The following is a 226,746-nucleotide window of genomic DNA, read 5'->3' on the forward strand; positions in this document are numbered from 1 at the left end:
CACCTGGGCGTCATGCTGGCCTTCCTGCTGATCGTGCTGCACTCCAAGCACCTGCACATCGGCCTGGCCCCGATCAACGTCACCTTCAAGCGTCTGCCCGACGGCCTCGGCCCGCTGCTTCCCATGGAGTACAAGGGCGAGAAGATCGACTTCGAGGATCCTTCCGAGGACGCTGTGTTCGGCAAGGGCCGCATCGAGGACTTCACCTGGAAGGCCAACCTCGACATGGCGACCTGCACCGAGTGCGGTCGCTGCCAGTCGCAGTGTCCGGCCTGGAACACCGGTAAGCCGTTGTCTCCCAAGCTCGTGATGATGAACCTGCGCGACCATCTGTTCGCCAAGGCTCCCTACATCATCGAGGGCAAGCCGATGCCAGAAGAGGGCTCGGTCGACTTCGCCACGCTGGGCGACAGCCTGCACGGGCACGGTGTGCCCGAAGACGGTTTCGCACGCATCGAAGGTTCCGGCCCCGAGCAGGCGCTGCGCCCGCTGGTCGGCACCGCTGAGCAGGGCGGCGTCATCGACCCCGACGTGCTGTGGTCCTGCACCAACTGTGGCGCCTGCGTGGAGCAGTGCCCGGTGGACATCGAGCACATCGACCACATCGTCGACATGCGCCGCTACCAGGTCATGGTCGAGTCGGAGTTCCCCGGTGAGCTCGGCGTGCTGTTCAAGAACCTGGAGCTCAAGGGCAACCCCTGGGGCCAGAACGCCAAGGACCGCACGAACTGGATCGACGAGGTCGACTTCGACGTGCCGGTCTACGGCGAGGACGTGGAGAGCTTCGACGGCTTCGAGTACCTGTTCTGGGTCGGCTGCGCCGGCGCCTACGAGGACCGGGCCAAGAAGACCACCAAAGCCGTCGCCGAACTGCTTGCCGCCTCGGGCGTGAAGTTCCTGGTGCTGGGCACCGGTGAGACCTGTACGGGTGACTCGGCTCGCCGCTCCGGCAACGAGTTCCTGTTCCAGCAGCTGGCCGCGCAGAACGTCGAGACCATCAACGAGCTGTTCGAGGGTGTCGAGACCGTCGACCGCAAGATCGTCGTGACCTGCCCGCACTGCTTCAACACGATCGGTCGCGAGTACCCCCAGCTGGGTGCCAACTACACCGTCGTGCACCACACGCAGCTGCTCAACCGGCTGGTCCGGGACAAGAAGCTGGTGCCGGTCAAGTCCACCGGCGGCCCCGAGGTCACCTACCACGATCCGTGCTTCCTGGGTCGTCACAACAAGGTCTACGAGGCTCCGCGTGAGCTCGTGGAGGCCTCCGGCGTGACGCTCAAGGAAATGCCCCGCCACGCCGACCGCGGCCTGTGCTGTGGTGCCGGTGGCGCGCGCATGTGGATGGAAGAGCACATCGGCAAGCGCGTGAACGTGGAGCGCACCGAGGAGGCGATGGACACCGCCTCGACCATCGCGACCGGCTGCCCGTTCTGCCGCGTGATGATCACCGACGGTGTCGACGACGTGGCCGCGGCTCGCAACGTCGAGAAGGCCGAAGTGCTCGACGTGGCTCAGCTGCTGCTGAACTCGTTGGACAAGAGCGGCCTCAAGCTGCCCGAGAAGGGCACGGCGGCAAAGGAATCCGAGAAGCGGGCCGAGGCGCGCGCGGAAGCCGAGGCCAAGGCCGAAGCCGCGGCACCTGCCCCGGCGCCGGTCGTCGAGGAAGCCGCACCCGCCGAGGCAGCACCGGCTGCCGAAGCCCCCGCAGCCCCGGCCGCAGCTGCGGCTCCGGTCAAGGGTCTGGGAATGGCCGGGGGCGCCAAGCGTCCGGGTGCCAAGAAGACCGCAGCTCCCGCCGCCTCTGCCGCTCCGGCTGCCGAGGCGCCCGTGGCCCCGGCTGCTCCGGTCAAGGGCCTGGGTATCGCCGGGGGCGCCAAGCGTCCGGGTGCCAAGAAGACCGCAGCTCCCGCCGCCTCTGCCGCTCCGGCTGCCGAGGCCCCCGCGGCCCCGGCTGCTCCCGCGGCGCCGGTGAAGGGTCTGGGCATGGCGTCCGGCGCGAAGCGTCCGGGTGCCAAGAAGGCTGCGGCCCCTGCCGCGTCGGCTGCTCCGGCAGCTCCCGCTGCAGAGGCACCGGCTGCCGCTCCTGCGGCCGCCGAGCCGGCCAAGCCGGAACCGCCGGTCGTGGGTCTGGGCATTGCCTCGGGCGCACGTCGTCCGGGCGCCAAGAAGGCTGCTAAGGCCGCTCCGGCCCCGGCTGCACCTGCCGCACCCGCCGCCGAGCCGGCTGCGGAACCGGCAGCCGAGAAGGCCGAAGCGCCTGCCGAGCCCGCCAAGCCGGAACCTCCGGTCGTGGGCCTGGGCATGAAGGCCGGCGTCAAGCGCCCCGGTAAGCGCTGAGGCGGGTACCTAACGCACCGAACGGCCATCTCCACGACGGAGGTGGCCGTTCGGCGTATCCGGGGCTATCAGCTGCCGCTGCCGCCGAAGGGCTTGGCCTTGACTGCGGGGGCTGCGACGGCGGGGGCGATGGTCCCGGTGTAGGTGACGGTCGTGGTTTCACCAAGGGTCATGGGTCCGCCGGAGACGACGGTTGCCGGTCCCTGCTGCTGTGCCCCGCCGAGGGTCGCAGCGAGGACGCCCATGGCGACGAAGGCGCTTGCGCCCATGGCCGCGGCCAGAGTGTTGACTCGGAAGATGCTGGTGATTCGTGCCATGTGGATTGCCAATCGGGTTGAACTGTTGCCGACGCAAATACCCTTTGAGCTGGGAAAATCGTCAGCAATTTGTGTTCCAGCCATGGTTGCGCAGCTTTTTGGCCGGCGCGCGGGCACCCAAGCGAACACACAGGGGGTTGACATACGAATCGCAGGAACAGGCACGGATGCCGCACCTTGGCAAATCGGCCGGGTGTGGCCGTGGCCACCTGCATGTTCGGCAAATTCCAAAATCAGTGGACTGTGATGAGACCATGGTGAGCGTGACTACCCATCAGTTGCCGTGGCAGACCGGTCAGCACCCGAAGCCGCGTACGTTCGCCCAGTCCACGAAGCTGCAGGACGTCCTGTACGAGATCCGCGGACCGGTACACGAGCACGCCTCACGGCTGGAAGCTGAAGGGCACCGCATCCTCAAGCTCAACATCGGCAACCCCGCGCCGTTCGGCTTCGAGGCACCCGACGTGATCATGCGCGACATGATCCAGGCCCTGCCGAATGCGCAGGGCTATTCCGACTCCAAGGGCATCGCCAGCGCGCGCCGCGCGGTGTTCACCCGGTACGAGTTGGTCGAAGGTTTTCCCAAGTTCGACATCGAAGACGTCTATCTGGGCAACGGAGTCTCCGAGCTCATCACCATGACCTTGCAGGCGCTGTTGGACAACGGCGACCAGGTGCTCATCCCGGCGCCGGATTACCCGCTGTGGACGGCCTCGACCGCGCTGGCCGGCGGCACGCCGGTGCACTACATGTGCGACGAAACCCAGGGCTGGAATCCCGACGTCGCCGATATCGAGTCCAAGATCACCGAGCGCACCAAGGCGCTCGTGGTGATCAACCCGAACAACCCCACGGGCGCGGTGTACAGCCGCGAAACCCTGGAGCAGATGGTGGAGCTGGCCCGCAAGCATCAGCTCCTGCTGTTGGCCGACGAGATCTACGACAAGATCCTCTACGACGAGGCCAAGCACATCTCGCTGGCCACCCTCGCGCCCGACCTGCTGACCCTGACGTTCAACGGGCTCTCCAAGGCTTACCGGGTGGCGGGTTACCGCTCCGGCTGGCTGGTCATCACGGGCCCGAAGGAGCACGCGACCAGCTTCATCGAGGGCATCAGCCTGCTGTCGAATATGCGGCTGTGCCCGAATGTGCCTGCGCAGTATGCGATTCAGGTGGCCCTCGGTGGCCATCAGAGCATCGACGACCTGGTGTTGCCGGGCGGCCGCCTGCTCGAGCAGCGCGACACCGCGTGGACCAAGCTCAACGAGATCCCCGGGGTGTCCTGCGTGAAACCGTCGGGCGCGCTGTACGCGTTCCCGCGCCTGGATCCCGAGGTGTACGACATCCACGACGACGAGCAACTGGTGCTCGATCTGTTGCTGCAGGAGAAGATCCTGCTGACCCAGGGCACGGGATTCAACTGGCCCACACCGGATCACCTGCGCATCGTCACCCTGCCGTGGGCGCGGGACCTGGCCCAGGCCATCGAGCGGCTGGGCAACTTCCTGGTGAGCTACCGGCAGTAGCTGGGCAGCTACAGGCCGTTGTTGCGCAAGCCGCACATCCACCAGCCGCCACCGAGATCGACCGGATTGTTACAGACGAGCCCGTACATGTAGAGCCCCTCGGGAGACTCGTTCGGGTTGTACAGGTAGCCGCCGGCATCGTCCGGAATGCCGATCCATTGCGGGAAGAAGCGGTTTCCCAATTGGTCCGAGGCTTTTCCATCTGCGGTGAGAAACCTCAGCATCCAAGGCAATTGGTTTCCGTAGTAGTCATCGCCGGGGTCGGCCTCCAGGGCCCGGTCGAAAAGCGGCCGGTGCATCGCGAACCACATTCGTGGTGCCAGCATCCAACCGGAGTTCACCACTACGGTCACGACGACTAGTACCGGCACCACCGTCGCGAGAACCACCCAACGGCGGCCTCTCATCGCCGCGACAACCACCGCCGCCAGCCCAAGCAAGTACAGCGCACCCATGAGTGGGTTCATCAGGATGTCGAAGATCCACCACGATGTTCTCGACCAGTGCCACCAGAACCCGACCAGCCAGCACGCCAGGCCGCCCCACAGCACCCACACCCACCACCTACCCACCCGCTCAGTATCGCCGTCCGACTTGCAATGCCCGCGCTCGTAACGTGGTGGCGGAAGATCGCGCCGGACGCCGCCACTGCGTTACGCACGCGGAGGCCAGGAACCAGGCAGCCGCTCGCTCTACTCTGTCCGAGTGGCGCACACGCATTCCCACTCCCATTCGCTGGCCGGTCCGTCTCCGTTGGGCCCGCTGGCGGCCCGGATCGTCGTCGGCCTGCTGATCGCCATCGGCCTCGCGATGCTCATCGGCGCCGCGGTGCTGTGGCCCAGCCACCAGAAGGTCGACATCCCGCTGCCGTTCCAGAACGCCGCGGGCGGAGCCGTCACCACCGAGGCCGGGCACGTCACCTCCAGCACCCTGGCTGACTGCGGCAGCCCGTCGGCCGGCGGCGTGTTGACGGCCTCGCCGAGGCCTGCCGAACCGGGCGGCGGCACGTGTGTGCAGAACCTGGTGGCCATCGATTCCGGCCCGAACAAGGGCGCAAAGACGCTGCTGGAGTTCACCACCGGTCCTGGACAGCCGAATCTTGCTGCCGGAGACAGTATTCGGGTGAGCCGTCAGGTCGACGAGGCCGGCACGACGACCTACGCGTTCTTCGACTACGAACGCACCTGGCCGTTGGTCGCTCTGGCTGTGGCGTTCGCGGTGGTGATCGTGGCGGTGGCGCGCTGGCGTGGTCTGCGGGCGATTGTCGGCATCGTGGTGGCCTTCGCGGTGTTGATGATCTTCCTGCTGCCCGCGCTGCGCGACGGTGCCCCCGCGGTTCCGGTCTCGCTGGTGGCCTCGGCAGCGATTCTCTATGCGGTGATCTATCTGGCGCACGGCGTCAGCCTGCGCACCAGCGCGGCACTGTTGGGCACCCTCACCTCACTGCTGTTGGCAGCGATATTGTCCTGGGCAGCAATCGAATTGGCCCACTTGACGGGGTTGTCCGAAGACCAGAACAACGAGGTCGCGGCGTATATGGGCAACGTGTCGATCACCGGGTTGCTGTTGGCCGGGTTCATCATCGGTTCGCTCGGTGTGCTCAACGACGTGACCATCACCCAGGCCTCTGCGGTGTTCGAGCTCGCTGAGCACGGCGGGAGCCGGCGCTCGATCTTCGTCGGCGCCATGCGCGTGGGCAGTGACCACATCGCCAGCACGGTCTACACCCTGGTGCTGGCCTATGCCGGCAGTGCCCTGCCACTGCTGCTGTTGTTCAGCGTGGCCAACCGGTCATTGGGTGACGTGCTGACGGGTGAGAGCGTGGCGATCGAGATCGCCCGCTCCGCGGTGGGTGGCATCGCCTTGGCCCTGTCGGTCCCGTTGACGACGGCGATCGCCGCGGTGCTTGCCACGCCCACGCCCGCTGGCAGAACGAAATAGCCTGCGCCTCAGCCGGCGAGGTCTTTTTCGGTTAGTTCGGTGGCGGCCAGCGCGGCGGCCAGGGTGTCGTGGCGGAACGCCGACGTGACGTGGTCGTGCACCACCCGGAAGGCCGTCGCACCGGTGCGGGTGGTCCCGTCGACCGCCATGATGGTCTGTTCGACGACGACCACGCCGTCGTGCACGAACATCCGCCCCGGCGTGACGGTGTCCCCGGCGGATGCGGCCCACTCACGCAGGGCGGCGTGCCCTTGGGCGGCACCGTGGGCGTCGCCCACCTCGATGTCATCGCTGGACAGCGCGATCAGGGTATCGATGTCGTCTTCGTCCAGCGCGTCGTGCCAGGCCAGAACCGTGGCGATCTCGGATGTGGTCATGAACGAAACGTACGCCTCTCAGAACGGTGTGCGGTCGAGCCACGCGTCCCAGGTTGCGGTGTCGCCGAACACTTCCAGCCCGAGGTCGGTTGCCTTGCCCCGCCGCGTGACCGCCATCAGCAGTTTCTGGGCCGGCCCCTTCAGCGCGACGGTGCCCTTGCCGTGGCTGTGGGACCAACCGAGCCCGTCCTCGTCGTGGGCCACGGTCCACTCCCCCGTGGGCCCCAGACCGTCGTCGGCGGCGTGCAGGTGGATGCTGGTACCCAACGCGAGCGGTTCCGCGTGCCGCTTGTTGGCCATGCCGGTGGCGATCTCGAGCCATTCACTGACGGCATCGGCCGCGAGCTCGGTCGGCAGCACGAACTCGGTTCCCACGGCCAGTGCGGCATCGATGTGGTGGACCGCCGCCTCGTGGACGCGGCGCCGTACCCACCAGCCCGCGGGTTTGGGGCCCAGGAAGGTCCATATCCTGGCGTCGGTGCCGATCTGGTCGACTGACTTGAGGACCTGGGCCGCGCCCGCGTTGAGCCACTCGATTGCGGCGTCGGGATCCTCGGGCGGCTTGCCTTCATGGACCTCGCGCGGATCGAGGGGGGAGACCCGACGTTCGGAGATAATCTGTGCCGCCCAACGGTTTCCACGCCCGACATGGCGGAACAGTTGCTTGAGCGTCCAGTCCGGGCAGGTCGGCACCGGTGTCTCGGGATCGCTGGAGGCGATCAGCTCCCCGAAGCTCCGGGTCTGGTCGAGCAGAACAGCTCGGAAGTCCACGTCACGAACCTACCGCTGTGCGTGCCTTTCCGAGTGTTATCGGCAGAGTCGACCAGCCACGCAGGATTCGGGTGTCTCGGCGACTGCCGTCGCCGGCGGCCCGCGCGTCGGGGAACCGGTCGAAGAAGGTCTGTAGGCCCACCTGCCCTTCGGCTCTGGCCAAGGCGGCACCGAGGCAGAAGTGCCTGCCTCCGGAGAACGACAGGTGCCGGCCGGCATTGTCGCGTTCGATGTCGAAGCGGTGTGGGTCGGTGAACACCGCGGGGTCGCGGTTGGCGCCGGCCAGGTGGATGATGACGAGTTCCCCGGCCTGCACCGCGGTGCCGGCGACTTCGGTGTCGCGCAGGGCCACCCGCGCGCTCATCAGCACCGGTGAGTCCAGCCGTAGGATCTCCTCCACCGTGTTCGGCCACAGCTCGGGCCGGGCCGCCAGGGTCTGCAGGTGCTCGGGATGGTCGAGCAGCATGCGGATGCCGTTGCCCAGCAGGTTGACGGTGGTCTCGAATCCGGCTGCCAGCACCAGCCCGGCCAGCGCCCGCAGTTCGGACTCGTTGAGCGGTTCTCCGGCCACTCCCGCGTCGGAGGCCTGGATGATCTGGCTGAGCAGGTCATCGCCGGGGTTGCGCCGCAGTTGGCGCAGGTGATCGGTCAGCCAGGTCTCGAATCCGTGGATGCCGGAGTTCACCTGCTGGTACTGCTGCCAGGTCAGCCCGATGTCGAGGCTCGGCGCGCCGAGTTCGCCGAAGCGCAGGACCTGGGACCGATCGGCGTCGGGGACACCCAGGATGTCGCTGATCACCGCGACGGGCAGTTGCGCGCAGTACCGGTCCACGATGTTGACCACTCCGGCGTCGCCGCCCATGGAGTCCAGCAGGTCGTTCGCGGTTTCCTGGACACGTTCCCGCAGCCGGGCCACCGCGCGGGTGGTGAACACCGAGGAGACCAGCTTGCGGTAGCGGGTGTGATCGGGTGGTTCCGTAGCCAGCAGCGACGGCGGCAGCAGCGGATGCAGCATCCCGGTGTCGGTCTTGTCCGCGACCCAACGCAACGGACGTGGCAGGTTGCCGCCGAGCCGCGACACCCGGAAGTCGTCGGAGCGCAGCAGGTCGGTGGCCACGTCGTGGTCGAAGGTCATCAGGAGGGCGCGACCGCGCACCAGCGGACCGTGACGACGCATTTCGTCGGCGAAGGGCGCCGGGTCGGCCCGCACCGCTGGGTCGGCGATCAACCGAGCCTGCGGATCGCCGCGACGCATACCGACCGCAGAGATGCCTCGAACCACCCCGTGCAGGGCCATCCACCGGATTCGTTCCCGCATGGCCCGAGCCTACGACCGCAGAAATTGTTCTACAAGTGTCAAACAGTGGCGACGGGGCGTCCCAACGCGTAGACCCGCCATCCGGCGTCGCGCCACCGCTCTGCATCCAGGCAATTGCGGCCGTCGACAACGACTTTGACCCGCACCGTGTCGGCCAGCTCGGCGGGGTCGAGGTCGACGAACTCGGCCCACTCGGTGAGCACCAGCACCGCATCGGCCCGGTCGCAGGCTTCGATGACGGAGGTGGAGTAGTTCAGCGTCGGGAACACCCGCTGTGAGTTGTCCATCGCCTTGGGGTCGTACACGTTGACCGCGGCGCCGTTCAACTGCAGCATGCCGGCGACGTTGAGGGCAGGCGAATCCCGCACATCGTCGGACTCGGGTTTGAATGCCGCGCCGAGGACGGCGATGTTGGCGCCCAGCAGGGATCCACCGCAGGCCCGGGTGGTCAGTTCCACCATGGCGGTGCGACGACGCATGTTGATGCTGTCGACCTCGCGCAGGAACGTCAGCGCGTGGTTGGCGCCGAGTTCACCGGCGCGGGCCATGAAGGCGCGGATGTCCTTCGGCAGGCAGCCGCCGCCGAAACCCAAGCCCGCGTTGAGGAATCGCCGCCCGATGCGTGGGTCGTAGCCCAGCGCGTCCGCGAGCAGCGTGACGTCGGCACCGGCGGCTTCACACACCTCCGAGATCGCGTTGATGAACGAGATCTTGGTGGCCAGGAACGCGTTGGCCGACACCTTGACGAGCTCGGCGGTCTGCAGATCGGTGACCAGGAACGGCACCCCGTCCTCCATCAGCGGGGCGTAGAGTTCGCGCACCGCAGCCTCGGCCCGAGCCGAATCATGCTGCACCCCAAGCACAATGCGATCCGGGTGCAGGGTGTCGTGCACGGCGTAGCCCTCGCGGAGGAACTCCGGGTTCCAGGCCACCTCCACGTCGACGTCCGCGGGGGCGAGTCCGCGGGCCCGCTCGGCCAGGTCGGCGGCCGTGCCGACCGGAACGGTCGACTTACCGACGATCACCGCGGACCGGCGCAGCCGCGGCACCAGAGTGTCGATGACGGCGTGCACGTGGCGCAGATCGGCGCTGTATTCGCCCTTCTTCTGCGGGGTGCCGACGCCGAGGAAGTGCACATCGGCGAAGTCGGCGGCCTCGTCATAGTCGGTGGTGAACCGCAGCCGTCCGGCAGTCAGGTTGTCGTTCAGCACCTTGCGCAAGCCGGGCTCGTAGAACGGGATGTCCCCGGCGGCGAGTTTGGCCACCTTGCCCGGGTCGATGTCGACCCCGATCACCTCGTGGCCGAGCTCGGCCATCCCCGCGGCATGTGTCGCGCCCAGATAGCCGGTACCGAATACGGTGCATCGCATACTGCCTGGATAGGCCGCCAGTATGAGCTAGCCGCTACGCGACACTGAGCGGCAGGCCAACGTCAGGTAACGGTTTTCAGTGGCCACCGAATGACGGGAAAGGCCACAGCCCTCCGCCGTCACCGCCGCTGCGCGAACCCCCGGACCGACCGGGGTTCCAATCGCCCGAACCGGAGCCACCCGGATTCCAGTCGCCCGAACCGCCGGAGCGACCTGGATTCCAGTCACCGGAACCGCCGGAGCGACCGGGATTCCAGTCACCGGACCCGCGACCGGGGTTCCAGCCTGAGCTCGGACCCGAACCGGATCCCGGGCCCCAGTCATCCGAACCTGAGCCCGGCCACTGCGGAGTCTGAGGCCGCTCACGGACCGGCGGATCCCACGGGGGACGGAAGATGTTCGGCAGCCGCGGCGCAGGCGGTAGCACGACCAGCGGCGGGATGTACGGCGCCGGCGGGTTGTAGATCGGTGCCGGCGGCGGCGCGATCGGGATCGGGGCCGGAGCCTCGGGGGCCGGAGCCGGAGCCTCGGGAGCAGGCGGCGGGACCGCGGCGGGCTGCTCGACGTAGACCGTGCGCGGCGGCGCCTGCGGTGCGGGCGCCGGGGCCTCCTGGACCACGGGGATCGGAGCCTTGATGGTCTCTGGTGGCGGGGCCGGTGGCGGCGGCACCAGTGCTTCTGGCGGCGGCGCGGGGGCGGGCAGTTTGGCCGGGGCGCTGGGCGCCACGGCGCCCTGTGCCGGAGCGGGGCGTTGATCGACCGTCGGCCGGATGCTCACCGCAAGCGAAATAACCAGGGCCACAACGCCAACCACGAAAACCGACGTCAACGCGGAACCGACGAGCAGGAACGGTTTGCGCTCCCCTTCCATCGGCATCTCGTCGGCGACAAGGTCCACACCGTCGACCGGCGCGTCGCCCAGCGGGGCCATCTCGGTGGCCAGACCGGCCAGCGCGTAGGCGCTGCCTGCGGTGGTGCCGTCAGGATCCTGCGAATAGGCCAGACCGACCGTCGTCGCCTCGAACGCGGGTGCATGGGCCGAGGCCAGCGCGGCGCCGCGAGCCAGCGCCATCTCGGGCTCGTCGGGGGCACTGACCGGCAGCGACACCAGGTTCTCCAGATGCGCCTTCACCGAGGCGACGTCGACGCCGGCGCCCAGGACGAACATGCCGTCGGGCGCGGAATCGGACGCTTCGACCGCCGCGGCCATGTCCGTGAGCACGGCCATGGCGTCGGTGGTGTGCAGAGACTGGGCCAACACCTTGACCACCGAGCCATCGTCGGTCTTCACCACCGACAGCGTCGCGGCGTCACGATCGATGAACAGCAGCGCCGTGGTGTCGTATCCGACCGCGCGGCCGACCGCCTGGGCCAGTGCCGCGGCGGCATGACTTTCGGAGACCAACATGACGTCATCGATGCCGTGCGCGGACAGTGTGTCGCGCAGAGCGGCCGCGTCCGAATGGTCGGTCCACGTGACGCCGATCGACTTCAGATGGTGCCCACCCGTGGTGGCGCTCTCCTGAGTTCCGAGGATGGCCGCGACCACCTGATCGGACGCACTGGTGGTTGCCGAATCGTCACCGGCGGTGACATCGAAGACGTCGTGATCGACTGTGACCCCGTCGGCCTTCTCCCCCTCGACCAGCACCATGCGGACCGTTGTAGGTGCCATCGCCACACCCAATACGATGTCCACCAAGCCCTCCAATGTGTTTGCTGCACTGCCTTTGTCGCCATTGCGCACACATTCCGCACGAACCGACAACTAGAACCTTTTTCGGTGTAACCAGCTCGATCGTTACACCGGTGCGCATTAGCTGCAGCGCTGAGATTCTGGTCGGACCGCGACGGTGTGGTGCACGCCGGCGCCGGTTAGTTAGACCCTACTCGGCATTACGACAAAGAGCGCCGCCCGGTTCATCCCGCGCTGTCTTCTTCGGCCGGATCCGGGCGCTGTGTCAGGCCCCCGGGCTGGCCCAGCTGCCCCAGCGTCCCGCCGAACAATCCGGGCCGACGCAGAGGCAGGTGCCCGTGCACACCTTCGGCGTAGGCGGACTCGGCGTGCTGGGTGAAATCTACGCCGGTGGTCTCGTCCTCGGGGCTGAGCCGGAAGCCCATGAACCGGTCGATGGCCTTGGCGAGCAGGTAAGACATCGTGAAGGCATAGGCGGCCACGACGACGGCAGCCAGCAGCTGCTTGCCCAGCTGTGTCAGGCCGCCGCCGTAGAAGAGGCCCTGCGGGCCTTGGGTCATGACCTCGGTGGCCAGGAATCCGATCAGCAGCACGCCGACCACACCGCCGACGAAGTGCACGCCCACCACGTCGAGCGAGTCGTCATAGCCGAACCGGAACTTCAGGCCGATCGCAAAGGAACACACCACACCGGCGGCCAGGCCCACCACGACTGCGCCGAGGGTGTTGACGGTGCCGCAGGACGGCGTGATCGCCACCAGGCCGGCCACCACGCCGGAGGCTGCGCCGAAGGTGGTCGGCTTGCCGTCGCGGACCTGCTCGACCGTCAGCCAGCCGAGCATGCCGAGGCAGCCGGCCACCAGGGTGTTGAGGAAGATCGCGGCGGCGGTGCCGTTGGCGGCCAGTGCCGAGCCCGCGTTGAAGCCGAACCAGCCGAACCACAGCAGGCCGACGCCGAGCAGCACGAAGGGCAGGTTGTGCGGGCGCATCGCGTCCTGTTTGAAGCCGATGCGGGGGCCGAGCACCAGGGCCAGCGCCAGGGCCGAGGATCCGGAGACGATTTCGACGACGAGGCCGCCGGCGTAATCGAGGACGCCCAGGCCGGCCAGCCAGCCGCCCGGCCCCCAGACCCAGTGCGCGACGACGGCGTACACCGCGACGGCCCAGACCGGGACGAACAGCATCCAGGCGGCGAACTTCGCCCGGTCCGCGATGGCCCCGCTGACCAGGGCGGCAGTGATGATGGCGAAGGTCAGCTGGAACGTGGCGAACAGCAGTTCGGGTACCGAGCCGTGGGCGGTGCTGGGCGTGATGCCGAGCATGCCGAAGTGCTGCAGGCCGCCGATCAGACCGCCGCCGGCGTCATCAGAGAACGCCAAGGTGTAGCCCACCAGCAGCCAGGCCACCGTGACCAGCGGGATCGAGATGAAGCTCATCATGATCATGTTGAGCACGCCGGTGGTGCGGACCATGCCGCCGTAGAAGATGGCGAGGCCGGGGGTCATCAGCAGGACCAGCGCGGTGCTGGCCAGCAGCCAGGCAGTGGCGGCCGGATCGATCTCGTGCACGTCGGGCTCCTTCGGTTCCGACGAGAATCTCCGGCGCGCGTTTCCGGGGCGCGGCGAGCGTGTTTCAGCCGTGTTTCGTGTTGCGGTGTGGTTACTGAAAGTTCACCGGACGTGGGCTCTGGCGTCTCGCGCCCGATCGGCGCGGCCCCGCTCGGGTTTCGCACCCAGTGGCCACTTATCGCACGCAAAACGTTGAATCGCGTGCGATAAGTGGCCGCTCGGCCCGGTCCTAGGACTTGATGAAGTTCAAATGCGAGCGTGACGGCGTCGGGCCGCGCTGACCCTGGTATTTCGAGCCGACCTTGTCACTGCCATATGGATGCTCGGCCGGACTGGTCAGCCGCAGCAGGCAGAGCTGGCCAATCTTCATGCCCGGCCACAACGTGATGGGCAGGTTCGCGACGTTCGACAGCTCCAGGGTGATGTGCCCGGAGAACCCCGGGTCGATGAACCCCGCCGTCGAGTGCGTCAACAATCCGAGACGGCCCAGCGACGACTTTCCTTCCAGCCGCCCGGCCAGGTCATCGGGCAGCGTGCACACCTCGAGCGTGGAGCCGAGCACGAACTCCCCGGGGTGCAGCACGAACGGCTCGTCTTCGGCGGGTTCGACCAGGGAGGTCAGCTCGTCCTGCTGTTTGGCCGGGTCGATATGGGTGTAGCGGGTGTTGTTGAACACCCGGAACAGGCTGTCCAGGCGGACATCGACGCTCGACGGCTGCACCAGGGCATCGTCGAACGGCTCGATGGCCAGGCGTTTCGCGGCGATCTCGGCCCGGATGTCCCTATCGGAGAGCAGCACCCGACGAGCGTATCGGTTACCGACGGATCACCTTCGGCAACGGCGGCACGGCGCTGTCTGCGTCGGGCGCCGCCAAGGATTTCTGAGCCGCCCGTCCGGCCAGTGGCACCACCTTGCGCACGACGACGTGGACCGGCGGCTCCGACGGTGCGGCATGTTGGGCAGAGGTCGACGCCTGCGGCGGGGCGCTGTCGCGGCCGCCTATTACGGTGACCGCCAGGAATACCGAGCCCGCCACGATCAGCAACGCCGTCGCCATGACCATCGCCAAGGTGCGCATCAGAGGATCACGCTTGCCTTCTGGCGCGCCACGAATGCCGGCACTGGCGAGCAGCGCACCGCGCGCCAGCAGCAGCGCGGCGTCATCGCCGAGAACCACAGGCCGCGGCATCACCGAATTCACCTCCTCGACAAGGCTTTCCGCGTCGGGGGCGGATCCCGCGATGGCGATCTCCGCAATCTGTTCGGGGAAGCTGTCGCAGACGCCGCGCAGGGCCAGCACGGCGGTGGCCCCGTCGGGTCCGTCGAGACGGCGGCTGCGTAGCCGGCGTGTGCCGTCCTCGCCCTCAGAGCCGATCACGGCCAGCATGGTCTCCTCCGGTTCGACCACGCACAGTGCGACCGAGTCGCAGTCTGCGATCTGGACCGTGTATTCGGCGGCCGCTTCGAGCGCGTCGGTGCTGGACGCCACCATGCCGTTGGTGATGCCCCGCTCCTCCAGCGCGTCCAGAACCTGTTTGGCCTCGTCGGCAACCGCGTCGGTCCAGGTCAGCGCGACGCGAGCCACGACGTATCCGTTGGCCGGGGCGTCGGAGCGGGCGTCGAGCACCGCGTTGACGACGTGCTCGCGGAAGCTGGGGTGTTCGACGTCGATGCGGGTGTCCGCGTCGAACGAATCGTGGTCGATCACCGCGCCGTCGCCGCGGGTCCCCTCCACCAGGAGGAGCCGGGCGTCGCGCGAGGTCATGGCAATACCGATAACGACATCCATGGTTGAAATCCCTCGATTGATTCGGCCCGTCAGGCGGGCCTGTTCGCTCCATTCAGCACCGGATGGAGCCCACGAGTACCGACGGTAGAGACCGCACCTGAGAGCTTCGACCCAAGCATTTACGCGACTCTCAGGGTGGGGCGTCAACCGCAATCATGTTCCGGTGTCATATGTTTCGCCACAGCATTGGGCACGCCGAATCCACACTGGGCAACCGTCAGCCGCCTGCGTCGACGACATTCGCCGACGGGTGGTGACCGGCTAATGTATCGGTCGGCGTCAATTTTCTTAGACTCGCCGGGCGATGTCCGCCCGCCTTACCCACAACCCGGGCCGGGTTGCTATCCTTCGTCAGCACCATGCCGATGTAGTTCAATGGCAGAACATCAGCTTCCCAAGCTGAATACGCGGGTTCGATTCCCGTCATCGGCTCCACACATACAGATCAGCGACGTATCGCGCTTTTCCGGCAAACTTGAATCGGCGAAATCCCGCATTTTTCCCCGTAAATTCTGTCAGCCAGCCTTATTGCCGGCCCATTCGGTGAACTAACCCGACAGATGGCCCAAACGGGTAGCATTGTCGCTTGTCGGGGCCCATCATCGGCCGGAGGTGTCGACCATGTTTGACGCGACCCGCTTACTCGTCTTTGCTGGCACAGCAACATTGATGCTGGGCTTCAGCACCCCCTTCGCCAATGCCGACCCGCCGGCACCCGGCTCAGCCTGCGGCCCCGACAAGGTGATCACGTCCGTCAACACCTGTGAGCCGCTCAACTCGCCGTGCACGGGGTATGACGGCATGGTGATTGGCCGGGTCGCCGCCGACGGCCGGTGCGTGATTCCGGGGCTCGACGGCACTCGGTGGTAGCTGGGGAGTTTGGCTGCCAGCATCGGAGCAACGGTTGGACAGATGCTTCCGATTTCCACAGCCAAATACGCGGGTTCGATTCCCGTCATCGGCTCCACCTCATACCGCCTGAGGAGCCTGGGAGTCCCACCAGGCGAGCACTCGTGTCCCGAACAGAGTCAGCCATTTCGATGGTTCTCCCGCCGGCGCGTCAACCTCGAACCACACCCGCCCGAGGTGCCGACCGGCCTGCAGCCATGTGCCGTCCGGTTGCCTGGCGGCACGGATGAGTTCGATCGCGTCGGCCATGCGCGGGTCTGGTTGCAGGCCGTCAATCAGTGCCGCCTGCCGGAAGTATTCGGCTGCGTTGAGCACGTTGTAGGACCACCGAAGCGGGTAGGCGAAGCGGTTCACCCACGGTGCCACGGGGTCACCCGTGGACAGTCGGCGGAAAAGCCCGCGCTGCAGGAGGTACTCCTGTCCGGAACGCCGGGCGGCGCGGGTCGCGTCGGTGCCTCCGGTCGCAACGTCGTAGGCAAGCAGTCCCTTGAGGGTGTTGAGTGTCGAGTGGAATGACGATCGCGTCGAGCCCTCGACCCATTCGCAGTTCCAGCCACCGTCGGGCAGTCGATGCTCGAGGAACCAGTCAACGATGCCGGCGACATCGGCTCCGAGCCACACACCATTCGCGACGGTCCAGGCGTTGATGCAGCAGTCCACTTCGCCACCCCAGTACGGCAGGTTCTCATACTCCCAGCGGCTGTTCTTGGCGAGAAGCTCTGCAGTGCGGCGCTTTTGCAGGACAGTGGGGTCGAGGCCCCACTCCCGCAGCGAGCTGAGCGTCCAAGTTGTCGCCGTCCACGGTTGCCCGGCACCTTCTGCGGCTTCAGGACCGTCAAAGTCGAAGTCGGCGGGGAAGAAGGCGCCGCCGGCCCACTGCCCGTCTGGGTCCTGGAGCGCAAGAAGTCGGGCGCCGAATCCCTCGTCCGCGACCCTTGCCCGTGTTGCCTCCCAGACCTCGGTCGGTTCGCGCACAAGATCGCGCTCAACTTGCCAACGCAGTGCGGGATCAGAATCGAGGAGCCACGCGATCAGAGATCCGGCCATCACGAAGCGACTCTAGCGACGTAGACCGACGTGAAACCTGGCCGCCGGTGAACCACCCAGGCAGTTCACACCATGAACTGGTCGTGCCGCCGGTAGAACTCAGCCATCTCTCCTCCGGCGGTCCGTTTCGTCGAGCATCGCGGACCCGCCCGCCCATTCATTGAGAACCCTCATTGACAATTGCCGTCACCGTGGCCGACAGTGCTAGGCATCCACGGCATGAAAGGCCATCAATGAGCACTGCTCCGCAGGTCACCGACGCATCGAGCGCAGGCCACCCCGACGGCCAGCTCAACGAGCTCGGCTATTACGCCGTCACCCGGCACCCCGCGGATGTGCGAGTGGTGCTGCCCGAGGCCCGCACGGCGGAGGCGCTCGGCTTGGGCTCGTGCCACATCGGTGAACGCTTCACCGTGAAGGACGCGGCGGTTCTGTCCGGCGCGGTGGCAGGTTGCAGCACGAGCCTGGGTATCGCGCCGTCGACCAACCACCACACGCGCCACCCGACCGTCACTGCGACGGTGGGATCGACGATGCACGCGCTCACCGAGGGCCGCTTCGCGATGGCGTTCGGCCGCGGAATGGCGGGGTACTGGCCGGCAATCGGCCTGCCGGTGGTGACCGAGGCCCGGCTCCGCGATTTCTTCGGCATCCTGCGCCGGCTCTGGGCCGGCGAGATCATCCTCGACCATGACGGCCCGGCCGGAAAGTGGCCGATGCTGCGCCACGTGAGCGGCCTGCCCGACGGCCCACCGATCGGCATGGTGGCGGTCGGCCCGAAGACCATGGAGCTCGCCGGCGAGATCTGCGATTTCGTTGTGCTACATACCTTCTTCTCCGACGAGGCGACGGAGAAGTCGGTTGCGGCGGTGCGCCGGGGCGCCGAACGCGCGGGCAAAAATCCCGACAGCGTCCGGATCTGGGCGTGCCTGGCGACGGTTCCCGACGCATTGTCGCCGGAAGACCAGATGCGTCGCGGGGTCGGCCGGCTGGCGACGTATCTGCAGGCCTACCCGGACGTGCTGGTCACGGCCAACGGCTGGGATCGCGCGGTGTGGGACCGGATCAGGCAGAGCGAACTGTTCACCGACGCGGCCACCGCCGGGCCGATCGACGCCAGCGCGTCATTCGAGACGCTGCAGCGGATCGCCGAGTTGATTCCCGCCGAATGGTTGGACTCGGTGGCGAAGGGATCGCCGCAGGACTGCGCGAAAACCATTGCCCGGCAGTATGACCTGGGCACCCACTCGGTCATCATGCACGGCGCGAGCCCCCACGAGCTCGAACCCGTCGTGCAGGCATACCGGACCGTGCGGCCGACGCTGCGCCGAGCGGTCGCGCCGAACCCTGGGCGGTTCGCCTGAGCCCCCGCGAATCCCCGCAGGCCGCCCGCGCCCTGGAGCAATGGCGCGCCGCGGTCCCATCGGCGGCCATCCAGTCAGCGGCGGGCACCCGGCTGAACAAGCGCGGCCTTGAGACTCGTGCGCGCCTGCTCGACGTCGCCATCCGCTGTCTGGCCGACAGCGGTGGCGAGCCGGTGTCGGCGAATCGCATCGCCAAAGATGCAGGCGTCACCTGGGGCACGGTGCAGCACCAGTTCGGCGACCTGGACGGCCTGTGGGTGGCGGTGATCACCGAGATCCATTCCCGCAGTTGGGCGTCCAACGCACAAACCCCGCCTCGAAGCGGCGCCTTGCGGGAGCGGGTGGCCGCGGCCATCGACTCCGTCTGGCTCTACCAGGACACCACCGAGGGTCGGGCGCTCACGGCATTGCGTACGTCGCTCCCGCCGCGCCGTTCCGATATCGCCGCCGAATACCCGCAGACCGCAGCAGCTTTCGCGGCTCGCGAACTCGATTGGATTCAAGGTTTCGACTATCTGATGGACGGGCTCGACCTCGACCCGGACAAGCTTCACCGAGTGCAGTGCCTGCTGCCCGCGGCTGTCCGGGGTCTCAGTAATGAGCGCCAGATCGGCTTTACCTCGGACCTCGAGATCGCCCGTGCGACGCTGGCCGATGCGGTGGTGGCGTTGTTGACCCAGCCGCGGTCGTGAACCTCCCCAACCCGCCGCGGTTTTCTGCGCCAGGGCTGTTGCGCGGCTGCAGTTATGACCCTGCGGCAGAAAGCGGCGCTGACGCCCGGCGATCCCGCTGCCGCGCGAGCGGATAACAGCACAGCCCGATCAACAGCGCCGCCACATGGCCGATCGCGGTGAAGTTGACGTTGGCGACCAGCGCGGCACCGAAGTAGAGGAACAGCGCGGCCAAATACACCCAGCGCCACGGCCGCACGATGCGGTAGGCCAGCACGGCGCCGACCCCGAGCAGAAAGTAGCTGACCCCGACGTCGCGGACGTGGACGAGTCGTTCGGGTGCGAGGTGATCGTGGATCGCCAGGTACAGCAGGCCTTCGCTGATGTAGGTGGCCAGCACGTGGGCGATCAAACCTACTGTCAGCCAACGAATCTGACCGAGCCAGCGCTCTGCCGGCGCGAGGATCAGGCTGAACAACACCAGGTATGGCGTCCAGTACCGGCCGTCGATCCAGAACAAGCTGGTAACCAAGACGTAGAGCGGGTCCGTCCCCAGATGATGGATGTTGGTCGATCTCTCGACCAGCAGGGTATGCAGCTCCCGCCCGTGCATTTGGTGCTGAATGATCGTGGTGACCAACAGCGCAGCCAGCCAGGCATAGGTCAGCGGAGCGCTGCGAACGTATCTCCACACCGCCGCCGGCCATGACCTCGGGTGCACAGCATTCAGTATGTGCGCGACAGCTGGCATCCCGACGAGATTGCGCCGACAAGGATGGGCGTCGCCCTGAGCCGGCACCCCGCCAGACGCCGGAAATCCAAGCAAGACGGCAATCGTGAGTCGATTTATGTTTTACGAATTGTCCTGGTGCACAATATTTTTGATCGACGCACGATCCGCGGCCCAGAATGGATTGAATGCATGGGCCAGAACCTCAGACGTCCACAGCAGACTCACAACCACCGCAACCCCTCGCGTGGGATACTCCCTGGATGGGCAGCGCGCCGCAGCACGAGGTGACCCGAACTCCGGTCGACGAACTGTCGGCATTCGAAGTCGCGACCCGAGATCTCGTGGGCGTGGCGCTGCGCAGCGTCGACCATCTGGAGATCTCACTACCGCAGTTCCGGCTGTTGCTCGTTCTGCAGGAGCGCGGGAAGTCAGCGTCGACGGAGTGCGCCCAGGCTCTCGGGGTGGTCGGGTCGACGGTGACCAGACTGGCCGACAGGTTGGATGCTTCCGGTCACCTGACGCGCGGCTCCGACCCGACCAACCGCAGCGTCGTCACCCTCGCGCTGACCGATCGTGGCCGCAAACTGGTCCGGCAGGTCAACACCCGGCGCCGGCGGGAACTCAGCAAGGTGCTGGACCGGCTCGACCCGGCCGAGCGGGCGGCCTGCGCGTCGGTGTTACGCAATTTCCATGGCCTACTCACCGACGATGACGGCGACGATCTGAACCGTCCGATACCGTTGTAGGAATATCACCCTTATTGGGTGATGCATGTAGTCGGTATCTCCCTGCGGGAAATGTCGTGGGACACAATGAATATCGACTGTTAGCCATTCGCGCCGTGATTTATCCGGACATTGCGCCGAATCGGGCATAGTGTCAGCCAACATGGAATCGAACAACGATGACATGGTCCAGACCGATGGCGACAAGCGCGGCAAACTGTCGAGGCGTTCGATGCTGGGAGGCATCGCCGCTACCGGGGTCGGAGTAGCCGCTGCCGGCGCGTTCGTCGCCGGGTGTGAAGACAACTCAGGAAAGCCGGGCGCCAGCGGTAAAGCGGGCCCTCCCGATTACGGGACCGGCATCAACGAGGGTTTCGACGGGAAGATCGAACTTGACGTTCGAGATTCAAAGCCGGATTGGAAGCCGTTCGAACTCAAGCACGCGCCCGAGGGGGCACCCAACGTCCTGGTAGTGCTGTTCGACGACACCGGTATGGCGTCCTGGTCGCCGTATGGCGGCCGGATCAACATGCCGACGCTGCAAAAGCTGGCCGACAACGGGCTCACGTATTCGCAGTGGCACACCACAGCGCTGTGCTCGCCCACCCGGTCCTGCATGCTGACGGGCCGCAATCACCACGTGAATCGCTTCGCCAGCATCACCGAGGGTTCCGACGGCTTCCCGGGCGCGGCGGCCCGCCTGCCCGCGCAGTGCGCGACGGTGGGGCAGGTGCTGCAGGACAACGGCTACAGCACGTTCTGGGTCGGCAAGAACCACAACGTCCCCGAAGAGGATGTCTCCAGCGGCGGCAGCAAATCGGAGTGGCCGGTGCAGAAGGGATTCGACCGCTTCTACGGCTTCATCGGCGGTGAAACCAACAACTGGTACCCGGATTTGAGCGAGGATAACCGGTTCATCGACCAGCCATACCCCCCGGAACAGGGCTATCACCTGTCGAAAGACCTTGCCGATCAAGCGGTCCGGATGCTGCGCGACCAGCGTTCCAGCAACCCCTCCAAGCCGTGGTACATGTGGTTCTGCCCCGGTGCGAACCATGCTCCCCACCACAGCCCCGAGGAGTACTCGGCAAAGTACAAGGGCAAGTTCGACGACGGCTACGAGGCCTACCGCGAGTGGGTGCTCAACCGGATGGTCGACAAGGGCATCATGCCCAAGGGCACCGAGCTGACCCCGATCAATCCGCTGCCCGCGGACGTTGCTTCGGAGGCCGACGCGGTGCGGCCGTGGGAGTCGCTGAACCCTGACGAGAAGAAGTTGTTCAGCCGGATGGCCGAGGTGTTCGCCGGATTCTCGGAGTACACCGACGCCCAGGTCGGACGGGTCGTCGACTACCTGGAACAGACCGGGCAGCTGGACAACACGGTCATCTTCTACTGCGCCGACAACGGCGCGTCCGGTGAGGGTTCGCCGAACGGCTCGGTCAACGAGAACAAGTTCTTCAACGGCTATCCCGATGACCTGGCCGAGAACATGAAGATGCTCGACAAGCTCGGCACTCCCGATACCTACAACCACTATCCGACGGGCTGGGCGGTGGCGTTCTCCACGCCGTTCCAGATGTTCAAGCGCTACTCGCAGTTCTCCGGCGGCACCTGCGATCCGATGGTCATCCACTGGCCCAAGGGCATCAAGGCGAAGGGGCAAGTGCGCCATCAGTACCACCACGCCACCGACGTCGTCCCGACCATCCTCGACGTCGCAGGAATCAAGATGCCGGAGGAGTATCGCGGCATCAAGCAGTACCCGGTCAACGGGGTGTCGATGCGGTACAGCTTCGACGGTGCCGATGCCCCCACCACGAAGAAGCGTCAGTACTACGCGATGCTGGGCACCCGCGGTATCTGGCAGGACGGCTGGAAGGCGTCGGCACTGCACGCGCCCATCAGCGGAAAGGGCCATTTCGATCAGGACAAGTGGGAGCTCTTCCACGTCGACGAGGATCGCTCCGAGTCCAAGAACGTCGCTGATCAGAACCCGGAGAAGCTCAAGGAGTTGATCGAGGCGTGGAACGAGGAGGCCAAGAACAACTACGTCCTGCCTCTCGACGACCGCGTCCCGGTCGAATTGCTCACCATTCAGCGCCCGCAGTTCGAGCCGCCCCGCAATCGCTACATCTACTACCCGGACACGGCTCCGGTGCCCGAGGGTGTGGCCGCCAACATCCGCGGCCGGTCCTACAAGGTCATCGCCGATGTGGACATGACCAAGGATGCCCAGGGCGTGTTGTTCGCCCATGGCTCACGCTTCGGCGGGCATTCGCTGTTCATCAAGGACAACAAGCTGCACTACGTCTACAACTTCCTGGGCATCAAGCCTGAGCAGGTGTTCGTCTCGGGCCCGTTACCGGAGGGCAAGCATGCGCTGGGCATGGAGTTCGTCTGGGAGAAGAAGGGTGAGCACGGCGAATCCCTGGGAACCACAACCCTTTACGTAGACGGCAAGGAGGCGGCGAAGGGGCCGATGCGGGCCCAGACCGGCAAGTTCACGCTCGCCGGTGACGGGCTGTGCGTCGGGTTCGACAGCGGCGACAACGTGTCGGAGCTGTATCAGAATCCCGGACGGTTCACCGGCGGCACCATCAAGGGTGTCGCGGTCGATGTCAGCGAGGAGAAGTACCTCGACCTCGACCGGGAGGCGCGGGCCGCGTTCTCGACCGACTGATCAGGCACGACGACTCTCTGGCCCAGCCGCGTGCTGGGCCAGAGTGCTGTCTACGGACCCTGTGGCGAGCGTGCGGCGGGTTGAGGCGAGATCGCGAATCTGCCGCAAAAGCCTGCACGTTCGCCACTAGGGGCGACAGCCGGGTGCTGGAGCAGAGCCAACGCGACTATTTTGATCAGGGAACCCCTGACGATAGGAGCAGCCGTGGACTCCGACACCATCTGGCGCAATGTCGATGAACAGCGCGGACAACTCGCTGACCCCCTCGACACCCTCGAACCGCAACAGTGGGCCACACCGTCACTGTGCGCGGGCTGGACTGTGCGTGAGGTCGCCATCCACATCACACAGTCCCACGCGAGCATCGGCGAGATGTTGCCCGCGGCGCTCAAGTCCGGCTTCCGGTTCGACGCCATGGTCCGCCGGGCGGCGCAGGAGGACCCGTCCGACCCGGCGGCCGTCACGGCGCGGCTGCGCGGGATGGCGGGTTCGCGTAAGCGGCCGCCCATGACCAAGGAGGTCGACCCACTGCTGGATATCCTGATCCACACCCAGGACATCTGCATCCCGCTCGGCATCGACAGGCCGATGCCCACAGACGCCGCCGTCGCCGTTGCGGACCGCCTGTGGCACATGAAGTTTCCGTTCGCACCGCAACGCGACCTGCCGGGCTACCGGTTCGTGGCCACCGATGCCGACTATGCCGTCGGACCGGAGTGGGGCGGGCGACGCGAGGCACCGATCCGTGACCTCGTGCTGATGTTCTCGCGACGACGCGACGTGCCCGACGCCGAACCCGAGCCCGACACCGAGTAGCCGGCCAAGAATCGAGTAGTCCGCTACTCACGCGCATGGCCCACCGAGATGTGACTCTCGGTGCATGGCGACATCAGGCGGCTGGGATCGGTATCAGGTGGCTGCGTCGGGGACCGCCTCACCGGACAGCGATATCACCGCAGTCTCTCGGTTCCGCGACAACATGGAGGTCTGGTGGACCGGGCCGGATAACGTTGTGCACGGCGGCTTCTGGTACGACGACGGCCAGGGCTGGAAGGGCCCGTACGCGGTGCCCGGTCCGGTGGGTTCGACGCCGGCCGGCGGTCTGACAGCGGTTTCGCGGATCAACACCAGCATGGAGGCGTGGTGGATCGGCGCGGAAACCTCGGTGCGCGGCGCCCTCTGGTACGACGACGGCAAGGGCTGGCGCGCGTATCACGACCCGGTGGCGTTCCCGACAGCCGCGGCCCCCACGAGTGGCATGGCCTCGCTGTCGCGCATCGACACCAGCATGGAGATCTGGTGGGTCGGGCTCAACGGGTCGGTGCAGGGCGCGTTCTGGTACAAGGGTCAGCACCACGACGCGTGGCAGCGGTACGAGCTCGCACCCCTTGGACGGGCCGCCCCTACCAGTGGCATCGCGGCCGTGTCCCGCATCGACACGGCGATGGAGATCTGGTGGGTGGGCACGCAGGGCTCGGTGGAGGGCGGCTACTACTACGCCACTGATACCAAGCCCTGGCAGACCTACACCGTCGCACCGAACGGCAGTGCCTCGCAGACGCACAGCATCGCGGCGGTGGCCCGCCGGCCCAAGAGCATGGACGTCGTCTGGATCACCCCGAATGGCGGTGTAGAGGGCGCCTTCTGGAATGAGGGCGACGACTGGGCGCTCTATCCCGACGCGGTAGCGCCCGCCGGCAGCGCCTCGAAATCCGGCGGCCTGGCCGCCGTCACCCGTTCCGACTCCAGCATCGACGTGTGGTGGATCGGGACTGACGGCTCCGTGCTGGGGGCGACCTGGAACGAGGGTGTGGGCTGGCGCCGCTACGACGACCCGGTGTCGGGGCCGGGAACGGCTTCGAAAACCGGTGGCCTTGCGGCGATGTCACGAACCGAGACCACCACCGAGCTGTGGTGGATCGCCGACGACGGTTCCGTGCAGCTCGCCGTCCGGGATGAAGCCAGCGGCCCGTTCTCGTTCCGCATCCTGCGCCCGGACGATCTGGTGCACCTGGAGATCGACGTCGTCGGGTGCCGGCTGAGTTCCGGCTCGGGGGTTGTTCCGACGCCGACGCCGGTGGCCGACACCTATGTGGTGCAGGCCGGAGACACATTGTGGGACATCGCGAAACACTTCTACCACGATCCGTTCAAGTACCACTTGATCGCCAACGCGAACCACCTCGCCAACCCGAACGTGATTACCGTCGGCCAACGGCTGACCATCCCCCGGCTGACTCCGCCGCCAGCACCCCGGTCGCAGATCGTCGCGGTCGACGACGACGCATGCATGATCGTGCATTTCGGGGTGCAGCACATCTTCGAGCAGAGCTATCCAGAGCCGCCGGGCAACGCATCGGGCATCGCGGGAGCCCGGGCGGCCAACCCGTCGCGAGTGGTGTTCGAACTACCTCCGACCACTCGCATCGACTTCACGGCGGCGGGCGTGCTGGCCGCGCTCACCACACTCGGTCTCCGGGTCGCGCCTCTTGCGATACCGCGCGTGACTGCCGAGGATCCGCGACCCGCCTCCGCCAAGGGAGCTCCGGAGGTTCCCAAACCGGACCAGACGGCGATCGAAGCACCGTATCGACTTGTGGTGTCGCCGAACCAGAAGTATGGCGGCTTCACACATTCGGCGGAAGCGCACACCGCCAAGAATGACGCGTCGCGAGTCGAGCTCTGGCATACCCGCCTGGGCGTGAGGGTAACGAAGGACAGCGCGTTCGTACGGATCGACGAGAACGATGCCGATCATCGGACCGTCCGGCCGGTGTGGGCCCGCGACAGGGGACTGCAGGAGCCCGCGCCGCCTGATACGGGCTTCACCGGACCGCTGTCGGCCGAAGACCGAACGGCTTTCGTCAGGCAGAGCGCCGACCCGAAAATTACCGAGCCCGAGCCGCTGACCGTGGACCGCCTGTATCTCAGTGCACTCGGTGCCTGGATCGATTGGCGCGCGAACTGGAAGGCCGAGCTCTACCCCACGCCCCGGCGCAGCGCCTACCGTCATCAGGCCAGGCTCGGTCGCGACCAGTACGTGCGTGTCGAGACACCCGTCTATCTCTTCCCGTTCGGCCACCTCGGCACGCTGGTGAAGATCACCGAGCGAAAGATCAAGTTGGAGAACGATCCCGCCGCGTATCTGTATACCCGCAACTTCATCGTGCTCCGAGAACACACCCGCCGCTATGGCGCCGAGCTGGGCCCGACCGACCTCCCGTTCGTGTCGGTGACGATCGATCCGGTCGTCTCACCCGATCTGGACGTGTTGCCCGACCAGCCGGGCGACGTACCCTTTGTGCCGAAAGTCGGCGGAAAACCATTCGGCTGGAAGATCACCGGAGCTGACCATGCCGGTCGTCTGGTCACGATGATGACGGCACTGGTCGCGGTTCCCACCGGTGGCGACGCCTGGAAGACGGCGCTCGCCGAGTGGCAGAACAACGTCGTCAATGCGATGCAGCAGCCCGAGTTGGTCCACCCGATCGATGCGGGCGGCGCGGAAATCGCGTTTGCTCCGGAGTCCGACCGGGGTGACACCACCTCGCGGGTGCAATACATCGAGTTCACGGGCGTCGCGGGGCAGGAAACAAGCACACCGTCAATGCTCAAGGCCCACATCGACATTCCGGCGCTCACTGCCCTCAATGGTGGCCGTAAACCGATAGGCGTGACGTATCGCAAGGAGTACATCGACAAGGGTTTCCCGGCCAACAAGTCCGAGATCTTCCTGACACTGGATCAGGCCGATACGACCAAGCTCGACTTCTCCGGAGGCAGCGACAAGGGCGGCGGGTTCATCGAGCCCAGTACCGCGATCACGGCGCTGTCACGCAAGCACGGTGCGGTCGGCGACGCCGGCGGCGGCGCCGCGGGCGGCATCGACGACGGGACATTCGATCCGACGAGGTTCCTCGGTAGCGCCTTACCGAAACTCTTTGGACTACTCAATCTTTCGGATATCCTGCAGCTCAACACTCCGCTGACGCAGGCACCCAAGCTCATTACCCAGCAGCTGAGCTTCGTGTCGACGGTTACTGCGGAGTATGCGAATCTGAAGCTCGCACTGCAGAAGTCCGTCGAGGTACTCCAGTCCGACGTCAGTGTCACCCAGCCCGATCCACCGGCCGCCCTCAAACAACGGTCTCAGGCCCTGCTCGACCAGGCCAACAGCGCACTTCAGGCATTGAACGCGCAATCGCTGAATCCGCTACTGCAGGCCCTGGCGCAGGCGAACACCAACCAGGCTGTCACGGAGGCCGACAACATCCTCCGCGCGTTAAAGGGTGCGCAGGGCCTGGTGGCCACCCCGGATCTAGCAGCCTTCCTCCGGTCGACGGTCCAACGTTCTGCGCAGTCGCTGGAATCAGTGCTCACCACCGCGAAGAACGCCACGAACCTGCTGGCCGCACTCCGTGCACCGAGCGCGGGCAACGTCGTCCGCTACGACTGGTTCCCGACAATCAAAGGCTGGCCGGACACGGGAGAGGCCAACCACATCTTCCACCCCAACTCCCCTGATGGCCTGGCGATCTCAGTCGAAGTCCGCACTCCCAAAGACGGTAAGCCGCAATCGGATATCAGCGCACAGCTTCGCGACTTCGAACTGAGGCTGCTACCTGCCAAAGATCCCCTGGTCACAATGAGGTTCGGCCGGCTGGGATTCCGGATATCCACCGGCGGCAAGCCGGAGGTCGACGTCCTGTTCAGCAACATGACGTTCGGTGGTGTGCTGTCCTTCATCGAGAAGCTGCGTCAGGTCATTCCATTCGACGGGTTCTCCGATCCGCCCTATGTCGATGTCACCCCCGAAGCCGCCCGGGCTGGATTCGACCTGGCGCTGCCGAGCCTGGCGATCGGTGTGTTCAGCCTGGAGAACATCCGTCTCGGCGCCGATTGCCGGGTGCCGTTCCTCGGCGAGGCCGTCACCGTCGGCTTCTTCTTCTGCACCAAAGAGGCACCGTTCCGGCTGACCGTGCTGGCGATCGGTGGCGGAGGCTGGGTCGGACTCCGGCTGGCACCAAAGGGTTTGGTGCTACTCGAGATGGGATTGGAAGCCGGTGCCTCGCTGAGCGTCGACCTCGGGGTCGCCTCGGGATCGGTGTCGGTGATGGTGGGTGTCTACCTGCGCCTGGAAGACGACCAGGGGAAGCTGACCGCGTACTTCCGGATTCGCGGCGAGGTCGAGGTGTTAGGCATCGCCTCGGCGTCCATCACGCTCGAACTGTCGATGACCTACGACACCAACACCGGCAAGTTGACCGGGCGGGCCAGCTTGGTCGTCGAGATCGAGGTCGCGTTCTTCTCCGCGTCCGTCTCGATCACCTGTGAACGCAAGATCGCCACCCGCGACGGTGACCCGTCCCTCAAAGACATCATGCCGCCCGACGAGGGCGGGCAGGACATGTGGAAGAACTACTACACCTCATTCGCGATCGGAGCGTAGACCATGGCGACCACCCGCGTGATGACGACGGTGCTGCCGTACTCGGTCGACCCGGACGACACATTCCATGTGTCCCTGTTGTTCTCGCACCGACTCATCGGCGGCGGAAAGCTCTCCGATTATCCGGCGGTGGCCAACTGGGTCACATCGCTCAAGGCCAACACCACCACGTTCACCTTGCACACCGACGCACTGGATCCGGTGCGCTGCACACCGCTGCTCGGCGTGGCTGATCAAAGCGTGTGGGAGAAGGCGTTTCCCGCAGACACCACCACGGTCGCAGATTTCCCGAATCCCGATGTGACGCAGAACGACTGGAAGAGCTACCCGGCGCATCGCACCCCCGATCATGCCTTCGACGCCCACAACGCGTCGGCATGCGCCTCTCCGGTCAGCCGCCCTGCGGTCACCACAGCCCCGCTGGCCGCGGAGCTACTGTCCACCTTCCGCGACATCAACGAGCTGCGCGGGTTGATTGCGGCATTGCTGACCTACCGCGACAACCGCGACAGGGAGCTCGACAACTTGGAGGCCGCGCGGACCCGGGCAGTGCAGGGCGCGCTGTCGCCGACCAAGCCGGCACCCGATGCCGGCCCGCCCCCCGGCGGGGGCGGCGGGGGCGGCGGACCGCACCTCGGCATCCAGGACGAAGAGGCGTCGATTACCCCGCGCACGTCGCCGATCGACCTTCTACTCTCGACCGAGAATGTCGACAACCACATCACCAATTACATTGCACAGCTTGATGACACCACCGCGAACACGCCGATCAAGAAGATGCTGCGTGACGCCCACGCCACCGCAGGCTACTACCACCGGCCCGAAGAGCAGCCGCATGATACCGACAACGTGGCGCCCGCCGCGGCACCTCCCCGCACACCCCATCCCGATCCGGATTTCCATGAGCGAGCCGCGGCAGCCTGCAGCGTCAAGACCCTGGCTCGGGCGCTCGGCCTGGTAGTCGACCTGGAGGTTCACAAGGACGACCTGGCGAAACTGGCCACGGCCACCCGGATCTGGTGTGACGTCAAGATCGCGCAGACCGAGAAGTACGTCTCCCCAGTGACGCTGTGCACCACGTCGGGAATGCAGTTCCTCGCGCAGGCCAGGGAGCCCGACCGCTGGACCGGCGGCCGGCTGCGGTTGGGTGACGAGGATCGGTACCGCGTGGTGGATCTGGATCCCGACGCGGGCGGCATGTCCTTGGAGCAATTGCTACGTAGCGTGCTGCGGGCGCTGGCCATCGAAGCCAACGGCGACGGTGGCTCGTTCGCACCACCCGGCGTGCGCGCCACGGGGTTCGCGGTCGCCGAGATCGATCGCCCGGACCGGCTCAAACATCAACTCGACAAGAGCCCGAAGGGTGAACCCGCCGTAGACCAGGCCGGTGCGCAGCCGGGGCCCGAACTCAAATTCGAACATCTGCTGCGAGGCACTCGGCTCGAGGTATGGGACGACCTCACCAAGAGCTGGCACAGCCTGCACGAGCGGTCGGTGGTCGCGTCGTTCGGCAAGAACGAGATCTTCAAGGCCAACGACGACGTCGGGCATCTGCAGAACCCGCCGATGAGCCGGGTGCCGGGCGATCCGACCAACAACCCGTTCTATGTGCATGAGGTGCTCGCCGGCTGGGACGGTTGGAGCTTGTCGGCGCCACGTCCGGGAAAGCTGGTGATCCACAACCCTTCCGACCACCCGGATCCCGGCAAGGAACGGATTGCCGATCAGCCGGAGTCGACCAAGAATCCAGGGCTCGGGGTGCGGTCGACGGCCAAGCACGGCTCGCTGCCGGCGTTGCGGTACGGCTGCAGGTACTCGTTCCGGATCGCCGGGGTGGACCTGGCGGGTAACAGCGTGCCGATGAACGCGGATCTGCCGACCGAGGTGTCAGAAGGCCAGATCCTGGCTGCGACGGCGTATCTCGATGGAGTGCGGACAAAGACGACGGCCCGCGACAACGCCAGTGTGACGGCGGATCTCCGGACGCAGGGCAAGCTGCAAGCGCCGACCCTGGGCACCGGTGACGGCGTGCGCGCCGCTGCCGAACGAGCGATGGCGTCGGTGGTCGAGGCAGCGTCGTCGGTGCGCACCCGCCCGGAGTTGGACACCCTGCCGGAGGATCTGGCCCGGTTGATCGCCGATGCCGACGCCGCGACCATCACGGTGCCCAAACCGTTCCTGCGCTGGGATCCGATCACGGCCCCCACCTTCGTTCCTCGCGTGGCATATGCCACCGGTGAGTCCTTGCAGCGCATGGTGATCCGCACAGGTTTGACGGGAACACCGGGTGTGACCGAACGCCACATCGTGCCGCCGAAGGGCAGCGAGCTCGAAGCCGAGCAAGACGGGCGTCTGGACCAGCTGATGCGGGAACGCAAGGTGGCGCGGGCCTATGCGATCGCGCTCAAGGAACGCGGCAGCCTGTTCTACAAGGAAGTCCAGGACCTCGACAATCCGAAGGGCACCATCATCCAGCCGGGCATCAAGTTGCTCTCCATGCCCAACGTCACCAAACCCCTGACGCTGGATGAGATCCAGCACCCCGAGGTGCAACCCGCCGCCGGGCAGTACATCGTGCACGACGTCGACAACCTGTTAGTGCCGTACCTGCCGGATCCGATGGCAGACGGGGTGGCACTGGTGTTCTACGAGGCCGGCGCCGATCACAAGTTCACCAATCCCCGCGTGTTGCAATCGGTCACGCTCAAGTACGCAGGCGAGTGGCCACTGCTGCAACCGCTGCGTCTGGTGCTGCACGACGCCCCGCGGTTGGACGCCGAGCAGGTCGGCAACGTCATTCACGTAGGCCTGCCTCCTGGTGAGCAGGTCGCGGTGAAGGTGTCCTCCACGCTCGACGACGCCCATCTGAACAAGATGGGGCTGTGGGTCACCAGCCCCATCAACGACCCGAATGTGCCGGAAGCCGACCGTGAGGTGCTGGCCGCGGCGGCCCGCGACGGTTGGCTGTGGTGGCTCACCCCGGATGAAGACCTGCGCCTGGTGCACGCCACGGCCCGGCCGGCGATACCGCCGAAGATCTCCCGGCTCGTCGCCGAACCCCGCTCGGCCAACGTCGTCGCCGCCAATCTGGACGGTGTGCTCGACGTCCACGGGGCCAGCACCGACAAGGTCGAGCTGCGTGCGGAATGGACTGAGAGCATCGATGATCCGACGGCACCCGAGCCGGCGTCCCGCACCACGCGGGAGGTCGTCGTCAACCATCGGATCGAGGAGAACGAACGCTACTCGCTGCTGACGCTCGACCCGAACGCGAAACACGTCGGTTCCCGCGATGCCGAGGTGCCGGTCAGGCGTGCCGTCCACACCCTGCCGGATACCAAGGCACGCAGGGTGAGCTACCAGTTGCACGGATCGTCGCGGTATCGGGAGTTCTTCGTGCCCGACGAACTACCGGCGGTCGACGACCCCGAGTCGATGGGCAACAAGGTCGAGGTCAGCATTCCGAACTCGGCGATCCCGGCGCCGCCGGTGGTGCATGACGTGATTCCGATGTTCCTGTGGGAACAGACAACCGAGCCCGAGCATCCGTTCGCGATCCGGCGTAGCCGTCGCAGCGGGGTGCGGATCTGGCTGGACCGGCCGTGGTATTCCAGTGGCGACGGCGAGATGCTGGCGATCATCGCCACCGGCGATCCGACGCTGGCGAAAGACAAGACGGAGAGCGTCAGCCTGTGGGCGCGCGACCCGATCCTTGCGGGGGCCAAAATCCCCGATTCCTATGAGGTGCCGGTGCTCACGGCCTGGCAACAACGGGCGGTGCAGTTGAACCTTGCGCCCGAAAGCCTTCCGGGCCGGCCCGAATTGCATGTGATCAAGCCCGGCAGTCCGACCGCGGGCGACAAGGTGATCAACGCCTACGCCTACACCCCCGATTTCGATAAGGGCCGCCGGCGCTGGTTCGTCGACGCGGTCTTCGAATCGGCCGGCGTCAACTGGCCGTTCCTGCGGTTGGCTGTCGCCCGCTATCAGCCGAATTCGATTGCCGGGATGGAATTCTCGCAGGTGGTGGCTACCGACTTTGTCCAGTTGCCACCGGAGCGGATCGGTACCCTGAGCCGCCCCGACACCGACCATGTCCGCATCAGCGTCACCGGCACCACCTCGGTGACCAACGCACCGGGCATCACGCTGCCCAACCAGCCCGCCAGCCTCACCGAGCGGTTGACCACCTCGCATCGGGTGGTCACCACACTGCAGGTCCGCAGCCAAACCTCGGGCTCGGACCTGGAGTGGAAGAGCGGCGATGAGGTGCCGTGCACGCTGGCGGGCGTCGACGAAACCACGTACAAGGCCACTTGGACAGCCGAATTGGCGTTGGAGCCTTCAGAACAACTGCAGACCCCGGGCACGGTCGACGATCTGCGCGTGCAGATCGAGGAGTACGAAATCCTGTCGGCCGACGAAACCCCGGGAACGCCAGGGCTCACGCCCGTCGAGCGGTTGGTGTACGCCGACCACTTCTATCTGTAGCCGCGGCGACCATCAGCTCCCGTTCTGTACGTCGTGCAGTCGCCTGTACAGGCCGTCCTGGGCCATCAGCGTCTGATGATCGCCGCTCTGCGAGATGCGCCCGTCCTCGAGCACCAGGATTCGGTCGGCCACCGCGGCGACGAAATCCAGGTCGTGGCTGACCACAAGGCAGGTGCGCTCACTGGCGTAGCCTCGGATGACCCCGATCAGCCGGGCTCGCTCGTCGGCGTCGAGGTTCTCGGTCGGCTCATCGAGCAGCAGCACCTCAGGTCGGCGCAAGAGACAACGCGCGAGCGCGATCAGGCGTTTCTGCCCGCCGGAGGGGATCTGGACGTCCACCACGGTGTCGTAGCCGTCGTGCATCTTCGTCGTGATGACCGAATGGATGTTGGCCTGGGCACAGGCTTCTTCGATGTCCGCGTCGGTGGCCTGCGGCCGGGCCAATCGGATGTTCTCCCGGATGGTGTCCTTGGTGAAGAACGGGAACTGGGCGAGTTTGGACACCTGATCGCGCAGCGACTCGATGGTGACGGTCGAAATATCGGTCCCGTCCAACAGGATCCGCCCGCCTTGGGGATCCCGGAACCGCAGCATCAGATTGAACACCGTCGATTTACCCGAGCCGATACCGCCGACCAGTCCGACGGTCTCCCCCTCGGCGATTGAGAACGACAGCCCTTCGACGATGTTGCGGTCGGGCGTGTAGCCGAAGGTCACATCCTCGAAAACCAGGTTGCCGTGTACCTCGCCCAGTGCGACGGCATCCTCGGCTTCGCGCACGGAAGGCGAGGTGTCGAGCAGTTCGTAGGTCGAGATCACATTCGGCGCCAGGGCCTGGTATGTGGTGTACGCCCCTAGAACCCGTTGAGCAGCACTGAACATCACCGGAACCACACCCGCGAAGACCAGGAGGCCCGCGAACGTCAGTCCGAAGTGCGCGCTGAGCCCCACACCGACCAGCAGAACGATGACCGTGCTGAGGGCCACGAATATCTGCGAGCCGTTGACGGTGGCCTGCATCCAGACAACCGAGGCTGCCGATCCCTTGGCGGCTTCCTCGGAAACCTCGTGAAATCGCCTGCTACGGACGGGTTGCGCGTTGAACATCTGAATTTCGGCGATCCCGCTGATCGTCTGCTCCACCTCGGTGGCCATCGCTCGCTCCGCGTTCATCACGCGCCTCATCACCGCCTGCACGTGGCGGCCGACGAATCGGAGGGTGATCAGAGCCAGCGGGGTGAGCACCAACGCGGCCACCGTCATCTGCCACGAGATGGCCAACAGATAGCTGATCACCACTACCAAGACGACGAGGTCGATCAGCGGCGGCAGCAGGCAGTCGGTCAGGAGTCGTTGCACACCAGCCGATTCCGTCATCACCCGGTGCATCAACTCGCCACTGCGCGAGGTCAAGAAGAAATCCAGGGACAGCGACTGCAGGTGGTCGTGGACGCGTTGGCGGATATCGACCAACAGGACCCGTTCAACCCTCGCCCCGATCCAGGCGTTGACGAAGTACATGAGCTGGGTCAGGATCAGCGAGCCGGCCCAGACCGCCAGAAGCACCACGAACGGCACCGGCCCGGCCAGCGATTTCAGCAAGCCGTCCTGACGGGCCACCAGCGGGCCACTCAGATCCCATACGCTGCTGAGGTTTCCGCTGTTCCCAGCCTCGGAGATGACCTGCACCATCGGCCCGAATGCGGCCACCGTGACGTAGGGCAGCGCCGAGGCGATCACCCCGATCACCAGCAGCAGTACCAGCACGCGCCGCACCGCCCGCAGCATGCCGAGACTGCGCCACACCAGATTCAGCGACGATGCCACGTCGGCCACGTGCACCCCCTCTGTCCCGCGAAGGCTAACCTGCGTGGTCGTTGCTGTCGCGCGGAGCCTCCGACGGCGCTGACGCATCGTCGGAGAAGAACTGGCGGAGGGCGAGGAACCCGCCGTGCCGGAATGCCTCGTAGGCCCAGATCGCGGCGATGATCGGCAGTGGGCCGAACGCCACCCACCACCGCGCCGAGGGCGGGACCAGTTCGGCGATCACCTGGGAGCTGGGTTGATCGTCGACGACGGCCGGCAGCCATTCGTGCAACAGGATGGTCAGCATCCGGGTGGCCTCGAACGGGCCGGCCACGGTCGACAGCACCCAGCTCAGCGAGGCGATGATCAGTGCCCACGGCCAGGCCAGCAGTAGCGACTGGTCGTCGACGATGTCGGCGGCCGATCGGATCGATTCGGCGATGAACGCAAAACCCAACGCCACCAACAGCACACCGATCTGCGCGGCGAGCAGATCGTCGAGCACCGAGTTCGCCAGCTCGTCACCGCTGCGCGTCGGCAGACCGAACGCGAGTGACAGGAGGCCGGCCAGCAGGGCCAGCAGCATCAGCGCCGAGGTGGAGTCGTCGATGCGCATGAACGAGTCGGTCAGGATGCGCATCACCAGGCGCGACGAGGACGCCGGTCGGGTCCGGTACAGGATCATCACCACCAGCCCGGAGATGACGATCGAGATCAGCCAGGCCACCACGGCCGCGCAGATGATCACCAGTGCCAGTGAGCCGATGACCGGGACCAGTTGCTCATTCGCGGTTTCCCCGTTGCGGACCACTAGCAGGGGCACCAGGCCGATGGCGACCACGCCCAGGGCGCGCACCAGGATCGGCAGTGTGAAGCCGGCGATATCACTCGCGTCGAGGTCGGGATCGCTGCGGCGGATCTCGCCGATCTCGGCGCTCACCACCGATCGCGCCCGGCGGAACGACATTCTGCGTGCCACGACGCGAATCTAAACGGCGTAGTGCTCCCTGGTCTTGGGGACACGCCACGCTCAGCGCAGGTAGAGCTCTCCGCCTGAGGGGTAGCCGCCACCCTTGGTGGTCAGGTGAACATGGTCGTAGTGGCCGTAGCCGCCGGCTTTGGCCCCGCCGTCCGGCGTGTAATAGGTACCCCGCCAGATAGCATCCTGCAGCGCAAACCGATCGGCGTTCTTCAGGGCATAGGCCACGATCCGGTTGCCGAGCGCGATGCCCTCAGAACTGCTCGGGTTGGGGATCATCACGTCGAGCGCCAGGCCGTTGGGGTGCCAGCGGAGCGCGTCCGGACGGACGCCGCCGATCTCGCGGATCTGGGGGAAGTCGGCGTGGACACTGCGGGCGGCCAGGATCGTCTTGACCTGCAGGCCCCGCTCGGGTGCGATGCCGACGGGCAACAGCTGGGGAATGTTGATGACGCGCCAACGCGAGGCCGTGCCGGGCTGCTCCTGCGCGGCGCTCAACGAGAGGGTCTGCACGGAGGGAGCCGACGCGGCCGCGGCGGGTGCGGCCACGATCTCCATGCAGCACGGCGCAGCTTCGGGGGCCGCGGCGGCTTCGGCGACGTGCTCAACGGGGTACGGATGGGCGTCGCCACCGCTGGCGAAGAAGGCAGCGACCGGCGCAAGGATTGCAGCCGCTGCCGCCGGAAGTTTGCGCTGGCGGGGGCTGGCTAATGCGTGTCGGCCCACACGGGCACCATACGGGTACTTCTGTGACAACGCAGCAACCCCTCCCCCGATCTACGAGTTTCCTCAGAAACGTGTCAAGCATTTCGGCGGCGTGTTTTCGCAGGTCATTGGTTACAAATTGGTCACGGAAATAAGAGATCGATAAGGCTTGCTAGCTTGGTATTTCAGGACGAAAACACCCACTCACCCACCTGGGCATCGCTACGCTCCGATCCGGATTGACGCAGCCGCAAGGCGCGCAGGAGGTACGCGTGTGGCAATGACGCTGTGGACCGGCGACCGGCCTCAGACCCGCCGTGTCGTGCTCGGCGAGAGGGCCATCGCTACCCGCGGCCTGTCTCTCAGGTTCGCGACTGAGCAGATTCACAACACGACGGATTGGTGCTGCTTCGACGACACGCGCCACCTTGTCTATGTCCACCGCGCCGGGCACCTGCGCTCGATGGAAACCGACCTGGACTGGGGCCCGTCGGGCCGGGGCGTGCCCAGCGTGGGCGATATCTGGGTGGTGCCCGCCGGCGACAAATGCGCATCACTGGTCGAAGGCGACACCGCCGAGTACTGCGAGATCGCCATCCCGGGCCATGTGCTCGGCGCGACGACGTTGATTCCCCGCGTCAAACACCGCGACCCGCTGATCCATCAGATGGTGGAGCGCATCTACGAGGTTGCCGATCGCGATGACGCGCTTGCGCGACTGCTCACCGACTCGGTGGCCGAGACGCTTCGACTGTTGGTCACCGATATGTACACGGTGGACGCACCACAACGCCCCGAGCATCGGCTCGACACCCTGGATTCCGTCGCCCGCGCGAAGCTCGTCGAGTTCCTAGAGGACGGTCTGGACTCGGAGATCACCCTCGAAATGCTTGCGCAGCAAGCGAAGATGTCCGTGGGCGGTTTCATCAAGGCATTTCGGGCGGCCTTTCACACCACGCCCTATCAGTTCTTGCTGGACCGGCGGATCGAACGCGCCAAGTCACTGCTGCTGAACACGACGCGCACCGTCACCGAGATCAGTGCGATGGTCGGGTTCTCGACGCCCAATCATTTCGCCACAGCGTTCCGGCACCGCGTCGGGGTATCACCCCGTTCCTACCGCGGCGACCACTGACCACACGGCGACGGCCGGACCCAGGTCAATTATTCAAACGTCCAAAGAATGCGAATGTTGTTCGACGACTTTCCAGATACCTTCGCGCGGTCAGTGAGAACTGACGCCCTCATCTGCGTCGAAGGAGACCGTGTTGAACCTCGCTCTACGGCCGTATGTGACTGCCGGCGTCGCCTTGGTCGGCGCCAGCGTCATCGCAGTCACACCGGTGACCGCGCCCCCACCCGCAATGCAATCCCACTCGATACAACTCAGCGCGGCCATCGACAACCCGATCGAGGTCTTCGCCCCGGTCTTCGCCCAGGCGAGCACCGTGATTCAAAATGCGATCCAGGCCGAGATAGACGATCCGTTCCCCATCATCGTCGGGCTGGCCGGCAAGCTCGCCGCGGACGGCAAGACGCTCGGCGACATCGCCAGTACTCTCGGCCAGTCCTACGCGGGGCTGGTGGCCGGCCTCCCAGGGGCGTTGACGACGTACGCCCAGAAAATCGCAGCCGGAGATTTCACCGGAGCGGTTGGCGCGTTCATGCCCATCGCCATGGGACCGTTCATGACCACGTTCATGCAGCTGATGAACGTCCAGAGCTTCGTGAAGACCCAGTTCGATGTCGCGAGGGATTTGACCGGCGCCGCGATCCTGACCGCATGGTCCCTCGGCCCCGGGCAGCTGCTGTCGGTGTACGGCGTCATCGGCGCGGTAACGAACACTCTCGGCGAGCTCGTAAAGGCAGTTCCCACAGGTGATCCCGGCAAGATCGTCAACGTTATCCAGCACGGTGCCGCGAATATCGCAACGGCGGCCCTCGGCGCTGCCGACTTGTGGAGGTGGTCCCTCGACGACGCACGTCAGAATTTCCGCGACATCCTGAACCCACCGCCGCCGGACCCGGAGGAAGAGTTCCGGACCGCGAAGGTGGTTCCCGATCTGGCGAAGTCACTACCGGCCGCGAAGGCAGTGACGCTCGAAGCACCGCTCGCGGTGCCGAAAACCGAGGTAGTGACGGAGGCCGTTTCGTCCCCCGCGGTGGCCCCCACGAACGAGGCAACCGCGACGGAGGAGGTGACGACGCCCGCGACGAAGCCTCTCGTTCGGGACAGCCTGGTCGCGGTGCCCGGGAAACCCGGCGTGACATCGGCCGGGAAGACGGAGAGAAACAAGTTTGCCTCGGCCGTCAGTGAACGAGTCTCGGCTACGGTCAACAAGATTGGCGAAGGCATCAAGTCCGCCCTGGCCAAACCCGAGAAGAAGCCAACGACCGCATCAACCGGTGCCGAAAAGGCAGGCGGTGCCGGAGACACCAAATAGCACGGACGTGGGCCCCTTCCGGATAGGGAGGGGCCGTCACGTTCTCAGGCGGTCACGTATGGCGCCGGTAGTCGCTGGGCGAGATCCCGACGCGCCGCTTGAATGCCGTAGCGAAGTGGCTTGGTGTCGAGAACCCCACTGACGCGGCAATTTCCGCGATGCTCCGTCCGGAGGACAGCAGCAGGGACTTCGCGCGGTCGATCCTCAAGTTCAGCAGGAACTGATACGGCGTGGCGTGAAATGCCCGACGGAAGGCGTCGATGAATCCCTGGACCGACATGCCGGCCAACTGAGCCAGCGCATCCAGATGAATCTCCGAGTCCAGGCTGTCCTCGAGGTATTCGACGACAGCAGCGCGGGTCGCGGAGTCCAGGACCCTCAGTTCGCGCGGCCTGGGTGGGGCGTCGGCGTACTTGTCCCGGATCAGCAGGCGCATGGTCTCGGCGACGGAGTCGGTGAGCAACCGCGCAAGCGCGTCGTCCCGGTTGGCGACGCTGTACATCTCCTCGACCAGATGGTGGATCAGCAGGTCCCGGTATTTGATCCGGGGAAGCAGTGCGGTGTCGCCGATTACCCGCCGCGGGATCGCGATCTCGCAGTACCCCGCCACATTCCCCTGGACGAGAGCCGCGCACTGGATGCCGGCGGGCTTCCACCAAATTTCCCCCACCGTCGGCGGCACCTGGCCGGTGGGCCCCCAATCGAGCAAGGTCTGCATCGAATGCATTGCGCCGCCCCGATATACGTACACCAGATGGTGCGTGTCGCTGAAGCTGCACCAGTCCGTGGGCTCAGAAATCAGCTCCGTCGCGAAGTTGAACGACAGCCCCCGCGCCGCAACATCTTTGTGTTCCAGCACGACACGTGGGGTCATCGGCCGATCGCCATCCCATGGCTTCATCCCCATCTCAGCAACTCCCCAGCACTGATTCACCGTCGGCACGACACTATGCCCGACTTGCCTCCGAGCAGAACACTTTCTCGGATCGCGGTTTAGCCGGAATATTTTGAAAGTCAAAAGAATGTGAATGCGGTTCTGCGGATCAGTCCGTACTTTTTCGGCGGGTCAGCGACAGCTGACATCTTCACCTGATCCGAAGGAGCCCGAGTTGAGTCTCGCTCTACGACCCTACGTAACCGCCGGCGTAGCCCTCGTCGGCGCCAGCGTCATCGCCGTGACACCCACAGTGACGCCTCCGGTGGGTACCGAATATCTGGATGCACGTCTGTCGTCGGCAGTACAAGACCTGTCGACACCAGACGTCGTAGCACCGCTGGATGTGGACTGGATAGCAGGACTACTAAGCGCTCCCAACGCGCTGGCGGTGCCGTCCCCCCAGACAGCAGACGCCGATGCCACGCCATTCCCCAACCCGCTTGGTCAATGGTCGGGGATCGTGACCGAGGCGGTTGCCAACTTGACACTGCTCGCGCAGCTGATCGCAAGCAATCCAGCGCCCATATTGCAACAGATGATCCAGAATCAGCTCGGCTACGGGCAGACCTATGCCGCAGCGATTGAAACTGTTGTCCGGAACGCGATCACGCTGTTCACGCCGGGTGCGCCCGGCGGGGTGTTCACGAATCTGCAGACAATGGCGCAGCAGTTCGCGGCCGGGGACATCCAGGCTGGATTCAGCACCGTCCGGAACACCATGATGAGCCTGGTTTACCAGCTTGGTATGCCGATGCTGCCGACCATATATATTCCGGTTTCGATGGCGAGGAACTTTGCGAATGCCGTTGAGCTGCTGCCAACTTTCGCCGTCACTGCGGGACTAGGTGCGGTCTCACTGATAGGCACGACCATCTCCACAATGGGACAGTCCGGACAAGCAATTGCCGACGCGGTGAAAGCGGGTGATCCGGTCGCGGCCATCGGGGCTGTGCTCAGCACTCCCGGAGACATCACTCAAACGGTCGTGAACGGATGGATGGGCTTCGGCGGAGGGCTTATCGGTCCGAACGGCCTTGTGACCAATCTGCTCAAGTTCCGAGATACCGTCGCCGGCGCGCTCGGAGCAGACGGAGCCGAGGCAGCTCCCGCGGTACAGCAACTCCTGAGCAACGTCGAAAAGGCCGTCGACACGGGCAGGTCCACCATACTCACCGAGACAATCGCCCCCAAGGCAGATGCGACCGGATCGGCCGACATGGCATCGGCTCCCGCTGAGGCGCCGCAGGCGATCGAGTCGTCGACGACAAGCGCGGACCTTGAAGCCCCGAAGGCACAGCCAACTGAAGAGCCGAAGACTGTTGACGAGGTGACGGACTCCACCTCCGAAGCCGCCAAGCCTACGGTGCGGAACAGCCTCGTTGCCGTTCCAGGAAAGCTGGGCAGCACGCCGGCAGCGACCAAGCCGGCCGCCAAGGCCGCCTCGGATGTTCGTGACGGAATCTCGGCTACTGCCAAGAACATTGGCGAAGACGTCAAGAAAGCATTCGCCAAACCAGCCAAGCAAGCCAAGGCCGAGAAGAGCGACGCCGGTGCCGGCAGTTCGGGGGATGCCAAGTAGCACCGACGCAGGTCGGCCTGGCCGGGATCGTCATTCGATCACGGCCAGGCCGTAGTCACGCAGGTCGATGTCGCTCTCCCCCTCGAACTGGGCGGCTCTGAGCGAACGCTTTTGTGACTCAGTTACATAGACGAGTATCGAGTTTCAGGTCTGAACAGCCGCCCGCGCGAATCCCCCGGCAGCACACCAGCTCACGGAAGGCCCGCATTGCCCATGAAAGCTGTGGATCGGCAGCACAACGCCTCATCGACTCAAGCGGTGAAGCCCTGAAAATGGTAAGCACCCACATCCGCGCGGCATACGCACCGGTCCGGGCCGATCGCGGAACCGACACCCTCAACTTGGCCACCCAATCCAAGCTCATCGAATTCCTCGAGGACAGCATCGACTCAAGCGTCACCCTCGAAGCTCTTGCGCGGCAGGCGGACATGTCGGTGCCCGTTTTCATCACTGCCTTCCGCGCCGCGTTTCACACCACCCCGTATCAATACCTGCTGGACTTGCGGTTCGAACGGGCCAAGTACCTACTTCGGCATACCTCGCATCCGATCGCCGAGGTCAGTGCACTGGTGGGCTTCTCGAGACCCAGCCACTTCTCCAGTGCCTTCCGGCGGCGCGTCGGAGTATCACCCCGGGTCTATCGGGACCGCCCTACGAAGCAGTCATCACCGCGGTGAATGTCATCCGGTCGCCTCGGTACAGGGACCGCCGTTGCTCGATCGGAATCCCGTCCTGGTCGTAGGACACTCGATTGAGCAGAAACATCGGAGTGCGACTGTCCACGGTGAGCAGCGCCGATTCGCGTGAATCCGGCAGCGCGGTCTCGATAGTGTCGACAGTCCGATCGAAATGGATGCCGCGGCTGCGGATCTCGGCGTACAGCGACTCGCGGTAGTCGAAGGTTTCTTGCAGGCCCGGATAGCGGGCCGCGGGGAGCTTGGTGGTCTCCAGCCCTACCCGGATGCCGTCGGTGGTCAGGACGCGCTCGAGCTGCAGGATGGGTGCGCCCACGTCGATTCCGAGCTGCCCGGCCAGGATGTCGTCGGCGATCAGGTCGCTCCAGCCGACCAGGATGCGTCCGCCGCTACGACCCTGTTCCTTGGCGGCTTCGGTGTAGGACCCCATGGACAGCGGCTGCAGGATCTTGGGCCGCGCGACGACCGTCGTTCGGCCGCGGCGTTCAATCCTCCCGGCCAACAACAACTCTCGCAGCGCCTGGCGGACTGTCTCACGGGCGACGTCGAATCGTTCCGCGATCTCCCGCTCGGCCGGGAACGGATCCCCCACTTCGAGGTCATCGAGCAGCCGCTCCAGTTGCGCGCGCACAACCTGGTGCTTGAGAACCCGGGGTTCGGCACTTGTCGCCACCCGCTCACCGTAGCAAGTTTTGGTCTAGACCAAAGACTTGCCGTGTTGTTAACCTCCCCGCCAACTTCGATGCACCCGTTGGTATAGACCAACGCACAGGGTGTGGGGCATGGCAGTTGCGTACCTCCGCCGGCGCACTGCCCATCAAACGCCCCTGCCCCGAAAGGTCCCGCGCGCCATGAAGTTCCGCACCCCGTGTACCGCAGCCCGCCTGGCTACCGTGGTCGCTTGCGCCGCGCTCGCGCTGGCCGGCTGTTCCAGTTCCCACAGCTCCGACGCCAAGACCGCTCAGGGTTTCCCGGAGACCCTCACCCTGGCCGCGATCCCGGCCGAGAACTCCACCGACCTCAAGGCCAGCTACCAGCCGCTGATCAAGCTGCTGGAGAAGGAGACCGGCGCCAAGGTCGATTTCGTCCAGGCGTCCGACTACGCCGGGGTGGTCGAGGGCATCATCGCCAACAACGTCGACCTCGCTTTCTTCGGCCCGTTCGCCTACGTGGTCGCCGGCGTCAACGGTGCCAAAGTCACCCCGGTCGGCGTAGTGATCCAGGACAAGGGTGCCAAGCCCGGCTACCAGTCCTATGGGCTGGCCCGCGCCGACGAGGCGAACATCAACGGCCTCAAGGACTTCGCCGGCAAGAAGGTCTGCTTCGTGGACCCGAGCTCGACGTCGGGCTTCCTCTATCCGACCGCAGGCCTGATCGAGGCCGGGGTGATCCAATCCGGGTCTGAAGGCGATCTGTCCGAGGCGATGTCACCGATCTTCGCCGGCGGTCACGATTCCTCGGCCTTGGCCATCGCCAACGGTGACTGCGACGCAGGCTTCGCGTTCGACACCATGGTCGACAAGACGATGATCGCCAAGGGCGATCTCAAACCCGGCCAGCTCAAGACGGTGTGGAAGTCGGAGATGATCGCCGGGTCGGTGTTCGCCGCCAACGATTCCCTGGGCAGCGAGGCCATCGGCAAGCTCAAGACCCTCTTCGCCGACAAGGTCAACGTGCCCAACCTTGAGGCCGAAGGCTTCTGCCAGGGTGACGCCTGCCGGATCACCGACGAACGCGCCTGGGGATTCGTCCCGGTCGAGGATTCGGACTACGGCGGCGTGCGCCACGTCTGCGATGTCACCGGCTCCGAGAAGTGCAAGGGCTGAGAACCCATGAGCGCAGGCGGACCCCACCACCCCGTCGCGGGCGACGACCTCGTCGTCATCGCCCGCGACGTCACCAAACGCTTCGGTGACACCCTGGCCCTGGATCAGGTCAGTCTCGACGTCCGGCGCAGCGAGATGTTGGTGCTGCTGGGCCTTTCCGGCTCGGGCAAGTCCACCCTGCTGCGCTGCCTCAACGGGCTGCACCCGGTGACCTCGGGCAGTGTCGAGGTCGGAGGGACTCACGTCGACACGGCCTCGGCCAAGCAGTTGCGCGCACTGCGCCGCAACGTGGGGTTCGTGTTCCAGCACTTCAACCTCGTCGGGCGGTTGAGCTGCCTGGAGAACGTCCTGATCGGCGGGCTCGGCCAACTGCGACTCCCCCGCTACGGCGCACTGACCTACCCCAAGGCCATGCGCGCCGAAGCGCTCGCGTACCTGGACCGGGTCGGCCTGGCCGACTACGCCGACCGGCGCGCCGACACCCTCTCCGGTGGCCAGCAGCAGCGCGTCGCGATCGCCCGCACCCTGATGCAGAAACCCGGCCTGCTGCTGGCCGATGAGCCCGTCGCCTCACTCGATCCCGAAAACGCCAGTGTGGTCATGGATCTGCTGTTCCGGGTGTGCATCGAAGAGAAGCTGACCGTGGTCTGCACGCTGCACCAGGTGGACCTCGCACTGGGCTGGGCACACCGGCTGGTCGGCCTGCGCAACGGCCAGAAGATCCTGGACCGGCCCGCGGTCGGAATGACCCGCGACGACGTCATGGAGATCTACCAACGCGTCGACCCCGCCGCCCGTTCGGCGGCCCGTCCCTCGTGAGCACCGACCTGACCGAGCGCCCGGCCCCGTCAGCACCGCCGACGCCCCAGCGCGCGCCGCTGCCCGGTCTCCTGCACCTGGTCGCCATGGCCGCGGTGCTGGCCACCATCGTCGCCGCCTGGTCCATCGACTTCGCCCCGGGCACACTGCTGAACGGGCTCGACGAGGTCGCCGCACTGTTGGAGCGGATGATCCCGCCGCGGCTGGACGATCCGGGACGCATCGGCGGACTGGCGGTCGAGACCCTGCTGATGGCCGTGCTGGGCACGGTGCTCGCCGCGATTGCCTCTGTGCCGCTGGCCTTCCTAGCCGCGCGCAACACCACCCCGCACCCGGCCGTGCAGGCCGTGGCTCGGGCGATCATCACGTTCTGCCGCGCCATGCCCGATCTGCTGTTCGCCGTGCTGTTCGTCCGGGCCCTCGGAATCGGGGTGCTCCCCGGCATTCTCGCGCTGGCGCTGCATTCCATCGGCATGCTCGGCAAGGTGTTCGCCGATGCCATCGAGCAGAGCGATCCGGGTCCGCGGGAGGCGGTGCGCAGCACCGGCGTCGGCTACTTCCGCGAGATGCTCAACGCCGTCGTCCCCCAGGTAGTGCCGTCCTGGATCGCCACCTTCATCTACCGCATCGACATCAACCTGCGCATGTCGGTGGTGCTGGGTTTCGTCGGCGCCGGCGGTATCGGCTTCGCCCTGCAGGATGCGTTGCGGGGCTTGATCTATCCGCGGGCGCTCGGCATCGCCTGCGTCATCCTGGCGATCATCGCCGCGATGGAGCTGCTGTCCATCGTGATCCGCCGGATGCTGCTGGATTCCGCCCAGTCGAACCCGGCCCGTGAGCGCGCCGCCCGGTTCGTCTTCGGCGGTGCGCTGGTCGCAGCCTGCATGGCCGCCCTGGTGGTGCTGAAGATCAATCCGCTCTCATTGGTCACCTGGGTGGGGCCGGCCATCGAGGTATTCACCCGGATGATTCCGCCCAACTTCTCGGCGCTGGGCAGCGAGTTGTTCGCGGCCGCAGGACAAACCGTCGCCATCGGTGTGGTGTCCACCGCCATCGGTATCGTGCTGTCGCTCCCCGTCGGAATCCTGGCCGCCCGCAACGTCACGCCCCACCCGGTGGTCTACTGGCTGGCCCGGGCCTGGATCCTGCTGGTGCGGGCGGTACCCGAACTGATCCTGGCCGTGGTGTTCGTCGCCGCGTTGGGGCTCGGCCCGATCGCGGGTACCTGCGCACTGGCCATCGGCTCGATCGGCTTCCTGGCCAAACTGGTCGCCGATGCGGTCGAGGAGATCGATCCCGGCCCACTGGAAGCGGTTCGATCGGTGGGCGGCGGATGGTGGAAGACATTGTTCTCCGCGGTGATTCCGCAAGCCATGCCGGCGATGGTCGGGTCCAGCCTGTACCTGTTCGACGTGAATGTGCGGACCTCGACCATCCTGGGCATCGTCGGCGCGGGCGGTGTCGGCTACCTGCTGTTCGAGTCCATCCGCACGCTGAACTTCGATGTCGCCGGCGCGATCGTCCTCGTCATCTTCATCATCGTCTACGCCATCGAAAGGTTGTCCGGATGGATCCGATCCCGCCTCGTGTGACGGCGGCCGCGGTGTGGACCGGCTCCGGTGTCGACGTGCGAACGGTGCCGATTCCCCAGCTCGGCGCCGGTGAGGTGCTGGTCCGGGTGCGGCTGGCCACGGTGTGCGGCAGCGACCTGCACACCGTCATGGGCCGACGTCCCGCCGCCTGCCCCTCGGTCCTCGGCCATGAGGCCGTCGGCGACGTCGTCGCCACTGGCCCAGGTGCGGATATCCAAGTCGGGCAACGCGTTATCTGGTCGGTGACGGTGGCCTGCGGTACCTGCAGCCGGTGCCGTTCCGGCCGCAGCGCCAAATGTCTGTCGGTGCGCAAGGTGGGCCACGAGCCGTTCGACGGCGACTGGCCATTGTCGGGTTCCTATGCCGCACATGTGGTTCTGCCTCGCGGCACCACCATCGCCGCGGTCCCCGACTCGCTGCCCGACGCGGTCGCCGCGCCCGCGGCGTGTGCGACGGCGACGGTGATGGCCACGCTGGAAGCCGCCGGTGAAACGACCGGCCGGCGCGTACTCATCGGCGGGGCAGGCATGTTGGGGCTGACCGCGGTCGCGGCATGCGTGGACGCCGGGGCCGATGTGCAGGTGGTGGACCGCAATGCCGATCGGCTGGAGTTGGCGTCACGGTTCGGCGGCCGGGCCTCCGATGGCGGGCCCGTCGATGTGGCCGTCGACTACACGGGGTCTTGCGCGGCCGTCTCGGATGCGTTGGGACGCCTCGACATCGGCGGCACCCTGGTCCTGGCCGGATCCGTCACCCCGGGGCCGCCGCTGGCGGTGGATCCGGAAACCGTTGTGCGGCACTGGCTGACCATCACCGGCGTGCACAACTACGAGCCCCGGCACCTGCACCGGGCCGTGGAGTTTCTCGACCGCACCCGCGAGCGTTATCCGTGGGAAGCGCTCGTCGTCCCCCCGGTGCCGCTCAAGCAGATCGCGTCGGCGCTCAATCCCCCGCCGCCCGGAAAGCTACGGACCGCGGTCTCTCCCTGAACGCCGAAACTACGGGTTATGACGTGAAATCTCTGAAAGGCGTCAAAACCCGTAGTTTCGCGGAAGATCCGGAAGAAAACTCAGCCCTGGAAGACGCGAATCCAGTCGACCAGCATCTCCGCCGGGTAGTTGCCACCGCTCGGATCGCGGCCACCCGAGCCGCCGACGGCGATGTTGAACACCGGCACCAGGGTGTAGCCCGGGTCATTGAAAGGCCAGTCTTCCAACGAGTTTGCCGGGACCTCGAAGTAGGGTTCCATGCCCGGGGCATAGTCCTTCCAGAAGTACATGCCCGTCGGCATCCACGACATCCGCCAGGTATGCCATCCGCTGTCGATGGGGTGCGGGTCGGTGGCGAACGACTCGCCGTCCAGCCGGGCGTGCACCGTCGAGCCCGACGGCCAGTCACGGTTGCCGTACCACTCGACCAGATCGACCTCGCCACCACGGACGGGATCGTCATTGAGGAGCCAGAACGCGGGCCAGGCGCCGTCGGTCAGGCAGTTCAGCTTGACCCGGGCCTCCCACGTGGTGCCGATGCCGCCGCGCCAGTTGCCGACGACCTTGGCGCCGGCGTACTTCTCCTGGACGGTGGTGCCCGGGCCGCGCGTCGCGCGGATCACCAGGTTGCCCTTGCCATCCTGGAAAGCGTGGTCCGTGTCGGTGACGTAGCGGCCCATGTTGAACGGCTTGTCCCACTCAACCGGGTTCTTGATGGTCTCGCGCTCGGGCACCAGGTGCCACCACGCCGGGTCCGGCGGGGACCCGGCCGGACCGTTGAACTCATCCTGGAACAGGAACGTCGGTGACGCCGCGGTAGCAGCCGGTGGGGTGGGCGCTCCGGGCGCTCCGGGACCGGGTGCGGCCGGGTCGGCATTGGCCGTCCCGGCAGGCAGCGCTGCCGCTGCCACGCCCAGACCCATCATGAACATCACACTGCGACGATCCATCTCAGGCACAGCAGAACCTTAACCGAACTCTTACGGAGATATCCGACCCCTGCCCAAAGTTTCGTCGTTACAAGCCTGTTTCCGCAGCTAGGGACACTGGGCAGGCGCGTCGTCACGCACCGGAGCGTCGGCGGGCAGCGTGTAGGTCACGACGACGTCCGCCTCGCCGGTCCCCTCGTTGGTCACCTGGTGGGCCACCCCACCCGGGATGACGACCATCTGGCCCGCGGAGTACACCGCAGGCACACAATTGCCCGCGCTCCGCACGACCACCGTGCCGTCGTTGATCACCGACTGCTCCGGTCCGGGATGGGTGTGCCAACCGCTTCCGGCCCCTGGTTTGAGTAGCAGGCTCTGCACATGCAAGGTGGTCGGCTGCCCCGCCGTCACGACCCAGATCGGCGCGGTGGTGGTGCCTTTGCCGAGATCGGTGCGCACGACGTCACCCTCGGCGGGAGTTGCTGCAGCAGGTCCAGCGAACGAGCCTGCGACGACGGTGACCACGGCGCCCACGACGACGGCATGAATGCGCTTCATCTTTCCTCCCAGCTTTGACCGAGAAGGTACCGCCGAACCAGACTCCCGGCAGGGTATTGCCGAACCCGCGCTCAGTCGTCGCCAGAGGCCGACCCCTTCGCGGCGGCCTTGCCACGACTGCTGGTGTCGTCCTTGCCGTTCTCGCCGGCGTTGGGGACTCGGACCGCCTTCTTGACCGCGGCCCGAACATCGCCGGTTGCCTCGTCCACCTGATCACGAACATCCTTGGCCGCGTTGCGGATCTGCGCGCGAGCGTCTTTCACCGCGGACTTCACCTGGGTGTGGACCTGCGTCGCCGATGCCCGGACCTCAGCACGAACCGGTTTCTTCGCGACCTTCTCGACCGGCTCTGCCACCTTCGTCACCGACACCTCCGGCCGTGACGCTGTAACACTCAGCGGCGCAGTAGGTTCCGGTGTCACTTCCTCCGGTTCCGGCGCACCGGGCAGGAACTCATCCCGGAACCCGCCCCACCCATACCCACCATGGCCAGGAACGTTACGCGACCGTCAGTTCGTTGTATTGACAATGCGCACAACACTTTTCGAGCAGAGAAAACCCGATCGCATCAAGGGAGACCGAGCGAAGACAGCTTGCTCACGATCTGCCGCCTCAACCTTTGCGAAATGCCGTTCAGCGAAGGCGCAGCAACACCACAGGTCGTCACGGGTACGGCTGGTACGGATACTGCGGCTGCTGCTGATAGGGGTACTGCGGCTGTTGCGGGTAAGGGTTCTGCGTCTCGCCGCGGTTCGGCACCTGGATCGGAATGGGCACCGGGACGAACGGCACGGTGACGTACGTCGTCGTCATCGGGTTCGTGGTCGTGGTGGTCGTCGTCGGCGTCGTCGTGGTGGTCGTGGTGGTCGGCGGCGTCGTGGTGGTCGTCGTGGTTGTGGTGGTGGTCGTCGTGACAGGAGGAGGCGTCGTCGTCTGCGTGACGACGTGCGTTTCCGTCACCGGTGGTGGCGGCGCCTGGGTCACCGTGACCGGCGGCGGTGCGGGCGCTTGCGTCACCGGCTCGGGGGCCGGTGGCGGCTCGGCCGGCGGCGGGGGTGCGACCGGACTCGGTGCCACCTCCTGCGGAGGCAACGGCTTGGGCTCGGGCGGCTTGACCTCTGAACTCGGCGCGGTGCCCGTCGCACTGGTCAACGCATACGTCACACCACCGATGGCGACGAGGACCAGGGCCGCAGCCACGGCGAAGACCGTCAACGGCAACCGCTCCCACCCGCCGCGCGGCTGTTCGATCGGCCCCGTCGGGGGTACGTACTGCACGGCCGGACGCGCCGCGGTCTCAGTGCCGTAGGACTCCGCCAAATCGGGTCCGGTGTAGGGCACCACGTCGTCGCCTGCGTCGTCCTCCGACCAGGCCAGCGCCCGAAAGGTGGACGAACCCTCAGAACCTCCTGGGCCGGAAGGGATCCCGGCCGTCGGCAACGCGGCCGCCACACCCAGGGTGGGGGCCACGCCGGTCTGAACATCGGCATCCGCGGCGTAGGCGGCGGACAACGCGGCACCGATCGCAGCATCCAGCGCCGGTTGCGGAGTCGTTACCACCTGCGCCTGTGAGTGTTCCGAAAGCTGTTGGGTGACAAGAGGAATACTGGCACCGCCGCCGATGGTCACGACCGCCGAGACCGCCGGCCAACTGATCCCGTTGCGCTCCAACGCCTTTTCCAGCGCATCCAACGCACCGGCGAGCGGCGCCCGCATCAGCCCCTCGAGTTCGGTGCGGGTCACCCGCACCGTGGCCGAATATCCGGGCAGCTCGACGCCCAGGTCGGTGGCAGTCTCTGCCGACAGCCGTTCCTTGGCCTGACGGCATTCCTCGCGCAGCCGGGCCAGGGAGCCGACCGCGGCAGTACCGGCCGGATCGATACCGCCGGCTTGGGCGGCACCGTCGAGCACGTGGGTCAGCAGTGCCTGATCGATCTGGTCACCGGAGAAATCGGGATAACGGGTGGTCTCGTCGATCGGCTCGAAGGCCGACGCGGCGTCGGCCAGCGTGATGCTGGTACCGCCGCCGCCGAAATCCAGCAGGGCCACCACGCCGTTGGACGGCAGGCCCGGGTTGGCGCGCAGCGCAGCCAATGAGGCGACGGCATCGGGGATGAGCCGGGGCGGCCGCCCGTCGCGCGACAGGCTGGGATTGTGCCGCAGCGCGTTGCGCAGGGCCCGCAAGGTGGGCGCACCCCAGTGCGCGGGCACCGCGATCGCCAGCTGTTCGGAGGGTCCGCCGACAAGCTCGACCATCGCATCGAGGGCCTCGACCAACAGGGTGTCGGCGGGATAGGACGCACCGTCGGGCGCCACCAGCGGCACCGGGTCGCCGACCCGCTCGACGAATCCGCTGAGCGTGACACCGGGACCGGATTCGGGCATGCCGACCTGCGGCGTCCGGTCGGTCGACAAGGTCAACACCGAACGCCGGCTGACAGGTTGATTGCCGACACGCGCCGCAACCAAGTTGGTGGTCCCGATCGACAACCCCAACGGGCCGCTCATAACGCACGCCACGATAGCCGCCGCAGAGCCCCGCGGCCGTCCGACACTCCGCGGGGACCGCCCCAAGCACGTTCCGCCGGTTCGCCTTTGATCTCTTCAGCAACGCTCATCCGTTGCATAGGTACCACGATGGTCACTGCACACTGCCGCTGAATCAGTGGACCGGCAAACCATTTCAGGCCCTCTGGCGAGCGTGCAGCTTGCAGAGCCGGACACCACATCTTTGCCGCGAAAGAGTGCACGTTCGCCACAGTGGACACAGAGGGTATTGCGCCCGCCGGAGTTGTGCTCAAATGTCGGGCATGGGTGACATCGACGACATCAAGCAAGTCAAATACCGGTATCTGCGTGCGCTGGACACCAAGCACTGGGACGAGTTCGCCGACACCCTCACCGAGGACGTCGCCGGCGACTACGGACAGTCGATGGGCAAGACGCTGCACTTCACCGACCGCGACTCGCTGGTCGAGTACATGAAGGCTTCGTTGGGCCCCGAGGTCATCACCGAGCATCGCGTCGCACACCCCGAGATCGAGGTGAACGGCGACGAGGCCACGGCCACCTGGTATCTCCAGGACCGCGTGATCGTCCCGAGCATGAACTTCATGCTGTTCGGCTCGGCGTTCTACCACGACCGCTACCGCCGCACGGCCGACGGCTGGAAGATCAGCGCCACCGGCTACGACCGCACCTACGACGCCACCCTCTCGCTGGATGGCCTCAACTTCAAACTGGAACCCGGTGCCGCCCTGAATCTTTGACGGCTATTTCGCGACGGCGATCAACGCTCCCGGCCGCAGCCACTGCATGATCTTGACCAAGGTCGCGTCGTCGATCGCCACGCAACCCGCCGTCGGCCCGCCATCGGTGGTGTGCACGAAGAACGCACCACCGTTGCCGGGTACCCGCGCCTTGTTCACGCCCATCACGATGGCGTGTTTATAGGCCGTGATGTCGAGGTTCTCGGTGCCGCTGGCCGGGTCGGTGTTGAACGGGCACTGCGCCTTCTTGCACACCTGCATGGTGTTGTAGGTCGGGCTCTTCATGTCCCCGTCCCACCAGTGGTCCGGCGTGACCTGCACATACTGCAGGCCGCCGCCGGGATTGGGTGCGGTGCCGAACGCGAAGTCGAGGGTGAAAATGCCCATGGGCGTCTTCATTTCACCGTCGTGGGTCTGCGGGGCCATGCCTTTGGCGCCGATGTTGGCGTCGATGCCCGCACCGACCGGCTGCCACCCGGACGGCCCGCGTTGCCAGACATCCATCTTCGCCTTCGTACCGCCCACTCCGACAACGGAAATCACCTGGGTGGCGTTGCCCACCGACGAGGCGAACCAGGGCGGGTCGACGGCGCCGGCCGTGGGCGCGCATGCCAGAGCCAACACCCCGGCACACAGCATCGCGAGCAGTCGGCGCATCCGTCCATCGTCGTCGGTGTCCCTATCGGCCGGATAAAGCTTGGGGCACGATCCGGTCGCGACGGCTACCTTGGCGACATGGACGTGCGCGCGATCGGCAAGGGCTTGGGCACGTTGGACCGTGAGGTCTTCGAGGCGGTCGCCGAGTCACCGAGCCCACTGCTGGACACCGTAATGCCCGGGCTGACCAGGGCCGCAGACCATTCCAAGCTGTGGTTTGCCATCGCGGCGGCCATGGGTGCGCTGGGCAGTGCGTCGTTGCGGCGTGGCGCCGCGCGCGGCGTGGTCAGCCTGGCGGTGACCAGTCTGGTGACCAATCAGATCGCCAAGCGGATCTGGCGACGGCCGCGGCCGGACCGCAGCCTGATCCCGCTGGCCCGACGGACCCGACGCATCCCCACCTCTCATTCCCTGCCGTCTGGGCACTCCGCGAGCGCCGCGGCCTTCGCGGTGGGCGTCGGCCTGGAGTCCGCACCGGCCGGTCTGCCGCTGGCGCTGCTCGCCGGCCTGGTCGGGTTGTCCCGCGTGGCCACCGGAGCGCACTATCCCGGCGACGTGTTCGCCGGTTTCGGCATCGGCGCCGCGATCGCGGTGCTGGGCGCACGCATCGTCCCGACCATCCCGGCCGCCACCCTGCCGACGTCGAATCCGTTGCGGTTCCACACCGAGCCCCGACCGGACGGGGCCGGCGTGGCCCTGGTGATCAACCCGGCCTCCGGTGACGGGACCGGCGCGCGGATCGTCGACGACGTGCGAAAAGCCCTGCCGCGCACTGAAATCGTCGAGCTCGGCGAAGGCGATGACATCGAGACGGTGTTACGGGAGACCGCGGCCCGCGTCGAGGCGCTCGCGGTGGGCGGCGGCGACGGCACCGTGGCCTGCGCGGCGGGCATCGCCGTCGAGGCAGGTGTCCCACTCGCGGTGTTTCCTGGCGGGACGTTCAACCACTTCGCCAAGGACATCGGCTGTGAATCGGTGGCTCGGACCGTGACGTCGATCCAGCAGGGCACGGCGGCCTACGTCGACCTGGTGTGCCTCAACGAGGAACGCATGGTGATCAACACCGCCAGCATCGGCGCCTACCCGAACTACGTGCGGATGCGCGAGAAGCTCGAACACCGGATGGGCAAGCGGGCGGCCGGGGCGTATGCGCTGTATCTGACGCTGCGCCGGGAGGCCCCGGTCCGCATCAGCTACGACGACAAGACACTTCAGACCGAGTTGTTCTTCCTGGGCAATTCGACGTACTTCCCGTCCGGGTTCGCCCCGTCGCTGCGGCCGCGTCTCGATGACGGCCTTATCGACGTGCGGATCCTGGAAACCGGGCGGCGGTTCAGCCGGCTGCGCGTCGCGGTATCCGTGGCGCTGGGCCGGCTCGAACGCAGCCCGCTCTATCACGAGTTGCAGGTACCGGAGTTCCGGTTCGTCGCCGTCGACGGGCCCACCACCGTCGCCCACGACGGCGAGGTGGGCGAGGCGCTCAGCGAGGCCAGCTTCACCGTGCGCTACCGGGCGCTACCGGTGTTTCGTCCACTGCCGTGACCGTCGGCGGGTACGGCGGGTACAGCAGGAACACCGCCACGAACCAGACGTAGCCCAGCGCCCAGCCGGCCACCACATCCGAGGGATGGTGGACGTTGAGCACCACCCGGCCCACGCCGATCGCGATGACGACAAACGCCCCGGCGGCCACCCACCAGCCCCGCAACGCCGGGCGGAACGTCGGCAACGCCAGGACCAACAGGGCCGGCACCGCGACCATGACGCCCATCGCGTGCCCCGATGGGAACGAGGTCGACAGGGCGTGGACCAGCGCCGTGGCCGGACGCGGACGATCGACCAGGAACTTGGCCACCTCGGTCGTCACCGCGCTGAGCTCGACGGTCAATACCAGGTACCACGCGATGCGCCGTTGGCGGCGCACCAGCGCGACGACGATCATCACCAGTGCCAGCAACCGGAAGGCAAAAGGCCCGAGCACGGTGCAGAACACGTCCCACGCGGTCACCCAGCCCGGGTGCGCCGAACCGAACCGGTAGGGACCCGCCAGGCCCGCGGCATCGACGTCAGCCAGCCAGGCCCACTGCCGCTCGTAGCCGATCCACAGCGCCGCGTACACCACGGCTGCCAGCACCGCGGTCACGATCAGCCATCTGGCACGGGTTCCCACCAGATAATCTCTACCAGCTCCCACTGATTTGCCATGTTTGCGCGCTACCGTCGAAGGCATGGCTCTGATCCTGCGAAAGCTGATGCACATCGGCGGACTGCCGGACGGTCTGCGGTCGGAGGCCGAAGCCGAAGGCATCCTGTTCCTGGCCGAATACATCCCGGTGACCAGGCGTTTCACCGGATCGATCCCCGGAACGCGATCGGCAGGCAGTGTCGCCAGCTACGCCGGTTCACTCGTTCTCACGAACTACCGGGTACTGGCCACCATGTCCACCCTGCCCAAGCTCGCCGGCCGCAGCATCGACCAGCCGTGGTCAGCCCCGCAGGTCGGCGCGGTGCACGCCGAGCTCAGCGAAACCGGGCTCACCCTGCAGGCCGACGTGGCCCAGATCGACCGGCGCGGTCACGGGAAGCTCTCGCTGCACTACAAGACCGAGATCCCCGACGAGATTCTCGCGCGACTGCCGCGCCGATCGCTGGCCTTCGACGTCGGCCCGGAGTACGTCTTCCGCGCGGTCGGCGTGCCGTACCACCCGTAGCAAACCCCGCCGCAAAAACCGGGTATTTACTGGGACTCAATGTCTCGGTAAATTGTGGGCCCATGGCTTCCACCTCGCCCGACGCCGCACGACTGGATGCGGACTACCGGGATCTGCTGCAGACACTGTCCGAGGGCTCCGTGCGCCGCCGCTTCGATCCCTATCTGGACATCGCGTGGGACTCCCCCGATCTGGCGATCGACCTCGACGATCCACGGTGGGTGCTCTCACCCAACGTCGATCCGCTGGGTGCCACCGCCTGGTACCAGAGCCAACCGCTGGCCCGTCAGATCGAGATCGGCCGCTGGCGGACACTGAACTCCGTCAAGGTCGGCGCGGCCTTCGAGAGCATCCTGATCCGCGGGTTGATGGCGTTCATCATGAAGCTGCCCAACAACTCGCCCGAGTTCCGCTACGCGTTGCACGAGATGACCGAGGAGTGCAACCACATCCAGATGTTCCAGGAGCTGGTCAACCGGTCAGGCGTCGACGTTCCCGGGATGCGGCCACTGTTCCGCCGGTTGTCGCCGTACATCGGCCTCGTCGGCCAGTACTCCCCGACGGCGTTCATGGCGGGCATCCTGGCCGGCGAAGAGCCGATCGACCATTTCCAGAAGGGCTTGATCCGCGAGGGCGCCAACATTCCGCCCGCGGTGCTGCGGACCATGCAGATCCACATCGCCGAGGAAGCCCGCCACATCTCCTGGGCGCACGATTTCCTCAAAACCCATCTGCCGGAACGGTCGTGGCGCATGAAGGCATTCGCCTGCGTCGCATTCCCACTCACCCTGCGCTGGCTTGCGCACGAGATCATGGCACCCCCGAGGTCGTTCGGCGAGGAGTTCGGAATTCCGCGGGCGGTGATCAAGGACGCGTTCTGGCGCAGCCCGCACTCACGCAAGATCCTGGCCGGCTACTTCGGTGAAATGCGTTCCCTCAGCGAAGAAATCGGCTTGATGAACCGGACCGGCCGGTGGGTATGGAAGCGCTGCGGCATCGACGGCGAAGCCGCCCGCTACCGCGGCGCGCCGGACCGTGAAGCGGTTGCCCTCGCCTGATGCCCCACGTCATCACGCAGTCCTGCTGCAGCGACGCATCGTGCGTCTATGCCTGCCCGGTGAACTGCATCCACCCCACACCCGACGAACCCGATTTCCACACCGCGCAGATGCTCTATGTCGACCCGGTTGAATGCGTCGATTGCGGCGCCTGTGTGTCGGCGTGCCCGGTGGATGCGATCAAACCGCACACCAAGCTGACCGACGCGGAGGACGTGTTCGCCACGCTGAACGCCGATTTCTACGCGACGCCGAGATCCCGGCCGGCGCTGGCGCCGGTGGTCCCGCCCTTGCGGGTCCGAGCCGGCGACCTGCGTGTCGCGATCGTCGGCTCGGGTCCGGCTGCGATGTATGCCGCCGAAGAGGTCCTGACCATCTCGGGTGCCCGGGTTCGGATATACGAACGGCTCACCCAGCCATACGGTTTGGCCCGTTACGGGGTGGCCCCCGATCACCAGCGCACCCGCAAGGTGACTCAGCAGTTCCAACACATCACCGACAACCCGCACCTGGAGATGCATCTTGGTGTCGAGATCGGCAGCGATGTCGCCCACGACGACCTGCTGAACGAGCACCACGCCGTCATCTACGCGGTCGGCGCGTCGACGGACCGTCGTCTCGACATCCCCGGCATCGAGCTGCCCGGCGTCACCTCGGCCACCGAGTTCGTCGCCTGGTACAACGGGCATCCCGATCACGCCGGTCGTTCCTTCGATCTGTCCCACCGGCGCGCTGTCGTGATCGGCAACGGCAACGTCGCACTCGACGTCGCCCGCATCCTCAGCATCGACCCCGACCGTCTGGCCGACACGTCGATCGCACCACATGCACTGGAGGCATTGCGCCACAGCGCAATCGAAGAAGTGGTTGTGGTGGGCCGACGGGGCATCGAGCAGTCCGCGTTCACCGTCCCCGAACTGGTCGGGCTGTGCTCGACGCCGGGGATCGACATCATCGTCCGCGACGAGGACCTGCGGATACTGCCTGGGTCGGATCCCCGGTCCGCGATCCTGCGCGCCGCGCCACGCGGAGCGGGCCATCACCGGATCGTGCTCGAGTACCTGTTGTCGCCGACCGCGATCCTCGGCCAGTCCGCGGCCTCCGGCGTGGAATTCGTCCACAACGAACTGGTCGCAGCGGCCGACGGGTCGGTACGAGTGAAATCGACTGGGCACGAACGGGTTATCGAAGCCGGTCTGGTGTTGACCTCTATCGGTTACCAGGGCCGGCCGGTGGCGGGGCTGCCGTTCGACGACGCGACCGCGACCGTGCCGAATGACGGCGGCCGGGTGCCACGGGCCCGCGGCGCCTACGTCACCGGCTGGATCAAACGTGGGCCGACCGGTTTCATCGGGACCAACAAGTCCTGCGCCCAGGAGACCGTGCGGAGCCTGGTCGACGATTACAACGCCGGGCTGCTCTAGCGTTTCGTCAGCGCGGCGATCACGGCCGTCAACTCGTCGTCGCGGTTGATCTCCAGACCGCTCGCGCGGGCCGCGCCGTCCAGGACATACCAGGCGAAATCGGCCAGGTGCGTCACGATCTCCTCGCGTGACCGCTCTGGCGCCGCACCGCGGATCCACGCCGACAGCGTGGCCTCCACCATGGTCACGACCGCGAAAGGAACGGTCTTGAACGCACTGTCGTCCACGCCGATGGTCTGCGCGATCGCGGCGATGATGCCCTCGGACTGCCTGGTCATCCGGAGCTTCAGCCCGCTGACCGCATCCAACGAGCCGTCGCTCTCGAACGTCGGCCCGCGACGGACGAAGTCATCGAGGCGCGGGTGATCAAGCATCCAATCGGCGACCGCCGCCACGGTGCGGGTCAGGATCTCGCGCAATGAGCCGTTGGTGACATCGAGATTGGTGTCGAGGATCGCGGCGAAATCGTCGAACACCCAGGACCGGACGCGTCGCTCGAGCTCTTCCTTGCCGGTGAACTGCCGGTACACCACCGACTTCGCCACCCCGGCACGTTCCGCGATACGCACCATCGAGATCTCGGCGCCCGGCGGATTCTCCTCGACCAACGCCACCGCCGCCTGCAGGATCTGGGCACGCCGCTCGGCGTTGTGCTGCTCCCAGCGGACCTCGTAGCCGCTGACCGCAGCAGGTTCGGTGGCGGTCGGCATGGCCTCCACCCTACCGACGACGCCGCGCCGCATAAGTAGCTCTCGATGAGCCAAACGGTTGCGGGGGGCGCATTCAGGCTGTTCGGTCGTAGGGTTGGACGGAAAGGATGTGACGTGACCGAGCCGCAACGGCAGAACCTGTTGATCGTGCACTGGCATGATCTCGGCCGCTATCTCGGCGTGTACGGCCACCCGGATGTGGCCAGCCCGCACCTCGACCGCCTCGCCGCCGAGGGGATCCTGTTCACCCGCGCCCACGCCACCGCACCGTTGTGCTCACCGTCGCGAGGTTCGCTGTTCACCGGCCGCTACCCGCAGAGCAACGGCCTGGTGGGCCTGGCCCACCACGGCTGGGAGTACCGCGCCGGGGTGCGCACGCTCCCCCACTTCCTGGCCGAATCAGGCTGGCACACAGCCCTGTTCGGCATGCAACACGAAACCTCGCAACCGGCCAACCTGGGGTACGACGAGTTCGACGTGTCGAACTCGTTCTGCGAGTACGTCGTCGAACAGGCCACCGCCTGGCTGACTGCGCCACCGCGGCAGCCGTTCCTGCTCACCACCGGATTCTTCGAGACGCACCGGCCCTATCCGCGAGACCGGTACGAACCGGCCGAGGCCGACGACGTCGCCGTCCCCGACTACCTGCCCGATACGTCTGAGGTGCGTGACGACCTCGCCGAGTTCTACGGCTCGATTGCCGTCGCGGACGCGAAGGTCGGCGAACTGCTGGACACATTGGCCGCGACCGGTCTCGACGAGAGCACGTGGGTGGTGTTCATGACCGATCACGGGCCGGCGTTGCCCCGGGCCAAGTCGACGCTGTACGACGCGGGCACCGGCATCGCGATGATCGTGCGCCCGCCGCGTGGCTCCGGCATAGCGCCGCGCCGCTACGACGAACTGTTCAGCGGGGTCGATCTACTGCCCACCCTGCTGGAACTCCTCGGCGTCGAGATCCCTGACGAGGTCGAGGGTCTGTCACACGCCAGCAACCTCACGGCAAACCCGGTGGAAACGGCAGAGATCCGCTCCGAGGTGTACACCACAAAGACCTACCATGATTCTTTCGACCCGATTCGCGCCATTCGCACAAAGGAATACAGCTATATCGAGAATTACGCGGCTCGGCCATTGTTGGACCTGCCGTGGGATATCGCCGACAGCCCCTCCGGACGCGCACTCGGCGATACCGTCCTGAACCCCCGGCCCGGCCGCGAACTGTATGACCTAGTCGCTGACCCGACCGAAAGCAACAACCTGCTGGCACCGGACGCCACCGACAAGGCCGAGGCGATCGCGGACGACCTGGCACTGTTACTGAACGACTGGCGCGAGAAGACGTTCGATGTCATTCCCTCCGAATTCGCCGGAACCCGGATATCGGAGCGTTACACCGACACGTACGTGCATATCCACGGCCGTCCGGCCACCAGCAGATCGGCCATCGCCGCCGACCGTGGCATCACCGATACCCGCCAATAGTTTTCATCACGGTGAACGAAACCTCTTGACGTCTACTTGAATAGGCGCCGCAAACAAATCATGGTTAGAGTCTCGCCATGCCAGATCATCCGATGGCCTACCTGGTGCTCGCATCCCAGCGCAGCGGCAGCACCCTGCTGGTGGAATCCCTGCGCGCTACGGGCATGGCCGGCGAGCCCCAGGAGTTCTTCCAGTACCTGCCGACCACCAGCATGTCGCCGCAGCCGCGGGAATGGTTCGCAGACGTCGAGGACGAGTCGATCCTGCGCCTGCTCGACCCACTGGTCGAGGGCAAGCCGGACCTGGCCCCGGCCGAGATCTGGCGCGACTACATCCGCACCGTCGGCCGCACCCCCAACGGCGTGTGGGGCGGGAAGCTGATGTGGAACCAGACGCCGCTACTGCTGGAGCGTGCCAAAGGCCTGCCCGAGCGATCCGGGCCCGGCCTGCTGGCCGCGATCCGCGACGTCACCGGTGGCGACCCGGTGCTGATCCACGTCTACCGGCCCGACGTCGTGTCACAGGCGGTTTCGTTCTGGCGGGCGGTGCAGACCAGAGTGTGGCGCGGCCGGGCCGATCCGGTCCGCGATGCGCGTGCCGAGTACCACGCGGGTGCGATCGCCCACGTGATCAAGCTGCTGCAGGCCCAGGAGGAGGGCTGGCGCTCCTGGTTCGCCCAGGAGAACATCTCCCCCATCGAGGTGTCCTACCCGTATCTGTGGCGAAACCTGACGACCGTGGTGGCCACGGTGTTGGAAGCGCTGGGTCTGGACCCGCGCCTGGCCCCACAGCCGGTGCTTGAACGTCAGGCCGATCAGCGATCCGACGAATGGGTCGATCGCTACCGCCGCGACGCAGAGAAGGAGGGCCTCCCGGTATGACGACCGATGAGCCGCTTGCGCGAAGAGCATCAAGCACTGCCCTTTTACACGTCGACGAGTTGCGCCTACTCGAAGCCGAGGCGGTGCACATCATCCGCGAGGTGGTCGCCGAACTGCAGCGTCCGGTGCTGCTGTTCTCGGCGGGCAAGGACTCGATCGTCCTTCTGAGGTTGGCCGAGAAGGCTTTTCGACCTTCACCGTTGCCGTTCCCGGTGCTGCACGTGGATACCGGGCACAACTTCGATGAGGTCATCGAGTTCCGCGACCGCCGCACCACCGGACTTGGCCACAAGCTGGTGGTGGCCTCCGTGCAGGAAACCATCGACAGCGGCCGTGTCGCCGATCCGGGGCCCGGAGCCTCCCGCAACCGGCAGCAGACCCGCACCCTGCTGGATGCGCTGGAGGCCGGCGGATTCGATGCGGCCTTCGGCGGTGCGCGTCGTGACGAAGAACGTGCCCGGGCGAAGGAACGCATCCTGAGTTTCCGCGACGAGTTCGGCCAGTGGGATCCGCGGGCCCAGCGCCCCGAGCCGTGGTCGCTGTACAACGGCCGGATCCGCAAGGGCGAGCAGGTCCGGGTGTTCCCGCTGTCGAACTGGACAGAACTCGACATCTGGCGCTACATCGAACTGGAAAACCTTGAGCTGCCGTCGATCTACTTCGCCCACGAACGCGAGGTGTTCGAGCGCGACGGCATCCTGCTCGCGGTGTCGGAGTACGCCCAACCCGCCGGTGCCGAGAAGTCCGCCGTGGAGTGGGTGCGCTACCGCACCGTGGGTGACTTGACCATCACCGGCGCGGTGCGGTCGCGGGCCACCACCATCGGCGGGGTGATCACCGAGATATCAGCCGCCACCGTCTCCGAACGCGGCGAGACCCGGGCCGATGATCGAACGTCCGTCGCGGCGATGGAAGACCGGAAACGCGAGGGGTATTTCTGATGAGCGCTTGCGCGAAGAACCGAGGATCCTGATGTCTACTCGTCAACTGCTGCGCATCACCACCGCCGGTTCGGTGGACGACGGTAAGAGCACCCTGATCGGCCGCCTGCTGCACGACACCGACAGCCTGCCACTGGATCATCTTGAGGCCGTCACCGATTCGGAAGGAGTGGCTGATCTGGCCGCGCTGTCCGACGGGCTGCGGGCCGAACGCGAACAGGGCATCACCATCGATGTCGCCTACCGCTTCTTCTCCACCGACACCCGCAGCTACATCCTGGCCGATACCCCCGGGCATGAGCGCTACACCCGCAACATGTTCACCGGCGCCTCCAACGCCCACGTGGCGATCCTGCTGGTCGATGCCCGGGCCGGGGTGCTTCGTCAGACCCGACGCCACGCTCGCATCGCGAAGCTGTTGGGTATCAAGCACTTCGTGGCCGCGGTCAACAAAATCGACCTGGTCGACTTCGACAAGGGCCGGTTCGCCGAGGTCGAGCGCGAGCTGCAGCAGGTCGCCGACCGACTCGGTGGGCTCGATCTCACCGTCATCCCGATCGCCGCCAAGCTGGGCGACAACGTGGTGCACCGCTCTGAGAACACCCCCTGGTACGACGGGCCGACGCTGCTCGACTACCTCGATAGCGTCGAACTGTTTGCGCCGCAAGCTGATCCGGCCAACCTGAGGTTGGCCGTGCAATGGGTTTCCCGGCCCACCGCCGACCAGCGCCGCCGTTACACCGGCCGGCTCTCGGCGGGCACGCTTCAGCTCGGTGACCCGGTGCTGAGCCTGCCGTCCGGCGCCCGCTCCATCGTGACGGCGCTGGACACCCTCGATGACGACCGCGCAGTAGGTGTTGCACCGCTGTCGGTTTCGATCGAGTTGGCCGACGATATCGACGTGGGCCGCGGCGACGTCCTCGTCAGCGGCGTCTCGGAAGCAGTGGTGCCGGTGCAGGCCCGGGAGATCGACGCGACGGTGTGCTGGTTCTTCGATGATCCTCTGCGCGCCGGCGACCGGCTGGCCCTCAAGCAGGGCACCCGCACGGTACGGGCCACGATCCAGGAGTTGCACACCAAGCTGGACCCGGAGACCCTTGACGAGGTCGAAAACCCGGTTGAGCTGGCACTCAACGACATCGGCTCGATCACGTTGCGCACCAGCTCGGTGCTGGTTGCCGACAACTACGCCGACAACCGCGACAACGGTGCGTTCATTTTGATCGACGAGGTGTCCAACGACACCGTCGGCGCCGGGATCATCCTGCAGGCACGCGAACTCAAACCGAGCGGGCACAACCGGTCCGACATCAAGTGGCATCCGTCGTCTCTGGATCGCGACTACCGGTGGAACAGCACCGGGCAACGCGGCGCCACGATCTGGTTCACCGGCCTGCCTGCCTCCGGCAAGTCCACGCTGGCGGTAGCCGTCGAGCGGGCCCTGGTCGAATCGGGTCAGGTGGCATATCTGCTCGACGGCGACAACCTGCGGCACGGACTGTCCGATGATCTCGGCTTTTCCGCCGGTGACCGGACCGAGAACATCCGCCGCGTCGGACATCTGACCCGGCTGCTGGCCGATGCGGGTGTGGTGGCGCTGGCCTCGTTGGTCTCACCGCTGAAGTCGGACCGGGATACCGCGCGGGCCCTCAACGACGCTGCCAAGCTGCCGTTCATCGAGGTGCACGTGGCGACCTCGCTGGCCGAGTGCGAGCGCCGGGACCCCAAGGGCCTCTACGCCCGGGCCCGTGCCGGCGAGCTCACCGGGCTCACCGGCGTCGACGCCCCCTACGAGGCCCCCGAGAACCCCGATCTCGTGCTCGACACCACCGGCGCCGTCATCGACGACCTGGTGCAGCAGGTCATCGACCTTCTCAACACCCGTCGCTAGCCAGTGATTTGGGTGCGTTTAGCGGCGCTCACCGCCGGTGATTGCACCGAATTCGCGGGCTAAGCGGTGCCCGCCACGGCTGAAACTCCACAAATCGCGTCGATGACGCGGTCGGCGTGGGTGAGGTACAGCCCGTGTGCGGCGCCGGGGATCTCGATGAGCTCGGCGTGTGGCAGCAGTGCGGCCGTGCGTCGCCCGGTGAGCTCGATGGGCGTCGACGCGTCGGCGTCGCCGTGGATCAGCAGCACCGGAAGGTCGAGTTCGGCGAGCTCGGCACGGTAGTCGGTGTGGGCACCCATGCGCTGAGTGGCGAGCAGGGTCTCGACGGGCACGGCAGCGATCTGGTCCACGGTCCACTCGACAATCTCAGGTGCCACGGTGTGGGACCCGTAGAACGGCGGCGCGTTGTCGATACACCATTGCCGCACATCGCGTTCCAACTCGACAAGCATGGCGTCGAGGATGGCCTCGTCTACCCCGTCGGGGTTGTCCGGCGTCTTGACCACCAGCGGGAGTTGGCCCGCCACCAACACCGCGCGGTTCACCCGCGCCGTCCCGTGCCGGCTGAGGTAGCGCACGACCTCACCGCAGCCCAGGGAATGCCCCACCAGCGTCACGTCGTCGAGATCCAGGTGTTCGAGCACCCGGGCCAGATCGTCGGCCAGCAGATCCACCGTCCACTCGCCGTCGTAGGCGCCTGAGCTCCCATGCCCGCGCCGGTCATAGGCAACACACCGAAAGCCCTTGTCCGCCAGGCGTTGGATCACCTGGTTCCACTGGCCGGAATTGAGTCCCCACGAGTGGGTGAAAACCATGACCGGTCCGGAGCCGGTGTCGATGTAGTGGATGTCGGTGCGGTCCGCGGTCTCTAACGTAGGCATGCCCTCATCGTCACGGAGTGCGGTCGGGAAATCGATTACGTGGTAGGTAATGGCTACCGCGCGACTCGGGCGACTTGCGCCACCACGAACACGCGCCGGAACGGGAAGAACGTGATGCCGTCATCGCGTTTGGGATAGGCCTCGGCCAGCATCGGGATGATCGCCTGACGGTATCGCTCCCACAATTCTTCGGTAAGCCTGCCTTTGACCTGCGTCAGAGCCGTCCCGGTGATCCAGTCCAGAACCGGTGTCTCACCGGATAATCGGTGCACATAAGTGGTCTCCCAGGCGTCCACCACGCAGCCCGCATCGGTCAACAACCCGGCATACTCGACCGTCGTATCGACCTGGCCCACATCACGCCACGGCATGTCACGCAGCGGCTCGATGAACGGTTCACGCCGGGCCAGCTCCCGCACCGCGTGGTGGGACGGGGCGTCGAAATTGCCCGGCACCTGGAAGGCGATCCACGCACCCACAGGCAACTGCCCGGCCCACCGCACCACGAGTTCGCGATGCGTGGGCACCCACTGCAATGCCGCATTGGTGACCACCACGTCAGTGTCGGGTTGGGGCGTCCACTCCTCGATCGCCCCGACGTGTGCCTCGAGCCCGCGGGCCCGCGCAGCCTCCACCATCTCTGGTGAGCTGTCCCACGCCTCCAGCGTGGCACCGGGCCAACGCTGCGCCAGCGTCTCGGTCAGGTTGCCCGGCCCGCAACCCAGGTCCACCACGCGGCGCGGAGCCGACGCCGCGACCCGCGACAACAGGTCGTAGAACGGACGTCCCCGGTGATCGGCGAAGGCGAGGTAGGTGTCCGGATTCCACATGCCCCGATCATGCCCGGCGGTCGCATTTTCGGGGGGCGGCTATCGTCAGAGCGCGATGGACGAAGCAAACAAGGTACGCAAGATCTGGACGGAGCTGGGCCTGCCCGGCATCGTCGACGTGCACACGCACTTCATGCCCAAGAACGTGATGGACAAGGTGTGGCAGTACTTCGACAGCCAAGGCCCGATGATCGGCCGGGAATGGCCCATCACCTACCGCGCCGACGAAACACAGCGTGTCGCCACGCTGCGGGAATTCGGCATCCGAAAGTTCTCCTCGCTGATCTACGCTCACAAGCCCGAGATGGCGGCCTGGCTCAACCAGTGGGCCGACGGCTTCGCCAAGGAAACTCCTGACTGCCTGCACACCGCCACGTTCTTCCCCGAGCCGCAGGCCGCGGGCTACGTCACCGAAGCGATCACCGCAGGCACCCAGGTGTTCAAGGCGCACATCCAGGTGGGCAACTACGACCCGAACGACGCCCTGCTCGATGAGGTCTGGGGGCTGATCGAGGACGCCGGCGTCCCGGTCGTCATCCACTGCGGTTCCGGTCCGGTGCCGGGACAATTCACCGGCCCCGACCCGATCGCGAAACTGCTGGGCCGCTATCCGCGACTGGTGCTGATCGTCGCGCACATGGGCATGCCCGAGTACTCCGCCTTCCTGGATCTCGCCGAGAAGTTCGAGCAGGTCAGGCTGGACACCACGATGGCGTTCACCCCGTTCGTCGAAGCGACGATGCCTTTCCCCACCTCGGAGACAGATCGGCTGAAAGCCCTGGGTGAGCACATCCTGTTCGGCAGCGACTTCCCGAACATCCCGTACGGCTACGCCGAGGCCATACACCACCTGATCGATCTGCCGGGCGTCGACGACGCCTGGCGCCGCAATGTCCTACACGACAACGCCGCGAAGTTGTTCGGGCTGAGCTGAGCAGTTAGCTAGCATCGGGAAGCGTGGAGCCGTCCAGCGCAGATCCGATCGAACCCCCGATCCCTGTTCCCGATGTCCCCGGCGGTGATGCCGGTGCGCGGGGCCTGCCCCGGCGTTCCGATCTGACGCTGCGGCAACGCGCAATCGTGGATGCCTCGGCGATCGCCGACATCGCGTTGCGTACCGGGGTCGCCTCGATCGTGGCCACCTCGATGGTGCCGACGACGCTGGCCTCGATGCTGCATCCGTCCGCGTCGCGCGCCGAGCACGACCACATGCGGTTCTACGCGGATCTGGCTGCGGCACAAGATCCCGCGGTGTCGTTCCCGGCACCCACCAGGCCGCCCCGGGTATCCAGCCGCCCGGCCAATCCGGTGGCCGAGATGATCGCGCACGGCCGGGTGGAGAACATCCAGTTCGACAGCAGCTTCACCGCGGTCCACCCGGCACTGCGCGAAATGTGGAGCGGGTTCAGCCGAAACAACGTTGTGCGGGCCCAGCATTGGCGTCACGACGACGGCCCGCACCCCACGCTGTGTGTGATCCACGGTTTCATGGGATCGCCGTACCTGGCCAACGGCCTGTTCCTGTCGTTGCCGTGGTTCTACCGCTCCGGCTACGACGTGCTGCTCTACACCCTGCCGTTTCACGGCCGCCGCGCCGAACGGTTCTCCCCGTTCAGCGGTTACGGCTACTTCGCCCACGGATTCGCCGGGTTCTCCGAGGCCATGGCGCAGGCCGTGCACGACTTCCGTTCCGTGATCGACTATCTGGAGTCCACCGGTGTCGACCGGATCGCCCTGACCGGTATCTCCCTCGGCGGGTTCACCTCGGCCCTACTGGCCAGTGTGGACGACCGGATACAGGCCGTGGTCCCGAATGTCCCTGTGGTGACGCCGGATCGCACGGTCGACGAGTGGTTCCCGGCCAACAGATTGGTGGCCCTGCAACGCCGAGTGGCCAGAACCGATCCCGCGTTGACCGAAGCAGCGGCGCGGTATGCCTCACCGCTGAACTACCGTCCGCTGGTGCCCAAGGAGCGACGGATGATCATCGCCGGGCTCGGCGACCGGCTGGCTCCACCGCAGCAGGCCGAAATGCTGTGGGAACACTGGGATCGCTGTGCGTTCCACTGGTTCCCGGGCAATCACCTGCTGCACGTGAGCCAGCCGGACTACCTACGCCGGATGACCCGCTTCCTGCGGGATTTCATGTTCGACTGACCGCTGCAGCAGCGCCTGCGGCGGCGCGGCCGGGGTGCCGTCCAGGCGGTCCGAGGACAACGGGTTCAACGCTGCCAACGCCGGGCGGTGCCGACCACCCGCCGGTTTCAGGCCGGCCAGTGGGGCCTTGCGTGCGGGCCGGTCCTCCGTACGGATCGCCGCGCCCACGGTCAGCTGCGGCTGGGCCGGAGATCCGGTGAGCTCCAATGCGGTCCAGGTTTCCTGGGCCGGCAGCGCGCCGATCCCGGCCAGCACGGCGTCCAGCTTGTCACTGACGCTGACGCGGTAGGCCGCAACGAATCCCGAGTCGTCCTTCACTCCACGCCAGGTTTCCTCGCCCGGGTCGGGCAGCGGGGAATCCACCCCGTCGACCAGCGTGACCGTCCAGCCCTGCTCACGCAGCTGGTCGGCGAGCCGCCGCCCGACGATTTCGGTAGTGTCCCGCAACGGGATTCGCGACGAACGGGCGCGCAGCGCATCGAGATTGTCCGCTGCGGTCACGGTCAGGCTGATCCAGCTGCGACGGATGCCGCCGGCGTCACGGTGGGTGATCCGGACCTTGTCGCAGCGGATGCCGTAGCGGTCCAGGTAGCTGACCACCACCGGCAACTGGGCCGGATCCGCGGGATCGACGCGCAGGGTGACGGTTTCGGCGTCCGACTGCTCGGCCGGCTCGTTCTCGGAATGGTTGCGCCGCCACACCGCCAGGTGCCGGGCGATCCGCGTGGTCAGGAACAACCCGCCCCACCAGGCCAGCAACAGAACCACGGCCGCGACGGATACTCCGAGCACCCACCGTTCGGTGTCGGTCTGCCATGGCCGGGCCAGGACGGCTGCGACGATGAACAGCGACGCCAGCGCGAGTCGGGCGGTCATGTGGTGGGGTCCTTCCGTCGGTATGCGGCGAAGGCGACGGCCAGCGCCGCCAGCGCAAGTACTCCGGTGCCGGCGAATGCGACGACTCGGCCGGTGTTGTCACGCGGGGCTGGTTCTTGAGGTGCGGCAATGGGTTTGCCTGCGGGAGCCGCCGGTCCGTCCAGCGGCATACCGGCGACATCCCAGGTGAGTGCGGCCACCGGATCGACACCGCCGGCGCCGATGACGTTCGACGGCGAGCGGGCGGCACCCTGGGCCGTCGTGGTCAACCGGTGCATCACCTGGCGCGCGTTCAGTTCCGGAAACTTGCTGCGCACCAAGGCCGCAACGCCGGACACGTAGGCCGTGGCGTAACTGGTGCCGCTCAGCGGAATCAGCTTGCCCTGGTCGGTGGGCAGCGCATTGGCCAACGCTCCGCCGGGCGCGTTGCTCACCGAGGAGATGTTCTCGCCCGGCGCCGAGATCCCCACCCAGGGGCCGGCCATGGTGAATCCGGAGGGCTGGCCGGTGGCGTTGAGCGCGCCGACCGACAACACGTAGGGCTGCCACCACGACGGGATCGACACCGATGAGACGCCGCCCCAGTTGCGCGGGTCATCCGGGGTTCCGGACAGCGGATTGGACGCGCAGGCGGACCCGGTGGTGACCCCGCCCTGGGTGTTGCCCGCGGCGGCGATGATGACCGCGTCCTTCTCGAGCGCCGCATAACGCAGCGCGGCACCGAGTTCGGTCTGGTCGATCTGTTTGTCGGCGGGCAGGCAGGTCACCACGGAGATGTTGATGACGCGCGCACCCATGTCGGCGGCACGCACCACGGCCCGGGCCAGGCTGGCCACATCGGCCGCGGCACGGGCCTCAGCGGCATCGGCGCTGGGGGTCCGCGGGGCGAACCGCGGCGAGTTCTGCCGGATCGAGATCAGCCGGGCTTCCGGCGCCACCCCGGAGAAACCGTCGGGCCCGGGTTGGCCGGCGATGAGACCGGCGACGGCGGTGCCGTGGCCGTCACAGTCGGTCAGGCCGTCAGTCGATTCGATGAAGTCTCCACCGCCCTCGACGTGGGGCAGCCGCGGTCCCGGCTGCACCCCGGTGTCGATGACCGCAACGGTCTGACCCTGCCCGCGGCTCTGCCTCCAGGCACCGGACAGGTTGAGCGCCAACTGATTCGGGTTGACCGCTCCGGGATCGGTACCCGGCCTCGCCTCGGTGGTGACGCACGCCGAACGCTGCGCCATCGCCTCCACCGGGCCGGCACTGCCGGCCGGTGGGGCGGTCTGCGGGTCGACCTCGGGCGGGCTGACCGCACCCGCCGACGGGGAGCCGACCAGCAGCACCAGACCGGCCGTGGCCAGAACACCCAGACTCTTGTGGATCACCGATTCATCACCTGTCGAGAACGAGGCTGAACAGCCCGATGAGGAAGGCCATCACCGGAATCAGCGAAGCATCGAGCCCGGTTGCCAGGAAGCCCACCAGGCGCCGCATCGGCAGCGAGTAGGTATCCGGCGACGCCGCCCGCGGATTCAGTGCGGCAAAAACCCACACCACGACGAGCACGGCGAGCACCACCAGCGCCAACCAGGCGGCCTGGTACCGGCCGTCAATCGCGAAGGCCACCAACAGGACAACGGACAGCAGGTAGGGATGGCCCAGCAGCCAGGCCTTGCAGGAAGCGGAGTCCCAGACGCGAGCCCGCAGGACGGCGCCGAGCGCGGCAGCGACCACGACGTACCACGCCCACGGCGACGCGGTCGACGAACCGACCAGGGCCACCGATCCCGCAATACCGAGCAGCACACCCGCGGCGATCACGCCGGTCTGGTGCGACTGGCTCACCCGGACCCGGCGCGGCAGGTCGGCCAGCACCGAAAGCGGTTGTGCAGACGGGGACGGATCACCCGGCGCCGGGATGACCGGCAGCGGGAAGCGGGCCCACATCGCCGACAGTTGGGCGGCCTGAACGGTGACCACCAGGGCGATCAGGATCAGGGCACACCCGATCACGGTCGAGTTGATCTCCCACAGCGTGGCCGCCGCGGCGACCAGCAACACACCGGCTCCGGCCACCGTGGTCGCGGTGAACACCGCGATGCCCCGGTCGTCGGGCGAGCTGGCCATGCTGATCAACGACCACGCAGCCACTCCAGCCGCGGCCAGCAGAACGCTGGGCGCACCGAAATCGCCTGGCACACCGAGGGCGAACGCTGCGCCGACGGGAACGAGCCCGGCGACAGCCAACGCGGTGGCCAGAGCTCCCGAACGGGCCCGGGTCGACAGCGCGGCGAGCACGGTGGCGATGGCGATGCCACCGACCACGAACAGCCCGAGCAGTTCACCGGTCAGCACGCGATGGGCGACTGCCAGGCCGGTGCCCGCCAGGATCAGCCCGATCAGGGCCAGCGCCGCGGCCCGTGCAATGTGCGCGGGGCCCCACGGGCGTCGGCGGGCAGCCGAGAAGATCACAGCCGCGTCGGCGATGTCCTCGACGATGCGCGGGGCGGCCGGGCCGGCGGGGACGGCTTGCAGCGCAAGCAGATCCCCGTCCACCACGCCGACCGTGTCGAGTGTGGCGTCCAGGCTGTACGGCGCACCCCCCACCGGGGCCAGGCTGAGCCGCACCGGGTCCGGGGCGCTCGCGCCGTCGTCACCGCCGGCGTTGGGGGGCAGCACGATGCGCTGGACCGCGGGCAGAATCTCGCGCAGCGGCAGCTCGGACGGCAGAGCCATCTCGGTCAGCCGGCCACCGTCGTCTCCAGCGGCCAGCACGGCCACCCGGACGATCGGCATCACAGTGTTGTCGGACATTCCTATGCTTTCTGGGTTCTTCTCATGGAGCGTGGATCGTGGCGGGATACAACATCATTGGAGCCATTGGACAAACATTCGTTGACGGCTTCGCTGTCGAAGTCGCGGATGAGCGGTTGGTCGGGGAACCAGGAGCCGCTCGGCAGTGAAGCGGTGAGCCGTTCGATCGCCATCGCGATCGCTTCGGCACTGCCCGCCGTGAAGGTCGAAATCCACTCCCCATCGAAGGCTTTCGACGGGGAGACCAGGATCCGTCCCGCGGGGGTGTCGATGATGCTGACCCCCACCTGGGTGGTGACCCGGTGGCCGTCGCGATGCTCTCCGGCCACGATCTCGACATACGTCCGCCGTCCGTCGAACACCGCCTCCACGATCGAGCGGGCCGAGGCCGGGACTCCGAGGAATCCCAGCACCTCGGTCAGCGGGGTGCCGTTGCGGATCTGCTCGTCGGCTCGGGCGCCGGCCGCGGCCGGCAGCGCGAACTCCTCGAACCGCGCCGGCTTGCGCTGCGACAGCCCGGCCGTGAGCACCGGGCCCAGCGCGTGCGGGTGGGCGATGTCCATCTCGGTGAACGTCACCAACTGCGCGTTACGCAGGACGACAACCGTCCGGCCCGTCTGGTCCCCGGTGCGCGCCACTATGCCACGCAGCAGATCCCCCGGCCCGGAGACAAACCGCAGGTCCAGCCACTGGGTCGGCCGGCAGGCCAGCCGAACCCATTGCGCCACCCGCGGATTCACTCCGCCAACGGCGTCGAGCACGCCCATCCTGGTCAGTTCAGCGGCCTGTTCGGCGACAAAGCCGGCCCGCTGTACCGGTTCGCTGTAGGGCGGCGTGATGGCCAGCACCCACGGGTACGCCCCGGCGCCGAGTACCTCGGCGAGGTACCAGGCCTGATCGGTGGTCAGCTCGACGGCGTTAGCTCCGGTACTCAAGGCGGAGCCTCCGGCTCCAGAAGGCCACCGGCATCAGCCCCACTTGGCGCCTTCAGCCGCGTCGCGGGCACTCATCGACATGGTGTTCATCTCGTGAGTGGACGCCATGGCACGGTAGGCCCGGGTCAGCTCTTCCATCGCCTGGTTCCACTGGGCCTGCCAGGCCTGGTAGGTCATACCGGTGTCACCCTGCCAGGCGCTGCCCAGCGCGGCCTGCTCACTGGCGATGTCAGCACCGACGGCGTGCAGGGCAGCCGAGTAGGTGTTCATCTCTCCGGCATGAGCCAGCATGGCCGGGTAGTTGTACATGATCTGAGACATGAAAACTCCTGTATCCGAGAGTGATTCGGTTAGACCGAGGTGTAGGTGCTGGCGGCGGCGGCATCCTGGGCGACATAGGTGCCCGCGGCGTCGCCGAGGTTCAGCTGCGCGATGTCCAGCAGCGCGTTGACCTTGGCCGACACCTCGACGAATCGGGCGTGTGCGGCCTGGAACGCGGCTGAGGCCTCACCCATATGGAAGGCCTGAGACGACATGGCGGCCTGCTCGGCCTGCGCGATGGTGCTGCGCATCAGTGCGGCCTTGGCGCCGAAGGCGGCCTCGGAGGCGATCAGCTGGGGGATGTGAGCATCCAACAGGCTCATGGATTTTCCTTTCGGATCGTAGACATTTGGCGGTGCGTCGAACGTGGTGAAGATGATCTGGTCAGCTGCGGGTACCCCCTTGCGAATCGCCGGGCTCCCAGGAACCGGGCAGCATCGGCGAGACGGGACTCTCGTCGTAGCTCTCGCCGGCCAGCGTGGTCAGCCCGGCCGCGGTGGTATCGGATTTCGTCTCGGTACCGGTGAATCCCAAGGTGCCGGAACCGCTTTCGGACGTCCGCACCCGCGGCTCCGGCTCCGGCTTCGGCGCCGGGTCCGGGTCGGGCTGCTCGTAATCCATGTAGGCATCCGCGTAGGCGTGGTCTTCCAGAGCCGCACCCCGCTTGCGACGGCGCTTACGCCGCGCCGCGAGCGACGCGGCCACACCGGATGCCGCCGCAGGAATGCCGGAAGCCGGTGCGTGTGCACTGGACTTGCCGCCCACCGTCGGGCTGAAGCCCTCATCGGGGTCACTGCCGAGCACCGCATACGGCGCGAAGGCCGCCGCCGCGACAGGGGCCGGTGCGGCAACTCCTCCGGAGGCAGGCGCAGCGGCGGGCGCGGCGGCGCCTCCGGCCCCACCGCCGATACCCGCGGGCGACAGGCCCGCCATCGGCAGCCCCTGATCACCCCGCACCGGGACCACCGGCGCATCAGCATCGGCCGGAACATCGCCTGGCGCAACATCATCGGTAGGAAGCAGGTCGAGGAAGCCCAGCGCGGCAAGACCCATACCGAGCAGCGGGGCCAGGAACGGCGACAGCGCGACACCGATCCACGTGCCCCAACCCACCGGCTGGAAGATCAACTGATAGATGACGCCGAACAGGAACGGCCCCCAGGTGGTCAGGAAACCGGACGGGTTGGTCATCAGGTCGGTGAGCATGCTCTGGATGGTTCCGAGCGGATCGTTGAGGAACCGCAGCAGCTCTTTGCCGCCGATCATCGAGTCATTACCGAGGTAATCGACCAGCCACTGCGGCAGATTGGGGTACTCGTTGTCGGCCGTCACGTCAGCATTGGTCAGCGCCGAACCGGAATCCGTCGCAGTACCCTGCGCCATCATCTGCCGTGCGTTGGCCGAGGCGGTGCCGGCTTCCCCAACGCCCGGCTTGAGCAGCATCGGCGACGGCGTGCTGGTCGGTGCCGCCATCACAGCGGCCCCCGAGACAGCCTGGTAGGTGGCCATGGTGGTGGCCGCCTGGACCCACATCCGTACGTAGTCGGCCTCGTTGACGGCGATCGGAATCATGTTGATGCCGAAGAAGTTCGTGGCGATCAGCACGCCGTGCACCACGTGGTTGAGCGCCAGCTCGGGCATGGTCGGCATGGCCGCCACCGCCGTGGTGTACGCCGCGGCCGCGGTCTCGTGCTGCACGGCCACCGCAGCACTGTTCGCGCTCTGCTGCGCCAGCCAGGTCAGGTAGGGCCCGTGCGCGGTGATGTACTGCTCCGAGCTCGGCCCTTCCCAGGACCCGGCCTGCACCGCACCCAGCACGCTGGTGAGTTCCGCCGCCGCCGAGGCATATTCGGTGCTCAGCGACTGCCAGGCCCCCGCGGCGGCCAGCAACGACCCGGCGCCTGGACCGCTGGCGAGCAGCGTCGAGTGCACCTCGGGTGGTAGGGCCATCCAAATGGGGGCAGTCATCTCAGATGCCGCGCGCAATCATGTAGGACGAAGCCGCCATCGCGTCACCGGTGATGTAGCTGGCACCGGACTCGCCGACGCCGACACCCGAGCGTCCGAGCTCCTCGACGCCCTGGGCGGCCATTGCCGAGTGCTGGGCGCCGTGGGCGCTGAAGCCGGTCGCGGTCTGCAGCGAAACCGCATCGGCCGCAGGCGGAATCACCGCCGAGACCAGGGGTGCGGCCGCAGCGTGCGCGGCGGCCAGGCGCGCGGTGAGCGCCTCGACGGCCGCGCTGGCGGCGGTCAATCCTTCCGGAACTACCCGCAATGTCATCAGAATTCCTTTCGCCCGTTGTTCACGGAAAGTGCCGTGTCATCGATGAGTGGGTTGACGAGCTGGACGAACTCGGGCGCGTCGCCGTCGCCGAGCAACATGCCGCGTCCCGCGGGGAACCGGGCGAACCGATGCCCGCGGAGCTTGCCGCTGTCGGCCGGATTGCCCGACAGCATCAGCGTGGTCGCCTGTAGATCGTTGAGGCGACGCAGCAACGGTGCCGTCATCACGGCATGCGCCGATCCGGTGGCCCGAGCCGTCACGATGACGCGCAGGCCCAGATCGGTCGCCTCGGCCAGCAGTCCGACGATGTTGGCCCACGGGCGTTGCCCCGCGAACGGACCGCTGACCGCGGGGCCGTCTGGGATCTGGTCGACGTCGTCGATGATCAGGTAGTGGATGTGGCCGTCGGGTCCCGACCGCTGATTCCACGCGCTGAGTTCCTGCGGGCTCAAACCGGCCGGCGGACGGCGCTTCTCGATGAGCGCCGACAGGCCCAGCATGGCCGGCAGCACACGGTCGATGTTGGCGGTGTACTCGTTGTCCGGGAACAACGGCTCCTCCACCAGATGCAGCCGCCGGTCGATGACGGTGAAGGCCACCTCGTCCATCCGGGAGTTCTCCCGGATGGTCCGGATGATGTGCCGCAGCAGCGTGGTCTTCCCCGACTTCGTATCGCCGAACACCGCCAGCAGCGGGTTGTCCTTGAAGTCGAGCACCACCGGTGCCAGGTCCTCTTCGCGCTGTCCGATGACCACCCGCTCGGGCGCCGGGTACAGCGGCGCCAGCACGGCGGGGGCCAGCGCGGTGGGCAGGAGGCGCACCGGCGGTGCGCTCTGCCCCGGGTAGCGGGAGTTGATGACGGCGATGTCGCTCAGCTCCGGCTCGGCGAACAGGAAGTGCTCGGCGGCCATGGTCAGGCCCCGGCCCGGCTGATCGGCGGGCACGGACTCCGCCGGACGGCGCAGCGCACCCACCACCCGCACGATGCTGTCGTGGCTGTCGTGCAGCTTGAGCTCGAGGCGCAGGCCCAGGCCGTCACGCATCGCCAGCGGCACCTCCAGCCAGTTCGGCGTGGTGATCACAACGTGGATGCCGTAGGCGAGACCGGTGTTGGCCAGCTCGGTCACCTTGGCCAGCAACGGATTACGCGTGTTGAAGGTGTCGGTGTTGTCCCGGCTGAACGCGTACAGGTTGTCGATGACGAGGAAAACGTTGCCATAGCCATCGGAATAACCACCGCGCTGACGGTTCACCGCGCCCTGCTGCTGGCGGGCCCGCAGCAGTTGCTCGAGCTCGCCGAAGGTGCGACGGATTCGCTCGGGCTCCAGCGGCGTGGCCACACTGCCGACGTGGGCCAGATCGGCCAGACCGGCCAGCTGTCCGCCGCCGTAGTCCAGGCAGTAGAAGCTCACCTCGTTCGGCGAATGCAGCGCCGCGGCCGACAGCATGAAGGTCTGCAGCGCGGTCGACTTGCCCGAGCGCGGACCACCGTGGATCAGCACGTTGGCTGCCGACGAGTTCGCGTCGAACACCAGTGCATCGCGGCGCATCTCGAACGGCTTGTCGATCTCGCCGAGCGGCCAGCGCAGTTGACCGGGTTCCACCTCGGTGCGGGCCAGCACGTCGTCCAGGGCGATCGCGCCGTCCAGCGGCGGCAGCCACAGCTTCGGCGCCTGCGGGCCGTAGGTGGCCAACTGGTCGCCGATGGTGGCGATCAGCTTGCGCGGTGGTGCGACATTGAATTCCGGCTCGTTGCTGACGATCACCGTGTCGGGCTCGGGCTCGACCCGTGAGGCCGTGAACAGCTGAGGCTGTGGCAGCGCCCGCACCACGATCGACTTCTCGGCCCGCGGCGGGTCGTAGATGCCGTCGACGTAGGTGCTGCGGAACTTGACCGGCACCGCACCCGGGGCGGGCACCAGGAAGCCCTCGCCCTTGTGCTCGCGACCCGACTCGATGTGATACGCGTCCTCGACCCCGATGATCTGACGAGAGATGCTGGGGCTGGACACCTTCAGACCGATCCGGTACGACGTGTTCTTGTCGATGTCCTTGATCCGGCCCACGTCGAGCGTCTGCGACGCGAACAGGATGTGAATCCGGAACGAGCGGCCCTTGCGCGCAACGTAATCGAACAGGTCCGCGTACTCGGGATGCTCGGCGAGCATCAGCGTGAACTCGTCGGCGACCACGAACAGCGTCGGCATCGGAGGCAGGTCGTGGCCCGCGGCGATAGCGGCCTCGTACTCGGTGACCGAGTTGAACGCGCTGCCCTGAACACGGCGGCCGGCTTCCTTGAGCAGTTGCTCGCGGCGGGCCACCTCACCACGCAGGGTGTCGGCGAACCGGTCGGCCAGCGACCGCTTCTCGGCCATGTTCGAGATGACCGCGACGACCTGCGGGAAGTTGCGGAAGATGTCGGCTCCGGCCTCACCCTTGAAGTCGGCGTAGATCACGATGAGCCGCTCAGCGGAGTGAGTGGTCAACAGCGACAACAGGATCGACATCAGGGTCTGGGACTTGCCCGAGCCCGTCATACCGATCATCAGGCCGTGCGGGCCCATGCCGCCCTCGGCCTCGTCCTTGAGGTCGAAGTACAGCGGCTCGCCGGTGGCGGTGACGCCGATCGGCACCCGCAGTTCGTCGTCGCGGTTGCGCGGGGCCCACAGGCTCGCCACGTCCAGGGCCGAGGCATCCGGGATGTCGAGCAGCGTGCCGAAGGTGGCGCTGCCGGTGGCGGTGGACCGCACGTAGCCGGGATTGGAATCCCAACGCGACAGCCGCCGCGCGATGTGGGCGGCCTCGGCGGCCGACATCGTGTCAGCCTGACCGACATAGGGCTGCCAGCCGCTGCTCTGCCAGCGCTCGATCCGGCCCTCGGTGACCCGCAGGATGGGCCGCTCGGGATCCGGGTACTGCTCGCGGTTGGGCAGTTTGTCGCTGCGGTGGATCACGGTAACGCCGGTCAGTCCGGGCTTCCGCGCGATGTCGTCGGGATCGGCTTCGGGATCGTCCAGGACGACCAGCAGATGCTTGAGGATCTGGTCCGCCTCGGCGGGGAACGCGGGCCGGCCGGCCAGGACCGAATCGAGGTGTCCGCGCAGCTCGGTGACGCCGGTGGTCAGGTAACGGGCCGGACCGACACCGTCTGCCTGCGACGGAATATCCACGTGCGGAAGCCATTTCAGCCACGACCAGGAGTCGGAGTCGATATCGGGAGAGGCCAGCGCCACCCCGAGCATGGTCGGGTCGTGCCACGTGACGGCCTGCGCGATCCAGGCCCGTAGCGCGTCTCGGACTTCCTCGGCCTCACCGATCACGGTGATCCTGGCCAGCTTGGTGACGTCGATGCCGGTCGGGGCGTCGCGCACGGTGCGCTGCACATCGAGCAGACCGCGAAGGGTGCTGTGCGACACCGGTTCCAAGTCGATCTCGTCGGCGATGTCCTTGACCTTCAGCGCGGCGTCCAGCGGCACATCGTGCAGCCCGGCCCGCAGCACCAGGAAGTCGCGGTCGCGCGGGTCACGTTCCCACTGCCGGCGGGTACCCGGGACGGTGGCCAGCGCCTCGGGCTCGGGGTGAGACCAGTCCAGCGCCGCGCGCTGCTCGGCAGCGTGCGCACGGACGTTGTCGCGGACCACCGACAGGTAGCGCAGGTAGTCGGCGCGTTCGGCGTCGACCTCCTCGGTGCGCATCTTGTTGCCACCGCGGTAGAGGGCTGTGGCAGCCAGCAGCAACACGAACGGGAAGAACAGCATCGTCGGCGAGATCATCCGCATACCGGTGGCGAACAGCGCCACGATCATGCCCACGATCAGGATGACGATCAGGTAAGGCAGCACCCGGCGCAGCAGCGACGGCGGGACCATCCGCTCCAACTGGGGCGGCGGTTCGATCGTGATGGTGCCCTTGCGGGTGGTCGGCGGCGCCAGCCTCCGCTGGTGCTCGAAGATCAGCCGGCTCATCGCGTTGCCTCCAGGCGTGCAGCATTTGCATTGGGCGACAACGCATCATGTGCGGTCAGGGCGTCGCCACGGGACAGGGTCGGGCCGGCAGCGAACTGCGTCAGGATCGACCACGGAACAGGCAGGGCAGGCGAGGTGAGACCAAGCGCCGCAACAACTTTGTCGTCGCCGGCGGTATCGATGCCGTAGCGCACGCCGGTATCGCTGACCCAGAACAACGAGCCTGCGGTCGGCGAGCCGGGCTCGGCCCCGACGGTCTGGACAAAGTAGCCGCTGCCCGGGGTCAGCGCGACCCGGTTGGCGGCGCCGTTACTGCCCGCGCCGACCAGGCCGACAGTGTGCAGGCCGTCCGGCACCGGCAATGCCGCTCCGGACAGGACCGACAGCTTGCTCTCGGTGGCACCCTCGGGCTTGGTCCACTGGGCACAGGTCACCGGGGCGGTCGACGATGCGACCAGCTTGACCGGTGCTCCCGGGTAGCCGGCGGTGTCGATGGCGCGTGAGACGGGCATCCGCGACACCTCGTCGGGCCCGATCCGCGGAGCCTGGTCCAGGCCATAGGAGTTGGTGTTCCGCAGGATCGAGGCCAGGACCGGCGAGACCGGCTGCAGTCCGTCACCCAGCACCGCGTAGTAGCGGGCGGTGTTGTCGGCGTCGTAGGCCGCCACCACACCACCGATGGGCACCGGGGTCGACAACCCGTAGCTCGTCGGCGCACCGGCGTCGGCGATGTGCGGGGCGGTCAGTGCCGGAGCTTCGGGGATGGCGTTGAACAGGCCGGCCGCGATGGGCCGCGGTGTAGGGATCTGTCCGCCGAGACCGAGGGCGTCGGTGACGGCACGGTTGGCCAGATCGATCGGGCTGCGCTTGCCGTCCCACAGCAGCCAGTCGCCCGGGGTCGGGCCTTCACTGTTGTGTACCAGGACCGCCTGGTCGGAAGTCAGCGTCAGGGCACGCTCACCACCCGATGTGAGGGCACCGGCAATGACCGTCACACCGGCGTTGGTGCCGGAAACCGCATCGCACACAGTCCAATCCGCGTCGGTGCTGGTGCTCGGCACCATCCGCTCCGGCGCGCCGGGGATGCCCAGCAGGTTGCCGCGCGGGAACTTGTCGATTTCACTGGTCTTGACGGTGCTCGGGTTGTCAGCCTTGCCGGTGATCAACCGCGCCGAGGTCAGGTTGAGCACCGGATGCAACTGCTCACCGACGCGAACGTAGAGGGCCGCCGTCGATCGGTCGGCGAGGACCGCGTCGTTGTCGGCCGATCCGCCCGGCCGGAACAATGAGAACAGAAAACAACCGATCAGACCGGTGACCACGATCAGGGCACCGGTCATCACCGCACGGCTCTGCGTGCGCAGCGGGTCGACCAGCATGCGGGTGTCGTGCAGCGCCACGCCAGAAGCGATCCGGCGCATGACGAATCGCCAGCCGGTGACCTGGTTCTTGGTGACGAAGCCGCGCCGGTACTGCACCCCGTCCGGGTTCTCGTTGTTCGGCGTGCGGGAGCTGAAGGAACGACGCTCGTCGGAAGGCCCTGGCGCGGTCATGCGGGCACCGTCAGACCCAGGCCACGGAGCAGCGGGCCGGCCGAACTGTTCACATCACCGGCGGTGATCGTCATCATCTCCTCGTCGGTGAAGTCGTGGTTTTCGCCGGTGGAACCGGCAGTGGGCGGAAGATGATCGAGGCGGTACTCGCGCTCCTCCTCGGAACGCTCGACCAGGTTGCGGACAAAGCGGCCGTTACCGGCGATGTCGAGGCTGCGCCGCGGCACACCGTTGCCGTCGGGCATGGTGGCCTCGGCCAGGTAGCCGAACAGCTTCTCCATGTCGTCGTGGGCGGACTTCTCGAACGTGCTGTCGCGCTTCTCGGCCATCCGCTCGGCGATCTCGACGAGTTCGGACGAGGAGTACGACGGGAAGTCGATGCTGCGGGTGAAGCGCGAGCGCAGACCTTCGTTGGTGTCGAGGAACATGTCGAGGTCTTTGCGGTAGCCGGCGACGATCACGACGAGCCGGTCACGGTCGTTCTCCATGCGGGCCAGCAGCGTGTCGATGGCGACCAGACCGAAGTCGTTCTTGGCCCCGGTGGACACCAGCGCGTAGGCCTCATCGAGGAACAGCACGCCGTCGAGCGCGCTGTCGATGATGGCGTTGGTCTTGGCCTCGGTCTCACCGATGTGCTGGCCGATCAGGTCGGCGCGGTGAACCTCGCGGACCGTCTCCTTCTTGAGAAGCCCCAAGCCGCAATAGATCTTGGCGACGACGCGGGCGATGGTGGTCTTACCCGTTCCGGGCGGGCCGGCGAACACGAGGTGGTTGGTGCGCTGGGCCACGGCCAGCCCGCGTTCCTGGCGCCGGATCGACATGGCGACCGAGCTCTTGAGCCGCGCCACCTGAAACTTCACTTCTTCCAAGCCGATGAATTCGGCCAGCTCGGCTTCGGCCTCGACGAGCAGGTGCGCCTTGCGCTCCTTGGCCCCCGGGTCGACGAAGTCGGACTCCGACGGTTCGGTCTCCGAGTCCCATGGATCGGTCCGGGCGTCGATGCGGGCGGCCGTGGTGATCAGCAGCCCGAAGGTCGGATCCGACAGAGCCTCTTCAACCTGCTTGTTTTCCGGGTGCGCGGCGAAGAGGTCCTGCAGCACCTCGCTCGCGTCTTCGTCCTCGCCCTGCCCGCGCAAGGTCAGCGCCTTGGCGAGCGCGCCGTCGAGGGCGGCCACCGCGATCGGGCCGGACGGGTCCTCCAGGTACGACAGGGCGGGTGCCAGCATGCCGAGCCGGGCCAGCGCGATGCCCAGGGTGATCCGTGCGGCGTGACCGGTGATCTCATCGAGCGACGGGTCGGTGACGACCGGGGTGAGCAGTCGCACCACGTCGTTCCAGCGCTGGGCCCGGTGGTTGACCGCCACCCGCAGCCAGGTGGCGTTCAACCACCCCGGCCGACGGGCGAGCAGCTCGCCCACGAGCGCGTCGGCCTCGGCGAGCTGCCCGTCCGCAGCGCGGCGCGCGGCGTAGGCCAGCTGGAAGTCGTCCACCTCACTGGCGCGGAACTGCAGGTACAGCCCACTGTCATAGGTGAAACCGAGGTCGCCGGCGGCCAGATCGATCTGACGCTGCAGCTGACCGGCGCTGGTCCGGGTGCGCCACACCGCGTCGATGACCGCACCGGATACGTCGCCCGCGGCGGCCAGACCGGTCCAGGCGTCACAGTGGTCGTGCGCGATGTGTGCCAATCCAGCAAAGCCGGACCGGGCTGCGGTGAGGTCGGCCGGACGCTGCCGGTCGTTCACCGTCAAGCCCAGCGCACGACAACATGTGGCGAAACGGCTGATCACATCGCGATCGAGCCGGGGCGCTCCCTGAGGCGGAGCCGCAAGCGTGTCACTACCCATATGCGTGCACGGGAGCGACTAAGCCCCCGAATCTCTCCCTTATGTATGGCTAAGCTAACTTTTGCTGAAGTTAGCATTGCATAACTTAACTGTCGAGAGGCACGTACTCGGGCTAGCTCGTGAACTGCCTCACCTTTTGGTCGCAGCCACCAAGGTGATAGTTCCCGTCATCAGGCCCGCTTCGGAGTTCGGACCCGGCACGGGGCGGCCCGCCCGGGCCAGACACTCATGCAGCGGTGTCGCAGCACCATCCCAGCCACGCTCACCGAACCACTGCTCCGCGGGAGCGTGCTGCTGGTTGTACACGAGGGTGAAGAACGCGTTCTCCTCGCCGGAGGACACCGCTTCGGCGCGCTTGGCCTCGAACGCCTCGTCCGGCATCGGAATCGCTTCCTCGATACCGACGAAGCTGCCCGGCGCGGCCAGCGCATCAATTCCAGCAAACAACCGTTCCTGTGCTGTGGCAGGGAGGTAGATCAACAGTCCCTCGGCAATCCAGGCCGACGGGCGCGACGGATCGAACCCGCTCGCGCGCAGGGCCGCCGGCCAGTCCTCCCGGAGATCGATGGCCACCTCGCGCCGCTCGGCCGGCGGCGCCTCACCCAGCCGCTCGATCGTCTCGCGCTTGAACTCGAGCACCCGGGGCTGATCCAACTCGTAGACCACGGTGCCGTCGGACCACGGCAGGCGGTAGGCCCGCGAGTCCAAACCGGCCGCCAGCAGCACGACCTGCTTGACCCCGGCGTCGATGGCCCGGGTGAAGTACTCGTCGAAGTACTTGGTCCGGGCGCCCTGGAAGTTGACGAAGCTCTCGCCGAATTCGGTCTGCAGCGGATGCTCGGGGTCGGTGCCCTCGACCGCAGTCGTCCATTCGCCGCCGACCGCGCGACAGAACACCTCGGCATACTTGTCGACGGCGAGCGGATCGGGCTTCTGAGCCTCCAATGCCCTTGAGGCAGCGACGAATAACGCCGTCGAGCCTACGCTTGTAGTGATATCCCAGTTGTCATCATCGGTACGCACCCGCGCGAGGGTACGCCCCGGTTCTGACAGCTACACCAGCGGACGACCGGTGCGGATACGCCAGTCGAGGTCTTTGAGCAGCACATTGAACGGGAACTGGCGCAGGAACGACGGCAGCAGGTCGTTGATCGTGCGCAGCACGGCGATCAGCCGGTCGAACCGCTTCTGGCTCTTGGCATCCCACGGCAGCCGCATCTCCTCCCGGAACCGCTGCGGGAGGAATCCCGTGGTGATCAGCAGGGCTACCGCATCGAGCCGGCGCTGCACGAAGCGGGGCAGCACCGGGTTCTTGGGCCGGCCCGCGGCGATCGGATACAGGTATCCACGCACGGTGTCGTCGATGTGCAGCCGTTCCAGGGATTCCTCCCAGTACCGGTCGAACGCGGCCCGGTCGGCCGGCCACATGTCCTCGGGCACCTGCAGTGTCGTGCCCATGGTGACGCTGTCGCGGTAGTGCCGGTCGGCGGTCTCGTCGTCCAACTCGCCGATGAACATGCGGAATACGTCGACCCCGCCCTTGTAGAGGCAGGCGGCCACCCACAGCTGAAGGTTCTTGTCGAACGCGTTGTACTTCACCGGGCTGTCCTCGGTGGAGTACACCTGCGCGTGCGCCTTGTTGACCGCACGCCGGTAGGCCGCCTTCTGCGCGTCGCTGCCCCGGGTGGCCACGGCCAGGTAGGTGAAGGTCGTCCTGGCGCGCTTGACCGGGTGCAGGTCGGTGCGACCGCTCTCGACGCGGCTCTCCACGACGCCGTAGCCGACGCCTGGGTTGGCCAGCTGCATGATCACGTTGGCGGGGCCGGCCAGCAGCGCCACACCCATCAGCCCGTCGTCGAAGCCGGCGCCCCTCCGGCGCTTGGGCGGCGCGGCCCCGGGACGCGCCGATTCGTTCATCGGCCGCTCGACATGCGGGATCGGTTCGCTGACCGTCATGGCCACCCCTTCTGAAAACTGAGAACCTGCGTTTCCTGATACTGGCCTGCCGGACTGACAGGTGTCAAGATGTCTGGGTGAAGCAGGTCCGCCCGTACCGCGGCGTCGAAGCGGCCGACCGCCTGGCGCAGCGCCGCAGCCAGCTGCTCGAGGCTGGGCTGGATCTGCTCGGAGCCGAGGACGCCGAGGTCACCGTGCGCGCGGTGTGCCGCAGCGCCGGGTTGGCCGCTCGGTATTTCTACGAGAGCTTCACCGACAAGAACGACTTCATCGCCGCGGTCTACGACTGGGTGATCGCCGATATCGCGACGTCGACGCAGGCCGCCGTCGCGGCCGTTCCGCTGGCCGATCAGACCACCGCCGGGATGACCAACATCGTGCATCTGATCGCCAAAGATCCGCGGATCGGCCGGCTGCTGTTCAGCGTCAAACTGTCCAACGAGGTACTGGCGCGCAAACGTGCCGAGTCCACCGCGCTCTTCGCCGCGCTGCTCGGTCAGCACGCCGGCGATGCGTTGCAGCTGCGTGAGAACGACTATCTCAGGGCCACATCGCATTTCGCCGTCGGCGGGGTGACACAGACGATCAGCGCGTGGCTATCCGGCGAGATCACCCACTCCCCCGACCAGCTCATCGACCAGTTGCGTTCGATGCTCGACGCATTGGCCGGAATGCAGCAACCCGGAAACTGACGACGGTCTCAACGCCCGCCGGCATGCGCGTACAGGCCGGGGTCATGAGAACAGACGATGAGTAGGCCCGGGTCGTTACGGTGGTACAGCTCGGCGAGCCGCTCCTGATTGTCCCGCAATTGCTTTCGGTCGTAGCAGACCAGCGCTTCCTGTGCGCGCAACACAGCAGGCACGCGGGACCGTCCGTCCAGCGTGCCCGGATGGTAGAACGCATCCCCGGCGTGCAGCACCCAACGATTCCCCGCATCGACCGCGACGGCGGCATGCCCGCGGGTGTGGCCGGGTAGGGATATCAGCACGATGCCCTCGCCGATGGATTCCAGTGGAACGGCGGTGAATCCGCGCCAGGCCTCCCCGTCCGGCGTGTGCTCGACCAGTCGGGGCCCATGCGCCCACTGCCCGCGCCGGTATCGGACCCGTTCCCGCACCGACGGTGCGTACACAGCGCCGCGGGCTTCGGCGGCGGTGACATGGACCAGCGCATCGGGGAAGTCGGCCAGGCCACCGATGTGGTCGAGGTCGAAATGTGTCAGCACGATGTGGCGGACGTCGGCGGTGTCGAAACCGAGCGCGGTGATCTGGTGTGCCGCAGTCTCGATCGGGCTCAACGCCGGCCGGATGACATGCCGGTACGGCCCAATACGTCGGGCCGGGTCAGCACAGTCGTGAGTGCCGAACCCGGTGTCCACCAGCACCAGCCCGTCGGAGGTTTCGGCCAGCAGCACATGGCACACCAGTGTGGCCCCCGGTACGTGCATGGTGCCGCAGTTGAGGTGGTGGACCTTCACCGATCGTGATCCTCGGGTCGGACACCGAAGGTGTTGAGAAAGTTGCACACCAGTTGGTAGAAGCCGACGGTCAACGTGAAATCGGCCAGCTGGTTGACCGTTAGGGTGGTCAGCGCGTCATCGCGGTCGGCATCGGTGAGGGTGTGGTTGTCGAGCAGCACATCGGTCAACCGCAGCAGTAGGGCCTCTTGCTCGTCGAGACGCTCCGCCGACCCCGACTCGGCAGCCGCGATCGCGTCCTCGCTCATACCGATCGCGCGCCCGATGTTGACGTGCTGATAAGTCTCGTAGCCCGCCCGATAGCGGTACCCGACCCGCAGGATCACCAGCTCACGCCACGTCGCCGGCAACGAGTTGTGTTGCAGCACATCAGCTGCCAGGGACAGAAAGCCCGGAGCCAGGTTCGGGCTGTGGGCGATCATGCGGAAGATGTTCAGCGATGCCCGACTGGTGACGGCCTCGCGCAGTTCCGGGGTGAGCGCGTCGAGGTCCGGGTAGGCGAATTCGGTGGTCATCCGAGTACCCGGATCGGCTCGGTACCGTCCCAGTTGGCGGCGACCTCGCGGACGTAGTCGAACATCTGCCCCTTGGGTCCGCTGATGTCGCTGATCTCGATGACGGTGCCCTGGTCGAACTCGGTGTCCAGATAAGCGAATCGGCCTTGCTCACCGCCGATGCTGCCCTCCTGCCCGACGGTGTAGCCGGCGGCCAGTGAGCGGTCATAGAGGTCCTGGTAGTCGGTGCTCCAGTAGGCGATGTGTTGGGCACCTTCACGCCCGGAGTCCAGGAAGTCTCGGTACATCGACGGGGCGTCGTTGGTGGGTTGGATCAGCTCGAGCTGGACATCTCCGGAGTTGGCCAGCGCGACACTCATCGTCATCGCCGAATCCTCTCCGCGGTAGCGGAAGTAGTCGGTGACGACGTTCTCGATGTAGAACCACGGCCCGACACCGCACCGGACCCACTGGTCCATCGAGGCGTGGATATCGCGCACCACGTATCCGATCTGGTTGATACTGCCGAAGATTCGGCTCATGAGGGGCCCTCCTGGGTCAGTCGCATGGTCAGTAGTTGTTCGATTTCCGACCGGGCTGCCGCCAGGTCGACGTGTTCATCGATGAGTGCCTGCAACGCGACACCGCGAAGCATGGCGATGATGACGGTCGCCAATCCGTGGGCGTCGACCGATGCGGCGACCTGGCCCGCTGCCACAGCCAATTGCAGTCGCTTCTCGATCTCCTCACGGAATTCCCGGTCGGCAGCCACCATCGCAGGCCGGACCTCCTCGGACGGGTTCGTCACGGCCTCGGCCCACAGCACCAGCCTGGCCCGGTTGACCGGCAGCGGATTCGACAGCACCGCGAAGTAGATGTCGATGAACGTGCCCAACTCATCGAGTGCGTCAGAACCCGGCTGGTCGAACATGGCCTCGCGGAACTGGTGGGTCACCGTCTCCACCAGGCGTTGCATCAGCGCACCTTTGGAGCCGAAATGGTGGGTGGCCAAGCCCCGGCTGTAGCCGGCCCGTTCCCCGACGTTGGCCAGCGTGACCCGGGACGGGCCGACCTCACCCACCAATTCGGCGGCCGCGGTGATCAGCTTGCGTTCGGCTTCCCCTCGGCGCTGCTCCTGAGTGCGCCTCTCACCGGATTCACTCATGGCTTCCCCAATCCAGCTTGCTTGTTGCCCAACAAGTTATATCTGCAGGAGTTTGCCGTCAAGGGGGCAGGCACGAGACAGACCTTGGATGATGGCGGTATGCAGAGTTCCGGACGAGGCGCGGCCGGCCCGGTTTTGCTACGGCCGAGCCCACCGCTGGCCGCCCACGTCCAGTTCTTCGGTTACTGGCAGAACATTCAGGCCGCGACCCATCGCAGCCGCGCCCTCCCCCGCGGCGCCGCCACCGTGATCATCGATCTCGGTTCCCGCGAGCGCGTCGATTTCTACGCCGCCGACGCCACCACCCGCCTCGACGTCGGCGCCGCCTTCATCGCCGGGGCGGGCGTGGCCTCCTACGTCACCCAGATCGATCCCGCGCAAACCGTGCTGACCATCCACTTCCGTCCCGGTGGCGCGTCGGCGTTCCTTCCGATGCCGCTGGACGACCTGGAGAACACCTGCGCGGACCTGGACACAATCTGGGGCCGCGACGCGTCGGCGCTGCGCGCCCGGCTGATCGACGCCGCATCGATCCAGGCCAGGGTGGCACTGGTGGAGTCATTCCTGCTGGCGCGCATGAGATCCCGTGTTCCCGCGGTGGCCGCGGTTCTGCAGGCGGCGGAACGTCAACCCTCACTGCGGGTTTCCGACGCCTGCGCGTTGACCGGGTTGTCGGCCCGACGGCTGATCGCGGCCTTCCGGGCCGAGGTGGGACTGACACCCAAGGCCTATCTGCGGGTGCGCCGGTTCCAGGCCGCGATGAGACTGCTGGACGCCGGCGACGCCGGTGGCGCCCGGATCGCCACCGACCTGGGCTATTTCGACCAGGCGCACCTCGTCCGGGAGTTCCGTTCGTTCACCGCCATGACGCCCACGCAGTACACCCAGCGCCACACCTGGCTGCCGAGTCACGTCGGGATCAACCCGCCCCGGTGAATCTGCGGGTCACCGACGGCGCCCAGCCCGGGTCTCCGGTGGTGGCGTAGCGGACCCAGGCACCGTGCATCGCGGCAGCCAATGCGGCGGGAGGTTCGGGTGGCCCGAGCAGCCTGCCCGGGCCGCGCAGCGACTCCACACCGAGGCGATCGAACACGAACGGCAGCTCCACGGCGTGGGCGGCACCCAGCATCCCGTCCACTGCTTCTGAGCGCCAGCCGAATTCGTAACGGTGCGTCGCGGCACCCGCCAGCTGCTCATGGGTCCCTGCCATGCGGTCACTGCCGGTGCGGAACAACGCGTCGCCCAGCATTGCCGAACGCAGCTCACCCCAGCCCGCCGAGGGAGAGTGCGCGCGGTACCGCTGGATCAACGCGGCAGGGTCGGCATCCACCTGTGCGGCGAGGTGCTCGACGTCGCCGCGGGTCGAGGAGTCGAGGTGCCCTTGAGGAACCAGGTAGAGGTTGCCCTCCTCGGTGTTGGTCCCGATGAGCAGACCTACTTCGGGATCGAGTTGCAGCGCAGGCTGTTCGGCGAGAACCAGGCTGAACGGACTCAGCCCCAGCAGCGGGTCGAAACTTCTCTCCGTGCGCAGATCCAACCCGGAGAGCTTGGGAACCGCCTCGACGAGCGCGTCGTCGGAGAGCCGGTCGAACCCGGCGGCGGTGGGCTCCACGCCGAGGGCCTCGGCCGCCACCCGGCTGACCCGTTCGGCCTGCGCAGGGGTGAACGCACCGAAGCCGTTGCCGCTCTGCATGATTACGCGACGGATCAGCCTGTGCACGCCCAGCGTGGCCAGCACCCCGGCGGTGATCGTCGCACCGGCGGACTGGCCGAACAAGGTGACATTGCCGGGATCGCCGCCGAATGCCTCGATATTGGCCTGCACCCAGTCCAGTGCGGCCAGCACGTCGAGCAGGCCGCGATTGGCCACCGCCCCAGGCACGTCGAGAAATCCCGTGATGCCCAGCCGATAGGTGACCGTCACCAGAACCACGCCGTCGCGGGCGAAGGTGGTGCCGTCATAGAGCGGTGAGCGGGTGGAGCCGGCCATGAAACCACCGCCGTGGACGAACACCATGACCGGGCGACGCTGTGCATCCGGCGGGGCCCACACATTGACGGTGAGGTAATCGGAGCCGCGCACCCAGCCCGGTCCGAAGAACGGTGACATATCCAAGCGCCCGAAGGTGTTTCGGGGTGACTGCGGCGCGGTCGGCCCGGGTCGGGTCGCGTCGCGCACGCCGCGCCAGGGCTCGTGCACCTCCGGAGCGGTGAAGCGCCCGGCGGTGGTGGGCGGCGCGGCGTACGGAACGCCCAGGAATGCCCGTCCGTGTGCGGTGGCAAGCCCCCGGACGGCGCCTGTCGTGGTGTCGACGATTGCGTCAGTCATGCTCAAGCCCCCGTTACCCGGTCGAACGCCGCCCATTCCTTGACCGCGAACCGGTCGCCGTCCCGCATCACCTCGGCCGCTCCGTGGCCGCCGAAATGGGCCGGTATCACCAGCGTGTTGGTATCGGCCGCGTGGCCGAGTACCCGTCGCCGCGTTTCCCGCGCCTGCCCGAGGTCCTCGCAGTAGCAGCTGTTGACGTCGGGTTCCGCGATCTGTAGCGGGGTGTGCATCATGTCGCCGACGAACACCGCACGGTCGTCGCCCGACTGCAGCCGGACCACCGCGGAGCCCGGGGTGTGTCCCGGTGCCGGTTCCAGCGTCAGGTTGGCATCGAGGTGAAAAGTGTTTTCCCACAATGTCGTTTGTCCGGCCTCGTGGACCGGCGCGACACTGTCGAGGAAGACGTTGTCCCGCCCCGCGACGGGGTCGCCGCGGTTGACCGGGTTCCAGAAATCGAAGTCGGCCCGCGGCATCAGGTAGGTGGCGTTCGGGAACGTCGGGATCCAGTTGCCGTCCTCGAAGTAGGTGTTCCAGCCGACGTGGTCGATGTGCAGGTGGGTGTTGATCACCACGTCGACGTCCTCGAGAGCGACGCCGGCCCGCGCCAGATTCCCCAGAAAATCGGTGTCCAGGTGATGCCACACCGGGGCGTGCGGGCGCTCTTTGTGATTGCCCACGCCGGTGTCGACGAGGATGGTTCTGCCCTCGCTGCGCAACAGCCACGTCTGGATGGCCGATACGCAGTCGTCGTTGCTCGGATCGTAGAAATCCGGGGCCAGCCAATCCTGGTTGCGCCGCCACGCCTCGTCGGTGCTCTCGGGGAAGAATTCCTGCGGCGACAGCCGGACCGAACCGTAGTACTCCATGACGCGGGTCACCGTGACGTCGCCCAACACGATTTCGTTCATGTCCCCAGCCTGGCGACGCGACGATCGGCCAGCCAGACCACGCGGTGCCTACCACTGGCAGGGATAGGCACGGCGCGGAGTCCCGGAGGCATAGTGGGGTTATGACCGGACAACTCGGCGAGTTCCTCCGAGCCCGACGCGGGCGGCTGCATCCGGAGGACGTGGGGCTGTCCCGATACGGCGAACGACGACGCGTGGCCGGACTGCGCCGCGAAGAGGTCGCCCAGCTGGCCGGGGTCAGCGTTTCCTACTACACCCGGTTGGAGCAGGGGCAGGCGGTGAATGCCTCCGAGGCCATCCTCGACGCGCTGGCCCGGTCCCTACAGCTGGATGTTCACGAGCAGGCGCACCTGAGAGAGCTGGCGTCCCAACGCGCGCAGCCGCCGCGCCGCCCTCCGGTCGAACGCGTCAGTGCGTTTACCCGCGACCTGTTGCGATCGTTGGAGCACCTGCCGGTGCTCGTGATCGGCCGCCGCACCGATGTGCTGGCCTGGAACGAGCTGGGGCATGCCCTGCTGGCAGGCCATCTGGATTTCACGTCGGTGGACCGGCCCGCGACCCGGCCCAACCTGGCCAGGCTGTTGTTCCTCGATCCGCACACCCGCGACCTCTACCTGGATTGGGACCGCAAGGTGCGCACGGTGGTCGGCAGCCTGCGCCTGGCGGCGGGTCGATATCCCGACGATGCGCTGTTGTCCGCTCTGATCGGTGAATTGTCGGTCAAGAGCCCGGAATTCGTGTCGCTGTGGGCCGATCACCGGGTCAAACCCTGCGAGGCGGACTCCTATGACCTGCACCATCCGCTGGCCGGGCGGCTCACCGTCACGATGCAGAACCTGACAATTGCCCGCGACGTCGACCAATCACTGAGCGTCGTGACCACCGCCGAGGGTTCGAGTTCGGCGGATGCACTGCAGCTGCTGGCGCAATCGACCCGGGACAAAAATATCCAAGCCGCCACCCCGGCCGGACGCGCATGATGGCGAGATGACCAACTCTGGACAGACCCCGGGGCAGGCCGTCGCCGATACCGGCACCCTGGTGGCGGCCATCCGGGCCGAGGAGACCCGCCGTCCCGACCGGCTTTTCGACGATCCGTTCGCGCACAAGCTGGCCGGTGAATCCGGGCAGCGGATGCTTGCCGAAGCCGTCGCCGCCACCGGCGACAAGTCGATGGTGCAGATCGTGGTGCGCACCCGGTTCTGGGACGAGGCGTTGTTGAGTGCCGTACCGCCGGTGCGGCAGGTGGTGATCCTCGCCGCGGGGCTGGATGCGCGGGCGTACCGGTTGCCGTGGCCCGACGGCACCACGGTCTTCGAGCTCGATCAGCCCGCCGTGATCGCGGCCAAGGCCGACGTCCTGACCAACGACGAACCACGCTGCCGGCGGGTGGGCATCGGCGCCGATCTCACGCAGGACTGGACCGACGCGTTGCGGTCCAACGGCTTTGACCCGGGAGCACCGACCGTGTGGTTGATGGAAGGGCTGCTGCAGTACCTCGACGAGAGCGCCGTGCGCGCGTTGTTCTCCAGGGTCGATGTACTGTCGGCACCCGGCTCGGTCCTGCTCTACGACATCGTCGGCAAGACGCTGCTGGACAACGTGATGCTCGCTGCGGTGCGTGAGCAGATGGAGCGCAACGGTGCGCCGTGGCTGTTCGGCACCGACTCCCCGGAGCAACTGTGCGAACCGCTGGGCTGGTCAGCGGTCGTCACCGACGTGGCCGAGCCGGGCAACAAATGGAACCGGTGGTTCGCCCCGGCCGTGCCACTGGACGTCCCCGGGGTGCCGCGCGGCTACTTCGTCACCGCCACCAAGCCATAACCGGACTGACTACCGCCCGGCGCCCACCGGCGGACGTCGGTCGGAGGCCGTCTTGGGCGGCGTTTGCGCGTCGTTCTCGGTGAATTCCTTGGTCCAGCAAGCGAATTCCAGTGTGATGCCGTCGGGGTCGAGGAAATAGAACGACCGGACGTAGACACCGGGGTGCACCGTGGCCGACGCCTGCATGGGGCTGTCGTCGTGGTTGAGCACCGGCCCGACACGAACACCCTTGGCCTTGAGCTTCTGCCGGTACTCGTCGAACTTCTCGGCGGGCACGTGCAGGGCGATGTGGTTCAGCGAGCCGGTGGCGCTCATGAATTCGCCGATGCCGGGAATGGCGGCCGGCGCCGAGATCCCGGGCACCCCGTCGGGGGCGTCACGGAACCAGAAGAACGCGATGCAGTCCCCGTTACCCGCGTCGAAGAAGAAGTGTTGCCCCATGTCGCCGGGCAGATCCAGCGATTTGATCAGGGGCATGCCGAGCACGTTGGTGTAGAAGTCGACCGTGCGCGCCATGTCCGCGCACACCAGTGCCACATGGTTGATTCCGCCGAACTCGAACTCCGAGTTGGGATTGTTGGGCTTGATCACGTCGATGAACCTCCGGGGCGAACGCACCAAGGACTGGCGCAACTACGAATCTGAATCTAACATCAGATTCAGATGTGATCAATGGCCGTTAGGAAATCCGTGACCGTCAGCCCCCGCACCCCGTTGCCGACCGCGCGCGGCCGCCAGACCCAGGCGGCGATCGACAGCGCCGCCCGCACGGTGATCGCCCGCAAGGGCATCCTGGCCACCACCATCTCCGACATCGCCTCGGAGGCCGGCCGGTCCGCCGCGTCGTTCTACAACTACTACGCCTCGAAAGAAGCCATGGTGCGCGAATGGGCCCTGCGCTTCCGCAACGAGGCCCGCGAACGCGCGCTTCCCGCGACCGGACCGAATCTGAGCAACTGGGAACGCTGCCACCAGGCGGCCTCCGCACACTGGATGACCTACCGGCACCGCCTCGCCGAGATCATCGCCGTGTCCCAGATGGCCATGATCGACGACGACTTCGCCGAATACTGGGACGAGATCTGCCAGCTGCCGATCGCCATGATCACCGAGATGGTCAAACATGCTCAGCAGCAAGGGTTCTGCCCCGATGACGACGCTCACCTGACCGCCGTCGCACTGGTGTCGATGCTCAACCAGTTCTGCTACGTCCAGCTGTCCGGCGGCCGCGACGCCGTCGCCGACGACACCGCCTGCATCACCACCCTGGCCAACGTGTTCTACCGGACCATCTATCACGAGGAGACCCCGCGTTCATGAGTACAGCGTCACCGGAAGTGGTCCGCGAGTTCATCGGGCTGGAATCCCCGACGGGCCAGCGCGCCGGCGCCGGCGGGTACCCGTGCCAGGGCCTCTATTACCGCGGCGCGGGGCACAAGCCGACGGTCGCGGTGATCGCCACGCACTACCAGATCGACTTCTCCGAGCACTACATCGCGGACTACCTGGCGCGCAGGGGCATCGGCTTCCTCGGCTGGAACACCCGTTTCCGCGGGTTCGAGAGCAGCTTCCTGCTCGATCACGCCTTGGTCGACATCGGCGTCGGTGTGCGCTGGCTGCGCGAAGTCCAGGGAATCGAAACCGTTGTGCTGCTGGGTAACTCCGGCGGCGGATCGTTGATGGCGGCCTACCAATCCCAAGCCGTCGCGCCGAACGTGCAGCCACTCGACGGCATGCGGCCCGCCAAGGGCCTGACCGAGCTGTTGCCTGCCGACGGGTACGTCGCGAGCGCGGCCCACCCGGGCCGCCCGGACGTGCTGACCGCCTGGATGGACGCGTCCGTCGTCGACGAGAACGACGCCGTCACCAGCGATCCCGAACTGGACCTGTTCGACGAGCGCAACCCGGCACCCTATTCGGCCGAGTTCGTGGCCCGCTACCGCGCGGCGCAGGTCGCGCGCAACGAGAAGATCACCGACTGGGCCGAGAGCGAGCTCAAAAGAGTTCAGGCGGCCGGATATTCGGATCGCCCCTTCACCGTCATGCGCACCTGGGCCGACCCGAGGATGGTCGATCCAACGGTCGAGCCGACCAACAGGCAGGCCAACCTCTGTTATGCCGGGGTACCGATCAAGGCCAACCGGTCGGCCCGGGGCATCGCCGCGGCCACCACCGTGCGGAACTGGATCGGCATGTGGAGCCTGCGGCACGCCCAGACGCGGGCCGAGCCGCACCTGGCCCGGATCACCTGCCCGGCACTGGTGATCAACGCCGGCCAGGACACCGGCGTGTACCCGTCCGACGCCCGACGCATTCACGACGCGCTCGCGAGCACGGACAAGACACACTGCTCGATCGACACCGACCATTACTTCACGACTTCCGGCGCCCGCGACGAGCAGGCCGATACCATCGCCGGATGGATCGCGAAACGGTGGCGGTGAACCCCGGCCCGATCCGGGTTCTCGCGCACTTCACCCCCGGGGACAAGGTGCTGGGTTTCCTTGCACCCCACAAGGACTGGCTAGACGTGACGTTCTGCGCCGAGGACGACGACGCCACCTTCCACCGCGAGCTGCCCGCCGCCGAGGTGCTCTGGCATGTGTTGCGACCGGTCTCCGGTGACGACCTGCAGCGCGGTCTGCGGCTGCGGCTGGTGCACAAGTTGGGCGCCGGGGTCAACACCATCGACGTCGACACCGCCAGCCAGCTGGGCATCCTGGTGGCCAACATGCCCGGGGCCAACGCCCCGTCGGTGGCCGAGGGCACCGTGCTGCTCATGCTGGCCGCGCTGCGCCGGCTGCCCGAGCTCGACCGCGCCACCCGGGACGGCAAGGGCTGGCCGTCGGATCACAGTCTGGGCGAGACCGTCCGCGACATCAGCGGGTGCACGGTGGGCCTGCTCGGCTACGGCAACGTCGCCAAGAGGGTTGAGAAAATCGTCGTCGCCATGGGCGCCGAGCCGTCACAGGTACTGCACACCAGCACCCGCGACACCGGTCACCCACGGTGGCGCAGTCTGCCGGACCTGTTGGCCGCCAGCGATATCGTCTCGCTTCACCTCCCGCTGACCGACGCCACGCGCGGCCTCCTCGACCAGAAAGCCCTGGCGTCGATGAAGTCCGGCGCGGTCGTCGTCAACACCGCGCGGGGTCCGATCATCGACGAGCCGGCCTTGGTGGAGGCACTGCGCACCGGGCACCTGGCCGCGGCCGGTCTCGATGTGTTCGCCGAGGAGCCGGTACCGCCCGGCAACCCCCTGCTGGAGCTGCCCAATGTGGTGCTGACACCGCACGTCACCTGGTACACGGCCGACACCATGCGGCGGTATCTGACCATGGCGGTGGACAACTGCCGGCGCATTCGTGATGGCGAACCGCTGGCCCACGTAGTTAACGGGGTGAGATAGGCCGCCGGAGTGGCGCCGGTCACGCCGGGGTACCCTCGGTCCCGACCGACCGGTTAATAGAGATATGCCCCGGATGGAGGTGCCGCATGCCCATTGCGATCACGACTGAGCACAGCGACCTGGCCGATTCGGTCCGGTCCCTGGTAGCAAGGGTGGCGCCCTCGGAGGTGCTGCACGAAGCACTCGAGACTCCGATCCCGAACCCCCCGCCGTACTGGAACGCCGCGGCCGAGCAGGGGCTGCAGGGCCTCCACCTCTCGGAATCCGTTGGCGGGCAGGGGTTCGGCATCCTGGAGCTGGCCATCACACTGGCCGAGTTCGGCCACGGCGCGGTCCCCGGGCCCTTCGTCCCGTCCGCGATCGCCGGCGCACTGATCTCGGCCGGTAACCCCGAGGCCGAGATCCTCGGCGGTCTGGCCTCGGGCGAGACCATCGCGGCCTACGCCATCGACTCCGGCCTCACCGCGACCCGCCACGGTGACGGCCTGGTCATCCGCGGCGAGGCCCGCGCGGTGCCCGCGGCGGCGCAGGCATCGATCCTGGTGCTCCCGGTCGCGATCGAGTCCGGCGTCCAATGGGTGGTGCTGGACGCCGCCCAGCTCGAGATCGAGCCGGTCCGCAGCGTCGACCCCTTGCGCCCACTGGCACATGTTCGGGCCAACGCCGTCGAGGTCGAACCCGACCGGGTGCTGTCCAACCTGAGCCGCGCCCACGCCAGGGCACTGATCACCACACTGCTGTCGGCCGAGGCCATCGGTGTCGCGCGCTGGGCCACCGACACGGCGACCTCGTACGCGAAGATCCGCGAACAGTTCGGTAGGCCGATCGGCCAGTTCCAGGCGATCAAGCACAAGTGCGCCGGGATGATCGCCGACACCGAGCGCGCCACCGCCGCCGTCTGGGACGCCGCCCGGGCGTTGGACGACGCTCAGGAAGAACCCTCGGCGACAACCCATTTCGAGTTCGCCGCAGCGGTGGCCGCCACCCTGGCACCTGCCGCCGCACAACACACCGCCCAGGACTGCATCCAGGTGCACGGCGGAATCGGATTCACCTGGGAACACGACGCCAACGTCTACTACCGGCGTGCGCTCGTCCTGGCCGCCTGCTTCGGCCGGGCCTCGGATTACCCGCAGCTGGTGGTCGATACCGCGACGGCAACCGGGATGCGCCCGGTCGATATCGACCTCGATCCCGACACCGAGAAGCTGCGTGACGAGATCCGCGCGGAAGTGGCTGCGCTGAAAGCGATTCCGAGCGGCGCCGAACGCAATACCGCGATCGCCGAGGGTGGCTGGGTGCAGCCGCACCTGCCCAAGCCGTGGGGCCGCGCGTCCGAGCCGATCGAGCAGATCATCATCGCCCAGGAATTCGGCACCGGCCGCGTGCGGCGCCCGCAGATGGGCATCGCCTCCTGGATCATCCCGTCGATCGTGGCGTTCGGCAGCGATGAGCAGAAGCAGCGGTTCCTGTCACCGACGTTCCGCGGCGAAATGATCTGGTGCCAGCTGTTTTCCGAGCCGGGTGCGGGTTCGGATCTGGCCAGCCTCACCACCAAGGCCACCAAGGTCGACGGCGGCTGGCGCATCACCGGGCAGAAGATCTGGACGACGGGCGCCCAGTACTCGGCGTGGGGCGCCCTGCTGGCCAGGACGGATTCCAACGCGCCGAAACACCAGGGCATCACGTACTTCCTGCTGGACATGAAGGCTCCGGGCGTCGAGGTGAAGCCGCTGCGCGAGCTGACCGGCAACGCGATGTTCAACACCGTGTTCATCGACGACGTGTTCGTTCCCGACGACATGGTGCTCGGTGAGGTCAACCGGGGCTGGGAGGTCAGCCGCAACACCCTGACCAACGAGCGGGTGTCGATCGGCAGCAGCGAGCCGCCGTTCTTGGCCAACCTCGAGCAGTTCGTGGCGTTCCTCGGTGCGGGCCAGTTCGACCAGATCGACCAGAATCGCGCGGGCCAACTGATCGCCGAAGGCCATGCCGCCCGGGTGCTCAACCTGCGGTCCACCCTGCTGACGCTGGCCGGCGGCGATGCCATGCCCGCCGCCGCGATCTCCAAACTGCTGTCGATGAAGACCGGCCAGGGCTACGCGGAGTTCGCCGTGGCCTCCTTCGGCACCGATGGCGCCGTCGGCGATCCCGAGCAGGAATTCGGCCGCTGGGCCGAGTATCTGCTGGCCAGCCGCGCCACCACGATCTACGGCGGCACCACCGAAGTTCAGCTCAACATCATCGCCGAACGCCTGCTGGGCCTGCCCCGCGATCCGTAACTTTCGCTACTCGCCCAAGGGTGGCTCAGGAGCGCGTTGCCTTGGCGACGAGATCACGTACGTCGCGCAGGTGATCTTCCATAGCCCGACGCGCGGCCAGTCCGTCGTGGGTACGCACCGCATCGAAGATCTCCTGGTGACCACGCACCGACGCGCACCGCCCGTGTCTCGTGGAATGCGAGTGCTTACGCACCTCACCGGTCCACTCGCTGGTCAAGGTCTGAAGTGCGGACAGGAGCGGGTTCTGCGCGGCCTGCGCGAGCAGCAGATGAAACTCGACATCGAGGCGAAGTGACTCAGCCTGCAGAAGGTTCTCGTGCGACTTGTCGAGGACATCACGAAGCTGCAGCAGGTTTGCCGACGTAGCCCGGTGTGCGGCGAGCTCCGCGATCGACGGCTCGATGACCGAACGCAGTTCGGCGGCATGCTCCTGTTCGGTTCCGCCGCCGGCTATCCCGAGCAGCTCGTCGACGCTCGCAGTCGGCGCCAACACAACGGTTCCGCGACCCCGGACCCGCGAAATCAGGCGCTTCGACTCGAGTTCGTGCATGGCCTCCCGAAGCGAAGACCGCGATACCGACATCGACACCGCGAGCTCACGTTCCGATGGGAGTCGCGTTCCGGGCGAGATCTCGTTTGTCGCGATGAGACGCTCGAAATGTGCTGCGAGCGCGACCGATACACTTTGCGGTCGCTGGATCATCGGCGGGATCGCCCCGCCTGCAGGTGCGTTCAACTCGGATCCTGCCTCCCTGTTCAGATCCCAACATAGGTCCGATGGTCGGGCCAAGCAGTCCAAAAACCGACGCTGACGATTTCCTGCGGAATAACTCTTTGTTACTCGTGTTACGAGAAACGCTCTCGGCGTGCTGCGTCCCTGGTGGCCACCTAATTTCAATTTCAGTTGGCCGGACCATCCGGCCAGGATCGCCCGCCCCCTCCGCGCCAGTGAACAGGACCTGCCATGAAAAGCTCGCACCGTACCGCACTTCTCGCCGTTGCCGTCGGTGTTGCACTCGCTGGCTGTACATCGTCGACTGAAGCGGCGACCACCGAAACGTCCACTGAATACACTGATCTGGCCTCTTCGGCAACATGCACCGACCTGCGCGCCAAGAATCCGGACCTCAACGGCAAGACTCTCACCAATGCGATCAACCCGTACACGCCCGGGTATGAGACCGTGAATCCGGAAAACCCCAGTGAATACCACGGTTTCGACATCGATCTCGGAAACGCCCTCGGGGCCTGTCTCGGCTTCAGCAACGATTATGTCGCCGTCGGGTTCTCCGAACTCATCCCGACGGTGGCCAGTGGCCAGGCCGACTGGATCCTCTCCAACCTCTATGCCACAAGGGAACGTGCCGCAGGCGGAGTCGACTTCATCAGCTACTCAAAGGTATTCGACGGCATCCTGGTGGCAAAGGGGAATCCGAAGAAGATCACCGGTATCGATACCTCGCTGTGCGGGCTCACGGTTGGGCTCAACAAAGGATACGTCGAAGTTCCGCTTGTGGAAGCCGTCGGTCCCGCATGCGTGGCGGCCGGCCTGAAGGCGCCGACCGTCAGCCTGTTCGACTCGAGCGCCGACTGCACGCAGGCGGTCCTCGCCGGCCGCGCGGACGCGTACATGAATGACGTCAACACCGTCAACGGATTCGTTGCGGCTCACCCCGACAAGCTCGACTCCGCCGAAACCGTCATGCTCGACTACACGATCGGCATCGGGGTGCCACAGGGCAAGCACGAGTTCCGCGATGCCATCCAGGCGGCACTCACCGAGGTTCAGTCGAGCGGACTGCAGGACAAGCTTGCTGCCAAGTGGAAGCTGACGGAGAACGCGGTCGCCGAGCCGACCGTCCTCAGTGTCGGCTGATGTCCCGCTCAATATCGAAGCAACCCAACGAATCTGACAGAAGTGAGGTGAACTCATGGACAAATTCCTGCACTATCTGACGCTGCCGTGGCTGATCGACGGCATGCTGTTCACCCTCCAGCTCACGCTGTACGGCTTTGGCGGCGGCATCGTGCTCGGCACACTCCTTGCCGCACTGCAACTTACGAGATCTCGCGCGTTCACCGCGATCGGCCGTACCTACGTCGTCATCTATCGCGGCACTCCGCTGATCCTGCAGCTCGTCTTCGTCTTCACCGCGCTACCCCACATCGGGATCACGCTCCCGCCCCTGGTCGCCGGCTCGGTGGCCCTCGCGATGAACGAAGCAGTCTTCGTGTCCGAGATCCTGCGCTCGGGGATCAAGGGCGTCGACCCCGGGCAGTCGCTCGCCGGTCGAGCACTCGGCCTCACACCCCGCACGCTGATGCACCGCGTGATCGCCCCGCAGGCATTCCGGTCAATGATCCCCGCCCTGGGCAACGAGTTCGTCTCCACCATGAAGAACTCTGCGCTGGCATCGGTCATCGCGGTACCCGAGCTCACCCTGCGCACCCAGCAGCTCGCCTCGGCCACCTTCGACTATTTCTCGATCTACTTCGCGACGGCCGTCATGTACCTCGCGCTCACCGCTGTACTCAGCGTCATCCAGCTGATTCTTGAGGATGCGCTCAACCTCGACCGCGACGACCGGTCGCTGCTGTCCCGACTCGGATTCCGGCGCCGGGCAAGCACACCGACTCCGCCAACGGACCCTTCCGTCGCCGCCGCACCTGCTGCCGAGCGACAGGAAATCGGCGACACCATCCTCGAAATCCGCGACCTCCACAAGGCCTATGGCGAGAACCAGGTGCTCAACGGCATCAGCATGTCGGTGCGGCAGGGCGAAGTCATCGCACTGCTCGGGCCGAGCGGATCCGGGAAGAGCACCCTGCTGCGCACGATCAACCACCTCGAATCCGTCGACACCGGAACGATTCGCATTGCCGGGCAGCCCCTCGGCTACAGCCAGTCCGGTACACCGCTCTCGGAGCGCCAGATCGCACGTGCCCGGATCGCAGCCGGCGTCGGCATGGTGTTTCAGCACTTCAACCTGTTCAAACACATGACGACGAAAGAGAACATCGCGGCACCGTTGCGGTGGATCCAGCGCCTGAGCAAAGAGGAAGCCGCCGAGCGGGCTGGCCTGCTGCTGTCGCAGGTAGGCCTCGCCGACAAGGCAGGTGTGCTGCCGCACCGGCTGTCCGGCGGACAGCAACAGCGAGTCGGTATCGCCCGCGCTCTGGCCGCCCGTCCCAGGGTCCTGCTGCTCGACGAACCGACGAGTGCGCTCGACCCCGAACTTGTCGCGGAGGTCCTCGGCGTCATCCGCGGTCTGGCCCACCACCACGGGTTGACGATGATCATCGCGACCCATCAGTTGCGGTTCGCTCTTGAGGTCGCCGACCGTGTCGTCTTCATGGCGGGCGGAGTTGTCGTCGAAGAGGGCAGCGCCGACCAGGTGATCACCCGGCCGCAGAGCCCGGTCACCGCCCGCTTCGTCAACGCGATGCAACTGGCGGACGCATGAGCGACGCTTGCGGAGCGAATCAACAGGTGACATGCGGGACCCGAGCCTGCGAGGGAATCGCATGATCGCCAAACAATCCTTCAGTTTCACTGCGGCCGAAGGCATTCCGCCGCAGGTCGGGCCGTTCGCCCACGCGACACAGTGGGGCGACACCCTGTACCTGACCGGCCAGATGCCCACCGATCCCGCCACCGGCGAGCTCATCGACGGCGGCGTCGCCGGGCAGGCGAATCAAGTGATGGCGAATCTTTCGGCAGTACTGGCGCGATTCGGGGCCACGCTCGACGACGCCCTGATGGTGCGCGTCTACCTCACCGACTTCGACGATTTCGACGTGTTCAATGCCGAGTACGTCAAGTGGTTCGCCGGCCCGCTGCCCAGCCGCACCTGTGTCGGGGTCACCGGCCTGGCGGTGGGAGCGGCCGTCGAGATCGATCTCATCGTCGGACTTCCCCAAGCCACGTCCACCCCGGCACCGGCACCCACGGAGGCACCATGATCTTCCCAACCCTTCATCCAGGCGAAGGCCACATCGGTGGCGAGCACTACCTGCAATCACACCCCGATGATGTGCTCTGGGGATGGCTTCCCAACGCGCGGACAAATCCCGTGCTCTCGGTGGCGTCCGGTGAGACGGTGACCATCGATACCGTGAGCCACGAAGGAATCCTCGAAGACCAAGGGCGAGAACCGGTTTCGTACTTCGCGCAGTTCGGCGTACACAGCGTCCTCAAGGACGTCATCGATATCGCCGCGAGCCCCCTCGCCCACGACGACACCTGTGGTCCCCACATCGTCACCGGGCCGATCCACGTCGGCGAAGCACACCCAGGTGACGTTCTCAAGGTCGAGATCCTCGATCTCGCAATGCGTGTTCCCTACGGCTTCATCAGCAGCCGGCACGGTTACGGTGCGCTCGCAGGGGAGTTCCCCGAGTTTCCCGACTCCGAACCGGTGCGTGCGGTCGACCAGATCGTCTCGATGGGCACGATCAGTCACTTCAGTTGGGTCGAGAAGCACCTTGGGATGCCCTATGGCATGCTGTCGGCGGGCGACGGCACCCGTCGCACAGTGCGATTCCCGATCAACCCGTTCCTCGGCATCATGGGAGTCGCCTGCGCAACCGAGGACCCGGTGCCATCGGTACCTCCCGGCGACCACGGCGGCAACATCGACATCAAGCACGTTGTATCCGGTTCGACCCTGTACCTGCCTGTGCAGGTCGACGGGGCCGGCTTCTTCACGGGCGACCCGCACTTCGCACAAGGCAACGGCGAGGTCGCGCTGACGGCGCTCGAGGCGCCACTTCGGGCAACCATGCGACTGACCGTTCTGAAGTCCGATGACGCCCGCGCAGCGATAGGGGCCATCACCAACCCGGTAGTGGAAACCGCAACCCACTGGATTCCGACCGGGATGGACGCCGACCTTGACGAGGCGATGCGCATCGCGGTCCGAAATGCCGTCACGTTTCTCAACACGCGGCTCGGCGTGCCGCGCGATGTGGCATTCGCCTACCTGTCGGCGGCCGGCGACTTCGAGGTGAGCCAGGTGGTGGACGCGGTCAAAGGGGTGCACTGCATGATCCGGAAGGCGGACTGGGCCGCTTGGACATAGGCAGCGGAAAACAGGCGTCGCACTGACCTGCCCGTTCGACACCGCTGGTGCTACCGTCGAAATAGGCGGCTACCAGAAACGGTTGACACTCAACGATGAGGACGTCACGACTTCGCATTCTGCGCCCGGTGCTGCTGGGTGCAGCTGCGCTGTCGGTTGTCATCGCGCCGACCGCCGTGTGGGGGCAGAGCTCCCCGGGGGCCGCGGAAATCCACGCCGAGCCTTGCGTGAACGGTGTCATTCCGTGGAACCCCTACGTGGTGAACTGCAATCTGCAGCCCAGACCACCCCGGGTGCGCGGGTCCGCCCCCGACGCCGGCGCCATCATCGCGTGCCGAGGCAGGCCAGGCTGTCTGGGCTGGTATGTCAACGGGCCGCCATGACGAGGTGAGCGGACGCCATGGGCGACGTGGATGACGTCGAGAAGCGTTGGCACGACCCGCAGATGTTCCGATCCGCGGTGGGCTATGTGCTGGCTGTGGCGGCCGTCGCCGGCGTCGCCCTGACGTTCTACGCCTTTGACCATTCCGTACTCTCAGCGACGCTGGTCCCGACGATCCTGTTCGTCGGAGGCGTCGGGGCATTCGTCCGGACCTACCAGGTGTGGAAGGCCGAGGGCACCTGGCCGATCTGGCAGGGCGCGGGGTGGTTCCTGCTGGCGTTGTCGTTGATGTGCCTGGCAGTGCCAGGTTCAGCGATGCTCTCCTAGCTCGCCCTTGCTGAGTGTGGCTTCCACAGCACGGGCCCGGGTGAGTGCGGTTTTCGCGAGGCGCAAGGACAGCCGGGGCGACAGCCGCTCCAGGTACCAGAACACCTTCCACCACGCCGGCACGATGATGGTCGCATCACCGCGCTTGACCGCACGCACCACCCGGTCGGCAAACACGTCAGGAGCCATGGGCCGCAACGGCTCCCAGACCTTCTCGACGTACTCCTCATCGCTGGCCGGCGGCGTCTTGATCCGCCCGAACTTGCCACCGGCGAGGATCGGGGTCCGGACCACGCCGGGGCACAGCGCCGAAACCAGCACGTTGTGCCGCTCGGCCTCAACCCGCAACGTCCGCGAGATGGAAACGACGGCATGTTTGGTGGCGGCGTAGCTTGCCTGGCCCGCACCTGACATGAGACCTGCCATCGAAGCCGTGTTCACGATGTGACCGCTGCCCTGTTTGATCATGATCGGGTAGACGCTCTGGATGCCGTGCACCACACCACGCAGGTTCACATCGAAGACGTCGTTCCAGTCATCGAGCGTGTACGAATCGACCTCACCGGCGACCCCGATGCCCGCATTGTTGAACAGATAGTCGATGCGCCCCGATCGCTCCACGATCTCGGCGACGACCCGCTCGAACGAGGCGTAGTCGCGTACGTCGAGCTCGATGGCGTGTGCTGTTCCACCACTCGCTTCGAGGCGGCCGGCGAGGTCTCGCGCGGCGTCGGTCTGTCGATCGGCTATCCAGACCTCAGCGCCTTCCCCGGCCAGCCTGGCCGCGAGCGCGGCACCGATACCGGATGCACCACCGGTGATCACGGCGATCTTTCCCGACACGCTCTGCGCCCCCATGGCCGCAGAATACGTTCGATCTCGCCGCCCCGCCGGGGGTTGAGCTCCTAAGGCAGGATTGAGTCGACGTAACCGCCGTCGACCCGCAGCGCGCCACCCGTGGTGGCCGAGGCCAGCGGAGAGGCCAGGTAGGTCACCATGTTCGCGATCTCTTCAGGCTCGATCAGGCGCTGGATCAGCGACTGCGGCCGATGCTTGATCATGAACTCGCGCTGCGCCTCATCCCACGGCAGCGATTTGTCGACGAGTTGGTAGACGAAATCCTCGACACCGGCCGTATGAGTCGGCCCGGCGATCACCGAGTTCACGGTCACCCCGGTACCCGCGGCTTCTTTGGCGAAACCACGCGACACCGCGAGCAGCGCCGTCTTGGATACGCCGTAATGGATCATCTCCGCCGGCGTGACAATGGCGGAGTCACTGGCGATCTGGATCGCCCGACCCCAGCCCCGCTCGGTCATTCCGGGCAGATAGCTGCGGATAAGCCGCACCGAGGCAAGGACATTCACGTCGAAGTAGGTGCGCCATTGCGCGTCGGTGATCTCCAGCGGCGGCACGGCACCGAAGATCCCGAGGTTGTTCACCAGGATGTCGACATCGGGTAGCTGACGCAGCAGGTCTGCAGTTCCGTCCTCGGTCGAGACGTCAGCGGCGATGCCCAGTACGTCGAACTCGCCCAGCGTGGAGACGGCTTCATCGACCCGGGCCGACGTACGGCCGTTGACGGCGACACGGGCACCGCTACGAGCCAGTTGCTCGGCGATGGCCAGCCCGATGCCCTGTGTCGAGCCCGTGACGAGCGCGGTCTTTCCGGTCAGGTCGATGTCCACAAGGCTGTACTACCACCGATGCGAACAAACTATTCCATGTCGCGGAGTTCGCGTTTGAGGATCTTGCCGGTCGGGTTGCGCGGCAATTCGTCGAGGAACACCACCTCACGCGGCACCTTGTACCGCGCCAGATGCTCTTTGACGTAGGTCTTGATCGCGTCCTCGTCGAGGCTGGCACCCTCGGCCTTCACCACGAATGCCCGCAACCGGGCGCCCCATTCCTTGTCCTCGACACCGAGCGCGGTGGCCTCGATGACGTCGGGGTGCCCACTGATCAGATCCTCGACCTCGGCCGGGAACACGTTCTCCCCGCCGGAGACGATCATCTCGTCGTCACGCCCGCTGACGTACAGCAGGCCGTGCTCATCGAAGTATCCGACATCGCCCGACGACAGCATGCCGTCGATGATCTCTTTGCCCCCACCACCGGTATATCCCTTGAACGGGAAGGTGTTTCGCACGAAGATGCGACCCACCTGCCCGGCCGGGAGCTCCTTGCCGTTGTCGTCGATGATCTTGACGGTGATGCCCTTGACCACCGGCCCGACCGTCGACGGATTGATCGACAGATCCTTGGGGCGGGCGATGCTCGCGAAGGCGATCTCGGTCGATCCGTAGAGGTTGTAGACGACCGGCCCGAGTTCCTTGAGTGCCCGGGACGCCAGTTCCGCGCCCAGCTGGGATCCGGAGACGAACACGATCCGCAACGACGACAGATTGGGTTTGGGCTGCATCTGATCGAGATGGTCGAGCATGCGCGAGAGCATCACCGGCACCACCACCATGCCGGTGACTCCGTGCTTCTCGACGTCTTCGAACACGGTGGCCGGCTTGAACCGGCGACGGAGCACCAGGGTGGAGCCCAGCATCATCGCGATGGTGGCGTGCAGGAACCCGAGCGCATGGAACATCGGCGCGGGCAGTGAGGTCACCTCGCCGGCTTTGAACGGGACATGCGACAGCACTCCCCCGATCGGGGCCAGCGACGGCGGGGCGGCCCGGTTCGCGCCCTTGGGCGTTCCGGTGGTGCCGCTGGTCAGGATGATGATCGCGGGATGCTTGGTGGCCTTGGGTGCGGACCGGCCGTTGCTGCGCGCGATGACATCGGCCAGCGTCTCATCGGTGCTGCCGGACGGCTTGTCGGAATCGGGGTTGACGCCCAGGGCCCGCAGTTTGCCCAGTTCCGGGTCGGCTTCTGCCACGGCGGCGGTGTACTCGTCGTCGTAGACGATCACCTTCGCGCCTTCGCGCTCGGAAACCTCCTTGATCTGCGGTCCCGAGAACTCCGAGTTGAGCATGATGATGCGAGCTCCGACGCGGGCCGCGCCGTATTGGGCGATCAGGAACCAACGGTGGTTGCGGGCCAGGATGGCCACGCCGTCGCCGCCCCGTACGCCCATCGTGAGCAGTTCGTTGGCCACCGCATGCGCGGCGGCGTCGAGCTCACCGAACGTGAACTCGCCCTCGTCGTCGATGACCGCGGCGCGGTTGGGATGCCGACGCGCATTGAGCGCCGGAATCATCCCGATCTCACCCCAGGTCCGGATGTCGTTCAGCATGGCCGCGATATGTTGCGGCGGTTCCAGCCGTAGCGCGCCCGCCTCGAACATCTTGCGCGCGTAGTGCAATTCGGCCGCGCCCCGCTCCGCGTACTGCTTGGCCTTCGCGGTGAGGTTCGCCGGCAGATCAGACAGACTTGGCATGTCGCCACAATATGTGACATCTATCGCACGATGGGCGGTAACTAGCATGTGGTCATGGCCGGTGCAATGTCGCTGGAGATCGACGGCCGCGAGGTCGCCGTCAGCAACCCCGACAAGGCGGTTTTCCCTGACGCGCACGTCACCAAGCTGGACCTGATCAACTACTACCGATCAGTGGCCGACGGTGCGCTGCGCGGGGTCTACGAACGTCCGATGATCCTCAAGCGGTTCGTCAAGGGCATCGCCACCGAAGCCATCTTCCAGAAGCGGGCCCCGGAGAAGCGGCCGGACTATGTGGACGTCGCCGAGCTCAAGTACCGGTCCGGCACGTCGGCCAAGGAAGCGGTGCTGCGCGACGCCGCGGGCCTGGCGTGGGCGGTGAACCTGGGGTGCGTCGATTTCAATCCGCATCCCGTGCGGGCCGATGATCTCGACCATCCCGACGAGCTGCGGGTCGACCTGGACCCGATGCCCGGGGTCGGCTGGTCGCAGATCGTCGATGTCGCTCAGGTCGCCCGCGAAGTGCTGGAGGAGCACGGCCTGACCGCGTGGCCCAAGACATCGGGCTCGCGCGGCTTCCACATCTATGCGCGTATTCAGCCGCGGTGGCCGTTCACCAAGGTCCGGCTGGCCGCCGAGACGGTGGCCCGTGAGGTGGAGCGACGCGTTCCCGATCTCGCGACGGCGCGTTGGTGGAAGGAAGAGCGAGGCACCAGGGTCTTCGTCGACTTCAACCAGAACGCCAAGGACCGCACCGTGGCCTCGGCGTACTCGGTGCGCGCCACCCCCGACGCCCGGGTGTCCACCCCGCTGCGGTGGGACGAGGTCGACGGTTGCCACCCCGAGGCTTTCACGATCGCCACCGTGCCCGGCCGGTTCGCCGAGATCGGCGACCCGTGGGAGGGCATGGATCTCGCGGTCGGTGAGTTGGACCCGCTGCTTGCCCTCGCGAAGGAGCTCGGCCCGGCGGAGAAGGCACCCAAGGGCGCTTCCCCCGATGGGCGCAGACAGTCGAGCATGCCGCTGATCGAGATCGCCCGCACCAAGACCAAAGACGAGGCGATGGCAGCACTGGACGTGTGGCGCGAGCGCTATCCCGCGGTGGCCGGGCAACTGGAACCCGTCGACGTCCTGCTCGACGGGATGCGGGGCCCGAGTTCGATCTGGTACCGGGTCCGGATCAACTTGCAGCACGTGCCCGAGGCCGACCGTCCGCCGCAGGAAGCGCTGCTTGCCGACTACAACCCGTGGGAGCACTACCGCGGCGCCCAGTGGCACCGCGGCTGAGGCTACGACGGCGAGATGATCGCGTCGACAGCAGGCGTGATGATGCGCAGGATTTCGTCTAGGTCTGCATCGCAGATATCGGGGACGTCGAGCAGGTAGCGCTGGCTGGCGATCCCCGCAAGCATGGCGCCGACAAGGGCGGCGCGTAGGCGAGCATCAGGTTGGTCGATCACTTCGGCGATGACCGGAGTGGTGTGCGTGGCCAGGTGTTCCCGCAATATCTCGGCAGCGTCCTCACTCGTCATGCTGGTGCGCAACAACACCGCTATCGGGCTGTTGGGCTCAGCTGACCACGCGCTGAACATTCCGCGCACGAGATTCTCTGCTGTGGACGAGCCTTCGGGCCCGACAGGATCCGGAATCTTGATCGTCCAGGTGGCCGCTTCCTGAAACAGGTTCTGCTTGGTCCCGAAGTACTTGATGACGCTGGATTTATCGACATCTGCCGCCGCTGCGATACCTCTGATGGTCGCCCGGTCGTATCCGACCTCGGCGAACACGTTGCGCGCGCTTTCCAGGATGCGGCGGCGGGTGCGGTCACCCTTTCGTTCGGGTCTCTCCGCCGGGCTCATCGCGGAGTCAGGCGAATGACCGGTATCTCACGGTCGGTCTGCTCTTCGTACTTGGTGAAACGCGGTAGTGCACTTGCGATTTGCTTCCACGCGGCGTCACGCTCGGCACCATTGAGCTGCTCGGCTGTGACTGCCACCTTGCGCCCGTCCAGTTCGACCTGAACCTGGTCGGGATGCGCGGCGATGTTGTAGTACCACGCGGGGTTCTTCGGTGCGCCCGCGGCTGACGCGACGATCAGCCACGTGCCTCCACCGCCGGGGAACCAGGCGACCGGAGTGCTACGTTCCTCGCCACTCTTGCGGCCCACTGTGGTGAGCACGAGGGCGTCCATCCCCATCACCTTGCCGCCCTTGCTGCGCATCCGGCGCATCGACCAGTTGTTGAACAAGCTGGTCAACCACCCCGCCTTGGGTTGGCGGGCTCCACGTGTTCCATTTGCGGTGTTGAAGCTCATGACAGTGTCCTTTCATTTTGCAGCACAAAGATATTCATCATTCCGATACCTTCCGGGGCGGGACGGGCTCGGCGAACGGTGCCTCGTTGACTCCCCAGGACGACACCCAGTGCGGGGTGATCTCTATCCATCGCGGTCCGAAGCCGGGGCCCAGCGATTCGCCACCGGTCTCGTGAATGGTCACCGGCCCCTTGATCGACACACCCCTCGGAGTCCAGGTGGGTTCGGTCACCAGCCTTCCGATGTGCTGCTGGCCCAGGTACTCGATTTCCTTGTCGGTGAACAACCCCATGGCATGACTCCTCTCGTGTTCGGCAGGCACCCGTCACCGGGCGACGCCAACACCGAGATAAAAGTGTACTAGCGTTTACTTTATTCCGGTAGCCTCGGCGCGGAGCGGTTTCCGCAGGTCACCGAAGGAGTGAGAGATACTGCCGTGGTGGCCGAGGCCGACCTCGGGGTTCGGAATCGCGACATACTGTGGTCAGATCACGCTTTAGGAGTGCGCATGCGAATCGCCCTGTTCGCGACCTGCCTGGCGGATGCGATGTTCCCACCCGCGGCGATCGCCACCGTGCAGTTACTCGAGCGCCTCGGCCACCAGGTGATCTTCCCATCCGGCCAAACTTGTTGCGGCCAAATGCATGTCAACACCGGCTATCTCAAGGAAGCCACCGCGCTGGTGCGCAATCACGTCGAGGCCTTCGAATCCGCGAGCTGCGACGCAGTGGTGGCCCCGTCGGGCTCGTGTGTGGGTTCGGTACGTCACCAGCATGCGATGGTGGCCCGTCGAGCCGGCGACGAGAACCTCGCCACGCGCGCCGAGAGGCTGGCCGAAAAGACCTACGAGTTGTCGGAATTCCTGGTCGACGTGCTCGGTGTCGACGACGTCGGCGCCTACTATCCGCACCGCGTCACCTATCACCCCACCTGCCACTCACTGCGCATGCTCGGGGTGGGCGACAAGCCGCTGCGCCTGCTGCGCAATGTGCGGGGCCTGACGCTGGTGGAGCTGCCGGAGGCCGAATCCTGTTGCGGCTTCGGCGGAACCTTCGCGATCAAGAACTCCGACACGTCCACCGCGATGCTGGCCGACAAGATGGCCCACATCGCAGAGACCGGTGCCGAGGTCTGCAGCGCCGGGGACTCCTCGTGCCTGATGCACATCGGCGGCGGGCTGAGCCGACTGCGCTCCGGGGTGCGCACCGTGCACCTGGCCGAGATCCTGGCGGCCGAGGCATGACGACATTCCTCGGCACCCCCGGCGTCGGCAACCTCCGTGGCGACGAACCCTTCCCGAAAGCCGCTCGCACCGCGCTCGCCGATTCCCAACTGCGCCGCAACATCGGCCACGCCACCCACACCATCCGGACCAAACGGCTGGCCGCGGTGGCCGAATGCGACGACTGGGAGCAGTTGCGTGCCGCGGGCAGCGCGCTCAAGCAGGACGTCATGGCGCGGTTGCCCGGGTTGCTCGAGCAGCTCGAGGACAACGTCACCCGGCGGGGCGGCGTGGTGCACTGGGCCCGCGACGGCGACGAGGCCAACCGCATCGTCGCCGACCTCATCCGCGCCACCGGCTCCGACGAAGTGGTCAAGGTCAAGTCGATGGCCACCCAGGAAATCGGCCTCAACGAGTACCTGGAAGCGCAGGGCATCGCCGCGTTCGAAACCGACCTGGCCGAGCTCATCGTGCAACTCGGCCACGACAAACCGAGCCACATCCTGGTGCCGGCCATCCACCGCAACCGGGCCGAGATCCGCGAGATCTTCAACCGGGAGATGCCCGACGCGGGTGAGCTCACCGACGACCCCCGGGTGCTGGCAATGGCGGCCAGGGCCCATCTGCGGCGCAAATTCCTCACCGCGAAGGTGGCGATCAGCGGGGCGAACTTCGGCATCGCCGAGACCGGCACGCTGGCGGTGGTGGAGTCCGAAGGCAACGGCCGGATGTGCCTGACGCTGCCGCAGACGCTGATCACGGTGATGGGTATCGAGAAGATAGTGCCGTCGTTCACCGATCTCGAGGTCTTCATGCAGTTGCTGCCGCGCTCCTCGACGGCGGAACGGATGAACCCGTACACCTCGATGTGGACCGGCGTGCATCCCGGAGACGGGCCGCAGGAATTCCACCTGATCCTGCTCGACAACGGCCGCACCCGGGTGCTGGCCGATGAGGTGGGGCGCGCCGCGCTGCACTGCATCCGGTGCAGCGCGTGCCTGAACGTCTGTCCGGTCTACGAACGCACCGGCGGCCACGCCTACGGCTCGGTCTATCCGGGCCCGATCGGGGCGATCCTGAGCCCGCAGCTCACCGGCACCACGGGTCACGACGATCCCAACGCCAGCCTGCCGTTCGCCTCGTCGCTGTGCGGAGCGTGCTTCGAAGCCTGCCCGGTGCGCATCGACATTCCGTCAATCCTGGTACACCTGCGCGCCGCCCAGGTCGATCAGGAAAGAGGATGGCTGCCGGGCGGACAGGATCTGGCGATGAAGGCCGCGGGCTGGGCGATGTCCGGCGCGGGCCGGTTCGCGCTGGCGGAAAAGGCTCTGGGCGCCGGCCGGCTGATCGCCGGGCGCGATCACCGCATCTCTGCGCTGCCCTGGCCCGCCTCCAAGTGGACGGCCAGCCGTGACATTCCCGAGCCGCCCGCCGAGACGTTCAGGCAGTGGTGGAACCGGACCCACGAAGGCGGCCGAGGGTGACCGGCCCGGCGCCGGACGCAGCCCGGGCCGCGGTGCTCGGCCGGATCTGCGGCGCCCTGGCCGCCGCGCCGCCACAGTCGGTCGCGGTGCCGAGGGACTACCACCGTGAGCCGCTGACCGGGCCAGGCGACGTCGAAAGGTTCGCCGAGACGGTCGCCGAATACCGGGCGCGGGTCCATCGCATCGAGATCGACGCGATCGCGTCGACCGTCCTCGAGCTGGTCGGGCCGGACGCCACGGTGGTCATCCCGGCCGATCTGCGGCCGGAGTGGGTGACCGGGCTGACGACGGTCCCCGACGCGCCGACGCTGGGTGTCGAGCAACTCGATCGAGCCGATGCCGTGCTGACCGGATGCGCGCTGGGAATCGCCGCGACTGGCACGATCGTCCTAGATGCAGGCCCCGGGCAGGGGCGGCGGGCGCTGACCCTGGTGCCCGACCATCACCTCTGCGTGATCCGGGCAGAGCAGATCGTCGACACGGTGCCCCAGGCGTTCGCCGAGCTGACGGCAACCAGGCCACTGACCTTCATCTCCGGCCCCAGCGCCACCAGTGACATCGAGCTCCAGCGCGTGGAGGGCGTCCACGGACCCCGAACTCTGGACGTGTTGATCGTGGCGAACCCTACCGACGGGTAGCCCCTCCGGGTTCTTAGCAAAGTATTAACGCTGGCTCCCCGCCGCCTTAGATTGCCCGCATAACGTCATGAACAGGTTGACGCGACGGAGCTCAGCCAGAGCTCAGGAAAGACGGCGGGAGGCTGATCATGACATTCACGAACAACACCCCGGCATTGGATCGACACTTTCGGTACGGGAACTCGGCAGTCATCTGCGAGGGCGCATCGATGCGTGCGCAATGCCGCCAGCTGGCGACAGTGGTGACCGTCAAGGGAGATGTCGACAGCAACAACATCGACCAGATCGCGTCGTATGTGAATCGGTTCATTCTTGCGGAGAAGCCGTTGGCGCTCGATCTGAGTGGCGTGAACAGCTTTGCACCGCACGCGATCTCACTGTTCTACGACATCGATGAACGATGCGGCGCACTCGGTGTGGACTGGGCGGCAGTCGCCAGCCCGTCGGTCGTCGCCGAGATCCACCGCCAGCAGGTGGGCGTCCCGCTCAGCTCGTCGGTGCCCGAAGCCCTGCATCACTTCGCCGAAGGCAATACGGCACGCCGCCGGTTGCTGCCCCTGCTTACCAAGAGCGCCTGAGAGAAAGGCCAACGCAATGTTGATCGATGTCCGCTGGTTGTCCCGCCTGCTTCGACACCGTCATCGGGCGGTGCACGTCTGATTCATCGCTGAACGCGACAAAAGCGAGATGGCTGCCAGACCTGGTCTGGCAGCCATCTCGCTTTTTGTTTGGCAGATGCCCTGGCAAGTCCCTTGTCAGGAAACCTTCTTGACCGCCGGCGGCTTCCACGTGCCGTCGATGATCGACGGCGCGGTTTCCTTCGGCCAGTACAGACGCAGCATCAGGTTGAACTTGCCGGCCGGCGCGGGCAGCCAGTTGGCTTCCTTCCCCGGGCCGGGATTCTCGTGCTGCAGATAGAGGTCGACCGACCCATCCGGGTTGGTGACGAAGGAGTTCCGCTGGCTCAAGGTGTACCGGTTGAGCGGATTGTCGACGAAGAAGAAGCCCTCGTCGTACATCGTCAATGACCAGAATCCATTGACGGGCGGGAACTGACCCTTGTCGAAGTGCACCGTGTACCTCTCGGCGCCGTTGTAGGTCTGGCCGTCGGCATCGGCTTCCGAAGTCGGGTAAACCGCATCCTGGGGCCGGTTGGCTCCCAGCCCGATCGCGGTGATCACGGCGCGCTGCAGATAGTCGGTTCCGTACTGACCGGTCTGGGTGGTGAACCGCCAGCCGTTGACATTCTCCAGTTCTTTGAAGCGGGCCATGATCTTGTCGACCCCTTCCTTGGGAACCGACTGCAGGGCCGCGGCGACATCGGAGCCGAGCTTGTTGATGTCGAACTTCTCCCCGGGGGCGATGCCGAGCTTGGCCATCTTGTCCACGATCGGCTTGTCTGCCTCGGCGGGCGGGTTGTCCTTCATCAAGGTGGCCATCAGATTGAAGTAGTCCTCGGTGCTCAGGTTGTTGACCTGATCGCGAACCGGGGTCTTCATGTCGATGGCCGGATCGACCTTTCCGGCCGGCGGGGTGTACGGCTTGCCGTACGAGCTGAGCGGCACCAGCGAGATCTCGTCCTGCAGCTTGTGCACGGCGGCGTAGTCCTCGGGCGTGCCGTCGCAGTAGATGCGGCCCAGCAGCCACACCGTCGAGGTCGGCGACTTGTACTCCTTCACCCCGGCGGGCAAGGTGCCCTTCCAGCCGGGACCCGTGATGGCATAGGTCTGCGGACCGGTGCCCGTGGTGCGCTTCCCGGGTACCTCGAACACGTTGGTATAGCCATCGAGCATCGGGAACAGGTAGTAGCGGTCGCTTGCCTCCGGCAGGCTCAGCACCCACGGCTCGTCCTTGACGTCGACGAATCCGTTGACGTACAGCGTGTCGGCGTTGGGTGCGGTGATGTCACGGAACTGGGCGTTCGGGTACTCACGCATCCGCATCAGCTGCCCCATCGGGGCGCGGGGAGATTCGATCTTCTCGACGTTGGTCATCACACGTCGCGTCATCTCGACGGTAACCAGGGAGTAGCCGTAGACGTACGCATCCATGGCGATGGCCTTGGCCTCGTCGTGCGTCAGCTGCCCGGTCGCGGCCTGGTCGGATTGGTCAGATTTGTCGGGCGACGACGGCGAACATGCCATCGTCGCCATCATCAACATCGCGGTACCGAACGCAACCAGCCATCTGGCCGTCCGGCGATCATTCTTCACGAAAGGTCGTTCCTCTCTTGGTTTTTCTGCCGACTAGGTGTAAGCGACGTGCACGCGGTGGATACGGCCCTCAAAGGGGAACGGCGCGCGCTCGCGGTAGTCGAGCGACACCGGTGAGCCGAGGCAGGTCCCGATATCCAGGCAATCGTTGGCGGTGAACAGCAGCGGTGCGCTGACCGGGACCTGGCCACTGGCGAGCGTTTCGCCGTTGCGCACCACCGCGATGTCGAGTGGGCCGGCCGGGCGTGGGTCCGCGTAGATGGTTGTCACGGTGAGGGTGGCACGACCCGGCGGAACCTTGCCAGCAGAGCGAATCTTGGTGCGCTGCAAGATGAACAGGTTGTACTCGTAGCAGAGGTAGCCCTCGTCCAGGTACAGCGTCAGCCCTCCCGCCGCGGCGCCGAGGGCGTACAGCACCCCGTTCGCGTTGGCGGGGATGTCGACGTCGATGGTGACGACGTTGTTCTTGTTGCCGAGCGCCGGTGCACAGAACTCCGGCATCCGAATGGTGTCGGCCGAGAACTCCCACTCCTTGTAGGGCGGCGCGATACGCAGTTCGGGGTGATACACCGGCACCCACAATCCACCGCCGATCGGCAGCACCTCATTGCGGGCAGCCTCGACCATGAACATCTCCCGCATCTGGGCCAGCTTCTCGGGCTCTTCAGCAGCGAGATCGTTGGCCTGCGACCAGTCTTCGTCGAGGTGGTAGAGCTCCCACACGTCGTTGTCCGGGGTCCAGGTGGCGATCCCCTGCGGCTGGCCCGGCACCCACGGCAGCCGGGGCCCGCGCGCCGAGGCCATCCAGCCGTCGTGGTAGATGCCGCGGCTGCCCATGATCTCGAAGTACTGGGTCTTCTTGCCGCCGGGCGCGTTCCGGTCCGCCAGTGTGCGGGCGAAACTGGCTCCCGCCAGCGGCATCTGCGGTTCCCCGTTGACCATCTGTGGCGGTGCGATACCGACGATGTCGTAGATGGTCGGCACGATGTCGTTGCAGTGCAGGAACACATCGCGGGGCGCGGGTTCGGCGGTGATCTTGGCCGGCCAGCGCACCGCCATCGGGTTACGCGTGCCACCCAGGTGGGACGCAAGCAGTTTCATGCCCTTGTACGGGGTGCTGCCGGCCCACGCCCACGCAGCGTGGTACTGGTTGTCGACCAGCGGCGAGCCCAGGACGTCGAGGCCACCGAGCTCGTCGAGAGCGTCGATGTGCTGGCGCACGGTGGTGGGAATCCCGTTCTGCGCCAACAGTTCGGCGATGGTGCCGTTCTGCCCCTCACCTGAGGAACCGTTGTCCCCCCAGATGTAGAGGAACAGCGTGTTGTCGGCGTAGCCCAGCGACTCGAGCTCGTCGGCGAGTCGGCCGACCTGTACGTCGACGTGCTCGGCGTAGCCCGCCGCGACTTCCATCAGGCGGCGCTGGAACGGTTTCTCATCCTCGGGGATGTCGTCCCAGGACGACATCGCCTCATCGCGTTCGGTGAGCTCGCAGTCCTGCGGGATCCAGCCCTTGTCCTTGGCGCGCTCGAAAACCCGCTGCCGGTAGGAGTCCCAACCGTCGTCGAATTTCCCGGCGTACTTGTCGGCCCATTCCTTCATGATGTGGTGCGGGCCGTGCAGGCAGCCGCTGGCCCAGTACATGAAGAAGGGCTTGTCGGCGTTGAATGCCTTGTGCCTGCGCAACCACGAGATGGCGTCGTCGGCCAGATCCTCGGACAGGTGATAGCCCTCTTCGGGTGTCCGCGGTGGCGGGACGACGGTGGTGTTGCGCACCAGGTTCGGCTCGTACTGCGACGCCTCCCCGGCGAGGAAGCCGTAGAAGTACTCGAAACCCAAACCGGTGGGCCAGTTCTCGAACGGCCCGGCCGCAGTGGTCTCTTCCGCGGGGGTGTTGTGCCACTTGCCGAACGCCGAGGTTGCGTACCCGTACTGCTTGAGCACCTCGGCCACGGTGGCGCTCGACCGCGGAATCTTGCCGGCGTAGCCGTCCCAGTCGTTCGCCAGTTCGGCGATCTGGCCGTTGCCGATCTCGTGGTGGTTGCGGCCCGTCAGCAGCGAGGCGCGCGTCGGCGAGCACATCGCCGTGGTGTGAAAGCGGTTGTACGACACTCCTTCAGCGCAGATCCGGTCGAGCGTCGATGTGGTCACCTCACCGCCGAAGGTCGAGGGCAGGCCGGGTCCGGCGTCGTCGATGAGCACGATAACGATGTTCGGCGAGTCCTCATGTAGTCGCTTCGGGGTTACCCGCGGGTCATACGTCGACTCCTGCAACGTGCGGCCCGCGACACTGCCCGATGGGACCGGCGGGAACGGCAAAACACCGCCGTCCGGTAGTACTGCCGCAACCAACTGGTCACCCTGCACGTCAGACACCACGCCCCTCTTCTCCATAAGAACTGGGCTGTGCAGCCGACCACTGGTGGGGCAAGCCGCGCAGCCGTTTCACCCCGACCCGGGCATCTACTGTGCAGCAAACTGCCAGCTTCTGTCTTGACATTCCGGGACAAATCTTTGACATTGTGGGACATGGCCGTGATTCGGGGCACGGCACTCACGAATTTTCACCAACTCGTCGCCGAACTCGGCGGAGATAGTCACGCACTGCTCGCCGCCGCCTGCATTCCCTACGACGATGCCGGTCGCCACGACCGGTTCATCTCCCTGCCCAACGGGGCCCAGATGCTCGAAGACGCTGCCGCCGTGCTCGAAACGCCGGATTTCGGGCGGCGTTTGGCGCTCCGCCAAGGCATCGACATCCTCGGCCCGGTCGGGCTGGCGGGTCGCAATGCCGCCACGGTTGCCGAAGCCTTCATGATTTTCGACAAGTTCATGGCGGCCTACAGCCCGTCGATCACCGCCCGGGTGACCACACATCTCGACCCGGATCTGCGGCGCTTCGAATTCGAGTACGTCCTCGACCCGTCACCTCCGCAAGCCCAGGCCGTCGAGCTGTCGCTGGGAGTCACGCTGCGGGTCCTACGGCTGTTCCTCGGTGCCGACTACCGACCCGTCGCCGTGCACCTGCCGCACCCCGCCCTGACCCCCGCCGACGACTATCAGGGCTACTTCGGTTGTCCGCCCAGCTTTTACGAACCGGTCGCAGGTTTCACCCTGCGCACCACCGATCTCCAACGGCCGTTACCCACCGATCAGCTTGCCCACCAGACCGCGGTCGACTACCTCGCCAGGGTCATGGGCGAATCCAATTCGACGACGAGCCAACTGGTGCGCAGCCTGGTCCGCCAGATCCTGCCCACGGGGGCGGTGGGCCTGATCGACATCGCCCGTCACATCGGCCTGCACCCCAAGGCCCTGCAACGGCGTCTGCTCGCCGAGAACGCCACGTTCGCCGACCTCGTCGACCAGACGCGTCGCGAGACGGCCCAACGCCTGCTGCTCGACACCGACCTCAGCCTCGATCAGCTCTGCCATCAACTCGGCTACGCCGAGCAGAGTGTCCTCACCCGCTCCTGCAAACGCTGGTTCGGCACCACTCCGACGGCCTACCGCAACGCCCGGCACGCGGCACCGCCGCGACCCTAAACGCCGACGCAGCAAGCCAAGCCACGTCCTTGCCGAGCGAACGATTCGTCGCGCACACCCCGTCCCACCTGCTACAGTTCGGCCCGCCGGGCGATGCAATCGGCACCTGCCCGCCTCGGGAAGGAGTCCCGCTGTGTCCCGCACATTGACCACCGCGCGCTACGGAATGGTGCCCGCTTTCGCCGCCGGTGCCGTCGGGGTTGTCGGCATCATCGGCGCGCTGCTCACCTCCGTGACAGCGGCCGCCGAGCCGCCACCGCGCCCACCAAATTGCACGGCCGCCGATCTCGCCGGCATCGCCTCCGGAGTCGCCGCCGCAACCTCCACGTATTTGTGGACCCATCCGGACGTGAACGATTTCTACACGAATCTGCACGGCCGCCCACAGGAAGAAGTGCCGGACGCGACCCGTGCCTTCTTCGACGCCAACCCCCAGGCCCACGCCGACATGGTCGGGATCCGTCAGCCGCTGACCGATTTCCGCGCCCGTTGCGGGATCAAGCCCCCTGATCAGCCCCTAGGACAACGATGAACACCCCAACGCCTCGATCATCATGGCTCCGCGCGGCCACGGTCGCGCTCGCCTTCACCGCGCTGCCCGGCGCCATCGTCCTGGCCGCCCCGGCCGGGACCGCCAACGCAGACGTGTGCGCGACTGCCGGACGCCGGATCTCGGTCGGCGGGTGCGTCAACATCGCCGACGCCGTCGCCCCCTACGTTCCACCGCCGGCCTACTACGCCCCCCTCCCGGAGGACGTGCCACCGCCGCCGCCCCCGCCGGGTTCGAACGTCAGCGGCTGCATCGGCTACAACGGCCGATGGGTCCATGCGGGCGGTTGCAACTAGCCAAGCCAGCCCGGGCCGGGCTCAGGCGATCGCGCCCGAGTCCTTGAGCTCTTCGATCCGGTCCCAGTCGATGCCGAGCTCCATCAACACGATCTCGGTGTGCTCGGAGGCCTGGGGTGCCCGGGTGGTCTCCAGCGGTTCGTGATTGAACTGCACGGGCCCACGCACGACCTTGAACGGCTTACCCCCGTCGGTGGCTTCCACCTCGACGATCATGTCGTTGGCCACAGCCTGATCGTCGCCGGCGAGGTCGACCAGGCTTTGGAACGGCGCCCACTGCCCCTTCATCGTCTTGAGGTGCTGGCGCCAGTACTCGAACGGCTTGCTGCCGATCGCCTTGGCGATGAGTTCGACGCCCTCCGAGGCGTTCTCGATCAGCGGCAGCACGTCGGAGAACCGCGGGTCATCGGCCAGCTCAGGCAGACCGAGGTGTTCGAAGGCGTCCCGGATGTAGCCGGTCGGGCTGACGATGCACAGGTTGATGGTGCCGCCGTCGGAAGTCCGGTAGTTGGCCATGAAGGGGTTCACCGAGGTGGCGTCGTCGGGCATCAGCGAGCGCATCGTCTCACCGGTCTCCATGCCCTGGGTGACGCTGGCGCCGGCCGCCCACCACGCCGTGCTCAGCAGCGACACGTCGATCTCGCAGGTTTCCCCGGTCCGCTCGCGGTGGAACAGGGCCGCGGAAATGCCTCCGGCGATGTTCATCCCGCCGATCGAATCGCCGAAAGCCGGAATGCCCTGGGACAGTGCACCGTTGATCGCCTCGGGGGTGAGCGCGTGCCCGACACCGCTGCGGGTCCAGAAGGCGGTGCCGTCGAAGCCACCGGTATCGCGCTCGGAACCCTTGTCGCCGTAGGCGCTGCCGCGGGCATAGATGATGTTCGGGTTCACCGCACGGATGTGCTCGACATCGAACTTGTTCTTCTGCCGTTGGGCGGGAAGGTAATTGGTCAGGAAGACATCGGCCGTCTTGGCGATCTCGTACAGCACCTCCTGCCCGCCGGGGGTCGAGACGTCGATACCCACGCTGCGCTTGCCGCGGTTGGGGTGCTCGATGAGCGGATGCCGGTTCGGGTCGAGTTGGAACCCGCCCATGTTGATGAAGCCCCGCTGCGTGTCCCCGCGCACCGGGTGTTCCACCTTGATCACGTCGGCACCCCAGTCGGCGAGGATGGCCCCCGCCGCCGGTACGAAGGTGAACTGCGCGACCTCGAGCACCCGCACGCCCTGCATGACCTTGATCAACGCGGCTCCTAACCGTTGGACTTACGGTAAGTGTAGCGAGACGGCTTCGGCCCATGTGGTCACGACTGCACTCCCGAGAGGAATGCCGCGACGTCGGTACCGAACCGCGGATCACGGGTGACGGTGTGGTGCATGCGGTTGCGGTACATCCGCAGCGCCGAGCCCGGGATTGCGTCGGCAGTTCGCCGCGCCAGGTCGGGCGGATACAGCCGGTCCCGGTCTCCGGCGATCACCAGCGTCGGCGCGGTGATGTCGGTGAGTCGCCCACACAGATCGAAGGTGTCTTCGGCCAGCAGCATCGCGACCATTCCATCCGGATCCTCCGGCCGCGGTGCCAGTGCCATCAGGCCGGCCATCATGCGCTGCGCCAGCCAGGAGTCGGCCGTGGCCGGGCTGAGTGCGGCCTCGGCCCGGCGGTACTGGCCCCGCGCAAGCAGGTCTGCGTAGCGGCGCTGCATCCGACGGCCGTCGTCACCGAGCCGGCACGCCGCGGCAGCGACGACCAACCGGCGCACCAGCCCGGGATGGTCGGCGGTGAGTTGCAGGGCGATGCTGCCGGCGGTCGACACCCCGATGACGTCGACCGGATGACCGAAGCCGTCCTCGATCGCCTCGGCGTAGTGGGTCGCGAGCTCGCTCATCGTCAGTCCGGGCGCCAGGCCCGGGCGGCGCCCGACCGAGTACACCGTGAAGTGGCGGGCCAGGGCCGCCAGCGAGCGTTGCTCGGCCCAACGGGTCAGCCCGGCCGGATTGTCGCTGGAGGGCATCACCGGGCGGATGGACACCAGGGGCGGACCCGCTCCCGCGGCGATATAGGCCATGTCGCCGCGGAACGCACCGGTGCGCGGGTTGGTCACGGAGTCATGTTCTCAGCCGTGTGATCGGACGGATAGCGGGTATTCCTCCGCCGACAACAGAGTTACCGTCGAGTAGGGCCCAACACACGGAGGCCGGCGATGACCGCTACCGGAGAAGTCAACGAACGACAGGCCAGGCAGGTCGCCGAGGAGGCGCGGGAAGCGCAGTGGCACCAACCCAGCTTCGGCAAGGAACTGTTCCTCGGAAGACTGCGGCTGGATCTGGTCCATCCGCACCCTCGTGGTCCGGCCGAGGCGACGGAGCGGGGTGAGGCCTTCCTGTCCGAGCTCCGGCAGTTCTGCGAGACGCAGATCGACGCCGCGGTGATCGAACGCGACGCGCAGATCCCGGACAAGGTGATCCAGGGCCTGAAGGCACTCGGCGCGTTCGGCATGAAGATCGGCACCGACTACGACGGTCTCGGCCTGTCCCAGGTGTACTACAACAAGGCGCTCGCCCTGGTCGGCTCGGTCCATCCCGCACTGGGCGCATTGCTGTCCGCACATCAGTCGATCGGCGTACCGCAGCCGGTGTCGATGTTCGGGACAGCCGAGCAGAAGCAGACCTGGCTGCCACGGTGCACGCGGGAGATCAGCGCATTCCTACTCACCGAACCCGACGTGGGCAGCGACCCGGCCAGGTTGCACGCCACCGCCACCCCCGACGGCGACGACTACCTGCTCAACGGCGTCAAACTATGGACCACCAACGGGGTCATCGCCGACCTGTTGGTGGTGATGGCCCAGGTGCCGGCGAGTGAAGGGCACAAGGGCGGCATCACCGCGTTCGTCGTCGAGGCCGATACCCCTGGCATCGTCGTCACCAACCGCAATGCATTCATGGGGTTACGCGGCATCGAGAACGGCCTGACCAAGCTGACCGACGTGCGGGTGCCCGCGGCGAACCGCATCGGTCGCGAAGGTGAAGGCCTCAAGATCGCCCTGACCACGCTCAACGTCGGACGGCTGTCGCTGCCTGCGGTGTGCACCGGAACGGCGAAGTGGTGTCTGAAGATCGCCAGGGAATGGTCGAAGGAACGCGTGCAGTGGGGCCGGCCGGTGGGTGAGCACGACGCGGTGGCCGGCAAGGTGGCGTTCATCGCGGCCACCGCCTACGGAATCGAGTCGATGGTCGAACTCGCCAGTGAGCTCGCCGACGCCGGCCGCACCGACATCCGGATCGAGGCCGCACTGGCCAAGCTCTACGGCTCGGAGATGACCTGGCTGATCGCCGACGAACTGGTGCAGATTCGTGGCGGCCGTGGCTTCGAGACCGCCGAGTCGCTGGCCGCGCGCGGCGAACGCGGTGTGCCCGTCGAGCAGGTCTTGCGTGACATGCGGATCAACCGCATCTTCGAAGGTTCCACCGAGATCATGCATCTGATGCTCGCCCGCGAGGCGGTGGACGCCCACCTGTCGGTGGCCGGCGACATCATCGATCCCGACGCCGACCTCAAGCACAAGGCGAAAGCGGCCGCGCAGGCCGGTAAGTTCTACGCCCGCTGGCTACCCACGCTGGTCACCGGAAAAGGCCAACTGCCAACATCATTCACCGAGTTCGGCCCGCTCGGCGAACACCTGCGCTATGTCGAACGGGCCAGCCGCAAGCTTGCGCGCAGCACGTTCTATGCGATGTCCCGGTGGCAGGGCAAGTTGGAACACAAGCAGCGCTTCCTCGGCCGGATCGTCGACATCGGGGCGGAGCTGTTCGCGATGACGGCGGCCTGCGTCCGGGCTCGCAGCGACGCACCGGACTCCGCGGTCGAGCTCGCCGACGCGTTCTGCCGCCAATCGCGGGTGCGGGCCGAGCGGCTGTTCACCGAGCTCTGGGACAACAGCGACGACTCGGACCGAACGTTGGCGCATAACGTGCTCGGCAGCCGGTACACGTGGCTGGAGGGCGGGATCATCGACCCGTCGATCGAAGGGCCGTGGATCGCTCAGGAGGGCGGTGACGTGACGGAAGACGTGCACCGGGTCGTCCGGTGAACGTAGTCCGGTGAAGAAAGTACTTGCGCACGTGAACAAGTCACCTCCGAACGCTTCCTGACAACCCGGCACGCTCGTAGACTCAATGGGTTATGACGACCCCGTCGAACGCGCACGGCGGATGGGCACAGTGGCCGCATTCGATCGATGCGCTCGATCACCGTCTCAGCCGCCGGCAGGCACGTCAGATGAGTCGGCGGTTCGCCGGGGTCGGCGTGGGCATCGCCGCCGCCCGCCTTCGCGAAATATCCTGCGGCGCCCCTGCTGCCGACAGCGAGCTGGAAGGCGTCGAATTCGCCGTCGTCGCAGATGAACTCATGCACGACGCGCGGATCGCGAAGCTGGCCCACGGCAAGCAGCTCTGCGCGTCGTGGTTCGTGATCGTCATCATGGGGCTGATCATGTTCAGTTCGCTGTTGTGCATGGTCGTGCTGATGTTGAGCCTGATGCAGCACTCGGCGCCGTTCTGAGCGGACCGCTCAGTCGAACGCCACGCTGAAATACTGCGTCTCCTGGAACTCCTCAAGGCCGACACGTGCGCCTTCGCGACCGAGGCCGCTCTGCTTCATCCCGCCGAACGGGGTCGACGGGTCGGACACGACGCCCCGGTTGATGCCGACCATGCCGGCGTCGAAGGACTCGGCGAGCCGCACCGCGTCCTGTAGCCGGCCGGCGTAAACATAGGCAGCCAAACCGTATTCGGTGTCGTTGACCCAACGCAGGAGATCCGCCTCGTCTTCCCACACGACCACCGGGGCGACAGGTCCGAAGATCTCGTCGGCCAGGATCGCGGCATCCGGGGCAACTCCGGTCAGCAAGGTGGGAGCGACGAACCAGCCCTCGGACGGTGTCTGCGCCTGCGCGGCGATCACCGCGCCGTCGGCCACCGCGGCATCGATCGCGGCCGCCACCCGCAGCGCTGCGCGCTCGCTGACCACGGGACCGATCTGCGATGCCGGATCCGACGCGGAGCCCACCCTCAGCGCCGCAACCTCGGCGCCGAAGCGGGCGACGAACTCGTCGGCCACCGAAGCGTGCACGTAGAACCGGTTGGCCGCGGTGCAGGCCTGACCGCCCCCACGGAACTTGGCGATCATCGCGCCCGCGACGGCCGCTTCGACGTCCGCGTCGGCAGTCACGACGAACGGGGCGTTGCCGCCGAGTTCCATGCTGGCGTTGACGATCCGGTCGGCGGCCTGCTTGAGCAGCACCCGGCCGACGCCGGTGGAACCGGTGAAGGACACCTTGCGGACCCGGTCATCGCTCAACCAGTTCTCGACCACGGCGGCGGCATCGGTGGTGGGCACCATGTTGACCACACCGTCGGGGACGCCTGCGGCGGACAGGATTCCGGCGATCGCCAGCGCCGTCAGGGGCGTCTCGGCGGCCGGTTTGAGGACGACGGTGCATCCCGCGGCCAGCGCGGGGGCGATCTTGCGGGTCGCCATCGCGGCCGGGAAGTTCCAGGGCGTCACCAGCGCGGCGACCCCCACCGGCTTGTGCGTCACCAACGTCCGGGTGCCGCCCGCGGGGCTGACACCGTAGGCCCCGTCGGTCCGCACCGCCTCCTCGGAGAACCAGCGGAAGAACTCGGCGGCGTAGCCCACCTCGGCACGGGCATCGGCCTGCGATTTGCCGTTCTCCGCGCAGATCAGGGCGGCCAACCGCTCGATGTCGGCGACCATCAGGTCGAACACCCGGCGCAGGATGTCGCTGCGTTGCCGCGGGCTGGTCCTGGCCCAGCCACCGAAGGCCCGATGCGCGGCGTCGACTGCCGAGCGGGCATCGGCAACGGTGCCGTCAGCCACTTCGGCGATGGTCAGCCCGGTGGCCGGGTCATGCACCTCGAACGTGGTGGCGGCACCGCGGGCCTGCCCGTTGATGACGATGCCGTGCTTGGCGTCGAGTTCGGCGATCGCGTTCTGCGTGTTCACAGCGTCTCCCTGGGTCGGCAGCGGTCAGCGGGTCTCGGCGAAGATGCCGGCCAGGATGTCCAGCCCTTCCTCGAGCAGGTGGTCGGGCATCGACAGCGGCGGCAGGAATCGGAGCACGTTGCCGTAGGTCCCGCAGGTCAGCACCACCAGCCCCTGGGCATGGGCAGAGGTGGAGACCTGCTTGGCCAGGTCTGCGTCGGGTTCGGTGGTGCCGGTCTTGACGAGTTCGACGGCGATCATGGCGCCGCGGCCGCGGACCTCGCCGATCCGCGAGTCGACGGCGGCCATCGCGGTGAGGCGACCGACCATGGTCTTCTCGATCTGCACCGCACGGGCGAGCAGCCCGTCGCGCTCGATGGTGTCGATGACGGCAAGCGCAGCGGCACACGCGATCGGGTTACCGCCGTAGGTGCCGCCGAGGCCGCCGGCGTGCGGCGCATCCATGATCTCGGCGCGGCCGGTGACTGCCGACAGCGGCAGGCCACCGGCGATGCCCTTGGCGGTGACGATCAGGTCCGGCACGACATCGTCGTGCTCGACGGCGAACATCGCGCCGGTACGGGCGAAGCCCGACTGCACCTCGTCGGCGACGAACACCGCACCGTTGTCGGTACACCAGTTCTGCAGTGCGCGCAGGAATCCCGGTGCGGGAACGATGAATCCGCCTTCACCCTGAATGGGCTCGATCACGACGGCGGCGACGTTGTCGGCGCCGACCTGCTTGTCGATGAGGTCCAGGGCACGGGCGGCCGCGGCGGAACCGTCGGTCTCGCCGTCACGGAACGGGAAGGACGTCGGCACCCGGTACACCTCACCGGCGAACGGCCCGAAACCGTTCTTGTACGGCTGGTTCTTGGCGGTCATCGCCATGGTCAGGTTGGTGCGGCCGTGGTAGGCGTGGTCGAACACCACGACGGCCTGCCGGCGGGTGTAGGCGCGTGCGATCTTGACGGCGTTCTCGACGGCCTCGGCGCCGGAGTTGAACAGCACGCTGCGCTTGTCGTGGTCGCCGGGGGTGAGCCGGTTGAGCTCCTCGGCCACCCGCACATAGCCCTCGTACGGCGTGACCATGAAGCACGTGTGGGTGAACGCGGCGACCTGCTCGGTGACGGCCTCTACGACGGCGGGTGCGCTGTTGCCCACAGTGGTGACGGCGATGCCGGAGCCGAAGTCGATGAGCTGGTTACCGTCGGCGTCGACGAGGATTCCGCCGCCTGCGGCCACCACGTAGACGGGCAATGTGGTCCCGACGCCGCCGGCCACCGCAGCGGTCTTGCGTGCCTGCATTTCCCGGGAAACCGGGCCCGGAATGGTGGTGACGAGCCGGCGTTCCTGGGCGATGGCCGCACCCGCGATGTCAGCGATGGTCACGTGTTCCTCCTGCTGCTGGCGGTTGTTTGTCCTCACGCTAGGCAACGGTCGGCGCCGACGGCAGGTCTGAAATGCACATTTACCCCACTAGATATTGTGCAACACTGGCAGCATGGTCCTGGTCGGCGATCTCCTGGAAGCGCCCGCACTCGGGCTGCGTGCAGTCCAGGTCTGTCGCCCCGACGCAGCGGTCCGCTGGGTGGCCACGAGTGAGCTCGCCGACCCGGGGCCGTTCCTGGAAGGCGGCGAGATCCTGCTGACCACCGGCCTGGAAACCGGCAATTGGCACGACCAGTGGGATGGCTACGTGCACCGGCTCGGCGACGCCGGCGTGGCGGCCGTGGGGTTCGCCGTCGGACTCACCCACGCCGAAACGCCACCTGAACTGGTCGACGCCTGCCGACGACACCAGGTGAATCTGTTCGAGGTGCCGCGGCTGACCACGTTCGTCGCGATCAGCCGATACGTCGCGCACCTGCTGGAGGAGCAGGAGTCCACCGCCACCCGCGAGTCGCTCAAGACGCAGCGCAAGCTCATCTCGGCCGCGGCCAAACCGGATCCTGTCGTTGCGGTCATCACAGCGCTGGCCGCAGCGCTCGACGGCGCGACGTGCCTGATGAATCCCGACGGCCGCGTCGTCACCGGCCCGGTCGGCACCCGCCGCACCGAGTTCCCGCTCGATGAGGTCGCCGACGACGTCAAGAGGCTTCAGGTACACGGCTTACGTTCGGCTGCAGCGCAGTCCAATCCGACCACCTCTGTGTCGGTGCACCCCATCGGGCTGAGCGGGCGGGCATCGGCCTATCTGGCCGCCTTGATGCCGGCCAGGGCGTCGGAAGAACAGCGTCAGGCCGTGACGACCGCGGTGGCCCTGTTGGGGCTCATCGACGAGCAGGACCGCAGCCGTGCCACGACCCGACGGCACCTGCACAGCCGCGTGCTGGAGCTTCTCGCCGAAAGTGACGTCCGCACCGCACAATTGGTGTTGGAAGTGGACCAGGCGGCGCTCGAGCTGCCGAAGCACATTCGCTTCCTCCGCGGCCTCGGAGACGAATCCGCCATCGAGAACGCGGTAGCCGCCCTAGAGCGGCGCGGGATCCTCGCCGGGGTCTACGCCGGTGAACTGTGCGCGGTCACCGAGCCGTCCCGTGCCGTAGCGACCGCTTCCCGGTTGGCCGCGGACGGACTGCTCGTCGGCGTCGGGAATTCGGTCGTACCCGGTGACGGCGAGACCGGCTACCGCACTGCCGGCCTGGCGCTGGGCCAGGCCACCGACGTGTCCGGCGCGGTGGTGTGGGACCGGGTGATCGACAACGGCCCGCTCGGTCTGATCGATCCCGAGAAAGCCACCGCGTTCGCCGAATCCTGGTTGCGCGGGCTCGATACCGAGCAGCTGGAAACCCTGCGTTGTTTCCTGCGCCACCACGGATCCCGGCTCAAGGTCGCCGAAGAACTCGGATTGCACCGCAACACCGTGCGCAATCGTCTCGCGGCCATCGAGACGGTGCTGCCCGGGAAGCTCGACGATCCGCAGACCCGGGTAAGCGCCTGGATCGCCCTGCAGTCGGTCCCCGAGGACCGCCGGCCGTGAAGTCTCAGGCCTTGAAGTAGACGAACTGGTGGCTGGTGGACAGCAGTGCGCCGGTGCGGCCGAACAACTGCGCAGTCTGGTCGAAGTAGCCACCGGAGTACTTGTGTGCCCGCGCCGTCCCCAGCACGAAGTCGTCCCCCTGCGCGGCGAGCAACTCGTCGTCGGCGTGGAAATACACCGTGATCGACACCGTTCCGGCCGGTACGAACTGGCCGTGACGCAGAAACACCCGCGGATAGAAGATATCGCTCACCGCGGCCAACGCGGCGAAATCCATTGGCCTGGACGGCTTGTTCCGCACCCACAGGGTCGTGGAAGAACTGGCCGATGCGGTCGGTTCACTGCCGATGGCGGGCATCCCCCCGTCGACGAAGCGCATGTCGTAGTTGTCGAACCACACCACGCCGAACGGCAGGACCGACGCCTCGATGTCCTCGGGTGCCGGGACCTGTGGCGCGATGATCTCGGTGTCCGACCATCCCTGGCGACGCAGCCCGAATACCGCGGTGGCGCTGGTCTTGACCTCGCCGTCCTGGCTTAGTTCGACGATCCAGTGCTGATTGGATCGGTTGGTCCGGACGATTCGCGTGAGGATGTCGAACTCACCGTCGGCGATCGGCGCCACGTAGTTCACCGTCAGGGCGATGGGCTGGCCGTGCCGTTTCGGGTGCAGCTCGACCGCCCGCAGCATGGTGGCTGCGGTGATACCGCCGAACGGGCCCACCATGTTGGCCCACTCGGGGATCGTCCGCCCGCGCAGGAGATCGTCACCGGATGATTCGAGCTCGAGGGCGTTGTCCATGGGATGCACCCGGCCACAGTACCGACGCGGCACCGCTCACTTTGCGGGCGAGTAGTTCGGCCGGCCCAGCCCCAGCGCCTGCTGGGCGATCATGTTGCGGAATACCTCAAGGGTGCCACCGTAGATACCGGTGGGGCCGGCCAGCCGGAAGACGTACTCGGCACCGCCGTCGTCTGCGGCCCCGGTCGCGCCGACCGGCAGCGCACCGGCCGATCCGAGTAGGTCCATGAGGTCCGGGGATACGTCGCGCATGGTCTGGGCGATCGCTACGCGGCCGTACATGTCGGGACTGCTCAGGGCCGCTTCCAGCCGGGCGATGCCCCGGCCCAACCGGTAGCGCGACGCCGCGTCATCGGGGGCAACGGCCGCGACGTGGTCCACCGCCTCGGCCATCAAATTGATGTGCTCGGTCATGGTGGCCAGCTTCTGCAGACCGCGCGTCTCGCGTTCGAAGGTGCCGTGTTCGAGTTCGAGGGCACCGCGCAGGACCGTCCAGCCGCCGTTCACCTCACCGACGCGGTAGCGGTCGCTGACCCGGACGTCGCTGTAATACGTGATGTTGGTGCGGTCCCCGTCGACGGTGCGGATCGGCTGGATCTCGACGCCAGGGGAATCCAGCGGCACCAGGAACATCGTCAGGCTCTTGTGCTTGGCCGCGGACGGATCGGTGTTGGTCAGCAGGAACACGTACTGGGCGTTGTGCGCATTCGAGGTGAACATCTTGGAGCCGTTGATGATCCAGCTGTCCCCGTCCCGCACGGCGCGGGTCTTGCAGGTCGCGACATCGGACCCGCCTTCAGGTTCGGTGTAGCCCAGGCACAGCCGCAGCCGCCCGTCCACGACACCCGGCAGTACCTCGTCGAGAAGTTCGGCCGAGGCGAACTTCTCCACGGTGTGGGCGACCATGGCGGTCGTTCCCCAGTGGAACCAGGGGGTGTGTGCGCGGCCGATCTCCAGTTCCCAGATGCGGCGCCGGACCGCGCTGAATCCGCCGTCGGCCTCGGCCTGGTAGTCGCCGGCCAGATACCCGGCCTTGCCCAGGGCCAGATGCACTGCCTCGTCGAAGTTCTCGCCGGTCTCGCGGTCACGCTGGATCACCTCGTCGGTGACGACGCGAGCCAGGAATGCCCGCAGCTCATCACGGAAGGCCGCGTCCTCCTCGGCGAGCTCGACATGGGAGAAGTCCATCAGGACACCGTGACACTTTCATCGTCATTTGTAAATACGACCTGTCCACGTCGGAGTAGCAACAGCACCGCGCCACCGATGAACGCCGCGACTCCGGCCAGCACCAGAAACCTGTCGAAGCTATTGGTGGCGGCCAACATACGACTCAGCACCACCGCGCCCAGGGCTGACGAAACCCCGATCACCGCGGACAGAATGCTGAGGACTGTGCTGTACACACCCAGGCTGAAGTGGCGTGCCACCAGGTAGGCGATCACATCGCCTTCAGCCCCCCAGGCCGCGCCGAGACAGCAGACGGCCACGGCGAGGACACCGATGGCGTCCCACGGCGACGCGATGAGCAGGCAGCCGAGACCCGGCAGAGCCATCGCCACCGCGGCAACCGCCTGCGCAGGCAGCCGATCGAGCGCCACGCCGCACACGAAACGGCCGATGATGACGGCGACCGCGAACACCGTGATGAGCACCGCGACATCGCCGCCGGCCCCGGCGTCGCCGAGCATGATCCCGAGCTGGGTGGTGGTGACCGAGTGGTACAGATTGCACAGCAGCACGCCCAGCAGCAGGATCCAGAACACCCTGCTGCGCCCGATGGCGCGGTAATCCTTGCCGGCCTTGCGTTCTCCCGCGATCGAGGCCGCATCTCCGTTGCGCCCGGGCACGAGCATCAGGGCGGTGACACCGATGACCGCGATCGTGACGGCGATGGCCACGCACCCGGCCCGCCAACCATGTGTGCGGTTGATGGCATCGACCACCGGAGCACCGATCGCACCCAACAGGGGCGGGCCCGAGATCGCGATGGCCAGGGCCAGACCCCGGGCCGTCCGGAAACGCGTCGCGACCAGTCGGCTGTAGATCGCCGGCGTCGTGGTCACCCCGAGCGCGATGAGGGCGACGTTGATCATGAAGTACTGCCAGATGGGTCCGGACATCATCGCGTACGCGATCCAGCACGCCGGCAGTCCGACGACGCCGATCGCGGCAATGCGGCGCACCCCGAACAGGTCGGCGAGGCGGCCGTAGAACGGCAGGAACACGAACGTGAGCAAGGTGATCGCGCCGGTCAGCGCGAAATCCGAGCGGCTCCACCCGAACGCCGCCAGGAACTGCGGCCCCATCGCGGCGTTCGTGTAGGCGCTGAGGCTCAGACCCGCACTGAGACCCGCGGTCGCGGCGGCCAGCGGTTGCCAATTGGTCCGGAGTTCGCCGAAATACGTCATATTGCTGTCAGTTGTACAGCCGGATGCCGCGCCGGCGGTCACCAGGTGACTGGCAGCTCCACGACACCGTAGATCTCCTTGTCGTTGTGGAATCTCAACTCTCCCGGCGCGACCGCCAATCGCAATCCGGGCAGTTTGCGCACCAACGCGGCCAGGGCGATCTGCAGCTCAGCCCGCGCAAGATTCTGGCCGAGGCACTGATGCACGCCGTAACCGAAGCCGAGATGCCCTCGGCTGTTGCGATTTACGTCGAAGGCATCGGGCTGATCGACGAAGCCGGTGTCGAAGTTTCCCGCCGGGAGGTTCATGAGAACCGTGTCACCGGCCCGGACGAGCTGCCCGCCGATGACGACATCCTCCCGAGCGACGCGGTCGACGAGGCTGTGCACGATCGACAGATAACGCATCAGCTCCTCGACGATGCCGGCCACCACGGCTGGGTCATCGGTCTCCCGCAGGCGCGCCGCAGCGTCGGGATGCTGCAACAGGGCCAGCGCGCCCAGAGCGATCATGCTGGCGGTGGTTTCGTGGCCGGCGGCCAGCAACATCTGGCCGTTCATGGCGGCGGTTTCGCGGTTGAGTTCACCCGTGGCGACATGGTCGGCAATCAGCCGACTCATCAGATCGTCACCCGGTTCCCGCTCCTTGCGGGCCACCAGGTCGAACATGTAGGTGAACAACGCCAGTTGGGCTTGAGTGCGCTCCTCCTCTGATGCGTTCGAGTCGAGCCCGGCGGCACTCTGCTTCTGGAAGAACTCGTGATCCTCGTACGGCACCCCAAGTAGCAGACAGATGACCAGCGACGGCACCGGCAGCGCGAACTTGCTCACGAGGTCTGCAGGCGGACCGGCCGCGATCATCTCGTCGAGGAAGCCGTCGACTAACTCCTGAATCTGCGGCCGCATTGCCTCTGCTCGCCGGAAAGTGAAGTCCCTGGTCAACATTCGCCGCAGCCGCTGATGCTCGGGATCATCCAGGCGCGGGAAGATCAGAGCAATCTCACCACTCTCGGTCGGTACGCCGTACAGCCCCGTATTGGCACTGAGCCGTTCGTCGACAAGTGCCGCCCGGATGTCCTGGTAGCGACTGATCATCCATACCGGCTTTCCCTTCCAGACTGCCGCCTGAAGCCCCTCGGCCTCCCGCCATCCGGCGAACGCAGGGGCGGGCGCCAATGGGCATCCGTCGGCGCGTGGAGCGGGGATCGAGGGAAGTTCGGCTTCCACCGACGCTTCGGGACTGGGCATGGTCATCGGCGATCCTCGCAATCTCCGGGCGTCAACTGGCAGTCAGCTGCCACTTCTGCGAGGTTAGAGCGAGCCTATCTGACAGTCAACTGTCAGATAGGCTGATGCCATGTCGACAGCCGAACGCCCGCTGCGCACCGATGCGGCACGCAATGCCGACCGCATCCTGCGAGCCGCACGTGAGGTGTTTGCCGAGCTCGGCCCCGATGCGCAGATCGACACGATCGCCGGCCGCGCCGGAGTTGGTGAGCGAACCCTGTACCGCAGGTTCCCGACGAAAGCCGACCTTCTGCGAGCCGCGCTCGATCAAAGCATCGATGAAAACCTCTCGCCTGCAATCGAAAAAGCGCTCGCCCGAAAGGATCCACTACGCGGGCTGACCGAACTGATCGAGGCCGCCACTGCACTGGGCGCCGCCGAGCACAACATCCTCGCTGCAGCCAGGCGTGCCGACGCGCTGGCCAACATCGCGGATCGCCTCGAAGCCGCCATGCGCGAACTCACGAACCGAGCCCAGAAGGACGGCCTCGTTCGCGGCGACCTTGTGGCCGAGGATCTGCCGAGGATCGTTGCGATGCTCAACAGCGTCCTGTGGACGATGGATCTCGGCAGCGACGGCTGGCGCCGTTACGTGGTGCTGATCCTGGATGCCATCACCACGCAGCAGCCCCGACCGCTCCCCGCTGCCGCACCCCTCAATCACCCTAATTCACTGGACAATTGGCCGATGTGACCGGCACTGCGGCAGATCGACGAACTAGTGACGTACGAATCTAGCTCGTCGGTACCGGAATCGCCGTCGTGTCCTCATCGTCGGCACGGGGTGTACGCGGCACAGGCTTCCGGAAGTGGTTGTCCCCGCGGGGATACACCACTTGCGGCCACCAGAACCACCTGCCCAGCAGCGTGGCGATCGACGGCATCAGCAGCGAGCGCACGATCAAGGTGTCCAGCAGCAGGCCGATCGCGATCGTCGACCCCATCTGCGCCAGCACGACGAGGTCGCTGCCCAGCATGGCCGCCATCGTCGCCGCGAACACCATGCCCGCCGAGGTCACGACACCGCCGGTGCCGCCCATCGATCGGATGATGCCGGTCTTGAGGCCCGCGTGGATCTCTTCCTTGAACCGCGAGACCAGCAGCAGGTTGTAGTCCGATCCGACAGCCAACAGGATGATCACCGACATCAACATGACCAGCCAGTGCACGTGGATGCCGAACAGGTCCTGCCACAACAACACTGAGATGCCGAATGAGGCTGCGATCGAACTGGCCGCGGTTCCGACGATCACCAGGGCCGCCACAGCGCTGCGGGTCAGGATCAGCATGATGACGAAGATCAGTGTCAGTGCCGATACCACCGCGATCATCAGGTCGTATCGGGCTCCGTCGCTCATGTCCTTGTAGGTTGCCGCGACGCCGCCGAGATAGATCTTGGCGTCCGACAGCGAGGACATCTTCAGGCCCTCCTGCGCGGCGGTGCGCTCGGCGTTGACCCGCGCGATACCTTCGGGCGTCGCGGGATCCGTCTGGTGGGTGATGAACATCCGCGCCGACTTGCCGTCGGGCGACAGGAACATCTTCAGGCCCCGCTCGAAGTCGGGGTTCGTGAACGCCTCCGGCGGCAGGTAGAACAGGTCGTCGTTCTTGGCCTGGTCGAAGCTCTCACCCATGGCCAGGGCGGTGTCGTTCATCGCCTGCATCTGGTCGATCAGGGCCTTCTGCGAGTTGTACGACGCCAGCGACAAGTCCCGGCTGGTCTTCATCGACGCGATCGACTGCGGAAGCAGCGCAGTCAATTTCGGGGCAAGATCGGCCAGTTGGTCGGTATTGACCTGCACCGAAGATGTCTTGTCGGTCAGTTCGTCGATCCCGTCGAGGGCATCGAAGACCGAACGCGTCGCCGAACACATGGGGATGTCGAAGCAGTGCGGCTCCCAGTAGAAGTAGTTGCGCATGGGCCGGAACTGGTCGTCGAAGTTCGCGATGTTGTCGCGCATCTTCTTGGTGACCTCGAGCAGTTCCTGCGACTTGGCCGCCGAGTCCTGAGTGAGCTTGGTCTGCTGGAGGGACAGTTGGTACTGCTGCTCCATGATGCCGATCGAGACATTCGTCGCGTCGATCATCCTGAGCTGGTCGGCCAACTGCTCCCGCTGGAACGGCAGGTTCAGATTGCTGGTCTGCCCCTGGATGGCGGTCTGGAACGGAATTGAGCTGTGCTGGATGGGAATACCGAGCGGGCGGGTGATGCTCTGCACCATCGCGATGCCCTCGGTGCGCAGCACGTTCTTGGCAACCCGATCCAGAACCAGCATGTCGGCCGGATTGCGCATGTCATGGGTCGATTCGACCATCAGGATGTCGGGGTTCATCCGGGCCTGGCTGAAATGCCGGTCGGCAGCGTCGAATCCGACGTTCACCGGCGCGTCGGCGGGCAGATACCAACGGTCGTTGTAGGCCGGCTTGAAACCGGGGATGGCCACCACGCCGATGAGCACCACAAAGGCGCTCGCCACCAGAATGGGTGCGGGCCAACGGACGACAGCCGTGCCGACCTTGTACCAGAACCGGCCCTTCTCGGGCTTCTTGGCCTCATACAGACCGACCTTGCTCCCGAGGAACAACACTGCGGGACCCATGGTGACCGAGGAGGCGACGACCACCAGCATGCCGATCGCCACCGGCGCTCCCATGGTGCTGAAGTACGGCAGCCGGGCGAAGCTCAGGCAGTACGTCGCCCCGGCGATCGTCAGGCCCGAGCCGATGATGACCGGGGACACCGACCGAAAGGTGGTGTAGTACGCGGTTTCCCGGTCCTCCCCCGCGCTACGTGCCTCACGATAACGGCCGAACAGGAAGATTCCGTAGTCGGTGGCGGCCGCGATCGCCAGCATCGTGAGGATGTTCCCGGCGAACGTCGTCAGCCCGTACACGTCGTGGTACGCCAGCACCGAGACCAGTCCGCGTGAGGCCAGCAACCCGACACCGGTGAGCACAAGCTGGATCAGCGTGGTGACGATCGAGCGGTAGACGATCAGCAGCATGATCGCGATCGCCAGGAGGGTGAACAAGGTGATCTTGCCCAGGCTGGCGTTGCCGATGACGTGCATGTCGTGGGTCAGCGCGGCCGGCCCGGCGACGTAGGCCCGCACGCCGGGCGGGGCCGTTGTTTCCCCGATGACGTCGCGGACCTTCTGCACACCTTCATTGGCCAGGGTCTGGCCTTGTTGACCGGCGAGGTTCACCATCACGTAGGAGGCCTTGCCGTCGGCGCTCTGCGCCCCGGCCGCCGTCAGGGTGTCGCCCCAGAAGTCCTGGATGTGCTGGATGTGTTCGGGATCCTCACGCAGCTTGCGGATGATCTCGTCGTAGTACTGGTGGGCGTCGGGCCCCAGGGCCCGCTCACCCTCCACCACGATCATGATCGTGCTGTTGGAATCGAACTCCTGGAAGTTCGTTCCCATCCGTTTCATGGCGATCATCGACGGCGCATCCTCGGGCGCCATCGGCGCCGAGTGTTCCTCGCCGACGATCTCGAGCTGCGGCGCGATCATGTTGACGGCCACGGAGAACGCCAGCCAGAACAGGATGACCGGCACCGCGAGGATGCGCAGGCCGTGGGCGATCAACGGCCGCTTGGGGTGTGCGTGAGCGGAAGTGGTCATGCGGACTTCACCAGGCAGTAGGTCTGGGCGTTGATGCCATCGGCTGATTTCTCCTCGCGGACAACGTCGTTCACGGTGACCCGGCAACCGATCTGGTCACCGTCGCTGCGGGCCATGAGGTTGGCGCTGACGGTCGGCAGTGTGGTCGACAACGTGACCGACCACGGCAGCGGCGCGGTCAGCGAATGCACCTTGGCGTCCGGATCGAAATAGCTGATCTGAGCCGTCGCCCCGGGCGGCCCGTAGACGTCGTAGACCAGGACCTTTGGATTGAACTGGACGATCTCGATGCCCGCGCCGGCGTTCGCGTTGAGATCTTCGGAGCCGAATACCCGGTGCAATCGTGAGACCACCAGGCCCGACACGGCGAGTACGACCACCAGAACCAACGGAATCCACCCGTGTTTCAACACACGACGAACAGCCCGACCAGAACTCACCGGTACCTCCCGACGATTACCCGAACCCGCCAATGGCGATGAGCCCCGGCGATCGGCGAATTAGTTCGAATAACTATGTACAGCGGGGAGGAACTTTACACCGCTGTGAGCGGGACCGCAGTCGGGGGCCCGGATGCTGGGAGCTTGCTGTCTGTTACCTGACCGACTCGACTCGGCCGGGCACCCCGACGCGGCTAGGCCGCTGTGCCGTCATGCGATGGACGATCGAGATAGCCTCGGGCGACTGCCATTTCAACCAGTCTCGAACGCAGCGCGTGGCGCCCGCGATGCAGTCGCGACATCACTGTTCCGACCGGAATCTGCAGAATCTCCGCAATCTCCTTGTACCGGAATCCCGCAACGTCGGCGTAGTACACGACCACGCCTTGCGATTCCGGCAATGCCCGCACGGCCTGGCGCACCTCGTCATCGCCCATAGATTCCAGGGCCGCCAGTTCCGCCGAGACCACGCCGAGCGGGAAGCGCTGCGCCACCTCCGCGAGTTGGGCATCCGAGAGTTCGTCGGCGAAGACTTCCTGCGGTCGACGCTGCGCGGTGCGGTACGCGTTGATCCAAGTGTTGGTCAGGATGCGAAACAGCCAGGCCCGGATGTTCGTGCCGTCCTGGTAGGTGTGAAAGCTGCTGTACGCCTTGACCATTGTCTCCTGAACGAGGTCTTCGGCGTCCACGACATTGCGCGTGTAACGACGCGCCGCCGCGTAGAGCTGGTCCACCAACGGCAGCGCGTCGCGCTCGAACCGTTCCGACAGACAATCGTCAATACTCACGCGCGCACCCGTACTCATAGGCATGGCCCCCGCTCCTGCCACTGCTCATATCGCTGGCCTCAGACACCTCGCCACTCGAAGCTATCCGGCGACGCACCCGATCCCCAGGGGGATTACCCCCGGATTCGGGGCGGTTTTCCACACCGCACCGATAGCGCCGAACTGTCATGTACGCAGCATGACACCTCAACCCAAGTTGAGGTCAAACGATTTTTCGGCGCCAATCCCTTTGCGGCTGTGGCCCTTCAACATCCCAATATTGACTCCACGGCAGATGACTCCGACAGTGTTGGGCTCCACAGGCTTCCCCGCACGACGGGATCGAGCCGGCGGTCACCGCCCGTACCACGTCGATCATCAGCGATACGACGGGAAACCAGACCGGTCCCGCCTTAGGCTCATCGCTTATGAATCGACTCGATCGCTTCTTCGAGATCTCGGCCCGCGGCTCAACGGCCCTCTCCGAGATCCGCGGAGGCCTGGTCACCTTCATCGCGATGGCCTACATCATCGTGCTGAACCCGGTCGTCCTCTCCGGCTCCGCCGACGTCGCGGGCAACAAGCTCGAATTCGCGCAGGTCTCGGCCACCACCTGTCTGGCGGCAGGCGTGATGACGATCCTGTTCGGGATCATCGCGCGGTTGCCGTTCGCGTTCGCCGCGGGTCTGGGCATCAACTCGTTTCTGGCCACGACCGTGGTGGGAACGGTCACCTGGCCCGAGGCCATGGGCCTCGTGGTGATCGACGGCCTGATCATCGTGGCACTGGCGGCCAGCGGGTTCCGCCGTCTGGTGTTCGACGCAGTGCCCATGCAGCTCAAGTTGGCGATCACCGCGGGCATCGGGCTGTTCATCTTGTTCATCGGACTGGTCGACGCCGGATTCGTCGGCTCGACCGGCCTGCCCTCTCCCCCGGTCGGTCTCGGCACGGGCGGGGTCGGCTCCATCAACACCGTGCCGACCGTTGTCTTCGTGTTCACACTGCTGGTCACCGGAATCCTGGTGGCCCGGAAAGTCCGCGGCGGCATCCTGATCGGTCTGGTCACCGGCACCGTGGTGGCCGTGATCGTCGAGGCGATCTGGCATCTCGGGTCGGCACACGACAAACCGGGAGGGTGGGGGCTGTCGGTACCGGCCCTGTCCGGCTCACCGTTCGCGCTGCCCGACCTGTCCCTCGTCGGCGACGTCAGCCTCGGCGCCTTCAGCCGGATCGGGGCCCTGGCCGCCATCATGCTGGTATTCACCCTGGTGTTCGCCAACTTCTTCGACGCGATGGGCACGATGACCGGGCTGTCCCGAGAGGCTGGGCTGTCCGACCCCCAGGGCAACTTCCCGCGGCTGAAATCCGCACTCATCGTCGAAGGTGCCGGTGCCGTCGTCGGCGGCTCCTCATCGGCATCGTCGAACACCGTCTTCATCGAATCCGGCGCGGGCATCGAGGAGGGCTCCCGCACCGGGTTCGCCAACCTCATCACCGGGGCGCTGTTCCTGGCGGCCATGTTCGTCGCGCCGTTGGCCTCGATCGTGCCCACCGAGGTCGCCGCCGCGGCCCTGGTGATCGTCGGCGCCATGATGGTCTCGCAACTGCGCCACATCGATCTCTCGGAGTTCTCCGTGGCCCTGCCGGTGGTCCTCACCGTGGCCACCATGGCATTCAGCTACTCGATCGCCAACGGCATCGGCGTCGGCTTCGTGGCCTGGGCGGTGTTGCGGTCCGCCGCCGGTAAGGCTCGCGAGGTCAGCCCGCTGCTGTGGGTCGTGGCCGCAGGCTTCATCCTGTACTTTGCCCGCGGCTGGATCGAGTCGCTCATCGGCATGTAGGGGCCGGTAGCCTTCTCCGACATGGGGATGAACTCGCCGATGAGCCGCTTGCGCGAAGAGAGACAAGGCCGATGAGCCGCTTGCGCGAAGAGAGACAAGGCCGATGAGCCGCTTGCGCGAAGAGAGACAAGGCCGATGAGCCGCTTGCGCGAAGAGAGACAAGGCCGATGAGCCGCTTGCGCGAAGAGAGACAGCAGTGAGCGCTGGTCTGTTCGGTTTGCTCGACGACATCGCCGCGCTGGCACGGCTGGCGGCGGCGTCGATCGACGACATCGGTGCGGCGACCGGCAAGGCCACCGCCAAGGCAGCCGGGGTGGTGATCGACGACACCGCGGTGACACCGCAGTACGTGCACGGCATCAGCGCCGATCGCGAGCTACCGGTCATCAAGCGCATCGCGATCGGCTCGCTGCGCAACAAGCTCCTGTTCATCCTGCCCGCGGCGTTGCTGCTCAGCCAGTTCGCGCCATTCTTACTGACACCGATCCTGATGGTGGGCGCGACGTACCTCTGTTATGAGGGCGCCGAGAAGGTCTGGGGACGGTTCATGGGCCACGGCGACCACGGCGCCGACGGACAGCCCACCACCGCGGTCGGCGGTGACGCCGAGAAGTACATGATCACGGGCGCGATCCGCACCGATTTCATCCTGTCGGCCGAGATCATGGTGATCGCACTCAACGAGGTGGCCGATCAAACTTTCTGGCCACGACTGATCATTCTGGTGATCGTCGCCCTCGTGATCACTGCCGCGGTCTACGGCGTGGTGGCCGGCATCGTGAAGATGGACGACATCGGTCTGCTGCTGGCCCAGCGTTCGTCGAAGGTGTCGCAGAAAGTCGGGCGCGGCCTGGTGGCCGGGATGCCCAAGCTGCTCTCGGCACTGTCAACGATCGGCACAGTGGCGATGCTCTGGGTCGGCGGACACATTCTGCTGGTCGGTACCGACACCCTGGGCTGGCACACGCTCTACGCCGTCGTCCACCATGCCGAGGAGGCGGTGCACCACGCGGTGGGCGATACCTTCGGCGGCTTGCTGGCCTGGGTGACCAATACCGCCGCGTCGGCCGTCATCGGTCTGGTGGTCGGCACCGTGGTCGTGGGGATCATGCACGTGCTGCCGTTCGGCAAGAAGAACGAGCAGGACGCCGCTACGTGATGGTCGCCACCAGTCGAAACTCTTCCACCGGAAGGTGCTCGGGTTGCCGCCGCAGCCAACCGATCGAGGCAAAAGCAAATACTTTTGGGTGCGCCACTAGGTGCGCCACCCATCCTCGTGTCATACTTGACCAGGACGTTTTTGGTACGTCCAGTTTCACGATGAGAGAAGTAAAAATATGACACAGGGAACTGTGAAATGGTTCAACGGCGAGAAGGGCTTCGGCTTCATCGCTCCTGACGGCGGCGCCCCGGACGTTTTCGTCCACTACTCCGAGATCACCGGCGGTGGTTTCCGGTCGCTCGAAGAGAACCAGCGTGTCGAGTTCGAGATCACCCAGGGAGCCAAGGGCCCCCAGGCAACGGGAGTTACCGCGGTCTAACCGCCCCAAGACCTGATGGTGGGCTGGTACGGATGAATTCCGTACCAGCCCATCTTTTTCGTTTACACAGGCGTCTGTGCCTGGAGATGCCCCAACCATCGTGCAGATTCGATCTGGGCGACCTGCAGCACGCGATCTGCAGTGTCGAACATGGGAGTACGCCGCACCGTTTCCTCGACTGGCATCGACGCGGCGCACCGCATCACCAGGCCGCCGAGAGTAACGGACGTCTTGCACGGGACGACAAGCAGTTTCACGCACTGGTCTCGGCCCGCCACCATCATCAGACGGGGCCGACTCAGCTTCACCCCGGTCGGCAGGCGGGTGCCCGTCACGATCGAGTCGAGATCCAACTGGCCCTGAGCGGCTGACCAGTTGACGCGAATATCGACAACTTCGCCCAGCGATCGGTGCAGAACTTCGACAAGCTCCGGTAGTTCGTTCGCCACCGAGGCGGTGTGCGGCCACCACGCTCCGTCAATATCGGCACCCAACTGCCGGGCGAGGGCGAGCCGGACAGGACTGGCCAGCCGTCGTGTCCCGGAGAGGCCGTTCACGACGGCGACTGGGCATCTGCGCGAGGCTGCGGCGCTGGCCGATCCGTGGGCCGATCTGAGAAAACGAGCCCCCGCGACGGGTCACTCGAGCTCTCGACATCCGGCATAGGTTGTTGCTGCTCGGGGTGTGAAAACAGCTCGGACGATTCCATAGAGAGTGTCCTTGAGAGGTGCGGGACTACCGCACTGGTATTGGATAGCAAGCGATGGTTAATCGCCGGCTGACGGTTCAACATCGAAAAATCGTGACTGTCGAACGTCACGGTTGACCAACTGATGTATCGGGCCTAGCTATAAATCTACACCCGATGAACGGCGCCCCGACGGCCCGGCACCCCGGACACAGCCGTCAGTGGCCGCGTACTGCAGGCAGGATCAAGGTATCGATGACGTCCCGGACGTACTTCGAGTCGACGCCCTGACCATTGACCACCCGCATCAGGCCCATCCCGGTCAGCACATCAGCCACCAACGACCAGTCCCGGTCGGCTGCCACCTCGCCGCGGGCGACGGCTTGCTGAAGGATCGTCGTCACGACCCGCCTGCCCTTGAGCAGCATCAGATCTTCAAGCGCAGAGCCGAGGTGCGGGTCATGGGTGGCCTCGACCGCGACCCTCAGCACCAGATCGTAGGAAAAGAGTTCGTTGTCGCTGCGCGCAGTGCGCCGCACGATTTCGTCGAAATCGCCTTCCAGACTGCCGGTGTCGGGCGCATCGTCGTCGAGCAGGTCGGGCTTCCAGTACACGAGCGCATCGGTGATCAACGCGGCCTTCGACGACCAGCGACGGTATATGGCAGCCTTACCGACGCCGGCGCGCGCGGCGATGTCGTTCATATTGGTGTTGACATAACCGTTTTCGGCCAACGCGGCCAATGCCGCATCGAGGATCGCCGGGTCACGCGATCGGTCGAGTCGGCCGTCAGTCCGCTGACGCAGTCTCGACTTCGACTCTGCGTCTTGCGGATGATCCGGGCCACTCACGACCGTCACACCGTCGTTGCCGGTATCGGTGCGGTGGTGTCGTCGGTGTCGCCGGCCGCCTTCCGGGCACGCTCTTCGCGACCACGCCTGGTGATCTCAAAGGTGTTGAGCGGCCACCAGAACCAGCGGCCCAACGCTGCGGCGATCGACGGTGTCATGAACGAGCGCACGATCAGCGTGTCGACGACCAGGCCGATACCGATCGTCGTACCCAACTGGCCGATCACCCGGAGGTCGCTCACGATCATCGACGCCATGGTGAAGGCGAACACCAGTCCGGCTGCGGTGACGACCCGTCCCGTGGCCCCCACCGCACGGATGATGCCGGTATTGAGCCCGGCGTGGATCTCCTCCCGAAGGCGGGAGACCACAAGCAGGTTGTAGTCCGAGCCCACCGCCAGCAGGATCACCATCGACAACGGGATCACGATCCACTGCACGCCCAGCCCGAGGATGTCCTGCCACAGCAGTACCGACAAACCGCAGGCGGTGCCCAGCGATGCGGCCACGGTGCCGACGATCACCAAGGCGGCGACCACACTTCGGGTGATGATCAGCATGATGCCGAAGATGAGGATCATCGACGCGATGATCGCGATCATGAGATCGGTTTTGACACCGTCCTGCATGTCGGCATACATCGAGGCGGTACCGGCCAGCGATACCTTCGCATTGGCCAGCGGAGTGCCCTTGACGGCATCGGCGACAACGTCTTTGAGGTCCCGGACGTGGCCTATGCCCTCGACGGAGGCGGGATCGCCCTGGTGGGTGATGATGTAGCGGACCGCGTGGCCGTCCGGGGATACGAACATCTTCAGGCCCCGCTCGAAGTCGGGGTTCTGGAACACATCCGGCGGCAGGTAGAAGAAGTCGTCGTTCTTGGCCTGATCGAAGTACAGACCGATCTCCGTTGCCCCCTTGGCCAGTTCCTGCTGCTGAGCCTGGGTTCCGGCCATGGTGCTGTGGGTGGCGATCATGAAGTCCCGCATGCGTGTCATCGAGTCGATGGTGGTCCTCAGCACCGGCAGCATCTGCGGCATCAGCTGATCCATGCGGTCCATATCGATTGTGAGACCCTGCATTTCATCAGTGAGCTTGTCGATGCCGTCCAGGGTGTCGAAGATCGAGCGCATCGACTGGCAGATCGGGATGTCGAAGCAGTGCGGCTCCCAGTACAGGTAGTTGCGCAGCGGCCGGAAGAAATCGTCAAAATTGGCGAGGTTGTCGCGCATCTCCTGGGTGGCTTCCACCATGTCGTGCGTGCGCCCGACCATGCTGTGCGTGGTCGCGGTCAACTCGGACATCAGGGTGTACATGCGTTCCATGCTGGCGACGGTCTGGCCCATCTCGTCGGCCTGCTCGAGCATCTGAGCCGAGTTGTCGTTGTTGAACTTTGCGCCCTGCAGCGTGCCGGCGTTCTGTGCGCCGAGCAGGAACGGGATCGAGCTGTGCTCGATGGGCGAGCCGAGCGGGCGGGTGATCGTCTGCACCCGTTCGATGCCCCGCATGTGAACCACGCCCTTGGCGACGCGGTCGATGACGAGCATGTCGGCCGGGTTGCGCAGGTCGTGGTCGGCTTCGAGCATCAACAGTTCCGGATTCATCCGCGCCTGCGAGAAGTGCCGGTCGGCGACGCCCATGGCGAGGTTGGCCGGCATGTCGGCGGGCGTGAACTTCTGGTCGTTGTACTGCGGCACATAGGTCAGCAGGCTGATGAATCCGATGATGGCGATCAGGCTGGTGACGAAGATGATCGGGATGGGCCAGCGCACCACGGAGGTGCCGACCTTGCGCCAACCCTTGGTGGAAAGTTCCCGCTTGGCGTCGAGCAGACCGAACTTCGACGCGACGGTGAGCACGGCGGGCGCCAGCGTCAGGGCCGCGGCGATGATCACCAGAATCGCGATCGCGCAGGGCAGACCCATGGTCTGGAAGTAGGGCAGCGTGGTCATGGTGAGGCACATGCATGCGCCGGCAATCGTCAACCCGGAGCCCAGGATCACGTGGGAGACACCGTGATAGGCGATGTAGAAGGCGTCTTCCCTATCCCGGCCGTTCGATCTCTCCTCTTGATATCGGCCGAGCAGGAAGATCACGTAATCGGTTCCGGCAGCCAGGGACAGCATCGTCACCATGCTCACCGCGTACGGGGTCAGGCCGATGATGTTCACATAACCGGCCGCGGCGGTAACACCCTGCGCGGCAAACAGTTCCAGGCCGATGATGACCATCGACACCAGCATCGTCACGATGGACCGGTAGATGAACAGCAGCATGACGATGATGACGGCGACCGACACCAACTCCATGGTTGCCATACTTTGATGCCCGGCCACCTGGGTGTCGGCGTTGAGCACGGTGTTGCCGGCGACGTGGGCCTTGATACCCGGCGGTGCGGGCACCGAGGCGACGATGTCGCGCACGGCAGCCACCGACTCGTGGCTGGCGCTGGTGCCCTGGGAGCCGTTGAGGAAGATCTGCACATACGCCGACTTACCGTCCACGCTTTGTGAGCCCGCCGCCGTCAGCGGATCGCTCCAGAAGTCCTGGACGTTCTGCACATGCTCGCGATCCGCCTCGAGCTTGTCGACGATCTGGTCGTAGAACTTATGTGCTTCGTCACCGAGCTTGTCGTCGCCCTCGAGCACGACCATCGCAGATGAGTCGGAGTCGTATTGCTGAAACACCTTGCCGATGTTCAGCATCCCCTGATACGACGCCGAGTTCGTCGGGCTCAGCGGGACCTGCCGAGCTTCCGCGACCTTGTCGAGAGAGGGGACCAGTGTGCCCAGCGCGACCACCACGAGCACCCAGAACACGATGATCGGCAGCGAGAAGATCCGGACCAGGTGACCGATGAACGGCCGATGCGGCTTCGAGTGCGCGTTGCTCATACGGATTTCACCAAGCAGTAGATGAACGGTTTGACTGTGTCGTCGCTCGACCGGTCGTCACGGACCTCGCCGTCGACCGTCACCCGGCACCGAAGATCGCTGACGTCACGGTCCCCTTGGACCATGATGTTGGCCGACATCGACGGCAACGTCGTCACGATTGTGAACGACCAAGGCAGCGGCGTGTTTTCGATGAGATGCGGTTGACCGTTCTCATCGAGATAGTTGAGGTTCGCGGTTCCACCGGACCCGGTGACCTCGTACGTGATGTGCTTCGGATTGAAGTTCGCGGTGATGCCGGAACCATCTGCCGCCCTCGGTTGGTGATGACCCGACTCACGAATGCGAAGGATCGCGTATGCACCCAGAGCGACGACGACCACCAGCAGCAGCGGTATCCACGCCTTCTTGAGCAACTTGAACACCGTTGCGCCTCCCCGATGTGACACTCGCAAAATTTACCCGGACGGAACTCAAGTTCCGCCTAAGAGGATGCTGAGTACTGTACTCGAGGCGAGCTCGGCCGACGACTCGGTACTTATTTGTCCAGAAACCGCTCGAGGCCGGCGATGACGATGTCGAGGTTGAAGTCGAAGTCCTGGGCCGCGGTCGTCGCGACGCCCCGATCGGCCACGACACCACTGAGCAGCGGAAAGTCGGTTGACGGAAGGTCTTTCAATGCGCGAACCACCTCGGGCGTCTGATGGTGCAGCCGCGACTCGGCCGATCCCAGCACATCGTGTGCGGCCGACATCGCGAGCCCCGACACCAGGGTGAGCACCCGCCCGGCGTCGTCGGTACCGAATCCCCCGTTGGTCAGGGCCCGCAGCACCTGCTCGGCCAGCGCGAGGCTCGCGGCCCCACCGCTACCACTCAACCGAAAACTCGTGGCCGTCACACCGAGTTTGAGTACGCCTTCACGGATCGCGCTGCCGTAGGCCCGCAGAATCTCCTGCCAGCTCGCATCCTCGGGCAACTTGATCGAGCGCAACTCGGTCTCGAACAGATCGGCCACAACCAGCTCGAGCAGTCCGTCGCGATCACCGACGTAGTAGTGCAGCGTGGTGCGGTCCACTCCGAGCGCATCGGCGACCGCCTGCATCGTCAACGCACCCGGGGATATGGCGCGGGCCGCGGCGACGATCTGCTGCTGATCGATGCGCGGCGGACGTCCCCGCCCCCGTCGGGGTGCGTTTCCGGTGGTCACATGGGTAATTCTAAATGCTCAGGGCGTCGCTGGAGCATCACTCTTCCTTTTTTCTCACGGTCGTGGAAAACTGCCCGAAACCGAGGAAGGGACCCACTGCCGTGTCACAAACTTCTCCATACCGGGTTGTCCAGTGGACGACAGGAAACGTCGGGAAGAGTTCGGTGGCGGCCATCGCTCGCAACCCGACCCTGGAACTGGTCGGCTGCTATGCGTGGTCGCCGGACAAGGCCGGAAAGGATGTCGGCGAACTCGTCGGCATCGAACCCCTCGGCGTCGCGGCCACCAATGACGTCAAGGCACTGCTGGCCCTCAAACCGGACGTCGTGATTTACAACCCGATGTGGATCGACGTCGACGAGCTCGTCGACATCCTTTCCGCCGGAGTCAATGTCGTTGCGACGGCCTCATTCATCACCGGACACAACCAGGGCGAGGGCCGCGACCGCATCGCCGAGGCCTGCCGCAAGGGCGGCTCGACGATGTTCGGATCGGGCATCAGCCCGGGCTATGTCAACCAGTTGGCCATCGTGGCCGCCGGCATCTGCGACCGGGTGGACAAGGTCACCGTCAACGAGGCCGCCGACACCACCTTCTACGACTCACCGGAAACCGAGAAGCCGGTGGGGTTCGGCCAGCCCATCGATCATCCAGACCTGCAGGCCATGACGGCCCACGGCACCGGGGTCTTCGGCGAGGCGGTCCGGATGATCGGTGACGCGCTCGGGATCGAGTTCGACGAAGTCCGCTGCGATGCCGAATACGCCCAGACCACAGAGGATCTCGACCTGGGCTCGTGGACGATTCCGGCGGGCGGCGTGGCCGGGGTGTTCGTCAGCTGGAAGGGCATCATCGGCGACACCACCCGCGTCGAGCTCACCCTGCGCTGGCGCAAAGGTCAGACACTGCAACCGGATTGGCAGATCGACCAGGACGGCTGGGTGATCGAGGTGGCCGGTCGCCCGACCGTCACGATGAAGGTCGGCTTCCTGCCGCCACCGGACTTCGAGGCCACCACCCTGGAGGAGTTCATGGTGCTCGGGCACATCATGACCGCCACTCCCCCGATCAACGCGATTCCCGCGGTGATCAACGCAGCACCCGGCATCGTCACCTACAACGATCTCCCGCTGATCCTGCCGCGTGGGGTGGTGCCGTCGAGCTAGAGCCGCCGCAGCCGAGGCCTCGATGAATTACAGAATGTAACGGCGACCATCAGATCGCTGACACTTTGCATCCTCCGCGTCGGTGCTCCGCACCACAGGATTGGTCCGTCCGTCGAACGCAACCGACGGCTATCGATCAAAGACGATTGAGGAGACCGAACCGTGGACTCGTTGCGCGCCGACCCCATTGCGCCCGAATTGCAGGATCAGCAGGCCGGGGTCGTGGTACCCAGCCGACTGCTGGAGCCCACTGCGTTCAACCATCTGATGGGCGACGCCGTCGCGGTGAACCTCGACTGGGCCGGCACCCCGGACGGACGGTTGAACTTCGCGCTCGCCGCCCTCGACCCGGTTCCGTTGCGCCGCATGCTGCCCGCGCTGCAGAGCATGGACCTGGAGGTCCTCGAGGAGCAAGCCGGCACCTGGACCAGGGCCGACGGCCGGATCTGCCACGTCTATCATCTGCTGCTGCAGCCCGGTCCCGACGCGGTCGATGCGCTGGCCCGGCCGCAGGACGGCACCGCCGATCGCATCCGCGAGACATTCCAGGCAATGTGGGCCGGCCGGATCGAATCCGACGGATTCAACGCGCTGCTCCTGCGAGCCGCACTGAGCTGGCGGCAGGTCACCGTGCTGCGCAGCTACAGCCGATACCTTCGGCAGCTGCCGTTGCCCTACAGCCAGGCGCGCATCCAACGGGTCTTGCTGGACAACCCGGCCGCCACCCGCGCGCTGCTAGACCTGTTCGAGGCACGGTTCGACCGCACCGAGCAACCCGCCGCCGGCCCCCACCGCATCGCTCGCATCACCGAGGCCGAGCAGCGGGTGTCCGCCGAGATCGATCAGGTGCTGCACATTGACGCCGACCGGATCCTGCGTACCTACCACAATCTGATCAATGCCACCGTGCGCACCAACGCGTTCGCCCCCGACGCTCTCACGGTCTGGGCGCCCTATCTGGTGCACAAGCTCGACGCTCGGTCCGTCGACGAGCTGCCACAGCCACGTCCGCTTTCCGAAATCTTCGTGTACTCACCGGAATTCGAAGGTCTGCATCTTCGCTTCGGGCTGGTGGCCCGCGGCGGGCTGCGCTGGTCGGACCGCCACGACGACTACCGCACCGAGGTCCTGGGCCTGGTGAAGGCGCAGGCGGTCAAGAACGCGATGATTGTGCCCGTCGGCGCCAAGGGCGTGTTCGTCGTCAAGGCCCGGCCCGGCACGGGCGAATCCCCGCGCGTGCAGGGTCTTCGGAGCTACCGACAGTTCATCGCCGCACTGCTCGACGTGGTCGACAAAACCGCCCCCTCAGATTCCGATGACCGGCCCCGTTTCGGCGGCGTGGTGTGCCACGACGGTCCCGACCCCTACCTGGTGGTGGCTGCAGACAAGGGCACCGCCACGTTCTCGGACTCGGCCAACGCGGTGGCCCTCGACCGCGGTTATTGGATGGGCGACGCCTTCGCGTCCGGTGGTTCGGCCGGTTACGACCACAAAGCCATGGGCATCACCGCCCGCGGCGCCTGGGTCAGCGGCGACACCCATCTCGCCGAACTCGGAATCGATTCCGCGTCCGACGAGTTCTCCGCCGTCGGCGTCGGCGACATGAGTGGGGACGTCTTCGGCAACGGCATGCTGCTGCGCCCCGGCCTGAGACTGGTGGCCGCATTCGACCACCGCCACATCTTCGTCGACCCGCAGCCCGATACCGTGCCGGCTCGCAAGGAGCGGCAGCGGCTGTTCGAACTACCCCAGTCATCGTGGGATGACTACGACCGTTCCACGATCAGTCCGGGCGGCGGGGTGTGGCCGCGCACCGCGAAAACCATTGCCACCACAGCGGAGATGCGCGCCGCGCTCGGCATCGACGACCACGAGGTCCGGCTGACTCCCACCCAGCTGATCAGCCACATCCTGCGCGCCCCCGTGGACCTGTTGTTCAACGGCGGGATCGGCACCTACATCAAGGCCGGCGACGAACAACACTCCGACATCGCCGACAAGGTCAACGATCCGGTGCGGGTGGACGCCGGGGATGTCCGGTCCCGGGTGATCGTCGAGGGCGGCAACCTCGGACTGTCCCAACGCGCCCGCATCGAGTACGCCCGCCGCGGCGGCCTGGTGAATACCGACGCCATCGACAACGCGGCCGGCGTGGACTGCTCCGACCACGAGGTCAACATCAAGATCCTGTTGGACTCCGCGGCGCGGTCCGGCCTGATCACCGGCAATTCCCGCAATCGACTGCTGGTCGACATGACCGACGAGGTGGCCCAACTCGTCCTGGCCAACAACCGGGCACACAATCGACTGCTCAGCGATGCCCGCTCCAACGCGGCCCAGATGGTCGATGTACACGCCCGAATGACGGCCGATCTCGAGGCCCGGCGCGGGTTGCACCGTTCCCGCGAGAACATGCCCAGCCCAGCGGAATTCGCCGATCTGGCCAAGGACGACCGTGGCCTCACCGCTCCGGAGCTGGCCACCTTGATGGCGCACGTCAAGCTGGACCTCAAGGCCGAACTGCTCAGTGGTGAGATGTTCGACGACCCGTATTTCGTCGCGCTGCTGACCCGGTACTTCCCGCCGACGTTGCGGCGCCAACTCGGCGAGCCACTACCCGAGCACCCGCTGCGCCGGGAGATCATCGCTACCTCGGTCGTCAACCGCGTGCTGGCCACCTCGGGGCTGACCTTCGCGTTCCGGCTGTCCGAGGAGACCGGCTCTGCCCCAGCCGATATCGTGCGGGCGCACGCCGTGGTGTCCGAAGTTTTCGACCTGGACACACTGTGGTCGGATATCTACGCCGCCGATCTGTCGCCCGTGCTGACGAATGCCATGATCATCGAAGGCCGGCGTCTTCTCGACAGGGCTGCCCGCTGGTTTGTGCTCAACCGGCCGCAACCGCTCGACGTCGACGCCGAGATCATCCGATTCAGCAACCAGGTGGCGATGCTGCGCGGGCAACTCGGGTCGATGGTGCGGGGCCAGGAGCGCGAAAACGTCCTGACGGCGCACAACGACTTGGTGGTCCGCGGCGTGCCTGGCAACATCGCCCACCGGATCAGCGAATCCCTCTATGCGTTCAGCCTTCTGGACATCATTGAGGTCGCCCACGTCCACCACGAGGACTCGGCTCAACTGGCCAGGATCTACTTCGAACTGTCCGACCGACTCGGAGTGGACCGGCTGCTGCTGGCGGTGTCGTCACTTCCCCGGGGCGGCCGCTGGCATGCCTTGGCCCGGCTCGCCCTTCGCGAGGACCTCTACCGCTCGTTGCGCGATCTCACGATCGACGTCACCAAGCACGGGATCGAGGAGGCCCAGGCCTCGAGCAGCATCCGCGACTTCGAGGCGTACAACCGGCCACGGCTGGACCGGGCCAAGCGCACGCTGGACGAGTTCCTCGATTCCGACGAGCCCGACCTGGCGGTGCTGTCGGTGGCCTCAGCCCAGTTGCGCCGGCTCCATCGGTGACCCGCGCTCAGCGAGCCGAAACCCCGCCGGGTGGCCGATTCCGCGGCTAGCGTCCAGCCATTCGCGGGATCGGCGTACCAGGGGGACACATGGCGCACTTGTCAGGATTGGCGAGAACCGCGTGCTGACCGCCGGCGAATCCGACTGGAGTGCACTCAGATTCGTCCCGATCGACGCGTCGTTCATGCCCCGTTCGGTGCTGTCACGGTGGGCGTAGCGTTCACCGGGAAGGTGACCGAGTTGGCGATGAAGCACATCCGGTGGGCTTCGTGATGTAACTCGGTGGCATCGCCGACCCGCTCCGGGTCGGCGATGGTCACCTGCGGCCGTAACGTGACGCCGGTGAAAACGCCACTACCCTCGGCGTTTTCGCTCATCGTGCCGTCCGGCCGATCGCTGTAGGCAGTGACGACGATGCCCGCTTTGGCACAGAGCGCCAGATACCACAGCATGTGGCACTGCGACAGACTGACCACGAGCAGTTCCTCGGGGTTCCAGCGCTGCGGATCCCCACGGAAGGCAGGATCCGCGCTACCCAGGATCGTCGGTTTGCCCGGCGTATCTGCGCCGGTCACGTCGTGATCGCGCGCGTACTCGCGGTAGCCACTGGTCCCCGAACCGGTGTTGCCGGTCCAGGTCACCTCGACCTCGTATCGATGGGTCCGGTTGGCCATGCTCGCGAAGATACCAATCAGGTGAGACAGCTTCGACAGAGCACCATTGACACATTGGCACGAATAACTAGACTTTGTGCCATGGCTATCGGAAGCGCGGCCGAGACAGACGTAGTCCGACCGAACGTGCTGGCGGATTTCCGCAGGCACTCGGGCAGCATCCTGGGGGGCGCCTTCGGCGCAGCGGCGTTCGATGAAGTGGCCCTGGTCCCGGTGGCCGCGGCCGTCGACCGCAGTGGCCGATTCGAACGCAACTTTCTCGATCGCGGTGTGCGCAGCGGATTTTCGGCGTTTCTGGCGATCTGGGGCGACGCCACGGACCGTGAGGCGGAGGGGCGCCGCCTGCAGACCATGCACCGCGACGTCCGCGGGCACGGCAAAGATGACTTCGCCGATATCCGCTACAGCGCCCTGAACCCACAGCTGTGGAACTGGATTGCGATCAGCGGGATCTTCGTCGTCCTGCATTCGTTCACCCCGGCGACCGGCATCACGATGAACCCCGCCGAGCAAGAGGCGGCCTACGGCCAACTACTCGAGGCATTTCGCTCGATCGAGCTGCCGGGCGCCTCGGCGAAACTCCCGGAAACCTATGCCGAGGCGGCCCGCTACTACGACGACATGGTGGAAAACCAGTTGCAGGGCAACGAGTTTCTGACCCGCGTCACGGCCGGACTGACCCAACTGCCCTTGCCGACCCTACTGCTGCCCGCCCCGGTGCGACTGGCGTTGACCCCGTCCTGGATGGCGGTTCGACCAATCGCCGGCCGGGTGATCAAAGTGTGCTCATTCGGCATCATGCATCCCGGGATTCGGGAGATGACGGGGTTCCGCTGGCAGTCCCGGCACGAGCGGGAATTCGCCGTGTACACCCGACTGCTTCAACTGGCCTGGCGGGTGCTGCCGGACCGGCTGCTGCTGGTGCCCCTCGCCTACAACCGGCTCCAGTACGAGAAGCTGGTGCGCCTGCACCGATCGGTGGCGCTGGATTCGTTCACGCCGCTGGGATGCCCGGCAGCGGGCTGACACACTGGTAGTGATGCCACGCAGCAACGCCAGCCAAGCCGAACAGGAAGACGCCATCCTCAAGGCCACCGCCGAAGAGGTGGCGCTCGTCGGGCTCGGCCGGGCCAGCCTGGATGTCATCGCCAAGCAGGCCGGCGTCAGCCGCCGAACGCTCTACCGTCGCTTTCCCACCCGCGAGGCGCTGATCACCGAACTCGGGCGGCGCACCTTCGACGCAGCGATGCACCGGCTGCGCACCGTGGCAATCGATTCCGGACCCAACGAGGCCGCGGTGGCAGCGTTCTGCGAAGGGGTCCGGCTGTTGACCACGGAACCCGTGATGCGCAGGTTCCTGCGACTGGACACCGACTTCACTGCGGTGGCCGGCGCCTACGACCAGGCTCCGGCCTTTCTGCACCACGCCTCGTCGGCGATGGCCAAGGCTCTGCGCGCGGCCGGCGCCGCCATGCCCGATGCCGAGTTGCTCGCCGTCGCCGAACTGCACATCCGACTGGCGTGCTCGCTGGCCCAGATGCCCACGCCGGTGTTGGACGTCAACGACGACGAGGCGGTTCGCGCCTACGCGCGAAAGCATCTGGCGCCACTGGTGCGGTAGCCCCGTCTCGGACTCGGGCCTACCCGCGCAGGCCGACCGCCGCGTCGCGCACCGCAGCCGTGATGGTGTCGACCATCGGACTGTCGAGCTTCCAGCACTGCCAGAACAACGGCACGTCCAGATATTGTTCGGTGATCCGGACGAAGCCGTCGTCCACCAGTTCCTCGGGGTACATCCCCCAGCCCAACCCGGCGCGCACTGCGGCACCGAAGCCCTCGGCGGTCGGGATGTAATGCGTCGGCCTGACGACATCCCTGCGGAATACCTTGCGCACCAATTGATCCTGCAGTGCATCGTCGCGGTTCCAGGACAGCGAGGGTGCTGCCTGCGCAGAGTCGCGGGTGAATCCTTCCGGCAGGTAGCGCTGCACGTACTCGGCGCTGGCCACCGGCACGTAGCGCATCGCGCCCAGCGGGTGCACCCGACAGCCGGGCACCGGGCTTCGCTCGGTGGTGACTGCTCCCATCACCACGCCCTCACGCAGCAGGCGTGCCGAGAGGTCCTGGTCCTCGATCCTGATGTCGAACAGGAACTCGGCGGCCCGGGCGAACACCCCGGTGAACCAGGTCGCCATCGAATCGGCGTTCACCGCCAGCGCGATCCTGGTGCGTTGCGCGGTGCCGCCGCCCATCTCCGCCAGTGTCTCGGACTCCAGCAATGCCGTCTGCGCAGCCAGTCTGAGCAGTGGAACGCCGACAGGTGTTGCCGTGCAAGGCTTTTCGCGGACCACCAGAACCTGTCCGACACGTTGCTCCAGGGCCTTTATGCGCTGGCTGACCGCCGAAGGAGTCACATGCAGACGCTGCGCGGCCGCGTCGAAGCTTCCCAGCTCGACCACCGCGGCGAACGCAGCAAGCTGCTGGCCGTCGATCTGCACGCAACGATCCTAGTCGGGCGGACCCGCGTCGCCGCGTAAACCGCCCCCGGTGAACCGGACGAGCTGGTTGACCCATCCGCGGTCCAAGCCGCCGGGTCCCAACGGCCGTCCGTAGAGGGTCAGATCGGAACTGGCCAGCGCACCGATCATCGCAAAGATGGCAATCGTGCTGCGCTGCTGACCTTCGATGGTCTGGATGTCCGGCACCGCCCGTCCTGCCGCGGCGAAGAACAACTCGGGCAGGCTCGGTGTGCCCGCCAACTGATCGAGCCAGATCTGGTCTTCGTCCAGGGCAAGCTGATTCATCACCTTGAGCCAGCGCAATCCGCCGACGGGATCCTCGTCGAGCAGCCTGACGTAGGGCGCGATGAGAGCCTCGACGACGTCTAAGACACCGATCTCGTTCCCGGACTCAGCCACCCGCACCAGCTCCTGGACGACGGCCTCGAACACCGTCGGCGCACGCCGTCGTGCCACCTCCAGCACCAGGTCCCGCTTGGCCGGGAAGTGGTAGGCCACCGCGCGGCTGGCCACGCCCGCCTCGCGGGCCACTGCCCGCGACGCCACCGCACCGATCGACGTCTCGGCGAACATCCGCTCAGCGGTATCGACGATCAGGGTTCGGGTGTCGACATCACGCCGGGGCCCACGTCTGCGGGTCGAGCTCGAGACCACAACAGGAGCCTAACCACTTGCGGCGCTATCGTCCTGTGGTCGGTGCAGTTCTCCTACTACGGTCGTAGGTCAAGATCGGACACCAGAGCGATGTGGGCTGACCTGCGTTCTTCGTAGCGTCGAGCCATGACACGAGCACAGCGTTCCCCAGCTATCTCGATAGCGAATTCAGTGACAGGCGTCGCCCGTGGATGGACGGCGAAAGACGCCCTCTTCACCCCACCGGTGACCGACCCACCGATGCCGGCGCGCCCGGACCGTCGGGAGGGCGGCCTCTGGCAGCGCGCGGCGGCCGCGGTGCGCGCGGCACTGGCCGCCGCACCTCGACCCGACCTGAAGAGCCCCTACTACCCACCTCTGCGTGAAGGCTTTGTCGAGGACGCCGCGATGTCGCGCGAGATGTGGCGACTCTGAATTGCTGAAATCCGGCCCCAGAGAATTCGGCCCTACAAGATCCAACCGCAGTAGGAGGCGCGACAGCAATCTCACCTTCTACGATCAGAACATGCTCGGTAGCATCGCGCGCGGCTTGCGTGCGCACGTGCACCGGCGGGGGTACGCCCTCCCGGTGGGCTACAACTGGGCCATCGTGTTGGCGTTCGACACCACTGTGATCGGTGCCGGCGTAGTGGCCATGTTGCAGCGCCCGACCGCCGACCTTCCGGCGAGCCTGCTCGCGCTCGTCGTCTGCATCGCCCCGTTCGCGCTGTTCTACCTGTCCGGCGTCGATTTCAAGGCACCGATCGTCTGGGCCACCTGGACCACCGCAACCGCCGTATTGCTGTTCGCGACCGCGACACCGGTATCCAACGATTTCGCTCCACTGATCGCGGTGCTGATGGTGGGCGAGGTCGCCTCGCTGACCGGGGTGTGGGGTGGATTCCTCGCATCGCTGACCGCGGCCACCCTGTTGCTGACCGCCGCAGCGCAACACCGCCTCGACGCCCTGCCGCTGTATCTGGGAATTCTCGGGATGGGTTGGCTGGTGGGTTATCTCGTGCACACCCAACAGCAACTCATGCGACAGCAACAGGAGTCACAGGCCGCGCAGGCCCGCCACGCCGCGGCCGATGAACGGCGCCGTATCGCCCGCGAGGTCCACGACGTGATCGCGCACTCGCTGAGTGTGACCCTGCTGCACGTGACCGGGGCACGCCGCGGGTTGCAGCAGGACCGTGACGTCGACGACGCCGTCGAGGCGTTGGAGCAGGCTGAACGCCTGGGCCGTCAGGCCATGGCCGATATTCGCCGCACGGTCGGACTACTCGACGGCGCTCCGATGAGCATGGCACCCGAACCCGGGGTCGACGACATCAGTTGCCTGGTAGACGATTTCATACGGGCCGGGCTCAACGTACGTCTCGACGCGACCGGCCGCACCGATGCGGTCTCCGCCGCGGTGGGCCTGGCGTTGTACCGCATCGCCCAGGAGTCCCTGGCCAACATCGCCAAACACGCGCCTGACACAGAAGCAACAGTGCTATTGAGGATTTCACGGACTTCGGCGGCCTTGACCGTCGTCAACCGGCTTCCCGTTCCCGCGCTGGCCGGCCAGAACGGCTGCAATGTAGACGGCCGCGGTGTGCGCGGTATGCGCCAGCGCGTCGAATTGCTCGGCGGGATCATCAGCGTCGGACCCGCCGACGACGGATGGTCGGTGCGTACGAACATCCCGTTGGACGACACTGACCGGGCGCCCCGATGGTGCCCCGTGGTGTCATGACGGACCCCGTGTCCGAGGTGGCGGTCCTCCTGGTCGATGACCAGGATCTGGTGCGCTCCGGGTTGCGACGCATACTACGGCGCAAGGACGGCTTCACGATCGTCGCCGAATGCGCCGATGGCGATGAAGTGCCCGATGCCATCAGCCAGTGCCGCCCCGACGTGGTGGTGATGGATCTGCGGATGAAACGGGTCGACGGGATCGAGGCCACCCGCCAGGTGACGGCGACCGACGGGCCTCCGGTGCTGGCGCTGACCACGTTCAACGACGATGAGCTGCTTTCGGGCGCGCTGCGCGCCGGGGCCAGCGGATTCGTGCTCAAGGATTCCTCGGCCGAGGAGCTGATCCGGGCGGTGCGCGCGGTGGCGCAGGGCGACAGCTACCTCGACCCCGCAGTCACCTCACGGGTGCTCACCACATACCGCAAGTCGGCCGAGCCGCGTCGCGCCGCCGCCGTCGGCGATCTCACGGCCCGCGAGCTCGATGTGCTGACACTGATCGCCAAGGGGCATTCCAACGGCGAGATCGCCGATGAACTCAGCATCTCCGGGCTCACCGTCAAGAGCCACATCGGCCACATCTTCATCAAGCTCGACCTGCGTGACCGTGCCGCCGCGATCATCCATGCGTACGACGCCGGACTCGTCTCACCCCAGTAGCCCGAGGCGCGGCTTTCGTCAGAAGTAGGACTAAATTGCTTGCGCTGCAATGTGATCCATCACGCAGCTCAGGATGGCACAACCAACGTGGAGAATCGTCCCTGCTGCAAGAGCCGATAGAGCTGGCGTCTGAGGCCACTTCCGAGCACGCCGTCGGGGGACCTCGCGACCACGAGAAGCTCGGTTTCCGCGTTGCTTTGGTCCAGATACTCTTTGGCCCTGTCTGCGACAACCGAGACTATGGGCACATCCACGAACATTCTGCGCCAGAAGGCAATCGAAAGCCCGAGCTCATTCTGAGACGCCTGTGGTGCACCCTCCCTACACCAGGTGACGGCCAGAACTTTTGCCTGACGCAGGCGTGCTTGATCCAGCGCTTCGTAGATCGCCCAATCGAATTCATAGGAATCGCCGACGGGCACTACCACCCAGTTCACCCTCGCCGACGCCGAATCACCTGCGCCATGGACGATCACAACCGGGCAATGTGCGTTGGCGGCCACCGTTGCGGCAGTGCACATATCAGTGTCACCGACACAGACGAGCGCCGCATCGAATGAGTCGCTGATCAACGCATCGGCCAGCTGACCGCCCTCGAGAACCGTCGTGGTGGCCTTCAGCGTTGTCGCCGAGATGGTTACAGCCGCAGCGGCCAGGTCGGCGGCATCTTGGGAGACGAGGTCCCATGGAGCACCGTTGCTCGTGGCATAGATCAACCGCAAGGGCGCACCTCTGCTGACGGCTTCAGCAATTCCCCACCGGACCGCGCGCAACGCCGCACGCGACCCATCGATACCTACTACGACCGGCCTCGTTCGGTGGCGGGCAATAGCTCGTGGACCACCCGCAAGGGCTCCCGTCGCGAACGTCACGCGGAGAACGTAGCGCCGCGAACCGGTGTCCGATAGGGCCCAAAGTCCCCATCGAAAAAGGCGTTTCGCGACGGCGGACTTGTGTGGCCCCATAGAGTCCTTGTGCTGTGGGACGAAGGACTTTCGGCCCCAAGAATTGGACGAACGGCCACTACCATCGCGTGCGCCCAGAGAGCGATCATGGGTTATGGACACATCAGCCCGGCCGACTTCGTCGAGGACGGCTGAGTCCGCGGCAGGCAGTGCCGCAGCGGAGATTCATGAAACACACACGGGGATCGTCGCCTTGGTGGGCGACCGGGCTTACAAAGTCAAGAAACCCGTCGTCACGGACTTTCTCGATTTCAGCTCGGTCGAGCGTCGTGAACAGGTGTGCGTACGTGAGGTTAGTTTGAACCAGCGATTGGCTCCTGACAGCTACCTCGGGGTCGCTCATCTCTCCGATCCGCACGGTGGCCGGCCCGAGCCGGTGATCGTGATGCGCAGGTACCCCGATTCGCGCCGATTGACGTCGATCGTCGTCAGTGGCGAGGCTGTGGTTGATCATCTGTCGGCGATCGCCGAAGCGTTGGCGCGCTTTCATGCTGACGCCGACCGGTCGGACGCCATCGATCGTGCAGCGACGGTGCCTGCGATCACCGGCCGTTGGCGTGACAACCTCACTGAATTGAGGCGATACGCGGGAACAGTGGTGCCCGCGGATTCGCTGGCCGAAGTCGATCGACTGGCCGACCAGTTCATCAAGGGTCGCGCCGACCTCTTCAGCGACCGCATCGCCAACCGTCGCGTCGTCGACGGCCACGGCGACTTGCTGACCGGAGACATCTTCTGCATGCCGGACGGTCCGGCGATCCTTGACTGTCTCGAGTTCGATGACAGCCTGCGACATGTCGACTGCAGCGACGATGCCGCGTTCCTGGCCATGGACCTGGAATTCCTCGGCCGCAAAGACTTGGCCGACAACTTCATCGCCGAGTACCAGCGGCTCTCGGGTGACACTCCGCCGACAGCGTTGGTGGGCTTCTTCGTCGCCTACCGAGCCGTGGTCCGCGCCAAGGTCGACTGCATCAGGGTCGACCAGGGCGACCTGAGTGCCGCGGACGACGCGCGGCGCCATCTCGACGTTGCCCTCGATCGCCTCCGCCGAGGCACCGTGCGACTGATCATCGTCGGCGGCGGCCCCGGCACCGGGAAAACCACACTCGCGCACGCGCTCGCTGAGCAGGTGTCTGCGCAGGTCGTATCCACCGACGATGTGCGCCGCGAACTGCAGGAGAGTGGCGTCCTCGACGGCGCCGCGGGGATCTTGAACGAGGGGCTGTACAGCAACGACAACGTGGCTGCCGTATATGACGCCGTGCTCGAGCGGGCCCGAAAAACCCTGGCAATGGGCCGGTCGGTAGTCCTCGACGGGACGTGGCGAGATCCAGACCTTCGGCGGCGAGCACGCGATATTGCCATCGAACAGGCCTGCCCAACAGTGGAATTGGCCTGCACGGTGCCTATCGACGAAGCCAAAGAGCGCATCGTACGGCGACAGGCCACCAAATCAGATGCCACCCCGCAGATCGCGGAGGGGCTGGCCGGCGCCCAATGGCCCGACGCTCACCTCATCAACACGCGCCGCCCGCTTGCCGACTCCGTCACCGAGGCTCAGCGGATTTGCTGCTCGGTCATCTGATGCCGGCTCACGTTCATCGTGACGGCGGCCATTACGAAACCTGACAACTTGTAAACCGGAAGCCCTTGTAAAGTAGAAAGGTAGTCGTAATTTCGGCTGCCACCTGCGCAAACGTTCCGAGCAGTGAGGTTCGGCACATCCACAAGGGGGAAAGATGAACGAAGTGCTGGCCCGCGCCGGCATCTTCCAGGGTGTGTCGCCAGACGCCGTGGCTGCGCTCGTCCGGCAGTTGGAGCCGGTGACGTTCCGTCGCGGCGAGGTGGTGTTCACCGAGGGCGAGCCCGGCGACACGCTGTACATCATCACCACGGGCAAGGTGAAGATCGGCCGCAAGTCGGTGGACGGCCGCGACAGCCTGATTACGCTGATGGGCCCGTCGGACATGTTCGGTGAGCTCGCAATCTTCGATCCGGGTCCGCGAACCTCGACGGTGACCGCCCTGACCGAAGTGAAGGCGGTCGTGATGAGCCGCAGTGTGCTGCGGGGCTGGATCGCTGATCGGCCCGAGATCGCCGAACAACTGCTGCGCGTGCTGGCCCGCCGGTTGCGCCGCACCAATGACAACCTGTCCGACCTGATCTTCACCGACGTGCCGGGACGGGTGGCCAAGCAGTTGCTCTATCTGGCGCAACGGTTCGGCAGCCGCGACGGCAGCGCGCTGCGCGTCGACCACGAGCTGACCCAGGAAGAGATCGCTCAACTCGTGGGTTCCTCGCGGGAGACGGTCAACAAGGCGCTGTCCGACTTCGCGCAACGCGGCTGGATCCGCGTGCAGGGCCGAAGCATCCTGATCGACAACGCTGAGCGGTTGGCCAAGCGCGCGAACTGAGCGTGTGACCGCACAGACATTGTTAGTACCCTAACTATTAGGGTACTTTCTAAGCATGACCGCAGTATCCGAAGCGTCTGCTGCACCCTCCCGGGCCCTCAGCGCCGACCCCCTGGCGCTTGAGCGGCAGGTCTGTTTCGCGCTGGCCGTCAGCAATCGCGCCGTGCTCGCGGTGTACCGGCCACTGCTGGAGCCGCTGGGCCTGACGCATCCCCAGTACCTGGTGATGCTGGCGTTGTGGGATCACCAACGGTCCGATTCCGGAGGCATCCCGCCACTGTCGGTCAAAGAGATCGCCTCCGCGTTGCAGCTCGACTCAGCGACGCTCTCACCGATGCTCAAACGGCTGGAAGCGCTCGGCCTGCTGACCCGCAGCCGCCGGGCCGGCGATGAACGCGCGACCGATGTCGAGCTCACCGAGGCTGGGATCGCCCTGCGTGAACGGGCCCTGGCCATCCCACCCGCGGTGGTGGAGCGCCTCGGCGTCGACCTCTCCGAGCTCGAAGAGCTGCATCGGGTATTGACCCGCATCAACGTGGCTGCGCTGGCGGCCAATTCACTCACCGATTGACCCGAGGAGTCCATCATGGCCGGCCAGGAAACCAAAGACCGCCCCAACCTCTTTCAGTACATCGCCTACTGCTACGGCAAGCGGCTGCCCGACTCCATGCGCGATTGGGTGGCCCATGACCTGGCCGACCATGGCGCCGTACGCCGACACCTGATCCGGATGGCGATCCCCCCGCTGTTCGCGCTGGCGCCGCTGTGGCTCCTGCCCGCATCGCTGTACGTGCACATCGAGATGACCGTGCCGATCTACATCTGGGCCATCTTGATGGCGCTCGCGCTCAACAAGATCTGGCGGCGCCACCGGCTGGCTCAGCACGGTCTCGACCCCAACCTGGTCGACGAGATCCAGTACAAGAAGGACCAGCAGAAGCACGAGGACTACATCCGTCGGTTCGGACCCCGCCCGGAATCGTCCAAGTACCAGGCCAACAGCAGCCCCTTCTAGCGTTTAGCCTGGCCAGACCCCTTGCATGCAAGCTTGCATGCAAGAGGTACTGTGGTCTTCCGTGGTCACGGACGAGAAATCGAGCAACAGCCAGCGCGTCTACCGGATGACCAAGGACCAGATCCTCTCCGGTGAGTTTCGAGGCGGGCAGCTGCTCAGTGAGGTAGAGGTGGCCACGCAGCTCGGCGTCAGCCGCACGCCGGTGCACGAGGCGTTTCTACGCCTGGCCGCCGAGGACTTCCTCGATCTGGTGCCGCGGCGCGGTGCGGTCGTCGTCCCCGTGTCGGCACAGGAAGCCACCGATCTGCTGGAGATGCGCCTGGCCCTGGAGACCGCGGCGGTGCGCCGGCTGTGCCGGTCACCGGAATCCATCGACACCCTGTTCGGTGAACTGACCGAGCTGGTGGACCGGCAGCGCCACGGTGCCGCGATCGGTGATGCCGATCAGTTCGCCGCCGCCGACGACGCCTTTCACCGCCGGATCGTCCAGGTCGCCGGGAATTCGATCGCCGGGCGCTTCTACGGATCGCTCAGCGACCGGCAGCGCCGCATGATGGCCGACGCCGCTCGATCGGACTCCGCGCGGCTCACCGACCTCATCGGTGAACACGCGGATCTGGCCGACGCCATCGGGCGACGCGATGTCTCCGGTTTCGAGGCCTCGCTGCTGGCCCATCTGGAAGCGACCTACCGGGTGGTGCTGGCATGACCGCTGTCGCAACGGAATTCGTCGACTCGCCGGTTCGGCTCCGGCGGCACATGCAACCCTGGCTCGCCGTGGCCATCGCCGTCTTCTGCATCGGTTGGGGCGGAAACCAATTCACGCCGCTGCTGATCGCCTATGCCCAGCACTCCGGCTATACCCGGGTGGACGTCGACATCCTGCTCGGTGCCTACGTGCTCGGCCTGATTCCCGGCCTGTTGATCGCCTCAACCCTGTCGGACCGCCACGGTCGACGCAATGTGATGGCCGCCGGTGTGATCAGTGCAGCGCTGGGCAGTCTCATCCTGGCAGTCGGCGACTACTGGGGCTTCCCGTCCCTGTTCGTCGGCCGGCTGTTCAGCGGGGTGGCGGTCGGGATCGCGATGGCAGTGGGTTCGGCGTGGATCGCCGAACTGTCCAGGCCGCCCTTCGACGACGCCGCTTCCGCCGGCGCCGGGGCGCGGCGCGCCTCGATCTGCCTGTCGTTGGGCTTCGGGGTGGGACCGCTGTGTGCCGGACTGCTCACCGTGTACGCGCCGCTGCCCCTCGTGTTGACCTACCTGGTCCACGCCGCCCTGTGCGTGCCGGTGCTGTGGGCGGTGTGGAACCGGACCGTCGAGACCCGGCCCCGCATGACGGACCGGCCCTTCCTGGCTGGCCTGAAGGTGCCTGCAGCGGGCCACCGCCGGTTCCTGCGCGTCGTCGTTCCCATGGCGCCGTGGATCTTCGGCTCGGCAGCCATCGCCTATGCGGTGGTGCCGGCGCTCGTCGCCGACCAGCTCGGGTCCTGGGCGCTGCTGTACACGGTGGGGCTGACGGTGCTGACTCTGGGCTGCGGCGTGCTGATCCAACCGGTCGCACGTCGCCTCGACGACGTGTCGAGCTCCCGCGCCGTGGTGGTGTCGATGGCCTTGATGGCGCTGGGCATCTTCGCCGCGGTGGCCACCGCCGTCACCCGGTCAGTGCTCGTCGCGCCGCTGGTCGCGATGCTGCTCGGCAGCGCGTACGGCATTGCGATCGTCTCGGGTCTGCTTGAGATCCAACGCATTGCACCGCCCGACGAGCTCGCCGGCATCTCCGGGGTCTACTACTCGCTGGCCTACCTCGGGTTCCTCCTGCCCGCGGTGCTGGCCGCACTCGCACACTGGTTCAGCTATCCGGTGATGCTGACTCTTGTTGGCGTACTCGCGATTGTCTGCACGGCAGTGTGCGCATCGGGGTGGGCCAAACACCTCGAGCCGCGGACGCCCACGTCGGCGTCGGCGTCGGCGTCGGCGTCGGCGTCGGCGTGACTCTGCGCTGAGTGTGCCGAGTCTGCGCTGAGGGCGTGAAATCGCGTGAAATCCCGCACTGAGCGCAGGCTCGAAGCTCAGTCCACAGAGTCGATTTCATACCAGCCGTGGCTCACCGGCACCTTCGTGAATGCCTGAGGGCGCCGAACCTATAACTCAGCCACACGACCGTCGTCGACCAGCCACCTTCGGTCCAACCGAACGTTCTGCAGCATGCGGCGGTCATGCGTCACCAGTAACAACGCACCGTCATAAGCCTCAAGCGCCTGCTCGAGTTGCTCGATGGCGGGCAGGTCCAGATGGTTCGTCGGCTCATCGAGAACCAGCACATTGGTGCCGCGTGCCTGCAGCAACGCCAGGCCGGCACGGGTTCTCTCCCCCGGTGACAGCTCGTCAACCGGGCGTTCGACGTGATCGGCCCGCAGCCCGAACTTCGCCAGCAAGGTCCGCACATCGGCCGTCGACCACGCCGGCAGCTGCTCCTCGAACCGGTCGACCAGTCGCGCGGTACCAGTGAAATCGGCACGGGCCTGGTCGATCTCGCCGATGGCGACACTGGCGCCCACGCTCGCGCGGCCCTCATCGGGCTGTCGGCGCCCCAGCAGTAGCCGCAGCAATGTCGACTTTCCTGCCCCGTTGGCGCCGGTGATGCCGATCCGCTCGCCGGCGTCAACCTGCAACGACACCGGGCCCAGCACGAAATCACCTTGCTGCACAACGGCATTGTCGAGGGTGGCGACGACCGAGCTCGACCGTGGCGCGGCGCCGATGGTGAACTGCAGGGTCCATTCCTTCCGGGGCTCGTCGACCTCCTCGAGGCGGGCGATCCGGCTCTCCATCTGACGCACCTTCTGCGCCTGCTTCTCGCTGGACTCGGAGGCAGCGCGTCGGCGGATCTTGTCGTTGTCCGGTGACTTGCGCATTGCGTTGCGGGTGCCCTGACTCGACCACTCGCGCTGGGTGCGGGCGCGGGCCACCAGGTCGGCCTTCTTCTCGGCGAACTCCTCGTACTGTTCGCGCCGGTGCCGGCGGCCGACCTCACGCTCCTCCAGATAGCTTTCGTACCCACCGCCGAAAACGGTGGTGGTGTTCTGCGCCAGATCCAGCTCGAGCACGCGAGTCACGCTGCGGGCGAGGAACTCCCGATCGTGACTCACCAGCACCACACCCCCGCGAAGCTCCCTGACGAACTGCTCCAGCCGGGCGAGTCCGTCGAGGTCCAGATCGTTGGTCGGCTCATCGAGCAGCACGATGTCGAACCGCGACAACAGCAGCGCCGCCAACCCCACCCGGGCCGCCTGCCCACCTGACAACGCGGTCATCGGCGTCGAGTCCGGTCGCACTGCATCGGTGTCGAGTCCGAGATCGACCAGCACCGTCGGCAGCCGTTCGTCGAGGTCGGCCGCGCCGGTGGCGAGCCAGTGATCCAGTGCGGCCGAGTAGACAGCGGCCGGATTGTCCTCCCCTTGGCCCGGGTCTGCCAGTGCCGCGGCCGCGGCATCCATGGCCTGCGTGGCCTCGGTGCATCCCGTCCGGCGCGCGATGTAGGCCGCGACGGTCTCCCCTGGCACGCGCTCGTGCTCCTGCGGCAGCCATCCGACGAAGGCGTCGGCCGGCGCGACGCTGACCGTACCGTCGAGCGGCTCGAGATCCCCTGCCAGGATGCGCAGCAGTGTGCTCTTGCCGGCGCCATTGACGCCGACAACCCCGATGACATCACCCGGCCCGACGGTCAGGTCGACCCCCTCGAAGAGGGTGCGATGGGCGAATCCGCCGGCCACATTCTTCGCGACAAGCGTTGCGGTCATGGCTCTATCGTCGCATCACCGTGGTCACGTTCCCCAGCCGCGCAGATACGTCAGCACCGCGCGCACCCGGCGGTGCTGTTCGCCGTCGATCGGCAGGCCGAGTTTGGCGAAGATATTGCTGATGTGCTTCTCCACCGCGCCGGCGCTGACGACCAGCGTGCGGGCGATGTTCGTGTTGGACCGGCCCTCCGCCATCAGTGCGAGCACCTCCTGCTCACGCGCAGTCATCTGCCGCAGCGGGTCGTCGCGTCGGCGTCGGACCAGCAACTGGGCCACCACATCGGGGTCGAGCACCGTGCCACCGGACGCCACCCGCTGCACCGCATCGAGGAAGTCCGCGATCGCCACGACCCGATCCTTGAGGAGATAACCGATCGCGCCGGCTCCGTCCGCCAGCAGGTCGTCGGCGTAGGAAACCTCGACGTACTGGGACAGGACGAGAACAGGCGATCGCGTCACCCGCCGCCGGGCTTCCACCGCGGCACGCAGGCCCTCGTCGGTGTGTGAGGGCGGCATCCGAACGTCCACCACCGAGACGTCCGGCTTGTGCTGTTCGATCGCCTGGACCAGCGACGGGCCGTCACCGACCGCGGCAACCACATCGTGACCGTTCTCGGTCAACAATCGGATGAGGCCCTCCCGCAGGAGGACCGCGTCATCGGCCACCACCACTCTCAACACAACAGCTCCGCCCCGATCGTGGTCGGCCCGCCGGCCGGACTCACCACCGTCAGCGTGCCACCGCCGGCCCGAATCCGGTCGGCCAGGCCCGCCAGGCCGTGACCTTTGGCCACGTGGGCACCGCCGTCTCCGTCGTCGACGATCTCGACGCGCACACCGCCGGGCCCATGCGCCACGGTGACCCAACAATTCTCTGCCCCACTGTGTTTGGCGACATTGGTCAACGCTTCGGCCACCGCGAAGTAAGCGGTGGTCTCCACCGCCGCGTCGAGCCTGCCGGCCGGCGTGCCCAGCTCGGGGTCGACCGCGAGCTCGACCGGAATGGTGCACCGGACAGCCAGTGCGGCAAGCGCACTGGGCAAGCCGCGGTCGGTGAGTACCGGCGGGGCGATACCGCGGGAGAGCGCACGCAACTCGTTCAGCGTCTCCTGAGTCTGACTGATCGCCTCGTCGAGCGAGTCGCGCAGCGGCCCCGGATCGCCGTCCAGGTGCTGACGCGCGCGGCCCAGGTCCATCGCGAGGCGGACGAGCCGCTGCTGGGGTCCGTCGTGAATATCGCGTTCCAGCCGACGCAGGGCGGTGGCCTCGGCGGAGGCGGCCGCGGCCTTCTGCTCCGTGAGCACGGTGATCGTCTGACGCAACTCGGCCACACCGGTCAACAGGGCCCGGCTGAAACCGGCCTGGAGCACGGCGCACGCCCGCACCACGACTGGGAGGCTGACCAGACAGACCAGGCCGATCGCGGTCTGGAGGGCGATCCGGGCGAAGGCACTGTCGCCGAGCCCGATCAGCTGGGCCAGCGAGGTGTTGTCCGGGCCGCGCGGGATGCTCCAGTCCCACACGATGGTCAAAGTGCCCGCGATCGCCGATGCCCACCAGCTGATGACGACGGTGAACGTGATCACCGCGATCGGGAAGCACAGGATGCCGTATGCGAGGTCGAGCCAGAACTGGCCCTGGGTGAGCGGCGTGAGGATCCGCTTCCAGACGCCCACACCCGGTGCGGCCGCCCGGTAGACCGGCCGGCTGCGGGGCCGACGCAGCACGGCCGGAAAGCGAAGCCGCTCGATATCGGCGAACAAACGCGCAACGAACAGGGTGCCGACGAGGACCAGCAGGCCCAGACCGATGACCAGCGTCCCGAGCCCCGCTGACAACCCGGTCACCAGAACACTGAAACTCACTATGGCGAGCGGAAATCCGAGCAATACATAACCGGTGTCCACCCCTAGCTGCCGAAGGAAGCCGACTCGCTCGGGCTGCGCCGTGGTCCTCGGCAGGGTGCCGCTGCTCATGGGCTCGACGCTACGCATCTGTCGGATTCACCCCCATCCGGTGCGCCTGCGACTCCAGGGTAGGGCTGTCCCTACCCTCGCGACTGGGGCTACCGTCGGTTCGGTGGCAATGTCACGGTCGCGTCTTGCTCGGCTCTGCGCCGTCGGAACCGTCGTGTTCACGATCGCGGCGGCCACGTCGTGCGGACAGCCGGCACGTCCGCCGGTGGCCAGCTCCACATCGACGACAACCGCGCCGGCGCCTACCGTCCCAACTCCCACTCTTGCCGCCGTCGTCCCCATGGGTGATTTCGCCCCGGTCGCCCAGCTCATCAACGACGCGATTGCGGCACCTCGACTGCCCGGTGCGGTGGTCCAGGTCGGGCACGCCGGCAATATCGTCTTCCGTCAGGCGTTCGGCTCCCGCAAGCTGGCCGGCGAACCGGGACTGGACGGGGCGCCCGCCCCCGCTGAGCCGATGACCGAGGACACGATCTTCGACCTGGCCTCGTTGTCGAAGAGCCTCACGACGACGACGGCCTTCATGCAGCTCTACGAGCAAGGCAAGGTCCAGATCGACGAACCCGTGCAGAAATACCTGCCCGACTTCAACCCGACCAATGACCCCCGCCGCGCGCAGGTCACGCTGCGGATGTTGCTCACCCACACGTCGGGCATCGCGGGAGATCTGAGCCTGGACGGGCCATGGGGGCTGGACAAGCCCGACAAAGCCGAAGGTATTCACCGCGCGCTCGGTGCGTGGGTGGTGTTCGGTCCCGGAGAACACTTTCACTACTCCGACATCGGCTTCATCCTGATCGGCACGATCATCGAGAGGATCACCGGCGAGCCCTTGGACAGCTACGTGCAGGACAACGTCTTTGCACCCCTTGGCATGTCAGATACCCACTATCTGCCTGCGGCCAAAGCATGCGGTCCACACCAGGTTCGGGGAAACGCGATCGCACTCGATCCACGCGGAACCGGGGTGAGCGAGTGTCCGCCAGGTACGTGGAGCACTGGTCTCCTGACGCGCGTCGCGCCGACGGCGCTCGACGAGGACACTCCGGGCCTCAACCCCGACTATGGCCACCCGCTGCGCGGCACCGTGCACGACCCGACGGCACGCCGCATGGGCGGCGTGGCCGGCAGTGCCGGGGTGTTCTCGACGGTGAACGATGTCGGCCGGTTCGCGCAGGCCCTCCTCGACCGTCGCGCCGGCCGCCCGAGTGCGTTTCCGCTGAAGCAATCGACTGTCGAACTGATGACGTCGCCGCAGCAGCCCGGGCACAACGCCGAACAACTCGAGGAAGCCAACAACGCCACCCGGGAAGCCATCGAAAAGTCCCCCAACACAGCACATCCCCTGCTCGCACCGAACTATCCGGCAATAGCCGGACAAGACCTCCGCGGCTTCGGCTGGGATATCGACACGGACCAGTCGCGACCGCGTGGCATGGTCTTCCCCGTCGGCAGCTTCGGGCACACCGGATTCACGGGAGTGACGTTGTGGATGGACCCGGGGTCGGACACCTACGTCGTCGTGCTCGGGAACGTGATCCACCAGCGCGGCGCCCCGCCCATGGCCGGGCTGAGCGGTGAGGTGGCCACGGAAACCGCCCGGGCGCTCCACCTGTACGGGACCTAGCCGGCCACTGCTGACCCGACGAAGTAGCTGCCGAGGAGGCAGACGCCGATGAGCACGACCCATCCGTCAGTCAGGCGGCACAGCAACGCCGGAGCGTGGCGCACCTCCATGAACTCCCGGAAGATGATGCGTACCTTGATGAGTGCGATCATGATGGCGCTGACTGTGACGACGGTGCTGGCCTTCAGTGTGCCGTTCTGGTCGACAGATTCATCCAGCCAGACGTAGACGAGCGTCATCGCCGTCAAGATCAGCCAGACGATCAGCAGTCTCCTGTTGAAGTTGGTGCGCACCACTCACCTCACGACGTAGATCAACGCGAAAATCAGGACCCAGAGGAAATCGACGGTGTGCCAGTACGTCGCACCCGTTTCGACGAGCTGCTGGGATCGCCGCTCAGGACTCCACAACTGGTAGACGACCACACCCAGCACGACGAAGCCGATGAGTACGTGAATACAGTGGATCGACGTCAGGAAGAAGTAGTGCTGAAAGAACTCATCGCTGGTGAACGTGTTCCCCATGCGAATCTGCGTGACCCACTCGATGATCTTTCCGGCCAGGAAGATGACGCCGAACGAGACCGTCAGGAACGCGTTGGTCAACGCGGATCGGTAGTTGCCCTCACGTGAGGCCTGGACGCACCGCGCGATGGCCCACGAACTCAGCAGCAGGGCAATGGTATTGACCACACCGACCCGTAGGTCCAGATGCGATTGCGACTGCAGGAAGAGTTCTGGATTCTGGGTGCGCGACACCAGGTACACCGAGAAGTACGCGGTGAACAACAGCGATTCGACTAGCACGAACATCCACATGTCGGGCTGCCCGGGAACCGTCCGTGTGCGGTCGCGCTCGATCTGTTCGGTCATCGAACCGCCTCCGCTGCCGCATGCGGCTGGTCAGCCTGTTTGTCCGGAAGGGCCGGCAACGGACCGGTGCCGAAGTCCTCGCGTTCGATCATCCTGCGCAGCAGTACGATGAAAACCCCTGTGTACGTGACGAACACGACCATGTTGACCCACCAGGCGATCGCGCCGTTCCAGGCGAACGCGCCCCGCTGGAATATCCATGCCGGTGCGACGACCACTTCGGTAAGCGCATTGCAGAGATTGAGATAGCCGAACCACTTCGGGAACACGCGGTTCTTGTCGAGCAGGATCGCGGCCATCCACACGAGGGAGCCGATCAGAAACACACCCATCGTTCCGCTGAACGACAGGAAGGCGAATTCGTAGAGCCAGTGGATGATCTCGGGGTCACGGTTGGACCGCAGCGCGGCGGCGGTCATCGCGATGGCCATGACCAGCATGCCCGGAATTGCGCTCAGCGAGTACATGATCAGATACGAGTACGCGAAGACCGGACTGACCGACATCCGGCGCATCGAGTACGCAAGAAGGGCGTTCATCGGCGCACACAAGCCGGTGATGAGGAAGACGACGCCGAATCCGGCGAGGACGCCGAACCGATGGTCGGTGACCCAGTGCACGACCGTCGGGGTGTCCCATGCCGGGCTTGGCGGCGGCTGCACGCGGGTGACGAAGAAGAACAGCACACCGTAGAGCTGGTAGAAGAAGACCATCACGTACCACGCGAACCACAATTCGCGTTTGGGGTGGTAGCGAATGTTCCACATGAGTCTGCTCAACCGTGAGCCGCTCATGCGGGCACCTTGTCCAGCGCCCGGTGCTGCTTGATCGTCTGGGCGAGAATGACTCCCATCACCGGAATCCAGACGGCGATGGCGATGTTCTTGAGCCAGAACGACAACGCCCCATCCCAGGCGAAGGGCCCGTCGAACGACAGTGCAGCGAACGTAGCGGGGGCCAACGCTGCCGCGACGCCGAGGTTGAAGTACGCCACCCACGGTTTGAAGACCGGTCGTTCCTGCTGGTCCCAGAAGATCGCCAGCGCGAGCAGCAGGCATTGTGCGATCAGATAGGGCACCAGAAGCGTGAAGGTGAGCCAGGCGAGATCATTGAGCACCTGGGTCAACTCAGGAGCGCGGTCCGGGCGGAACGAGCCGAGCAGCCAGAACATGTTGGCGATGAGGAACAGTGCCGGCGGACCCCCGGCGGCGGCGATCAAGCTGTAGGACAAGATCGGCGTGCGGTGAGCCATCCGGCGTACCTGCATCGCCAACAGCATCACGATCGGGATGAGACCGACACCGAACCAGTTGAACAGGATCATGCTGTAGCGGATCCGCGCGGTTTCATCCTGATAGAAACTCGCGACCTGTTCGGCAGACATGTTGGGGGACATCGGATGTACGAATCCGGGGAACAGAAGGAACGCGGAGATCCAGATGATTGTCACCACGGGCAACGTCCCTAAGAGGATCAACTCACCGTCAGGTCGTCTCATCGTCGGACTCTCTTCATGCGTGGCGTTAGTTGCCGATCGGCAACTTGGACGGTAGCCGATCGGCAACTAGACGGTCAATCGTCGGTTACCGTTGATCCTGTGACGTCCACACAGGAGGCCCGCACCTTCGGTGCGATCACGCGAACCGCCGCTCAAACACGGGTGATGGACGCGGCGCTGAAACTCATCGCCAATCACGGAGTCAGCGGGACGTCGCTGCAGATGATCGCCGACGAAATGGGTGTCACGAAGGCGGCCGTGTACCGGCAGTTCAAGACCAAGGAAGAGATCGTCATCGCGATCACCGAACGGGAGATGAGCCGCCTGGAGGAAGCACTCGCGGCGGCCGAGGGCCAGGGTTCACCCCGGCAAGCCCGCGAGGCACTACTCGACCGGATGATCGAGCAGGCCATCGACCGCCGCGGCGCATTCAGCATTCCGATGTTCGACCCCGTCATCATTCGACTACAGGCCGAGTACGAACCGTTCCAGCGGTTCATCGAACGCCTCTACGCCGCGCTCCTCGGCACGGAGGCCGGAGTCGAGGCCCGGCTCCACGCGGCGATGCTCTCGAGTGCGATCAGCGTCGCCGTCATGCATCCGCTGCTCGCCGACATCGACGGCGAGACCCTTCGTGTGCAGCTGAACCAGATGACACGCAGGATGCTCGGGCTTGATTAGCGGCGTGGCGTCGTGGTGATGTGCACGTGGTCGAAGTGGCCGTAGCCGGATGCCTGCGGTCCGGATGGCGTGTAGTAGGTGCCACGCCAGATCACGTCCTGTAGCCCGAACCGGGCCGCATTGCTCATCGCGAACGAAAGAATCTCGTTGCCGAGCGCGATGCCCTCGGCGCTTTCGGGGTTGGGAATCATGATGTCGATCGCCAGACCGCTGGGATGCCATGGCTTCGAGTCCGGCCGGACCCCGTCGATGTCGGCAATCTGGGGGAACTGTGCGCTGACGGCCCGGGCGGCCAGGATGGTGTTGGGCTGCAACCCGACCTCAGAGGCGACGCCGACCGGCAATCCCTCCGGGATGTCCGCCCCAGCGCCCGGCATCACCGCCGCCGCGTTGTCGACCACCGCCTGCTGTTGCGGCGTCAACGCGCCGTACTGTGCCTCCGCTTCGGCGATCTGACGCAACAGTTCACGCCACTTGGCCTGCAGGTCTGCGCGTACCGCGGAGGCCCGCTCGGCCGCGGCGTGGGCTTCGGCGGCTGAGCTCTCTGACGCGCCGGCGGCGGAGGCCGCCCGCTCACGTGCCGATCGATAGGCCGCCATCTTGTCGGCTGCCCCATCGAAGACCGCCCGCTGCACTGCGAGCTGATCGATCAGCTGCTGCGGCGAGTCTGCGGTCAGCACCGCCGCCACCTGACCTGTGCGTCCACTCACATAGGTCATCGCCGCCACCCGGTTGACCGCAGCCTGATAGGGCTGAAGCTGGGTGTTCGCGACCTCGAGGGCCTCCAGGTCGGCGCGATGGCGGTCTGCGGCCGCTGTCTCCTCGGCCAGTCTGGCATCGACATCGCGTTGGGCAGCGGTGACGGCCTCGCGACTCTGAACCGCCTGACGGGACAACTCGTTCAGCTTGGCCAGCCCGTCAGCCGCCGGGTCCGCCATCACGTCGCCCATCGACGTCGCGAGCACCGCTATGGCCGCCGAGGCGCACAACGTTTGCCGAAGCAAACGGCGCACCCCGGTGATTCGAATTGTCACGATCCTTCGCTGGCAAGGACCGATCTTGGCCCGGCTGTATATCCCTCGGACAGGCTACGAACTGGCCTAGACGATGTCCACCCGTCGTTACACGGGATTGTCGACTGCCGCCCGCCGCTCGGCCAGCACCAGTTGCCGGCGGATCAGAAACAGCGGAAACGCCACACTCACGGCGATGACCGCACTGAGCACGATGTAGATCCACACCTTCGGAATGCCGATCCGGCGCGCCTCCACGACCATGAACACGAAGGCCGCCAGCCCGAACAGCAGGAGGTCGTTGGTGAGTGAGGACGACCCGTAGTTGGCGTAGCCGCTCCGGAAGAAGTCGATCAGGCTCGCGCTTTCGGTGGTGAAGAAGCCGATGTTGTTCCACCAGGTCGCCACCAGCGCCGCCACGGCGATCACGGCATAGACGCCGCACAGGATCTTGTCGTTTCTCGTCAGGACCGCCATCGTCACGCCTCCCCGTCAGACCGATCAGTCCAGGTGAACGTATCTATCCAGTGGCCTCCACGGGGGCATTTGTCCGACACCGTGGTGAGTGAGTACTCTCTCACCATGTCATCCGGACGTGACCGGCTCTTGGCCACAGCGCTCAAGCTGTTCGCCGCCAAGGGGTACGCCGCCACGTCGGTGGCTCATATCCAGCAGGCGGCCGGCCTCGCGCCGGGCTCGGGAGCGCTCTACAAGCACTTCGGCTCCAAACGCGAACTGCTCGAGTCCGCGGTCTCACACCGCATCGACGCGATCGTGAGTGCCCGGGAGCTGTACGACGCCGGCCATCCCAGGACCACCGAAGAGGCGGTTCGCAGCGCCGGGCAATTGATCTGGGCCAACCTGACCCAGAGCGAGGAACTGCTGCGGGTCATGCTGCGCGAACCCGACGAACTCGGTGACCTCGACGAGAAGACGTGGCAGGTCATCACCGACAACGCCTATCAACGGTTCGCCGATGAACTGGCCGCATCGAATCGCTCGGGCCGCACCCAGATCCCCGATCCCGAGGCCACCGCGGCCGTCGCGATCTCCGCACTGTCCTATGCCGCGACGCTGCAGGCGCTGACCAAGCGCTCGCCGGGCAACGTCGACAACGATCGCTTCTTCGAGGCCTGGGTCACCCAGACCGTCAGCGTGATCGAACAACACCGCACGTAAAACCACTGACCACCAACATATTTCAGGAGCAAACCGTGACGTTCTCCATGCAACTGAGCGACGATGTGATCGAGGTCCGCGACTGGGTGCACCAGTTCGCCGCCGAGGTGGTGCGCCCGGCCGCCGCGGAATGGGATGAGCGCGAGGAAACCCCGTGGCCCGTCATCCAGGAGGCCGCCAAGGTCGGCCTCTATTCCCCCGAACTGTTCGCCCAGCAGGCCGGCGAACCCACCGGGCTCGGCATGCTGACCGTGTTCGAGGAATTGTTCTGGGGTGACGCAGGCATCGCCCTGTCGATCCTGGGCACCGGCCTGGCCGCAGCGGCCTTGGCGGGCAACGGAACTCCCGAACAGATCGGCCAGTGGCTGCCGGCCATGTTCGGCACGCCCGGCGAGCCGCACCTGGGTGCCTTCTGTTCGTCCGAGCCCGACGCGGGATCCGACGTCGGCGCCATCCGCACCCGCGCCCGCTTCGACGAGGCGACCCGCGAGTGGGTCCTCAACGGCACCAAGACCTGGGCCACCAACGGCGGCATCGCCAACGTCCACATCGTGGTGGCCTCGGTGTATCCCGAACTCGGCTCCCGCGGACAGGCCACGTTCATCATCCCGCCCGACACCCACGGCTTCACCCAAGGCCAGAAGTTCAAGAAGCACGGCATCCGCGCCTCGCACACCGCCGAGGTGGTGCTCGACAACGTCCGCCTGCCCGAGGATCTGATCCTGGGTGGTCGGGAGAAGTTCGAGGAGCGCATCGCGCGCGTGAAGTCCGGCGCCTCGGCCGGTGGCCAGGCGGCGATGAAGACCTTCGAGCGCACCCGGCCCACCGTGGGCGCGATGGCCGTCGGCGTGGCCCGCGCCGCCTACGAGTACGCCCTCGACTATGCCTGCCAGCGTGAGCAATTCGGCCGCAAGATCGGTGAGTTCCAGGCCGTCGCGTTCAAGCTCGCCGACATGAAGAGCCGTATCGACGCCGCCCGGCTGCTGGTCTGGCGAGCCGGGTGGATGGCGCGCAACAACCAGGCGTTCGACAACGCCGAGGGCTCGATGGCCAAGCTGGTGGCCAGTGAGACCGCGGTCTACGTGACCGATGAGGCCATCCAGATCCTGGGCGGCAACGGCTACACCCGCGACTACCCGGTCGAGCGGATGCACCGCGACGCCAAGATCTTCACCATCTTCGAGGGCACCAGCGAGATTCAGCGACTCGTGATCTCCAGGGCCATCACCGGTCTGTCGATCCGGTAGCGCCGAGCGGCCGCGAGAGCGGCTACTTGCCGTTGCGCTCGCGGTGCTTGCACCCTGGCCAGCAGCATGGTCGCCGCTGCCCTTCCTCCAGCTCCTCCTGCGTCCGGCGGATCCGTCGCTCGCGCGTCGCCTGCTGTTTGGCGTCTTCGACCCAGCAGATGAACTCGTTGCGCGCGAGCGGCGTGATGTCTCGCCACGCATCCAGTGCCGTGGCGTTGCCGATCAGCGCTTCGCGCAGGTCAGTCGGCAACTTGTGCACGACCCCGCCGGGCACGCCTTGGCCAGTCACAAGGCCAGGGTAAGCGCCCGAGCTCAGCAACACGGCCGCGACACGGCGTACCCCTTATCGTGACCTTAAGGGGATCTTATTTTTCTTAGAGTTGAGGTACGGTGGGTTCTCAGGGCGGCCATCCGCCCCGGTAGTGACGGAAAGGAACCCGACATGCAGCCTGCAGCAGCCACCCGGATCGCTCTTGTCACCGGCGCATCGCGGGGTATCGGCGCCGATGTCGCACAGCAGCTCGCCGGCCCGGACACCCACGTCGTCGTCAACTACCGCGAGAAAGCCAAACGCGCCAACACTGTCGTCGACGCCATTCGCCGTGCGGGCGGTCGCGCCTCCTCACTCGGGGCCGACATCTCCGACGAGGCTGCCGCCGCCGCGATGATCGAGCGGGTGGGCCGGGAATTCGGCCGACTCGATGTCCTGGTGCTCAATGCATCGACCGGGCTGGAGCTGGGGAACGATCCGGGCTACGCGATGCGGCTGAACCGCGATGCCCAGCGTCGGCTGGCCACGCTGGCCCTGCCTTTGATGCCGGTGGGCGGTCAGATCGTGTTCGTCACCAGCCATCAGGCCCACTTCTTCCCGAACAAGGCCGTGCCGAAGGGCTACGCCACGATCGCCGCGAGCAAGCGCGCCGGTGAGACCGCGCTCTACGCGATGCGTTCCGAATTCGACCGGCGGGGAATCGATTTCACCGTGGTTTCCGGTGAGGTGATGTCCGACCGAGAGTTGGCGACGACGATTGCGCGCGCCGCGTCCGCGCCCTACCCGTCCGGCATCGTGTACGCCGGCGGCCCTGACTTTCTCTGCCAGATCTCGGCCTGACACCTAGCGGATCGCCCGAGACTTACTGCGAACCAGCCGTATTCGCCTGCAGCTGGTCGCGGACCGCGTTCCCCAGTGCGCTCGTCGTCGCGGTGCCACCCATGTCGGGGGTCAGGATGTCTCCCCCGCGCGCCAGCACATCCTCGACGGCTTTCATGATCGCTGCCGCGGCATCGGGTTCACCGAGGTGGTCGAGCATCAATGATGCACTCCATATTTGACCGATTGGATTGGCGGTTCCGCGTCCGGCGATATCGGGCGCGGAACCGTGAACCGGCTCGAACAGACTCGGAAATCGCCGTTCCGGGTTGATGTTTCCGCTGGGGGCGATGCCGATGGTGCCGGCGCACGCGGGCCCCAGGTCGGACAGGATGTCACCGAAGAGGTTGCTCGCGACGACGACATCGAACCAGTCGGGGTGCAGAACGAAGTTCGCCGCGAGGATGTCGATGTGGAACGTGTCCACCTCGATGCCCGGGAACCGCTGACTCATCAGCTCGACGCGCTCGTCCCAGTACGGCATCGTGATGGAGATACCGTTGCTCTTCGTCGCCGAGGTCAGGTGCTTGTCGGGTCGACGCTGGGCAAGCTCGAACGCGTACTTCAGGATCCGGTCGACGCCGACCCGCGTCATCACCGTCTCTTGCATGACCGTCTCGCGGTCGGTGCCCTCGAACATCTTGCCGCCGACGCTCGAGTACTCGCCTTCGGTGTTCTCCCGTACGACGACGAAGTCGACATCTCCGGGCCCTCGCCCAGCCAGCGGGCTTTTCACTCCGGGCATCAGTTTGACCGGACGTAGATTGACGTACTGGTCGAAATGTCGACGGAACTGCAGGAGACTGCCCCACAACGAAATATGGTCGGGCACAACGTCCGGCCAGCCGACCGCGCCGAAGAAGAGCGCATCGAAGCGGCCCAATTCGTCGAACCATCCGTCGGGCAGCATGGCGCCGGTGTCGGTGTAGTACTCCGCGCACGCGTAATCGAACTGTTCGTAGTCGATGGCGAAACCAAAGGCTGCCGCTGCCGACTCCAGCACCTTGAGGCCCTCGGGGACCACTTCCTTACCGATACCGTCGCCTGGAATCACTGCAAGCCGGTGGGTGGTGGTCATCCCGCCACCCTACGTTTTGACGATCGGCTGCCAACGACAAGCGAGGGGCACCCGGTATGGGTGCCCCTCGCTGGTGTCCTGTGTCAGCGGCCGTTACCGAATGTCGGTGTGACGGCGCCGGTGCTGGCATGTTGCTGGATGTCGTGCACCCACTGGTGATGGGTGATGTCGGCTTGCGCCGGGGCGGCGAGGCCGACGATGGCGGCGGCGAAACCAGTGGCGATCATGCCGGCAAATCCAAACTTCTTCATGTCGAAGCCCTTCGTTCTGGGCGTTCGAGCCGTGGCGTGAGAGTCGCGGTTCGGACGTCTGTCCACCGGTTCGGGGAATTCCTACCCGGTCTGGCTTCCACAACACGCTGCTCAACGCGGCTAATTCCGCTGGCAGAAATTGAGCGGGGGTTGGCAGCAACGGCCAACCTATGGGGATTGGATGATCTGAGCCAGAGTCGCCGCCGCACGGATGAGCGAAAGGGTGCGGTCGGTGATGGAGTTCAACCGCGTGTCGAGCGCCTCGAGCGAGCGACTCACGTCGTCGAGCTCCCGGATCGCTGAGACCGCTCTCCGAACATCGGGGATGCGGTAGCCCGCGGCGCGCAGCGCTGCCGTGATGCGCGCCTCCCGGATCGCCTCAAGCTGATAGCGCCGAGCCGATCCCGCCCGATTGACGATCCGGTCGGGCTTGACCAAACCCTCCGTCTCCCAGAAGCGGAGTGTGGAAGAACGAACCCCGAGAGCACGTGACAGTTCGGTAATGGTCATCGCGTCCGCTGCTACCGGGGCGGCTTCGGTCTTGGCCTCGTCTTGGATGGCCTCCAGCGCTTGGCGCGCAACGAGAGCCTGCTCGCGTTCCCGGTTGATCCCGATGTGGAAGGAGCACACCAGGGCTACCGCGTCCCCGGGTGGCAATGTGCGGATCTCGCGCATTGCCCGGCGGGCCTCGACGGGGCCCACGGCATGGGCCAGATCTCGATACGCACGTAGCTCACGAATCACTGTCGTGGAGAACTGCCGGTACCCGTTGCCGGCCCGGACCGCTGATGCGACGACACCGAGACGCTCCAAGTCACGAATCTGCTGGACCGAGTACCCGGTCTCCGCGGCCACGACCGAGACCGTCAGCATGTTCGCCGCGACCACTCCGACAACCCTCCACAAGCACTTCAAGCTCACACTTCAACCATGAGTATGGACCAGCTGCTGGAGACGATCCGACGCTTCGACGGGGTTCTTGAGCTGGCGCCGATAGCGGGTAGCCCGTTCCCGGAGATTGCATGGGGTGACCACTTCTTCTATTTCGCACCCAACGGCCAAGTGCCACAAAGAGAACAGCCCTACGCCACCATCATCACAAAGAACTACCCCGACGATACTTCCGGCGATCTCGACCGACCCGGCCGATGGCGCCTGAACATTCACGTCGGCCGGAGCACCTACGTCGAACTCCTCGGCGCAGATCCACGACTCGATCGGGCCGACGTCGACTACGCCGCCGTCGACACCGTCCTCCCGCACCCGCTCTATCGCGTACAGGGCTGGGTCTCGATTCTCAATCCGGGGGTGCGGACCGGAACGTTGGCCGTCAGCCTGCTCGGCAGAGCGCACGACGCGGCGCGCTTGCGGGCAATCCGCCGTCCATCAACTCCCAGAGCCCGCTCTAAAACCTGAGCCTTCACAACACGGTTCGTAAATACTACATTCGGTAGTAGTCGACTCCCAGGGGGCACGATGCGGTGGCGCGGAGTAAGCCATGTCGAGTTCGCGGTCTTGCACTACGACGAATCGATCGCGTTCTACGACGCGATGTTCGGCTGGCTGGGGTTCAGCAGTTTCTCGTCGCTGGACATGGAGTACCAGTCGATCTACTACATGACGCGATACCTCAACCCACACAGCTACATCGGCATCCAGCCAGCGCGGACCGGAGACAAACTGACCCATACCGACCAGGCCGTCGGGATCAACCACGTCGCGCTCTGGGCCCGAAACAGGAAAGAAATCGACCGCTTTCATCGTGAGTTCCTGATTGCCCGGGGCATCCCGGTCACCGATGAGCCCAAGGATTACCCCCAGTACTGGCCGGGTTACTACGCGGTGTTCTTCGACGACCCCATCAACGGGATCCACTGGGAACTGGCCTGGGTGCCGAAAGTTCCGACGCCACGGCAGTTGTGGTCGTTCTATCGGACAATCCGAGCCTTCGGCAAGCAGCGTCCCGACCTGGCGAACACGGTGCCCGGCATCACCCTGCAGGCGCGGCGGACCCTGCCGGGTAAGTAAGCCCGAGAGCTAGGCCAACGCCACCCCCAGCTCCTGGGCGAACACCTTGATCATGTGCTGCACCGCAATTTCGTTGCGGCCGATGATCATATGGTCGTGCTGACCATGCCGCACCCCTTCGCCGCATTGCGGAAGCATGGCGAAATCCTCATCGCGCACCGCGGCGTGAACACCCTCATAGACCGCGTCGTAGGCAGCACGCATGTCATCATTCGTGGCCTGGATTCGGCCCATCCAGCTGTGCCGCACCGTGCAGCGAGTGGGCTCCCCCTCGGGCAACATGTCGATGATCTCCACCCCGACCGGGCTGTTGGCGAGGATGAGATTCGGATAGACCCAGTAGATGACGCCCATGTTCGCCGACGGGTCGAACGAGGCGCTCGGATCATCGGTGAGGTTCTTGATCCAGTTGAACGGAAAGCCGATGCGATGATGTCTGCCGAATTCGTCGTAGATCGCGGTGTTCGGCAGGGTGTTCTGCCCGATCAGGCTTTCGCCGTGGACGAACGGGAAATGGTAGCCCTCCGCGAACGCCTCGAGCGCGCCCTTCCACGACACCTCTGAGGAGAACTCGCGGTCGGTGTGGTAGCCGTAAGAATCGTAATTCCATTGCGCCAGTTCAGGTCCGAGTTGGCCGAGGTGATCGTCGACGTCGATGGTCGCGTCAGCGGTCAGGACCGCCCAGATGAAGCCATGACGCTCCTGAGACGGCAACTCCACCAGGCCGTAGTCCGCGGCGTCCATCGTGTCGAAGCCGGTCTTGCCCGGGACCATGAACAGCTCACCGGTGTTGCGATAGGTCCACGCGTGATAGGGGCAGACGAACCGGGACGCGTTGCCGGATCCGCAGGCCGGCATGGCGCCGCGGTGGCGGCAGTAGTTGAGGAAGACATGGCCGGCTCCGGCGCGGTCCCGGGTGACGAGCAGGGAGTCCCCGAGCACGGAGCGGACGACGAAGTCGTTCTTCGCCGCGATCTGAGCCGACGGCACGATCGCCAGTGGGACCCGACGCAGGATCTGGGATTCCTCGATCTCGGTGATCTTGGGATCGCGGTAGTAGTGCAACGGCACCTTCAACACCCGGTCGGCCATATCCGTCGTTCCCTCGACGGCATGCCGCAGAGCGCGGCGGGTCAGTTCCTCATCGGTGCTGCTCACTGGGCTGACAGTCATGCCCTGACCATACAATGGTCATTGACTGTATTGTCAAGATTGGATCGTCAGTCGTGCGACGATCAACGGATGCGCAGGCACGGCTGGTCGGGAGACATTCCCGCCGACGACGACGAGGCCGCCGGTCGCATCATCGGGGCGGCACGGGCGGCGATCGACGCGCGCGGCACAGTGAGCGTGTCGGAGGTGGCACAGGCCCTAGGGGTGACGCGCCAGACGGTCTACCGCTACTTCCCCACGCTCGAGAGCCTCATGGTCGCCACTGCCGTGTCGTCGGTGGACGGCTTCCTCGATCGGCTGGCCGCAGAACTGGGTTCGATCACCGATCCCAGCGAAGCCGTCGTCGAGGGCATCGCCTACACCGCCGAACAGATCCCGCACGACCGCTACCTCAGCCTGGTGCTGCAGCCCGGCAAGGCCAGCGCCTTCACCGCAGGGGTGACGTCGGAGCTTGCGATCGAATTCGGCAAATCGATCCTGCAGCGTTTCGATATCGACTGGGCTGCAGTCGGATTCGCTGGAGAATCGCTCGATCAGCTGGTCGAGTTCATGCTGAGGACACTGCAGTCGTTCATCATCGATCCGGGCGGACCATCCCGCCGGGACTCCGGATTGCGCACCTACCTACGTGATTGGGTGGCGCCGGCCGTTTCGGCTCGCACGGCCTACCCGTCGTCGCCGGCCCCGTGATTCGGATTGGTGCAGATCGAGCCTTCACACGGCACGTCTGAGCCGTCCCCATTCGGGTTGGGCATCACCGCACCGCCATTCTCCTCCGGGTTGTCGCCGGCCCCGTGATTCGGATTGGTGCAGATCGTGCCCTCACACGGCACGTCCGAGCCGTCCCCATTCGGGTTGGGCATCACCGCACCGCCATTCTCCTCCGGGTTGTCGCCCGCTCCATGGTTCGGATTGGTGCAGATCGTGCCCTCACACGGCACCATCGAGCCATCGCCGTTGGGATTGGGCATCATCGGCTGACTCGGGGCGCCAGGACCAGGTTGAGATGCGCCAGGAGCAGCCGGATGGGGAGCCCCAGGTGATCTGGCCGGGTTGGTGTGCGACGAGGTGCCCGGGACGGACGTGGCGGACGGGGCCTGATCGGTGGACGCGCTGCTGCATGCGGCGGCGCCAAAGACCGCCAGTGCAGCCACGGCTGCGGCCATACTTTCCACGAGCTTCATGAGCGCGACGTTATCAGCTAACAAAAAATCATGCTGCCGGTTGCCAGAAAAGTCCCACACCAATAGAACATTGACGTCCTAAACCTGGGTAAGGCAACATAATTCGCGTAGCGGTTGGAGGGCACCACACTGCGGTTCTGCCACGCGCAGCAACTGGCTAGATCCCCCTGGGGATCCGCGCTCCCGCACCGCAACATAGCAAGCGGTGACCTCGCACGCTTTCGAAAAACTGTTGAATTGTCAAAAACTTTCGTGCCCGAACCACCATCGATGACGGACAGATCAGAGGGCCGGCACCTTCGATGCAGGTGGTGGTGACACCGCCGACCCAGACCGACCCATCGGATTCAGACACCACGCGGATCTCGCCGGCCCGGCCGAGCCGTGCCCCCTGAGAGACCCGGTACTCCGCCGGCGCTGCGCCGGTACTCGTCAGCCACTGTCCGACCGAGGCATTCATGCTGCCGCACACCGGATCCTCGGGAACGCCGACGCCCGGTGCAAACGTCCGCATCTCGTAGTTGTGCACCGATCCAGACGGATACGGGCCGATGACACCGACCATTGCCGTGGGAATCCGAGTGAAGTCGGGTTCCAGTTCGAGCACCTGCTGCGCGCTGCCCAGCACGAGCACGGCCCAGCCGGGACCGTTGTCCGCCCACTGGTGCGCGAGGACGTCGGTGCGTGCCACTCCGAAGGCGTCGACGATCTGATCCAGATAGTCGTCCTCAAGTAGCCCGGACCGCAGCGTCGGCGGCGCCTGGAAGTACAGCTCGGCGCCCCGTTGCCGAACCTCCACGAGCCCGGCTCCGCATTCCTGCACGACGCGTCCCTCACGCCGGGGTTGCCCACCGTGTCCGAGCCAGGCGTGCGCGGAACCGAGCGTCGGGTGCCCTGCGAACGGAAGCTCACTACCCGGAGTGAAGATGCGCAGACGGTAGTCGGCCTCGGGATTCGTCGGGGGCAGCACGAACGTCGTCTCCGACAGGTTGGTCCAGCGCGCAAGTCCTTGCATCGCAACGTCATCGAGGCCTTCACTGTCGAGGACGACCGCGACCGGGTTGCCGAGGTACGGGGTTCGGGAGAACACGTCGACCTGGGCGAATGCACGCTGACGGGGCATAGTCCTCCGACCTCTCAAGAGCACAGCAACGTGCGCCAGTATCCGCCGAGTTCACGTTGGACGCTCGTAGCGCTGGCGTACGCTCACCCACGTGGTCGACCTCTCGTATGTCATCGCCGGATCCGAAGCCACCGGCGGCGCCGGCCTGCAAGCCGACCTGCGCACCTTTCAGGAGTTCGGCACCTACGGCGTCGGCACGGTGACCTGCATCGTGTCGTTCGATCCCAAGGCGAACTGGGGCCACCGATTCGTGCCCGTCGACCCACAGGTCATCGCCGATCAGATCGAGGCGGCGACGTCGGCGTACAACCTCGATGTCGTCAAGATCGGAATGCTCGGCACCCCCGCAACCATCGACGTCGTCGCAGAGGCTCTCGCCCGGCAATCATGGCGGCACATCGTTGTCGACCCCGTCCTGATCTGCAAAGGGCAGGAGCCCGGCGCCGCGCTCGACACCGACACCGCGCTGCGCCGTCAGATCCTGCCGCTGGCGACCGTCGTCACCCCGAACCTGTTCGAGGCCCGCACCCTCGCCGGGATGGACGCCATCTCCTCGATCGACGATCTCGTCGAGGCGGCCCGGCGTATTGCCGATCTCGGACCGGCCCACGTCCTCGTGAAGGGCGGAGTCGAGTTTCCCGGTGACGACGCAGTCGATGTCCTCTTCGACGGCCATGACGCCGAGATCCTGCGCGCACCGAAGGTCGGACAGGCCCGAGTAGCCGGCGCGGGATGCACGCTGGCAGCGGCCATCACCGCTGCGCTGGCCAAGGGGTCCACCGTCCCCGAGGCGGTGCGTCTGGCCAAGGAGTTCACCACAGCCGGAATCGTCGATCGGATCAGCGGAAACGCCCCGTTCGACACCGTATGGCAGGGCGCGGGCAGCACGACCCGCTGACGCGAGTCACCCGGGCGCGATTCCCAAAGCCCCGGCAAGGGATGCGTAGATCCCGAACGCTCCCTCGCCATAGCCCAATCCGAGGTACGGGCCGTCACGCGCTGATACCTCGCGAGCGTGGCTCGAGACAATGGACCAGCAAGTCCAAACTGATGGCGGCTACACAGTGCAGACACTGTGACTTTCAGTGCGATATATTGCACCCATGGACGAGGCCGCGGCCAAGCTTGCCACCGCGATCGGCGCCCGCGTCAAACAGGAACGCGCGGCCCGGGGCTGGACGCTGGATCAGCTGGCGGCCGCCGCGTCGGTCAGCCGGCGCATGGTCATCAGCGTCGAGCACGGCGAGGTCAACCCCAGTGTCGGAACGCTGCTCCGACTCAGCGACGCGCTCGGCGTCGGGTTGCCCGCCCTGGTCGAGCCGCCGGAGGCCCGTCCAGTGAAGGTCATCCGCGCCGGTGATGGTGCGCAGCTGTGGACGGGCACGGCCGGCGGGCGCGGCGTCCTGGTGGCCGGCACCACCCCACCGGATGTCGTCGAATTGTGGGACTGGTCGCTCGGACCCGGCGATCGCCATGCCAGTGAGGCCCACACAGCAGGCACCGAGGAACTGATTCACGTACTCGAGGGTGCGATCAACGTCGAGGTCGACGGCCAGGTCATAGCCCTGGAAAACGGGGACGCCGTGTCCTTCCCCGGCGACGTCGACCATGCGTACGCCAACCCGCACGACGCCCCGGCGCGGTTCTCACTGACGGTGTTCGAACCCGGGGTCGGCACCCCACCGGACGCGTCGCCACCATCCGCCCACCGCCGGCAAGGAGAATGACATGTTGATCCACCCGTGGGATGCCGCGCTCGACGAGACCGAGTGGCAGGCCTGGCTCGCCGGGACCGATCGGTTCGGGATCTTGGGCGTCAACAACCTCAGCCCGACTTCCGCTCCTCTGATGGTGCCGAGCCATTTCACCCACGCCGGTGCGGAACTGCTGATGCATCTGGCCCGGCCGAATCCGGTCTGGCCGCATCTGGAGGCCGCCGCCGAGGTGCGTCTGACGGTGATCGGCGACTACGCCTACATCCCGACCTACTGGCGCGCCAAGGCGGGCGGTCCGGACGAAGACGGGGTGCCGACGAGCTATTACTCCTCGGTGCAGTTCGTCTGCCGCCCAACGATTGTCGATGATCCCGAGGGCAAGGCCCGCATCCTGGCTGCTCAGCTCGAAGACTTCCAGCCCGAAGGCCGCCATGCCACCGTCGCTGTCGGCGAGGCCCCGTACGGGCGGATGCTGCCCGGTATTCGCGGCATACGTCTGGAGGTGCTGCGCGTGGAGGCCAAGTTCAAATACGACGACGCCAATCCCGTCGAACACCGCGAGCGGGTCATCACCAACCTCGAAGAGCGCCGCCACGGCCTGGATACCGCCGCGGCGGCCCAGCAGCGCAGACGCCTGGCCGCGATCGGCGACTGGAAACTCAGGCCGAGGGAAAACGGAAGATGAGCGCGTCGAGCAGACGCCTCACCTCAGCCACTCGCATCCGCACCACATTTTGATGGTGAAGGGCTCCTGAACGGCCGGCATTGACACGATCATCGATGGCCGTCAGTTGTGCCTGGAGGTCGACCATTTCAGCCTCTAGAAGCATGATGAACTCCTGGGCCTGACGCACGTCGGCATTGGCGCGCACCGCCAGATTCAGGACTGGAGCCGGCCGGGCCACGGGCCGACGCCAGATCGGATCCACAGGTTCTGCCGTCATCGCTACACGGTCGCAGTGTCCTCCAGCGATTCAGTTTCCCGGCCGTATCCGTCCGGTAAGGAGCTGTTCACACTGGCGTCGACAGGTATGTGAGCTTTACCGGAACAGGGCACTGGCGATGTCCGCGAAATGCTGCCGCACCGCAGCCTCGTCCATGTCGAGGATGAGCTGCGAGATCGCCCCGTCATAGACCGTGACCAGTGCACGCGCCATCTCGGCCGGGGTGGGCAGCGACGCCGGAAGGTCCGGTACCCGATCGCCGATGTGCTCGGCGAGCATGCGCGCGAAATCCTCACGCATCTGCGACCGTTCTGTCGCGAGTTCCAACTGCACCTCTGGCCGGCGGGCCGCATACAGGACGAAATCCGTGTTGATCAGCAGCCAGTCCCGGTCGATCGACAGGTCCTGCGCCCACGCTTGGATCGTGGCCTCGACGGTGTCGAACGGCTCGGCAGCCAGGAACCTGACGGTGTGCTCGGCGAACTCGCGGGACTGCTCGCGGTACAGGGCCAGGAACAGCTCGTCCAGAGTTCCGAAGTTCGAGTAGAAGGCACCCTTGGTGTAGCCCGAAGCCTGGCAGATGTCGTCGATCCTGGTGCGTCCGAACCCCTTTGCGGCAAACACCGAGAATGCGGCATCCAGTAGGCGCTGACGGGTCTCGATGCGACGGCGCGTCATCGGCCGTGGTTGTTCCACCGATCGACCGCCGTCCTTTGCCATGGATTCATGATACCTTTTGGCATCCGATACCAAAAGGTATCAAACTTGGGCTCGGGGATGACGGAGGGGAACTCGATGCTGCAGAAGACAATCGGCGCCGCGGCAGGTGCCGTCGCCATGCTGTTCGTGGCGGTGATGCCGATTGCCCAGGCGACGCCTGAAGCCGCAGACTGGACTGGCGCCTGTCGCGCCTGGACCGCTACTACCGTGGCCGGCGGGCTGGGCGCCTTGGAGAACCTGGAACCCGACGGTCACGGCGGCTTCTACCTGAGCGCGATCACCGACGGTCGACTACTCCACGTCGACGGCGACGGAAACAGCACGACAGTGCTGTCGGGTCTCGATCACCCTGCGGGCCTGAGGCTTTCGGGAAGAAGCCTGTACTTTCTGACCGGAAACAACCCCGGTGCCTCGCGCGGCACCCTGCAACGTCTGGACGTGGCCACCGGGCAGGCGACGACCTTGCTCACCGGACTGCCCGCGCCCAATGGCCTGCTGTTCCTGCCGGACGGTGACCTGATCTTCTCGCAACTGACCGTCCCGCCACGCGGCATCGACCGTTACAGCCCCGCCACCGGACGCCACACGAAATCCTGGTCACCCACACCGCTGCCCAACGGTCTCGCCCTCAACCCTGACCGCACGGCGATCTTCACCGAGAATGTGGCCCTGTCAACGGTTTTACGTGTGCCACTCGACAAGCCCAATGCAACCTCGACGGTGGCACGGTTGCCTGGCCTGTTCGCCGGCTCCGACGATATGCAGGCCACCCGCGACGGGACGCTGTATGTCGCCGGCGATACGTCCGGCGAGGTTTACGCCGTGAACACCGACACCGGCCGCATCTGCACGATAGCCAAAGGTCTCAGCCAACTCTCCGTGCCGCCCAACGGACCGACCTCGGTGCGGGTGGCTCCTGGGCCCGAAGGCAATGCCCTGTATGTGACGGCTATCGATGGCAAACTGCGGCGACTCCAACCCCCGACCGGCGTCGACCTCACGCCCGTCACTTGATCGGAACCACGGCGATCGCCTCGATCTCGACGAGTTGATCGGGGTATCCGAGGACTGCAACACCCAACAGCGTGCTCGGTGGCCGATGGTCGGCGAAGCCCGACACCACCTCGCTCCACGCCGCGGTGAGATCGCCACGTTGACTGCTGGCGACGTAGATCGTCGTCTTCACCACGTCACTCAACTGGGCGCCGCACTCCTGCAACGTAATCCGGAGATTTCCTACCGCCTGGCGGGTCTGAGCCGCAACATCGCCGGGAGCGACGACCTGGCCTTGATCGTCGAGCGGGCAGGCTCCCGCAGTGAAGATCATCCCGTTTCCGGGTGTGATCGCCGCGTAGGCATAGGGCACACCCGAGAACAACCGAGAACCACGCACAAGCTCGATGGCCATGACCCAGTGTCGCAGGCCCACATACGCTCGGTGGGGTGGATGTGTATGAAGCGGAGACGGTTACCTTCCTTCAGTGGCCTCTGTGCCGCGATGCATCTCATAGCTGCTGCGAGCGCCACCGGGAAACTCGACGAACTCGACCGCGGTGCCGTCGGGGTCGTTGACGAAGAACATCCGGACCCGGTCGATCGGGAAGGGCTCCTGAACGGGCTGGAAGCCCGCGTCGATCACAGCGCGATACGTCGCGTCGAGATCAGTGACCGACAACGCGATGTTCTGGTTGCCCACGATGCCCCGTTTCCCCGATCCAGGCGGGGTCGACGAACCGAGGCTGAGCAGTTCGAGCACGACACCGCCCACCGATCCCCCGACGACACGGCCCTCCTGTTGGCGCGACGAGTGCAGGACTGCGTCGAACGGTTCACCGGAAATCAACTGATCGAACACCACATCCATGCCCAACAGGCCGCGGTAGAAGTCCAGGGCCCGGTCCATGTCGGTCACTCCGACAACCAGATGGCAGAAACGTAGATCACTCAGCATGGCGTTCCTCGACTTCCTCGTCAGCGCTTGATCATATGAGCTAGCGTGCCAAATCTGGCCGAATCCGAAAGGCAGCTGCATGTCCTCCTACAGCCATCCGCACTCACTGGACGGCCACGTCGCGATCGTCACCGGAGCCGCCCGCGGTGTGGGCAAAGGCATCGCCACGGCCCTGCTCTCCCGCGGGGCGCGCGTCCTCGTCACCGACATCCTCGACGAGGTATTGGCAAACACCACAGCAGAATTCGCCGAGGCTGGGTTCGAGGTGGCATCGACGGTGGCCGATCTACGGGACCCCGGCAGCGCGCAGCACATCGTCGACGCGGCGCTCGATGCGTTCGGCACGGTGGACGCATTGGTCAACAACGCTGTGGCCAGCGCCGGACCGATACCGTTCGTCGACATCCCCGCCGAGGAGTACGAGCGGGTCCACGACACCGGGCCGCGGGCGACGTTCCGGCTCATGCAGGCGATTCACCCGGTCATGGTCACAGGCGGCGGCGGATCCATCGTCAACCTCGGCTCGGCCGCGGGAACTGTCGGCACACACTCCTTCGGCGCGTACGCCGGCGCCAAGGAAGCAATCCGCGGCATGTCCAAAGTTGCCGCACTGGAATGGGGCGTCGACGGAATCCGCGTCAACGTGGTCTGCCCGCTCGCCGAGACGGACGGCTTGAAAGTGTTGCGCGACATGGCGCCCAAACAGTACGAGGCGGTCGTCAGGAGCACCTCGCTCAAGCGCATCGGCGACCCCACCAACGATATCGGTGCCGTCGTGGCCTTCCTGATCGGTGACGACTCCACCTATCTCACCGGGCAAACCCTACTCGTCGACGGCGGAGCCGGTTCCTTCCGCTAGTTGCCAATCCCGGCCAAGCCGCGGGGTCACCCTTGTAGCTTCGGAATTGAAGACAGAAAGCACGAGCGAACAAGGAGGAAGACCAATGACGAATCGTTCAGGAAGTGCGTTCTCCCGACGCACGTTCATCCGCGGCGCCGCGTTCACGGTGCCCGTCATCGGAGCTGCGGTCGTCGCACCGGTTGCCCTGGCGGCGCCTCAGGAATGCGGTGACCCGTCCGGCAAGGTCGGCAATTGCGCGGCCCAGCTGCCGCAGGAGTTCACCTCGACCAGCTTCAGCACCACGGCGATCGCGGGCGGCACCAACTACTCAATCCTGTTCAGCACGAACATCCGACGCGGCCCGCTCATCCCGTCCGGCACCACCGGCTATCGCATCAGAAGTGTCAGCGTTTCCGGCACGAAGCTCGACGGCAACCCGTTCTATCTGACGCCGGGGATCGGTGAGGTCGGCCCGCGCTTGCTCAACGCCCGGTCCGGGTCAGCGCTGGGGTTCGCACTCGATGTGCCATGGGACGCGAACCAGCTCGTGCGGTCGTTCCTCTACACCTACGACGTCGAATTCCTCACCGGCCTGACGGTCAATCAGACCTGCCGCTACACGACGACGATGGCACTCTCCGACAACGGGATGACACTCGGCGGCGTCGGCTCGGTCACCTTCTCCACACCGATGCTCGCCGAGTGCGAGACGGCGCCACCGCCCCAGTAAGCCGCCGGCCTCGTGGGCTACCCGTGCGCCTTACGGACGAGGTCGATGGCGTACTGGCTGACGAAGGTGCCCGCGGATGCCTCGCCCGTACCGCACGAGCCGTCGGACTCACCGGGACGCTTGACCCAAAGGAACGCGTCGACATTTCCGTTTCCGGTCGCCGTGGTCGGCGCAGCGCCCAGTGCCCGGCCGCTGGGGTTGCACCAGTACATCTCGCCTTCGGCCGGTCCGGCGCCGTTGCGCGATGTATCGATGACGTAGGGCTTGCCACCCGTCTGGCCCGAGATCGCGTCGCCGTAACCGATTTCCTCTTCGGTGGTGAAGAAGTTCGCGGTGTTGAGGCTGAAACCGCGTGCCTTGGCCACCCCGACCCGGTTGAGCCTGTTGGCCATCTCGCCGGCTGCCGTCCACCGCGAGTGACCCGCGTCAACGTACACCGCGGTGCCCGGGTTGCGGGTCAGCGTGTCGACGGCGTAACTCATCAGGTTGTAGCGTTCCTCGCGCTGATCACCCGACAGGCAGTCGGCCATGGCGAGTGCGTCGGGTTCGAGGATGACCGCGGCCGGTCCACCGCCGATGGCGGCCGCGACGCCGTCGATCCAGCTCTTGTAGGCACCGGCCGACCCGAATCCGCCCGCCGCGTAGCTTCCGCAGTCGCGATGGGGGATCCCGTAAAGCGCCAGGATCGGCATGGTGCCTGCGGCCTGTGCCGCGGCGATGTACTTCGCGTCCACCGCGGGGGTGGAGACGTTGTCCATCCAGTACGCCGTGGGGGTGTTGGCGATCGCCTGCAGTTCGGGGCTCGGGTTGCCTTGTGCGGCGCGCGCGGCCTTCGACGAAGGATTGACGTAGAACGAATGCCCCTCGAGCGGGTTGCCGTCGCTGGCCAGGCGCACGCTCGGCGCTGGAGCAGTAGCAAGGCCCGCGGCGACCACCGAGGCGACTGTCAGAAAGGGGGCGATCGACCGCGCGACTGCGCCAACGGCTGAGGACATCACCTCAGGGAAAGTAATGGCGCGACGCGATAAGCGCCAGTCGCTCCCCCGCGGGACGGTCCGTCAGGCCTGAATCCGGTCAGTGTCCGACGGGTCCAACTTCTGGGTGTAGAAGCGCATCCGATCGCGCAACTCGGCGGGGTTGATGCCGAATTCCTCCGGCAGATAGCGGTGCGCGCCCTTGCCGTCGCGCGGCTGGGCGCGATGATGTTCGGCGAGCATCCCGGCGATGTCCGGCGCTTCCATCTGCGTCGCGGCGTAGATGCGACGCACCGTCGTCTCCGGGTCGGCCACCAGGTCGGTGTACTGAATGTCGAGCCAGGTGACCGTGGACGCCGCAGCCCGGGCGTCGATGGCGCGTCGCAGCCACAGCTCGGTCTGCTCGGTTTGAAACCGGCCCGTGTCCGCCCCGTCGACGTGGTCACTGTAGGTGGACCGATAGGTCGCGAACAGGCTCGCGCCGGAGGTCACGGTCTCCACGATGTCGCGGTGCAGCTGCACGATGCAGGCGCCCGGATACGTCGCGATGACATGGCTGAGCTCCGCGGTATGCGCCGGCGCCTTCAAGACCCAGCGTCTGCCATCCCCGGCGTCGAGGATCTGCAGCATCCGCCGGTGCTGCGCATACTCGGCGGCGAAGCTCTCACCGGCAAGCCACGACACGTAGCTGTCCAGGCGAGTCGTGGCGGCGAGGCCCCAGTTGCGCAGGGTGGTACCCATCCCGAGCACACACTCCTCCGGCAAGTTCGGGCCGGAGTCATGCACGGCCGCCATTGTCGGGTTGAGAACGTGCAGCATGTACTGACCCGCGGCGGCCGCCTCGAGGCGACGGTCACGTTCCTCGCTGTCGAGGTCGCCGGGTAGCCGCCACGGAGCGCCCAGTTCTGCGGGCAGCGGTGCGCGCAATCGGGGATCACGGTCGAGCAGCCGGAACAGGAACGTGGTGCCGGTACGCCAACCGCCGGTGATGATGACCGGAGGCAACAGCGGGCGGTTCTCGGTCGCGGGGTGCTCCTGCAGGTACCGCGTCATCGCGATCCTGGCCGCCAGCCGCCCGGCCGCCGTGCGCTGGGCGGTCAACGCGCCGAGGGCGTTGAGCCGACCGTCCGCCTCGGCCGAGGCCAGATACTGCTCCAAACCCGGATGCCACTCGTCGGGGTCACCCAGCACATCGACACCGGCACCGCGGGTCGCGCGGTCGATCACCGTGTCGACGGCGCCCACACCGAGCTGGTACCGGTCCGGGCGGGCAGCCTGATCCTGCTCGGCCGCCGCATAGACCTTCAGTGCTTCTGGTGTGCGGGTCGGCGCGGTCCAGCCGGTCATGGGTGGTGCTCCCGCAGGTCGGCCAAACGCACGACGCGTGCCGTGGGCAGTGCGGGCTGCTGTTCGGGTTGCAGGAACCGCATCACGACGATGCCGAAGCCGCGACCCTCGCTGTCGATCCAGTTCCCTGCGGCCGGACCCGGATCGGTGGCCGAGACCACGAATCGGTAGCGTCCGCCGTCGAGGTTCGCGGTGGCACCGGTATACGAGACCCTGCGATGCCGGTAGTCCAGTGAGTTGAGGAATCTGCTGTACGCCAGGATGTTCCAGTACCGGCACGGCACCAGCTCGCCTTCGATCAGCAGCGCTTCATCGGGATCCAACTGCCAGCCGCCGCGCAGATAGTGAATGGCCGGTTCGGTGTATACCGCTCCCCCGGCCATCTCCGTCCAGTGGTGCACCTGGTTCGGTGACTCGTGATCAGCGGCCACCGCGCCGTTCCAGATGCGCGGCAGCATCGCGATGGTCGCGGACGACTTCAACAGGCGCTTGCCGAAGCGCGGCGGATCGATCGATGCCGGGACGGGTGGCGGCTCGACCGGCTCGATGGCACACCACCCGAGGCGATCCGTCTGCGCGTCATCGTGGAAGTGACGTACCCAGATCACGATCGCGCGATCGGGCAGCTCCAGCCAATCGTTCGCCTGCCGGTCACCGCCGACCGCCACCTCGTAATCACCGTTCTCGCCGAACGTGATTGCATCACTGTCGATCCGGGAGTTCGCCTGGGCAGTGGCCCCGCCCGAACCGGAATAGGCGGTGATCGACACATACACGGCGTCGCCACGGTTGCCGCGGATCCGGTAGCGGCCGCCGGGGCAGACATCGGCGACCCAGTACTGGAAGTCGGGATTGTCCATCAAGAATTTCTGACGCCAGCCGTTGAACGCGACGAACTCAGGTTTGTCCCGATCAAATTCCAAACGGCCCAGTTGATTTGACACCGCCCGCAGCAGTGCGCGGAATCCGTCGGCACGTTCGGATTCCGGCAGGCCGGCGGTATCGACCGCCAGTTGCTCACCGGCCGTGCGTAATCCGTCGACGAACGTAGCCCAGGCCGCGACTTCAGGGCGAGGCTGGTCCGCGTCGCCGTCACTGGGCGCGGTCACTAGGCATCCCCTCCCAATTCGGAAGCGGATGCTTCCAGAATTGGATCGTGCTCGCTATGCTCACGGAATGTCAAGGCCGTACCGCGGCCAGGCCGCCGAAACACGGTCGGCGGATCGCCGCGCCCGACTGCTCCAGGCAGGCGTCGATCTGGTCGGCACCCAAGGGGTGACCGCCATGACCATGCGCGCGGTCTGCCGTGAGGCTGACCTCAGCCAGAAGTTCTTCTACGAAAGCTTCACCGATACCGATGACTTGCTCCGCGAGGTCTACCGCAGCACGTTCGAGCACTCACGTCAGGTCATCGATGCCGCGAGTAAGTCAGCTGCCGACCTGGCCTCCCGCACGCGTGCCGGCGTGGCAGCGGCGGCACAGCTCGTCCAAGCCGATCCCCGCATCTGCCGAATCCTCTTGGTAGAGCCCATTGCTGACCTGAGGCTGCGCCGGTTCGTGCGCGACACCGTCAGTGCCATGGGTGGATTCAGGGCGCCCAACGACGATGCAGACACCGCCGCGGCGGCGCGGGTCAAGATGCAGTACGCCACCGTCTTCGGCGCCATCATCTCGTTGTTCATCGAGTGGACCGAAGGCAACCTCGGTTCCGACCACGACGTGTTCGTGGACCATGTGACCACCATGCTGCTGTCGTCACAGGCGTTGAACGACGCCGTTCAGGTGGCCCCGTCGACCGGCCAGCCCGCCAGGACTCCTCGAATCAACCGGTCTAGCTGATCGGCGTTGTCCACCAGCGGTTGTCCGATGACAAACGTCATCATCACCCCGTTGACGAATGAGAAGAGGGTTTTGGCCTGCTCGTCGACGACGTCGTGCGCCATCGGATTCTCGTCCGTGGCATGCCATTCCGTCACGACTGCGCGTGCGAGCCCGTAGAACCCCTCGACGGACGCGCTGAGCGTTGCGGCCAGGTCATCGTCGCGGCCGGCCTGCAGGGCCAACTCGTAACGGGCTTTGGCGCGGGTGAGCCAGGGCTCGGTGGCCGAATGCATGACGAGGGTGGCAAATCCGAGGGTGCCGGCGAACTCTGCCGGATCGGCATCGGTCAGCTCGGTGAGCTGGGACAGGTCGGCGAGGTCGAGTTCGTTGAGGCGCGCGGCAATCGCGTGCATCAAAGCGTTTCGCGTCCGGAAATAGAACGACGTCGTGCCGTCGGGAACCTCGGCCTTCTTGTCGACCTTGGGGTGGCTGACGCCGCGCGAACCGTCCCTGCCGAGCAGTTCGATGGCAGCGTCAGCCAGTTCGCGGCGACGCTGGGCGGCGTTGTACTTCCTGCGTTCAGCGATGCCGGCAGTGTATCGAGCGGGCGTTCGAAGCCCCGGGATATCGCCCCGGCCGTCAGAACTGCCCGCAGTTGGGTGTGGTGGATTCACCGTTGAAGCGGGCGGCGATCCACTGCATGGCGGGCTCCCCGTCCACGAGCATGGGGAGCGCGTGGTTGATCACCAGCTTGTTGAGGAACGGCGGTTCCTCGTTGGTGCGGAACTCGACGTCGGCGCCCTGTGCGCACCAGTCCCTGCCCAGCTGGTTGGCTGCGGTCCACGGCACCAGCGGGTCGTAACGGTTGCTGTTGATCAGCACCGGCGCATTCGGCTTGTACCGGCCGAGCTTCTGCAGATCGAACAGGCTGCTGAACGGTTCTTCATTGACGAGCTTGTTGATGTCTTCATTGAAGTAGGGCTGCAGATGACGGAAGGAGAAGTCGACGATCGTCTGTCCCACGCACTGGCGTGACACCGACTCGAGCATGTCCTTGCCGCGCTGGGTGAGCTTCGACCGGATTGCATCGGCGGCTTCCGGATAGGCGGCGATGACGCCGTTGAGCGCATAGCCGACGACGCCCACGAGCGCGCTGCCGTCGGCGTAGGGCAGCAGTTCCTTGAGGTCGGCCGGCGGCGCACCGGCATAGGTGCCGACGATGTTCATTTCGGGTGCGTAGGCCGACGCCAACTCCGCCGCCGACGCCGTTGCGCCACCGCCCTGCGAATATCCCCAGAACGCCACGGGGCCATGGTGATCCAGTGAGGTGTCGGGCAATTTCATGGCCGCCCGGCCGGCGTCGAGGACGGCCTGACCTTCGGCCAGGCGGTTGACGTAGGTGTGCATCGAGTCGGTGCCGAGGCCTTGATAGTCGGTCATCACGATGGCAAAGCCGCGGGCCACCAAGGTCGCGATGAACGCTTCCTCGTAGTTGACCATGATGTCCCAACCACCCGAGTAGTGGATGCCCTGGTTGAACTGACGCGACGGTGCACACTGGTTGCCCTGCCCCTGGGTACCCGGCGCATAGACGATCAGCGGACGCGGCCCCTTCCCGGGCCAGTCGTTGTACGGCTCGAAGTAGGTGCCGGTGACGGCAATCGGATTCCCACGAGAATCGGTGCTGCGGTACATGATCCGCGTTCCGGTCGCCATGATGGCGCCCAGCTGACCGGACGGCTCGAGTACCAGCCGGCTCGGTTCGGTGCGGATCACATCGCCGGGCGCCCCGGCGGGCAACGGGTCCGGCGGGAGATAGAAATCTGCGTACTGCGGCTCGTCGCCGGTGTCGGCCGATGCCAACGTCGCAGATGTGACGAGCGACCCGATCATCAGCATGAGGACGACGACAATCCCCCCGGCATTGCGCATTACCGGACAGTAACAAGAAACTGTCTGGTCATGCCACTTTTTCTCTAAGTAACTAGAGAATACGCCTGAACCTGCAGGCCAAAGCCGGTTCCAACCCTCACCGGAGTCCCACGAGTCCCCGTCAGAGAGGATGGAAGTCATGAACGTGAACCCGAATGGTGCCAGCACCGCGAATCGGTCGGCGTACCGAACGATTCACTTCCTGCTGCTGGCCGGCCTGCTCACGGTGGCCTTGGTGTGGGGTCCCGGCGCCGGCCGCGCGCAGGCGGCTCCGGCTTCGTCGGCCGGGGATGTTCTCTCCATCGGGGACCCCGCGGCGCCGGGTCAGATCGACCTGTATCTGGATCCGCTGTGCCCCTACAGCGGGAAGATGGTGCGTGATCAGGGAGCCGAGATCGGCCGGCGCATCGAGGACGGCAAGCTCCACATCAATCTGCGTCTCGTCAACTTCCTCGAAAAGTACTCGGCGAGCGGCACTTACGACAGTCGCGCCATCTATGCCGCCCACATCGTCGCTGACCACTCGCAATCGAGCGACATCACCTGGCAGTTCATCGAGCAGATCTTCGCCGCCGATCAGCAACCGAAAGAGAAAGGCGAGACGGACCTCAGCAACGATCAGCTCGCCGGCCTTGCCGACCGCGCCGGCGCACCTCCGTCAGCCCAGGACATGATCAAGCTGGGGCTTCCGATTCCCTACGACGGCCACACTATAGGAGCGAACAACCTTCCGCTGCTGCGAGCTTTCCCCGATCCTGGGGTGCCGCTGGTTGCCGTCGACGGCAACGCTGTCGACGGCAACTCCGATTGGCTCGCGCAGCTGCCGCGCTGATTATCGCGACGTCCCGATCGGTGGCAGCGAGCCGATGGCGTCGATCTGATCCCGCTGGGCGGCGAGGGTGTCGGCGAGGAACGTTCGGGCGATGAGCAGCAATTCAGCGATCTTCGGGTGCGCAAGGCTGTAGTACACCGCGTTGCCGACCCGGTGCCCGCTGACGACCCGATGGCGCTTGAGAACCGCGAGGTGCTGGGACAGCAGGGTCGGTTCGATCTCGCTGGCAGCCAAGATCTCGCTGACCGGCGTCGGGCCTTCCCGCATCGACAGGATCTCCAGCACCCGGATCCGCGCCGGATGCGCAAGCGCCTTGAAGAGGTTGGCCTTGATCTCGTACAACGGCCGCTCGGGACCATCCAGAACGCTGTCGGACACCGACGCCCCAATGATTGATGGATTGATGAAATTCGCAATCCATGATACCGAGCGTTACCCTTCTGCAATGCCCACCGGCCAAGCCCCCCGCACAAAACCGGGCCCGCTGCAGTACATCGGGTATTGCTACGGCAAGCGGTTGCCCGACACGATGCGCGAGTGGGTGGCCAACGACCTGGCTGGTCCAGGGGCCACAGTCCGGATGATGGTCCGTGTCGCGATCCCGGCGATCCTGGTGCTGGCGCCGATCTGGTTCATCCCGATGTCGCTCTACCTGCACGCCAGCATGACGGTGCCGATCTTCATTCCGTTCGTGTATTTCTCCCACGCACTGAACAAGGTGTGGCGGCGTCACATGCTCGTCAAGCACGGCCTGAACCCGGCGCTCATCGACGAACTCTCGCGCAAGAAGAACGCGCACATTCACCGGGCCTACGCCGAACGTTACGGACCCCGCTCGGGCCCGAGCAGCAGCGGCGACATCTGACCAACGGTTACGGCTGGAGCGTGCACAACGTGAGCGCGAAGGCCGGTGCGGCAGCCGTCGCAATGACGATGAGCACCATCGCCAGGGACTGTGGGCGCCACCAGATCGCTCGCTGAGGGTGCAGGAGCCGGGTGACGCGGTCGGCCACCGCGGTCCCCGCCGCCGCCAGCACGCCTTCGGGGAGACGGTGCCGGGTGCTCAACGCGACGAGGCTGGCCAGCAGCGGCTCCCGACCATATCTGCGGGTCGCCGCATCGTCGGCACACATCTCCAGTAGCACCGGTACAGACCGCGCCGCCGCCTGCATCAGGGGCAGCCGCGGCAGCGCCGCGGCGAGGGTGTTGAGCGTCGCGATGACGTGATGGTGGCGGCCACGTAGGTGTGCCCGCTCGTGGGCCAGAACCGCGGCCAGCGCGCGTGGCTTGAGCAGCTCCAGGGCGGCAGTCGTGACGACGATCGCGCGGTGCCGGCCGCCGGACACGCAGTATGCCGCTGGTTGGTCAGCCATGATGGCGACGACGCCATCGTGGCCGGTGGGCCGGCCGATGATCCGGACCGCTTCTGCGTGTTCACGATTGGCACGCCGCGTTCGGTACAACGTGACGATCACGCGGCGCGTGGTATTGGTCGCCACTGCCGCGGTGACTGCAAGCAGGGCGACGACCAACACCGTAGCCACGGTGGGCGGTAACGTCACCGCGCTGGCGATTCCCAATGTCTCGACGCAGAACGTCGGTGCGGTGTGAGTGATCAGGCTGTGGGCGGCACCGGCGATCAGGATCACCAACGCAGCCACCCAGGCGAATGAGGCGGTAGCGACGACCACCAGCCAGCCTGCAACCGACAGTCTGGGATGAATGCCGGCCGAGATCGGGCCGGTGAACAATACCGGCGCCAGCCAGCTCAAAGCCATCGCGTAGCCGAGGAGAAACGTGACCGCGTTCATCGTGGCTGCTCCTCGGTGAACCGCTTGAGCGCCTGACGGAGCTTCTCCGAGTCGTCGTCGACGATCTGCTCGAGGAAGAAGTTGAGGATCAGCTCGCTGTCCCCACCGGATTCGAACACCGTGCGCATCAGCTGGGCGGAGTGTTCCTCACGGGTCATCACCGGCCGATAGCTGTACGCCAGACCGACCTTCTCCCGCTCCAGCCAGCCTTTTCGGAACAGGTTGTCCATGGTCGACATGACCGTGGTGTAGGCGATCTGGCGTTTGGCGACGAGCTCGTGGTGCACGTTGCGCACCGTCGAGGGCTCGGCACGTGACCAGAGCACTTCCATCACCACAGCTTCGAGATCGCCAAATCCGTTTATTCCCATATCCATTACCGCCTGCGTAGGTGCGCCGTCACCATTTCGTGGTCTCGCGCGTCAAACCTATGTAGCGCGATAGTAGCTTCTCTGCTCATCTTGCCGCGCCCTCGCTCGCGGCGCTGCCGGAATCGACGCTCACAGCAGACGCCTCCGTCGCACCGGCTTGCGAACGGGTACGCCGCCGCCACAACCGGATTGACCTCCACACGACGAGTGCGATCACGACGCCCAGGATCAGCCAGGGATCGCTGACACCCGACGCCAGTCGGCCCAGCCAGACTTGCAGGTCGTACTGCGCATCCACGGAAAGCAGGCCCCCGAGATTCGCAGTGCCGTCGGTGAACAGGAAAACTCCGCCGATAACGATGAAGATCACCCCGGTGAGCAGCGAGGTGGTGTGGGTTTCCAGCGGACCCAGACGCACCGCCCGCCCCCGCAGCCAGGTCCGCTCGGACAGGTTGAAACGGTCCCACAACCAGGCGAGCAGGAACAACGGCGCCGCCATCCCGAGGGCGTAGACCGCCATCAGCAGTGCCCCGTAGGCCGGGTCGGCCCCCATCGCCGACATGGTCAGGACCGCGCCCAGCAGCGGACCCGCGCAGAAGCCCGCCAGCCCGTACACAGCTCCCAATGCGAGCACCGAGACGGTGCCGGAGATGTTGATCCGGGCCGTCATCCTTTGCATACGTGACAGGCCGAACCCCTTGCCCGACAACGTCATCAGACCGAAGCCGATCAGTACCAGACCACCGATCATGGTGACTTCACTCCGATAGCGCGTGACGACGCTACCCAGCGCCCCGACGCCGGCGCCCAACGGCACCAGCACCACACAGAGACCCACCCAGAACGCGAGAGTGCGCCGGATCAGCAGGCCTGACCGATCGAAGGCGTAGGCGAAGAACGACGGCAGCAACAGGGCCGAGCAGGGGCTGAGCAGCGAGGCCACCCCACCGAGAAAGGCGCCGAGCAGACCGATGCCACTCACTGCTTGGCCAACGCTCCGTCGATGGCGCGCACGAAATCTTCCGTGGGCTGCGCGCCGAGCAGGGGCACGTCGTTGATCAGGAATGCCGGAGTGCTGGGGACCCCGATGCCGGCGCCCTGTGCCAGATCTGCATTGATGGCGGCGTCGAAGGTGTTTCCACGCATCCCGGCGGTGAATCTGTCGATATCGGGGACGCCGGCCTGCCTGGCGAAGGCGATCAGCTCCTCGTCCGTCAGGTCCGCCTTCGACCGCTCAGGTGCCGCCGCATAGACGGCTCGGTTGAATTCCCAGAACTTGCCTTGCTCGGCCGCCGCCCGCCCGGCGCGTGCTGCTGACATCGACTGCGGGCCGAAGATCGGGTAGTCGCGCCACTCGATGCGCAGTTGGCCGGCATCGACGTAGCGCTCGACGAGTTCCCGCTCGGTGTCCCGGCTGAATTTGGCACAGAACGGGCATCGATAATCCGAGAACACCACCAACGCCACGGGCGCGTCCGGATCCCCCAACGCCAGCGGGTCACCCGCCTGGCGACGCTCCACGGGAGTGTGACTCCCAGCAGTGCCACCGGCCGCTGCGTCGTGTGCCTGCGACGTCACCGACGGCCCCGCAGCAGGCGTCGCGGAGACGGCGTCCGTGTCGGGACGTATCAGCAGGTAGGCGATCAGAACGGCGCCGATGACAACCAGGCCTCCGATGAAGATGAGGTCTTTCTTGACGCTTTCTCGCCGTCCACTCACTGCGCACCTCCATGCTAGCCTTCCCTACGTAGCTACGCCGTAGCTACGTATTCTGTTCTAGCACACCGTGCCGCCGGGAAGCGGCCGACGAGATTGGAGGCGCCGGGATGTCGGTGGGTTCACCGCGGAGGCGGCCGGTACCAATCCTGTCGCTGGTCCTCATCGCCGCCCTCAGCGCGGCCGTCTGGCTGGCAGAGCCGACGTCGATGGGCACCAAACTCACCGCCGGCGAGCAGACGCAGGTCAGCTTCACCGCGACGTCGGGCGCCGGGCTGGTCGACGGTGGGACCTACGGCGTCGGCACCGTGATCGTGGCCAACTTCGACGCCCCGGTCGCCGACCGCGCGGCCGCGGAACGGCGCCTGTCGGTCAAAACCACTCCGTCCGTTGATGGTTCCTGGTACTGGATGGACAACCGGCACGCCCACTGGCGCCCGCAAAGCTACTACCGCCCGGGCACTGAGGTCGTCGCGGCTGCGGACGACCAGGGAGCCGGTCGGGTTTCGTTCGTCATCGGAGAGTCGCACGTATCCATCGCCGACGACGCCACCAAGCAGATCCGCGTTTACCGTAATGACGAACTGGTCCGCACGATCCCGACCTCCATGGGTATGGGTGGATCGGAAACCGTTGCCGGCAAGAATATTTCGTTCTGGACCCAGCCCGGTGTCTATACGGTGATGGACAAGGCCAGCACCGTGGTCATGGATTCCTCCACCTACGGGCTGCCCGTCGATTCACGCCTGGGCTACAAAGTGACCGTCAACAACGCGGTACGGCTCACCAACAACGGGATCTACGTCCATCAACTCGACAGCACGATCTGGGCTCAGGGCAAGACCAACACGTCGCACGGATGCCTGAATGTCAACGCCGACAACGGGCGGTGGTTCTACGAGTTCTCCCAGCCCGGAGATGTGTTCGAGGTGCGCAACACCGGCGGGGAGCCACTGCCCATCTGGCAGAACGGCGACTGGGGTGTGCCGTGGGACAAGTGGCTGGCGGGCAGCGCGCTACGGTGACGGCGTGGGTTCCAGCTCGACGGCGTGCTCTGCGGCACGTCGGCCCGAGAAGACACAGTCGGCGATCGACAATCCACTGACGTAGGAGTTGACACACAGCCCGATGGCCGTGCGTCCCGCCGCATAGAGACCTGGAATCGATTGTCCGGCAGGTGTTGTCACCGCGCCGGTCACTTCATCGACGATCAGGCCGCCCAGGGTGAACATCGGGCACGGATTGAGCAGGCTGCGCCTGATCGATATCGAGATCAGTGAGAACGGACCCTGCTCAACAGGTTTGACGAACTCGGCGGGCTTGCCCATGGGATCGGGCAACCCGGCCGAGGCGGCGGCGTTGTGGGCCGCGACGGTGGCCAGCAACCCCGCCGGATCGACGCCGGCCTTGGCGGCCACCTCTTCCAGCGTGTCCGCCACCACCCGGTCGGTGCGCAACATGGCTTCCATCTGCAGACGTTGGAACCAGATGGCCTGTTCAGGCAGTTGGGCTCGGGCCTGTTTGAGCAGCCGGTGGTCGGCCAGGATCCAGCCGCGGCCGCCGTGGTCCTGAATCATGGCGTGACCGACCGCGGCGCCGTAGCGGGTCTCGTCGATGAATCGTTGTCCGTGTTCATCGACCACGAGGGCGCCCAGGAACGCGCTGGGCGGTGTGATGAAGCGCCACGCCGATACATTGTCGAGGCGATCGACCGCAGCGCCGACGTCGGCGGCGAGGTCGATTCCGCTGCCGTCATCTCCGGTGGTGCCCAGCTGCAGCCCTTCGCGGTATGCCGGTGCATGCTCGGCGATCAGCTCTCGGTTGGCGATGTATCCGCCCGCACTGAGAATGACCGCCTTGCGCGCATGAATATCGACTGTGCGGGCATACCGAGTCTCCAAGCGGTTCAACCGCTTTTCCATCGCGGCGCGTAGCGGCGGGTAGTAGATGCCCGGTTTGACCGCCAGCTCGGCGTACGCGCGATACCGGCGCCGAACCCACGCCGGCGCATCAGCGAGCGTGCTCGTGCGCACGCCGACCACCCGGCCGCTGGGGTCGGTCAACAGTGCGACAGCACGGGTGAGGAACTGTGTGCGCACGCCGAGGCTCGCCGCCGATTCGGCGAGGGGCTGATAGATCTGCTTGCCCGAGGCCCCTGGTCCTTTGGCCCGGTGACCGCGTTGCGCCGGCGGAGTGATCGCGCGAAAGCGCCCGGAGTTCTCGCTGCCCGAGTAGTAGAGGTAGTACTTGTTGTTCGGGTAGGACGTCTTGTACGGGCATACCGAGGCCTCGAACGGCACACCGTGTTCGGTGAGCCAGTCGATCATCGCGGGACTGGTGTCGACGAAGCGTCGCAGCGTCTCAGGCCGAACAGCGTCGCCGATCTCGGCCTGCAGGTAGGCGTACATCGCGTCGGGGTCGTCGTCGACTCCGGCCTGGCGCTGCACCGAGGTGCCACCACCCGCGTAGATGATCCCGCCGGACACCTGCGTCGCGCCGCCGCCGTTGAATCGGTCGATCGCCAGGACATCAGCGCCCCGAGAACGAGCCTCCAGAGCCGCGCAAACGCCCGCGGCCCCGTATCCGACCACGACGACATCGGCTGTGTGCGCCTCTGACATGACTCTCCCTGAAGGTCGTCGACCACCGAACTAGACTTTTAGTTTGTACTCAAAGTGCAAACTCTGCGCAACAGGTCCTCGTAGACTGCCCTCGTGGCTGAACAGCGTGGACGGACCGTGCCCCCCACGGTTGCCGAAAAGCTGTACGCCGCGACCGACCTCATCGCCGCCCGCGGGCTGGACAAGACCAAGATCGAGGACATCGCCACGGCTTCGGGGGTCCCGAAGGCAACGCTGTACTACTACTTCAAGGGCAAAGACGACATCCTCGCCTTCCTCTTCCGGGATGCCCTCGACGCGCTCGCCCGCGATGTCGCCGCGGCCGCCGATGCGCCCGGGGCCGGCCGGGATCGGCTCGCCGCCGTGGTCGGGGTCCAGGTCGCCCACACCATGAAGAGTCCGGGGACCAGCCGTGCCCTGGTCGGCGACCTCGGGCGCGCCATCCGCCTGCCAGAGCTGACGTCGTCTATTCAAGAAGCGTTCTACGAGCCTCTCACCCGGGTGCTGCGTGCCGGCGCCGCCGATGGCTCACTGAGGGACCTTGCCGACCCCGAGGGCTCCGCGATCAGCGCCTTCGGCGCCATCATGCTCACGGCGATGCTGCACAACGTCATCAACTCCGGGAAGACCCAGCACGAGGTCACCGATGACGTCATGGACTTCATCCTGAACGGACTCGCGCCGTCAGGCTGAAGGTCACAACCGTTCAGGGTCGATCCCGATTGGGATCTCACGAAAACCGGCGACGGAGCGTCTACTCAACGTGAAAGCCAAACAGCCCTTCGAGGCGGTGGTCGAGGGCCACGGCCCCACGGTACTGCGGGTGTGTAGGGCCATCGTCGGACCGATCGACGCCGACGACGCGTGGTCGGAAACGTTTCTGGCCGCGATGAAGGCCTACCCGGACCTTCCGGCCGGCGCGAACATCGAAGCCTGGCTGGTGACGGTCGCCCACCGCAAGGCGATCGACATCACCCGGGCCCGGGAGCGTCACGCGGTCCCCACCGACACCGTGCCGGAGACACCCACCGCGCCGCAGCACGACCGTGACGACGACCTGGCCGACGCACTCGAGCGCCTACCGACCAAGCAGAAGCAAGCCGTGGCCTACCACTACCTGGCCGGCCTGCCCTATGCCGACGTCGCCGCCATCCTCGGCGGCAGCACCGATGCCGCCAGGCGCGCCGCCGCCGACGGCATCGCGACCCTCAGACGTACCTATCGCAGCGGCTCCGCCGCTATCAGTACCTCCCGGAGAGGAAAAACCCGATGAACACCGACCACGACCTCATCCACGACCTGGAGCAGATCACCGACGGCACCGACACGATGGCCGCACTGCGGGCCCGGCTGGCCGTCGCCGCCGACCGCGACGGCATCCTCGACGTCGCCTACCGAACCATCGACAGCCCGGTGGGCCCGCTGCTGGTGGCCGCCACCGAGCAGGGCCTGGTGCGCGTGGCCTATGCCCGCGAAGACCACGATGTCGTCCTGCAACAGCTCGCCGACAAGATCAGTCCACGCATCCTGCGCACGCCAACGCGCCTGGACACCGTGGCCCGGGAACTCGACGAGTACTTCGCCGGCAATCGCCGCACCTTCGACGTCACGCTGGACTGGCGGCTTTCCGCGGGATTCCGCAGCACGGTGCTGCACCACCTCCCCGAGATCGGCTACGGGCATACCGCCAGCTACGCCGCCGTCGCCCAACTCGCCGGCAACCCCAAAGCCGTACGAGCCGTGGGCACTGCCTGCGCCACCAACCCAATGCCGGTCGTGGTCCCCTGCCACCGCGTGGTGCGCAGTGACGGCGCCATGGGCGGCTACCTCGGCGGCGTCGAGGCCAAACGGTTCCTGCTGGACCTGGAGGCCGCGGCATGAACACCGCCGCATCAGGTGGCCCATGGGCGGGCCGGGTCGCCGCGGCCGACTGGGACGCGATCCGTTCGGACCTCGACGGGGTTGGCTGTGCCCTCACCGGCCCGCTGCTCACCACGGCCGAGGCCGACCGGATCGTCGCGCTCTACCCCGACCAGCGACGGTTCCGCTCCACGATCGACATGAGCAGATACCGCTTCGGGGAAGGCGAGTACCGCTACTTCGCGAACCCCTGTCCCGACCCCATCGTGGCGCTCAAGCACGCGCTCTACCCCCGGCTGCTGCCGATCGCGCGGGACTGGTGGGCCAAACTTCGCCGGGAAGCGCCATGGCCCGACGATCTCGACGACTGGCTGCGCATGTGCCACGCCGCCGGGCAGACCAAGTCCACCGCGATCCTGCTCAGGTACGAGGCCGGCGACTGGAACGCCCTACATCGAGACCTGTACGGGGAACTCGTCTTTCCGCTGCAGGTGGTCATCAATCTGACCAGCCCCGGCGTGGACCACACCGGTGGCGAGTTCCTGCTCTACGAACAGCGGCCGCGCGCCCAATCACGCGGCACCGCCACCGTCATCCCACAGGGTCACGGCCTGGTGTTCACCACCCGGGACCGGCCGGTGCCGTCGGCCCGCGGATGGTCGGCAGCACCGGTGCGGCATGGGGTTTCCACTGTCCGCAGTGGCACCAGATTCACCCTGGGTCTCGTCTTCCACGATGCCGCATGACATCAAAAGTCAAGTGGTACACATTGATCGGCGCGGACGGCCGTCCCTACCGCAGCGCCGCACCCGGAGCTCTGGGCGGGCACCGCGGCAGCAAGCTCTACGGCCGCCTGGACTGCCCGTCCGCCCTGCGGACCCTCGCCGCCGGCGGCTACGTACGCAGCAGGGTCTTCTTCGCCGACGAGGCAACCGCCGTTGCGGCCGGCTACCGCCCCTGCGCGGCCTGCCTGCCCCACGACTACCGGGCGTGGAAACAAACGGAGCGTGCGTAACCGCGCCTACGTCGGGCCGGCGGCAGCCTGCTGAATGCGGATCACCACGAACACGGCAGGTTGCATCGGCGCGAATGCGACCGTGATGTTGACCAAGCCATGGTCGATGTCGTCTTGGGTCATGGTGTCGCGGCCGCAACTCACGAAGTAGGCGTCGTTGTTGCTGTGCCCCTGAAAAGCCCCCTGCCGGAACAGATCCTGCATGAATTTGCGGACACTCAGACGGATCTGCGCCCACAGTGGTTCGTCGTTGGGCTCGAACACCGCCCACCGGGTGGCGCGGTACACAGATTCTTCGATGTAGAGGGCGAGCCGCCGCACCGGGATGTCCTTGTATTCGTCGACCTGGCCGTCCGTGCCCCGCAAGGTGCGGGCGCCCCGCACCACCGAGCCCATGCCGGGAAAGGTCCGCAGGCAGTTGATTCCCGCGGCGTTGAGCGTGGCGTTCTGGACGTCGGTGAGCGCCACGGTCAACCCGGAGACCCCGGCAAGCGCGGCACTCGAAGGTGCTTTCCAGACCCCGCGGTCGGCATCGGTGCGGGCGATGGTTCCGGCCACCGCACCGCACGCCGCGAAGTCGCCCACCGCACCGTTTCGGTGCGGATCAGGCCGACGAATCCGCGGAAAGTACACCGCGCCGTTACTGGCCGCCTCCCCATTCAGACCGCGCGTGGCCGGCCAACCCTTGACAGTGCTCATGCTCGCCGCGCCCGGCGGGTCGACGAGTAGGAACGCTCGACGTTCAGCGCAGTAGGTGAGCGCGGCCTCCCACACGTTCTCCGGTAGATCGCCACCTGGTACCGGCGGTGGCAGGCACAGCAGCGTGTACAGGTCGGCCTTCGGCAGTGCGTAGATGCCCTTCTCGGCGTCTCGAAACCCTTCCCCGACATAGTCGAGTTCGGCGAGGGCACTGCCGTCTGGTCCGCCGGCAACCAGGCGGACGATGATCGCGGTCCGTCCGCCACTGAGGAAGAAGTCCTGCACTGCGTAGCCGAGGCCGCTGTGAACCCACAGGCCGCCGAAGATGCGCTCCAAATCTGCAAACGAAGCGACCTGCACCGGATCTTCGACCGGGCCCCGTACCGCGCTCCCGACCAAACGCGCAGATCGACGTCGGCACGCCGGTGACCGTACGAACCCCGCCGGCGGTCTCCCCGATATCGACCCCGGGAGGTTGCTCTGACCCTGCCATGAGACTCCCTTTCGGCCCCTCCGCACCCGATCATTCCACCTGTGACCTGGGCCACTGCGGATCTCACGGCCGAACCGCGGCGCATTGTGAGATCGGACAATCGTTACCATCAATGCGCTACTCATCCGAGGGGCCAGCCCACACGACCCACAGGACGCTTGATTTGAATTCGCCAGAACTCGCCCATTGGAATGCTCAGGAAGCACTCGCGGAGGCGATGATCCCGATCATCGGCACGCTGTACCGGGCGAAGGGCGTGACGGTCCTGCTGCACAGCCGGTCGCTGGTGAACAAGTCCGTCATCAAGATCCTGCGGACTCACCGGTTCGCGCGGCAGGTGGGCGGTGACGAGCTGTCGGTCGAAGAGACCTTCCCGTTCCTGCAGGCGTTGGCCGATCTGGACCTCGGCCCGTCGAAGATCGATCTCGGCCTGCTCATCATGGCGTACCGCGCCAGCGACGCGGGACTGTCCGTGCCTGAGTTCACCGCGCAGGTCCTCAGCGACGTGACCGCGGAGAACAAGAGCGAGCCGCAGGGTCCGCGGGACGTGGTGCTCTACGGGTTCGGCCGCATCGGCCGGCTCGTCGCGCGCCTGCTCATCGAGAAGGCCGGCTCCGGAAACGGCCTGAACCTGCGCGCGGTGGTGATCCGCAGTAATGGGGACGGCGACCTGGCCAAGCGGGCGTCGCTGCTGCGCCGCGACTCGGTGCACGGCCAATTCAACGGCACGATCAAGATCGACACCGAAACCAACAGCCTCATCGCCAACGGCAATGTCATCAAGTTCATCCACAGCGATGACCCGGCGACCGTCGACTACACCGAGTACGGCATCGACAACGCGATCCTCATCGATAACACCGGCAAGTGGCGCGACCGCGAAGGCCTGTCCAAGCACCTGCGCCCCGGTATCGCGAAGGTCCTGCTGACCGCGCCGGGCAAGGGCGACGTGCCGAACATCGTGCACGGGGTCAACCACCTCACGCTCGATCTCGAGCAGCAGATCTTCTCGTGTGCGTCGTGCACGACCAATGCGATCGTTCCGCCGCTGAAGGCGATGGACGACGAGTACGGCATCGCGCGCTGTCACGTGGAGACCGTGCACTCGTTCACCAACGACCAGAACCTGCTGGACAACTATCACAATGCCGACCGCCGCGGCCGGTCCGCGCCGTTCAACCTGGTGCTCACCGAAACCGGTGCGGCCTCCGCGGTCGCCAAGGCGATGCCGGACCTGAAGGCCAAGATCAGCGGTAGCTCGATCCGCGTCCCCACCCCCGATGTTTCGGTGGCCATCCTGAACATGCAGCTGCACAATCCGACGACCAAGGACGAGGCGCTGGAATACCTGCGCCAGGCGTCCCTGTCGGGTCCATTGAGCCGCAATCTCGACTACACCGCGGCGACCGACGCCGTGTCGAGCGACTTCATCGGCTCACGTGCGGCGAGCATCATCGATGCCAACGCGACGATCGTCGACGAAGACAACGTGATCCTCTATGTCTGGTACGACAACGAATTCGGCTACTCGTCCCAGGTGGTGCGTACCGTTCAGTACCTGTCGGGCATCGAGTACCCGACGTATCCGCAGATCTGACCAGGTTGTTGTGCGCCCGGCGGGGTGCGGGTCCGGTCAGACAGTCTTGGTCACTCCGTAGTAGGCGACGATGTCTTGGGTTCCGGCGGCGGAACTGGTCAGTTTTGCGTACGACCGCAGAAATGACTGCCCGACGCATCCATCGATCTTGATGTGTACGTCTTTGAGGGTGACCCGAGCTTCCTTGCCTCGGAACTCCTTCTTGGTGACCGAGACGGTGGTGACCTCACCAGGTTTGGGCCTGACTTCGACGTTGCCCTGAATCGGCGCGCTCAGGCTGCCAAGGCCGGACTGACTCACCGATGAGGACAGGCCGAGGCTCCCGGTCAAGCGGACTGCGCTCAATTCGATGCCGCAGCCGATCTGGTAGCCCGCCTCCAGCGTGCCCCCGTTCAGGGTGGCGCTGCCGGCACCGGTGACGCTGCCGGTGAAGGTGGCCCCGGCCAGAAATTCCCGCGATGACTGCGCGGTTGTCAGCGGCGGGATCGGCAGCTGTGTCTCGTCCTTGGCGGCGAGCGTCAGTACCCAGCCATCCGGCGTCGTGGCGACAGTGGGCTCGCCGGACGCGACGATCCCGATGTCCGGGGCTGCGGCGGTCTCACCTTCGACGACCGGCAGCGCGTCCGCGTGTGGCTCATGGGGCGGAGCAGGTTCAGGGGCGGCGATCGCCTGCGGCGTCTGCGCCACCAGTGCACCAGCGGTGATCAGGGCAGTCAGTACGGCAAGAAGCTTGGCCATGTCGGTTGTTGATACCTCTCGAAGCTGAATCGATTGAACGGGTGACGATTTGGGCTCGGCGGATCAGACGGCCTTGGTTACACCCACGTACGAGACGACGTCTTGCGTATCGGCAGTCGAACTGGTGAACGTCGCATAAGAGCGGATGAAGGACTGGCCGACGCAGCTATCGATCTTGATTCGGAGGGCGGTGACGGTCACGCGTGCCGAATCGCCCTCGTAGGAAACCTTGCTGACCGGGACAATGGTGGCGGTGCCCGGCTTCAGGGTGGGCCGGATCTGGGCAAAGAGATTGCCTCCTACGCTGGGCACACCCAGCGGGCTCAGTGCCGGCGTGACACTGCCGCCAAACCTCGCATCCACCACATCGGCACTGATGCCACAACCGATCTGGTATCCAGCCTCCAGTGAGCCGCCGGTCAAAACTGCCTTGCCGGAGCCCTTGACCGTTCCGGTGAACGTGCCGCCCACCAGATACTCCCGCGAGGACACGGCGGTGGTCAGCGGCGCGACGGACAACTGCGTTTCGTCCACGGCGACGACCGAAAGAACCCAACCCTCGGGGGTGGACAAGGTGCCAGGTGCAGCGGAGGCGACTGCACCGTTGTCGGCGGGCGGAGCTGGAACCGGCTGCCCCTCGGAGGGATTGGCGAGTGCCAGCGGCGCCGCGGCACCGATCGAATAGGCAACAGTCAGTGTGACAAGACTTTTCAGCATGGTGCGGCAGTGCGCCTCTCAGTATTCCGGCAATGTCCTTCCCGGGGAAGGTAGCAGCGCGCGCCAAGCGGTGTCACTAGCGTCGACAGGTCGCCGACAAACATCTGGGACGCCGCGTTTACCCTAGGTTAACGACCGGAGAACTCGGCCTGGACATTAACCGCCAGTTGCAGATTCGCGCGCCAGGGTCAGTATTTCGAAGTTGTCGCAGACACGTTTGATACACGCCTTTGCGCGTAGAAGTCGCGAAATAGCCGAGACCGAAACGGGTTAATGCCGAGGAGGTTCGACGCTCAAGCATTTGGCGCAGGCAGGAAACGTCGACGCCACACGAGATTGCCACAGAGCGACGACACTCACGCGTTGATCGATAATGCTCCGCCGCAGTTGCTTTCGGCGTTCGCGGATAGATCTCCAGTACACCTCTCAGGTGGTCAACGACCAGGAGTGGCGTGCACAGCAATCTGGCTGATGGGGGTGCCGACGTGTACGGCGATGTGCTCGCGGGCTGTCATCTCGGCCTCGGCGCGGCTGACGGCGGTGACCACTTGATCGAGCTCAGGAATCCGAACCCTACAGCCCTGCCGCGAGGGTTCGATTTCGATGGCGAAACGGCGGTCTGGCAGCGACCTCGGCCGAGGCCAGAAGAACCTCACATTCAAAGATTCCAACAGACAGTCGATCTGATATTCCTCACGGCGCCCGCGTCTGATGGCTTCGCGGATGCGCGGCATACGTCGTCGGTTGCGGTCTTTGGCCATGTGCCTGACGAGCAGTGCACAGTCTCGGGCCAACTCCTCTTCGACCACCGCCCGCTGCGCCTCCAGCAGCCCCCGGTAGTAGCGGGCCTGCTGCAGTTCTTGCTGGCGAGTCAGGCGAACGACCTCTGCCTGTCGCACATCGACAACTTGGTTGTCGCCGTCTTGATCTCCGTCGATCCGCCGGCTTTCGTCGTCCAGCGGCGCCCGCTCATCGGCAGCACCAAGCACCCGAATCAATGACCCGCCGGCACGATGCTTCCTCGGCAACTGTCCGCCGAGAGACTGCCGCGGGTACTCAGCACATGAGGGAACCGGCGTCGACGTCACCAAGTCATTCTGCGGAGGAAAACGGTGGACGCCGGAGAGTTCATATCAACTTCATGCGAAGCCACGATGACAGGCCTTGGGCTTTGCTCGAAGACGAAGTAGATGTGGCGGGTAGCAAAATTCGGGACGGCCTCGCCCACGCCGCGACCGGCGGTCAAGGAACATCGGACGCACCGGCGAGGCTACACCGTTAACAACAGTCACATTGGTAACATCGCGCAATGCAGGACTGGCCGGGGAACGACAGCCTTCGGCGATCAGGCCCGGTTACCCGGCGTGACGTGCTGCGCTACGCCACCGCCGCATCGGCGCTGGCCGGGCTGGGCGCGGTATCGGCTGGTGTCGGCGCGCCCTCAGCGGCAGCCGCCGCTCCCACACTGATCGACTTCGCCATGCGTCAGATTCCAGCGCAACACATCCGAGCCGCCGGCCACTCCGGAGTGATCAACTACGTCTCGACGTCGCGTCCGGGCTCGTCCATGGGCGCCAAACCGATCACGCTGCCCTACGCCCGGTCACTGACCGCCGCTGGGTTGGTCATCGTCAGCAACTATCAGTACGGCAAGCCGGGCGGGACAGCACCGTCGGACTTCACGCGCGGACTCCCCGGCGGCGTCGCCGATGCCCGCACCGCCTGGCAGCTGCATACGGCGGCAGGTGGCGGCCAGAGTGCGCCGATCTTCTTCTCCGTCGACGACGATATCGACCACAACACCTGGAACAACGTCGCGCTGCCGTGGTTTCGCGGAATCAACTCGGTGATCGGGGTGCAGCGCACCGGCATCTACGCGGGTATCAGACCGTGCCAGTGGGCCATTGCCGACGGCGTTGTCGGGAGGTCGAGCACGCCCGGTCGCGCGTGGGCGTGGCAGACCCGGTCCTGGTCTGGCGGTCAGGTCCACCCTGCCGCAGTGCTCTACCAGCGCATCGTGAGTACCGCGTCGAATCCTGGCCCAGTGGTCGGCGGCCTCGAAGTCGACGTCAACGATGCCCTGGCTCAAGATGTCGGCCAGTGGAACCTGCATCCGTGAGGTCGCAAATCGCTCCAACCACTGCGCCGGTCACGGCTCCTGGTTCGCGGCCACGTCGGCGCCGCCTCGTTCACCGATCGGCACCGTGATCCGGTCCCGGCACCGCAGGAACACGACAGCTCCGACGATGCCGAGGCCGACCAGCGAGATGACCATGCTCCAGTTCACGAACCACGGCTGGCCGGGCTGCGTGCGCGGCCACAGGACGTTGATCACCTCGAACGCCAACCACGCGGCTGCCGCGTAGGTCACCGGAGCACCCCACCGACCCAGTGAGAAGACGCCGGGAACCCAACGCCCGGCGAGCCGGGTGAGGGCGGCAGCGAAGACGGGTACGGCGAACGCGATGTAAGGGCCCATCACCGAGAAGTTGACCAGGACGTTGTACAGGTCGGAGCCGGCGAACAGCAGGAAGATGGCGGCGACCACTGCCGTCAGGCCGATCGCCCGGATCGGCATCCGCTCGGGGCCAACGAGTTTCGACAGGAACTCGGCACCGGGGAGGGCACGGTCGCGGGCCATCCCGTAGACAGCACGGGAGACCGCCGACTGCACCGCGAGGCAGGCGGACATGAAGCCGATGACGAACATCAGCAGCAGCGGCTTGGCGATCGACGAGCCGAGCTGCGCGGTCAGGGTTGCCGACACCGGGTCACCAGTCTGCTCGGTGAGCACGGCCGACAGGTCCGGGATGGCGAGGATGACGGCGACCGCGGAGTACATCACGATGACGCCGACCAGTAGCAGTGCGAAGACGATCGCCTTCGGTACGTTGCGCTCCGGGTTCTCCACCTCCTCGGCGATCGAACCCGCGGACTCGAAGCCCAAGAAGGCCCAGCCGACGAAGGCGACCGCGACGAGCATCGTGCTCATCATGCTGCCGTGGTCGCCCGGGAGACCCTCGAACAGGGTCGAGACGGGGTTGACGCGGTGGAAGAGCAACAGCACGGTGCCCAGCCCGATCGAGCCGACGATCTCGCAGATGATGCTGGCGACGATCATGATCTTGAGGACCTGCCGGCCGATCATGTTCGCCGCCGTGGTGAAACCGATGACGCCGATCGCTACCGCGCTGAGCAACCACCGGTCAGGCGAGCTGACACCGAACACTTCGAGAATGAATCCCGCTGCGGCGTAGGCCATCGTGGAGAGCGTGAGGGTGAGGCCCCAGATATAGGCCCAGGCCGCCGTCCAGCCCCACGTCGTACCTTTGGCGTGCCGCGCCCACTGGTAGACGCTGCCCGCGTAGGGAAAACGCGAGGCCAACTCGCCGAAGACGAGCGCGACCAGCAATTGGCCGCACAGCACGATCGGGAAGGCCCAGAAGAATCGGGGACCGGCCGCGAACAGGCCGAGCGCGAAGATCGCGTACAGGGCCACGATCGGGGAGATGTCGGCGAAAGCGAGCGACAGGGCTGCCCGGAAACCGAACCCACGGTTGAGGACGTCGTGATCGTTCGCGCGGGACGGGGTCCCCTCGCCGTCGGCAATGCGCTGTGGGCTGCCAAGTACCACCGGTTCCTCCTTGAGGCTGAAGTGGCCCAATCCTGACGAGCGCCAAGACTCCACAACAGCCGCACGGAGGCACATCCTGAATCGGCGATTTTGTGCGAATGTCTAACATCATCGAGCTGTTCAGCGTTCCACGCTGGCCAGCACCGTGTTGTTGGCGTCGACGATGTTCAGCTTTCGCAGCTTCGGCATCGGAATCGACGTCGCACCTTGTACCACCCCCGCCCCGGTAGGCATTGCCGCCCAGGTGGCGGCCGGCTGCATCTGCCCACTGTCGTCCATCGTCCGCAGCGTGAATACGCCGTCGGTCGGCAACTGTTTCAGGTCGAGCACGATGGCTGTCCCCCACGGCTTCGGCGTCAGGGTCACCGACCCGGAGGCGCCCGCGGCGGCGACCGAATGCATCGCGAAGGTGCCCGTGCCCGGAGGGGTCGTAGCACCGCGCGGGATGACCAAAACCAGTGCGACGGAGGCCAGTACCGCGGCGCACGCACCCAGCGCCACCCGGCGGCGGACACGACGGTTCGCTGCCGCACGTCGTGCGGCGAGCATGTCACGCAGAGCCAGTTCCGACTCCCCACCGTCGGCGGGGTCGGTATCCAGATCTACCGGGTCGACTTTGCTCAGAAGCGCCGGCAGCGGCGCGAAATCGGCAGCTTGGGCGCGGCACTGCGCGCATTCTTTGAGGTGCGCCTCGAATCGCCCACGTTCCTCGGCGTCGAGGCCGCCGAGGATATAGGCGCCGAGAAGAACATGAGGTTCGTCGATCACAGCAGCCCCATCTCGTCGAACACCGCTCGCAATGCGCGCACTGCGTAGTAACTGCGTGACTTCACGGTACCCACAGCAACATTGAGCCTATCCGCTGCTTCAGCAAGAGTGAGGTCGTCGAAGTACAGCGCCTTGACGACCTCGCGATGTTCGGGGGACAACCGTTGCAAGGATTCACCGATGACGATCCGCTCCAAGGACTTGTTGACGGCATCAGCGCTGGGCAGTGCAATATCGGTGTCGACAAGCACCTCGCCTCGCCGAGACCTTCGCCGCCATTGATCGACGATGACGTTCCGGGCAACCGTGAACAGGAACGATCTGGGATTGCCTTCGTCGGCGTCGATCTGGTCGATGTTCTTCCATGCCCGCGCGAACGTCTCCTGCACGACATCCTCACGGTGCTGTACATCCACGACGTGGCCGGCGACGAACCGCCGGACCGCCTCGCCATGAACGGCGTACAGCATGGTCAAGAGCCGATCGTCAGCCGCACGACCAAGCTGTGCGGCTGACGACCGGCGACGTCGTGGACGGTTCGGCACGTTCAGTACCGCGGGAGCCCGTCAGACTGCACGATGCCCCACTTGGAGTCGCCCAACTGCTTACCCACGCCCTCATGCTGCCCGACCGTCTTGTCTTGGACGAACGTGTAGAGCGGGTGCGAATTCAAGGTCAACTGGCGGGTGCCGTCGGGACGCAGGTACACACCCAATACTCCATCAACGCCTGCCACCTGCGCCGGCAAGGGGTCGGGGGCGAGGACGGCAGGCCACTTCTGCAGGCAACCGTCGCCGCATCCACTGCTTGCGGGAGTATCGCCCTGGAAGGCGTACACCGTCATTCCCTCAGCGTCGACGACGATCTCACCCACGTCTGACGCCTGTGTGGCGAGGATAGATTCCGGTCCGGCCGGCTCGTCTGCGTTCGCGTAACCCGGCGCGGCGAGTCCGACCACCACGCCGGCGGAAAATAACGCTGCACCAACAGTTCTTCTCATCCGATTGATATCCACGGGCTTACGTACGCCGGCGGAGCTCAAGAGGTTCATCGCTCCCGAAAGTCATTCGGCGCAGCATGCCATCGCGCAGTGTCAGCGTATGCAAGAGCACCGCTGACACGTGTGCGGCGATCATCACGACCAGGGCGTACGCCACAAGCGAGTGGCCGTTGCGAAGCAGGCCGAACAGCTCAGCGTCCACGGGGGCGATCGGTGGCAGCCGAAGCCCGCCCAGCACCACCGGAACCCCACTCGCCGACAGCATCGCCCACCCCAGCAGCGGCTGCGCCAACAGCAGCACGTACATGCCTAGCTCGGAGCCGATGACCGCGACACGCTCGACCCGGCCGACAGTCGCGGGGAGGGCGGGGCCACGATCAGTGAGCCTGTTGATCACGCGGATCACGAAGACCACGAACACAAGTGCGCCCAGAACTTTGTGCACGCTCAGGAGCACGGCGTAGTCCGCAAGGGAGTTGGCCAGGACAAACCCGATGACCAGCGTGCTGAACACGAGCACTGCGGCCAACCAATGCAGAACGCGGGTGGTGAGGGCGTAGCGCGAGCCGGATCGTGTAACCGACGCGATCATTGCGCCACTTCCCCAACCTCGATCTGCGGGGCTTCTCCGGCAACACCGGCGCGTCGGCGAAATGACGCCGCATACACCGCCGCGCGTGCGGGCAGTAGCGGGTCCTCCGAGGGCTCGATCCCATCCGGCAACACCATGGGGTCGAAATTGACGTCGCGGGCGTTGCCGGCCGACTCCGTCGCGATGGAATCGAGCACCACGGTCCCGGTGTCGATCGTGCGTCGGTCGGCCGGCCATGCGATGGTTGCGTCGCGCACATCGTCTTCTGGTTCACCGATCGTCACAAGTAGCCGCCAGCGCACGGGCCCGGTGCGGATATCGCGAATAATGCTGTTGAACAACCAGTTCGGATTGCTCGATGATTTGTTGGGTGGCTTCACCTCCCCCATCGGGCTCAGTGACCATCGCACGGGTGTGCGCCCGCCGTCCGCGTTCACAAAGTAGAAGGCGTTGAGCCCCCGGAAGGTGCTGTCGGCGAATCCCGAGGTAAGCGGTTGCTGCTTGATCGCCGAGTTGGCGCTCGCGGTTTCGGGATGGGCGGCCAGAAAACCTGCCATGGCCGTGGGATCAGGCTTGCCGGTACCCGGCACCGGCTTGGAGGCGAGCAACCGATCGTAGAATCCCTGCACGGAATTATCCTGGAACACCGGAAGATTCAGCATCGCGGTTCGCCATTGCCCGCCACCTGGATACCCCACGGCCAGACCCAGTCCACGCGGAGCGTTGATGGTATCGGCCACCATGGGATTACCACCCGGCACAGAGAACCGTCCGACCAACGGGGTGCGGCCGGCCCGAAAAACAGCGGCCCTGGTCATTTCCGCCCCGGCACCGTTGCTCTCGAAAAACCCGCTGACTGCAACGCCTTTCGCATGATTCAGGCGATAGCCCCGATGGACCCCGGCGACCTCGTGGAACGCGTCGACGAACGCCTGCGAGGTCAACCTTCTCCGAGATCCGAACGGACCGCGGGCGTACAGCATCGCGCCCAGGTCGGCGACCAGAAAACCGCCGACGGCCGCGATACCGAGGACGACGCTGCGCCGAGTGACCACATCGCTGTGCCGTGACGTGTGAACGACCGATCTCCGAACCATGAGCGACCTACCTATGCATATTGGGCCAGTACCCGGGGGTATACGCCCAACCGGCACCGAAGGTTCACCGCGATCGATGCAGGGCCTTACATTCCCATCCGCGGCGCCCGATCCTGACTCGACCGCCCGGGTGCGATGCCCAACCCTGTCGCGAGGCGCGCCATCCCTCGCCAAACACCACGGAGCCGCTGCGTCATCCCGTCGACAGCGCAGCTGAACGCTCCACCACCTCGAAGACGGGAATGGTGCGACGAATCCTGGCTTGATACTCACCAAAGAAGGGGTGCTTTGACACCAGGACCGCGAAGACGTCATCTCGCTCTTCGGGGCCGAGTTCGCGGATTCTGGCCGGATACGATCCGCCGCCCACCTCGGCGATCACCGAGGGATTCGCGCGGACGTTGAAGATCCATGCCGGTGGGGACTCCTGCCCACCATTCGAGCCGGCAATGTAGCGACGTCCCTGATGTTCGACGTATCCCAACGGCGTGAGCCGTTGCATGCCGGTTCTGGCTCCGGTGATGGTCAGAATGAGTACCCGCATCTCCGAATCCGGGGCACCGGGGACCATGCCGCCGTTGGCTCGAAGCAGCGCGATCATTCGTTTGTTGTGGGCATCCACACCGTCGTCTGACAGGTCTCGGTACGAATCCGACGTGACCCATTCGGTCATGCAGTCACAGTACCGAAAAAACTGAAACGTGTTCTAGAAATCCTCGATGTCGGCCGATCTCCCCGACATGCGGGACATCGTCGTGCGCACCCGCGGCTGGACTCGAACCAGCAACCTCCTGCTTCGTAAACAGGCGCTCTCTCCACTTGAGCTACGCGGGCATCGTGTGCCGCACCCCCGGACGGACTCGAACCGTCAACCTTCGCCGTCGGAGGACGACGCTCTGTCCGCTTGAGCTACAGGGGCATATACATCTGAGTGGGGTGGCGGACGGGATTCGAACCCGTAACAACCAGGATCACAACCTGGAGCTCTACCGGATTGAGCTACCGCCACAGCGGAAGTGGAGGGAGTCGAACCCCCAGCCGCGGGGTCACCGCGGCGACGGCTTAGCAAGCCGGTGCATTACCGTTCTGCCACACTTCCCGGTACTACCAAGCACCCCGTGCGGGACTCGAACCGCTCCGCCGCCGTGAAAGGGCAGCAGACCAACCCATATCCGAACGGGGCCTGCACCTGCGCTGCCCGCCCAGGACTCGAACCTGAAACCTTCTGGCTCAGAACCAGACGCAGCTACCAATTGTGCTAGCGGGCAAGGAATGCGGCTCCCTCGGCTGGATTCGAACCAACGACCGTCGCCTTAACAGGGCGCAGCTCTACCGAATTGAGCTACGAGGGAATGGGGGGCGGGCGGGGCGGACGACTTCACCGATCTTGTCGTTCGCCCCGCCGGATGAAGCGCCATCGGTCAGGCCATCGCCGGCACGCGGTAGCGGTCCCGCTCGCGCGGCTCGTAGGGCTCCCAGAACAGCCGCATCCCCGCCTCTTCGGGGGTGCGATTCCCCTTGCGCCCGTTGCACGGTGCGCACGCGGCGACCAGATTCAGCCAGGTGTTCTGGCCGCCGCGCGACTCGGGCACGACGTGGTCCAGCGTGCCGCCGTATCCGCCGCAGTAGGCGCACGTGTAGCCGTCACGGTCCAGCACCCCTAGACGCGCGACCCGATGTCCAGGCCGGTAGGGCACGTGGACATACTCACGCAGCGCCACTGACACCGGGAGCTCGATGACCGTCGACGGGCTGTGTATGTGTACGGCTGGGCTGTGGCGCTCGATCACGTAGACCGAACCCCGCAGCAGCAGCCGTACCGCCTCCTGCCAGTTCACGTGGGTCAGCACGCGGTAGTCGGCGTTGTATACCGTCACGGTCTGCTGACGGTTTGTGCGTTGACGAAAGTGCCTCATGGCCGCGTGCCTCCTCTCTGGTTGTCGTCGCGGGTTGTCGTCGCGGACTGATTGGTTGGCACGGACGGAGGGACTCGAACCCCCAACCTGCGGTTTTGGAGACCGCCGCTCTTCCAGTTGAGCTACATCCGTATGTTTGTTTCGAACCGCTGACGGGACTCGAACCCGCTCTGCCAGTTTGGAAGACTGACGTGCAAACCTGTTACACCTCAGCGGCATGAAATATTGGTGCGCCGTGGGGGTTTCGATCCCCCGTCCCCAGATTAAGAGTCTGGTGCTATCCCAACTCAGCTAACGGCGCGCGTGGATGGGTGCCGGTGGGCCGCCCGGGGCTCGAACCCGGAACTCATGGGTAAAAGCCAAGAGTGATACGCAATTTCACCAACGACCCGTTCAACGATGCTCATGGCTCACGGGACGGTACGAGACCGCGGCCCACAATCCGGAGCATCGATAGTGCGCTCGGCAGGAGTTGAACCTGCATGCCCGCGTAGGGCACCCGGGTCTGAGCCGGGCGCGTCTTCCAGTTCCGCCACGAGCGCGGGTGCCACATTCTGTAATTTTCAAACATCTGACATGACAAACTATTTCGCCTGTCACGCCGTTCTTTACACGTTCATCCGTGTGCGTTGCCGCCAACAGCATGCGCTGCCGGATGCGAAATTGTCGAAAGTATTTTTCGTCGTAAACCGTTGTGCACCAACGAAATTAGGCGCGTCGAACTACAGCGACGTCAGGCGACGTCGCTGCCAGCGACAACAGTGAAGTTGAGAGATTTCTGAGATTGTTCTTCGGGCCCATGCTTCCGGCCGGGGCGCACACCCACTGATCGGGTGAAATTTTCCAGACGTGTTGACCGGAAGCACCTGGGATGCCACAAGGCATGGCGCTCGACCGACTGCCGGGCAATGCCTTCGGCGCCAACGGTGCCCGCGTACGACACACTCGCCGTGGATGCGTCGCGCATCCCGGCGAGTAGCACATAGCCGTCGCAGAACCTGGTCACGCCGTCACGGTAACACCGCATTGCGACAGGTCCCAGCGAATTTCTGGGCGGACGTGGACGCTGTGCGGGGCTCAGTTGCGACGTGCCGGGCTCAGCAGCCAGCGCGCGGTGGTGTCGAGCGCATACCCCAGCAGGCCGATGACGACGATGACCGCCACCACCTGGTCATAGGCCAACTGGTCGCGGGCATTGAGGATCTGATAGCCGAGGCCCGAGCGCACGCCGAGCATCTCGGCGGGCACGAGCACGATCCACGCGACGCCCAGCGCCAGCCGTATCCCGGTCTGCACATGGGTGCGGATCGCCGGCAGGATGACCGCGCTCAGCAGTTCCCACCGCGTGGCGTGAAACGAGCGCGCCACGTGGAGCAGCCCCGGGTCCACGGCACGCACGCCGGCCGCTGTGTTCAGCAGCACCGGCCACACTGCCGCGACGGCGATGAGGAAGATCACCGGCTGATTCCCGATGCCGAACAGCGCCAGCGCAATCGGCGTCCAGGACAGCGGTGAGATCATCCGCAGGAAGGCGATGATCGGCCCACCGGCGCGTTCGGCGACGCCGGACAGTCCGGTCAACAAACCCAGGGGTATCCCGATGACGGCGGCGACAGTCAGCCCGATCACCAGCCGCCACAAGCTGACACCGAGATCGCTCAGCAGCACACCACGTTCGATGAGTCCGGCCAGTGCCGGCACCACCCGCTGCGGTGCGGTCTGGCGCAGTAACGAATCGGGCCCGCTGAGCACAGAGGTCGCGAGCCACCACAGCGCGACAGTGACCAGAATGGCGATCGCCGGCGGCGCGAACCGCTCCCAGCGACGCGAAACACCTTCGAATACAGGAATTTTGTCGGGACTGACGACGGTCATAGCGGTTGCACCTGTTCGGTTCGGGTGAGGTCGGCAGGCAGCCCGAAAGCGCTGGGCCCGCCATGAGTGGTCAGGGAGCGGCGGACGAACCGGTCCTCGACGAGTTCGGTGTGCACCGCGGCCGGGTCCAGCCGGTCCAGGAACCGGCGATCACCATCGACGACGGTGTCGTGCATGGCCTCGGCGAGGCGTTCAGTGAAGCTCGGGTACGGGAACGGCTGGAATCCCAGACGTTGTGGCTGCCAGTCCGGATGCGCCAGCGCATAGGGCGGTTTCGGATAGGTCAGCGCCAGTGCGATCGCCGGTGTCGGCTGTGGCAGGTACTTCCCACCCGTCAGCGCGGCCGCGGCGGAGGCGCGGTCGGCATCGATGCGCAACTGTGCTCCCACCACCGCATCGGCCACGGCCTGCACGGCCTGCGGCCGGCTCTCGATGACATCCTCGCGCGTCACAAGCGCACAGCAGGCGTGATCGCGCCAGACGTCGCCGAGGAAGGTGTGGATGTGGCCGATCTTCTTGATCTGCGCCACGGCGTTGAACGGGTCGGCCACCACGTATCCGCCCAACGTACCGTTCGCCAGGGCCGGCACCATGTCCGACGGGCTCATCACGATCAGTTCCACGGTCCGGTCGGCGCGGGAAGCACTGCGCCGCAGCACCGGTCGCAGTCCGTGTGCCCGGAGTAGCTGCTGTAGCACGATGTTGTGGATCGACCACCAGAACGGGATGGCCACCTGGGTGCCGGCGAGGTCGCCCAGGTCCCGGATGTGTGGTGCGACCGTCAGTGCCGAACCGTTGGTGTGGTTCCAGCCAAGCACGCGGACCCCGGCGCCCAGCGTGTAGCGCAGCTGGACGGCCATCGGCATCAGCAGGTGCACGATGTCGACCTGCCGGGTGATGAACGCTTCGGCCAGCGCCGCCCAACTGCGGAACAGCACAGGACGCGCCGAGCTCACCACCCCGGCGGGGTACAGCCCGGCGCTGTGGGCGACCAGGAGCGGCGCCGCATCGGTGATGGGCAGATAGCCCACTCGCAGGGCACCCTCGGCGCCCGGCGGACTGCTGACCGCACTCCGCGCCAGCCCGCCGATACCGAAGATGCCACCGGCAGCGGTCAATCCGGCCGCCCCGGCCAACAGGGAGCGCCGTGTCAGCACCGTCACGGCACCTCCACCGCGGTATCGGTCCGGTATTGGTCGAGAATTTCTCTGCGCGTGGGGGTTCCGTCACTGCCGACCGTCCAGTCCGCGCGGACCCGTCCCCCGTCGAGCAGCACGATGCGTTGTGCCAACGACAGCGCTTCGTCGACATCGTGGGTGACGAGCACAACGGTGATGTCGAGTTCCCCTGCCAGTTCGCGCAGCCATCCGACCAGATCGGTACGGGTGGCCGGGTCGAGCGCGCTGAACGGTTCGTCGAGCAGCAGCAGCTGCGGCCGAGTGGCGACGGCGCGCAGGATCGCCACCCTCTGGGCCTGTCCGCCCGACAGCTCGTCGGGGTAGCGCGCGGCCAGGTGGTCCAACCCGAACCTGGTGATGAGCTTCGCGGCGTCGTTGGCGTCGAACCCGCTCCGCTGCGCGGCGAACCGGCGAGCGAAGGACACATTTCCGGTGACGGTCAGCCACGGCATCAGCAGGGGCTGTTGGAACACCACCCCGGTGCGCGGCCGGGTGCCGTCCCCGGACCAGGTCAGTGTGCCGCTGCTCAGGGCGTCCAGGCCGGCGCAGATCCGCAGCAAGGTGGACTTGCCGCTGCCACTGGGGCCCAGTACGGCCAGGAACTCACCCGTGCGGATCTGCAGATCGATATCGGCCAGTGCCACTGTCGCGCCGAAATGTCTGGCGCCGTTCGCTATTCGTAGCGCGTGAGTTCCCACCGCAGCTGTCCTTCCGAGGGTGATTGCACAGGCAGAAACGCGGTTTCCCGAAACCGCCGATTGGCGGCACTACCCAGGGTGTAGCCGGCGCCGCCGGTCAGTGAGAGCTCCAGGCGGGTGATGTCGACGGCCAGGCCCGCTGCTTCCAGCCGCAGTCGGATCAGTTGGGCCGCCGTCGCCGCGCCCGGGTCGGCGGCCCAGCGGTGCAGCCGCGCCGTGACATCCGTGGCGCGGGTGAGCGCATCGTCGATTTCGGCGCCGAACCGGGCCAGCGGGCCAGTGTGCGCCTGGGTGGCCGCGGCCAGCGCCACACGAGTGACGCCGGCGCAGAACGCCGTCTGCAACAACAGGAATGCGGGCCGGATCCCGCCGACGAAGGCACCCAGATCGCCGGCGAGCACCTGGTGTCGAGGGACCCGAACCCGGTCCAAGCGCAGCGAGGTGGACGCCGTGGCCCCCAGCGCCGTCAGCGGTGGCGCGGGGTCAACCGTCACGCCGTCGGCATCAGCGTCCACCGCAACGACCAGGGTCCGCTCACCGACGCGGACCGGCAGCACGATCAGCGCACCGGGAAACACGTTGGAGGCCCAGCGAATCGGACCGCTGATCACCAGATCCGCACCGTCGGCTGCGCCGGTGATCGGGACCTGGCCGAGGCCGGCGACCTGCTTGAGACCGGCCGCCATCGCGGTGACTCCGATCCGCTGTGCCGACGCGAGGGCGCCTATCTGCTCACCGAATTCACCCTCGGGCGCTGCGAGCAGGTACCGGATGGTCATGTGGTGCGCCCAGGTGGAGAAGCCGACGGCCAGGCTGTGAGCCGACACCTCGTCGACGACGCGGACCATCTCGGACAGCTCAAGGTCGAGCAGACCCGCCCGGCCGAGTTCGGCAAGATCGGTGCGGACATCGGTGCGCTGCTCGTCGAGATCGGCGGCACGGGCGGCAACTGTGTGCGCCACCCGTTCCAAGGCGGGGTCCGCGAGCGCCGCGGTCACGAGAGCGGCCCGTCTAAACCATGAAGACGGTCGATCGGGGTGCTGACCGCATCGCGGGCCCGGCGCACGGCGGCCTCGTCGGGAGCGTCATAGAAACACAGGCATTTGCCCATGTCCTCGCGGACGTAGGTGCGCAGAAACTGAACCTCGGGCACATCGGCGTACTTGGGCGCATTGGCCTTCTTGCGGGCCAAATAGGATTCCATGTCCAGTTCGGCGGGTAGATCCCACTCGACCAGGTAACCGGCCTGTGGGCGGGCCGCTTTCAGAGCCGACAGGTCGGCACCGACCAGCCGGACCTGATGCGGGCCCGCGACGGTGGCGACCGCCAGCTGCGCGGCGTCCAGGGTGACCGCATCGTTGACGAACTCGGCGATGGCGAAGATTCGCCTGCGCTCCGCGGTGACCTGAGCCTCGATCAGTTCACCACCGCCGCTTCCGATCTCGGCATCGAGGGTCTTGAGCAGCTGTCCCACCGCGGTCGCATCGGTGGCATCGGGAGTGAGTTCGTAGAGGTACAGAGTCACGTCAGGTAGTCCTCGGCATCGCAGGGGCGGAACAGCACCGACAGTTGCATAGACAGACAGGTCTGTCTATCGGGCTGTTCGGGTTAGGCTGACGCCATGAGCACGTCCCAAGCAGCCACCGCACCGACGGCTGCGCAGGCGACCGGCACCGTCCCCCCCGCGCAGCGATTGCTCTCCACTGCGGCCGAACTGTTCGCCAGCCAGGGCATTCGCGCCGTCGGCATCGACCAGATCCTGCGCGAGGCCGGGGTCGCGAAGGCGAGTCTCTACAGCAGCTACGGCTCCAAGGACGCCTTGGTGCTCGCCTACCTGACCGATTTGGATCACGCTGATCGCAACCGCTGGGAGCAGGCGGTCGCCGAACTCGACGATCCGGTGCGGCGAATCCTGGCGTTCTTCGATCTCGCCTCGGGCTCGGCGACCCGGCGCAACTACCGCGGATGCCTCTACGCCAACGCCGCCACCGAGTACCCGGGCGTCGAGCTTGAACCCGTACGGGCACACCGGGAGTGGCTCCGGGCCACACTGACCGCGCTGTTGGAGCAGGCCGGCGTCAACTCCCCCGCGGTCCTGGCCCGGCATATCCAGTTGCTCTACGACGGCGCGCTGTTGGGCTCCAAGCTCGAACGCTCGACCGGACCGATCACGGTGGCGCGAGCACTGACCGAGGAACTGGCCGGGCGGGGGCGCCAACCCGATGACCGATAGCACCCGTACCGATATGTGTGTTGGGCCCCCTGATGACCTTCCTTCCCGGTTCGGCGACGCCCGCAGTGGCCCGCAAGACACTCTCGGTCAGCAATGCCGCTATAGACGTG

Annotated in this window: 222 protein-coding genes, 13 tRNA genes and 1 pseudogene (2 of these 236 cut by a window edge); 99 read left to right on the top strand and 137 right to left on the bottom strand. The window is 66.1% G+C overall.

Features of this window, described 5'->3' with window-relative positions; translation table 11 throughout:
- Window positions 1-2,340, top strand: the 3' portion of a protein-coding gene (locus AB0I14_RS01985; RefSeq protein WP_358015092.1) for a heterodisulfide reductase-related iron-sulfur binding cluster. 675 nt of this gene lie to the left of the window's left edge; the window shows 2,340 of its 3,015 coding nt (coding positions 676-3,015); the start codon falls outside the window, past its left edge; its stop codon occupies window positions 2,338-2,340.
- A gap of 68 nt (window positions 2,341-2,408) precedes the next feature.
- On the opposite strand, the gene AB0I14_RS01990 is transcribed toward AB0I14_RS01985, so the two are convergent.
- Window positions 2,409-2,657: a hypothetical protein gene (locus AB0I14_RS01990; RefSeq protein WP_358015094.1), complete on the bottom strand. Its 249-nt coding sequence runs from the start codon at window positions 2,655-2,657 to the stop codon at window positions 2,409-2,411.
- Window positions 2,658-2,893: 236 nt separating this feature from the next.
- Here AB0I14_RS01990 and AB0I14_RS01995 point away from each other — a divergent pair, with 236 nt between their 5' ends.
- Entirely contained in the window at window positions 2,894-4,183 is a 1,290-nt protein-coding gene (locus AB0I14_RS01995; RefSeq protein ID WP_358015097.1) for a pyridoxal phosphate-dependent aminotransferase, read from the top strand.
- 8 nt (window positions 4,184-4,191) lie between these two features.
- Here AB0I14_RS01995 and AB0I14_RS02000 read toward each other — a convergent pair whose 3' ends face one another.
- On the bottom strand, window positions 4,192-4,755 hold the full coding sequence (locus AB0I14_RS02000) for a hypothetical protein (RefSeq protein ID WP_358015100.1): 564 nt from the start codon (window positions 4,753-4,755) through the stop codon (window positions 4,192-4,194).
- Between the two features lie 133 nt (window positions 4,756-4,888).
- Here AB0I14_RS02000 and AB0I14_RS02005 point away from each other — a divergent pair, with 133 nt between their 5' ends.
- Entirely contained in the window at window positions 4,889-6,124 is a 1,236-nt protein-coding gene (locus tag AB0I14_RS02005) for a YibE/F family protein (RefSeq protein ID WP_358015103.1), read from the top strand.
- A gap of 8 nt (window positions 6,125-6,132) precedes the next feature.
- Here the strand turns inward: AB0I14_RS02005 and AB0I14_RS02010 are convergent, their stop codons facing one another.
- The 8 genes from AB0I14_RS02010 to AB0I14_RS02045 all read right to left on the bottom strand — a co-directional run bounded on the left by AB0I14_RS02010 (window position 6,133) and on the right by AB0I14_RS02045 (window position 15,014).
- The gene (locus AB0I14_RS02010) at window positions 6,133-6,501 is read right to left on the bottom strand and encodes a nuclear transport factor 2 family protein (protein WP_358015106.1); all 369 of its coding nucleotides are present in this window, start codon (window positions 6,499-6,501) and stop codon (window positions 6,133-6,135) included.
- 18 nt (window positions 6,502-6,519) lie between these two features.
- Window positions 6,520-7,272 carry a maleylpyruvate isomerase family mycothiol-dependent enzyme gene (locus tag AB0I14_RS02015; RefSeq protein ID WP_358015109.1) on the bottom strand — a complete coding sequence of 251 codons (753 nt, stop codon included), beginning with the start codon at window positions 7,270-7,272 and terminating at the stop codon, window positions 6,520-6,522.
- A gap of 1 nt (window position 7,273) precedes the next feature.
- Window positions 7,274-8,590, bottom strand: coding sequence for a cytochrome P450 (locus AB0I14_RS02020; RefSeq protein WP_358015112.1), 1,317 nt, complete (start codon window positions 8,588-8,590; stop codon window positions 7,274-7,276).
- A 38-nt stretch (window positions 8,591-8,628) separates the two neighbouring features.
- Window positions 8,629-9,960 (bottom strand): UDP-glucose/GDP-mannose dehydrogenase family protein, encoded by a 1,332-nt coding sequence (locus AB0I14_RS02025; RefSeq protein WP_358015115.1) that lies wholly within the window; start codon window positions 9,958-9,960, stop codon window positions 8,629-8,631.
- A gap of 76 nt (window positions 9,961-10,036) precedes the next feature.
- The gene (locus AB0I14_RS02030) at window positions 10,037-11,659 is read right to left on the bottom strand and encodes a hypothetical protein (RefSeq protein WP_358015118.1); all 1,623 of its coding nucleotides are present in this window, start codon (window positions 11,657-11,659) and stop codon (window positions 10,037-10,039) included.
- A 221-nt stretch (window positions 11,660-11,880) separates the two neighbouring features.
- Window positions 11,881-13,224, bottom strand: coding sequence for an ammonium transporter (locus AB0I14_RS02035; RefSeq protein WP_358015120.1), 1,344 nt, complete (start codon window positions 13,222-13,224; stop codon window positions 11,881-11,883).
- A gap of 229 nt (window positions 13,225-13,453) precedes the next feature.
- Window positions 13,454-14,023, bottom strand: a complete 570-nt coding sequence (dcd, locus tag AB0I14_RS02040; protein ID WP_358015123.1) for a dCTP deaminase — start codon at window positions 14,021-14,023, stop codon at window positions 13,454-13,456.
- A 16-nt stretch (window positions 14,024-14,039) separates the two neighbouring features.
- On the bottom strand, window positions 14,040-15,014 hold the full coding sequence (locus AB0I14_RS02045) for a hypothetical protein (RefSeq protein WP_358015126.1): 975 nt from the start codon (window positions 15,012-15,014) through the stop codon (window positions 14,040-14,042).
- 361 nt (window positions 15,015-15,375) lie between these two features.
- On the opposite strand from AB0I14_RS02045, the gene AB0I14_RS02050 reads away from it, so the two are divergent.
- Both AB0I14_RS02050 and AB0I14_RS02055 read left to right on the top strand, forming a co-directional pair.
- Window positions 15,376-15,449, top strand: a tRNA-Gly gene (locus AB0I14_RS02050).
- A 186-nt stretch (window positions 15,450-15,635) separates the two neighbouring features.
- On the top strand, window positions 15,636-15,884 hold the full coding sequence (locus AB0I14_RS02055) for a hypothetical protein (protein ID WP_358015129.1): 249 nt from the start codon (window positions 15,636-15,638) through the stop codon (window positions 15,882-15,884).
- Between the two features lie 99 nt (window positions 15,885-15,983).
- On the opposite strand, the gene AB0I14_RS02060 is transcribed toward AB0I14_RS02055, so the two are convergent.
- A complete protein-coding gene (locus tag AB0I14_RS02060) occupies window positions 15,984-16,970 on the bottom strand; it encodes a squalene cyclase (protein WP_358016703.1) in 987 nt (328 codons plus the stop codon).
- A 233-nt stretch (window positions 16,971-17,203) separates the two neighbouring features.
- Between AB0I14_RS02060 and AB0I14_RS02065 the strand changes: the two genes are divergently transcribed.
- Both AB0I14_RS02065 and AB0I14_RS02070 read left to right on the top strand, forming a co-directional pair.
- The gene (locus AB0I14_RS02065) at window positions 17,204-18,334 is read left to right on the top strand and encodes a TIGR03857 family LLM class F420-dependent oxidoreductase (protein ID WP_358015132.1); all 1,131 of its coding nucleotides are present in this window, start codon (window positions 17,204-17,206) and stop codon (window positions 18,332-18,334) included.
- A gap of 92 nt (window positions 18,335-18,426) precedes the next feature.
- The gene (locus AB0I14_RS02070) at window positions 18,427-19,026 is read left to right on the top strand and encodes a TetR/AcrR family transcriptional regulator (RefSeq protein WP_358016706.1); all 600 of its coding nucleotides are present in this window, start codon (window positions 18,427-18,429) and stop codon (window positions 19,024-19,026) included.
- A gap of 52 nt (window positions 19,027-19,078) precedes the next feature.
- On the opposite strand, the gene AB0I14_RS02075 is transcribed toward AB0I14_RS02070, so the two are convergent.
- On the bottom strand, window positions 19,079-19,756 hold the full coding sequence (locus AB0I14_RS02075; protein WP_358015135.1) for a rhomboid-like protein: 678 nt from the start codon (window positions 19,754-19,756) through the stop codon (window positions 19,079-19,081).
- Window positions 19,757-19,998: 242 nt separating this feature from the next.
- Here AB0I14_RS02075 and AB0I14_RS02080 point away from each other — a divergent pair, with 242 nt between their 5' ends.
- The 5 genes from AB0I14_RS02080 to AB0I14_RS02100 all read left to right on the top strand — a co-directional run bounded on the left by AB0I14_RS02080 (window position 19,999) and on the right by AB0I14_RS02100 (window position 33,086).
- Window positions 19,999-20,484: a MarR family transcriptional regulator gene (locus tag AB0I14_RS02080; RefSeq protein WP_358015138.1), complete on the top strand. Its 486-nt coding sequence runs from the start codon at window positions 19,999-20,001 to the stop codon at window positions 20,482-20,484.
- Between the two features lie 142 nt (window positions 20,485-20,626).
- Window positions 20,627-23,146: an arylsulfatase gene (locus tag AB0I14_RS02085; RefSeq protein ID WP_358015141.1), complete on the top strand. Its 2,520-nt coding sequence runs from the start codon at window positions 20,627-20,629 to the stop codon at window positions 23,144-23,146.
- Between the two features lie 204 nt (window positions 23,147-23,350).
- The gene (locus tag AB0I14_RS02090; RefSeq protein WP_358015144.1) at window positions 23,351-23,962 is read left to right on the top strand and encodes a maleylpyruvate isomerase family mycothiol-dependent enzyme; all 612 of its coding nucleotides are present in this window, start codon (window positions 23,351-23,353) and stop codon (window positions 23,960-23,962) included.
- A 64-nt stretch (window positions 23,963-24,026) separates the two neighbouring features.
- Window positions 24,027-28,595, top strand: coding sequence for a LysM peptidoglycan-binding domain-containing protein (locus tag AB0I14_RS02095; protein WP_358015147.1), 4,569 nt, complete (start codon window positions 24,027-24,029; stop codon window positions 28,593-28,595).
- A gap of 3 nt (window positions 28,596-28,598) precedes the next feature.
- Entirely contained in the window at window positions 28,599-33,086 is a 4,488-nt protein-coding gene (locus tag AB0I14_RS02100) for a hypothetical protein (protein ID WP_358015150.1), read from the top strand.
- 12 nt (window positions 33,087-33,098) lie between these two features.
- Here AB0I14_RS02100 and AB0I14_RS02105 read toward each other — a convergent pair whose 3' ends face one another.
- The 3 genes from AB0I14_RS02105 to AB0I14_RS02115 form a co-directional block, all read right to left on the bottom strand.
- Window positions 33,099-34,922, bottom strand: a complete 1,824-nt coding sequence (locus AB0I14_RS02105; protein WP_358015153.1) for an ABC transporter ATP-binding protein — start codon at window positions 34,920-34,922, stop codon at window positions 33,099-33,101.
- 25 nt (window positions 34,923-34,947) lie between these two features.
- Window positions 34,948-35,859 (bottom strand): hypothetical protein, encoded by a 912-nt coding sequence (locus AB0I14_RS02110; RefSeq protein WP_358016709.1) that lies wholly within the window; start codon window positions 35,857-35,859, stop codon window positions 34,948-34,950.
- Between the two features lie 63 nt (window positions 35,860-35,922).
- A complete protein-coding gene (locus tag AB0I14_RS02115; RefSeq protein ID WP_358015156.1) occupies window positions 35,923-36,597 on the bottom strand; it encodes a hypothetical protein in 675 nt (224 codons plus the stop codon).
- A gap of 259 nt (window positions 36,598-36,856) precedes the next feature.
- On the opposite strand from AB0I14_RS02115, the gene AB0I14_RS02120 reads away from it, so the two are divergent.
- Entirely contained in the window at window positions 36,857-37,711 is an 855-nt protein-coding gene (locus AB0I14_RS02120) for an AraC family transcriptional regulator (RefSeq protein ID WP_358016712.1), read from the top strand.
- A gap of 133 nt (window positions 37,712-37,844) precedes the next feature.
- On the top strand, window positions 37,845-39,020 hold the full coding sequence (locus AB0I14_RS02125; RefSeq protein WP_358015159.1) for a hypothetical protein: 1,176 nt from the start codon (window positions 37,845-37,847) through the stop codon (window positions 39,018-39,020).
- A 52-nt stretch (window positions 39,021-39,072) separates the two neighbouring features.
- Here AB0I14_RS02125 and AB0I14_RS02130 read toward each other — a convergent pair whose 3' ends face one another.
- Entirely contained in the window at window positions 39,073-39,894 is an 822-nt protein-coding gene (locus tag AB0I14_RS02130; RefSeq protein WP_358015161.1) for an AraC family transcriptional regulator, read from the bottom strand.
- 301 nt (window positions 39,895-40,195) lie between these two features.
- Here AB0I14_RS02130 and AB0I14_RS02135 point away from each other — a divergent pair, with 301 nt between their 5' ends.
- Together AB0I14_RS02135 and AB0I14_RS02140 are read left to right on the top strand one after the other, a co-directional pair.
- The gene (locus AB0I14_RS02135) at window positions 40,196-41,536 is read left to right on the top strand and encodes a hypothetical protein (protein WP_358015164.1); all 1,341 of its coding nucleotides are present in this window, start codon (window positions 40,196-40,198) and stop codon (window positions 41,534-41,536) included.
- A gap of 272 nt (window positions 41,537-41,808) precedes the next feature.
- Window positions 41,809-42,213 carry an AraC family transcriptional regulator gene (locus AB0I14_RS02140; RefSeq protein WP_358015167.1) on the top strand — a complete coding sequence of 135 codons (405 nt, stop codon included), beginning with the start codon at window positions 41,809-41,811 and terminating at the stop codon, window positions 42,211-42,213.
- On the opposite strand, the gene AB0I14_RS02145 is transcribed toward AB0I14_RS02140, so the two are convergent.
- Complete coding sequence (locus tag AB0I14_RS02145; RefSeq protein WP_358015169.1) at window positions 42,188-42,904, bottom strand: GntR family transcriptional regulator; 717 nt, start codon at window positions 42,902-42,904, stop codon at window positions 42,188-42,190. The two genes, AB0I14_RS02140 and AB0I14_RS02145, sit on opposite strands and share 26 nt — an antisense overlap.
- A 178-nt stretch (window positions 42,905-43,082) precedes the next feature.
- On the opposite strand from AB0I14_RS02145, the gene AB0I14_RS02150 reads away from it, so the two are divergent.
- From AB0I14_RS02150 to AB0I14_RS02165, 4 genes are read left to right on the top strand one after another with little or no spacing between them, the layout of a single operon-like run.
- The gene (locus tag AB0I14_RS02150) at window positions 43,083-44,057 is read left to right on the top strand and encodes a phosphate/phosphite/phosphonate ABC transporter substrate-binding protein (RefSeq protein WP_358016715.1); all 975 of its coding nucleotides are present in this window, start codon (window positions 43,083-43,085) and stop codon (window positions 44,055-44,057) included.
- Window positions 44,058-44,063: 6 nt separating this feature from the next.
- Complete coding sequence (phnC, locus tag AB0I14_RS02155; RefSeq protein WP_358015172.1) at window positions 44,064-44,876, top strand: phosphonate ABC transporter ATP-binding protein; 813 nt, start codon at window positions 44,064-44,066, stop codon at window positions 44,874-44,876.
- The gene (gene phnE / locus AB0I14_RS02160; protein WP_358015175.1) at window positions 44,873-46,468 is read left to right on the top strand and encodes a phosphonate ABC transporter, permease protein PhnE; all 1,596 of its coding nucleotides are present in this window, start codon (window positions 44,873-44,875) and stop codon (window positions 46,466-46,468) included. Before phnC ends, phnE begins: the two co-directional genes overlap by 4 nt.
- Window positions 46,444-47,457 carry a zinc-binding dehydrogenase gene (locus AB0I14_RS02165; RefSeq protein WP_358015178.1) on the top strand — a complete coding sequence of 338 codons (1,014 nt, stop codon included), beginning with the start codon at window positions 46,444-46,446 and terminating at the stop codon, window positions 47,455-47,457. The genes phnE and AB0I14_RS02165 overlap by 25 nt, the downstream gene beginning before the upstream one ends.
- A gap of 80 nt (window positions 47,458-47,537) precedes the next feature.
- Here the strand turns inward: AB0I14_RS02165 and AB0I14_RS02170 are convergent, their stop codons facing one another.
- The 4 genes from AB0I14_RS02170 to AB0I14_RS02185 all read right to left on the bottom strand — a co-directional run bounded on the left by AB0I14_RS02170 (window position 47,538) and on the right by AB0I14_RS02185 (window position 51,452).
- Complete coding sequence (locus AB0I14_RS02170) at window positions 47,538-48,407, bottom strand: glycoside hydrolase family 16 protein (RefSeq protein WP_358016718.1); 870 nt, start codon at window positions 48,405-48,407, stop codon at window positions 47,538-47,540.
- An 87-nt stretch (window positions 48,408-48,494) separates the two neighbouring features.
- Window positions 48,495-48,944, bottom strand: coding sequence for a cupin domain-containing protein (locus tag AB0I14_RS02175; protein ID WP_358015181.1), 450 nt, complete (start codon window positions 48,942-48,944; stop codon window positions 48,495-48,497).
- Between the two features lie 71 nt (window positions 48,945-49,015).
- Window positions 49,016-49,309: a hypothetical protein gene (locus AB0I14_RS02180; RefSeq protein WP_358015183.1), complete on the bottom strand. Its 294-nt coding sequence runs from the start codon at window positions 49,307-49,309 to the stop codon at window positions 49,016-49,018.
- A gap of 298 nt (window positions 49,310-49,607) precedes the next feature.
- On the bottom strand, window positions 49,608-51,452 hold the full coding sequence (locus tag AB0I14_RS02185; RefSeq protein WP_358015186.1) for an Hsp70 family protein: 1,845 nt from the start codon (window positions 51,450-51,452) through the stop codon (window positions 49,608-49,610).
- A gap of 302 nt (window positions 51,453-51,754) precedes the next feature.
- Between AB0I14_RS02185 and AB0I14_RS02190 the strand changes: the two genes are divergently transcribed.
- Window positions 51,755-52,213 (top strand): nuclear transport factor 2 family protein, encoded by a 459-nt coding sequence (locus tag AB0I14_RS02190; protein WP_358015189.1) that lies wholly within the window; start codon window positions 51,755-51,757, stop codon window positions 52,211-52,213.
- Window positions 52,214-52,216: 3 nt separating this feature from the next.
- Here the strand turns inward: AB0I14_RS02190 and AB0I14_RS02195 are convergent, their stop codons facing one another.
- Window positions 52,217-52,870, bottom strand: a complete 654-nt coding sequence (locus tag AB0I14_RS02195) for a L,D-transpeptidase family protein (RefSeq protein WP_358015192.1) — start codon at window positions 52,868-52,870, stop codon at window positions 52,217-52,219.
- 78 nt (window positions 52,871-52,948) lie between these two features.
- Between AB0I14_RS02195 and AB0I14_RS02200 the strand changes: the two genes are divergently transcribed.
- Window positions 52,949-54,412, top strand: coding sequence for a phosphatase PAP2 family protein (locus AB0I14_RS02200; RefSeq protein WP_358015195.1), 1,464 nt, complete (start codon window positions 52,949-52,951; stop codon window positions 54,410-54,412).
- Here AB0I14_RS02200 and AB0I14_RS02205 read toward each other — a convergent pair.
- Window positions 54,366-55,040, bottom strand: a complete 675-nt coding sequence (locus AB0I14_RS02205) for a phosphatase PAP2 family protein (RefSeq protein ID WP_358015198.1) — start codon at window positions 55,038-55,040, stop codon at window positions 54,366-54,368. The two genes, AB0I14_RS02200 and AB0I14_RS02205, sit on opposite strands and share 47 nt — an antisense overlap.
- 58 nt (window positions 55,041-55,098) lie before the next feature.
- Here AB0I14_RS02205 and AB0I14_RS02210 point away from each other — a divergent pair, with 58 nt between their 5' ends.
- The 3 genes from AB0I14_RS02210 (at window position 55,099) to AB0I14_RS02220 (ending at window position 58,063) form a co-directional block, all read left to right on the top strand.
- Complete coding sequence (locus AB0I14_RS02210) at window positions 55,099-55,581, top strand: hypothetical protein (protein ID WP_358015201.1); 483 nt, start codon at window positions 55,099-55,101, stop codon at window positions 55,579-55,581.
- Window positions 55,582-55,643: 62 nt separating this feature from the next.
- On the top strand, window positions 55,644-56,639 hold the full coding sequence (locus AB0I14_RS02215; RefSeq protein WP_358015204.1) for a diiron oxygenase: 996 nt from the start codon (window positions 55,644-55,646) through the stop codon (window positions 56,637-56,639).
- Window positions 56,639-58,063, top strand: a complete 1,425-nt coding sequence (locus AB0I14_RS02220; RefSeq protein WP_358015207.1) for an FAD-dependent oxidoreductase — start codon at window positions 56,639-56,641, stop codon at window positions 58,061-58,063. The genes AB0I14_RS02215 and AB0I14_RS02220 overlap by 1 nt, the downstream gene beginning before the upstream one ends.
- Here AB0I14_RS02220 and AB0I14_RS02225 read toward each other — a convergent pair.
- Window positions 58,060-58,773 (bottom strand): TetR/AcrR family transcriptional regulator, encoded by a 714-nt coding sequence (locus AB0I14_RS02225; RefSeq protein WP_358015210.1) that lies wholly within the window; start codon window positions 58,771-58,773, stop codon window positions 58,060-58,062. The two genes, AB0I14_RS02220 and AB0I14_RS02225, sit on opposite strands and share 4 nt — an antisense overlap.
- A 114-nt stretch (window positions 58,774-58,887) precedes the next feature.
- On the opposite strand from AB0I14_RS02225, the gene AB0I14_RS02230 reads away from it, so the two are divergent.
- From AB0I14_RS02230 to cysC, 4 genes are all read left to right on the top strand, one after another.
- Window positions 58,888-60,258, top strand: coding sequence for a sulfatase (locus AB0I14_RS02230; RefSeq protein WP_358015213.1), 1,371 nt, complete (start codon window positions 58,888-58,890; stop codon window positions 60,256-60,258).
- A gap of 77 nt (window positions 60,259-60,335) precedes the next feature.
- Window positions 60,336-61,139, top strand: coding sequence for a Stf0 family sulfotransferase (locus tag AB0I14_RS02235; protein WP_358015216.1), 804 nt, complete (start codon window positions 60,336-60,338; stop codon window positions 61,137-61,139).
- Window positions 61,136-62,080 carry a sulfate adenylyltransferase subunit CysD gene (gene cysD, locus AB0I14_RS02240; protein WP_358015219.1) on the top strand — a complete coding sequence of 315 codons (945 nt, stop codon included), beginning with the start codon at window positions 61,136-61,138 and terminating at the stop codon, window positions 62,078-62,080. The genes AB0I14_RS02235 and cysD overlap by 4 nt, the downstream gene beginning before the upstream one ends.
- Window positions 62,081-62,111: 31 nt before the next feature.
- Window positions 62,112-63,971 (top strand): adenylyl-sulfate kinase, encoded by a 1,860-nt coding sequence (gene cysC / locus AB0I14_RS02245; RefSeq protein ID WP_358015222.1) that lies wholly within the window; start codon window positions 62,112-62,114, stop codon window positions 63,969-63,971.
- A 59-nt stretch (window positions 63,972-64,030) separates the two neighbouring features.
- On the opposite strand, the gene AB0I14_RS02250 is transcribed toward cysC, so the two are convergent.
- Entirely contained in the window at window positions 64,031-64,852 is an 822-nt protein-coding gene (locus AB0I14_RS02250) for an alpha/beta hydrolase (RefSeq protein ID WP_358015225.1), read from the bottom strand.
- 53 nt (window positions 64,853-64,905) lie between these two features.
- Entirely contained in the window at window positions 64,906-65,682 is a 777-nt protein-coding gene (locus AB0I14_RS02255) for a trans-aconitate 2-methyltransferase (RefSeq protein WP_358015228.1), read from the bottom strand.
- Between the two features lie 55 nt (window positions 65,683-65,737).
- On the opposite strand from AB0I14_RS02255, the gene AB0I14_RS02260 reads away from it, so the two are divergent.
- Together AB0I14_RS02260 and AB0I14_RS02265 are read left to right on the top strand one after the other, a co-directional pair.
- Window positions 65,738-66,616, top strand: a complete 879-nt coding sequence (locus tag AB0I14_RS02260) for an amidohydrolase family protein (protein ID WP_358015231.1) — start codon at window positions 65,738-65,740, stop codon at window positions 66,614-66,616.
- Window positions 66,617-66,639: 23 nt separating this feature from the next.
- Complete coding sequence (locus AB0I14_RS02265) at window positions 66,640-67,839, top strand: alpha/beta fold hydrolase (protein ID WP_358015234.1); 1,200 nt, start codon at window positions 66,640-66,642, stop codon at window positions 67,837-67,839.
- Here AB0I14_RS02265 and eccE read toward each other — a convergent pair.
- From eccE to AB0I14_RS02330, 13 genes are all read right to left on the bottom strand, one after another.
- Window positions 67,795-68,715 (bottom strand): type VII secretion protein EccE, encoded by a 921-nt coding sequence (gene eccE, locus AB0I14_RS02270; RefSeq protein ID WP_358015237.1) that lies wholly within the window; start codon window positions 68,713-68,715, stop codon window positions 67,795-67,797. The genes AB0I14_RS02265 and eccE overlap by 45 nt on opposite strands.
- Entirely contained in the window at window positions 68,712-70,088 is a 1,377-nt protein-coding gene (mycP, locus tag AB0I14_RS02275) for a type VII secretion-associated serine protease mycosin (protein WP_358015240.1), read from the bottom strand. The genes eccE and mycP overlap by 4 nt, the downstream gene beginning before the upstream one ends.
- A gap of 7 nt (window positions 70,089-70,095) precedes the next feature.
- Window positions 70,096-71,517 carry a type VII secretion integral membrane protein EccD gene (eccD, locus tag AB0I14_RS02280; RefSeq protein ID WP_358015243.1) on the bottom strand — a complete coding sequence of 474 codons (1,422 nt, stop codon included), beginning with the start codon at window positions 71,515-71,517 and terminating at the stop codon, window positions 70,096-70,098.
- Window positions 71,518-71,519: 2 nt separating this feature from the next.
- Window positions 71,520-72,452, bottom strand: coding sequence for an ESX secretion-associated protein EspG (locus AB0I14_RS02285; RefSeq protein WP_358015246.1), 933 nt, complete (start codon window positions 72,450-72,452; stop codon window positions 71,520-71,522).
- Window positions 72,453-72,485: 33 nt separating this feature from the next.
- The gene (locus AB0I14_RS02290; protein ID WP_358015249.1) at window positions 72,486-72,773 is read right to left on the bottom strand and encodes a WXG100 family type VII secretion target; all 288 of its coding nucleotides are present in this window, start codon (window positions 72,771-72,773) and stop codon (window positions 72,486-72,488) included.
- Window positions 72,774-72,802: 29 nt separating this feature from the next.
- Entirely contained in the window at window positions 72,803-73,096 is a 294-nt protein-coding gene (gene esxG, locus AB0I14_RS02295) for a type VII secretion system protein EsxG (protein ID WP_029106090.1), read from the bottom strand.
- Window positions 73,097-73,157: 61 nt separating this feature from the next.
- A complete protein-coding gene (locus AB0I14_RS02300) occupies window positions 73,158-74,741 on the bottom strand; it encodes a PPE family protein (RefSeq protein ID WP_358015253.1) in 1,584 nt (527 codons plus the stop codon).
- A 1-nt stretch (window position 74,742) separates the two neighbouring features.
- The gene (locus AB0I14_RS02305; protein WP_358015256.1) at window positions 74,743-75,054 is read right to left on the bottom strand and encodes a PE family protein; all 312 of its coding nucleotides are present in this window, start codon (window positions 75,052-75,054) and stop codon (window positions 74,743-74,745) included.
- Window positions 75,054-79,022, bottom strand: coding sequence for a type VII secretion protein EccCa (gene eccCa, locus AB0I14_RS02310; protein ID WP_358015259.1), 3,969 nt, complete (start codon window positions 79,020-79,022; stop codon window positions 75,054-75,056). The genes AB0I14_RS02305 and eccCa overlap by 1 nt, the downstream gene beginning before the upstream one ends.
- Window positions 79,019-80,575, bottom strand: coding sequence for a type VII secretion protein EccB (eccB, locus tag AB0I14_RS02315; RefSeq protein WP_358015262.1), 1,557 nt, complete (start codon window positions 80,573-80,575; stop codon window positions 79,019-79,021). Before eccB ends, eccCa begins: the two co-directional genes overlap by 4 nt.
- Window positions 80,572-82,422: a type VII secretion AAA-ATPase EccA gene (gene eccA, locus AB0I14_RS02320; protein WP_358015265.1), complete on the bottom strand. Its 1,851-nt coding sequence runs from the start codon at window positions 82,420-82,422 to the stop codon at window positions 80,572-80,574. Before eccA ends, eccB begins: the two co-directional genes overlap by 4 nt.
- A 129-nt stretch (window positions 82,423-82,551) precedes the next feature.
- Window positions 82,552-83,445 (bottom strand): class I SAM-dependent methyltransferase, encoded by an 894-nt coding sequence (locus tag AB0I14_RS02325; protein WP_358015268.1) that lies wholly within the window; start codon window positions 83,443-83,445, stop codon window positions 82,552-82,554.
- A gap of 30 nt (window positions 83,446-83,475) precedes the next feature.
- The gene (locus AB0I14_RS02330; RefSeq protein WP_358016721.1) at window positions 83,476-84,339 is read right to left on the bottom strand and encodes an oxygenase MpaB family protein; all 864 of its coding nucleotides are present in this window, start codon (window positions 84,337-84,339) and stop codon (window positions 83,476-83,478) included.
- A 116-nt stretch (window positions 84,340-84,455) separates the two neighbouring features.
- Here AB0I14_RS02330 and AB0I14_RS02335 point away from each other — a divergent pair, with 116 nt between their 5' ends.
- Window positions 84,456-85,070 carry a TetR family transcriptional regulator gene (locus tag AB0I14_RS02335; RefSeq protein WP_358015271.1) on the top strand — a complete coding sequence of 205 codons (615 nt, stop codon included), beginning with the start codon at window positions 84,456-84,458 and terminating at the stop codon, window positions 85,068-85,070.
- An 8-nt stretch (window positions 85,071-85,078) separates the two neighbouring features.
- Here AB0I14_RS02335 and AB0I14_RS02340 read toward each other — a convergent pair whose 3' ends face one another.
- Genes AB0I14_RS02340 through AB0I14_RS02355 form a run of 4 tightly spaced genes read right to left on the bottom strand, consistent with a single transcriptional unit; the run spans window position 85,079 to window position 87,517 of the window.
- On the bottom strand, window positions 85,079-85,858 hold the full coding sequence (locus AB0I14_RS02340) for an MBL fold metallo-hydrolase (protein WP_358015274.1): 780 nt from the start codon (window positions 85,856-85,858) through the stop codon (window positions 85,079-85,081).
- Window positions 85,855-86,373 (bottom strand): carboxymuconolactone decarboxylase family protein, encoded by a 519-nt coding sequence (locus AB0I14_RS02345; RefSeq protein ID WP_358015277.1) that lies wholly within the window; start codon window positions 86,371-86,373, stop codon window positions 85,855-85,857. Before AB0I14_RS02345 ends, AB0I14_RS02340 begins: the two co-directional genes overlap by 4 nt.
- Window positions 86,370-86,894 (bottom strand): VOC family protein, encoded by a 525-nt coding sequence (locus AB0I14_RS02350; protein ID WP_358015280.1) that lies wholly within the window; start codon window positions 86,892-86,894, stop codon window positions 86,370-86,372. Before AB0I14_RS02350 ends, AB0I14_RS02345 begins: the two co-directional genes overlap by 4 nt.
- Complete coding sequence (locus tag AB0I14_RS02355) at window positions 86,891-87,517, bottom strand: TetR/AcrR family transcriptional regulator (protein WP_358015283.1); 627 nt, start codon at window positions 87,515-87,517, stop codon at window positions 86,891-86,893. Before AB0I14_RS02355 ends, AB0I14_RS02350 begins: the two co-directional genes overlap by 4 nt.
- Window positions 87,518-87,616: 99 nt before the next feature.
- Between AB0I14_RS02355 and AB0I14_RS02360 the strand changes: the two genes are divergently transcribed.
- Window positions 87,617-88,453 carry a helix-turn-helix transcriptional regulator gene (locus AB0I14_RS02360; RefSeq protein ID WP_358015286.1) on the top strand — a complete coding sequence of 279 codons (837 nt, stop codon included), beginning with the start codon at window positions 87,617-87,619 and terminating at the stop codon, window positions 88,451-88,453.
- On the opposite strand, the gene AB0I14_RS02365 is transcribed toward AB0I14_RS02360, so the two are convergent.
- Both AB0I14_RS02365 and AB0I14_RS02370 read right to left on the bottom strand, forming a co-directional pair.
- Window positions 88,437-89,846, bottom strand: coding sequence for a carboxylesterase family protein (locus tag AB0I14_RS02365; RefSeq protein WP_358015289.1), 1,410 nt, complete (start codon window positions 89,844-89,846; stop codon window positions 88,437-88,439). The genes AB0I14_RS02360 and AB0I14_RS02365 overlap by 17 nt on opposite strands.
- 2 nt (window positions 89,847-89,848) lie before the next feature.
- A complete protein-coding gene (locus AB0I14_RS02370; protein ID WP_358015292.1) occupies window positions 89,849-90,754 on the bottom strand; it encodes an MBL fold metallo-hydrolase in 906 nt (301 codons plus the stop codon).
- A gap of 101 nt (window positions 90,755-90,855) precedes the next feature.
- Here AB0I14_RS02370 and AB0I14_RS02375 point away from each other — a divergent pair, with 101 nt between their 5' ends.
- Together AB0I14_RS02375 and AB0I14_RS02380 are read left to right on the top strand one after the other, a co-directional pair.
- Complete coding sequence (locus tag AB0I14_RS02375) at window positions 90,856-91,734, top strand: helix-turn-helix transcriptional regulator (RefSeq protein WP_358015295.1); 879 nt, start codon at window positions 90,856-90,858, stop codon at window positions 91,732-91,734.
- A 7-nt stretch (window positions 91,735-91,741) separates the two neighbouring features.
- Window positions 91,742-92,578: an SAM-dependent methyltransferase gene (locus AB0I14_RS02380; RefSeq protein WP_358015298.1), complete on the top strand. Its 837-nt coding sequence runs from the start codon at window positions 91,742-91,744 to the stop codon at window positions 92,576-92,578.
- A 9-nt stretch (window positions 92,579-92,587) separates the two neighbouring features.
- On the opposite strand, the gene AB0I14_RS02385 is transcribed toward AB0I14_RS02380, so the two are convergent.
- The gene (locus AB0I14_RS02385; RefSeq protein WP_358015302.1) at window positions 92,588-93,169 is read right to left on the bottom strand and encodes a VOC family protein; all 582 of its coding nucleotides are present in this window, start codon (window positions 93,167-93,169) and stop codon (window positions 92,588-92,590) included.
- Window positions 93,170-93,268: 99 nt separating this feature from the next.
- On the opposite strand from AB0I14_RS02385, the gene AB0I14_RS02390 reads away from it, so the two are divergent.
- The 4 genes from AB0I14_RS02390 (at window position 93,269) to AB0I14_RS02405 (ending at window position 98,269) form a co-directional block, all read left to right on the top strand.
- Window positions 93,269-93,898: a TetR/AcrR family transcriptional regulator gene (locus AB0I14_RS02390; protein ID WP_358015305.1), complete on the top strand. Its 630-nt coding sequence runs from the start codon at window positions 93,269-93,271 to the stop codon at window positions 93,896-93,898.
- Window positions 93,895-95,022 carry an alpha/beta hydrolase gene (locus AB0I14_RS02395; RefSeq protein ID WP_358015308.1) on the top strand — a complete coding sequence of 376 codons (1,128 nt, stop codon included), beginning with the start codon at window positions 93,895-93,897 and terminating at the stop codon, window positions 95,020-95,022. Before AB0I14_RS02390 ends, AB0I14_RS02395 begins: the two co-directional genes overlap by 4 nt.
- A complete protein-coding gene (locus AB0I14_RS02400) occupies window positions 94,998-95,987 on the top strand; it encodes a 2-hydroxyacid dehydrogenase (RefSeq protein WP_358015311.1) in 990 nt (329 codons plus the stop codon). The genes AB0I14_RS02395 and AB0I14_RS02400 overlap by 25 nt, the downstream gene beginning before the upstream one ends.
- Window positions 95,988-96,073: 86 nt before the next feature.
- A complete protein-coding gene (locus tag AB0I14_RS02405) occupies window positions 96,074-98,269 on the top strand; it encodes an acyl-CoA dehydrogenase (RefSeq protein WP_358015314.1) in 2,196 nt (731 codons plus the stop codon).
- A 25-nt stretch (window positions 98,270-98,294) separates the two neighbouring features.
- On the opposite strand, the gene AB0I14_RS02410 is transcribed toward AB0I14_RS02405, so the two are convergent.
- On the bottom strand, window positions 98,295-99,005 hold the full coding sequence (locus tag AB0I14_RS02410; RefSeq protein WP_358015317.1) for an FCD domain-containing protein: 711 nt from the start codon (window positions 99,003-99,005) through the stop codon (window positions 98,295-98,297).
- A gap of 228 nt (window positions 99,006-99,233) precedes the next feature.
- On the opposite strand from AB0I14_RS02410, the gene AB0I14_RS02415 reads away from it, so the two are divergent.
- The 6 genes from AB0I14_RS02415 (at window position 99,234) to AB0I14_RS02440 (ending at window position 104,059) form a co-directional block, all read left to right on the top strand.
- Window positions 99,234-100,145, top strand: a complete 912-nt coding sequence (locus tag AB0I14_RS02415; protein ID WP_358015320.1) for an ABC transporter substrate-binding protein — start codon at window positions 99,234-99,236, stop codon at window positions 100,143-100,145.
- Between the two features lie 55 nt (window positions 100,146-100,200).
- Entirely contained in the window at window positions 100,201-101,733 is a 1,533-nt protein-coding gene (locus tag AB0I14_RS02420; RefSeq protein WP_358015323.1) for an amino acid ABC transporter permease/ATP-binding protein, read from the top strand.
- A gap of 61 nt (window positions 101,734-101,794) precedes the next feature.
- Window positions 101,795-102,232: a RidA family protein gene (locus tag AB0I14_RS02425; RefSeq protein WP_358015326.1), complete on the top strand. Its 438-nt coding sequence runs from the start codon at window positions 101,795-101,797 to the stop codon at window positions 102,230-102,232.
- Window positions 102,229-103,350, top strand: coding sequence for an acetamidase/formamidase family protein (locus AB0I14_RS02430; protein WP_358015329.1), 1,122 nt, complete (start codon window positions 102,229-102,231; stop codon window positions 103,348-103,350). Before AB0I14_RS02425 ends, AB0I14_RS02430 begins: the two co-directional genes overlap by 4 nt.
- 128 nt (window positions 103,351-103,478) lie before the next feature.
- Window positions 103,479-103,733: a hypothetical protein gene (locus tag AB0I14_RS02435; protein WP_358015332.1), complete on the top strand. Its 255-nt coding sequence runs from the start codon at window positions 103,479-103,481 to the stop codon at window positions 103,731-103,733.
- 17 nt (window positions 103,734-103,750) lie between these two features.
- Complete coding sequence (locus AB0I14_RS02440; protein WP_358015335.1) at window positions 103,751-104,059, top strand: hypothetical protein; 309 nt, start codon at window positions 103,751-103,753, stop codon at window positions 104,057-104,059.
- Here the strand turns inward: AB0I14_RS02440 and AB0I14_RS02445 are convergent.
- The 3 genes from AB0I14_RS02445 to fadD2 are packed head-to-tail and all read right to left on the bottom strand — an operon-like array spanning window position 104,042 to window position 107,450.
- Window positions 104,042-104,917: an SDR family oxidoreductase gene (locus AB0I14_RS02445; protein ID WP_358015338.1), complete on the bottom strand. Its 876-nt coding sequence runs from the start codon at window positions 104,915-104,917 to the stop codon at window positions 104,042-104,044. The genes AB0I14_RS02440 and AB0I14_RS02445 overlap by 18 nt on opposite strands.
- Before the next feature lie 47 nt (window positions 104,918-104,964).
- Window positions 104,965-105,747 carry an SDR family oxidoreductase gene (locus tag AB0I14_RS02450; RefSeq protein WP_358015341.1) on the bottom strand — a complete coding sequence of 261 codons (783 nt, stop codon included), beginning with the start codon at window positions 105,745-105,747 and terminating at the stop codon, window positions 104,965-104,967.
- Between the two features lie 29 nt (window positions 105,748-105,776).
- Entirely contained in the window at window positions 105,777-107,450 is a 1,674-nt protein-coding gene (gene fadD2 / locus AB0I14_RS02455) for a long-chain-fatty-acid--CoA ligase FadD2 (RefSeq protein WP_358015344.1), read from the bottom strand.
- A gap of 54 nt (window positions 107,451-107,504) precedes the next feature.
- Between fadD2 and ligD the strand changes: the two genes are divergently transcribed.
- Window positions 107,505-108,737 (top strand): non-homologous end-joining DNA ligase, encoded by a 1,233-nt coding sequence (gene ligD / locus AB0I14_RS02460; protein ID WP_358015347.1) that lies wholly within the window; start codon window positions 107,505-107,507, stop codon window positions 108,735-108,737.
- A gap of 2 nt (window positions 108,738-108,739) precedes the next feature.
- On the opposite strand, the gene AB0I14_RS02465 is transcribed toward ligD, so the two are convergent.
- Genes AB0I14_RS02465 through AB0I14_RS02475 form a run of 3 tightly spaced genes read right to left on the bottom strand, consistent with a single transcriptional unit; the run spans window position 108,740 to window position 110,056 of the window.
- Window positions 108,740-109,309 carry a TetR family transcriptional regulator gene (locus tag AB0I14_RS02465; RefSeq protein ID WP_358015350.1) on the bottom strand — a complete coding sequence of 190 codons (570 nt, stop codon included), beginning with the start codon at window positions 109,307-109,309 and terminating at the stop codon, window positions 108,740-108,742.
- Window positions 109,306-109,764: a nitroreductase family deazaflavin-dependent oxidoreductase gene (locus tag AB0I14_RS02470; protein ID WP_358015353.1), complete on the bottom strand. Its 459-nt coding sequence runs from the start codon at window positions 109,762-109,764 to the stop codon at window positions 109,306-109,308. The genes AB0I14_RS02465 and AB0I14_RS02470 overlap by 4 nt, the downstream gene beginning before the upstream one ends.
- Before the next feature lie 37 nt (window positions 109,765-109,801).
- A complete protein-coding gene (locus AB0I14_RS02475; protein ID WP_358015356.1) occupies window positions 109,802-110,056 on the bottom strand; it encodes a hypothetical protein in 255 nt (84 codons plus the stop codon).
- 216 nt (window positions 110,057-110,272) lie between these two features.
- On the opposite strand from AB0I14_RS02475, the gene AB0I14_RS02480 reads away from it, so the two are divergent.
- The 4 genes from AB0I14_RS02480 to AB0I14_RS02495 all read left to right on the top strand — a co-directional run bounded on the left by AB0I14_RS02480 (window position 110,273) and on the right by AB0I14_RS02495 (window position 113,686).
- The gene (locus AB0I14_RS02480) at window positions 110,273-111,007 is read left to right on the top strand and encodes a (Fe-S)-binding protein (RefSeq protein WP_358015359.1); all 735 of its coding nucleotides are present in this window, start codon (window positions 110,273-110,275) and stop codon (window positions 111,005-111,007) included.
- Window positions 111,004-112,470, top strand: a complete 1,467-nt coding sequence (locus AB0I14_RS02485) for a LutB/LldF family L-lactate oxidation iron-sulfur protein (RefSeq protein ID WP_358015362.1) — start codon at window positions 111,004-111,006, stop codon at window positions 112,468-112,470. Before AB0I14_RS02480 ends, AB0I14_RS02485 begins: the two co-directional genes overlap by 4 nt.
- Complete coding sequence (locus tag AB0I14_RS02490) at window positions 112,467-113,108, top strand: lactate utilization protein C (RefSeq protein ID WP_358015365.1); 642 nt, start codon at window positions 112,467-112,469, stop codon at window positions 113,106-113,108. Before AB0I14_RS02485 ends, AB0I14_RS02490 begins: the two co-directional genes overlap by 4 nt.
- Before the next feature lie 128 nt (window positions 113,109-113,236).
- Window positions 113,237-113,686 carry an STAS domain-containing protein gene (locus tag AB0I14_RS02495; protein WP_358015368.1) on the top strand — a complete coding sequence of 150 codons (450 nt, stop codon included), beginning with the start codon at window positions 113,237-113,239 and terminating at the stop codon, window positions 113,684-113,686.
- Window positions 113,687-113,863: 177 nt separating this feature from the next.
- Here AB0I14_RS02495 and AB0I14_RS02500 read toward each other — a convergent pair whose 3' ends face one another.
- Window positions 113,864-115,321, bottom strand: a complete 1,458-nt coding sequence (locus AB0I14_RS02500; protein ID WP_358015371.1) for a DUF1254 domain-containing protein — start codon at window positions 115,319-115,321, stop codon at window positions 113,864-113,866.
- A gap of 33 nt (window positions 115,322-115,354) precedes the next feature.
- Window positions 115,355-117,712, bottom strand: coding sequence for an arylsulfatase (locus AB0I14_RS02505; RefSeq protein WP_358015374.1), 2,358 nt, complete (start codon window positions 117,710-117,712; stop codon window positions 115,355-115,357).
- 135 nt (window positions 117,713-117,847) lie between these two features.
- On the opposite strand from AB0I14_RS02505, the gene AB0I14_RS02510 reads away from it, so the two are divergent.
- The 3 genes from AB0I14_RS02510 (at window position 117,848) to AB0I14_RS02520 (ending at window position 119,710) form a co-directional block, all read left to right on the top strand.
- A complete protein-coding gene (locus tag AB0I14_RS02510) occupies window positions 117,848-118,864 on the top strand; it encodes an AraC family transcriptional regulator ligand-binding domain-containing protein (RefSeq protein WP_358015377.1) in 1,017 nt (338 codons plus the stop codon).
- 133 nt (window positions 118,865-118,997) lie between these two features.
- Entirely contained in the window at window positions 118,998-119,396 is a 399-nt protein-coding gene (locus AB0I14_RS02515; RefSeq protein WP_358015380.1) for a heme-binding protein, read from the top strand.
- Window positions 119,393-119,710: a hypothetical protein gene (locus AB0I14_RS02520; RefSeq protein ID WP_358015383.1), complete on the top strand. Its 318-nt coding sequence runs from the start codon at window positions 119,393-119,395 to the stop codon at window positions 119,708-119,710. Before AB0I14_RS02515 ends, AB0I14_RS02520 begins: the two co-directional genes overlap by 4 nt.
- Window positions 119,711-119,731: 21 nt before the next feature.
- On the opposite strand, the gene AB0I14_RS02525 is transcribed toward AB0I14_RS02520, so the two are convergent.
- Both AB0I14_RS02525 and AB0I14_RS02530 read right to left on the bottom strand, forming a co-directional pair.
- A complete protein-coding gene (locus tag AB0I14_RS02525; protein ID WP_358016724.1) occupies window positions 119,732-120,943 on the bottom strand; it encodes a CoA transferase in 1,212 nt (403 codons plus the stop codon).
- A 71-nt stretch (window positions 120,944-121,014) separates the two neighbouring features.
- On the bottom strand, window positions 121,015-121,812 hold the full coding sequence (locus AB0I14_RS02530) for an alpha/beta hydrolase (RefSeq protein WP_358015386.1): 798 nt from the start codon (window positions 121,810-121,812) through the stop codon (window positions 121,015-121,017).
- Between the two features lie 99 nt (window positions 121,813-121,911).
- On the opposite strand from AB0I14_RS02530, the gene AB0I14_RS02535 reads away from it, so the two are divergent.
- Together AB0I14_RS02535 and AB0I14_RS02540 are read left to right on the top strand one after the other, a co-directional pair.
- Window positions 121,912-123,801, top strand: coding sequence for an acyl-CoA dehydrogenase family protein (locus tag AB0I14_RS02535; RefSeq protein WP_358015389.1), 1,890 nt, complete (start codon window positions 121,912-121,914; stop codon window positions 123,799-123,801).
- A 92-nt stretch (window positions 123,802-123,893) separates the two neighbouring features.
- Window positions 123,894-124,271, top strand: coding sequence for a hypothetical protein (locus AB0I14_RS02540; protein WP_358015392.1), 378 nt, complete (start codon window positions 123,894-123,896; stop codon window positions 124,269-124,271).
- Window positions 124,272-124,280: 9 nt separating this feature from the next.
- On the opposite strand, the gene AB0I14_RS02545 is transcribed toward AB0I14_RS02540, so the two are convergent.
- Window positions 124,281-125,735 carry an NAD-dependent succinate-semialdehyde dehydrogenase gene (locus AB0I14_RS02545; RefSeq protein WP_358015395.1) on the bottom strand — a complete coding sequence of 485 codons (1,455 nt, stop codon included), beginning with the start codon at window positions 125,733-125,735 and terminating at the stop codon, window positions 124,281-124,283.
- Between the two features lie 24 nt (window positions 125,736-125,759).
- Window positions 125,760-127,106, bottom strand: a complete 1,347-nt coding sequence (gabT, locus tag AB0I14_RS02550; protein ID WP_358015398.1) for a 4-aminobutyrate--2-oxoglutarate transaminase — start codon at window positions 127,104-127,106, stop codon at window positions 125,760-125,762.
- 112 nt (window positions 127,107-127,218) lie between these two features.
- On the opposite strand from gabT, the gene AB0I14_RS02555 reads away from it, so the two are divergent.
- Window positions 127,219-128,697 carry a PucR family transcriptional regulator gene (locus tag AB0I14_RS02555; protein ID WP_358015401.1) on the top strand — a complete coding sequence of 493 codons (1,479 nt, stop codon included), beginning with the start codon at window positions 127,219-127,221 and terminating at the stop codon, window positions 128,695-128,697.
- A gap of 4 nt (window positions 128,698-128,701) precedes the next feature.
- Here AB0I14_RS02555 and AB0I14_RS02560 read toward each other — a convergent pair whose 3' ends face one another.
- From AB0I14_RS02560 to AB0I14_RS02575, 4 genes are read right to left on the bottom strand one after another with little or no spacing between them, the layout of a single operon-like run.
- Window positions 128,702-129,499: a thioesterase family protein gene (locus AB0I14_RS02560; protein WP_358015404.1), complete on the bottom strand. Its 798-nt coding sequence runs from the start codon at window positions 129,497-129,499 to the stop codon at window positions 128,702-128,704.
- Window positions 129,500-129,535: 36 nt separating this feature from the next.
- On the bottom strand, window positions 129,536-130,687 hold the full coding sequence (locus AB0I14_RS02565) for an acyl-CoA dehydrogenase family protein (RefSeq protein WP_358015406.1): 1,152 nt from the start codon (window positions 130,685-130,687) through the stop codon (window positions 129,536-129,538).
- On the bottom strand, window positions 130,687-131,910 hold the full coding sequence (locus AB0I14_RS02570; protein ID WP_358015409.1) for an MFS transporter: 1,224 nt from the start codon (window positions 131,908-131,910) through the stop codon (window positions 130,687-130,689). The genes AB0I14_RS02565 and AB0I14_RS02570 overlap by 1 nt, the downstream gene beginning before the upstream one ends.
- A gap of 38 nt (window positions 131,911-131,948) precedes the next feature.
- Window positions 131,949-133,163 carry a cytochrome P450 gene (locus tag AB0I14_RS02575; RefSeq protein ID WP_358015412.1) on the bottom strand — a complete coding sequence of 405 codons (1,215 nt, stop codon included), beginning with the start codon at window positions 133,161-133,163 and terminating at the stop codon, window positions 131,949-131,951.
- Window positions 133,164-133,266: 103 nt separating this feature from the next.
- On the opposite strand from AB0I14_RS02575, the gene AB0I14_RS02580 reads away from it, so the two are divergent.
- Window positions 133,267-133,890, top strand: a complete 624-nt coding sequence (locus AB0I14_RS02580; RefSeq protein WP_358015415.1) for a helix-turn-helix domain-containing protein — start codon at window positions 133,267-133,269, stop codon at window positions 133,888-133,890.
- A 40-nt stretch (window positions 133,891-133,930) separates the two neighbouring features.
- On the opposite strand, the gene AB0I14_RS02585 is transcribed toward AB0I14_RS02580, so the two are convergent.
- The 3 genes from AB0I14_RS02585 to AB0I14_RS02595 form a co-directional block, all read right to left on the bottom strand.
- Complete coding sequence (locus AB0I14_RS02585; protein ID WP_358015418.1) at window positions 133,931-136,822, bottom strand: MMPL family transporter; 2,892 nt, start codon at window positions 136,820-136,822, stop codon at window positions 133,931-133,933.
- Window positions 136,819-137,235 carry an MmpS family transport accessory protein gene (locus AB0I14_RS02590; protein ID WP_358015421.1) on the bottom strand — a complete coding sequence of 139 codons (417 nt, stop codon included), beginning with the start codon at window positions 137,233-137,235 and terminating at the stop codon, window positions 136,819-136,821. The genes AB0I14_RS02585 and AB0I14_RS02590 overlap by 4 nt, the downstream gene beginning before the upstream one ends.
- Window positions 137,236-137,456: 221 nt before the next feature.
- On the bottom strand, window positions 137,457-138,068 hold the full coding sequence (locus AB0I14_RS02595) for a sigma-70 family RNA polymerase sigma factor (RefSeq protein WP_358015424.1): 612 nt from the start codon (window positions 138,066-138,068) through the stop codon (window positions 137,457-137,459).
- A 389-nt stretch (window positions 138,069-138,457) separates the two neighbouring features.
- Between AB0I14_RS02595 and AB0I14_RS02600 the strand changes: the two genes are divergently transcribed.
- The 3 genes from AB0I14_RS02600 (at window position 138,458) to AB0I14_RS02610 (ending at window position 141,411) form a co-directional block, all read left to right on the top strand.
- The gene (locus tag AB0I14_RS02600; protein ID WP_358015427.1) at window positions 138,458-139,870 is read left to right on the top strand and encodes an NCS2 family permease; all 1,413 of its coding nucleotides are present in this window, start codon (window positions 138,458-138,460) and stop codon (window positions 139,868-139,870) included.
- A 196-nt stretch (window positions 139,871-140,066) separates the two neighbouring features.
- Window positions 140,067-141,029, top strand: coding sequence for a DUF808 domain-containing protein (locus tag AB0I14_RS02605; protein ID WP_358015430.1), 963 nt, complete (start codon window positions 140,067-140,069; stop codon window positions 141,027-141,029).
- Window positions 141,030-141,207: 178 nt separating this feature from the next.
- Window positions 141,208-141,411, top strand: a complete 204-nt coding sequence (locus tag AB0I14_RS02610; protein WP_166908296.1) for a cold-shock protein — start codon at window positions 141,208-141,210, stop codon at window positions 141,409-141,411.
- A gap of 62 nt (window positions 141,412-141,473) precedes the next feature.
- Here AB0I14_RS02610 and AB0I14_RS02615 read toward each other — a convergent pair whose 3' ends face one another.
- The 5 genes from AB0I14_RS02615 to AB0I14_RS02635 all read right to left on the bottom strand — a co-directional run bounded on the left by AB0I14_RS02615 (window position 141,474) and on the right by AB0I14_RS02635 (window position 147,051).
- Window positions 141,474-141,968, bottom strand: coding sequence for a DUF5994 family protein (locus tag AB0I14_RS02615; protein ID WP_358015435.1), 495 nt, complete (start codon window positions 141,966-141,968; stop codon window positions 141,474-141,476).
- A 349-nt stretch (window positions 141,969-142,317) separates the two neighbouring features.
- Window positions 142,318-142,959, bottom strand: coding sequence for a TetR/AcrR family transcriptional regulator (locus tag AB0I14_RS02620; protein ID WP_358015438.1), 642 nt, complete (start codon window positions 142,957-142,959; stop codon window positions 142,318-142,320).
- Complete coding sequence (locus AB0I14_RS02625; RefSeq protein ID WP_358015441.1) at window positions 142,956-145,844, bottom strand: RND family transporter; 2,889 nt, start codon at window positions 145,842-145,844, stop codon at window positions 142,956-142,958. The genes AB0I14_RS02620 and AB0I14_RS02625 overlap by 4 nt, the downstream gene beginning before the upstream one ends.
- Window positions 145,841-146,269: an MmpS family transport accessory protein gene (locus AB0I14_RS02630; protein ID WP_358016727.1), complete on the bottom strand. Its 429-nt coding sequence runs from the start codon at window positions 146,267-146,269 to the stop codon at window positions 145,841-145,843. Before AB0I14_RS02630 ends, AB0I14_RS02625 begins: the two co-directional genes overlap by 4 nt.
- Window positions 146,270-146,382: 113 nt before the next feature.
- Window positions 146,383-147,051 (bottom strand): TetR/AcrR family transcriptional regulator C-terminal domain-containing protein, encoded by a 669-nt coding sequence (locus tag AB0I14_RS02635; protein ID WP_358015444.1) that lies wholly within the window; start codon window positions 147,049-147,051, stop codon window positions 146,383-146,385.
- A gap of 101 nt (window positions 147,052-147,152) precedes the next feature.
- On the opposite strand from AB0I14_RS02635, the gene AB0I14_RS02640 reads away from it, so the two are divergent.
- Both AB0I14_RS02640 and AB0I14_RS02645 read left to right on the top strand, forming a co-directional pair.
- Complete coding sequence (locus tag AB0I14_RS02640) at window positions 147,153-148,217, top strand: dihydrodipicolinate reductase (protein ID WP_358015447.1); 1,065 nt, start codon at window positions 147,153-147,155, stop codon at window positions 148,215-148,217.
- A gap of 162 nt (window positions 148,218-148,379) precedes the next feature.
- Complete coding sequence (locus tag AB0I14_RS02645) at window positions 148,380-151,691, top strand: NAD-glutamate dehydrogenase domain-containing protein (protein WP_358015450.1); 3,312 nt, start codon at window positions 148,380-148,382, stop codon at window positions 151,689-151,691.
- A gap of 182 nt (window positions 151,692-151,873) precedes the next feature.
- Here AB0I14_RS02645 and AB0I14_RS02650 read toward each other — a convergent pair whose 3' ends face one another.
- Window positions 151,874-152,365, bottom strand: coding sequence for an OsmC family protein (locus tag AB0I14_RS02650; protein WP_358015453.1), 492 nt, complete (start codon window positions 152,363-152,365; stop codon window positions 151,874-151,876).
- Between the two features lie 81 nt (window positions 152,366-152,446).
- On the opposite strand from AB0I14_RS02650, the gene AB0I14_RS02655 reads away from it, so the two are divergent.
- Window positions 152,447-153,391 carry an oxygenase MpaB family protein gene (locus AB0I14_RS02655; RefSeq protein WP_358015456.1) on the top strand — a complete coding sequence of 315 codons (945 nt, stop codon included), beginning with the start codon at window positions 152,447-152,449 and terminating at the stop codon, window positions 153,389-153,391.
- A 13-nt stretch (window positions 153,392-153,404) separates the two neighbouring features.
- Window positions 153,405-153,986, top strand: coding sequence for a helix-turn-helix domain-containing protein (locus AB0I14_RS02660; RefSeq protein ID WP_358015459.1), 582 nt, complete (start codon window positions 153,405-153,407; stop codon window positions 153,984-153,986).
- 19 nt (window positions 153,987-154,005) lie between these two features.
- Here AB0I14_RS02660 and AB0I14_RS02665 read toward each other — a convergent pair whose 3' ends face one another.
- Complete coding sequence (locus AB0I14_RS02665; RefSeq protein ID WP_358015462.1) at window positions 154,006-154,863, bottom strand: LysR family transcriptional regulator ArgP; 858 nt, start codon at window positions 154,861-154,863, stop codon at window positions 154,006-154,008.
- A gap of 9 nt (window positions 154,864-154,872) precedes the next feature.
- Entirely contained in the window at window positions 154,873-155,538 is a 666-nt protein-coding gene (locus AB0I14_RS02670) for a helix-turn-helix domain-containing protein (protein ID WP_358015465.1), read from the bottom strand.
- 126 nt (window positions 155,539-155,664) lie between these two features.
- On the opposite strand from AB0I14_RS02670, the gene AB0I14_RS02675 reads away from it, so the two are divergent.
- The 3 genes from AB0I14_RS02675 to AB0I14_RS02685 all read left to right on the top strand — a co-directional run bounded on the left by AB0I14_RS02675 (window position 155,665) and on the right by AB0I14_RS02685 (window position 157,920).
- Complete coding sequence (locus AB0I14_RS02675) at window positions 155,665-155,952, top strand: hypothetical protein (protein ID WP_358015468.1); 288 nt, start codon at window positions 155,665-155,667, stop codon at window positions 155,950-155,952.
- 91 nt (window positions 155,953-156,043) lie between these two features.
- Window positions 156,044-157,261 (top strand): histidine kinase, encoded by a 1,218-nt coding sequence (locus tag AB0I14_RS02680; RefSeq protein ID WP_358015471.1) that lies wholly within the window; start codon window positions 156,044-156,046, stop codon window positions 157,259-157,261.
- Complete coding sequence (locus AB0I14_RS02685) at window positions 157,258-157,920, top strand: response regulator transcription factor (RefSeq protein WP_358015474.1); 663 nt, start codon at window positions 157,258-157,260, stop codon at window positions 157,918-157,920. Before AB0I14_RS02680 ends, AB0I14_RS02685 begins: the two co-directional genes overlap by 4 nt.
- Window positions 157,921-157,988: 68 nt before the next feature.
- On the opposite strand, the gene AB0I14_RS02690 is transcribed toward AB0I14_RS02685, so the two are convergent.
- Window positions 157,989-158,885, bottom strand: coding sequence for a universal stress protein (locus AB0I14_RS02690; RefSeq protein ID WP_358015477.1), 897 nt, complete (start codon window positions 158,883-158,885; stop codon window positions 157,989-157,991).
- A gap of 94 nt (window positions 158,886-158,979) precedes the next feature.
- On the opposite strand from AB0I14_RS02690, the gene AB0I14_RS02695 reads away from it, so the two are divergent.
- From AB0I14_RS02695 to AB0I14_RS02720, 6 genes are all read left to right on the top strand, one after another.
- The gene (locus AB0I14_RS02695) at window positions 158,980-160,473 is read left to right on the top strand and encodes an AAA family ATPase (protein ID WP_358015480.1); all 1,494 of its coding nucleotides are present in this window, start codon (window positions 158,980-158,982) and stop codon (window positions 160,471-160,473) included.
- Window positions 160,474-160,627: 154 nt separating this feature from the next.
- Window positions 160,628-161,302, top strand: a complete 675-nt coding sequence (locus AB0I14_RS02700; protein WP_358015483.1) for a Crp/Fnr family transcriptional regulator — start codon at window positions 160,628-160,630, stop codon at window positions 161,300-161,302.
- A gap of 55 nt (window positions 161,303-161,357) precedes the next feature.
- A complete protein-coding gene (locus AB0I14_RS02705; protein WP_358015486.1) occupies window positions 161,358-161,873 on the top strand; it encodes a MarR family transcriptional regulator in 516 nt (171 codons plus the stop codon).
- 15 nt (window positions 161,874-161,888) lie between these two features.
- Window positions 161,889-162,317 carry a DUF5313 domain-containing protein gene (locus AB0I14_RS02710; protein ID WP_358015490.1) on the top strand — a complete coding sequence of 143 codons (429 nt, stop codon included), beginning with the start codon at window positions 161,889-161,891 and terminating at the stop codon, window positions 162,315-162,317.
- Between the two features lie 61 nt (window positions 162,318-162,378).
- Window positions 162,379-163,026 (top strand): GntR family transcriptional regulator, encoded by a 648-nt coding sequence (locus tag AB0I14_RS02715; protein ID WP_358015493.1) that lies wholly within the window; start codon window positions 162,379-162,381, stop codon window positions 163,024-163,026.
- Window positions 163,023-164,312, top strand: a complete 1,290-nt coding sequence (locus tag AB0I14_RS02720) for an MFS transporter (protein ID WP_358015496.1) — start codon at window positions 163,023-163,025, stop codon at window positions 164,310-164,312. Before AB0I14_RS02715 ends, AB0I14_RS02720 begins: the two co-directional genes overlap by 4 nt.
- A 149-nt stretch (window positions 164,313-164,461) precedes the next feature.
- Here the strand turns inward: AB0I14_RS02720 and abc-f are convergent, their stop codons facing one another.
- Genes abc-f through AB0I14_RS02735 form a run of 3 tightly spaced genes read right to left on the bottom strand, consistent with a single transcriptional unit; the run spans window position 164,462 to window position 168,096 of the window.
- Entirely contained in the window at window positions 164,462-166,120 is a 1,659-nt protein-coding gene (gene abc-f, locus AB0I14_RS02725) for a ribosomal protection-like ABC-F family protein (protein WP_358015499.1), read from the bottom strand.
- 24 nt (window positions 166,121-166,144) lie between these two features.
- The gene (locus AB0I14_RS02730) at window positions 166,145-166,798 is read right to left on the bottom strand and encodes a response regulator transcription factor (RefSeq protein ID WP_358016730.1); all 654 of its coding nucleotides are present in this window, start codon (window positions 166,796-166,798) and stop codon (window positions 166,145-166,147) included.
- On the bottom strand, window positions 166,795-168,096 hold the full coding sequence (locus AB0I14_RS02735; RefSeq protein ID WP_358015502.1) for a sensor domain-containing protein: 1,302 nt from the start codon (window positions 168,094-168,096) through the stop codon (window positions 166,795-166,797). The genes AB0I14_RS02730 and AB0I14_RS02735 overlap by 4 nt, the downstream gene beginning before the upstream one ends.
- A gap of 109 nt (window positions 168,097-168,205) precedes the next feature.
- Here AB0I14_RS02735 and AB0I14_RS02740 point away from each other — a divergent pair, with 109 nt between their 5' ends.
- Window positions 168,206-169,723, top strand: coding sequence for a serine hydrolase domain-containing protein (locus AB0I14_RS02740; protein ID WP_358016733.1), 1,518 nt, complete (start codon window positions 168,206-168,208; stop codon window positions 169,721-169,723).
- Here AB0I14_RS02740 and AB0I14_RS02745 read toward each other — a convergent pair.
- From AB0I14_RS02745 to AB0I14_RS02760, 4 genes are read right to left on the bottom strand one after another with little or no spacing between them, the layout of a single operon-like run.
- A complete protein-coding gene (locus tag AB0I14_RS02745) occupies window positions 169,720-170,016 on the bottom strand; it encodes a cytochrome C oxidase subunit IV family protein (protein ID WP_358015505.1) in 297 nt (98 codons plus the stop codon). The genes AB0I14_RS02740 and AB0I14_RS02745 overlap by 4 nt on opposite strands.
- Before the next feature lie 3 nt (window positions 170,017-170,019).
- A complete protein-coding gene (locus AB0I14_RS02750; RefSeq protein ID WP_358015508.1) occupies window positions 170,020-170,595 on the bottom strand; it encodes a cytochrome c oxidase subunit 3 in 576 nt (191 codons plus the stop codon).
- Entirely contained in the window at window positions 170,592-171,389 is a 798-nt protein-coding gene (locus AB0I14_RS02755) for a hypothetical protein (protein WP_358015511.1), read from the bottom strand. Before AB0I14_RS02755 ends, AB0I14_RS02750 begins: the two co-directional genes overlap by 4 nt.
- Window positions 171,386-172,093: a hypothetical protein gene (locus AB0I14_RS02760; RefSeq protein ID WP_358015514.1), complete on the bottom strand. Its 708-nt coding sequence runs from the start codon at window positions 172,091-172,093 to the stop codon at window positions 171,386-171,388. The genes AB0I14_RS02755 and AB0I14_RS02760 overlap by 4 nt, the downstream gene beginning before the upstream one ends.
- A 165-nt stretch (window positions 172,094-172,258) precedes the next feature.
- Here AB0I14_RS02760 and AB0I14_RS02765 point away from each other — a divergent pair, with 165 nt between their 5' ends.
- Entirely contained in the window at window positions 172,259-172,774 is a 516-nt protein-coding gene (locus AB0I14_RS02765; RefSeq protein WP_358016736.1) for a helix-turn-helix domain-containing protein, read from the top strand.
- Here AB0I14_RS02765 and AB0I14_RS02770 read toward each other — a convergent pair.
- A complete protein-coding gene (locus AB0I14_RS02770; protein ID WP_358016739.1) occupies window positions 172,771-173,796 on the bottom strand; it encodes a glycoside hydrolase in 1,026 nt (341 codons plus the stop codon). The two genes, AB0I14_RS02765 and AB0I14_RS02770, sit on opposite strands and share 4 nt — an antisense overlap.
- A gap of 99 nt (window positions 173,797-173,895) precedes the next feature.
- Window positions 173,896-174,264: a DUF2834 domain-containing protein gene (locus AB0I14_RS02775; protein ID WP_358015517.1), complete on the bottom strand. Its 369-nt coding sequence runs from the start codon at window positions 174,262-174,264 to the stop codon at window positions 173,896-173,898.
- A gap of 105 nt (window positions 174,265-174,369) precedes the next feature.
- Between AB0I14_RS02775 and AB0I14_RS02780 the strand changes: the two genes are divergently transcribed.
- Complete coding sequence (locus AB0I14_RS02780; protein ID WP_358015520.1) at window positions 174,370-174,966, top strand: TetR/AcrR family transcriptional regulator; 597 nt, start codon at window positions 174,370-174,372, stop codon at window positions 174,964-174,966.
- A 35-nt stretch (window positions 174,967-175,001) separates the two neighbouring features.
- The gene (locus tag AB0I14_RS02785; RefSeq protein ID WP_358015523.1) at window positions 175,002-176,213 is read left to right on the top strand and encodes an acyl-CoA dehydrogenase family protein; all 1,212 of its coding nucleotides are present in this window, start codon (window positions 175,002-175,004) and stop codon (window positions 176,211-176,213) included.
- 22 nt (window positions 176,214-176,235) lie between these two features.
- Here the strand turns inward: AB0I14_RS02785 and AB0I14_RS02790 are convergent, their stop codons facing one another.
- Window positions 176,236-176,502, bottom strand: a complete 267-nt coding sequence (locus AB0I14_RS02790; protein WP_358015526.1) for a YdeI/OmpD-associated family protein — start codon at window positions 176,500-176,502, stop codon at window positions 176,236-176,238.
- Window positions 176,503-176,655: 153 nt separating this feature from the next.
- Between AB0I14_RS02790 and AB0I14_RS02795 the strand changes: the two genes are divergently transcribed.
- Complete coding sequence (locus tag AB0I14_RS02795; RefSeq protein WP_358015529.1) at window positions 176,656-177,324, top strand: SDR family oxidoreductase; 669 nt, start codon at window positions 176,656-176,658, stop codon at window positions 177,322-177,324.
- A gap of 22 nt (window positions 177,325-177,346) precedes the next feature.
- Here the strand turns inward: AB0I14_RS02795 and AB0I14_RS02800 are convergent, their stop codons facing one another.
- From AB0I14_RS02800 to AB0I14_RS02810, 3 genes are all read right to left on the bottom strand, one after another.
- Window positions 177,347-178,441 (bottom strand): tartrate dehydrogenase, encoded by a 1,095-nt coding sequence (locus AB0I14_RS02800; protein WP_358015532.1) that lies wholly within the window; start codon window positions 178,439-178,441, stop codon window positions 177,347-177,349.
- Window positions 178,442-178,524: 83 nt separating this feature from the next.
- Window positions 178,525-178,692, bottom strand: coding sequence for a hypothetical protein (locus AB0I14_RS02805; protein WP_358015535.1), 168 nt, complete (start codon window positions 178,690-178,692; stop codon window positions 178,525-178,527).
- 168 nt (window positions 178,693-178,860) lie between these two features.
- Entirely contained in the window at window positions 178,861-179,613 is a 753-nt protein-coding gene (locus AB0I14_RS02810) for a MerR family transcriptional regulator (protein WP_358015538.1), read from the bottom strand.
- A 9-nt stretch (window positions 179,614-179,622) separates the two neighbouring features.
- Here AB0I14_RS02810 and AB0I14_RS02815 point away from each other — a divergent pair, with 9 nt between their 5' ends.
- Entirely contained in the window at window positions 179,623-180,108 is a 486-nt protein-coding gene (locus tag AB0I14_RS02815) for a DUF6194 family protein (protein ID WP_358015541.1), read from the top strand.
- Window positions 180,109-180,168: 60 nt separating this feature from the next.
- On the top strand, window positions 180,169-180,720 hold the full coding sequence (locus AB0I14_RS02820) for a VOC family protein (RefSeq protein WP_358015544.1): 552 nt from the start codon (window positions 180,169-180,171) through the stop codon (window positions 180,718-180,720).
- 9 nt (window positions 180,721-180,729) lie between these two features.
- On the opposite strand, the gene AB0I14_RS02825 is transcribed toward AB0I14_RS02820, so the two are convergent.
- Entirely contained in the window at window positions 180,730-181,893 is a 1,164-nt protein-coding gene (locus AB0I14_RS02825) for an aromatic ring-hydroxylating dioxygenase subunit alpha (RefSeq protein ID WP_358015547.1), read from the bottom strand.
- 69 nt (window positions 181,894-181,962) lie between these two features.
- Here AB0I14_RS02825 and AB0I14_RS02830 point away from each other — a divergent pair, with 69 nt between their 5' ends.
- The gene (locus AB0I14_RS02830; protein WP_358015550.1) at window positions 181,963-182,583 is read left to right on the top strand and encodes a TetR/AcrR family transcriptional regulator; all 621 of its coding nucleotides are present in this window, start codon (window positions 181,963-181,965) and stop codon (window positions 182,581-182,583) included.
- Here the strand turns inward: AB0I14_RS02830 and AB0I14_RS02835 are convergent.
- Together AB0I14_RS02835 and AB0I14_RS02840 are read right to left on the bottom strand one after the other, a co-directional pair.
- Window positions 182,559-182,858, bottom strand: a pseudogene (locus AB0I14_RS02835) (hypothetical protein); the annotation flags it as partial. The gene AB0I14_RS02830 and the pseudogene AB0I14_RS02835 sit on opposite strands and share 25 nt — an antisense overlap.
- Window positions 182,859-183,234: 376 nt before the next feature.
- The gene (locus tag AB0I14_RS02840; protein ID WP_358015553.1) at window positions 183,235-184,200 is read right to left on the bottom strand and encodes a PhzF family phenazine biosynthesis protein; all 966 of its coding nucleotides are present in this window, start codon (window positions 184,198-184,200) and stop codon (window positions 183,235-183,237) included.
- A 91-nt stretch (window positions 184,201-184,291) separates the two neighbouring features.
- Between AB0I14_RS02840 and thiD the strand changes: the two genes are divergently transcribed.
- The 3 genes from thiD to AB0I14_RS02855 all read left to right on the top strand — a co-directional run bounded on the left by thiD (window position 184,292) and on the right by AB0I14_RS02855 (window position 186,600).
- Window positions 184,292-185,098 carry a bifunctional hydroxymethylpyrimidine kinase/phosphomethylpyrimidine kinase gene (gene thiD / locus AB0I14_RS02845; RefSeq protein ID WP_358015556.1) on the top strand — a complete coding sequence of 269 codons (807 nt, stop codon included), beginning with the start codon at window positions 184,292-184,294 and terminating at the stop codon, window positions 185,096-185,098.
- Window positions 185,099-185,303: 205 nt separating this feature from the next.
- Complete coding sequence (locus tag AB0I14_RS02850) at window positions 185,304-185,927, top strand: XRE family transcriptional regulator (RefSeq protein ID WP_358015559.1); 624 nt, start codon at window positions 185,304-185,306, stop codon at window positions 185,925-185,927.
- Between the two features lies 1 nt (window position 185,928).
- Entirely contained in the window at window positions 185,929-186,600 is a 672-nt protein-coding gene (locus tag AB0I14_RS02855; RefSeq protein WP_358015562.1) for an FMN-binding negative transcriptional regulator, read from the top strand.
- Here the strand turns inward: AB0I14_RS02855 and AB0I14_RS02860 are convergent.
- Together AB0I14_RS02860 and AB0I14_RS02865 are read right to left on the bottom strand one after the other, a co-directional pair.
- Complete coding sequence (locus AB0I14_RS02860) at window positions 186,575-186,844, bottom strand: hypothetical protein (RefSeq protein ID WP_358015565.1); 270 nt, start codon at window positions 186,842-186,844, stop codon at window positions 186,575-186,577. The two genes, AB0I14_RS02855 and AB0I14_RS02860, sit on opposite strands and share 26 nt — an antisense overlap.
- Before the next feature lie 111 nt (window positions 186,845-186,955).
- Window positions 186,956-187,579 (bottom strand): TetR/AcrR family transcriptional regulator, encoded by a 624-nt coding sequence (locus tag AB0I14_RS02865; RefSeq protein ID WP_358015568.1) that lies wholly within the window; start codon window positions 187,577-187,579, stop codon window positions 186,956-186,958.
- Window positions 187,580-187,654: 75 nt separating this feature from the next.
- On the opposite strand from AB0I14_RS02865, the gene AB0I14_RS02870 reads away from it, so the two are divergent.
- Window positions 187,655-188,593, top strand: a complete 939-nt coding sequence (locus AB0I14_RS02870; protein WP_358015571.1) for a hypothetical protein — start codon at window positions 187,655-187,657, stop codon at window positions 188,591-188,593.
- On the opposite strand, the gene AB0I14_RS02875 is transcribed toward AB0I14_RS02870, so the two are convergent.
- Together AB0I14_RS02875 and AB0I14_RS02880 are read right to left on the bottom strand one after the other, a co-directional pair.
- On the bottom strand, window positions 188,586-188,987 hold the full coding sequence (locus AB0I14_RS02875) for a RidA family protein (RefSeq protein WP_358015574.1): 402 nt from the start codon (window positions 188,985-188,987) through the stop codon (window positions 188,586-188,588). The two genes, AB0I14_RS02870 and AB0I14_RS02875, sit on opposite strands and share 8 nt — an antisense overlap.
- A gap of 60 nt (window positions 188,988-189,047) precedes the next feature.
- The gene (locus tag AB0I14_RS02880; protein WP_358015577.1) at window positions 189,048-189,530 is read right to left on the bottom strand and encodes a VOC family protein; all 483 of its coding nucleotides are present in this window, start codon (window positions 189,528-189,530) and stop codon (window positions 189,048-189,050) included.
- A gap of 79 nt (window positions 189,531-189,609) precedes the next feature.
- Between AB0I14_RS02880 and AB0I14_RS02885 the strand changes: the two genes are divergently transcribed.
- Together AB0I14_RS02885 and AB0I14_RS02890 are read left to right on the top strand one after the other, a co-directional pair.
- Entirely contained in the window at window positions 189,610-190,389 is a 780-nt protein-coding gene (locus AB0I14_RS02885; protein WP_358015580.1) for an SDR family NAD(P)-dependent oxidoreductase, read from the top strand.
- Between the two features lie 85 nt (window positions 190,390-190,474).
- Complete coding sequence (locus tag AB0I14_RS02890) at window positions 190,475-191,101, top strand: hypothetical protein (protein WP_358015583.1); 627 nt, start codon at window positions 190,475-190,477, stop codon at window positions 191,099-191,101.
- 17 nt (window positions 191,102-191,118) lie between these two features.
- On the opposite strand, the gene AB0I14_RS02895 is transcribed toward AB0I14_RS02890, so the two are convergent.
- The 3 genes from AB0I14_RS02895 to AB0I14_RS02905 form a co-directional block, all read right to left on the bottom strand.
- The gene (locus AB0I14_RS02895) at window positions 191,119-192,096 is read right to left on the bottom strand and encodes a glycoside hydrolase family 6 protein (RefSeq protein ID WP_358015586.1); all 978 of its coding nucleotides are present in this window, start codon (window positions 192,094-192,096) and stop codon (window positions 191,119-191,121) included.
- A 63-nt stretch (window positions 192,097-192,159) separates the two neighbouring features.
- Window positions 192,160-193,422, bottom strand: a complete 1,263-nt coding sequence (locus AB0I14_RS02900; protein WP_358015589.1) for a sulfotransferase — start codon at window positions 193,420-193,422, stop codon at window positions 192,160-192,162.
- Entirely contained in the window at window positions 193,419-194,531 is a 1,113-nt protein-coding gene (locus AB0I14_RS02905) for a DUF1214 domain-containing protein (protein ID WP_358015592.1), read from the bottom strand. Before AB0I14_RS02905 ends, AB0I14_RS02900 begins: the two co-directional genes overlap by 4 nt.
- Window positions 194,532-194,598: 67 nt before the next feature.
- On the opposite strand from AB0I14_RS02905, the gene AB0I14_RS02910 reads away from it, so the two are divergent.
- Complete coding sequence (locus AB0I14_RS02910; RefSeq protein WP_358015595.1) at window positions 194,599-195,261, top strand: TetR family transcriptional regulator; 663 nt, start codon at window positions 194,599-194,601, stop codon at window positions 195,259-195,261.
- Here AB0I14_RS02910 and AB0I14_RS02915 read toward each other — a convergent pair.
- Window positions 195,201-195,764, bottom strand: coding sequence for a TetR family transcriptional regulator (locus AB0I14_RS02915; protein ID WP_358016742.1), 564 nt, complete (start codon window positions 195,762-195,764; stop codon window positions 195,201-195,203). The two genes, AB0I14_RS02910 and AB0I14_RS02915, sit on opposite strands and share 61 nt — an antisense overlap.
- Window positions 195,765-195,882: 118 nt before the next feature.
- A complete protein-coding gene (locus AB0I14_RS02920; RefSeq protein ID WP_358016745.1) occupies window positions 195,883-197,142 on the bottom strand; it encodes a lipase family protein in 1,260 nt (419 codons plus the stop codon).
- Between the two features lie 172 nt (window positions 197,143-197,314).
- Between AB0I14_RS02920 and AB0I14_RS02925 the strand changes: the two genes are divergently transcribed.
- Window positions 197,315-198,007: a thioredoxin domain-containing protein gene (locus AB0I14_RS02925; protein ID WP_358015598.1), complete on the top strand. Its 693-nt coding sequence runs from the start codon at window positions 197,315-197,317 to the stop codon at window positions 198,005-198,007.
- Here AB0I14_RS02925 and AB0I14_RS02930 read toward each other — a convergent pair whose 3' ends face one another.
- Window positions 198,008-198,385, bottom strand: coding sequence for a metalloregulator ArsR/SmtB family transcription factor (locus AB0I14_RS02930; RefSeq protein ID WP_358015601.1), 378 nt, complete (start codon window positions 198,383-198,385; stop codon window positions 198,008-198,010).
- 67 nt (window positions 198,386-198,452) lie between these two features.
- On the opposite strand from AB0I14_RS02930, the gene AB0I14_RS02935 reads away from it, so the two are divergent.
- Window positions 198,453-198,872 (top strand): DUF5313 domain-containing protein, encoded by a 420-nt coding sequence (locus AB0I14_RS02935; protein ID WP_358015604.1) that lies wholly within the window; start codon window positions 198,453-198,455, stop codon window positions 198,870-198,872.
- Between the two features lie 7 nt (window positions 198,873-198,879).
- Here AB0I14_RS02935 and AB0I14_RS02940 read toward each other — a convergent pair whose 3' ends face one another.
- The 4 genes from AB0I14_RS02940 to AB0I14_RS02955 all read right to left on the bottom strand — a co-directional run bounded on the left by AB0I14_RS02940 (window position 198,880) and on the right by AB0I14_RS02955 (window position 201,908).
- Window positions 198,880-199,818 (bottom strand): M56 family metallopeptidase, encoded by a 939-nt coding sequence (locus AB0I14_RS02940; RefSeq protein WP_358015607.1) that lies wholly within the window; start codon window positions 199,816-199,818, stop codon window positions 198,880-198,882.
- On the bottom strand, window positions 199,815-200,189 hold the full coding sequence (locus AB0I14_RS02945) for a BlaI/MecI/CopY family transcriptional regulator (RefSeq protein ID WP_358016748.1): 375 nt from the start codon (window positions 200,187-200,189) through the stop codon (window positions 199,815-199,817). The genes AB0I14_RS02940 and AB0I14_RS02945 overlap by 4 nt, the downstream gene beginning before the upstream one ends.
- 85 nt (window positions 200,190-200,274) lie before the next feature.
- Window positions 200,275-201,171 (bottom strand): cytochrome c biogenesis CcdA family protein, encoded by an 897-nt coding sequence (locus tag AB0I14_RS02950; protein ID WP_358015609.1) that lies wholly within the window; start codon window positions 201,169-201,171, stop codon window positions 200,275-200,277.
- Window positions 201,168-201,908, bottom strand: a complete 741-nt coding sequence (locus AB0I14_RS02955; protein WP_358015612.1) for a thioredoxin domain-containing protein — start codon at window positions 201,906-201,908, stop codon at window positions 201,168-201,170. The genes AB0I14_RS02950 and AB0I14_RS02955 overlap by 4 nt, the downstream gene beginning before the upstream one ends.
- Window positions 201,909-202,015: 107 nt before the next feature.
- On the opposite strand from AB0I14_RS02955, the gene AB0I14_RS02960 reads away from it, so the two are divergent.
- Window positions 202,016-202,930 carry an Ig-like domain-containing protein gene (locus AB0I14_RS02960; protein ID WP_358015615.1) on the top strand — a complete coding sequence of 305 codons (915 nt, stop codon included), beginning with the start codon at window positions 202,016-202,018 and terminating at the stop codon, window positions 202,928-202,930.
- Here AB0I14_RS02960 and AB0I14_RS02965 read toward each other — a convergent pair.
- Complete coding sequence (locus AB0I14_RS02965) at window positions 202,922-204,526, bottom strand: FAD-binding protein (protein ID WP_358015618.1); 1,605 nt, start codon at window positions 204,524-204,526, stop codon at window positions 202,922-202,924. The genes AB0I14_RS02960 and AB0I14_RS02965 overlap by 9 nt on opposite strands.
- Window positions 204,527-204,619: 93 nt before the next feature.
- On the opposite strand from AB0I14_RS02965, the gene AB0I14_RS02970 reads away from it, so the two are divergent.
- The 5 genes from AB0I14_RS02970 (at window position 204,620) to AB0I14_RS02990 (ending at window position 207,401) form a co-directional block, all read left to right on the top strand.
- Window positions 204,620-205,219: a TetR/AcrR family transcriptional regulator gene (locus tag AB0I14_RS02970; RefSeq protein WP_358015621.1), complete on the top strand. Its 600-nt coding sequence runs from the start codon at window positions 204,620-204,622 to the stop codon at window positions 205,217-205,219.
- A gap of 70 nt (window positions 205,220-205,289) precedes the next feature.
- Entirely contained in the window at window positions 205,290-205,799 is a 510-nt protein-coding gene (locus AB0I14_RS02975) for an RNA polymerase sigma factor (protein ID WP_358015624.1), read from the top strand.
- Entirely contained in the window at window positions 205,796-206,407 is a 612-nt protein-coding gene (locus AB0I14_RS02980) for a methylated-DNA--[protein]-cysteine S-methyltransferase (protein WP_358015627.1), read from the top strand. Before AB0I14_RS02975 ends, AB0I14_RS02980 begins: the two co-directional genes overlap by 4 nt.
- A complete protein-coding gene (locus tag AB0I14_RS02985) occupies window positions 206,404-207,132 on the top strand; it encodes a 2OG-Fe(II) oxygenase (protein ID WP_358015630.1) in 729 nt (242 codons plus the stop codon). The genes AB0I14_RS02980 and AB0I14_RS02985 overlap by 4 nt, the downstream gene beginning before the upstream one ends.
- A complete protein-coding gene (locus tag AB0I14_RS02990; RefSeq protein ID WP_358015633.1) occupies window positions 207,129-207,401 on the top strand; it encodes an Ada metal-binding domain-containing protein in 273 nt (90 codons plus the stop codon). Before AB0I14_RS02985 ends, AB0I14_RS02990 begins: the two co-directional genes overlap by 4 nt.
- Before the next feature lie 6 nt (window positions 207,402-207,407).
- Here AB0I14_RS02990 and AB0I14_RS02995 read toward each other — a convergent pair whose 3' ends face one another.
- Window positions 207,408-208,460 (bottom strand): phage tail sheath subtilisin-like domain-containing protein, encoded by a 1,053-nt coding sequence (locus AB0I14_RS02995; protein ID WP_358015636.1) that lies wholly within the window; start codon window positions 208,458-208,460, stop codon window positions 207,408-207,410.
- Between the two features lie 296 nt (window positions 208,461-208,756).
- Between AB0I14_RS02995 and AB0I14_RS03000 the strand changes: the two genes are divergently transcribed.
- Window positions 208,757-210,190, top strand: coding sequence for a glyceraldehyde-3-phosphate dehydrogenase (locus AB0I14_RS03000; protein WP_358015638.1), 1,434 nt, complete (start codon window positions 208,757-208,759; stop codon window positions 210,188-210,190).
- A gap of 36 nt (window positions 210,191-210,226) precedes the next feature.
- Here AB0I14_RS03000 and AB0I14_RS03005 read toward each other — a convergent pair whose 3' ends face one another.
- The 3 genes from AB0I14_RS03005 to AB0I14_RS03015 form a co-directional block, all read right to left on the bottom strand.
- Window positions 210,227-210,928, bottom strand: a complete 702-nt coding sequence (locus AB0I14_RS03005; protein ID WP_358015640.1) for an MspA family porin — start codon at window positions 210,926-210,928, stop codon at window positions 210,227-210,229.
- 63 nt (window positions 210,929-210,991) lie between these two features.
- The gene (locus AB0I14_RS03010) at window positions 210,992-211,645 is read right to left on the bottom strand and encodes an MspA family porin (protein ID WP_358015643.1); all 654 of its coding nucleotides are present in this window, start codon (window positions 211,643-211,645) and stop codon (window positions 210,992-210,994) included.
- Between the two features lie 434 nt (window positions 211,646-212,079).
- Window positions 212,080-212,733, bottom strand: coding sequence for a hypothetical protein (locus tag AB0I14_RS03015; protein WP_358015646.1), 654 nt, complete (start codon window positions 212,731-212,733; stop codon window positions 212,080-212,082).
- A gap of 221 nt (window positions 212,734-212,954) precedes the next feature.
- Between AB0I14_RS03015 and AB0I14_RS03020 the strand changes: the two genes are divergently transcribed.
- Complete coding sequence (locus tag AB0I14_RS03020) at window positions 212,955-213,764, top strand: DUF1906 domain-containing protein (protein ID WP_358015649.1); 810 nt, start codon at window positions 212,955-212,957, stop codon at window positions 213,762-213,764.
- Window positions 213,765-213,794: 30 nt separating this feature from the next.
- On the opposite strand, the gene AB0I14_RS03025 is transcribed toward AB0I14_RS03020, so the two are convergent.
- The 26 genes from AB0I14_RS03025 to AB0I14_RS03150 form a co-directional block, all read right to left on the bottom strand.
- Entirely contained in the window at window positions 213,795-215,279 is a 1,485-nt protein-coding gene (locus tag AB0I14_RS03025) for an amino acid permease (protein ID WP_358015652.1), read from the bottom strand.
- Between the two features lie 120 nt (window positions 215,280-215,399).
- Window positions 215,400-216,047 carry a zf-HC2 domain-containing protein gene (locus AB0I14_RS03030; RefSeq protein ID WP_358015655.1) on the bottom strand — a complete coding sequence of 216 codons (648 nt, stop codon included), beginning with the start codon at window positions 216,045-216,047 and terminating at the stop codon, window positions 215,400-215,402.
- Window positions 216,044-216,592, bottom strand: coding sequence for a sigma-70 family RNA polymerase sigma factor (locus AB0I14_RS03035; protein WP_358015658.1), 549 nt, complete (start codon window positions 216,590-216,592; stop codon window positions 216,044-216,046). The genes AB0I14_RS03030 and AB0I14_RS03035 overlap by 4 nt, the downstream gene beginning before the upstream one ends.
- Before the next feature lie 2 nt (window positions 216,593-216,594).
- Complete coding sequence (locus AB0I14_RS03040; RefSeq protein WP_358015661.1) at window positions 216,595-216,921, bottom strand: hypothetical protein; 327 nt, start codon at window positions 216,919-216,921, stop codon at window positions 216,595-216,597.
- Window positions 216,922-217,066: 145 nt separating this feature from the next.
- Complete coding sequence (locus AB0I14_RS03045) at window positions 217,067-217,639, bottom strand: cytochrome b/b6 domain-containing protein (protein WP_358015664.1); 573 nt, start codon at window positions 217,637-217,639, stop codon at window positions 217,067-217,069.
- A complete protein-coding gene (locus AB0I14_RS03050; protein WP_358015667.1) occupies window positions 217,636-218,583 on the bottom strand; it encodes a catalase family peroxidase in 948 nt (315 codons plus the stop codon). Before AB0I14_RS03050 ends, AB0I14_RS03045 begins: the two co-directional genes overlap by 4 nt.
- Before the next feature lie 346 nt (window positions 218,584-218,929).
- The gene (locus AB0I14_RS03055) at window positions 218,930-219,409 is read right to left on the bottom strand and encodes a nitroreductase/quinone reductase family protein (protein ID WP_358015670.1); all 480 of its coding nucleotides are present in this window, start codon (window positions 219,407-219,409) and stop codon (window positions 218,930-218,932) included.
- 87 nt (window positions 219,410-219,496) lie between these two features.
- A tRNA-Arg gene (locus tag AB0I14_RS03060) sits at window positions 219,497-219,570 on the bottom strand.
- Between the two features lie 11 nt (window positions 219,571-219,581).
- Window positions 219,582-219,655, bottom strand: a tRNA-Arg gene (locus AB0I14_RS03065).
- Window positions 219,656-219,668: 13 nt separating this feature from the next.
- Window positions 219,669-219,745 (bottom strand) — tRNA-His (locus AB0I14_RS03070).
- A gap of 2 nt (window positions 219,746-219,747) precedes the next feature.
- Window positions 219,748-219,835, bottom strand: a tRNA-Ser gene (locus tag AB0I14_RS03075).
- Window positions 219,836-219,848: 13 nt separating this feature from the next.
- A tRNA-Glu gene (locus AB0I14_RS03080) sits at window positions 219,849-219,919 on the bottom strand.
- Window positions 219,920-219,930: 11 nt separating this feature from the next.
- A tRNA-Gln gene (locus tag AB0I14_RS03085) sits at window positions 219,931-220,004 on the bottom strand.
- A gap of 10 nt (window positions 220,005-220,014) precedes the next feature.
- Window positions 220,015-220,088 (bottom strand) — tRNA-Asn (locus tag AB0I14_RS03090).
- 69 nt (window positions 220,089-220,157) lie between these two features.
- Window positions 220,158-220,613, bottom strand: a complete 456-nt coding sequence (locus AB0I14_RS03095) for an HNH endonuclease (RefSeq protein WP_358015673.1) — start codon at window positions 220,611-220,613, stop codon at window positions 220,158-220,160.
- A 95-nt stretch (window positions 220,614-220,708) separates the two neighbouring features.
- Window positions 220,709-220,784, bottom strand: a tRNA-Trp gene (locus AB0I14_RS03100).
- Between the two features lie 12 nt (window positions 220,785-220,796).
- A tRNA-Gly gene (locus tag AB0I14_RS03105) sits at window positions 220,797-220,869 on the bottom strand.
- Window positions 220,870-220,878: 9 nt separating this feature from the next.
- A tRNA-Lys gene (locus AB0I14_RS03110) sits at window positions 220,879-220,953 on the bottom strand.
- Between the two features lie 17 nt (window positions 220,954-220,970).
- A tRNA-Lys gene (locus AB0I14_RS03115) sits at window positions 220,971-221,043 on the bottom strand.
- Window positions 221,044-221,109: 66 nt separating this feature from the next.
- Window positions 221,110-221,194 (bottom strand) — tRNA-Leu (locus tag AB0I14_RS03120).
- Between the two features lie 191 nt (window positions 221,195-221,385).
- Complete coding sequence (locus AB0I14_RS03125; RefSeq protein WP_358015676.1) at window positions 221,386-221,658, bottom strand: hypothetical protein; 273 nt, start codon at window positions 221,656-221,658, stop codon at window positions 221,386-221,388.
- Between the two features lie 71 nt (window positions 221,659-221,729).
- On the bottom strand, window positions 221,730-222,527 hold the full coding sequence (locus tag AB0I14_RS03130) for an ABC transporter permease (RefSeq protein ID WP_358015679.1): 798 nt from the start codon (window positions 222,525-222,527) through the stop codon (window positions 221,730-221,732).
- Window positions 222,524-223,690 carry an ABC transporter substrate-binding protein gene (locus tag AB0I14_RS03135; RefSeq protein WP_358015682.1) on the bottom strand — a complete coding sequence of 389 codons (1,167 nt, stop codon included), beginning with the start codon at window positions 223,688-223,690 and terminating at the stop codon, window positions 222,524-222,526. The genes AB0I14_RS03130 and AB0I14_RS03135 overlap by 4 nt, the downstream gene beginning before the upstream one ends.
- Entirely contained in the window at window positions 223,687-224,403 is a 717-nt protein-coding gene (locus AB0I14_RS03140; protein ID WP_358015684.1) for an ABC transporter ATP-binding protein, read from the bottom strand. The genes AB0I14_RS03135 and AB0I14_RS03140 overlap by 4 nt, the downstream gene beginning before the upstream one ends.
- On the bottom strand, window positions 224,379-225,401 hold the full coding sequence (locus AB0I14_RS03145; protein ID WP_358015686.1) for an acyl-CoA dehydrogenase family protein: 1,023 nt from the start codon (window positions 225,399-225,401) through the stop codon (window positions 224,379-224,381). Before AB0I14_RS03145 ends, AB0I14_RS03140 begins: the two co-directional genes overlap by 25 nt.
- Window positions 225,398-225,928, bottom strand: coding sequence for a DUF4242 domain-containing protein (locus AB0I14_RS03150; protein ID WP_358015688.1), 531 nt, complete (start codon window positions 225,926-225,928; stop codon window positions 225,398-225,400). The genes AB0I14_RS03145 and AB0I14_RS03150 overlap by 4 nt, the downstream gene beginning before the upstream one ends.
- Before the next feature lie 96 nt (window positions 225,929-226,024).
- On the opposite strand from AB0I14_RS03150, the gene AB0I14_RS03155 reads away from it, so the two are divergent.
- A complete protein-coding gene (locus AB0I14_RS03155; RefSeq protein WP_358015690.1) occupies window positions 226,025-226,636 on the top strand; it encodes a TetR/AcrR family transcriptional regulator in 612 nt (203 codons plus the stop codon).
- Between the two features lie 99 nt (window positions 226,637-226,735).
- Here the strand turns inward: AB0I14_RS03155 and AB0I14_RS03160 are convergent, their stop codons facing one another.
- Window positions 226,736-226,746 carry the 3' portion of a peptidase E gene (locus tag AB0I14_RS03160; RefSeq protein ID WP_358015692.1) on the bottom strand. It continues 718 nt past the right edge of the window, so 11 of the gene's 729 nt are visible here — the last part of the coding sequence; its start codon lies beyond the right edge, outside the window; the stop codon is at window positions 226,736-226,738.

Origin of the sequence: Mycobacterium sp. NPDC050441, assembly GCF_040655355.1 — a bacterium.
In the GTDB taxonomy this organism is placed as follows: Bacteria; Actinomycetota; Actinomycetes; order Mycobacteriales; family Mycobacteriaceae; genus Mycobacterium.

Bases quoted from the DNA above. Each gene is read 5' to 3' on its own strand.
- AB0I14_RS01990 (WP_358015094.1), bottom strand. From the start codon at position 2,657: ATGGCACGAATCACCAGCATCTTCCGAGTCAACACTCTGGCCGCGGCC.
- AB0I14_RS02010 (WP_358015106.1), bottom strand. From the start codon at position 6,501: ATGACCACATCCGAGATCGCCACGGTTCTGGCCTGGCACGACGCGCTG.
- AB0I14_RS02020 (WP_358015112.1), bottom strand. From the start codon at position 8,590: ATGCGGGAACGAATCCGGTGGATGGCCCTGCACGGGGTGGTTCGAGGC.
- AB0I14_RS02025 (WP_358015115.1), bottom strand. From the start codon at position 9,960: ATGCGATGCACCGTATTCGGTACCGGCTATCTGGGCGCGACACATGCC.
- AB0I14_RS02045 (WP_358015126.1), bottom strand. From the start codon at position 15,014: ATGGATGTCGTTATCGGTATTGCCATGACCTCGCGCGACGCCCGGCTC.
- AB0I14_RS02055 (WP_358015129.1), top strand. From the start codon at position 15,636: ATGTTTGACGCGACCCGCTTACTCGTCTTTGCTGGCACAGCAACATTG.
- AB0I14_RS02060 (WP_358016703.1), bottom strand. From the start codon at position 16,970: ATGGCCGGATCTCTGATCGCGTGGCTCCTCGATTCTGATCCCGCACTG.
- AB0I14_RS02065 (WP_358015132.1), top strand. From the start codon at position 17,204: ATGAGCACTGCTCCGCAGGTCACCGACGCATCGAGCGCAGGCCACCCC.
- AB0I14_RS02075 (WP_358015135.1), bottom strand. From the start codon at position 19,756: ATGCCAGCTGTCGCGCACATACTGAATGCTGTGCACCCGAGGTCATGG.
- AB0I14_RS02080 (WP_358015138.1), top strand. From the start codon at position 19,999: ATGGGCAGCGCGCCGCAGCACGAGGTGACCCGAACTCCGGTCGACGAA.
- AB0I14_RS02085 (WP_358015141.1), top strand. From the start codon at position 20,627: ATGGAATCGAACAACGATGACATGGTCCAGACCGATGGCGACAAGCGC.
- AB0I14_RS02095 (WP_358015147.1), top strand. From the start codon at position 24,027: ATGGCGACATCAGGCGGCTGGGATCGGTATCAGGTGGCTGCGTCGGGG.
- AB0I14_RS02100 (WP_358015150.1), top strand. From the start codon at position 28,599: ATGGCGACCACCCGCGTGATGACGACGGTGCTGCCGTACTCGGTCGAC.
- AB0I14_RS02110 (WP_358016709.1), bottom strand. From the start codon at position 35,859: ATGTCGTTCCGCCGGGCGCGATCGGTGGTGAGCGCCGAGATCGGCGAG.
- AB0I14_RS02120 (WP_358016712.1), top strand. From the start codon at position 36,857: ATGACGCTGTGGACCGGCGACCGGCCTCAGACCCGCCGTGTCGTGCTC.
- AB0I14_RS02130 (WP_358015161.1), bottom strand. From the start codon at position 39,894: ATGACCCCACGTGTCGTGCTGGAACACAAAGATGTTGCGGCGCGGGGG.
- AB0I14_RS02140 (WP_358015167.1), top strand. From the start codon at position 41,809: ATGGTAAGCACCCACATCCGCGCGGCATACGCACCGGTCCGGGCCGAT.
- AB0I14_RS02150 (WP_358016715.1), top strand. From the start codon at position 43,083: ATGAAGTTCCGCACCCCGTGTACCGCAGCCCGCCTGGCTACCGTGGTC.
- phnC (WP_358015172.1), top strand. From the start codon at position 44,064: ATGAGCGCAGGCGGACCCCACCACCCCGTCGCGGGCGACGACCTCGTC.
- AB0I14_RS02165 (WP_358015178.1), top strand. From the start codon at position 46,444: ATGGATCCGATCCCGCCTCGTGTGACGGCGGCCGCGGTGTGGACCGGC.
- AB0I14_RS02170 (WP_358016718.1), bottom strand. From the start codon at position 48,407: ATGGATCGTCGCAGTGTGATGTTCATGATGGGTCTGGGCGTGGCAGCG.
- AB0I14_RS02175 (WP_358015181.1), bottom strand. From the start codon at position 48,944: ATGAAGCGCATTCATGCCGTCGTCGTGGGCGCCGTGGTCACCGTCGTC.
- AB0I14_RS02185 (WP_358015186.1), bottom strand. From the start codon at position 51,452: ATGAGCGGCCCGTTGGGGTTGTCGATCGGGACCACCAACTTGGTTGCG.
- AB0I14_RS02190 (WP_358015189.1), top strand. From the start codon at position 51,755: ATGGGTGACATCGACGACATCAAGCAAGTCAAATACCGGTATCTGCGT.
- AB0I14_RS02195 (WP_358015192.1), bottom strand. From the start codon at position 52,870: ATGCGCCGACTGCTCGCGATGCTGTGTGCCGGGGTGTTGGCTCTGGCA.
- AB0I14_RS02200 (WP_358015195.1), top strand. From the start codon at position 52,949: ATGGACGTGCGCGCGATCGGCAAGGGCTTGGGCACGTTGGACCGTGAG.
- AB0I14_RS02210 (WP_358015201.1), top strand. From the start codon at position 55,099: ATGGCTCTGATCCTGCGAAAGCTGATGCACATCGGCGGACTGCCGGAC.
- AB0I14_RS02215 (WP_358015204.1), top strand. From the start codon at position 55,644: ATGGCTTCCACCTCGCCCGACGCCGCACGACTGGATGCGGACTACCGG.
- AB0I14_RS02220 (WP_358015207.1), top strand. From the start codon at position 56,639: ATGCCCCACGTCATCACGCAGTCCTGCTGCAGCGACGCATCGTGCGTC.
- AB0I14_RS02225 (WP_358015210.1), bottom strand. From the start codon at position 58,773: ATGCCGACCGCCACCGAACCTGCTGCGGTCAGCGGCTACGAGGTCCGC.
- AB0I14_RS02235 (WP_358015216.1), top strand. From the start codon at position 60,336: ATGCCAGATCATCCGATGGCCTACCTGGTGCTCGCATCCCAGCGCAGC.
- cysD (WP_358015219.1), top strand. From the start codon at position 61,136: ATGACGACCGATGAGCCGCTTGCGCGAAGAGCATCAAGCACTGCCCTT.
- cysC (WP_358015222.1), top strand. From the start codon at position 62,112: ATGTCTACTCGTCAACTGCTGCGCATCACCACCGCCGGTTCGGTGGAC.
- AB0I14_RS02250 (WP_358015225.1), bottom strand. From the start codon at position 64,852: ATGCCTACGTTAGAGACCGCGGACCGCACCGACATCCACTACATCGAC.
- AB0I14_RS02255 (WP_358015228.1), bottom strand. From the start codon at position 65,682: ATGTGGAATCCGGACACCTACCTCGCCTTCGCCGATCACCGGGGACGT.
- AB0I14_RS02260 (WP_358015231.1), top strand. From the start codon at position 65,738: ATGGACGAAGCAAACAAGGTACGCAAGATCTGGACGGAGCTGGGCCTG.
- eccE (WP_358015237.1), bottom strand. From the start codon at position 68,715: ATGACCGCCCGACTCGCGCTGGCGTCGCTGTTCATCGTCGCAGCCGTC.
- eccD (WP_358015243.1), bottom strand. From the start codon at position 71,517: ATGTCCGACAACACTGTGATGCCGATCGTCCGGGTGGCCGTGCTGGCC.
- AB0I14_RS02290 (WP_358015249.1), bottom strand. From the start codon at position 72,773: ATGTCTCAGATCATGTACAACTACCCGGCCATGCTGGCTCATGCCGGA.
- esxG (WP_029106090.1), bottom strand. From the start codon at position 73,096: ATGAGCCTGTTGGATGCTCACATCCCCCAGCTGATCGCCTCCGAGGCC.
- AB0I14_RS02300 (WP_358015253.1), bottom strand. From the start codon at position 74,741: ATGACTGCCCCCATTTGGATGGCCCTACCACCCGAGGTGCACTCGACG.
- AB0I14_RS02305 (WP_358015256.1), bottom strand. From the start codon at position 75,054: ATGACATTGCGGGTAGTTCCGGAAGGATTGACCGCCGCCAGCGCGGCC.
- eccCa (WP_358015259.1), bottom strand. From the start codon at position 79,022: ATGAGCCGGCTGATCTTCGAGCACCAGCGGAGGCTGGCGCCGCCGACC.
- eccB (WP_358015262.1), bottom strand. From the start codon at position 80,575: ATGACCGCGCCAGGGCCTTCCGACGAGCGTCGTTCCTTCAGCTCCCGC.
- eccA (WP_358015265.1), bottom strand. From the start codon at position 82,422: ATGGGTAGTGACACGCTTGCGGCTCCGCCTCAGGGAGCGCCCCGGCTC.
- AB0I14_RS02330 (WP_358016721.1), bottom strand. From the start codon at position 84,339: ATGAACGAATCGGCGCGTCCCGGGGCCGCGCCGCCCAAGCGCCGGAGG.
- AB0I14_RS02345 (WP_358015277.1), bottom strand. From the start codon at position 86,373: ATGACCACCGAATTCGCCTACCCGGACCTCGACGCGCTCACCCCGGAA.
- AB0I14_RS02350 (WP_358015280.1), bottom strand. From the start codon at position 86,894: ATGAGCCGAATCTTCGGCAGTATCAACCAGATCGGATACGTGGTGCGC.
- AB0I14_RS02355 (WP_358015283.1), bottom strand. From the start codon at position 87,517: ATGAGTGAATCCGGTGAGAGGCGCACTCAGGAGCAGCGCCGAGGGGAA.
- AB0I14_RS02360 (WP_358015286.1), top strand. From the start codon at position 87,617: ATGCAGAGTTCCGGACGAGGCGCGGCCGGCCCGGTTTTGCTACGGCCG.
- AB0I14_RS02365 (WP_358015289.1), bottom strand. From the start codon at position 89,846: ATGACTGACGCAATCGTCGACACCACGACAGGCGCCGTCCGGGGGCTT.
- AB0I14_RS02370 (WP_358015292.1), bottom strand. From the start codon at position 90,754: ATGAACGAAATCGTGTTGGGCGACGTCACGGTGACCCGCGTCATGGAG.
- AB0I14_RS02375 (WP_358015295.1), top strand. From the start codon at position 90,856: ATGACCGGACAACTCGGCGAGTTCCTCCGAGCCCGACGCGGGCGGCTG.
- AB0I14_RS02380 (WP_358015298.1), top strand. From the start codon at position 91,742: ATGACCAACTCTGGACAGACCCCGGGGCAGGCCGTCGCCGATACCGGC.
- AB0I14_RS02395 (WP_358015308.1), top strand. From the start codon at position 93,895: ATGAGTACAGCGTCACCGGAAGTGGTCCGCGAGTTCATCGGGCTGGAA.
- AB0I14_RS02400 (WP_358015311.1), top strand. From the start codon at position 94,998: ATGGATCGCGAAACGGTGGCGGTGAACCCCGGCCCGATCCGGGTTCTC.
- AB0I14_RS02405 (WP_358015314.1), top strand. From the start codon at position 96,074: ATGCCCATTGCGATCACGACTGAGCACAGCGACCTGGCCGATTCGGTC.
- AB0I14_RS02415 (WP_358015320.1), top strand. From the start codon at position 99,234: ATGAAAAGCTCGCACCGTACCGCACTTCTCGCCGTTGCCGTCGGTGTT.
- AB0I14_RS02420 (WP_358015323.1), top strand. From the start codon at position 100,201: ATGGACAAATTCCTGCACTATCTGACGCTGCCGTGGCTGATCGACGGC.
- AB0I14_RS02425 (WP_358015326.1), top strand. From the start codon at position 101,795: ATGATCGCCAAACAATCCTTCAGTTTCACTGCGGCCGAAGGCATTCCG.
- AB0I14_RS02430 (WP_358015329.1), top strand. From the start codon at position 102,229: ATGATCTTCCCAACCCTTCATCCAGGCGAAGGCCACATCGGTGGCGAG.
- AB0I14_RS02440 (WP_358015335.1), top strand. From the start codon at position 103,751: ATGGGCGACGTGGATGACGTCGAGAAGCGTTGGCACGACCCGCAGATG.
- AB0I14_RS02445 (WP_358015338.1), bottom strand. From the start codon at position 104,917: ATGGGGGCGCAGAGCGTGTCGGGAAAGATCGCCGTGATCACCGGTGGT.
- fadD2 (WP_358015344.1), bottom strand. From the start codon at position 107,450: ATGCCAAGTCTGTCTGATCTGCCGGCGAACCTCACCGCGAAGGCCAAG.
- ligD (WP_358015347.1), top strand. From the start codon at position 107,505: ATGGCCGGTGCAATGTCGCTGGAGATCGACGGCCGCGAGGTCGCCGTC.
- AB0I14_RS02465 (WP_358015350.1), bottom strand. From the start codon at position 109,309: ATGAGCCCGGCGGAGAGACCCGAACGAAAGGGTGACCGCACCCGCCGC.
- AB0I14_RS02470 (WP_358015353.1), bottom strand. From the start codon at position 109,764: ATGAGCTTCAACACCGCAAATGGAACACGTGGAGCCCGCCAACCCAAG.
- AB0I14_RS02475 (WP_358015356.1), bottom strand. From the start codon at position 110,056: ATGGGGTTGTTCACCGACAAGGAAATCGAGTACCTGGGCCAGCAGCAC.
- AB0I14_RS02480 (WP_358015359.1), top strand. From the start codon at position 110,273: ATGCGAATCGCCCTGTTCGCGACCTGCCTGGCGGATGCGATGTTCCCA.
- AB0I14_RS02485 (WP_358015362.1), top strand. From the start codon at position 111,004: ATGACGACATTCCTCGGCACCCCCGGCGTCGGCAACCTCCGTGGCGAC.
- AB0I14_RS02495 (WP_358015368.1), top strand. From the start codon at position 113,237: ATGACATTCACGAACAACACCCCGGCATTGGATCGACACTTTCGGTAC.
- AB0I14_RS02505 (WP_358015374.1), bottom strand. From the start codon at position 117,712: ATGGAGAAGAGGGGCGTGGTGTCTGACGTGCAGGGTGACCAGTTGGTT.
- AB0I14_RS02510 (WP_358015377.1), top strand. From the start codon at position 117,848: ATGGCCGTGATTCGGGGCACGGCACTCACGAATTTTCACCAACTCGTC.
- AB0I14_RS02520 (WP_358015383.1), top strand. From the start codon at position 119,393: ATGAACACCCCAACGCCTCGATCATCATGGCTCCGCGCGGCCACGGTC.
- AB0I14_RS02525 (WP_358016724.1), bottom strand. From the start codon at position 120,943: ATGCAGGGCGTGCGGGTGCTCGAGGTCGCGCAGTTCACCTTCGTACCG.
- AB0I14_RS02535 (WP_358015389.1), top strand. From the start codon at position 121,912: ATGACCGCTACCGGAGAAGTCAACGAACGACAGGCCAGGCAGGTCGCC.
- AB0I14_RS02540 (WP_358015392.1), top strand. From the start codon at position 123,894: ATGACGACCCCGTCGAACGCGCACGGCGGATGGGCACAGTGGCCGCAT.
- AB0I14_RS02555 (WP_358015401.1), top strand. From the start codon at position 127,219: ATGGTCCTGGTCGGCGATCTCCTGGAAGCGCCCGCACTCGGGCTGCGT.
- AB0I14_RS02560 (WP_358015404.1), bottom strand. From the start codon at position 129,499: ATGGACAACGCCCTCGAGCTCGAATCATCCGGTGACGATCTCCTGCGC.
- AB0I14_RS02565 (WP_358015406.1), bottom strand. From the start codon at position 130,687: ATGGACTTCTCCCATGTCGAGCTCGCCGAGGAGGACGCGGCCTTCCGT.
- AB0I14_RS02570 (WP_358015409.1), bottom strand. From the start codon at position 131,910: ATGACGTATTTCGGCGAACTCCGGACCAATTGGCAACCGCTGGCCGCC.
- AB0I14_RS02575 (WP_358015412.1), bottom strand. From the start codon at position 133,163: ATGACCATGCCCAGTCCCGAAGCGTCGGTGGAAGCCGAACTTCCCTCG.
- AB0I14_RS02580 (WP_358015415.1), top strand. From the start codon at position 133,267: ATGTCGACAGCCGAACGCCCGCTGCGCACCGATGCGGCACGCAATGCC.
- AB0I14_RS02585 (WP_358015418.1), bottom strand. From the start codon at position 136,822: ATGACCACTTCCGCTCACGCACACCCCAAGCGGCCGTTGATCGCCCAC.
- AB0I14_RS02595 (WP_358015424.1), bottom strand. From the start codon at position 138,068: ATGAGTACGGGTGCGCGCGTGAGTATTGACGATTGTCTGTCGGAACGG.
- AB0I14_RS02600 (WP_358015427.1), top strand. From the start codon at position 138,458: ATGAATCGACTCGATCGCTTCTTCGAGATCTCGGCCCGCGGCTCAACG.
- AB0I14_RS02610 (WP_166908296.1), top strand. From the start codon at position 141,208: ATGACACAGGGAACTGTGAAATGGTTCAACGGCGAGAAGGGCTTCGGC.
- AB0I14_RS02625 (WP_358015441.1), bottom strand. From the start codon at position 145,844: ATGAGCAACGCGCACTCGAAGCCGCATCGGCCGTTCATCGGTCACCTG.
- AB0I14_RS02650 (WP_358015453.1), bottom strand. From the start codon at position 152,365: ATGGCCAACCGGACCCATCGATACGAGGTCGAGGTGACCTGGACCGGC.
- AB0I14_RS02655 (WP_358015456.1), top strand. From the start codon at position 152,447: ATGGCTATCGGAAGCGCGGCCGAGACAGACGTAGTCCGACCGAACGTG.
- AB0I14_RS02660 (WP_358015459.1), top strand. From the start codon at position 153,405: ATGCCACGCAGCAACGCCAGCCAAGCCGAACAGGAAGACGCCATCCTC.
- AB0I14_RS02675 (WP_358015468.1), top strand. From the start codon at position 155,665: ATGACACGAGCACAGCGTTCCCCAGCTATCTCGATAGCGAATTCAGTG.
- AB0I14_RS02680 (WP_358015471.1), top strand. From the start codon at position 156,044: ATGCTCGGTAGCATCGCGCGCGGCTTGCGTGCGCACGTGCACCGGCGG.
- AB0I14_RS02685 (WP_358015474.1), top strand. From the start codon at position 157,258: ATGACGGACCCCGTGTCCGAGGTGGCGGTCCTCCTGGTCGATGACCAG.
- AB0I14_RS02690 (WP_358015477.1), bottom strand. From the start codon at position 158,885: ATGGGGCCACACAAGTCCGCCGTCGCGAAACGCCTTTTTCGATGGGGA.
- AB0I14_RS02695 (WP_358015480.1), top strand. From the start codon at position 158,980: ATGGACACATCAGCCCGGCCGACTTCGTCGAGGACGGCTGAGTCCGCG.
- AB0I14_RS02700 (WP_358015483.1), top strand. From the start codon at position 160,628: ATGAACGAAGTGCTGGCCCGCGCCGGCATCTTCCAGGGTGTGTCGCCA.
- AB0I14_RS02705 (WP_358015486.1), top strand. From the start codon at position 161,358: ATGACCGCAGTATCCGAAGCGTCTGCTGCACCCTCCCGGGCCCTCAGC.
- AB0I14_RS02710 (WP_358015490.1), top strand. From the start codon at position 161,889: ATGGCCGGCCAGGAAACCAAAGACCGCCCCAACCTCTTTCAGTACATC.
- AB0I14_RS02720 (WP_358015496.1), top strand. From the start codon at position 163,023: ATGACCGCTGTCGCAACGGAATTCGTCGACTCGCCGGTTCGGCTCCGG.
- abc-f (WP_358015499.1), bottom strand. From the start codon at position 166,120: ATGACCGCAACGCTTGTCGCGAAGAATGTGGCCGGCGGATTCGCCCAT.
- AB0I14_RS02735 (WP_358015502.1), bottom strand. From the start codon at position 168,096: ATGAGCAGCGGCACCCTGCCGAGGACCACGGCGCAGCCCGAGCGAGTC.
- AB0I14_RS02740 (WP_358016733.1), top strand. From the start codon at position 168,206: ATGTCACGGTCGCGTCTTGCTCGGCTCTGCGCCGTCGGAACCGTCGTG.
- AB0I14_RS02750 (WP_358015508.1), bottom strand. From the start codon at position 170,595: ATGACCGAACAGATCGAGCGCGACCGCACACGGACGGTTCCCGGGCAG.
- AB0I14_RS02755 (WP_358015511.1), bottom strand. From the start codon at position 171,389: ATGAGCGGCTCACGGTTGAGCAGACTCATGTGGAACATTCGCTACCAC.
- AB0I14_RS02760 (WP_358015514.1), bottom strand. From the start codon at position 172,093: ATGAGACGACCTGACGGTGAGTTGATCCTCTTAGGGACGTTGCCCGTG.
- AB0I14_RS02765 (WP_358016736.1), top strand. From the start codon at position 172,259: ATGGACGCGGCGCTGAAACTCATCGCCAATCACGGAGTCAGCGGGACG.
- AB0I14_RS02775 (WP_358015517.1), bottom strand. From the start codon at position 174,264: ATGGCGGTCCTGACGAGAAACGACAAGATCCTGTGCGGCGTCTATGCC.
- AB0I14_RS02780 (WP_358015520.1), top strand. From the start codon at position 174,370: ATGTCATCCGGACGTGACCGGCTCTTGGCCACAGCGCTCAAGCTGTTC.
- AB0I14_RS02795 (WP_358015529.1), top strand. From the start codon at position 176,656: ATGCAGCCTGCAGCAGCCACCCGGATCGCTCTTGTCACCGGCGCATCG.
- AB0I14_RS02800 (WP_358015532.1), bottom strand. From the start codon at position 178,441: ATGACCACCACCCACCGGCTTGCAGTGATTCCAGGCGACGGTATCGGT.
- AB0I14_RS02805 (WP_358015535.1), bottom strand. From the start codon at position 178,692: ATGAAGAAGTTTGGATTTGCCGGCATGATCGCCACTGGTTTCGCCGCC.
- AB0I14_RS02815 (WP_358015541.1), top strand. From the start codon at position 179,623: ATGAGTATGGACCAGCTGCTGGAGACGATCCGACGCTTCGACGGGGTT.
- AB0I14_RS02820 (WP_358015544.1), top strand. From the start codon at position 180,169: ATGCGGTGGCGCGGAGTAAGCCATGTCGAGTTCGCGGTCTTGCACTAC.
- AB0I14_RS02825 (WP_358015547.1), bottom strand. From the start codon at position 181,893: ATGACTGTCAGCCCAGTGAGCAGCACCGATGAGGAACTGACCCGCCGC.
- AB0I14_RS02830 (WP_358015550.1), top strand. From the start codon at position 181,963: ATGCGCAGGCACGGCTGGTCGGGAGACATTCCCGCCGACGACGACGAG.
- AB0I14_RS02840 (WP_358015553.1), bottom strand. From the start codon at position 184,200: ATGCCCCGTCAGCGTGCATTCGCCCAGGTCGACGTGTTCTCCCGAACC.
- AB0I14_RS02850 (WP_358015559.1), top strand. From the start codon at position 185,304: ATGGACGAGGCCGCGGCCAAGCTTGCCACCGCGATCGGCGCCCGCGTC.
- AB0I14_RS02855 (WP_358015562.1), top strand. From the start codon at position 185,929: ATGTTGATCCACCCGTGGGATGCCGCGCTCGACGAGACCGAGTGGCAG.
- AB0I14_RS02865 (WP_358015568.1), bottom strand. From the start codon at position 187,579: ATGGCAAAGGACGGCGGTCGATCGGTGGAACAACCACGGCCGATGACG.
- AB0I14_RS02870 (WP_358015571.1), top strand. From the start codon at position 187,655: ATGCTGCAGAAGACAATCGGCGCCGCGGCAGGTGCCGTCGCCATGCTG.
- AB0I14_RS02875 (WP_358015574.1), bottom strand. From the start codon at position 188,987: ATGGCCATCGAGCTTGTGCGTGGTTCTCGGTTGTTCTCGGGTGTGCCC.
- AB0I14_RS02880 (WP_358015577.1), bottom strand. From the start codon at position 189,530: ATGCTGAGTGATCTACGTTTCTGCCATCTGGTTGTCGGAGTGACCGAC.
- AB0I14_RS02885 (WP_358015580.1), top strand. From the start codon at position 189,610: ATGTCCTCCTACAGCCATCCGCACTCACTGGACGGCCACGTCGCGATC.
- AB0I14_RS02890 (WP_358015583.1), top strand. From the start codon at position 190,475: ATGACGAATCGTTCAGGAAGTGCGTTCTCCCGACGCACGTTCATCCGC.
- AB0I14_RS02895 (WP_358015586.1), bottom strand. From the start codon at position 192,096: ATGTCCTCAGCCGTTGGCGCAGTCGCGCGGTCGATCGCCCCCTTTCTG.
- AB0I14_RS02900 (WP_358015589.1), bottom strand. From the start codon at position 193,422: ATGACCGGCTGGACCGCGCCGACCCGCACACCAGAAGCACTGAAGGTC.
- AB0I14_RS02910 (WP_358015595.1), top strand. From the start codon at position 194,599: ATGTCAAGGCCGTACCGCGGCCAGGCCGCCGAAACACGGTCGGCGGAT.
- AB0I14_RS02920 (WP_358016745.1), bottom strand. From the start codon at position 197,142: ATGCTGATGATCGGGTCGCTCGTCACATCTGCGACGTTGGCATCGGCC.
- AB0I14_RS02925 (WP_358015598.1), top strand. From the start codon at position 197,315: ATGAACGTGAACCCGAATGGTGCCAGCACCGCGAATCGGTCGGCGTAC.
- AB0I14_RS02935 (WP_358015604.1), top strand. From the start codon at position 198,453: ATGCCCACCGGCCAAGCCCCCCGCACAAAACCGGGCCCGCTGCAGTAC.
- AB0I14_RS02940 (WP_358015607.1), bottom strand. From the start codon at position 199,818: ATGAACGCGGTCACGTTTCTCCTCGGCTACGCGATGGCTTTGAGCTGG.
- AB0I14_RS02945 (WP_358016748.1), bottom strand. From the start codon at position 200,189: ATGGGAATAAACGGATTTGGCGATCTCGAAGCTGTGGTGATGGAAGTG.
- AB0I14_RS02960 (WP_358015615.1), top strand. From the start codon at position 202,016: ATGTCGGTGGGTTCACCGCGGAGGCGGCCGGTACCAATCCTGTCGCTG.
- AB0I14_RS02965 (WP_358015618.1), bottom strand. From the start codon at position 204,526: ATGTCAGAGGCGCACACAGCCGATGTCGTCGTGGTCGGATACGGGGCC.
- AB0I14_RS02980 (WP_358015627.1), top strand. From the start codon at position 205,796: ATGAACACCGACCACGACCTCATCCACGACCTGGAGCAGATCACCGAC.
- AB0I14_RS02985 (WP_358015630.1), top strand. From the start codon at position 206,404: ATGAACACCGCCGCATCAGGTGGCCCATGGGCGGGCCGGGTCGCCGCG.
- AB0I14_RS02990 (WP_358015633.1), top strand. From the start codon at position 207,129: ATGACATCAAAAGTCAAGTGGTACACATTGATCGGCGCGGACGGCCGT.
- AB0I14_RS03005 (WP_358015640.1), bottom strand. From the start codon at position 210,928: ATGGCCAAGCTTCTTGCCGTACTGACTGCCCTGATCACCGCTGGTGCA.
- AB0I14_RS03010 (WP_358015643.1), bottom strand. From the start codon at position 211,645: ATGCTGAAAAGTCTTGTCACACTGACTGTTGCCTATTCGATCGGTGCC.
- AB0I14_RS03020 (WP_358015649.1), top strand. From the start codon at position 212,955: ATGCAGGACTGGCCGGGGAACGACAGCCTTCGGCGATCAGGCCCGGTT.
- AB0I14_RS03045 (WP_358015664.1), bottom strand. From the start codon at position 217,639: ATGATCGCGTCGGTTACACGATCCGGCTCGCGCTACGCCCTCACCACC.
- AB0I14_RS03055 (WP_358015670.1), bottom strand. From the start codon at position 219,409: ATGACCGAATGGGTCACGTCGGATTCGTACCGAGACCTGTCAGACGAC.
- AB0I14_RS03130 (WP_358015679.1), bottom strand. From the start codon at position 222,527: ATGACCGTCGTCAGTCCCGACAAAATTCCTGTATTCGAAGGTGTTTCG.
- AB0I14_RS03155 (WP_358015690.1), top strand. From the start codon at position 226,025: ATGAGCACGTCCCAAGCAGCCACCGCACCGACGGCTGCGCAGGCGACC.